The organism is Nitratireductor sp. PBL-C9 (assembly GCF_050877045.1).
Classification (GTDB): Bacteria; Pseudomonadota; Alphaproteobacteria; order Rhizobiales; family Rhizobiaceae; genus Nitratireductor; species Nitratireductor aquimarinus.
Window position 1 is genome coordinate 1 of the sequence record NZ_JBPAXW010000004.1, and the last position, 230,686, is coordinate 230,686.

Sequence of the window (230,686 nt, forward strand, 5' to 3'; positions counted from 1 at the left end):
TCAGGACAGATGTCTTCAGGACCGAAAGACCGGTCGACGCGGTCGCCTTGAAGCTGGTGCTGTCGCCTGCGGTCCCGCCGGGCGGGCGCGACTGCTTCTCGACCGGGTTCCCCTTCGGGTCCTTCGCGCTCATCGACGCCAGATTGTCCACGCTGCCGCTGTCGATGTCCGCCTGCGTCACATCATAGTAACCGGTGATCGTCGTCGCATCGGTCACGCCAGGCGCAAGCGTGGCAATCGGACCACCCGTCAGCGTGGCCCGCGTGTCCGTCACCGTCACATTGGACAGCGTCACATTGCCCGTGTTCTTGATGCTGAACGCGTAGTTCAGGCGCTCGCCCGCATCCAGCAAACCGTCATTGTCCGTGTCGACATGCGTCACCGTCTTGATGAAGTCGCTCGAAGCCGTCTGCGCAATGTCCGTCCGCGTCGCCGTGCCCGCCGTCCCGCCGGTCGGATGCGACTGCGCCGTTACATCCGCATCGGCAGGATCCTTGCCCGTGGCGCTCGCCAGATTGTCCACGTGCCCCGCGTCGATATCCGCCTGCGACACCGTATAGGTCCCCGTCAGCGTCACCGCATTGGTGGGACCCGGTGCAAGGGTCGCAATCGGACTGCCCGTCACTGCCGCATGATTGTCGGTCAGCGCAACATCCGTCAGCGTCACATTGCCCGTGTTCTCCACCTTGAATGTGTAGCTGATCGTTCCATTGCTGTTCAGGACAGATGTCTTCAGGACCGATAAAGATGGCGCGGCGGGGAAACTCAGGGGAACGCTAGCGCTGTCATTGCCGGTGTTAAAATCGTTGTTCGTCGCATCGGCGTCTCCATCCGGCGCGGATCGCCCCAGAACAACGCTTACACTGTAATCGCCTGCCATCGCTGGCAGGTTGACAGCAACAGGGATAGCAAAGCTGACCGTCCCTCCCGCAACACCCGGCCCTGACGAGGCCGCAAGCGCCGTTGCATTAAGGCTGCAGGTAACCACCGCACCGCTTTCCGTACAACCCGCCGGCAATGTGCCACTGGTCGACCAACCAGCGGGGAGCGTGGCGACCAGCGTAAACCCGTCATCGCCATCGGTCGCACCAGGACCATGATTCGTGGCCGTCATGGTGAAATTCTGCGCAACGCCATAGCCTGTAAAGGAACTCGCCGGGGCGGTGCCGCTCACACCTATATCGGGCAGGCCATTGATCGTCAGTCCACAGGTTCCGTCCTGCTCATCGACAAGAGCAAATGCATTGCCCCCGGCGCATGACCCCGTTTCCACATAGGTGGTCGCATTTATTCCGGTCGGGCGCTGATTAACCAGCGCTCCGTAATTGCTCGCTGGCGTGACATAGAGCTCGTGCGCGCTCTGGAAGGCCATAGCGTCATTGTCGCCTGGCAGCGCATAGACATCGGCAGCGGCTCCATTCGGAAGCGCCGTGCCCCCCTGAGCCAGCGCCGTGTTCCAGCCGCTTCCGCCAATTGTCGTGTCCCATGCAAAATCGCTGAAGGCAATCGTGGCCGAAAGTCTGGCCTGGGCGAAATAGCCACAGTATGCGCGAATGCCGTCATACCCTGCGCCACCGCGCTGAGGCGCATAACCGGCAAACAGTCTGTCATCGCTGCCTAAGCAAAACCCGCCGCGACTGTAGTGAACCGCGTTGCCTTCAATCACGCCGGCATCAAGACGGGTGGAGTTGGACGCCGTATTGAAGTGAATCCATTGTCCGGCTTTCAGCTCCAGCTTGGTGCACAGGATTCCAACCTGGCTGGTCCAGGGTACAGAGGCGGTGGATCGATGCCGACCATAAAAGGCCCTGGCGATCATCCCGGCAGGACAGGTCTTAACTCGTATACTGCCCGGACGGGGATATGCATAGCCATTCACGGTGAAAAGCGGCTCCAGATTAATGGTTGTGCCGTCCGTCGTCACACGCGAGCAATAGAGATCCACTCTCACCGTCATGCCGTGGGTGCTGCTGGTGCCAGTAAAGTTATGATCTGTATGGCGCACTCCCCTCAAAAATGTTCCTGCAGGGCATTGCGTAATTGAGGTGTGGCCCTTGTTGGAGCCGATGAGCCCGCCGTAATAGGTGCCAGAAACCCCCAGACCCTCAACAGCCCGCGCGCGCTCGACGCCGCCCAGCAGGGCAATCATTGAAATCACGATACAAACCTGAGCCTGTCTGGAGAGGCCTGCTGCGAACCGCACGCAGAAAGCGAGTACAATGAGCCTCAAATGTCCGTGAACCAAGCGCCGTGCAGTCATGGCAATCGATCTTCGTTTTGAGTTTTCTGACAATGTACCTGCGCCAAAATGCGTTCTCCGACACGGAGAAGACCGCTTCAGCAACAGCCACGCCCAATGCGCAGAGACAGGAAACGACAGACCCGGGACCAGTACAGGATCATTCAGCAAGATCAGCGCCACCTGCAAACAGCGGACAGGCTTGAATGAACGGCCCCTTGTGCGGTCAGACCGAAGAGTTCCACGCATCCCGCCGCCTGTGGGCCGACGAGATGCGCGAAATCATACGAGGTGAAGCAAGGGCACCTGGGACTTACTTATAGAGCGTAAGATCGTTCACTGGCTCCACGGGCACATCGCCAACAGCGGTGTGAAGCTGGCTTTCGATCTCGAGGCGATAACGACGACCGACCTCACGCCATTCACGGGCAATGTGCTTGCGCATTGCCTTGCTACGCTTCAGCGCCAGCTTTTTCCCCTCACCCGCTTCCGTGTAAACCAGCCGCAGAATCGATGGCTCCTGCTCAAGCAGGTGCATCATCTGAGCAAGTCTGGTCTGCCATTCCGGGCGAAGTTCCGTGCTGTCTTCCTGGAAAGCGGCATCGCTCAGATCAAGACGCACAACCCTTCCGATGGAAGCGCCGAAGGTGAATTTCGACACCTTGCCGGCAGTCAGTCGGATCACACGCGGGTTTTCGGTAGTCAGGCGGTACCCTGAAGGCAACGAACGCGGGTCCAGTTTGAGGATATAGTTGGTTCCGATACGCTGGTCCGGGAGGTCAGCACAGGCAATGTGAAAGCGACCCTCCGCATCTGCCGTTACCAACAGTCCCTTGACCGAAGCGACCCGAACACCTGCAAGGCCGGTTTCACCATTGTCCTGATAACCATTGCGGTTCTTGTCGTCGAACACCTTGCCGATAATATCGCCGCAATCGAAGACCGCCTCGATAACCACCTCGACAACGGCAGTGGCCACACGCGAGATCGGATTACCCTCAAGGTCCTCAACCCAGGCCCGGTTCACATACTCGCCGGGCTTGGCAGCCGCAGTGACGGCCAGATCCAACGTGATTTCCACGGCCTCATCGCCTGTCAGAACGACATTCTCAAAGGTGAGTTTGCGACCTGCCACGACCGGGGCAATCCCGGTATCACCGAGCATCGCCGAACCTGGTACGAAGGTAAGCCCGGGAGGCGTCATGTCGATGACATTGACCGTACTCGAACCCGGCATGCCGAGCATCTTGACCCGGATCGTATAGGGCACCTTGCCGCCACGGCGAACCTCGCGCAGAGGAGACATCTTGCTTATCGCATACCCCGGCAGATCCACCGACGCTTCCGCTTCCGCTGCCACGGCCTTCTGGCCGCGCGGTCCCGTACCTGTGGCCGTCGCCGTGTTTTTCACCCCATCCTCAATCCCCTGAGCAGTATCGATATCAGCCTGGCTCAGAGTATAGGTGGCGGTGAAGGTTGCGCTGTCACCGGCTGCGATATCCGCACTTGATGGCGTAAAGGAAGACAGGCTTCCTGTGCCCCGGCGTCCATCGAAACGCGGCCCTGCATCAACCGGAACCACATCATCAACAGTGACATTTCCGTCATTCGTTACCGCAAAGGTGTAGAGAATCGTATCACCGGGTTCGGCAAAGCCGGTGCCGACGCCCTGGTATGCGCCGCTTTTCTCGAGGACCAGCGACACCTTTTGCGGCAGGGGCGTGGCGGTTGGATCGTCCGGCTCACCATCCCCTTCCTCTTCGACATTTTCGCCATCATGAGGATCGTCGGAGAGATCAGACACTTCTTCACCGTTTGGGGTCAGACCTTCTACCTCTGCAGTCGCCGTCTGCCCGCCAGCATCAATCTCGGCCGCCGTCAACGGATAGGACGCGGTGAACGTGGTTCCATCTTCGCTGCCCGGAGCAAGGCTTGCGAGCGTACCGCCCGCAACGGGAACCGTTGCCCTCACACCAATTCCAACATCCGCCGGATTGACATTGGGGTCCGGAACCACTTCCAGCGAAGGAATGGTGATGCTGTTGATCGTGACGTTACCGGTATTCTTCACCGTAAAGGCATAATGTACTGGCTCGCCCGAATCCGGGAAACCGCTACCGTCAGAATCGCTCCACTGGTCCACCAGGTGAACTTCGATGGACGGGTTCGGCTGGAACTCGATCGTCGTCGGGTCGCCCGCTTCTCCATCTGCAGAGCGGGATTCAGCTGAAACCGGCTCGCCCTGCGGGTCCACGCCGGTAGCGGTGGCAACATTTGCAAAAGACCCGGCATCGATATCGGCCTGTGTAATCGTATAGCTGCCTGTCGCACTCGTGTCGCTTTCCCCCGGAGCCAATGGTCCGGCAATCGGGCTTCCAGAGATTTCAGCCTTGTCGTCTTCGATTGCAATGTCTGTCAGGCTCACATTGCCAGTGTTCATGACCGTGAACGTGTAGCCGATTGTCTCATTGGCATCAGCAAAACCGTTGCCATTGGCATCGTTCAGCATCGCTTCCTTGACGACATCCATGGAGCCCTGCGCCACCACTGGCTGCGTGGTGTTGTCGCCGGGAATCCCGCCCGGCGGCCGCGAGGTACGCTTTACAGGAGCCCCGTTGGGGTCCGAAGCCGTGGCTTCAGCGACGTTGTCCACGCCACCGCTGTCGACATCCGCCTGGGTGACATCGTAGTAGCCCGTGATTGTCGTCGAATCCACGTCATCGGGGGCTAGAGAGGCGATGGGGCCACCAACGATCTGCGCCTTGCTATCGCTGACAGTGACGTTGGTGAGCGTCACATTGCCCGTGTTCTCCACCGTAAACGTGTATTCAAGCCGCTCACCCGCATCCACAGCGCCATTCCCATTGGCATCGACGTGAGACACCTCCTTGACGAAATCACTCTCCGGCGTCTGGAGCAGTTCCGTTTCAGTCGGTTCGCCAGCAACGCCTCCCGGTGCACTCGATTGAGCCGTGACATCATTTCCAGCCGGATCCTTACCGGTGGCTGACGCCAGGTTTGCGACAGAACCGGCATCAATATCGGCCTGTGTGATCTTATAGGTTCCGGTCACGCTTGTATCACTGTCGCCCGCCGCAAGCGGCCCTGCAATCGGGCTACCCACGAGATCCGCCCGGTCGTCTGAAACCACGATGTCTGTAAGCGTGAGATTGCCCGAATTGGTGACGGTGAACGTGTATTCGATCATCTCGCCGGCGTCGGGACGACCGTTAGCGATGGTATCGTTCAAAGTTGATGTCTTGATGATCTCGACTGCTGCGCTTCCCGGCAGGTCAATGGTCGTGGCGTCTCCCGGTTGACCGCCTGGAGGTGCCGATTCAGCACGGACCGGATCACCATCGGGGTCCTGAGCATTCACGGTGGCGTGGTTTTCCACCGAGCCAGAATCAATATCAGCACCGGTCAGGGTGTACTCGCCAATAATCGTTTCGCTGTCCGTCACGCCCGGCGGCAGCGTTGCAATCGAGCCACTTGTCACGATGCCCGGATCATCAACCGTCACGTTTGAAAGCGGCGCTGCGCCCGTATTGGTGACCGTGAAAGTGTAGATGATCTTCTCATCAACGTCCGGGACGCCGTTATTGTTGGTGTCCTGCAGCTCCGCTTCCTTGGTCAGGGACATGGACGCTTCCTGCGTCACATCCGTCGCCGTGTTGTCGGCAAGATTGTTGTCGACAACATCATCGGGAAGCACGAGCGAAACCGTGTTGCTGAGCTCGCCGGTAAAGTCGTCCGGAACCGACATGGTGATCGTGTAGGTGGCCGACGCGTTGGCAGGGAGGTTGAGATGTTCTGCATCAATGCCACCGGTCCCGCTGGCGTTCTCACATGTCGCGCCGCTCGCACCCGCGCATGTCCAGTTCGCGGTGGCAATGCCAGCCGGCAGCGGGTCCGAAACCTCGATGGCCTCTGCGCCGAAGGGGCCATTATTGGTGACCTGCATCGTATAGGTGACGTCCTGCCCGGGCGTATAGGCTTCCTGTCCGTCCGTTTTGGTGATCTGAATATCCGCCTCGAACTGAAGAGACGACGTCACACATTTCAGGCCATCATTGTTTCCCGAGCCGGGCGAGGATGAAATAAGGGTCGACTGGCCCGTCGTGGTATTGAATTTGTAGAAGCCGTTCCCGCCATTGTCGGAACCGTACACGGCATCCGGCGTTCCAAACATCGCACCAAACTGCGTTCCCGCGGCCAGGCCGGTATTGCCGACGCTTGTCACCGAGCCGGTCACCGGATCAATGGCGATTAGATCCGTAGCGCCCCCCTCCTTTGTGTAGAGGCGGCCACCGGACCATGCCAGGTCGAAAATGTTGATGGCACGGCTGAGTGTGATTGTTGTCGCCGAGACCGTCCCGACATCGATCTTGTAAAGGGTACTCGGCGCAGCGCTGCCGATCACATAATAGCTCCCGTCATCCGCGATCTCACCTGCATTGATGTTGGGGGCCGAAGGAATCCCGGCGATGGCGCCCAGATTTTGTGTCTGTCCATTCGAGCCAAGGCGCAGCAGATTGGGAGTCGGACCCGCCTGAATGGCATAGCCATAAAAGTCTGTGGGATGGAAACCTGCCGCGTTGTGCGCGAACGTCTCTCCGCCCTCATTGGTGAAGGTAAAGGGATTTGTGGTCATCCCCACCGAGAGCAGATCTGTCGGATTTCCCTGGGTCAGCCACAAACGTTCATCGCACGTGGAAAAATCAGGAACCTGCGCCCGACTATCATCCATGGACACCAGAACGGTTACCATGGCAGCAGCGAACAGACCAAGGCGCATGCGGCCTTTATGGGGTTTCGTTCGATTGAGATATTCTTCTATTTTCATAATAATCTCATTTGTGTCCAATGATGAAATTATTACTCTTCAATTAATATAAATGGGACTATAAATATTAATTGATACAATTCTCAAACATGAAGGAACGAAATACAACGATTAACCAGCGATGATTAGAGCCAAACGGCATTCCATACGGTCATCATCTCGTATCGCCGATCATTCTGGTCTCCACCTCGAGACGATAGCGACCACCGACCTTCTGCCACTCACCCGCAATGTGACGCCGTAATGCGCGCATGCGTCGCGCCGCCAGCCGTCCTCCCGCATTGCTGCTCTGGTACACAAGACGAAGAACGGAAGGCTCCGCATCCAGCAGAGTGACGAGCTGCTTGATCTGCCCCTGCCATGCGTCCTGCAACTCAACGCCATCCGGCGCGAAAGCAGCGTCAGACACATCCAGCCGCACCACCCGTCCGATGGTCGTGCCAAACAGAATGTTTGTCACCTTACCGGCGGTCAGCCGGACAACACGCGGGTTCTCCGTGGTCACCCGATAACCTGACGGCAGAGAACGCTGGTCGAGCTTCATGATGTAATTCGTACCGATCCGCTGATCCGGGAGATCGGCACAGGCCACATGGAATTTGCCCTTCGGTCCGGCCGTGACCAGCAATCCCTTTGCCGTGGCCACCCGCGCACCCGCAATGCCCTCTTCACCGGCATCCGGATAGCCGTTGCGATTGCGGTCATTGAAAACGAGACCGGTGATATCGCTACAGTCGAACACCGGCTCAACGATCACTTCCACAGTCGCGGTGGCAACTCCCGTCAAAGCCTCTCCGGAAGGATCCTCCACCCAGGCCTGATTGACATACTCACCCGGCTTCACACTCGCCGTCGCCAGCAGGGACAGGTCGATGAGAAGTGGCTCGTCCGGCTGGAGCTCGACATTTTCAAAGATGAGCCTGCGCCCCTCCAGTCTCGGCGCCAAACGTCCATAGGACACGGACGCGCTGCCGGTCTGGTAGGTGAAGCCCTGCGGGAGAAGGTCAATGACGTTCACCTCCACCGCCGTCTTGAGCGCGTAAGCCGCGACCCGCAACTGATAGGGCACACGGTCGCCGCGCCTCACCTGCGAAAGCGGGGTGCTCTTGCCAATAAAAACACCGGGCATGGGCACGCTGGCCTCGGCCTCCGGCGACACCACATTGCGCCCATGCGGCGTCGCGCCCTGCGCAACTGCGGTATTCACCGCGCCAGCCTCATGAGACCGGGCATTGCGGATGTCCGTCGCAGTCAGGACATAGTCGGCAGTGAACCTCGCCTTGTCACCCGGCGCCAGCGTCGCACTGGCCGGCGCAAAGGCCGAAAGACTGCCGCTTGCAGGCGCGCCGCCAAAGAGCGGGCCGGGATCTGACGGCGCAACATTGTCAACCGTGACATTGCCGTCATTCTCCACCTCGAATTCATAGTGGATCGTTTCGCCGGGATGCGCCTGCACCCCGCCAGCGCCACGATATTCACCCGTCTTCGTCAGAGCGAGAGACGCCAGTTGCGGCAGCGGCAACTCATGCTGAGAACTTGCGGAAACCTCTTCGCCGGACGGATCCGAACCGGTTACCGTCGCAGCAGCGTTCAGCAATCCCTGATCGATGTCATCCTGCGTCAACCTGTAGCTTGCGGTAAACGCATCCGTGTTTGTCCCGCCCGGCAAAAACCCGTCCAGCGGCCCGCCGCTGACCGGAACCTGCACCTCCCGGCCGTCAGGCAGGGTAAGCGTCACAGACGGGATGGACACACCGGAAAGGGTCGTGTTCCCCGCATTCGTTACGGCCAGTTCGTATTGCACAATCTCACCGGCATCCGGATAACCGTTTTCATCCCCGTCAACGAGCGTTCCCGTCAAGACGAGTTCCACGGCCGGCTTGTGCTCAATCACCAGGACGGTATCGCCAGCCCCCTCATCCGTCTCCGACACAACCTCCAGAGCAGTTCCATCCGGCGCCTTCGCATGCAGCGTGGCAGTGTTCCGCACCTCCCCCGCATCGACATCCGCCTGCGTGATTTCGTAGTCGGCGCTGAATGTCGTTTCATCCGCATCGCCAACGTTCAGGCTGCTCAACGGGCCGCCGGCGACCTCAACCTTCTCGTCCTCCACCCTGAGATCACTCAATGTCACATTGCCGATATTCTCAACCTTGAAGCGGTACTCGACATGATCCTCGGCATCGACGCGGCCATTGCCATTGCTGTCGACATGCACCGCCCGCTTGATCAGTCGCGCCTTGGGAGCCGCAGTCAGCGGAACCTCGAGACTGCTGGAACCGGTCACCTGCTGGCTCGATGGATCAAGCGCCGCGACCTGCGCTTCATTCAACACCTTGCCCTTGTCCAGATCGGCCTGCTTCACAAGATAGGCAGCGGTGAATGTGCCTTCATCAACGTCGCCCGGCGCAAGGGTCGCAAGCGGTTCGCCGCTCACCTGCGCAGTCGGATCGGTCACACGGACATTGCTGAGCGTCACATTGCCGGTATTTTCCACGCTGAACTTGTAAATCAGCGCATCGTCAACATCGGTGACCCCGTTCTCGTTGCGGTCTTCCGTGCGGACGAGCGTCTTGGTCAGTTTGATCGACGCGGACTGCGCAATCTCGACCGTCGCGCTGGCCTCACTCGTTACGGTCTCCTCCTGTCCAACCGGCACGGTCGCGGTGGCCTTGTTGTCGACCCTGCCTTTGTCGATGTCAGCCTGCGTCAGCCTGTAGAGCGCACTCACCGTCGAATCACTGTTGCCCGGCGTCAGATCCGGAACCGTCGTCGCGGAGAGCGACAGAGCGGGGTCGGTAATCTTGACGGCCGCGAGCGTCACATTGCCGGTGTTCGTGACCTTGAACGCAAATTTGATGTGATCGTCAGGATCTGCGACCCCGTTGCCGTTCGTGTCTTGATAAACGCCTGTCTTCTCAAGCTTCATGGCCGGCGCTGCCGTAATGCTGAAGGAGGCAGTGGAAAGAGCTTCCGCCTTTTTCCCGCTCGGCGACGTCCCTTCCACGGACGCCGTGTTCGAGTAGGCGCCGTTGTCGACATCCGCCTGCGTCAGAACATGATAGCCCGTGACCGCCGTATCGTTGCTCGCGCCCGGCGTGAGGTCTGGAACCGTCGTGCCCGACAAAACGGCGCCCGGATCACTTAATTTGATGCCCGAAAGAGACACATTGCCATTGTTCGTAACCTTGAAACGGTAGTTCAGACGGTCGCCAGGCTCCATCACGCCGATGGTTCCCTGATCCTGAAAAGTCACGGTTTTCTCGATCTTGATGGATGCCGCCTCGGGCAGGCTGACTGATGTCGAGCCGGTGTCATCCACATCACCGTCATCGGGCGCTTTCGCCTTCACGGTCGCCGTGTTGACCACCGAGCCACGGTCCAGATCGGCCTGGGTCAGATCATAATTCGCGGTCAGAGGCGTCGTGTTTGAATCCCCGGGCGCGAGCGTCCCTGACACGGCGAGACTGCCATTGATCAGGGGGTCCGACACGCTGATATCCTTCAGCGTTACCTCGCCCGTATTCTTCACAGCGAACGTGTATTCGATGCGATCCCCCAGATCAGCAACCTTGTTGTTGTTGGTGTCCACCCATTTACCGGTCTTATCCAGCGAAACAGCTTCTTTCGTGTCGATGGAAACCGTCACTTCAGATGTGTCGCTCGTCGCGTGACCGTGCGGATCCTTGGCGCTGGCCGTGGCCTTGTTCACGACCTCGCCCCTGTCCAGATCGGCCTGCGTCAAAGTATGAAAGGCCGAGAAAGTGGTGCTATCCTCATCCCCGACAATGAGTTGCGAAAGCGTGCCCCCGGAAACGCTGACAGAAGGGTCCGTGATGCTGATGTCGGAAAGCGTCAGGGAACCGGCATTCTTGACCTTGAAACTGTATTTGATCCGGTCGCCCACATCGGTTTTCTGGTTGCCGTTCGCATCGACATACACCCCCGCTTTTTCGAGCACGATCTTGCTCGTGCCTTCCTCATGGGTGGTGACCGACGCGCTGTCCGTCACGGGCGTGTCGTCCGGCGCCTTCGCGGTCACGGTCGCCGTGTTCTTCACATCGCCATTATCGATGTCGCTCTGCTTCAGATCGTAGCGCGCCGTGAATGTGGTGCTGTCCGATACGCGGGGGGCAAGCGTGGCGATCGGTCCGCCGGTGACACTCGACGCCTTGTTGTCGGTCAGGCTGATGTCTTTCAGTTCGACATCGCCGGAATTGGTAACGGTGAAGGAGTACTGGATATGGTCGCCGAGATCGACAACCGAATTGTTGTTGGCATCCACATGAACACCACGCTTCTCAAGCTTGATCGAATGCTTGCTGCCCAGCCCGGTCGTCAGCGAGGCGGTGTCGCTTATTGTCTTGCTGTCCGGATCCTTCGCCTCGACCTTCGCGGCGTTGATCACTTCGCCCTTGTTGATGTCCGCCTGCGTGAGATCATAGGCAAGAGAAAAGGTCGTCGTATCCTTGACACCGGGAGCCAGCGTCGCCAGAGGGCCGCCATTCACCGTGCCCAGCGGGTCCGTCACCTTCACATCGGTCAGGGTGACATTGCCGGTATTCTCCACCTCGAAGCTGTAGATGATGCGATCGCCGACATCGAGAAGCTGGTTCGCATTGGTGTCCTGATAGGCCCCTTTCTTGACCAGATCGATCGCGGACGTCCTCGGCAGATTTATGACCGTCGGGGCCTGATCGCCATCGGCCTTCGCCTGCGAGTAGATCGTGATTTCCTGACCGCCGGGCAATGTGCCCGCCCCAACGGCCTGGTTGCTGAGTTTGCCAACATTCACATCGGCCTGGGTGAGCCTGTAGGTAGCCTTGAAAGTCGCAGTCTCACCGGGCTGCAGGGACCCTTCCGGAGATGAACCGCTGTTGGAAACAAAGGTCGGCCCGGTGGTCAGCGACAGCGCGGTGCCGTCCGAACGCTCAAGGAAATCCTCCTTGATCCGGACATTGGTCATCGGATCAGCACCAGTGTTCTTGACGGAGAAGGAGAACGTTACATCTTTACCGGCCAAAGCTTGCCCCACCGACGCTGTCTTGATCACTTCGAGGGGATAGGCACCAATAGCAAAGTGGGCGACGCAGGACTCAGAGGAGGACGCACCGGTCTTCTTATAAGCGCTCACGGTCAGTCTTTGCTTTGTCGCAGTGGCCGTGAATTCGAGTACCGACTGGGTCCAGGTTGTCGATGGCATTGGAAATTTTTGCGGCGTCTTTTGGTCAATTCGCAAGCGCAGCCCCTCACATGCTTCGTTATGATTAACACGCTGCGCCCCCCGCATCAGCCCATAGAAGGGAATCTTGTAAGAACGCCCGACAACCAATCCTGTTATATTTGTATAAATAGCTTCCGCATGATCTGCTTTGGCCCACATTGTAGAAAATGTCTCATCGCCAGTCGGAAGCGCTGGAAGGGGGCCATCAATCCACCGATTCCCCCAGCCCCACTTTTCAAGGTTGGAACAGTCCGGTGACCCTGCCGCCTTAAACCAACCAGCCGGCGTGGTGTCCTCCCCAAAGACGCAGGGTGCCGTGGGCGGAATGTGCTGCGCATAGCCCGGCAAGGAAAATGAACTGCCCCCCGCCACAACGAGAAGGAAGAGCAACAGGAGAGACAGCCCTCCCTCACGACTGGCCAGCCGCAACGAAAACCGGCCTGCCACAGCAAGAGAAGCAGCAAACCTTTGCACATTCATCAGCAGCACGTTCATTGAGGTCACCTGGATTGGCGCAGCGTTCATGTACCCCTAAAAAGACCTGAAACTCGCGACTATCGAAACAAGGCCGAACACTGCGAAAGCGGGATTGAGAGTTAGTCCCGCGCACTCTAGTGAGGATCGCGCCGCGACATGAGTTGCCGTGCCGTATCTTTACGGTTTCAGCGCCGGCCGCACCGGCCCCACGCCACCGGCTTTCCGGCATCGGCAAAGCAACGGATCGCGGCTTACCGGCACCCCGCCAGCAAGACCGGCTTGACATTCCGCGCGTACCCTTTATGTGTCCGCCAGACTCTTTAAGCGCCTGGTGGAGAGATTCTGCTGATGCGCGACCAACAAACATCAGGAACGGACGACAGCTATGGCGAAGGCCACGACCATCAAGATCAAGCTCCAGTCGACGGCCGACACGGGCTTCTTCTACGTCACGAAGAAGAACAGCCGGACGATGACCGACAAGATGACCAAGCGGAAATACGACCCCATCGCGAAGAAGCATGTGGAGTTCAAGGAAACGAAGATCAAATAGATCCCGTTTTAGCCGTACAAAAACGCCGCCCCGAGCGGCGTTTTTTTATGCGCGCATGAAACGGCCTGACCGTCACGCTTCTATGCCTGGCGGAGCCCACGAACTTCTATGCGCGTTAAAGGAAATGGGGGTCGGTCGGCAAACTGGCAGCGGTACGAGGAGGCCACTAAAGACCAGCGCCGACCGACCGACCCCACGGACCCAGGAGATGCGGCGGACCTGAGCATCATGGGGTATTTGGGGCATGGCGCGTCAGAGCCATATCGGCCCGACCATGCAACTGCCCTTATCGGTCGAGAGATTTGCGCAGGGCAGTAAGAAAATCAACACTTACTTAACCATTGCCGCCAACTCCCTGACGTTAGGGTAAATATGGCGCGCGACCGGCTTTGCGTCAGCCCCCAATAGGGTGAGACCGTCATCACTCTTTCGTGCCTGACAGATGATCGGCCTACCACGCCCGAAACAAAGCCACCCACCCACAACCGAAAACGCCGCACATCCGGGAGGATATGCGGCGCTCTTGACGGCAGGAATGCCGTGCGACCGAAACCGCACGGCGAAGGGATGGCGACCTAGAATTTCGCAGTCGCTCCCAGAATGAAGGTCCGGCCCCTGCCCCTTTTTGAATTCATCGATTCCGGCCCGGACGCAGCCACCGCGTAGCTCTTGTCGAACAGATTTTCGACCGTGAAGAACACGTTGAAATCCTCGCGGATCTCATAGCTGCCATAGGCATCGTAGAGCGTGTAGGCCTCAAGGTCCTCCGGCTCCATCATGCCGTTTGCCTGCCGGCTTGGGCCGACATAACGCATCTGTGCGCCAAGATTCAGCCGCTGCTCGAGAAGACGCACGCCCACATCCACCGTGGCGTAGGTCTCGGGCAGGAAGCCGGCATCACCATTGCCCCAGCCCGTGCCGAAGCCGACCGGCTGATCGGTATCCGCATTGGTGTAGGACGCATTCACGTAGAAGGCTCCCGCATCATAGCTGCCCTGCACTTCCCAGCCGGACATGCGGGTGGTGCCGGGCGCATTCACCCATTTGGCGACCTGCCACGGAATTCCCGTCACATCCGCCAGATCGTTGACGATGTAGTTTTCGATGTCGTGACTGTAATAGCCGACCTTCAGGCGCAGGCGGTCGTCGGGCAGCAGGACACCATCCCTGTGCAGATTGACGCCCACATCCCAGCCTCTGCGAACCTCCGGCTCAAGCCCCAGATTGTTCGCATAGGCCGAGCCAATGCCGTCGCCAAACGGGATCATCGTCCACAGCATCTCCTGAACGGTGGGAGGGCGGGCGGTGTGCGCATAGGTGGCGTAAAGCTGCATCCAGTCGAGCGGATCGGCGGCAAGCGTCACCCTGGGCAGGAATTCACCGCCGGAGCGCGAGACCTTCCGGTTGCCGCAGTCCGGCCCGCCGGGCGGACAGTCACCCGTACCCGCACTGTATGCGGTCTGTTGCCCGGACATGTTCCAGTAATCGTAGCGCAGCCCGGCCGTCAGCGAGAAGATGCTCCAGTCCAGCGTGACATCGGAGAAGGCGCTCGCCTTCTGCATCCTGCCCGGCGGGTTCGCGCCACGGCGACGCAGCACCTCGAAATCCGTGGAACCGTAGGAAAGCCCGTAATACCAGGAAAGGTCCACGCCCTCGCCCACCACGAAGCGTGACGTGTTGGCGAGGCTCGCACCGAAGGAACGATCCCGGGATTCACGACCGCGATAGCCGCCGCCAAACTCGGAATCGTAGGTCATCTCCGTTTCGTTGTAGTAGACATTGGCCGCAAGATCGATCAGCGCCGACCCCGGATCATATGTGTAATCGAGCGTGTAGGTCTGGTTCTTCAGGGTTTGCTCGTAATTGCTGCTGGTGAAGCGGTTGTCATACCAGCGCCCGCCAAGCTTGAGCCGATGCTCGCCATTGGGTTCGAAATCGAGCTTGACCAGTCCACCCGCAGGCGCATTGGCAACCCTGTCGTAATCGGGAAACACCGCGCCATCCGCCGTTTCATAATCGTGAAAATCGGAATAGGCGAGCGCGCCGACAATGCTCACATCGCCAGTCTGACCGGGGAACATCTTGCCCCGCGCGCCGCCAGCGAGCAGACCTGACCAGCGATAACCATTGGTGCCGGCCTTGAAGCGGGTGAGCGCACCGATGTCAGCGCCCGGCTTCAGAACGTCATCCACCTCAAGCGTGCGGAAATTGGCAGCGCCGGCCAGCGTTCCCGCACCGGCCGCGCCCGAAACCGCGCCGCGCGCCACATCCACACCGGCCAGAAGCTCCGGATGTACGTAAAGCAGATTGCCGCCTGACGAACCATGCCCGCCCACATTCCGGAAGGTCTGCGGCACGCCGTCGATCATGGCATTGACGCGGCCATAGCCGGTCAGTCCGCGAATGTTGACCTCAATCGCCGGATTGGTGCTCGGCGAATAGGTAAAGGCGCCCGGAACTGAACGCACCGCCGTTCGCACATCGCCGCCGAAGCGCTCCTGCAGTGCCTGCTCATCAAGTGAGCCGACCGCCGCAGGCGTGGTGTAGACTGCTTCGCCCGAGGGCAGAAGCGTCTGGTCATCAACCACCACCAGCCGTTTCAGCCGATGGGTCCTGCCCTCACCCACGTCACCCGAAACGGCTTGCTCCACCTCTTCCTCTGCCGGTGATGCCTGCTCCTGGGCAAAGGCTGCATGCGCACATAAGAAAGAACAAGCGAAGACACTTCCCGCAAACAACCTGCGGGAATCATCGATGATCAAAGCCAACGAAACCTCCTGTCGGACTAAAGCAGAATTTCGGGCTGGCTGAACATTTGCTTGCTGGAATGTACTTTTGCTTAGCCTCGCGGCATCAGCACGTCAAACGGGCTCCCAAAACCACTGGGCAACGCCTTAGACCGCGGCAAACCGTTATCCGCCACGGAAAAAACATGATTACTATGGTCAAGTTTAAGGACGCGAGCGCGCAGACTGCGACAGTTTTACACAATAAATTTTATCAAAAGACCGCAGCACGCCACCTCACGCGGCGGGAGCCACCACGCAATTGCGCCCTGCATTCTTGGCATCATACAGGGCCAGGTCGACACGTTTGAGCAGAGTGGCCGGATCGTCATGCGCGCCGGCGGTGGCCACAACGCCCACACTGGTCGTCACCGCAATCGCATTCTTGCCACCATCGACCGTGAACGGGTCGCTGGCAATGGCGACACGAAGACGCTCGGCCACGGTCTCTGCAACATCGAGCGGGGTATCCGGCATCACCACCACGAATTCCTCACCGCCAAAACGGCAGATGAGATCAATGCCACGAATGTTCTGGCGAAGCCGGTCGGCGAATTCGCGCAGCACATCGTCGCCGCCCTGATGCCCCCAGCTGTCATTGATCGCCTTGAAGCAGTCGATATCGGCCATCATCACCGAGAGAGGCCGCCCGCGCGCGGCGGCACGGGCAAGAAGCCTCGGCAGATGCGTGTCCAGATAGCGTCGGTTGTGAAGCCCCGTCAGCGGGTCGGTTACGGCCATCTGGAAGCTCTCGCTCACGCTGGAGCGCAGACGGTCATTGTAGCGTTTGCGGCGCAGCTGCGTGCGCAGGCGCGCCATGAGTTCCTGTTGATCTACCGGGCGCACGATATAGTCGTTCACGCCGAGTTCGAGAGCCCGCGCGATCATCGCATCGTCGCCCTTGTCGGCCACCAGCATGACCGGCAGAAGCCGCGTGCGATCCAGCGCCCGTAATTGTGCGCACAGCCGCAGCGGATCGTAAGTCGTATAAGCAGATGTGACGAGAATGCACTCGTAGCTGCCATCGGCGGCGCGGAACAGGCCGGCCTGCGGGTCATCCTCGACATCAACCCTGTAGCCATCACGCAGCATGTTGGCGATGGTTGCAGAAGACTGCGCGTCTTCATCGATCAACAGAATGGAGGGCGCAGCACGACGCTCCTCTTCAATTCCATCGTCAAAACCGGCATTGCGCGCCGTCACGGTGCGCAGGCGCAATTCGTCCGTCAGCATTTTCAGCCGCACCAGACTTTTCACCCGCGTCACAAGCTGCAGATCATTGACCGGCTTCGAGAGAAAATCATCCGCACCGGCTTCAAGCCCCCTGATGCGATCCGCCGTCTCTTCAAGGGAGGTGACCATGATGACGGGAATGTGCTGCGTAGCCGGATCGGCCTTCAGCCGGCGGCACACCTCGAACCCATCGAGCTCCGGCATCATCACGTCCAAAAGCACGACATCCACCTTGCCGTCCGCGCAGATCTTCAGCGCCTCTGCGCCACTATGCGCGCAGACCACCTCGAAATACTCGGCCAGAAGCCGGCTTTCGAGCAGCTTCACATTGGAAGGGACATCATCGACGACAAGGATGCGCGCGGTCATGGTCGGCTCCTCAGATGAATACTGGAGAGGCCGGGTGCAGCATCAGGCGTCTCCGAGATAGGATTTGATCGTTTCGATGAAGCTCGGCACGGAGATCGGCTTGGAAATGTAAGCCTCGCATCCGCCCTGGCGGATCCGCTCCTCATCGCCCTTCATCGCAAAGGCGGTGACCGCGATGACCGGGATCGTGTGCAGATCATCATCCTGCTTGAGCCATTTGGTGACTTCCAGACCGGAAACCTCCGGCAGCTGGATGTCCATCAGGATGAGGTCGGGCCGATGCTCACGCGCAAGATCAAGCGCATGCAGCCCGTCGCGCGTACGCACTGTCTCATAACCGCTTGCCTCGATGAGATCGCGAAAGAGCTTCATGTTGAGCTCATTGTCTTCGACGATCATGACTTTCTTCGACATCAAACCCCGTCCCACTCAACTCCGCCGTAACAGCAGACCGCCGGTTGCCGACCGCGATGTGCGATACACCGAAATTTCAGACGCCACCCTTGCACGATTTGATTTATGAATCGGTAATGGGCGCCTGCGAATCGTAGTCTTCCAGCATAACGGCCCTGGTTTTGCGCGCAATTCACGTGTTGAAAATGCAGCAGCGGGCCAAACACCCTATATTGAGGATGAACCATGCAACGCGAGGAAGCCGAAACCATTGCCGTGTCCGCCCTGGCCTTCATTGCGGCAGACGGCGAACTTCTGCCGCGCTTCCTGTCGCTGACCGGCATCGAGGCCCACCAGATCCGCGCTGCCGCCGCCGAACCGGGTTTTCTGGCGGGTGTTCTGCAGTTCGTGCTGGCGCATGAGCCGACAGTGCTGCGCTTTTGCGAAGAAAGCGGCATCGCGCCCGAGCGGGTTGCGCGCGCGCCAGCCGCCCTGCCCCATGGCAACACATCTTACGACATTCAGCCCTGACACGATTTGGACGGCACAAACATGACGATCGATCCGGAAACCTCCCGGCAAATTGACGAATTATCGCTCGGCAGCGATCCCCTGCTGGTGCTCGATGTGGACGACGTGATCCTGGAATTCATCCGGCCGTTTCCGGAATATCTGCGCACGCGCGGCTTCGAGCTGAAGCTCGAAAGCTTTGGCCTCAACGGGAACGTCACCGACCTCGCCTCCGGAGACCGCGTGAGCAATGAAACCGTGGCGCAGCTCGTCGATGCGTTTTTCGAGGTCCAGCATGACTGGCAGGCGCTGGCCGAAGACGCCTCCGAAACCATTGCACGGCTTTCGAAAGCAAGCCAGGTGGTGCTCCTGACCGCCATGCCCCACCGCTACCGGCAGACGCGCCGCACCCTGCTCGACCAACTGGAAATGCACTATCCGCTGCTCACGACCGAGCGCGCCAAGGGCCCGGCAATCCAGCGCCTGCGCGGCGAGCATCAGCGTCCCGTCGCCTTCGTCGACGACATGTATTACAACCTCGTCTCGGTGCGCGACACGGTGGAGGACGCGCATCTCTTCCACCTGATGGCCGACAATTCCGTGCGCACGCTGATGCCGCCGATCCCCGAGGGCGTAACGGCTGTGGAACACTGGAAAGAGGCCGGCGAGAAAATCGCCCGCTCACTGCAGATCTAAAGCGATTCCAGCAAAAGTGGAAACCGATTTCCCGGCCAAAATTGCGCAAAATCAATGAGATAGCGCATTACCGGCGAACCTTTTCTCGTCAGCAACGCTCTGAACAGTCACACCGCACCTGCCGGGCCTGGCAAAGACAACGCCGCGCCCGGCCAGAACCACAGCGCATCCCGGCATCACACAGTCAAAGCGTAAACCGCATCAGCGGCCGCCCCGCCTTGCGCTCTGCGACCGTCTGGAACCCGGCCTTTTCAAAGACCCGCGTCGAGCCCACGAACAGGCCGATGGAACGCTTGTCGTTCGACCGGGTGATCGGACAGGCTTCCAGCAGGCGCGCGCCGTTTTGCCGGGCAAAATCGATCCCGCCGGCAACAAGCACGTGAGACAGGCCCTTTCGGCGCGCCGAGCTTCGCAGGAAGAAGCACGAGATCGCCCAGATATCCACCTCACGCTCCTCGCCCTCTCCCAGCGGCGCAGAGACACGCCCCTTGTTGTTCCATTCGGAAATGTCGGCGCGCGGCCCGATCTGCATCCAGCCATCCGCCTTTGCGCCATCCATGAGCAAGATCCCCGGAGGCGGGCCGGCTGCAATTCGCGCCTTGATGTGATCCCTGTTGCTCTCGCGGTCGTTTTGTCGCCGCACCGCCGGTGGCAAACGAAAATGCGTGCACCAGCAACCGTAACAGGCGCCCTGCCTGCCAAACAGATCCTCGAATGCCGGCCACAAATCCGGCGTCAGGGGCGCAATCCGATAGTCCACCCTGACCTGTTGCAACCCGGCTTCTGGCAACCCGCCTGCTCCAGACCGCAGCTTGTGCCATGGCGGTGTTTCAAGTAAGATGCATGTTCACTTTATGTTCACATGATCAATCATGCCTGTCAACGCCCTCACGCATGGCATTTGCCGCGATTGCCTGACCCCGGCGAACACCGCATCGCGGCGTTGCCGGTCATGCGGGAGCCCGCGCATGCTCGCCCATGCCGAGCTTGACCGCCTGTCTCTCGCCCATGTCGACTGCGATGCCTTCTACGCCTCGGTCGAGAAGCGGGACAATCCGGCCCTGCGCGACAGGCCGGTCATCATTGGTGGGGGCAAACGCGGTGTCGTCTCCACCGCCTGCTACATCGCCCGCATCCACGGCGTTCGCTCTGCCATGCCCATGTTCAAGGCGCTCGAAGCATGCCCCGAGGCCGTCGTGGTCAAGCCGGACATGGAGAAATATTCAAGGGTCGGCCGTCAGGTGCGCTCAATGATGGAGGCGCTCACCCCCATGGTCGAGCCGCTGTCCATCGACGAAGCCTTTCTCGATCTCGCCGGCACGGAGAAACTGCATGGTGCGCCCGCCGCCCTGGTGCTCGCCCGCTTCGCACGGCAGGTGGAAGAGGAAGTCGGCATCACCGTTTCGGTCGGCCTCTCCTACTGCAAATTCTTGGCCAAGGTGGCTTCAGACCTGGACAAGCCGCGCGGCTTTTCCGTGATCGGTCAGGAAGAGGCCGTCAGCTTTCTTCAGAGACAGCCCGTCACGCTCATCTGGGGCGTCGGCAAGGCCTTTGCCGCCACGCTCGGCAAGGATGGCATCCGCACCATCGGCCAGCTTCAGACCATGGAGCGCAACGAGCTGATGCGGCGTTACGGCACGATGGGCGACCGGCTCTATCACCTTTCGCGCGGCATGGACGAACGCGGCGTGAAACCGCGCAGTGAAGCAAAAAGCGTTTCGTCTGAAACCACGTTCAACACGGATCTGTCCCGGATGGAGGATCTGGTGCCGGTGCTGCGCGCGCTTTCCGAGCGGGTTTCCGCCCGGCTTAAGGAGGCCGACATTGCCGGTCGAACCGTCGTTCTGAAACTCAAGACCGCCGAGTTCCGGCTGCGCACACGCAACCGGCAGCTGGGAGACCCGACACGGCTCGCCGACCGCATCTTTCACACGGGGCTGGAACTCCTGAAACGGGAGGTGGATGGCACGCGCTTTCGCCTTCTGGGCATCGGTGTCAGCGACCTGACCGACGCCGGCAGGGCCGATCCGCAAGACCTTGTCGACGGGCTTTCCCACAAGCGCGCACTCGCCGAGGGCGCCATCGACAGCCTGCGCGAAAAATTCGGCAAACAGGCCGTCGAGACCGGCTATACGTTCGGGCGCTCCAAAGTCGCGCGCCCACAGCGTGACGGCGACGATTGAGCCAGCTGCTTGAGGCCTGCCCTACTGGCCGCGAAGTTCCTCAACACGCTGCCGAACCGCCTCACGCCGATCCTTCGTGCCGGGATGCGTGGAGAACCAGCCTGTCTCATCGGAACCGCCAGCGTCCTCAACCACACGGTCCAGAAGCCCCACAAAAGCCAACGGATCGCGGCCCGCCTTCGCCATCAGCCCGACACTGTAGAGGTCGGCATGGGTCTCGAACTCACGCGAATAGACAAGGGTCTGCAGAGCGCTTGCCTGCACGATCACATCATCGACCAGCTGGCTCGCATCACCACCGATCAGCCCCACCATGAAACCAATGCCCAGAACGCGATAGATCTGCTGCAGCGAGTGCCGCTCGCGCACATGGCCGATCTCATGGGCGATAACGCCGGCAATCTCGTCGTCAGACCGGGCAAGCCCGACCAGTTCGTCCGTAACAATGATGGTGCCGCCCGGCAGCGCCAGCGCATTCGCGCCTATCATGCCGCCCTGCCGGAGTTCCAATCTGAGCGCGGGTCCATCATCGCCTGCGATCTGCGCCAGTTCACCGAACATGTCGTGCAGCGCCTTCTGGCGCTCTTCGGCAAGTTCCGTGGGGGAGAACACGGTGCGATCCACCGTCTCAAGCGTTCCCCGGTCCATCGCGACGATGATGGGCTGCGGCGTCACCAACGCCGCACCCGACGCCAGAAGCGGGACACCAAACCGGTAGACGACGAAGATCAGCCCCATCGTCACCACGGCGGCCGCCGCCACGAAGCCCGGATGCCCCTCAAGGCGCATCAGCCGGGCGAAGAAGCTGCCACCCGTCTTCAGGAAGCCGTCCACATCGGCGCCAAGCGGGGCTTCGAAAACACCGCCATCGGCAAAGGTGATCTTGCGCGGAACGGCGGCAACCGGGTCGGAGACGGACACGATTACCGGCTCCAGCGCCTCCGTTTCGTCGGCAAGACGCAGCACCAGCCGTTCCGGAACGCCGGAAAGGCTGGCCGCCACGACACGCGAGGAACCGGGTGGGAAATAACGTCCCTCAATCATGGCCTATCCCTGTTTCGACGCAATCGACCATGCAGGTCTGGAGAATGGCGCAAGCCCTCAAAGTCCGAAATCGATGCCTTCGATATCGAAGAACTCGGCCGCGCCGACATTGCCCTCCGGTGCGGCTTCATCGACGAAATCGTCAAGCGGGCCGACCGCAAACACACCAGTGCTGACCACCAGATAGCGCCAGCTGCGCACTGCGGCCCACGGCCGCAAGAGGCCAAGCGTCAAAATGGTGGCGAACAGGTTTGAGACCAGAATCCAGACATAACGAAGCCGCCCCACGCGGGAGTTGAAGCGGTGCCGGCCATCAAGCACGGTGTGATTGTAGGCGATGTTGCGCACACCGGCCTCATAGAAGAGATAGGCAAGCGCCAGCGCAATATAGGCACCTATGGAAGCGCCAGTCAGGATGCCAGCCATCGATCCATAATTGAAGACATCGAATAGCTCATCCGGACCAAACTGAAGCCCGCCTCCCGCCGAAACCAGTCCGGCCCCGATCAGAAAGCCCCCTCCGACGAAAACCACTAGGACAAGCCCTATGAAAATAACCGTCACGCCCAGATTTGCGTAAAGCGCTGTGAGCGGCGCCTGGGTCTCAAAGCGGGTTGACCCATAGCCCAGATGGCGGCCGAGATAGTTGCGCGCCAATTTCGAAGCCACCGGAGCAAGAAGCCCTGCGGATACAAGGGCGACCACCGGCATGATCACGAAGGCGAAAAACGCGCCCCAATAGGTCCCGCGGAAATTCAGCCGCACATTGCGATAGCTGGTCATCCGTGCGTTGAACGCCATCGACTTGTTCAGAAGCCACGGAAAGGCAATCAGATAAGGGATGATGAGCAACCCGAAGAATGGCGAAACACTGATCAGCACATTGTAGGCAAGCAGAAAGGCCACCACGATGATGCGCCCGATCAGGATCCTGGTGGGCCGCGCGTGGTATTCGAAATTGTGCCCGTCGAGCCAGCTGTTTCCATAAAAGTAGCGCAACCGGCGCACCTTCGCCCAGGCAGTGTAGATGCCGAGCGTGATGATCGACAGGAACAGATTGACAATCCAGATGCCGAAATACTCAGAAGCGCGCCCGGTGAAGGAAAACGGCAGATGTACAGGCGTTTGGCGGCTTTCCGCCGCCGTCTCAACGTAATTCATGAAAAACAGGCCCCAAAACTAAAAAATAATGAAAAATCCCTGATCGCGGAAATTTGCAAAAACGACCAGAAGTTGCTGCGCTCACCTTGTGGCGCAACGCCTAAACAAGTTCAACCTCTACAACGCCCGGCACGGCCCGCATGGCGGCCGCAACCTGCGGTGAGATCCGGTAGCGGTTGGGTAACCCGACCTCGATCTCGCCCTGCCCGCCTTCCTTGATGACGACGAGGCTCACCTGCGCATCACCGCGCTGGGTGAGCTGCGAGGAGATGGCCGCCAGCGGCTTGGGGTCGCGCAGATAGATGCGCAGCGCCTTCTGCATCCGGCAGGCTTCTTCCTCGAGCGACTGCACGCCCTGAATGCGCAGATTGACGCCTTCGGGCCGGTTTTCAGCCCCCACCATGATGACCACGGAGGAACCCGCTTCCAGAAGATCGCGATATTGCGCGAGCGCCTCGGAAAACAGGACGGCCTCATACTGTCCGGTGGCGTCGGACAACTGGATGATGCCCATCTTGTTGCCGGTGCGCGTGCGCCGCTCCTGCTTGGAGGTGACGGTGCCGGCAAGCCGCCCGGCGGTCGCCCCGCGCTTCACTGCAGCCTGGAATGTGCCCCAGTTCTGCACGCGCATCTTTTCCAGGATCTCGGCATACTCATCCAGCGGATGCGCCGAGAGATAGCAGCCGACCACCTGGAACTCGCGGTGCAGCTTGTCGGCGGCGGACCATGGCTCGACCACCGGCAGATGGAGCTTCTGCGGCTCGCCGCCGCCCGACATGCCGAAAATGTCGCCCTGCCCCATGGCCGCGTCTTCGGCCGCGCGTGCCGCCATGCCCATAAGCCGGTCGATGCCGCCGAACAGGGCCGCGCGGTCGAGACCGAAACAGTCGAATGCGCCGGCCTGAATCAGGCTTTCCAAAACCCGTTTGCCGACGATCTTGGGATCGATGCGGGCGCAGAAATCCTCAAGGCTCTCAAACTGCTTCTCGTTGCGCTTCTCGACGATGTGCTCCACCGCCGCGTCGCCCACGCCCTTGATGGCGGCGAGAGAGTAGAAAATCTTGTTCTCACCCACTTCGAACGGACGATGCGAGGTCAGAACCGATGGCGACACGACTTCAATGTCGAGCCGCATGGCGTCGCGGCGGAAGTCGTTCAGCTTGTCGGAGTTGGCCATGTCGTAGGTCATCGACGCGGCGAGGAACTCGACCGGGTAATGCGCCTTCAGATAGGCCGTCTGATAGGAGACGATGGCGTAGGCAGCGGCGTGCGACTTGTTGAAGCCGTAGTCGGCGAACTTGGCGAGCAGGTCAAAGATGAAGTTTGCCTGCTGCTTGGAAACGCCGCGCTCGGTCGCGCCATCCACGAAGATGCCGCGCTGCTTCTCCATCTCCGCGCGGATCTTCTTACCCATGGCGCGGCGCAGAAGGTCAGCCTGACCGAGCGTGTAGCCGGCCAGCTCCTGCGCGATCTGCATCACCTGCTCCTGGTAAACGATAACGCCCTGCGTCTCCTTCACCAGATGGTCGATCTTGGGGTGGATCGAGGCGATTTCCTCGTCACCATGCTTGCGCGCATTGTAGGTGGGGATGTTCTCCATCGGACCGGGACGATAGAGCGCGACCAGCGCGATAATGTCCTCGATGCGGTCGGGCTTCATGCCGATCAGCGCCTTGCGCATGCCGGCCGATTCCACCTGGAACACGCCGACCGTCTCGCCGCGCGAGAGCATCGCGTAGGTTTCCGGATCGTCGAGCGGGATATGCGCCAGATCGATCTCGATGCCCCGGCGGCGGATGAGCTTCACCGCCGTTTCCAGAACGGTCAGCGTCTTCAGGCCGAGAAAGTCGAACTTCACCAGCCCCGCCTGCTCGACCCATTTCATGTTGAACTGGGTGACCGGCATGTCGGAGCGCGGGTCTCGATACATCGGCACCAGCTCGGAGAGCGGCCGGTCGCCGATCACGATGCCGGCGGCGTGCGTCGAGGCGTGGCGGTAGAGACCTTCTAGCTTCTGGGCATAATCGAGAAGCGTGCCGACAATCGGCTCCTTCTCCACTTCTTCGGCGAAGCGCGGCTCATCCTCGATGGCCTTGGGCAGCGGCGTGGGATTGGCCGGGTTCGAAGGCACCATCTTGCAGAGCCGGTCGACCTGGCCATAGGGCATCTGCAGCACGCGCCCCACATCGCGCAGAACGGCGCGGGCCTGCAGCGTACCGAAGGTGATGATCTGACCCACCTGATCGCGGCCATATTTGCGCTGCACGTAGCGGATCACCTCTTCGCGGCGATCCTGACAGAAGTCGATATCAAAGTCAGGCATCGACACGCGGTCGGGGTTCAGGAAGCGCTCGAACAGAAGCGAGAAGCGCAGCGGGTCCACATCGGTAATGGTGAGCGCGTAGGCGACGAGCGAGCCAGCACCCGAACCACGCCCCGGTCCCACAGGGATATCCTGAGCCTTCGCCCATTTGATGAAGTCCGAAACGATCAGGAAGTAGCCCGGGAACTTCATCCGCTCGATAATGCCGAGCTCATAATCGAGGCGCTCGGCATATTGCTCGCGCGTATAGCCTTCGGCCAGACCCTGTGAATTGAGGCGGTGGTCGAGACCTTCGCGGGCCTGACGCCGCAATTCGTCAGCCTCGGCCTGAAGCGCCGCCTCGGCGTCGGCCGCATCCGCGCCCGTAAAGCGCGGCAGGATCGGCGGATGCGTCTGCGTGAAATAGGAACAGCGCCGGGCGATCTCGATCGTGTTGTCGATGGCCTCGGGCAGATCGGAAAAGAGCCGCGCCATCTCGGCCTGGCTCTTGAGATAATTGTCCGGCGTGAGCTGGCGGCGGTCGTCCATGGCGATCACCGCGCCCTCGGCGATGGCGATCAGCGCGTCATGGGCCTCGTAATCCTCACGGGCGGGAAAAAACGCCTCATTGGTCGCAACCAGCGGCAGTTCGAGCTTGTAGGCGAGATCGACGGTTGCCGCCTCGACAACCCGGTCGTACCCCTCAAAACGCTCCAGTTCCACATAGAGCCGGTTGCCAAAGCATTCCTTCAGGAAAAGCAACCGCTCCTCGGCAACCTCGGGCCGGTCGGCCTTCAATGCGGCGCCGATCGGCCCGCGCGGACCGCCGCTCAGGCAGATGATGCCGTCGGCCAGCTCGGTCAGCCATTCCGTGGTGATATGGGTCGCCTCGCCCGGCTCATTGTCGAGATAGGCGCGGCTGACGAGCCGTACCAGATTGGCGTAACCTGCCTCGGTCGAAGCGATCAGAACCAGCGGTTCATACTGCGCGCCCCCACCCTTGCGGCCATTGCCGCGGCGGCTTTCCGCCAGCGCGTCCTCAAACGCGCAGTCAAGCTGGCAGCCGACGATGGGTTGCAGCCCCTCCTTGGAGGCTTTCTGGGAAAACTCCAGCGCGCCGAACAGATTGTTGGTGTCGGTGATGGCGATGGCCGGCGCTTCATCCTTCAGCGCATGGCCAATGACCTTTCCAAGAGGCAGCGCGCCTTCCAGCAGCGAATAGGGCGAATGCACCCGCAGGTGAATGAAGGGCCGTTCGGGCCGGTTTCTTTCACGCTCCGCCGCTGCGAAAATCGGATCGCGCAAACGCCTGTCGCTCGCCATGAATTGCTGCCAACTGCTTCTTGAAGACTCAAAGCTCATTGTCCCGCATCGGGCACCGGGGGTAAAGGCCCGTCACCCGGCAGCACACGGCTTTCTGAACGCGTCAGACCGTCTCTGCAGCCAGAACCCGGTCGATTTCGACGGCCAGCTCTGCCGGCTCTTCCACGATACCGACCGCGCCCGCTTCCGCCAGCTCGGCCCGGTCGCCAAATCCCCAGAGAACGCCAATGGCCGGCACGCCATTCGCCTTGCCGCCGGCAACATCGTGAAGCCGGTCGCCGATCATCACCGTGTTTTCGGGCTCGATCCCTTCACTGGCGATGATGTGCCGGATCAGGTCCGCCTTGTTGGCATTGGTCCCATCGGGGGCAGAGCCGTGCACTGCATCGAAGAAGCGCGCGAGATCGAAATGCGCAATGATATCCTTGCTGTAGGCTTCCATCTTCGAGGTCGCCACGGAGAGGAAATGCCCTGCATCGACACAATGGGAAAGCGTCTCCCTGATGCCGGGAATGAGCTCATTCTCGAACTTTCCGACGTCCTGATAACGTTCGCGATAGTGCCCGACGGCCTCCCAGATGCGCCCTTCGTCGCTGGTTTCCAGAAACGTGGCGAAGGTGACCTGCAGGGGTGGCCCGATATGGGAGCGAATGGTGGCGTCATCCGGGGCCGTGCGCCCCATCTTCTCCATTGCATGGCGGATGCAGCTGGAAATGCCGACAAACGGGTTCGTCAGCGTGCCGTCGAGATCGAACAGCACCGCTGCCCGCTTTTCCATCTGCGCCATTTTTGGAAAGCTCCTATTCGAATTCCATGATGACCGCATCCACGGCGAGGCTGTCACCGGGCGCGGCATTGATCTTTGCCACCATCCCGTCACGCTCGGCGCGCAGGACATTCTCCATCTTCATCGCCTCGACAACGGCGAGTATTTCGCCCGCCTTGACCTCCTGCCCGGTGGCGACCGCGATGGACACGACCAGACCCGGCATCGGGCAAAGCAGCATTTTCGACGTATCGGGCGCTTCACGCACGGGCATCAGGCGGTCAAGCTCGGCAATGCGTGGCAGCATCACGCGCGCATTCGCAGCCACACCCTGCCAGGCGACCTGAACGCCGTTGAGGATCGGACGCACCTGAACGGCGACAGTGCGGCCATTGACATCGCCTTCCCAGACCGGCTCCCCCGGACGCCAGGAAGAGCGCACGGTCACCGGATCGGCATCGCCAATGCGAATGTCCATTTCCAGCGGGATCGAGATCATGCCTTCGACAAGGCTGACGGACAGATAATCGTCATCGAGCCGCACCACCCAGTCGCGCTTCAGTTCGCCCGAATGCGGTGCAAGACGGCCGGTCAGCCGGTCGAGACGATCACGCCGCAGAAGCTCCACGGCCAGCGCCACCGCAGCAAGCACCGTGCGCTCGCCCGCCATGGGCGATGGCGGCGCAAACCCGTCAGGAAACTCCTCCGCGATGAAGCCGGTTGACAGACGCCCTTCGCGCCAGCGCGGATGGCTCATCAGAGCTGCGAGGAATGGAATGTTGTGCTCGATTCCGTCGATCACGAAACGGTCCAGCGCCTCGCTCATCGCGTTGATCGCATCAAGTCGCTCGGGCGCCCAGGTACAGAGCTTGGCGATCATCGGGTCGTAGAACATCGAGATTTCCGACCCTTCCGTCACGCCCGTATCGTTGCGCAGGACGGCATCGCCCAAACGCCCCTCCTGCGGCGGACGGTAACGGGTGAGCCTGCCGATGGACGGCAGAAAGTTACGCACCGGATCTTCGGCATAGATACGGCTTTCAATGGCCCAGCCATTGAGCTTCACATCGGCCTGACCGAAGGACAGCGCCTCGCCTGCCGCCACCCGCAGCATCTGCTCCACCAGGTCGATGCCGGTGACAAGCTCGGTCACCGGATGCTCCACCTGAAGGCGCGTGTTCATCTCCAGAAAATAGAAATTCCGGTTCTTGTCGACGATGAACTCGACCGTGCCGGCGCTTTGATAATCAACGGCTTTTGCGAGCGCCACAGACTGTGCGCCCATGGCCGCGCGCGTCTCGGCATCCAGAAAGGGCGACGGAGCCTCCTCCACCACCTTCTGATTGCGGCGCTGGATGGAGCACTCGCGCTCGCCCAGATGCAGGCACGCGCCATGCGCGTCCGCCAGCACCTGTATCTCGATATGGCGCGGCTCCTCGATGAATTTCTCGATGAAGATGCGATCATCGCCGAAAGAGGACGCAGCTTCCGATTTCGAGCGCTCGAACCCTTCGCGCGCCTCGTCATCGTTCCAGGCAATCCGCATGCCCTTGCCGCCGCCGCCCGCCGACGCCTTGATCATCACCGGGTAACCGATTTCACCCGCGATGCGCACCGCATGTTCGGCATCATCGATCAGTCCCATGAAACCGGGAACGGTCGAGACTCCGGCCTCGGCGGCAATCTTCTTGGAGGTGATCTTGTCGCCCATGGCCTTGATGGCCTTCGGCTTGGGGCCGATGAAAACGATGCCCTCGGCTTCCAGTCGCTCGCAGAACCCTGCATTCTCGGAAAGGAAGCCATAGCCCGGATGCACGGCCTCTGCGCCGGTCTCCTTGCAGGCGGCGATGATCCTGTCTGCGACCAGATAGCTCTGACTGGCGGCGGGCGGTCCGATGTGAACGGCCTCGTCGGCCATGTCCACATGCACCGCGTCGGCATCGGCGTCGGAATAGACCGCAACGGTGGCGATGCCCATCCTCCTCGCTGTCTTCATGACCCGGCAGGCGATTTCACCGCGATTGGCGACGAGGATCTTCTTGAACATGAACGGTGTTTCCCCCCAACGAGCGACGTCGTTTCTGTTTTATGGCTTTGCTTGCCCCCGCTCAAGCGTTTCACACAATTGTCGCATGAGAAGCGGGTTTGTCAGATTGCGTCATCCTATGGCCGGAACGGGCTTGCGGGACATAACAATTCCTGAAACTTTCGGCTTAGATTCCGGACTTGCAGGAGAATTGTCCATGAAAACCCGCGCCGCTGTTGCCGTTCAGGCAGGAAAACCACTTGAAATCATGGAGGTAGACCTCGATGGCCCGCGCGAAGGCGAAGTGCTGATCGAGGTGAAAGCGACCGGCATCTGCCATACGGATGAGTTCACCCTCTCCGGCGCAGATCCGGAAGGCATCTTCCCGGCGATTCTCGGCCATGAAGGCGCTGGCGTCGTCGTTGATGTCGGTCCCGGCGTGACGAGCCTCAAGAAGGGCGATCACGTGATCCCGCTCTACACGCCCGAGTGCCGTGCGTGCCCGTCCTGCCTGTCGCAGAAAACCAATCTGTGCACCGCCATCCGCTCCACCCAGGGCCAGGGCCTGATGCCGGACGGCACGAGCCGTTTCTCCCTCAACGGCGAGAAGCTGCATCACTATATGGGCTGCTCGACCTTCTCGAACTTCACCGTTCTGCCCGAAATCGCGGTCGCCAAGGTCAACCCCGACGCGCCCTTCGACAAGATCTGCTACATCGGCTGCGGCGTGACCACGGGCGTCGGCGCGGTCATCAACACCGCCAAGGTCGAGATCGGCTCGACGGCCATCGTGTTCGGCCTCGGCGGCATCGGCCTCAACGTGATCCAGGGCCTCCGGCTTGCCGGCGCCGACATGATCATCGGCGTGGACCTGAACAACGACAAGAAGGAATGGGGCGAGAAATTCGGCATGACGCATTTCGTCAATCCGAAGGAAGCCGGCGAAGACCTCGTCCCCTATCTCGTCAACATGACCAAGCGCGGCGCAGACCAGATCGGCGGCGCGGACTACACGTTCGACTGCACGGGCAATGTCCATGTGATGCGTCAGGCGCTGGAAAGCGCGCATCGCGGCTGGGGCGAGTCCATCATCATCGGCGTGGCCGGTGCGGGTCAGGAAATCTCCACCCGTCCCTTCCAGCTGGTCACCGGACGCACCTGGAAAGGCACCGCCTTTGGCGGCGCACGCGGCCGCACGGATGTGCCCAAGATCGTCGACTGGTACATGGAGGGCAAGATCGACATCGACCCGATGATCACGCACACCCTGTCGCTGGACGAGATCAACAAGGGCTTCGACCTCATGCATGCGGGCGAATCCATCCGCTCCGTGGTGGTCTACTGAGGCCATCACCTTGTCGACCATCTATGTGGATGCAGACGCCTGTCCGGTGAAACCGGAAGCAGCCCGTGTCGCCGAGCGGCACGGGCTTGTCATCGTCTATGTCTCCAATGGCGGGCTGCGCCCCTCACGCGATCCCATGGTGCGGCATGTGGTGGTGCCCGGCACCGCCGACGCCGCCGATGACTGGATCGTGGAGAATGCCGTGGCCGGAGACATCGCCATCACGGCGGACGTGCCGCTGGCCGCGCGCCTGGTGGAGATGGACGTGCATGTGCTCGGCCCCACCGGCCGCCCGTTCACGCCCGAAACCATCGGCATGGCGGTCGCCATGCGCAACCTCAAACAGGATCTGCGCGAATCCGGTGAGATCAAGGGATACAATCCCGGTTTCACCGCACGCGACCGCTCCGACTTCCTGCAGGCGCTCGACCGCACCGTGCGCCGCGCTTTGAAAGAAAACAGGGACTGACCTCATGAAGACCGTCTCCACCGCACGCTCCCATGGCGGCGTCCAGGGCGTTTACAGCCACACCTCGAAAACCTGCCAGTGCGACATGACTTTCGCTGTGTTCGTGCCGCCGCAGGCAGCTGATGGCCCCTGCCCGGTCCTGTGGTATCTGTCAGGCCTCACCTGCACGCACGCCAATGTCATGGACAAGGGCGAATACCGCCGCATGGCCGCTGAACTCGGCATGATCGTGGTCTGCCCGGACACGAGCCCGCGCGGCGACGACGTGCCGGACGAGGCGGACAACTGGCAGTTCGGCAAGGGCGCAGGCTTCTATGTGGACGCCACGCAGGAACCCTTCGCCAAGAACTACCGCATGTATTCCTACATCACAGAGGAACTGCCGGCGCTGATCGCCGAAAAATTTCCGGCGGACATGGATCGCCAGGGCATTTTCGGACACTCCATGGGTGGCCACGGGGCGCTGACCATCGCGCTTAAAAACCCCGACCGCTTCAAAAGCTGCTCCGCCTTCGCCCCCATCGTCGAACCCTCGACTGCGGGCTGGTCGAAACCGGCGCTGGAGAAATTTCTGGGAGCGGACGAAGCCACGTGGCGCGGAAACGACGCCTGCGCGCTGGTAGCCGACGGCGCTCGCTTTCCCGAATTCCTGATCGATCAGGGCGCGGCTGACGGCTTCCTGGACGAGGGCCTCAGGCCATGGCTGTTCGAAGCGGCCTGCAAAAAGGCGGGCATTCCGCTCACGCTCAACATGCGTGAGGGCTATGACCACTCCTACTTCTTCATCTCGACCTTCATGGACGACCATCTTGCCTGGCACGCAAAGCGCCTCGCAGCCGGCTGACCTGAATCAACACATGAAGCCGATGAATCATCTCATCATGTTCTTCGACTAACATTCTGCCGGCAAACGGCTTTTCACCTCCACGACGATTGACGCGCCGGCGCAAACTTGTGCCGGCGCGTCGCATCCGGCATGCTTTCGGGAGCAAACCCGCCCTAAAATGCGGGATCATTGAGCTCAGAATGCCACCCAATGATGATCGAAAACGGAGGTGCTGCCCGGTGCAGGACACAGCACATATTTATTCAGACACACCCGACCGCGACACGATGGGCGGCCGCCTCTCCCGGGCGCGCGACGCCGTCGGCCTCTCGGTTGCCGAACTCGCCCGTCGCCTCGGCGTGAAGGCAGCCACGATACAGGCCTGGGAAAGCGACCGCTCGCAGCCGCGCGCAAACCGGCTGGCCATGCTCGCCGGCGTTCTCAATGTCAGCCTCTCCTGGCTGCTGCACGGCGTGGGCGTTTCGCCAGCCGACGAAAGCCGCTCGGAACTGGTCAACGCCGTCGCAGCCAACCTGAAGCGCATCCGCAGGCTCCAGGAAGAAACCAACCGCATTGTCGCGCAGATCGAAACCGACCTTGCGCGCGCTGAAGGCGCTGGCTGACGCGCGGATTTCTTCTGATGCGACATTGTGCACAGAAAGCGTGATGCCACGACCACGACCGGCGTTATGACAGGTGACAAACACAACGGCGTGCGCTAGTTTCCAGCCGTCGAGGGCAGCAGCCCTGCCTGTTTGCGGGAGAGAGCCAAACCGGGGAAAACCGGGGCGGACGCCGAAGGGGAAATCGCCCGAAATCTCTCAGGCAAAAGAACCGTAGACAGGTCAAGACACTCTGGAAAGTCGGGGAGCGATCCCCGCGCCGAAGGTGTAAGCGTGGTCGACAGAGTTCCGGCTGCGCGAGTCTCTCAGGCTTCCGACAGAGGGGCACGAACATGTCGCTTCCCGCGGCATGCGTGCGATTCTGGAGGAATGATGAGCAACACCGAATCCCTGAAACATCTGCCGCTGGAAGCGCTGCATGAAGATGCCGGCGCACGTTTTGGCGCATTCGCCGGCTGGCGCATGCCCCTGACCTATCCCGCCGGCGTGATGAAAGAACACATCCACACGCGCGAAAGCGCCGGACTGTTCGACATCTCTCACATGCAGCTCTTCGAGGTTGAAGGCGCAGACGCAGCAGCCTTCCTGTCGCGCGCCTGCCCGCTCGATGCGACGGCGCTCAGGGAAGGCCAGTCGAAATACACCGTCCTTCTCAACGAGAATGCCGGCATCATCGACGACCTGATCGTCACCCGGCTCGGCGAAAACCGCTACATGATCGTGGCGAATGCCGGCAATGCCGCGAAGGATGAAGTGCATCTCCGCGCCATCGCCGCAGATTTCGACATCTCCTTCACCGCGCTCGAGCGCGTCCTCCTCGCCCTTCAGGGCCCCGACGCAGAAGCCATCCTGATCGCCGCCGGCCTCGACCTCAGCGATCTCGTCTTCATGACCGGCACGGAGCCGCATGAGGGCTGGTTCGCCACCCGTTCGGGCTACACCGGCGAAGACGGTTTCGAGGTGGCGCTGCCGGTCGATCAGGCGGAGCGCTTTGCCCGCAAACTGCTCGACGACGAGCGCGTCCAGTGGGTTGGCCTTGCCGCCCGCGACAGCCTCAGACTCGAAGCCGGGCTCTGCCTGCATGGTCAGGATCTCGACGAGACGACCGATCCGGCCAATGCCGCCATCCTTTGGGCCGTGCCGAAGGCGCTGCGCTCCGAAGGCCGGTTCATCGGCGCCGAGGCCCTGCAGAAGATCATTGCCGATGGCGCGAAGGAAAAGCGCGTCGGCCTGAAGCCGGAAGGCCGCCAGCCGGTGCGCGCCGGCGCACCGCTCATCAACGAAGCCGGCGAAAAGGTCGGCCGCGTCACATCGGGCGGTTTTGGCCCCTCCGCCGGTCATCCGGTGGCGATGGGCTATGTCGCCAAGGCGCTTTCCGAACCCGGCACCCGTCTTTTCACCGAAGTGCGCGGCAACCGCATCGCACTTGATGTCCATACCCTGCCCTTCACGCCGCAGCGCTACAAAAAAGGATAACAGCCAGATGAGCCAGACCTATTTCACCGAAGACCACGAGTGGATCAAAGTCGAGAACGGCGTCGCAACCGTCGGCATCACCGATCACGCTCAGGAACAGCTCGGCGATCTGGTGTTCGTGGAACTGCCCGAAACCGGCGCAACGCTCTCCAAGGGCGACACCGCCGTCGTGGTTGAATCCGTGAAGGCCGCTTCCGATGTGTACGCGCCTGCCGATGGCGAGATCTCCGAGGTCAACGAAGCGCTTGCAAGCGACCCGGCCCTCGTGAACTCCGCCCCCACCGGCGATGGCTGGCTGTGGAAGATGAAGCTCTCCGATGAAAGCCAGCTCGAAGGCCTGATGGACGAAGCCGCCTACAAGGCGTCGATTGCCTGAGGAAACACCATGTCCGCCAACACACTCCCTTTCGCCGCCCGCCATATCGGCCCGCGCGGTGAAGAAACCAAGGCCATGCTGGCCACGCTCGGCGTTCCGTCGCTCGAGACGCTGATCACGCAGGCCGTGCCGAATTCGATCCGCCTCGACCGTCCGCTCGACCTGCCGCCGGCAGCCAGCGAGACCGAGGCGCTCGAAGAGCTCGGCGCAGCCATGCGCCAGAACAAGGTGCTCAAGAGCTTCATCGGCGCCGGCTATCACGGCGTGAAGGTTCCGCCGGTCATCCAGCGCAACCTGTTTGAAAACCCTGCCTGGTACACGGCCTACACGCCCTACCAGTCGGAAATCAGCCAGGGCCGCCTTGAGCTTCTGTTCCACTTCCAGACGCTGGTGACGGAACTGACCGGCCTGCCGGTCGCCTCCGCCTCGCTGCTGGACGAAGGTTCGGCCGTGGCCGAAGCCGTGGGCATTGCCTGGCGTCATCATCGCTCCAAGCGCAGCAAGCTGGCGATTGCCGGCGAACTGCACCCGCAGACCCGCGACGTGGTGGTCACCCGCGCGGAGCCGCTGGGCATCGAGGTCGATGGCGACACGATCGACGACAACACCTTCGCCCTCATCGTTCCGTGGACCGACACCTATGGCGTTCATGGTGACCACGGCGCGCTGATCGCCGAGGCAAAGGACAAGGGCGCCATCGTCATCATGGTGGCCGACCCGCTCGGCCTGCTGTTGAGCGAAACGCCGGCAGCACTGGGCGCAGAAATCGCCGTTGGCTCGATGCAGCGTTATGGCGTTCCGATGGGCTTTGGCGGTCCGCACGCGGCCTATTGCGCCGTATCGGACAAGCTGACGCGCCTCATGCCCGGCCGCCTCGTCGGCCAGTCGGTCGATGCGCATGGCCGTCCGGGCTACCGTCTGGCGCTGCAGACCCGCGAGCAGCACATCCGCCGCGACAAGGCGACCTCCAACATCTGCACCGCGCAGGCACTGCTTGCCAACATGGCCGCAGCCTTTGCCATCTGGCATGGCCCGGAAGGGCTCGCTGCAATTGCCGAGCAGGTGCATGAGCGCGCAGCCCGCTTCCATGCGGGCCTCAAGGCTGCCGGCCTTTCGCTTGCAGGCGATGTCATCTTCGACACGGTCACCGTCACCGTTCCCGGCAAGGCGCAGGAGATCGCGGCCGGAGCCGAGGCCGAGGGCCGCCTTGTGCGCGTTCTCGACGCGGACCGCGTCAGCGTCGCCTTTGACGAGACGACGACCGAAGACGATCTGGCCGCACTGGCAGCCCTGTTCGGCGCCACCGTGCCGGAAAGCGCACCGCGCCTTGCCCCGGCCGCAGCGCGCGGCGAAGGCTTCCTCACGCAGCCGGATTTCCACTCTCACCGCTCGGAAACGGAAATGATGCGCTTCCTGCGCAGGCTCGCCGACAAGGATCTTGCGCTCGACCGCGCCATGATCCCGCTTGGCTCCTGCACCATGAAGCTCAACGCTGCTGCCGAGATGATGCCCGTGAGCTGGCCGGAAGTGGGTGGCCTTCACCCCTTCGCTCCGCCGGAACACACGTTGGGTTATCGTCGCATGATCGACGATCTGGACCGCTGGCTCTCGGAAATCACCGGCTTCGACGCAGTTTCGCTGCAGCCCAATGCCGGTAGCCAGGGCGAATATGCCGGTCTCCTGGCCATCCGCCGCTATCACGCCGAGCGCGGCGAAGGTGACCGCGATATCTGCCTCATCCCCTCCTCCGCCCATGGCACCAACCCGGCGTCCGCCTCCATGGCCGGCATGCGGGTGGTGGTCGTGCGCTGCACGGAAGATGGCAATATCGATCAGGACGACCTGAAGGCGAAGGCGGAAGAGCACGCCGACAAGCTGGCGGCGCTGATGCTGACCTACCCGTCGACCCACGGCGTGTTCGAGGAAGGCGTGCGCGACATGTGCGCGGTGATCCACGAACACGGCGGCCAGGTCTATTTCGACGGCGCCAATCTCAACGCCATGGTCGGGCTTGCCCGTCCGGGCGATCTGGGAGCGGATGTCTGCCACCTGAACCTGCACAAGACCTTCTGCATTCCCCATGGCGGCGGCGGACCGGGCGTTGGCCCGATCGGCGTCAAGGCGCATCTGAAGCCGTTCGTGCCGGGGCATGTGGCGCTCGGCAGCAGCCATGCGGTGGCCGCAGCCCCCTATGGCAGCGCGTCGATCCTGCCGATCACATGGATGTATATCCGCATGATGGGCGGCGACGGCCTCAAGCGGGCGACGGAAATGGCAATCCTCAACGCCAATTACATCGCCCACAGCCTGAAGGAGCACTACCCGGTGCTCTACAAAGGCCGCAACGACCGTGTCGCGCATGAGTGCATTCTCGACACGCGGGTGTTCAAGGATCGCGCCGGCATCACCGTCGACGACATCGCCAAGCGGCTCATCGACTATGGCTTCCACGCCCCGACCATGAGCTTCCCCGTTGCGGGCACGCTGATGGTGGAGCCGACGGAGTCGGAGCCGAAGAGCGAAGTCGACCGCTTCTGCCAGGCGATGATCTCCATCGCCGAAGAAGCTGCGCGGGTGGAAAAGGGCGAATGGCCGAAGGATGACAATCCGCTCGCCAACGCGCCGCACACCGCGATGGAGCTGATGGGTGACGACTGGACGCATCCCTATAGCCGCAGCGAAGCCGCCTTCCCCGAAGGTTCGCTCGAGGCAGCGTCCAAATACTGGCCGCCCGTCTCGCGCGTCGACAATGTCGGCGGCGACCGCAATCTGGTCTGCGCCTGCCCGCCCATCGAAGCGCTGGCAAGCTGACCACGATGAAACGGATCATCTCCCCAAGCTGGGGAGATGATCGCCTCAATTGCCGCGCACCTCTTGGCGCGCGCCCCCGCTTTCTGGTAAAGCGTCGTCCACACACTCCGAACGGAACCGGAACAGGCTTCGCTTTGCCTTGCAAACCATGGCAAACTGCGGGCTGATTCGCGGACAGGAAACAACACGCTTCATGGACGACAACAACGACCTCTTCGCCGGAATGCCTGCCGCCGGGACGCCTGCCAATGTGGAACGTGCGAAAACGCCCGAGCCGGCAGCGCCTCAGCGCAAGCCCGCTGCGCGTCCCGCGCCATCTGCATCGCCCGCCCCGTCGGGCGACGGCTACAGTGCGGCCGACATTGAGGTTCTGGAAGGTCTGGAGCCCGTTCGTCGCCGTCCCGGCATGTATATTGGCGGCACCGACGACAAGGCGCTGCACCACCTGTTCGCCGAAGTCATCGACAACTCCATGGATGAGGCGGTGGCCGGCCACGCCACCTTCATCGAAGTGGAACTCGACGAGGAAGGCTATCTCTCCGTCACCGATAACGGTCGCGGCATTCCGGTCGATCCGCACCCCAAGTTCAAGGACAAGTCGGCGCTCGAAGTCATCATGACGACGCTGCATGCCGGCGGTAAGTTCGATTCCAAGGTCTACGAGACCTCCGGCGGCCTGCACGGCGTTGGCGTGTCCGTGGTCAACGCCCTGTCCGAACTCCTTCAGGTGGAGGTTGCCCGCAATCGCCAGCTCTTCCGCCAGACTTTTTCACGCGGCCTGCCGCAGGGCGGACTGGAGAAGCTCGGCGACGTGCACAACCGGCGCGGCACCAAGGTGCGCTTCAAGCCGGACGAAGAAATCTTTGGCAAGGGCGCGAAGTTCGAGCCCGCGCGGCTCTACAAGATGGCCCGCTCCAAGGCCTATCTGTTCGGCGGCGTGGAAATCCGCTGGATTTGCGCCCCTTCCCTGATCGGCGAGAAGGACGAGACGCCCGAAAAGGCGACCTTCCACTTCCCCGGCGGTCTCAAGGACTATCTGGCCGCTTCGCTCGACGGGCAGTTCCAGGTCACCAAGGAGATTTTCTCCGGCCGCAGCGAAAAGACCACCGGTCATGGCGCCGTGGAATGGGCGATCACCTGGTATGGCGGCGACGCCATGCTCAACTCCTATTGTAACACCGTGCCGACGCCCGAGGGCGGAACCCACGAAAGCGGTTTCCGCAACGCGCTCCTGCGTGGCCTGCGCGGCTATGCGGAGCTGACCGGCAACAAGCGCGCTTCCATCATCACCTCCGAAGACGTGATGATCTCGGCCGCCGGCATGCTTTCCGTGTTCGTGCGCGAACCGGAGTTCGTTGGCCAGACCAAGGACAAGCTGGCGACGGCTGCCGCCACCCGCATTGTCGAAAACGCGATCCGCGATCCGTTCGACCACTGGCTTGCAGAAAACCCGCAGGAAGCCTCCAAACTGCTTGAATGGGTTGTGGCGCGCGCCGATGAGCGCCTTCGCCGCCGTCAGGAGCGCGAGGTCAGCCGCAAGAGCGCCGTGCGCAAGCTGCGCCTGCCCGGAAAGCTCGCCGACTGCACCATGGGCGCGGCAGCGGGTGCTGAAATTTTCATCGTCGAGGGCGACTCGGCTGGCGGCTCCGCCAAGCAGGCGCGCAACCGCGCCAGTCAGGCCGTTCTGCCGCTGCGCGGCAAGATCCTCAACGTCGCCAGCGCCGGCTCCAACAAGCTCGCCGCCAACCAGCAGATTTCCGACATCACACAGGCGCTCGGCTGCGGCACGCGCTCGAAATACCGTGAAGACGATCTGCGTTACGACCGCGTCATCATCATGACGGATGCCGACGTCGACGGCGCGCACATTGCCTCGCTGCTCATCACCTTCTTCTATCAGGAGATGCCGCAGCTCATCGAGAATGGCCATCTCTACATGGCTGTTCCCCCGCTCTACCGCCTCAGCCAGGGCGGCAAGACCATGTATGCGCGCGACGACGCCCACAAGGACGAGCTTCTGGAAACGGAGTTCACGGGGCGCGGCAAGATCGATATCGGCCGCTTCAAGGGTCTGGGCGAGATGATGGCGAGCCAGCTCAAGGAAACGACCATGGACCCGGCCAAGCGCACGCTGCTGCGCGTCACCGTGCTCGACGGTCAGGAAGCCACCAAGGGCGCCATCGACAGCCTGATGGGAACCAAGCCCGAAGCGCGCTTCCGCTTCATTCAGGACAATGCCGAGTTCGCTGAAGAACTGGATATCTGACGCGCAAAGCCGGCATTGATGCCGGCGACGCGGACGCCCTTCTGTCAGGCGGCGGCGATCGCCTGCGCCTGAAGGCGTGCGTTCTCACGCAGGGCATCGAGATGGATTGAGCGCAGCAGGCCAGCGAGCTCGGCAGATTCCGCTGCCGGACCGGACTGGCCGGGCGTCGCGCCAATGCTCTCCATCATCAGCCAGGAAACCTCCTGCGCACCGGCCACCCGCCGCCCCTGCGCCACGTCACGCCAGACCGACAGCGCGCGGATCAGGGGGCGGTGAAACGGCTTTGCAAGCCCCGCCTTCTGCAAAAGCGCCGATACGGCCAGATCGCGTCCGTTCACGAGCAGGCCGCGAATGCGCGTGTGCGACTGCCCGGTGAGCGCCATCATCACATGGCCGAAGAAATCGATCTTGCCATGCGCCACCATGCGCACGATGAAACCTGCCGTCAGATCACCACGCATGCGCAGATGCTCCACCAGCGCTTCGTGCTCATCCGGGTCAATCGTCTCGATCAGCGTGAGCGAGGCGCGCACGCATGCATCACGCGTCAGCTTCTCGGCCCGCGCCGCACCCACCAGCGCCTTAACCAGCGGCGCTTCGCGCAGGGCTTCGCCAAGCTGCACGAGAAGCGTGTGCCGGCAATCGGAAGGAAGACGCTGATCGGCCGCCAGCGCCACGCGCATGCGCGGCTCATGGCCATGACGCTCAATCATGCGGCGAAAGCTCACTGCGGCGATCTCCGCGCTCGGATTGTCGACCATCGCCAGACAGGATTCGAGCGATCCCACCTCTGCAATGGCGGCCGAAACCCCCATGGCAAGCTGCGGACGCTCTGCAACAAGCCGCTGCGTCCCTTCGCGGCCGTCGCCCACGCGGTCGATAAGGTCGGAATCGGAAAGCATCGGCGAGCGCGCCAGGATCGGCGCAGCAACGTCCGGCTGGTCGGCGGCAAGAGCGGCGATCACCTGCATGGGCGCATGCCGGCTCATCGAGAGCGCTTCGGCCAGTGCGGCGCGCACCTTGGATGAGGGATCGTCGAGCAGCGCCGTCAGCGCGGCCTCGGCCGCGTAGCGGTCCTCAAACGGCAGTTCCCGGTCGAGATAGGCTCTGGCGAGAGCTGTGGCAGCCCCTGCTCTGTCAACCACTCTGGCAGTCTCCATCCATTTAAGAAAATGCTGAACCACTTGCACTGAAGTCACGCTCCCGCCCTGTCTGGAATGACCCTAGCGCGAATTCGTATAGGAAACGTTTACCATAAGTGCCCGCTTGCGAGGGGCCGGCAGCCCGCCTATCAAGAAAGGGAGGATGCATTGGTCAAACGGGATGCGGAGGACACGATGGCCGGTCTTTACCTAGAGGAATTCCAGCCGGGACAGGTGTTCCAGCACACGCTGCGCAAGAGCGTCACCGAAAGCGACAACATGCTGTTTTCGACCATGACGCTGAACCCGCAGCCGCTCCACATCGATTTCGCCTTTGCCGAGAAGACCGAATGGGGCAAGCCGCTCGTCAACTCGCTCTTCACGCTGGGGCTGATGATCGGCATCTCCGTTCACGATACGACGCTTGGCACGACTGTCGCCAATCTGGGCATGACGGAGACGGGCTTCCCTCACCCGGTCTTCCACGGCGACACGATCCGGGTTGAAACAGAAGTCAAATCGGTGCGCGAATCCAAATCCAAGCCTGACCGCGGCATCGTCGAATTCGAGCACCGCGCCTACAATCAGGATGACCGGCTGGTGGCGCGCTGCCTGCGTCAGGCCATGATCCTCAAGAAGATAGACGCCTGATCATGCGTTCGCTTCTATTCGTGCCCGGGGATTCCGAGCGCAAGCTTGAAAAGGCGCTTGGTTCCGCAAGCGATGTGCTGATCATCGATCTGGAAGATTCGGTCAGCCCCGACCGCAAGGCCGAAGGCCGGCGCATCACCACCGCTTTCCTGGAGGACGCGCGCGGCCGTACGGGCGCGCAGCTCTATGTACGGGTCAACGATCTGTCGAGCGGCCTGACGGAAGACGACCTCGCCGGCGTCATGCAGGCGGGGCCCGATGGCGTGATGCTGCCCAAGGCCGAGGGCGGCGCAGATGTGGCGCGCCTTGCCGCCGCATTGCGCGTGCACGAAGCAGAAAACGGCATTGAAGACGGAAGCACACGCATCCTGCCGATCATCACGGAAACGGCGCTGGGCGTCCTCAACGCCGCCAGCTACCGGGATTCGAGCGACCGGTTGGCCGGGCTGACCTGGGGCGCGGAAGACCTGTCGGCCCATATCGGCGCGCTCGCCGCGCGCCATGAAGACGGAAGCTATACGCCGCTCTTTCAGCTCGCCCGCAGCATGACGCTGCTGGCGGCTGCGGCGGCAGGCGTTCCGGCCATCGACACGGTATTCCCGAACTTTTCGGATACAGAGGCTTTTGCAAGGGATTGCCAATTGGCGGCGCGCGATGGCTTCGTCGCCAAGATGGCCATCCACCCGGCGCAGGTCGCACCGATCAACGCCACCTTCACCCCCTCCGCCAAGGAGGTGGAGAAGGCCCGCGCCGTGGTGGAGGCCTTCTCTGCCGCCGGAAACGCCGGCGTGGTCAATATTGGCGGGCGGATGTATGACCGCCCGCACCTGGCGCTTGCCGAACGCGTGCTTGCACGCGCAGCCGACGCGTCGTCAGACTAGAGTGGGGAGAAGCATCGGATTAACCCGAAAACCGGGCTACTCCGACTGCCCTGGCGCGTCAGTCACCCTTCCACTGGGGGCGCGTCATCTGGAACACCTCGGTCACAGCCGAATAGTCACGATATCCAAGACGGGCGAGATTGCCGGCAGCAACGGCATCGAACATGCCGTCCTTCAAAACGGCATCGCTGATGTGAACGCCGACCACCTCACCGGTGACAACGATGACGCCGGCCCACGCGCCATCGAGGCCGAGCGGACGACGCACTTCGGTCACCTTGCATTCAAGCGCGGCGTGGCATTCGGCCACGCGCGGCGGCGCAACCAGCGTCGATGGGGCTTCCGTAAGTCCGGCAAAGGCAAACTCGCTGACACCGCGCGGCGCATCGACCGAGCTTGCATTCAGCTGCTCGGCCAGATCATGGCTTGCAAGATTGACGACGAACTCGCCGGTTTCTTCCGCATGGGTGGCGCTGTCCTTCGCCCCTTCCGAAGAGAAAAACACCAGATGCGGATTGGACGAGATCGCATTGAAGAAGGAGTAAGGCGCAAGGTTTGCCGTTCCGTCCTTCGACAGGGTCGAAATCCAGCCGATCGGACGCGGCGAGACGATCGCCTTGAACGGATCATGCGGCAGGCCATGCCCCTTGGAGGGTTCGAAAAACATCATGCTTCCCACGGGCCGGAGTAATCGGAAACAATGGCGTCCAGCGCAGGGCGCGGCCGCTCGACCAGTTCCACATCATAGGAACCGATATGCACGAAGCCGACCACGCGCTCCTGCGGCGCCAGCCCCAGAATGCGGCGACCTTCCGCATCGTCGGAATACCAGTTGGTGATGAGATTGGTGCCATAGCCGAGCGCATTGGCTGCAATCATAAGGTTCATGGCTGCCATGCCGCCAGACAGGAACATCTCCCATTCGGGAATGGTCGGGCTTTCCTTGGGCACGCAAACCACACCGATCACCAGCGGCGCGCGGGAAAAGCGGTTGCGCTCCTGCTCCAGACGCGTTTCCGGCAGCTCGCCCTCACGCTCGACCGCGCGTTTGGCCAGTGCCTCGCCAATCTCGGTGCGCGCATCGCCACGATAGAGAATAAAGCGCCAGGGTGTCAGTCGCCCGTGATCGGGCACGCGCGAGGCTGCGGTCAGGATGGTCTCGATTTCCTTGTCGGAAGGAGCTGGTTCCGCGAGGTCTTTCACCGGCGTGGAGCGGCGCGCGAGCATGAAATCAAGCACGGATGGATGCACTGTCTGTCTCCTGTGGGATCTGCATTGCCTGAAACAGGTTGTCTGGCTGGCAAAAGCTGGCTTTTCGCTGGAACCAGATCGCATAATCGCCTTGAAATTGCCACCGCCTTGGGCTTCATGTCAGCTATGCGCGGTTCACTTAAAACGACTCTGTCTCTTCTCGCCCTGTGCACGCTGTCCTTTCAGGCGTCGAACGTCATGGCGCAGGAGGATGCGGCGAAAGCCGTCGACGGCCTGCGCCTGCCCGGCCTCAACAATTATGCCCCCGCCTCCGTGGATGATGCGCTCGCCATTGCCGACACCGGCGAGGTCACGCTGGTCGCGCATCTGAACGAAGGCGGCGACGAAATCCCGAACGGTCTCGTCTGGCGTATTTTCGGCACGCAGCCCGGCCCCGATGACAAACTGCCGCTCGTCGCAACCGCGCGCGGCGGCAACAGCGTCTTCGAACTCGCCCCAGGCAGCTATCTCGTCCATGCCGCCTATGGACGCGCAGGCGTGACAAAGCGCATCACGGTCAGCCGCGAGCCCATGCGCGAAGACCTGTTCCTCGATGCCGGCGGTCTCAAGCTCAACGCGATCCTGCCCGGCGGCGTGCGCATTCCGCAGAACCAGCTGCGCTTTGCCATCTATGAGGCGACGGAAGACAATATCGGCGACGGCGCGCTGATCCTGCCCAAGGTCGAGCCCGGCAGCATCGTCCGGCTCAATTCCGGCACCTATCACGTGGTCTCCAATTACGGAGACATCAACGCAGCGATCCGCTCCGACATCCGCGTGGAAGCCGGCAAGCTGACGGAAGCGACGGTGGAGCACCGCGCCGCCGACCTTACCATGAAGCTTGTGCGCGAACGCGGCGGCGAAGCCATTGCCGATACCGCCTGGTCGGTTCTGACCGACACGGGCGAAATCGTCTACGAAACGGTCAGCGCCTACGCCTCCATGGTTCTTGCCGAAGGCAATTACACGATTGTCGCCAAGAACCGCGACCGCATCTACCAGCGCGACTTTTCGGTCGTGCCCGGCCGCAATCAGGATGTGGAACTGCTGCCAACCGATCTGCTCGACACGCGCAATCAGTTTCCCGACTGAAAACCGGAACACATCGCAGAAATGAAAAAGCCCCGCTGCATCCAGCGGGGCTTTTTCATTTTGAGCGCCTTACAGCTCTAGGCCTTTGCAGCCTTGCGCTTCAGGTCCGGCGGCGTTGCCTCTTCGACCAGCATGGCGGTCACATCGGCCAGCGACATGGACGCCTGATCGCGGCTTCCCAGCCGGCGAATGTTCACCGTGCCTTCTTCCGCTTCGCGCTTGCCGCAGACGAGGATCACCGGAACCTTGGCCAGCGAGTGCTCGCGGACCTTGTAGTTGATCTTCTCGTTGCGCAGATCCACCTCGGCCAGAAGTCCGGCCTCCTTCAGCGTCTCCGTCACTTTCAGCGCATATTCGTCGGCATCGGACGTGATCGTCGCCACCACCACCTGCACCGGTGCGAACCAGAGCGGGAAGTGACCGGCAAAGTTCTCGATCAGAATGCCGAGGAAACGCTCCATCGAGCCGCAGATCGCCCGGTGCACCATGACCGGCTGCTTCTTCTCCGAATCCTGATCGATGTAGAACGCACCGAAACGCTCCGGCAGGTTGAAGTCGATCTGCGTCGTGCCGCACTGCCATTCGCGGCCGATGGCGTCCTTCAGAACATAGTCGAACTTCGGCCCGTAGAACGCGCCATCGCCCGGATTGATCGCCGTCTTGATGCGGCTGTCCGAGGCGGCGATCTTTTCGAGAACGCCCGTCATGATCTCCTCGGCGTGATCCCACAGCGCATCCGATCCGACGCGCTTTTCAGGCCGCGTGGAGAAGAAGACCGTGATCTCCTTGAAGCCGAAATCGGCATAGGTGGAGAGGATCAGGTCGTTGATCTTCAGGCATTCAGCCGCAAGCTGGTCTTCCGTGCAGAAGATGTGCGCGTCGTCCTGCGTGAAGCCGCGCACACGCATCAGGCCGTGCAGCGCGCCCGAAGGCTCGTAGCGATGCACATTGCCGAACTCGGCCATCCGGATCGGCAGGTCGCGGTAGGACTTCAGGCCATGCTTGAAGATCTGCACGTGACCGGGACAGTTCATCGGCTTCAGTGCGAAGGTGCGGGTGTCTTCCGCCTCGTCGTCCGCGCACTCGACCTTGAACATGTTCTCCTTGTACCAACCCCAGTGACCGGAGGTCTCCCACAGGCTCTTGTCGAGCACCTGCGGAGCGTTGACCTCATCATAGCCATCGGTTGCGAGCCTGCGACGCATGTAGCTCACAAGGTTCTGGAACATGCGCCAGCCCTTGGAGTGCCAGAACACGACGCCCGGGCCTTCTTCCTGGAAATGGAACAGGTCCATCTCGCGGCCAAGGCGACGGTGGTCGCGCTTCTCGGCCTCTTCCAGCATGTGGAGATACTGGTCGAGCTCTTCCTGCGTGTGCCAGGCCGTGCCGTAGATGCGGGTCAGCATCGGATTGTTGGAATCGCCGCGCCAATAGGCGCCGGCCACCTTCATCAGCTTGAAAGCCTTGCCGATCTGACCGGTGGAAGCCATGTGCGGTCCACGGCAGAGGTCGAACCAGTCGCCCTGCGCGTAGATCTTGACGTCCTGATCCTCGGGGATCGCGTCGATCAGCTCGACCTTGTAGCTCTCGCCCTTTTCGGCGAACACTTCCTTGGCCTTGTCGCGCGACCAGACTTCCCTGGTGAAAGGCTTGTTGCGCGCAATGATCTCCGCCATCTTCTTCTCGATGACCGGCAGGTCTTCGGGCGTGAAGGGCTCATTGCGGGCGAAGTCGTAATAGAAGCCGTTCTCGATCACCGGACCGATGGTGACCTGGGTGCCGGGCCACAGTTCCTGCACGGCTTCGGCAAGCACATGCGCGGCATCGTGACGGATCAGTTCCAGCGCGCGCGGGTCGTCACGGGTGACGATCTCGATATCGCCGGACGTGCCCACAGGCTCGGAAAGGTCACGCACCGTGCCATCGAGCGCATAGGCGACGGACTTCTTGGCGAGCGACTTGGAGATGCCGGCTGCAATGTCAGCGCCGGTCGTCGCCGCGTCATAATCGCGAACGGAGCCATCGGGAAATTTCAGGGAAACGGCCTCGGCCATAGGTCTTCTCCTTATCCAGTCCCGCCAACGAGCGCGGGTGGTTTGGGCATTTTGGGTTTGCGGGCCCGAAATAAGCATTTCGCCAGCGAAGGTAAAGGGCAAACCGGCGGCAGTAGTGTCGCGGCTATTTCAGCCAGTAGTCTTCCGCCCCTATTGGCATGGCGCCAAGCACCCGCCGCAGCCGCTCCTCGCCAACCTCCGCACGCAGGACAGCGGCGACATCTCCAATGGCGGTTTCAGGCGCAGTGTTGTGCGGTTCCCGCACGGCCTTCATCTCCCGGTGCAGCGTTTCACGATCGGGAAACGGAGTGACTTCTGCCTCAACATCCCAGCCTTCAATGAAGATCACCCGCAGGAGCGGTGGCAGGACTTCCGCAAAGGCCAGCGCGTCCTTCACCGGCACGTGGCTGCGAAACACGTGCAGCACGGCGCGCGTCATCGCATAGCTCTGATTATGCGAACCGCGCATGGACTGCTTTTTCACCGCATCGAGAAAACGTCGGAAATCGCGGCTGGCGTAAAGATAGTCCATCGGCACCGTCATGAATGCTCGCCTTTCTGCCGCGCCACCCGCCAGAAGCGCCACGGCGTCCACCATTTCAGGTCTTGTTCCAGCACATCGGGCACCGGGTCGATCCCATGCGTGCCGCCCGGCCCGCACCGCACCACGCGGAAAAGTCCCATCCAGCCGCCCGACCACAGCCCATGCCGGGCAATCGCCTCATAGGTGTATTCCGAGCAGGTTGGGAAATGCCGGCAGGAATTGCCGATGAAGCCCGACAGGGTGAGCTGGTAGAGCCGCACGAAAGCCGTTCCGAACAGGCGACCGGGCGTCTTCGGCCAGGGCCCCTGCCAGTTGCGGCTGCGAATGGGCTGGGCCATCGTCAGGCGGCAGCGCCAGCGCGCGCCTTTTCGATCTGGTCGATGGCATCCACCACCGCATCGAAGGTGAGAAGCGTGGAAGCATGGCGCGCCTTGTAGCCGCGCACCGGCTCCAGATATTTCAGATCCTCGAAGCGGCCGGCCGGCGGCGGGCCTTCTTCCTTGAGCATGGCGTACATCGCGTCGCGCACATGGCGCAGCTCATCAGCCTTCGCCCCCACCACATGGGCAGCCATGATCGAGGACGATGCCTGACCGAGCGCACAGGCCTTCACCTCATGTGCAAAGTCTGTGACCGTGTCGCCTTCCATCTTGAGATCGACAATGACGGTGGAGCCGCAAAGCTTTGAATGCGCCTTTGCCGTGGCATCGGGACTGTCCAGCCGTCCAACACGCTGAATATTGCCGGCAAAGCCAAGAATTTTTGCGTTATAGACATCGTCCAGCATGGTTTTCCCGCTCTGCCGCAGCCGAAACAAATCAAAGTCGTTTCGGCATCTTTCCTTCTGCTTCAAGGCACTTATATAATGATCGCTATGGGCCCGCGACAAGGCATGATGCCGCTGCGGGTTCCAGTTTCGCGCACGCCACTGTCGGGCCGGGCTGAGAATTTTTCTCCAATACCCGCTGGATAAGGCCGTGAACCGTTCAACTCGTTCCTGCTGAGACAGGAACTACGGGAGACGCCTTCTATGGACGCCATTATCAAGAACTTTCCGCCTCATGCCGATAAGGGTGAAGCCACTGCGGAGAAGAATTCCTATATGGACAAAGCAGTTACTGATCGCCCCTCTCAGGAAGAGGTCGAAAACGCCGTTCGCACGCTGCTGCGCTGGACAGGCGACGACATCAACCGTGAGGGCCTGATCGAGACGCCCAAGCGCGTCGCGAAGGCATATCGCGAAATGTTCTCCGGCTACGACCAGTGTCCCGCCGAAGAACTCGGCCGGACCTTCGAGGAGGTGCAGGGCTATAACGACATGGTCCTCATCAAGGACATCTCGTTCCATTCCCATTGCGAACACCACATGGTGCCGATCATCGGCAAGGCGCATGTCGCCTATCTGCCGGACGGCAAGGTGGTCGGATTATCCAAGATCGCCCGCGTGGTCGACATCTTCGCCCGCCGCCTGCAGACGCAGGAGGCCATGACGGCGCAGATCGCCCATGTGATTCAGGACGTCCTGAAGCCGCGCGGCGTTGCCGTTCTCGTGGAAGCCGAGCACATGTGCATGGCCATGCGCGGCATCCGCAAACAGGGTTCGGTCACGCTGACGACGACCTTCACCGGCGCCTATCGCGAAGACCTTCAGGAACAGGCGCGCTTCATGACCATGCTGCGCGACAAACACGGCTGATGACCACACTCACGTTTCCCCCTGCCCCATCCGACAAGGCCGCGCTCGAAGAGGGCGCGGCTTTTTCTCCGCGCTTCGATGCCAATGGCCTCATCACGGCCGTGGTGACGGACGCCGACACCAATGCACTTCTGATGGTGGCGCACATGAACGCCACGTCTCTCGCCATGACGCTTGAAACCGGCATCGCCCACTACTGGTCGCGCTCGCGCGGCAAATTGTGGAAGAAGGGCGAGACCTCCGGCAATGTCCAGCACATCGTCTCCATCGCCACCGACTGCGATCAGGATGCGGTGCATCTGAGCGTACGCGTCGCCGGCGATGGCGCAACCTGCCACACCGGTCGCCGCACCTGCTTCTACCGCAATGTGAGCATTCGCGACGGCAAACCGGTTCTGGTCGACCTCGGCATGAAGCCTTTGGACGACAAAGACGGACATGCCTGACCGAAAGTCGGTCTCGATTTCTTGAACGCCCGAAGCGTAGACTTTCTCCTCGGGAGCGCCCATCTACTGGGAAGGGGTAGTAGCCGCGTTCCTCGGTGAGGCAGCGTTGAACCATTCGGTTCGCCACAGCGACGCATATTCACCAATTCGATACAGTCCTCGGGCATGATGCTTCCGGGGACGAGGAGATGAACATGCTCGATTGGGCATCTCTACGCAGGAAACAGGAAAACCGGGAAATCGACGTGATTTCGCCGGAACCGCCCCCGCTTGATCCAGCGCCCGCGCCTGAAAAAGGCGGCATTGCCCTGGCTCTTGGCGGCGGCGCGGCCCGTGGCTGGGCGCATATCGGCGTCCTCCGCGCCCTCGATGAAGCCCAGATCCCCGTCGGCATGATTGCCGGAACCTCCATCGGTGCACTGGTCGGCGGCTGCTATCTGGCTGGCAAGCTCGATGAGCTGGAAGAATTCGCACGGTCCCTCACCAAACGCCGCATCTTCGGCCTGCTCGACATCAATTTTGGCGGCAGCGGCCTGTTCGGCGGCATGAAACTAACGGCCCGCATGCAGGAGCACCTTCAGGACGTCACCTTCGATGACCTCGCCAAACCCTTCGTCTGTGTCGCGGCGGAAATCCGCACCGGTCATGAAATCTGGCTGTCGAAAGGATCGCTGATCACCGCCATGCGCGCGTCCTATGCGCTGCCCGGCGTTTTCGAACCCGTCACCTGCAATGGCCGCGTTCTGGTGGACGGCGCGCTGGTCAATCCGGTTCCCGTTTCCGCCTGCCGCGCCTATGAGCAGCCTCTGGTCATGGCGGTGAACCTGCATTACGACCTGTTTGGCCGCGCCGCCGTCATCAAGCATTCCGCCGACATGCCGCAGGAAAGCGAGGAAGGCGAGACTGCGTCTCTGGTGGTCGACAAGGGGCCGCAGCAGCGCGATCAGCGCCTTGGCATCACCGGCGTCATGGTCGAGGCGTTCAACATCATTCAGGATCGCATTTCACGGGCGCGCATGGCCGGCGACCCGCCCGACCTGTCGCTTCAGCCCAAGCTCGGCCATATCGGCCTGACGGAATTTCACCGCGCTGACGAGGCGATCACCATCGGTTACGAAACCACGCAGGCCCGGCTTACCGAACTCGAACGCCTGCTCACGGTCCTTGGATAGGCGCAGCCCTCAGGCGCTGGCCGCATCCTGCAGCCGCAACTGGATACGCTTGTTTCCATTCCAGTGATTGGCCGCCAGCGTGCCCGCCACGTGAATGGTCGCACCGCGATTGCCAAACAGGAAATTGCCGAGATCCGTTTCCGCCGCACGGAAAGCAATCGCCTCCATGCGCGCGCCGGTCTGTGAGCGCAGTTCGGCGCGGATATGGCCATTGCCCACCACACGCGCATCCGCCAGACGGTGGCGCGGCAGCGCCAGAACCGGCGTCGAATGCCCGGACCCGAAAGGCCCGGCCGTCTCCAGTGCATCGAGCAGCGCAAGGTTCGCGCCATCGGCAGAAAGCGCTGCATCGATCTTGAGGCTCTCAGCGTCGCGCAGCCGCTTTACTGCACTCGCCGCCCGCTCCTCGAAGAAGGCGCGCAGCGGCCCAAGCTTCTCGCGCTCAACCGTAATGCCGGCAGCCATCGCATGCCCGCCGCCCTTGACCAGAATGCCCTCGGCCACCGCCTCGCGCACGATCTTGCCGAGATCGAAACCGGGAATGGAGCGGCCGGAGCCGGTGCCCTTGCCATTCGGACCGAAGGCGATGGCGAAGGTCGGTCGCCTTGCGTGATCCTTGAGACGGGAGGCGAGCAGCCCGACAATGCCCGGGTGCCAGCGGTCGCTTGCCGTTACCAGAACCGCAGGCCCCTCGCCCGAAATCAGTTCTGCATCGGCCTCCGCCTTCGCCTCGGCCAGCATCACCGTTTCCATTTCCTGCCGCTCGGTGTTCAACCGGTCGAGCGTCTCGGCGATCTTGGCAGCCTCGGCCGGATCGTCGCTGGCGAGCAGATTGCTGCCCAGCGCCGCATTGCCGATGCGCCCGCCCGCATTGATGCGCGGGCCGATCATGAAGCCCAGATGGTAGGGGTTGAGCGGTTCGCCGATGCGCGACACCCGCGCCAGCGCAGCCAGTCCCGGCGTGTTCATCTGGCGCGCGGCCACAAGCCCTTTCACCACGAAAGCACGGTTGACGCCAACGAGCGGCACCACGTCGCAGACCGTGCCCAGCGCCACCAGATCAAGAAGGCCGAGCAGGTTCGGCGGCGGCTTGGAGACACCGCCCTGACGCAGATGCTTCGCGGTCTGGACAAGCGCCAGAAACACGACGCCCGCAGCGCACAGGAACCCCTGGCCGGAAAGATCGTCCTCGCGATTGGGGTTCACCACCGCAACCGCATCCGGCAGATCGCCGCCCACCTGGTGGTGATCGAGCACGACCACATCCGCGCCCGCCTCGTTGGCGGCGGCGATGGCGGCGGCGCTGTTGACGCCGCAATCGACGGTAACGATGAGGCTCGCACGCCCCGCAAGGTCGCGCATCGCGTCGGGATTGGGGCCGTAGCCCTCGAAAATGCGGTCGGGAATATAGATCTCGGCATCGATGCCGTAATGCCCGAAAAAGCGCTTCATCATGGCCGAGGAAACAGCGCCATCGACGTCGTAATCGCCGAAGATCGCCACCTTTTCGCCGCGCCGCACCGCATGGGCGAGCCGCTCGGCAGCCTTGTCCATGTCGGTCAGCGTTGCCGGATCTGGCAAGAGATCGCGAATGGTGGGATCGAGGAAGCGCTCTGCATCATCGATATCCACCCCGCGACCGGCCAGAACCCGCGCCACGATTTCGGGAATGCCATGGGTCTGCGCCATGGCCAGCGCAGCGTTCTCGCCGCGCAGGTCAAGCCGATGCTCCCACGCAAGACCGCGTGCGGAGTGCCGGACATCGAGGAAATACCGTTTTTCGCCAGTCATTACCGCCTACGTTTCACAGCGGCCGAACAAAGGCAAGCGGGCCGTAACCCGCCTGGATATTTGTGCGTCCTCTCGGACGCACAAAGGACGATCTAAACCTATTGATCAAGCGTCGGAGCGCCCAGAAAGCCGCCCCTCCACTTTTCGGTCCGATGCATTAGATCGCCGTGCGTCCATCAGGACGCACAAAGGACGATCTAAATCATTGATGGAGCATCGGAATGACCCGAAAACCGGATCCCACTTTTCGGTCCGATGCTCTAAAACTTGTCCAGATCCTGGTGGCGGGCGATGATCTCGCGCACCGTCTGCGAAGAAGAGCGCATGACGATGGTGTGGGTGGAGATCTGGTCACGGCCGAACTTCACGCCTGAAAGCAGGTTGCCGTCCGTCACGCCGGTCGCAGCGAACAGAACGTCGCCCTTGGCCATCTCGTCCATGCGGTAGACCTTGGCGGGATCGGAAATTCCCATCTTGGCCGCGCGCGCCACCTTTTCCTCGGTGTTGAGCTGCAGACGTCCCTGCATCTGGCCGCCAATGCAGCGCAGGGCGGCAGCCGCCAGAACGCCTTCCGGCGCGCCACCGATGCCCAGATAGATGTCGATGCCGGTTTCGTCCGGGTCGGTCGTGTGGATCACGCCGGCCACGTCGCCATCGCCGATCAGGCGAATTGCAGCGCCGGTGCCGCGCACTTCCTCGATCAGGCGCGCATGGCGCGGACGATCGAGAATGCAGGCCGTGATCTCATTGACCGGAACGCCCTTGGCCTTGGCCAGCGCTTCGATGTTCTCCACGGCCGGCGCATCGAGATCGACAACGCCCTCGGGATAGCCCGGGCCGACGGCAATCTTTTCCATGTAGACGTCGGGCGCATAAAGCAGGCTGCCGCGCTCTGCGATGGCGATCACCGCCAGCGAGTTCGGCAGGTTCTTGGCGCAGATCGTGGTGCCTTCCAGCGGGTCGAGCGCGATGTCGACTTCCGGGCCTTCGCCCACGCCCACTTCCTCACCGATGTAAAGCATCGGCGCTTCGTCGCGTTCGCCTTCGCCGATCACCACCGTGCCCTGAATGGGCAGGCGGTTGAGTTCGGAGCGCATCGCGTCGACGGCCACCTGATCGGCGGCCTTCTCGTCACCACGTCCGCGCAGCCGCGCTGCAGCCACAGCCGCGCGCTCCGTCACACGAACGAGTTCCAGCGTGAGAATGCGGTCGAGACCCGCCTGCGAGGCTTTCAACATTGACTCAAATCCTGATGTTCTTCCGCTCCCCATGAGCGGGCCGGCTTCTTGTGACAAAGACGGCGCGGGACGGCAAGTCCCTCACCGCCCCGTCAAAAACATGAATCGATTGAATAAATGTGACAGACGCTAAACCTGCGTCAGGCTGCCCGCTCGATGCGGATAACCTGGGGCTTGTCGACCATGTGACCGTCCGCAATCACACCATCCACCGCCTTGCGCACGGCTTCCTCGGTGGTCTCATGGGTCACGAGAATCACGTTCTTCTGATCCTCCGGCAGACCGCCATCGGCGTGCTGAACGATGGATTCCAGCGAAATCTCGTTATCGGCCATACGCTTGGCAATGGCTGCGAACACGCCGGCGCGGTCATGCACGGTCATGCGGATGAAGTAGCCGCCCTCATGCGCACGCATGCGCGCACGCTGGTAAGGCTTCAGCTTCGCGGCCGGACGCCCGAAGACCGGGCCATGCTGGAAGCCGGGCCGGCTCTTGGCGATATCCGCCATGTCGCCGATCACGGCAGAGGCCGTCGCATTGCCGCCGGCGCCGGGGCCGGAGAGCAGGAGCTCGCCCAGAACATCGGTCTCGATTGCCACGGCGTTGGTCACGCCGTGCACCTGAGCGATCACGGACTGCGTGGGAACCATGGTCGGGTGCACGCGCTGCTCGATGCCGCTGTCGGTGCGCTGCGCGACGCCCAGAAGCTTGATGCGGTAGCCGAGTTCGCTGGCGGCGCGAATATCGGCCTGGCTGATGTTGGAAATGCCTTCCATGTAGATGTCGTCAGCCGAGATCTGGCAGCCAAAGGCAAGGCTCGTGAGGATCGAGAGCTTGTGCGCCGTGTCGTGTCCCTCGATATCGAAGGTCGGATCGGCTTCGGCATAACCAAGACGCTGAGCCTCTGCGAGGCAGTCCTCAAAGGAAAGCCCCTCTTCTTCCATCCGCGTCAGAATGTAGTTGGCCGTACCATTCATGATGCCGAACACGCGGCTCACATCATTACCGGCCAGCGCTTCGCGCATGGTCTTGATGACCGGAATGCCGCCAGCGACCGCCGCCTCATAGTTGAGGAGAACGCCCTTTTCCTCAGCAATCGTCGCCAGCGCCACGCCATGTTTGGACAGAAGCGCCTTGTTGGCGGTCACCACGTGATGACCAGCCTCAAGCGCTGCCTTCACCGCGTCATAGGCAGGGCCGCTATCGCCGCCGATCAGTTCGACGAACACGTCGATATCAGACGAACGGGCGAGCTCCACCGGATCATCGAACCACTTTGCATTGCCGAGATCGACGCCACGGTCACGGGTTCGGTCGCGCGCCGAGACAGCCGTGAGCGTCATCATGCGTCCGCATTGCCTGGTCAGTTCCGCTTCCTTCTCCGTCATGCAGCGCACGACAGAAGCTCCTACGGTTCCCAAACCCGCAATTCCAATACGCAACGCTTCGGACATGATGCGGCGTGCTCCTTCTTGAACAGTCTGTAAGTGGGACTCAGCGACGGGCGCCGAGCGGGATGACGTTGTCGGTGTTTTCGGGCGCCGTTGCAAGGAAGCGCTTGATGCTGCGCGCCGCCTGGCGAATCCGGTGCTCGTTCTCCACCAGTGCAATGCGCACATGCTGATCGCCAAACTCGCCGAAACCGATGCCCGGCGCGACCGCCACCTCCGCCTTCTCGACCAGCAGCTTGGAAAACTCAAGCGAGCCAAGCGCGCGATAGGCTTCGGGGATCGGCACCCAGGCAAACATGGTGGCCGGCGGAGGCGGAACCTCCCAGCCTGCGCGACCAAAAGACTCGACGAGCACATCGCGGCGGCGGTGATAGACCTCGCGCACCTCTTCGATCTCGGAGCCATCGGAATTGAGCGCGGCGGCAGCAGCCACCTGGATCGGCGTGAACGCGCCATAGTCCAGATAGGACTTCACCCGCGAGAGCGCTGCGATCAGACGCTCATTGCCGACCGCAAACCCCATGCGCCAGCCGGGCATGGAGAAGGTCTTCGACATGGAGGTGAACTCCACCGTCACATCCATTGCGCCCGGAACCTCCAGAACGGAGGGCGGCGGGTTGCCGTCGAAATAGATTTCCGAATAGGCGAGATCCGACAAAATGATGAGGTCATTCTTGCGGGCGAACGCAACGACGTCCCTGTAGAAATCGAGCGACGCCATACAGGCCGTCGGATTTGACGGATAGTTGAGGATCAGCGCCAGCGGCTTTGGCGTCGAATAGCGCACCGCGCGTTCAAGCGCGGGAATGAAATTCTCATCCGGCTCGGCGGGAATGGCGCGCACGACGCCGCCCGACATGATGAAGCCGAATGTATGGATCGGATAGGTCGGGTTCGGGCAAAGAACCACATCGCCCGGCGCGGTGATCGCCTGGGCCATGTTGGCAAAACCTTCCTTCGAGCCAAGCGTCGCGACAATCTGGGTCTCGGGATCAAGCTTCACACCAAAGCGGCGCTCATAATAAGCCGCCTGCGCACGGCGCAATCCCGGAATGCCCCGCGAAGAAGAATAGCGATGCGTGCGCGGATCGCGCACCACGTCGCACAGCTTGTCGACAATGGCCTGCGGCGTCGGCAGGTCGGGATTGCCCATTCCGAGATCGATGATGTCCGCGCCGCGCGCTCGCGCGCTGGCTTTCAGGCGGTTTACCTGTTCGAAAACATAAGGCGGAAGCCGGCGGATCTTATGGAATTCTTCCATCATCGTACCTCAAAACGGGATGCGCGATGCCGCGCCCGGTCCTCATATACCCAATCCCGTCAACGGTCGAGAGCAGGAACCCCGTCCCTACTCGGTCTTTTCGATTTCCTGAAGCTGCCGCTCGGCATGGGTTTTCGCCAGATTGCGCAGACGGCGCGCCTCGGCATCCGCATTATTTGCCGGCGCACTGTTCTCCAGCCTTTGCCGCGTCGCTGTCAGGTCGCGCATCAGCGCATCCTTTTCCGAAGGCGCGATGGGCGCGGTCGCCGAGGCCGGCGGCACATTCAGGTCAGGATACGCGCCGGTCACATTTGCACCCGGTGTGGGCGCACCCGGTGTCGGCTTCTGCGACGGCGTTGCCGCCGTGCGCGGGGCGGGTTGTGGAGCCACGGGCGGCGTGCGGAGGGCGGCGGCGGGCGCTGCATCCTCCAGGCTTGCGCTCATGCACCCCCCCAGAATCGGCGGCAACGCAACCACCGGAGCGAGAAGCGCGACTGCGCGAAAAAAACCGCCGTGAGATTTGATTTTCATATTCTCTTCCGATTCAAGCCACTACCATGCATGATGGCAGAGGGGGAGCCTCCCGTCAGATTATGTTAACACCGCGCCCGTTGAAAGGCGCGTTTAGGTTGTAGGCGCAGAACATGGCTCATGAAAAGCAGACCAATGGCGCAGAAAACCAAGCAGACAGCACGGTAGAGCAGTATTTCGCAAAAGATCCGCAGCGTTTTGCGCAGAATCTGGCGCAGGCGCTCGAAGAGCTCGGCAAGGCGGCCGCCTCCTGGAGGCAGGCCCGCGAAAGTGGCGAATCGACCGACATTTCCGCAGCGCCCCTCGCCGACATGGTCAAAACGTTCTCCCGCGTCAGTGAATACTGGCTGAGCGATCCGGCGCGCGCACTGGAGGCGCAGACGCGGCTCTTTGGCGAGTTCATGGGCATCTGGGCGAATGCGATCCGCCGCATGAGCGAAGACAACATCGCCGACTATGCGCCGGCATCCGACAGGGACAAGCGGTTTCAGGACCCCGAATGGGGCCGCAACGCCTTTTTCAGCTTCCTGAAACAGGCCTATCTGGTTACCGCGCGCTGGGCGGCCGACCTGGTTGATGGAGCCGACAATCTGGATGAGGCGACGCGCCACAAGGCCCGCTTCTATGTCGAGCAGATGAGCCAGGCCCTCTCGCCGTCGAACTTCCTGCTCACCAATCCCGAGCTTTACCGTGAAACCATGGCGAGCGACGGCGAAAATCTCGTGCGCGGCATGCGCATGCTCGCCGAGGACATCGCCGCTGGCAAGGGCGACCTGAAACTGCGCCAGTCCGACGCCTCCAAGTTCAAGGTGGGCGAGAACATCGCCACCACGCCGGGCAAGGTCATCGCCCGCAACCGGCTTGTGGAAGTGCTGCAATACGAGCCGACCACCAAGAAAGCTTTCAAGCGGCCCTTGCTCATCGTGCCGCCATGGATCAACAAGTTCTACATTCTCGACCTCAACCCCAAGCGCTCCTTCATCCGCTGGGCGGTGGAACAGGGCCACACGGTGTTTGTCATCTCGTGGATCAACCCGGATGAGCGCCACGCCTGTCTGGACTGGGGTGATTACATTGATGAGGGCATTCGCTTCGCGCTCGACACGATCGAACAGGCGACGGGCGAGAAGCAGGTCAACGCAATGGGCTATTGCGTGGGCGGCACGCTGCTTGCCGCAGGCCTCGCGCTGATGGCGGCAGAGGGTGAGCAACGCATCGCGTCTGCAACCTTCCTCACAACGCAGGTGGACTTCACCTTTGCCGGCGATCTCAAGGTCTTTGTCGATGAAGAGCAGATAAAGGCGCTGGACGCGGCAATGCGTGAACGCGGTTTTCTGGACGCCACACGCATGGCCACCGCCTTCAACATGCTGCGCGCGGGCGACCTGATCTGGCCCTATGTGGTCAACAACTACCTGCGCGGTCAGGCGCCCCTGCCCTTTGACCTTCTCTACTGGAACTCCGATTCCACCCGGCTCGCAGCGGCGAACCACTCCTATTACCTGCGCAACTGCTATCTGGAGAACAATCTCTCGCAGGGTCGCGCGGTGCTGCGCGGCAGGACGCTGCATCTGGAAGATGTCGACATACCGATCTTCAACCTCGCCACCCGCGAGGATCACATCGCGCCTGCGAAATCCGTCTTTTTGGGAAGCCGTTTCTTCGGTGGACCGGTGGAGTTCGTGCTCGCGGGGTCCGGCCACATCGCCGGCGTGATCAACCCGCCCGAGATGAAGAAATACCAGTTCTGGAGCGGACCGAAGCCTGAAGGCGAACTGGACGACTGGATGGCGCAGGCGAAGGAGAACGCGGGCTCCTGGTGGCCCAGATGGCACGAATGGATCACCGGCCTCGACAAGGAAGAGGTAAAGGCGCGCAAACCCGCAAAAGGCAAGAAAGCTCTGGCCGACGCACCCGGAGATTATGTTCGCACCCGCGCCTGATCACGCCCTTGGATAAGGACCAAAACCTTGATCACGCGTTGTAACCGAACGAAAGAAGCTTTTACGCACTGAGCCGGGTCTCTGGCCTATGCTTAAAAGCTAACATGTTGTTGCCTTAATTGTTTTCTAACGCCTATGATAGTTATCCACATGGGGACCAAGATTCGTTAGCAGACAAACGGTGGCTGCATGCCCGTAACCGGGCATGGGTTGTTTGGTTCGTGAATTCATATGAGGGGGCAGACTTCTGTTGCTGGGGGACGAGAGCGGAAAGCGCTGTATGAAGTTGATGAGTAGCGGGCGTGCGAGCCTTGCCAGCGTTCTTTGCGCTCTTTTTCTTGCTTCATGCTCCACCACATCAGATCCGGTAACGCAGTTCGGCCTGACACCGACCGATTTGCAGGCGAGCGCCGGCGAAGACGGGTTTGAGGCCAGCGACAGCGACCTTATTGCCGCAGCACCCGGCGAAGAGAATGCCGCTGAAGGCAGCAGTGTTCCACTCCCGGCAGCGCGCCCCGGCTCCCAAACGGCGGCCACCCCGGCCCCGGAACCCCAGACACAGACCGCTCAGACGAATGAGCAGCCCCCGGCCGGCGAGACAGCGCCGGTAGAGACCGCAGCGCAACAGGCTGTCGAAACCACGACGCAGACAGCCGCCGCAGAGGTTCCCCAGCCTGCAGCCCGCCCGGCGGAAACAGAAACCGCGGAGGCAGAAGCCGTCGCAGCAGCCGAGGCGGAAGCATCCGCCAAGAAACAGACTTTCCTTGCCGCCTTCTTCTCGGCTCGCGAGCCGAAGGCCGCCCAGGCCGCGGAAAGAGCGGCCCGCCCGCTCATCGACCCGAAGAAGACGCAAAAGAAGGCCGAAGAGAAACCCAAAGTGGTTCTCGCCGCCACCTCCGAGAGCCGGCCCGTAACGGCATCCCTCGGCACCGGCGCGGCCCTTCCCGGCGTGCGCCAGGGTGACAGCCTGTTCGAATTCTCGAGCAAGTCCGGCGCGGACGATGATGCCGACGCCGACATTTACGAAGAAGAGCCTGCCTATCAGGTCGCCTCTGCGGCCGGCATGGCGCGCCTTGCGCCCAATGGCCTCCTCAAGCAGCGCGAAAGCGTCGACACTGCCTGCCTGAAGCCAGCGCTCGTTGGCATGCTCAAGGCCATTGAGCGCCACTACGGCAAACGAATCGTCGTTACCTCCGGCTATCGCAGCCCCAACTACAACCGTCGCGTCCGTGGCGCCCGCAAGTCGCTGCACATGTATTGCGCGGCAGCCGACATCCAGATTTCGGGCGTCAGCAAATGGGAGCTGGCCAAGTTCGTTCGCTCCATGCCGGGCCGTGGTGGTGTAGGCACCTATTGCCACACGAAATCCGTGCATGTGGACGTCGGTCCGGAGCGCGATTGGAACTGGCGCTGCCGCCGCAGAAAATAATTTTGAAAAAAATGCATGTTCCATCAATTGATGGGTTGCCCCATGCAGCGAAGCTTACTATAAGCCGTCTCGTTCTCGAGCGCGCCCATCGTCTAGCGGTCTAGGACGCCGCCCTTTCACGGCGGAAACACGGGTTCGAGTCCCGTTGGGCGTGCCAGTTTCTTTCCCGAAATTGCACATAGTAAAACGTCAGCCGAATGCTTCGGTTTGACCCGCTCTCGCAGTCCGCGTACTTGTCGGATGCAGATGTCTTCGACACATGGCCAGTCGCCTACCGTCGAGACCTTGGGAGAAAGGCGGGGAGAATGCAGGGCGTACTGACCGCCATTTCGAATACGCTCGGCTTTGCAGCCTCGCATGCGCGATTCTTTCTGATAGCCGGGCTTGTGGCGGGAATCGCTTCTCCGGCAGCAGCACACGCCGCAAAGCCATGGATTGCGGAAATGATCGCCGGCCTGCTCTTTCTTGCAGCGCTGCGCGTCGGCCCCAGAGCCCTCATCGGCGCATTGAGCGACCTGAGGCAGTCACTGGTCGCCACGCTCGCCTTTCAGCTGGCGCTTCCCCTCGCTTTCGCCCTCTTCTTCCTCGCCATCGGCTGGACCGGCGTTCTGCCCACCGCTCTGGTGCTCATGGCCGCAGCCGCGCCCGTTTCCGGCAGCCCACATCTGGCGATCATGACGGGAAACGATCCTGCACCGGTCATGCGGGTCATGACGCTCGGCACCGCGCTCCTGCCACTCACCGTTCTGCCCGTATTCTGGCTCACGCCCGCGCTGGGGAGCGCTGACGTGATTCTGGCGGCCGCAGGCCGTCTGCTGGCCGTTATCGCGCTGGCGGTCTCTGCTGCCTTCCTGCTGCGCCGATTCGCGTTACGCAGTCCCGGCCCCGCCGCCATACGCTCGATCGACGGTCTTTCCGCGATTCTCATGGGTGTGGTCGTTGTGGGGCTCATGTCCGCCGTTGGCGAAACCCTGCTGGTCGACCCCGCCCTCGTGGGTCTCAACCTCGCCATTGCCTTCGCAGCGAACTTTCTTCTGCAGCTTGCCGTGACCACACTTCTGGAACGCTCCGGCTCCAAAGCCATTGCAGCGCCTCTGGGCATTGCCGCCGGCAACCGCAATATCGGCCTCTTCCTCACTGCGCTTCCTGCGAGCGTCACCGATTCACTTCTGCTCTTTATCGGCTGCTATCAGATCCCCATGTATCTGACGCCGCTCGTGCTCGGCCGTTATTACCGTAAGCGCGCAGCGATAAGTGCCCACGGCCAGCCGTCCACCTGAATCAGCGCTTGCAGAAGCCCACGCAACCCGCTGAAAAGACTCTCCCTTCGGAAAGGCCCAAATGCAGTTTCCAGAGCCCCTGATCGAAGCCCGGCTGATCCGCCGCTACAAGCGCTTCCTGGCCGATGTCATCCTGCAGGATGGAACGCAGACAACGGTTTCGGTGCCCAACACCGGCTCCATGCTGGGCCTGACCGCTGAAGGGTCACGCGTCTTTCTCTCCCACTCCGACGATCCCAAGCGCAAATACGCCCATCGCCTGGAGATCGTGGAGGCGGACGACACGCTGGTCGGAATCAACACCGGCCTGCCCAACAGGCTCGCCGAAGAAGCAATCCGCGCCGGCCTCGTTTCCGATCTTGCCGCCTACCCCGTCCTGAAGCGCGAGCAACGCTACGGAGAGCGCTCGCGCATCGACATGCTTCTGGAGGCCGCAGACCGCGCCTGCGCCTATGTGGAGGTCAAGAACGTCCACTTCATGCGCGAGCCGGGGCTGGCCGAGTTCCCCGACACGGTCACGGAGCGCGGCGCGCGGCACCTGCATGAGCTCATCGGCATGCGCGCCGCCGGCCACCGCGCAATCATGATCTATCTGGTGCAGCGCGGCGACTGCGACCGCTTCCGCCTCTGTGGCGATCTGGACCCCGCCTATGCTGCGGCTTTTGCGCAGGCCAGCGCCGCCGGGGTTGAAGCTTACGCCATCAAATGCCAAATCACCCCTGAAGCCATCCGCCCGGATCGTCTGATAGACATCGTGCGATAAAAGCCGCAAAATCCGGCACAACGATTATTGAACAAAGCGCAAGCGAACCAAAGCCCCATGGTCACCTATCTCGAAGCAGACTCCGCCCCCATGCGTAATACCGGCCAGATCCGCCTTTACGGCGAAGAGGGCTTTGAAGGCATGCGCAAGGCGTGCAACCTCACGGCGCGCTGCCTTGATGAGCTGGCAGACCGCGTCGCGCCGGGCGTGACGACCAACGAGATCGACCGTTTCGTCTTCGAGTTCGGCATGGACCATGGCGCCATTCCCGCGACGCTCAACTATCGCGGCTACACAAAGTCCACCTGCACCTCGATCAACCATGTGGTCTGCCACGGCATTCCAGACAACAAGCCGCTGCGCGAAGGCGACATCGTGAACATCGACGTCACCTACATTCTCGACGGCTGGCACGGCGATTCGAGCCGCATGTATCCGGTGGGCACGATCAAGCGCGCGGCCGAACGGCTTCTCGAAGTCACGCATGAATGCCTCATGCGCGGCATCGCCGCCGTAAAGCCGGGTGCACGCACCGGCGCAATCGGCGCCGCCATCCAGTCCTATGCGGAAGGCGAGCGCTGCTCTGTGGTGCGCGATTTCTGCGGCCATGGCCTCGGACAGCTGTTCCACGACGCGCCGAACATTCTGCACTATGGCACTCCGAGCGAAGGCGTCGAGATGCGGCCTGGCATGATCTTCACCATTGAGCCGATGATCAATCTTGGCCGTCCGCATGTGAAGGTGCTCTCGGATGGCTGGACGGCCGTGACGCGCGACCGCTCGCTTTCGGCTCAGTATGAGCACTCAATCGGCGTCACCGAAACCGGTTGTGAAATCTTCACCCTTTCGCCTGCAGGGCTCGACCGCCCCGGCCTCTCCGCCTAAACTGCTCTACCGGTGCGTGCAGTCCGTTGCGGACTCACGCCTGTTTGAGCGGTGCAAGGGGGGAGGCACTTATGGGCAGGCAGGACGAGCACACATTCTTTGCTGAAGGGCCAGTCGGACCGACCACGAAGATAGAACGCGCAAAGCCAGCGCGAAAACCGCACTATCACGGCCATCGAGACAGGTTACGGCAGCGCTTCGCCGACAATGGAAGCGAAGCGCTTCTGGATTACGAGCTTCTCGAACTCTTCCTCTTCCGCTCCATTCCCCGCGCAGACACCAAGGGGCCGGCAAAGGCCCTTCTGGAGCGCTTCGGTTCACTCCCCGAAGTGCTCGGCGCGCCAGAGCGCCTTCTGCAGGAAGTGGAAGGCATTGGCGAGGCTGCCGCACGCGATCTCAAGATTGCCGCCACCCTCGCCCGACGCATGCTGAAAGCCGAACTGCGCGGCCGCCACCTGCTGACCTCCTGGTCACAGGTCATCGACTATTGCATGGCCTCCATGGCGCACGAGCAGATAGAACAGTTTCGCGTCCTGTTCCTCGACAAGAAGAATCAGCTCATTGCCGACGAAGTGCAGCAGACCGGCACGGTCGACCACACACCGGTCTATCCGCGCGAACTCGTTCGGCGCGCGCTGGAACTGTCGGCGAGCGCCGTGGTGCTGGTGCACAACCACCCTTCGGGCGACCCGACGCCGTCACGCGCCGATATCGAGATGACCAAAACCATCGTGCAAACCGCGACGCCGCTCGGCATCGCCGTGCATGATCACATCATCATCGGCAAGAACGGCCATGTGAGCTTCAAGGGGCTACAGCTCTTCTAGAGCGCCGTGCATTCAGATGCACAAAGGACGCTCTAACCTATTGAAACTGCGCATCGTGCTTTCCGAAAATCGATTCCGATTTTCGGGCCGATGCTCTAGCCTGCGCCCACCATCCCGCGCGAAACGGGAAGCCCCGCCAGACAGCAATGGCAGGGCAGCGCTGCTACGCGGCCGATTTACCAACAAGGCATGCAGAAATGCATCGCACCCATGCTAAAAAGCATAACTCATTGATATTTTTGGAATTTTGACTCTGGTCAAATTCCACCTCGAACCTCCGGGCTACGACTTTCGTAGCAATGCCTGCCTGCAGATTCGCGGGCTAGCCAAACTCATTGGAGGTCACATGGATCTTGCAAGACGGATGTTCATGGGGCAGCTCGCGCGGCTTGCCGCGGGCGCCAGCCTCGTGCCACTGGCCACGGTGGCGGAAGCCGCCATCAACGACCAGCCGCCGCGTCGCGGCGGTGATCCCACAAAGCGCTACGCCATGCTGATCGACCTGCGCCGCTGCATCGGTTGCCAGGCCTGCACGGTTTCGTGCCATCTGGAAAACGATGCGCCGCTGGGCAAGTTCCGCACCATCGTGTCGCAATATGAGGTCGACGATCCTGAGACGGGCGACATGTCGACCTTCTTCCTGCCACGGCTGTGCAATCACTGCGACAACCCGCCCTGCGTGCCGGTCTGCCCGGTGCAGGCCACCTATCAGCAGGAAGACGGCATCGTCGTCGTCGATGCGGAACGCTGCGTCGGCTGCGCCTATTGCGTACAGGCCTGCCCCTATGATGCGCGCTTCATCAACGACAAGACGCAGACCGCCGACAAGTGCACATTCTGCACCCACCGGCTGGAAGCCGGTCTTCTGCCGGCCTGTGTTGAAAGCTGCGTCGGCGGCGCGCGCATCATCGGCGATCTGAACGATCCCGAAAGCACCATTGCCCGCATGATCGCCGAGCACCGGGACGAATTGCAGGTTCTGCAGCCCGAAAAGGGAACGCTGCCGCACGTCTTCTATCTCGGCATGGATGAACGCTTCGTCGACCGCCCCGAGGCCTTCGCCTCGATCTGGGAAATCCGTGGCACGGACAATGAGGAGTTGCACTATGAATTCAGCGGTCATTGAGATCCTCGCGCCACGCTACCAGATCGCCTGGTACCCATGGGCCGTGCAGTACTTTTTCATGATTGCGCTGGCCTATGCCTCGCTCTGGCTGGCCCTGCCGGGTCTTCTCGGCGCACGCCGCTGGAAGGCGACGGCGCGCTATGCGCTCCTTGGCGCGATGACAACCGCCATCGTTGCCCCCATCGCGCTTCTGGCCGATCTGCATCAGCCGCTGCGGTTCTGGCATTTTTATGCCTACTTCACACCGTGGTCGTGGATGTCCATCGGCAGCCTCATGCTGCCGCCCTTCGTCTTCGCGATCATAGCGCTCGCCTGGCTTGTCTGGCGCGAGCCCATGCTGGCCTGGCGCACGCGTGACGACATGACCGGCCTCATCGCCCGCATCGCCACGCTTGGCGGCTGGCAGACCCCGCGCTTCGCAGTCGTTGCACTTGCGCTGTTCGCTGCCGTGATGTCGTTCGCCATTGCCATCTACACCGGCAGCGAAGTGGCCATCCTCAAAGGTCGTCCGCTGTGGAACACGCAATGGCTCCTGCCCTTCTTCGCAGCCACGGGCTTCATCGGCGCTGCCGGTCTGGTGCTCGTGCTCAACCGCTTCACCGGCACGCGCGACGCCGACACCGACCGCAACATGCTGATGGTGGTTGTCGCCGCCGCGGTGGTGACGGCGCTTGTGGCCCTTGCCTGGGCGCTTGAGGGAATCTTCGTGGAAGACAGCTCCGTCGCAGCCGCCATCCAGTCGGTGCGCCACAGCGCCGAATGGCGATCCACGGCCATCTGGAGCCTCTCCATCGGCGCATCCATGACGCTTGTCAGCTTCCTGCTCGTGTGGCGCAACGGCGCGCGCATCTGGGGCTGGATCATCGGGCTGGTGGCGCTGCATCTCGCCTGGATGGCCCGCTGGAACGTGCTGATGGACGTGCAGACGGTGCAGAAGCAGACCGCCGGCTATCTCGAATATGTGGTTGGCTGGGGGTCCAGCGGCTGGCTCGGCGTGATCGGAACCTTCGGGCTCTGGATCGCCCTCCTGCTCGTCATCGACATGTTCGTACCGTGGAAACAGGCGCTCGACGGCCCCGCCGATGCGCCCGCAGAAAAGACCGACATCTCCGCCAAGGGAGTTCCCAGCCATGGATAAGAACCGCCGCAACCTGCTCAAGGGTGGCGTTGCCGCCGCCGGCGCAGCCACTTTCGTCGCCGGCTATTCCGAGCCGCTGACCCGCATGGCCAAGGGCCTGACCGGCAGCTCGGGCGAAAAGCCCCGCCACCCCGTCTACGGCAATGCGCTCGATCCCGAATACAGGGTCGATCTCGAAACCGGCGCGATGGAGCTCAATCCCGACCAGCGCGTCGCCTTCACCGTCTGCTATGGCTGCACCACCAAATGCGGCGTGCGGGTGCGCATCGACAACAACACCGAAGAGGTGCTGCGCTCGATCGGCAACCCGTTCAACCCGCTGTCCTCGGAGGTGCACACCGACGAGACCATGCCGGTCAAGGATGCGCTCCTGCGCACCACCGCCTATGCCGATCAGGGCTGGGCCAACCGCTCCACCACCTGCGCGCGCGGCAATGCCATGATCGCGCAGATGACCAGCCCGCAGCGCGTCACCGCGTGCCTGAAGCGCACGGGAAAACGCGGCGAAGGCAAGTGGGAGACGATCAGCTTCGAGCAGCTCATCGAGGAAATCGTCGAGGGCGGCGATCTGTTCGGCGAAGGCCAGGTGGACGGACTTGCCGCGATCAACGACTATGAGACGCCGCTCGACCCGGAAAACCCCGAATACGGCCCCATGACCAACCAGCTTCTGGTCATGGAAGCCACCGATTATGGACGTTCGGCCCTTCTGCGCCGTTTCTCCGACAAGGCGTTCGGCACCCGCAATTATGGCCATCACGGCTCCTATTGCGGCCTCGCCTTCCGCATGGGCGCGGGCGCGATGATGAACGATCTCGCCAAGAACGCCCATGTAAAGCCCGACTATGAAAAGGCCACGTTCGGCCTGTTCGTCGGCACCGCGCCATCACAGGCCGGCAACCCGTTCAAGCGGCAGGGACGGCTTCTGTCCAAGGCGCGTGTCGACGGTTCGCTCGAATACATGGTCGTGGATCCGGCGCTGAACGCCTCGGTCGCGCGCGCCGCCGGCAAACGCGCCAACTGGGTGCCGGTCAAGCCGGGCACCGATGCCGCGCTCGGCATGGCGCTCATCAAGCTCCTGTTCGACAATGAAGGCTATGCGGCCGACTATCTGGCGATCCCCAACCCGGATGCCGCCAGAGCCGCCGGCGAGCCTTCCAACAGCAATGCGACGCATCTGGTTATCATCGACGAGAACCATCCGCGCGCCGGCGCTTTCCTGCGCGAGTCCGATCTCGGCCTCAAGGAAGCCGGTAGCGAGGACGATGCGCCCATGGTCGTGGATGCCAATGGCCAGATCGTGCCGGCCAACGCCGTCGATCAGGCAGCGCTCTTTGCCGCTGAAACCGTCACGCTGGCGGATGGCAACACCATTGAGGTGCGCACCGGCCTGCGTCTGCTTCGTGACGAGGCGGAAGCGCACACGCTGGACGAAATGTCGGAGACCTGCGGCATCCCCGTCGCGCGCATGCAGGAGATGGCCGACAAGCTGGCCGAGCATGGCCGCACCGCCGTGGTCGACTGCCATGGCGGCATGATGTCGGGTGCCGGTTTCTATGCAGCCTTCTCGCTGCAATTGCTCAACGTGCTTCTCGGCAACATCAACCACACCGGCGGCAACGCCCATGGCGGCGGCAATTTCAACGGCACTGCCGGAGGCCCCCGCTACGACCTCGCGGGCTTCCAAGGCGCGCGCAAGCCAAAGGGCGTGTTCCTGTCGCGCTCGCGCTTCCCCTATGAGAAGACGAGCGAGTTCAAGCGTCTCAAGGCCGAGGGCAAGAACCCCTACCCGGCCCGTGCGCCCTGGCGTCGGCTGGCGCCGCCGGTCCTGACCGACCACATCACCGCTGCCGTGGAAGGATATCCCTACCCGATCAAGGCGATGATCGGCGTCATGTGCAATCCGATGTACGGCCAGGCCGGCCTCAGGGCCGTGCTGCGCGACAAGCTTGCCGATCCCAAAGTGCTGCCGCTCTATGTGGCCGTGGATGGTTTCATCAACGAGACCAACACCTACGCCGACTACATCGTGCCGGATTCGGTCATGTATGAAGTCTGGGGCTTCACGGGCGCTTGGTCGGGCAACTTGACCAAGATGACCACGGCCTGCTGGCCCATCGTCGAGCCACGTCAGGCGAAGACGCAGGACGGCGAGCCCGTGAGCATGGACAGTTTCTTCATCGCACTGTCCAAGCGTCTCGGCCTCAAGGGCTTTGGCGATGCAGCCATCACCGACGCCAATGGCGGCAAGCATCCGCTCAACCGGGCGGAAGACTTCTACCTGCGTGCGGCGGCCAACATCGCCTTCACCGGCGAGACGCTTCCCGACGCCAGCGAAGAAGACATCCGCTTCTCGGGCCTGGAACGCCTTCTGCCGGCCATCGAGGCCACCCTGCCGGCAGAAGAGCGCGGCCCCGTGGCGCATCTTTATTCGCGTGGCGGCCGGTTCCAGACTTTCGCCGACGCGCGCAAGGGGGATACGCTCGGCAATCTGTGGAAGCGCCAGCTCTGCGTCTGGAACGAGGATGTGGGCACCTGCGTCGACAGCATGACCGGCAAGCGCCTGTTCGGCACTGCAAAGCTGCAGCCGCCGGTCATGGCCGATGGTTCACCCATGCGCGATCACTTCACCGAGGAGGAATGGCCGATGCTCGCCTTCTCCTACAAGTCGAACGTGATGAACAGCTATGCCATCGGGCTTGAGCGGCTGCGCATGATCAAGCCCTACAACCCCATGCTCGTCAACAGCGAGGATGCGGCGGCGCTCGGCGTCGCCCATGGTGACGAGATCGTGGTGGAAAGCCCCGGTGGCGCCATTCGCGGACTGGCGATCGTCACCAATGGCGTGATGCCCGGCACGATCGGTATCGAGCACAGTTTCGGCCATACGGAGCTGGGCGCGCGCGATCATGTGATCGACGACAGGACCATGGCCGGCAATCCGTGGATTGCGGCCGGCGTCAACATCAACGATCTGGGCTTTGCCGACCCGACACGGCAGACGCTGGGCACCTGGCTGGAGCCCGTGTCAGGCGCATCCGTGCGTCAGGGCCTGCCGATCCGGGTCCGCGCTGCCTGATCAAAGCCCAACGACGGTCTCAAGCCCTCGCGCCATGCGCGGGGGCTTTGTCTTGAAAACGCGGCATGCGCCCTGATTTGAGCGATGGAAGCAGTCGCGACCGGCGACGGGGCGGCTCTGCCGGTTCAGCCGTCATGCAAAGTCGAGACGCATCAGCACTTCGTCAACAAATGCCCCCTCAACGCAGAGCGCCTTCCGATCAACCGCCCATTCCCTGAAACCTGCGCGCTGATACAGCCTTTTTGCCGCTTCGTTTGAAGCGGTCACGGAAAGCAGGACTGACTGGCAATCAACCATGGCTTCGTTGATGGCTGCCTGCAGCAGGTTTTTCGCCAGACCGGTGCCGCGAGCAGAAGGAGCCACATACATCCCCCAGATGCCGGCCCTGTGTCTGATCTTGGCCGCCTTTTCCCTGCGGAGACCGATGATCCCCTGCAAGGCTCCAGCAGCGTCAAATCCACCCAAAACGACATTCTCCGCCAAACGTGCGGCTGCCCGTTCCAGCGGCTGGGCAAGCTCATCATCAAACGAAGCGCCGAACGCCTCGGGATGCATCTTTAGCCCCTCGAGCCTCAGTTCTCTGAACGCGCGCGCGTCTTCGGCTCCAAGCCGTCTGATATTCATCTGCATGGCCTTCTCACAAGCACGAGCCTCCGCTCCCCTCTCACAGGGAGAAAATTCGCCTCAACATGCCGCAAGCGACGTCTCACCGCGAAAGCTCCGCAGCCGCCAGTGCGGCAATTTTAAGATCCACTTCCGCCAATGGGTTCTCATCCTCGAGAAACCACGCCGCCGACAAGCCGGTCCATGCGAGAATCCACTGAAGCAGGGTGCGGCGCTCCACCTTCGCCGCCTCGGAAACGACCGCCAGGCGTCGCTGAAAGCAGCCGGGCTGCGTTGCGACCGGTCGGCTGGAATCGCTCAAATCGGGGTTGGTGAAAATGTTCGCAAAGTCGAAGCCGCGATCACCCGTCAGGCCATGCGGATCGATGGCCAGCCAGCCCCGCTTGCCGAAATCAAGCACATTGCCGTGGTGCAAGTCGCCGTGAAGGACGACCTGCTCTTTTGGCTCGGCAAGAAGCTTTTGCGCTGTCTCAAGCGAGTGAATCAGGATACCGCCATGCCTGGCCGCCGCCGGTTCGAGGCACCGGAACCAGCGCTTTAAAGGGACGAGTTCAGGCATGGGGCCGGGTCTGCTGCGATGCAGGCGGTTGGCGGTGGCGCAGAGAATACGGCAGGCCTCATCATCATCGTTGCCACGCGCCATGTCCGCCAGAGAGCGAGCGCCGGTGGCGCGCTCAAGAAGCAGAGCGCCTTCAGTGCACGCCAGAACCTCTGCCGCCCCGTCCCCGCTCCACCATGTCATAAGGCTCGCCCCGCGCTTCTGATCCGTGCTGGAGAACAGTTTGAGCATTGCCGGCTCGTCCCCTCGAAGCACCGGCAGAAGGTTCGCTGCCGGGGTAACGATCGGCTCACCATCAATGGCGAGCTTCCAAAGGCGCAGATACGGCTCGAACATCACAGTCTCCCCGGGCTCGTGCGAATACCGCAAGTGTCATATTCGGAAATCAGACAGGTTCCTCGCATGCCCGTTTAAGAGCGGCAATGCCCGCGCCGTCGCTCCAGCCCACCAGCCAGACAGCGCATAAAGAAAAAGGCCGCCCCAAAGGACGGCCTTTCTCGAACTTTCAAAAAGGAGAGGCTTATTCGCCCTCTTCCTTCTTCTTGGCAGCAGCCTTCTTCGGAGCGGCTTTCTTCTTCGGAGCAGCCTTCTCCTTCTTCGCCGGCTTCGCCTCGGTCTCGTCCTCGTCGTCAGCCATCAGCTCGTCGCGGGAGACCTTCTCGTCGGTGACCGCGATTTCAGCGAGCAGATGGTCGATGACCTTCTCCTCGAAGAGCGGCGCACGGATGTTGGCCATGGCCTGCGGGTTCTGACGATAGAACTCGTAGATTTCCTGCTGCTGGTGCGGCGGGTAGCGGCGGATCGATTCGATGAGCGCGCGCTGCATCTCTTCGTCGCCAACCTTGACCTCTGCCTTCTCACCGATCTCGGAGAGAACCAGGCCCAGACGTACGCGGCGCTCAGCAAGACGCTGATACTCTTCGCGAGCCTCTTCCTCGGTCGTCTCTTCGTCTTCGAAGGAGCGGCCGGCAGCCTCGAGATCGCGGGTCACCTGGTTCCAGATGTTCTCGAACTCGGCTTCCACGAGCTTGGACGGCGCTTCGAACTTGTAAGCCTCATCCAGCGCGTCGAGGATCTGACGCTTCGCCTTCTGGCGGGTCACCTGGCCGAACTGGTTCTCGAGCTGGCCACGAACGATCTCGCGCAGCTTGTCAGCCGATTCAAGGCCGAGCTGCTGTGCGGTCTCGTCGTTGATCTCCATCTCGTTGGGCTTGGAGACTTCTTTGACCTTGATGTCGAACTCGGCTTCCTTGCCGGCGAGATGCGCTGCCGCATACTCTTCCGGGAACGTGACCTTGATCGTGCTCTCGTCGCCGGCCTTCAGGCCCACGAGCTGCTCTTCGAAACCGGCGATGAACTGGTTCATGCCGATCACGACCTCGGAATCCTCGGCAGCGCCGCCATCAAAGGCTTCGCCGTCGATCTTGCCGAGATAGTCGATCTTGACCTTGTCGCCGTCAGCCGCCTTGCCCTTCTTCACCTCGTAGGTGCGGGCGGAGTCGGCAACGCGCTTGACCTGCTCTTCGACTTCCTCATCCGTCACGTCATAGACCTGACGCGTGATCTTGATGTCGGAGAAATCCTTCAGCTCGATCGGCGGAATGACTTCATAGGACATGGAGAATTCGAAGTCGGCATCGCCGGAGAGAACCTTGTCGGCTTCCTTCTCGTCCTCGGTCATCGAGATTTCCGGCTGAATGGCCGGCTTCTCACCGCGCTCGGTCAGGATGCTCTGCGTGCCTGCGAGGATCTCGTTCACGACTTCAGCCATGAAAGACTTGCCGTAGACGCGGCGCAGGTGCTGCGCGGGCACTTTACCGGGGCGGAAACCCTTGAGGTTCACCTTGTCCTTTGCGTCGTTGAGACGCTCAGCGAGGCGCGCCTCCATGTCCTTGGCAGGAACAACGACCTTAAGTTCGCGCTTGAGCCCTGAATTGAGAGTTTCGGTTACCTGCATCCATCATACCTTTGTATTCGCTTTTGCCGCCGCGTTCACGGCGCCCACCGCTCTTCCTGTCGGGGATACTTACCGGGAATGGCCCTTCTGGTGCGGGTGGAGGGACTTGAACCCCCACGGCTTGCGCCACAGGAACCTAAATCCTGCGTGTCTACCAATTCCACCACACCCGCTTCGAAAGACCCAAGGAACGCCTTAAGCTTCCGAAAGCGCGGGTTCTATATCACCTGCACCTAGTCTATCAAAGCAAAATTGGCAAGATTCAGGGCTTTTTTGATCGCTTCGGCCCCCTTGCGCATACCGGCTGCATCCCCCGCTCCCACCGTGCTTTTTATAAACCGATTAGAACCGCGCCAAACCCGAGCCATGCAGCAGCCGCAAAAAGGCCATGTTGCATTGCACAAATCGCATTGCTGTCATGCAACATTGTCACTTCAAAGCCGGGCGGCTTGGGACTATCTCCTGCTCACAAGACGAACACAGAATATTCGAACGAAGCGAGCAGCAAGATGAACATCATTCGCAACTACCGCAACTGGCGCCGTTACCGTCAGACCGTCAACGAGCTGAGCCGCCTGTCCAACCGTGAACTGAACGATCTGGGCATCTCCCGCGGCGACATCCCGTTCGTTGCACGCAAGTCTGTCTAAGGACAGCAGCTAATTCAGTTTCGCCAGGATTACCTCCTCCCAATCCTGACGGATATGACCGACAAACTCCTCCTCCCAATTGTCGGTCACCCAAAACAACCCCTGCCGAACCTCCTCCCTCGGCAGGGGTTGTAAAAAGGGCGGTAAGCCTCGTAAGAGCCCGCCAGACAGAGTTTTAGAGATTCCTTCGGAGTTATCCTCCTCCCAACTTCGAAGGAAACGACCGGCATCTCCTCCTCCCAATTGCCGGTCACCCTATAATGACACCCGCCGAACCTCCTCCCTCGGCGGGTGTTGTTTCCGGGCAGAGGCCTTCCTATATGGGCGCTGTCAGGATTTGAGTTTCATAGATTTCGTCCGGGTTACCTCCTCCCAACCCTGACGAATAGACCGGCAACCTCCTCCTCCCAAAATTGCCGGTCACCCTATAACGACACCCGCCGAACCTCCTCCCTCGGCGGGTGTTGTTTCCGGGCAGAAGCCTTCCTATATGGGCGCTGTCAGGATTTGAGTTTCATAGATTTCGTCCGGGTTACCTCCTCCCAACCCTGACGAATAGACCGGCAACCTCCTCCTCCCAAAATTGCCGGTCACCCTATAACGACACCCGCCGAACCTCCTCCCTCGGCGGGTGTCGTTTTTTTTATCCTCTCCGCTTCCATGCACGCGCGCCGGATGCGCTAGCGCTCGCCGCGCACGCCGCGCTTCTTCCACTCAGAAAGCTGCATGATGTCCGGCGCACCGCCGGCCGGTTCGTACCAGCTGTCGATAGCCCAGTCCCGGCCATCCTTCGCGCGCACCACGGCAGTGGCGTGCGGGTAGCGGATGTCGATGAAGAAGCCGCGTGCAGCGTTCCTGCGCACGGTGTGATGATGCAGCAGCCCGTGGCGCTGCAGATAGGTCAGGAGCGTCCGCGTGTTGCGCGACTCGTCGATGCAGTCCATCTGGCCATAGACCCGCGCGCCGCCCGGTCCGGACTTCGCGCCATCGCGCACGCCCATGGTCTGTGTCGCCAGCGTCTCGAAATAGCGGACCGCCTTGCTGATGGCCGCCCGTTCGGCGCTTGCGGAAGACCTGCCGCCCGCCATGATTGCGGCCAGCCGCTGCTTCGCAGCCGCCCCCAGGTTCATGCTCTTCTTGTAGACACAGCCATAGCCGCTGCACAGATAGATGCGCTCCGCATTCGCCGCCGCCGGCCCGGTCACACATGCCAGACACAGCGCCGCTGCAAACAGCCCCGCCCGTGATGCTCCAAATTCCATTCGCACAGTATAAAACGCCCCTGTTGATTGCGAAACCGGATGGCAGAGCCGCCTCTATAATTGGTTAGCGCCACACGCCATCCACCGTTGCATTCCATGGTCCGGCGGCTTATCTCCTCCCCCATGAAACCGATACACATCATTGGCGGCGGTCTCGCCGGTTCCGAAGCTGCCTGGCAGGCGGCACAAGCGGGTGTTCCCGTCATTCTCCACGAGATGCGGCCGGTGCGCGGCACCGATGCGCACAAGACCGACGGGCTTGCCGAGCTGGTCTGCTCGAACTCGTTCCGCTCCGACGATGCGGAAACGAATGCGGTCGGCCTGCTGCATGCGGAAATGCGGCTCGCAGACTCCCTCATCATGCGCTGCGGCGACGCCAACCAGGTGCCCGCCGGCGGCGCGCTGGCCGTGGACCGCGACGGATTTTCCGAAGCCGTCACCGCAGAGCTTGAGGCGCATCCGCTCATCACCATCGAGCGCGAGGAAGTCACCGGCCTGCCGCCGGAAGAGTGGGATCAGGCAATCATCTCCACCGGCCCGCTGACCGCGCCCTCGCTGGCGGAAGCCATTTCGGAGGCCACGGGCGCGCAGTCGCTCGCCTTCTTCGACGCGATCGCCCCAATTGTCCACTTCGATTCCATCGATCTAGGCACCGCATGGTTCCAGTCGCGTTACGACAAGGTCGGCCCCGGCGGCACCGGCAAGGACTACATCAACTGCCCCATGGACAAGGAGCAGTATGAAGCCTTCATCCAGGCACTGCTCGACGGCGGCAAGACCGAGTTCAAGGAATGGGAAGGCACGCCCTATTTCGATGGCTGTTTGCCCATCGAGGTGATGGCGGAACGCGGACCGGAGACGCTGCGCCACGGACCGATGAAGCCGATGGGCCTCACCAATGCACACAATCCCGACGTAAAGGCCTATGCGGTGGTGCAGTTGCGCCAGGACAACGCGCTTGGCACGCTCTACAACATGGTCGGCTTCCAGACGAAGCTGAAATATGCCGAGCAGACACGCATCTTCCGCATGATCCCCGGTCTGGAAAATGCGGAATTCGCACGGCTCGGCGGCCTGCACCGCAACACCTATCTGAATTCGCCTGCGCTTCTGGACGGCAAGCTTCAGCTGAAAAGCCGGCCCGGCCTGCGCTTTGCCGGTCAGATCACCGGCTGCGAGGGCTATGTGGAAAGTGCGGCCATGGGCCTGATCGCCGGTCGCTTTGCCGCATCCGAGCGTCTGGGTCAGCCGATCTCCACGCCACCCGGAACCACGGCCTTCGGCGCGCTGCTCAACCACATCACCGGCGGGCATCTCATCTCCGACGATGAGCCGGGCAAACGCTCCTTCCAGCCAATGAACGTCAATTTCGGCCTGTTCCCGCCCGTCGAGGTACCGAAGCCCGAAGGCAAGCGCCTCCGCGGCAAGGAGAAGACCGTCGCCAAGAAGAAGGCGATGACGGCGCGCGCGCTGGTCGACTTCAAGGAATGGCTCGCTGCCCAGCCGGCAAGCCAGGCCGCCGAATAGGCAGGTTCTCGAAAGAGAGACCACAAAGAGAAAGGGGAAGCCGCAATGCCGGCTTCCCCTTTTTTATTCAGACCTGGCTGCGCCCTACTTCCAGTCTTCAAGCCTTAGAAGCAGCGTCCCGGTCATGTTGCGCAACTCCAGCTCCGGCTCAAACGTGGCGTGGAGATGAGATGGCACGATGAGGATCTTTCGCCCCTCAGCCTCCAGAGAGAACATCACCGTCTGCCCATCCTGTGAGGCGAGAGAAGCGATGCGTTTTTCCTCCACGGGGAACAGCCCTTCAACCCCGTTCGCGGTTTTCACCGAAACCGCATTCTGCTTCAGCAGAAGCGCGATCTTTCCGCCATCCGGCAGAACGATATCGAAAGTACCCGGCTCCCCGTCCAGGAAGATCGCATTCTGGACAACGACATCGAACCCATCCGACTTGAATGCAACGATCAACGGATTGCTGTAGAAAACCCCGTTTCGATCCACATGGACGGGATTGTCGGGATCGAGCCCCCAGGCGATGGCCACTTCGCGATATGCATTGCCGTCCGGGCTCAGCGCAAAACCTTCAGGCTCCACAGCGCCAACGGCGTCCTCTCCGTTGAGATAACGCAGCACCGAAAGCGCCTCGGATTTCGCTGCCACGCTGAGCGGCGTATCGTTGACGAGTTCCAGAAACCTCGCCGTCTGCGACCGCACCGACCAGTCGAGCGCACCCTGCGGCCCGAAACTGCCCAAAAGCAGCGCCAGAACCGGAATGCCGGCGATGAGGCGGATATCGCCCCGCAGACGCGGCAGCGCCTGCATCCCGACGAGCGCGAGCGTCACCAGACCGAACAGGCCGAGGAAATAGCGCTGCGGCGTCCAGCCGAACGCCCCCACCCGCAGAGCGAGCGCGTAGAACAGAAGCCCCAGCGGCGCCAGAAGGAACAGCGGCCAGAAACGCACGAAGAAGCGCGTCGGCGCACGGGCGGTGTCCAGAAACGGCTTTGTCAGAAGAAGAACGGCGACAATGCACACGCCATATGTGAGCACCAGCCAGCCGATCTGGCCCTGCGGAACCTCTCCGGTAATCGCGATCTTGGCCGCATAGAGGTGCAGAATGAGCGCATAGATGATGAGCATGGGCACGGCGGCGAAATCACCCAGCGCGCGCATGCCGCTCTGCATCAGCGCATGCTCATGGCCGCCCGGCTCTTCATCGAAGGTGCGCGGCGTCTGCCCGAGCCCGAAGAGCGGTGCGACGAACAGGCCGATCGAGGCCCAGATATGCTCATAGAGATCATTCGGAACATCGATCCCGAAGAGATGGGTCAGACTTGCCAGAATGGCCGAAATCCCGCCGCCGAACAGCGCAAACGCCAACAGGCCGAGCCCCACGGCAAATACCAGCCGCGCCGTGAACATCCAGAACGCATCGCCCGTCCCCCGCCATGCGAAAGGCGCAATGGGCGCAAGCGCCATCAGGGAGAGCACAAACGCCCATTCCACCGTGCGCTCGGTGATGTCCGGCCACATGACGGCAAAGGCGGCAACACCGGCGAGCACCGGCAATGCCACGCTGATCAACGCTGAAAGTTGCCGGGCCTGCGCAAACAGGGTTGCGGCAAAAGAGGCTATCACGGCGGCGATCAGCGCAAAGAGGAGGTCATCCTTGTTGGCCGCACCAAGAAGGGCGGCGGGCACAAGATCGATATCCGCAACAAGCGCGTTGGCGTAGGTGGCGGTCAAAAAGAGAAAAAACACGGTGACGGGAAACCGCGCCACGGCATCGCCCATGGCGACAAGCGCCTCAAGCGCTGATGCGAGCCACCCCGTGGCCGCATGATTTCTGTTCAGATTTTCAGCCACAAACCTTCCCCCGATCAATGAGCCGATAGTCAGAGACCATGCGGACGCGGCGTAAATTGGACAACGGCATCGTCAATCGCCGTGTGCCCCTTCGGGCGCACCAGGGACAATCCGGATTGTAAATGAAGCGCCGGAACAACCGAAAAACGGATCGCGCTTTGAGGTCCAGGTCCTGGGGTTATCCCCATCCCTTCGTGGCGCGCCGGAACATCAGCCAGTGCCGTCGCCATTGCGGCAGCGTCACGATGTCGTCGAGTGCCGCAGCCCCGCTGGCCTCAAGACGCTTGAGATAGGCCTGTGAAAGCCCCGCAGGCAGGAATGCCGGGCGCAGAGAAGCCGGCAGCGCCTTCGCGCCTGCCTCGAATGCCGCCGCATGATGTTTGCCAAGGGCGACCATGGCCGCCACGGCGCGCGCCGCACCGTCACGGTCCTCGCCGCTCAAAAGGTTTTCGCGTGTGGTGCCGGCGGCCCGTAACAGATCGCCCGGAATGTAGCACTGCCCGCGCCGGCGATGGATCGGCAGCATGCGCAGAAGCCCGGCAATAGCCTGCGCACAGCCCGCATGGCCTGCCAGTTCCGAGGCGCGCATGGCGGCTGGCGTGTCGAGCACCAGTCCGGCAAGCTGGATCAGAGCCGAAGCGGTCTCGCCGCAATAGCCTTCCAGGTCGTTGCGGCTTGGCATCGGGTCGTCATAGAGATCGAAGATGCGCGCTTCGAGAAGGTCGAGCAGTGGCTGCACGGGAAGCCCATGCGTGCGGATTGCCTCCAGAAGAGCCACCGCGAGCGGCGAACCGTCCGCACTCTCCGGCGCAGCCTCCGCCGTCAGAACATCCCGCCAGAACTGCAGCCGCACCTCGCCGGGAAGCGGCTCGCTCACCCGGTCGCGAATGCCCGCCACTTCCACATTGAAAGCATAAAGCGCAAACAGCGCCGGGCGCTTTTCCTCGGGTGCGTACAGCACGGAGAGATAGCGGTCGGGATCGGCGTCGCGCACCACCGACATGACAAAAGGCTGCGTTTCGGCCATCTCAGTCGACAGCGATCAGCGCTGCTGCAACCGTGCGGTCTTCCGCAAGCAGCACATTGTAGGTGCGTACCGCGGCGCCCGTCGCCATGGGCTCGACCGCCACGCCGGCCGCCCGGAAGCGCTTGCGCAGCTCTGCCGGCACAGGGATCAGCGTTTTTCCGGTGCCAAGAAGGAGAATGTCGAAGTCGGCGGCTTCGTCGAACAGCCTGGTGAAGTCGCCCTCGCCCAGCCCTTCGAAAGCCGCCACGTCCCACCCGTGAATGCCCGAAGGCATGCACAGGATGGAACCGCGATGCGACATGTCGGCAAAGCGAAAACCGCCATTGCCGTAAGCGTCGATGGGAGCGCGGCCCGGGAAATGGGCCGCGCGTATTTCAATGCCGCCCGCCATCACTTGGCCGGCATCTGTCCGGTCGTGTCCGAACCGGTCGCATCATCGTCCTTCTGCTCTGCGCCCAGCGCCCCGGTGGAGCGCATGCGGAACAGGATCAGCAGCGGACCGGCGATGAAGATCGACGAGTAGGTGCCGATCACCACACCGAAGATCATCGCGGCCGTGAAGGAACGGATCACCTCGCCACCGAAGACGAACAGTGCACCGAGCGCCAGAAGCGTCGTCACCGAGGTCATGATGGTGCGCGACAGCGTCTGGTTCATCGACAGGTTCAGAAGCTCCGGAAGCGGCATCTTCTTGAACCGTCGCAGGTTCTCGCGCACGCGGTCATAGACCACGACCGTATCGTTCAATGAGTAACCCACGATTGTCAGGATCGCCGCGATACTCGTCAGATTGAACTCGATGCCGGTTATCACGAAGAAGCCGACGGTCATGATCACATCGTGCAGTGTGGCAAGAATTGCACCCACGGCAAACTGCCACTCGAAGCGCAGCCAGATGTAAATCAGGATCGCCAGGAGCGAGACCAGAACCGCAATCGTGCCGGCACGCGCAAGCTCACCGGAGACGGTCGGCCCCACCACTTCGACGCGGCGGAACTCATAGGCGTCCTCAAGCTCGCCCCGCACCTTGGCGATGACGGTCTGTTCGGCATTCTCGCCGCCGTCCTGCGCCTGAACGCGGATCAGCACCTCACGCGGATCGCCGAACTCCTGCACCTGAACGTCGCCCAGATTGAGTTCCGACAGACGCGCGCGGATATCGCCGATGTCAGCCGGTCCTTCGCGGGACTGCACCTCGATGGAGGAGCCGCCCTTGAAGTCGATGCCGTAGTTCATGTTGACGGTCATGAACAGCGCCACAGCCGCGATGGAAGCCAGAGCCGAAAGCGTGAAGGTCACGCGGCGCAGCTTCATGAAGCCGATCTTCGTGTTGTCAGGCACGAAACGCAGCGGCGTGCGCGGCAGCTCACGGGGACGCCGGCGGCGCACCCATTCGGCGACGATCCAGCGCGTCAGCGAATAGGCGGTGAAGACCGTCGTCGCGATACCGATGGCAAGCGTGACGGCAAAGCCGCGGATCGGACCCGAACCCAGATAGAACAGGATCACGGCGGCGATCAGCGTCGTCACATTGGCGTCGACGATGGTTGCCAGCGCCTTGGAGAAACCCGTGTCGACCGCCTGAATGAGCGAACGCCCGCCGGCCCTCTCCTCGCGAATGCGCTCGAAGATGAGCACGCTGGAGTCCACCGCCATGCCGATGGTCAGCACGATACCGGCAATGCCCGGCAGCGTCAGCGTTGCACCGAGCGCCGAGAGGATCGCGATGATCATCGTCACATTGGCGGCAAGCGCAATCACGGCGAACACGCCGAGAAGCCCGTAAGCGGCAATCATGAACACAACGACAAGCGCCGCGCCGATCAACGAGGCGATCTTGCCGGCGTCAATGGAGTCCTGACCAAGGCCCGGTCCGACCGTGCGCTCTTCAATGATCGTCAGCGTCGCCGGCAGAGCGCCCGCGCGCAGAAGAACGGCAAGATCATTGGCCGACTGGACGTTGAAATTGCCCGAAATCTGGCCGGTGCCGCCGAGGATGGGCTCGCGGATCTGCGGAGCCGAAATCACCTGGTCGTCGAGAATGATGGCGAACAGGCGACCGACATTCTCCTGCGTCGCCTGACCGAAGCGCGTCGCGCCCTTCGTGTCGAAGCGGAAGCTCACCACCGGTTCGTTGGTGCGCTGGTCGAAGGTCGCCTGCGCATCCACGAGGTTCTCACCCGAAACGATGACGCGGTCTTCGATCAGGTAGGGAACGGGCGGATCGTCCACCGAGTATTTGATGGTCGTGCCGATGGGCGGGCGGCTGTTGATGGCCTCCTGCACGGGCACCGACTGGTCGACCATCTGGAAGCTCAGCTTGGCGGTCTGGCCAAGAATGTCTTTCAGGCGCTGCGGGTCCTGAAGGCCCGGCACCTGAACGAGAATGCGGTCTTCGCCCTGCCGCTGGATCACCGGCTCGGTGGTGCCGAGCTCGTTGACGCGGCGGGAGACCACTTCAATGGACTGCGAAAGCGCGGAGGACACACGGTAGTTGATACCGTCTTCCGTCAGCGTGAAGCGCAGAAGGCCCGGCTCCGGTTCGGTGAGCGCAAGCTCGGTCACCGTGCCGCCACTGAACAGGCCGGAATTCACCGGCTGTGTCAGCTCGCGCAGAGCCTCCTTGGCTTCGGGTATCTGAGCGGCGTCGCGAATGCGCACCTGCACGCTCTGGCCCGAACCGGTGAGGCCGGTATAGCCGATCCGCTTGTCACGCAGCGTACGGCGGATGTCGTCGCGCGTCGTAACGATGCGCTCCTCGATCAGCTCCTTCTTCTCGATCTGGAGAAGAATGTGCGAACCGCCCTGAAGGTCGAGGCCCAGCGTCATTGGCCGCGAAGGCGCCCAGCTCGGCATGGAGGACAAATAGGATGCCGGAATGATGTTCGGCGCCGCGTAGGCGACGCCAAGCGCCACGGCCAGCCAGATAAGTATCGTTTGCCAGCGCGAGAAGTGTAGCATGGGGCCTCGTCTGTTCAGGTTGGGAGGGCCGTTTTTGCCGGCCCTTCCCGGCAATCACGTCATATTGCGGTTATTTCTTGGCGGGCTGCTTGTTGTCTGCAACCGGCTCACCCTTCACGCGAACCTCTGCGAGCATGGAGCGCACGGCCGTAACCTTGTTGCCGCCGCCCAGGTCGATTTCGAGCTCGCTGTCATTGATGACCTTGCTCACCTTGCCGACCAGGCCGCCGCCCGTCACCACCGTGTCGCCACGACGAACAGCCGACAGCATCTCGGCGCGCTTCTTCATCTGCTGGCGCTGCGGACGGATGATGAGGAAATACATGATCACGAAGATCAGAACGAAGGGCAGAATGCTGACAAAGATGTCGGGCGCTCCGCCTGCGCCAGCCTGTGCGTATGCCGGGGTGATGAACATCGAAAACTCCTGATATCTGCCGGACGTCCGGCTGGTCATAAATGTGGCCGGAATATAGACTTTCACCCCTTCATTGCAACTGTTGGCGCAGTGTGCACAGGCCCGCAAGGCCGCTTATGCGCAGACATCTGACGCTGCGTCCGGCAATACACTCCCCCGCGCCGCCTCCCGCACTTGCAAATCCCGCCCCCTTATGGAAGAACCGTACCGTACGGTACGCAACCCGTCTGCGCATGAGCTTTGCGAGGAAATCATGTCCGAAAACACCATCGAAGCGCTGTCCGAGAAACTCGACCGGCTGATCGATACGATCGCCCGCCTCACCCCGCAGCAGCCCGAGCCGCCGCGCTTCGAGGAAGCCGACTGTTTTGTCTGGAATGCGGAGCGCCGGACGCTGGATCCCGTCGAAAAGGTCAATCGCGTGGAGCTTTCGCTGATTCGCGGCGTCGACCGCGTGCGCGATATCCTGGCCGACAACACCGAGCGCTTTGCCCGCGACCTTCCCGCCAACAACGTGCTTCTGTGGGGCGCGCGCGGCATGGGCAAGTCGTCGCTGGTGAAAGCCGTCCATGCCGAGATCAACCGCGCCGCCCCTGCCGGCCAGCCACCGCTGAAGCTGGTGGAGATCCATCGCGAGGACATCGAGACCCTGCCGCAGCTCATGGCTTTCCTGAAAGCCGCGCCGTTCCGCTTCATCCTTTTCTGCGACGATCTGTCCTTCGACCAGAATGACGCCTCCTACAAATCGCTCAAGGCAGCATTGGAAGGCGGCGTTGAAGGCAGGCCCGCCAATGTCATCCTCTACGCCACCTCCAACCGGCGGCACCTCTTGCCGCGCGACATGATCGAGAATGAGCGCTCGACGGCCATCAACCCGTCGGAAGCCGTCGAAGAAAAGGTTTCCCTGTCAGACCGTTTCGGCCTCTGGCTCGGCTTCCACAAATGCTCGCAGGACGAATATCTGGCGATGATCGACGGCTATGTCGCCCATTACGGCCTCGAGATCGATCCGGAGCGCCTGCGCGCCGAAGCACTCGAATGGGCCACCACGCGCGGCAGCCGTTCGGGCCGCGTCGCCTGGCAGTTCATTCAGGATCTCGCCGGCCGCCTCGGCAAGCGTCTCGACGCCTAAGGCGTCCCCCCCCCCCGACCCAACGCTTCGCCTCAATAAAAAACCCGCCCTTTCGGGCGGGTCAAAGAGGCAGCCTGACCGGAGGTCTGGCAGGCCGCAGCTTTTTTCTCGTTATTCAGGGAACGTCTATTCCAGATAACCCGTCGGATTGACCGGCGTGGCGTCCTTGCGCACTTCGAAGTGCAGTTTCGGACGCTCGGCGCTGCCGCTCATGCCCGACAGGGCGATTTCCTGACCGCGCCGCACCTTCTCGCCACGCTTCACCCGAAGCGCGCTGGCATGGCCGTAAACCGTCACCATGCCGTTGTCATGGCGCACCAGAACCGTGTTGCCGAATTCCTTCAGCCCGTCGCCGGCATAGATCACGACGCCGTTTTCGGCTGCCTTGACCGGCGTGCCTGCCGGAACGGCAATGTCGATGCCGTCATTGCGCACGGAACCCGAGGTGCTGCCGAAGTCCGAGATGATTCGACCACGCGCGGGCCAGCGCAGCTTGCCGATGCCGGTCGAGTCCGGCGCAACTTCATTGCTCTGCTTCGCCACGGCGGCAACCTGTGTCTGAGCCTGCGTCGAGGTTTTCACCACCGGTGCAGGATCGCGCGTCGTGGCGCTGGTCGTCGTGCGGTCAACCGTCTTCGGAGCCGCTGCAACCTGCGTCGGCTGGCTCACATTGCCGGACGGGATGGTCAGAATCTGACCGACCTTCAGATAACCATCGGCAAGACCATTGGCCGCCTTGATGTTCGCGACGCTCGCACCCGTCTTGCGGGCAATGCCGTAAAGCGTGTCGCCCGAAACCACGGTGTAGGAACCGGCAGAAGCCGTCTTGGCCTGCACCGGCGCCGTCTGGCTGTTCGTATTGGCGTTGCTCGCGGCATTGTTCGTTTCAGAACCCTGCGGGCGCGGCTTGGGTCGCGGCGTCTCGCGCAGAACCGCAAGGCGCTCCTGCGGCTCTCTCTGAGGCGTCGGCTCATTGGGAACAGGCTGCGGCGCAGCGGCCTGACGCTGCGTGGCCGCACCATTGTCAGATGCGGCAGCCGGTGCATTGCCCGAATAGGCATAGCTCGGGATCATCAGCGTCTGTCCCGTGCGCAGCTGCGATGCGCTGGAAAGATTGTTTGCGCCGAGAATGGCGGCAACCGGCACACCGAACCGGCGCGACAGGTTGAACACCGTCTCGCCTTCGCGCACCGTGATCGTCTGGCCGCCGCCCTGCCCGGTCTGCGCAGGCTGGCGCGTCACCGATCCGGTCGACGTGCGGTCAAGCTGCGGCTGCGCCGGCACGGGCGCTGCGGCAACGCGTGCCGGCTGCGGCTGCGACGGCGCGGGAAGCGCCTGGCGCTGTACGTTGGAAGCGGTCTGATTGGTCAGGTCCACCGGCCGGGTCGCTGCGCGAACCGGTGTGTTGGTCGGCGCGGGCAGAGGCTGGCTGACGGCACCGCCCACGAGACCGTTCGGCCGCGGGCTGGAGCCCTGACGGCTGATCGAACCCGTGTAGGTGGTGTCAACACCGCCGACATCGCCCGGATAGGGCTGGCTGGCAGGGGCCATGGCCACCGCCCGGTTGGTCGACCGTGCATCTGCAAAATCGCTGGACTTGAAGCGGGACACATCGGAACTGCATCCTGCCGCAACGCCGCCCATCAAAATGACAGCGGCTCCGCGCAACATAGCGCGATCGAAACTCCGTGTAATGCAACGCATGTGACTACCCGCGTACCCAATACCTGAACACGGGCAATTAAATCGCGTTAATGTTACTCAGCGGTTAAGCTGCGGGGAGATTTTGAGATGAACGCCCCTTGCCGGGGGCGTCAGATGGCCTCGGCAGCGCTTTTGAAAAGAGGCTGTAACCGCACGTTTTCAAGGTCTGTGCGCTCGAAACGACTGCCAACCTTGGCCAGTTTCGTCATCATCTGCACATCGTCGCCCGGTCCGATTGGCGCGACCATAATGCCGCCGGTGGCAAGCTGGTCGACGAAACGGCGCGGCAATTCATCGAAAGCGGCCCACACGATGATTCGGTCGAACGGCCCGTCGGAGGGTGCGCCTTCGCAACCGTCTGCATGCCGGGCCGACACATTGGTGAGGCCCAGATTCTCCCAGCGCAATTGTGCTTCCACACCAAGCGTCTTGTAACGGTCGAGCGTGAGGACCCGGCCCGCCAGCCTCGCGATCACCGCAGCGGTGAAGCCCGACCCCGTGCCGATCTCCAGCACGCGGTGCCCGGAAGAGAGTTCCAGCGCATCGATGGCCCTTGCCTGCAGGTCGCAGCCTTCTATGGCCTCGCCACAGGCAATCGGCACCATGCGCTGCGACCACGCCGCCGCATACCATTCCGATGGAAGAAAGCCCGCGCGCGGCGTCGCCTCCATGGCGGCAAAGAGCTCCTTGCCGCCAATTCCGCGTGCGCGCATGCGCAGCATGAACGCGGCAAAGCTCTCGCGCTCCTGCCCCGCTTCGTTCATGCCAGAGCCTTGGAAAGCTGGTCACGCACTTCATGCGCCGTCAGGTCGAGATGCAGCGGCGTCACCGAAACATAGCCGTCACGGATCGCCGCCTGATCGCTGCCCTGGCGAATATCGGCCTGCTGACGGCCGAAGCGCAGCCAGTAATAGGGATAGTTGCGCCCGTCGCGGCGCTCTTCCACGTTCAGCCCGTGCACCATCTTGCCCTGTGCGGTCACCAGAGTGCCCTTGGCGTCTTCCGGCGCACAATTGGGGAAGTTGATGTTGATCAGAACGCCTTCGGGCATGGGCCGGTCGATCAGCTTCTTCAGAAGCGGCGGCGCAAGCGCCTCGGCGGTGCCGAAGGGAATGTAGCGGCTTTCGTCGGTGAAGTCGTAGGCCTGGCTCAGCGCAAAGGACGGAATGCCCAGAAGCGTCCCTTCCATCGCACCGGCCACGGTTCCCGAATAGGTCACGTCATCGGCAATGTTGGTGCCGTTGTTAACGCCGGACAGGATCAGGTCCGGCGGCGTGTCCATCACATGCCGCACGCCCATGATAACGCAATCGGTGGGCGTGCCGCGTAAGGCAAAATGCCTGTCATCGATCTTGCGCATCCTGAGCGGCTCCGACAATGACAGCGAATGGGCAAAGCCCGACTGGTCGGTTTCGGGCGCCACAACCCAGACATCATCGCTCAAAGTGCGGGCGATACGCTCCAGCGTCGCCAGTCCTTCTGCGTGAATGCCATCGTCATTGGTCAACAGAATGCGCAAAGTCTCAATCCTTCGATGCTTCGATTTTCTCCAGGCCGCCCATATAGGGTTTGAGGGCTGACGGTATCGTGACACTGCCGTCCTCATTCTGGTAATTTTCCAGAACCGCGATCAGCGCACGGCCAACAGCCGTTCCCGAACCGTTGAGCGTGTGCACGAAGCGGGTCTGCTTCTCGCCGGCCGCACGGTAGCGCGCATTCATGCGACGCCCCTGGAAATCGCCACAGACCGAGCAGGACGAGATTTCACGATAGGCGTTCTGCCCCGGCAGCCAGACTTCCAGATCGTAGGTCTTGCGTGCACCGAAGCCCATATCGCCCGTGCACAGAACCATGGTCCGGTAAGGCAGGTCGAGCTTCTTCAGCACGGTCTCGGCACAGGCCGTCATGCGCTCATGCTCGTCAATCGATGTTTCGGCATCGGTGATCGAGACCAGCTCGACCTTGTAGAACTGGTGCTGGCGCAGCATGCCGCGCGTGTCGCGTCCCGCAGAACCCGCTTCCGAACGGAAGCACGGCGTCAGCGCGGTAAAGCGCAGCGGCAGCTTGTCGCCTTCCAGAATTTCCTCGCGCACGAGATTGGTGAGCGAGACCTCAGCCGTCGGGATCAGCCAGTGATCGTCACCGGCGCGGAACAGGTCCTCGGTGAACTTCGGCAACTGCCCGGTGCCAAACATCGCATCGTCTCGCACCAGAAGCGGCGGCTGCACTTCCGTGTAGCCATGCTCCTGCGTGTGCAGGTCGAGCATGAACTGGCCAAGCGCGCGCTCAAGGCGGGCAAGCTGGCCGGATAGCACCGTGAAGCGCGAGCCCGAAAGCTTTGCCGCGCGCTCGAAATCCATCAGGCCGAGCGCCTCGCCGATCTCGAAATGCTCTTTCGACCAGCTGGCGTGCTTCGGCTCGCCATGCCTGCGCACTTCGACATTGTCGTTTTCGTCCGCGCCAACCGGCACGTCTTCGAGCGGGATGTTGGGAACACGCGCCAGCGCATCGTTGAGCGCGGCGTCGTGGCGGCGCTCTTCAGCCTCGCCATCCTGAACGAAACTCTTCAGCTCAGACACTTCGGCCTTCAGCTTCTCGGCGAGGTCCTTGTCGCCGGATGCCATGGCCTTGCCGATTTCCTTGGAGGCGGCATTGCGGCGCTCCTGCGCCTCCTGAAGCTTCGTCAGGTGCTGGCGGCGCGCTTCGTCAAGCGCCAGGAGCTTCCCACTTTCAGGGTCCGCGCCGCGCTTTTTGAGCGCTTCGTCCAGCGCCTGCGGGTTCTCGCGAATCCATTTGATGTCGAGCATGTCTGATTTCCAATCGCGGAGAGATTGCAGTGAACCGCCCCGGGACAGACAGGAAATGACCTGCTGATCTAGGCGGTCGGCTGGTCCGTCTCGCCGGTGTCGTCCTGCGCGTTCGCTTCCTTCTCGCGCTGGCGCTCGACCATGCGGGCGGCCCAGATGGCAATTTCGTAGAGAAGGATGGTCGGAAGCGCAAGGCCGATCTGGCTCACCGGATCCGGCGGCGTGAGGATCGCCGCAGCCACGAAAGCCGCCACGATGGCGTATTTGCGCTTGTCGGCAAGCCCGGTCGAGGTCAGAAGGCCCACCCGCGCCATGAGCGTCGTCACGACCGGAAGCTGGAACACGAGGCCGAAGGACAGGATCAGCGTCATGATCAGGCCGAGATACTCCGAAACCTTGGGCAGCAGAGAGATCTGCACCGTGTTGTCAGGCCCCACCTGCTGCATGGACAGGAAGAACCACATCACCATCGGCGTGAAGAAAAAATAGACGAGTGCAGCGCCGATCAGGAACAGGATCGGCGAGGCAATCAGGAACGGAATGAACGCGCGGCGCTCGTTGCGGTAAAGCCCCGGCGCGACAAACTTGTAGATCTGCATGGCGATCACCGGGAAGGCGATCACCAGGCCGCCAAACATGGCCAGCTTGATCTGGGTAAAGAAGAATTCCTGCGGCGCGGTGTAGATCAAGTCCACCTTGTCCGCGTCGAGACCGGCCCACAGGGTCGCCCACTGGAACGGAATCACCAGCAGGTTGAAGATCTGCTTGGCGAAGAAGAAGCAGACCAGAAAGGCCACGAAGAACCCTCCGATCGCCCAGATGAGCCGCGAACGCAGCTCGATCAGGTGATCCATCAGCGGGGCGGAAGACTGATCGATGTCGTCGTCTCGTTCGGCGTTCACGACATTAGGCTCCGCTGGTCTTCTTGGTGGCCGGACGCTTCGCCGCGCCAGCCGCAGTGGTCTTGCTGGCGGCCTTCGGCTTGGCTGCCGCTCTCGGCTTTGCAGCCGCCTTCGTCGACGCCGCCTTTGTTGAAGTAGCCTTCGGCGACGTCTTGGCAGACGTGGACTTCGCCGGAGCCTTGGCGGCTCCAGCCTTCCCCTCGCCCGGCATGCGGGTTGCCCCGGCCTTGGCCGGTTCCGCCGCATGCGTCTCGGTCGAGGCCGGAGGCCCTGACTTTGCCGCCTGCGGCTTCATGGCCTCATCCAGCCCGGAACGAATATCACGTCCCACCTGCTCCAGAGGGTTCAGGTGCTTCTTGATCTCGTTGCGCGGATCGAGCTTGCGCGCGTCGTCCACGATAGACTTCACGTCATCAAGCTCGGCTTCCTGCAGCGCTTCATCGAACTGCTTGCGGAAATCGCCAGCCATGCTGCGCAATTTGGACGTCGTGCGCCCGAATGAGCGCAGCATACGCGGCAAGTCCTTCGGCCCGACCACGACGATCAGGACGATGGCGATCACCATGATTTCGGGCCAGCCAAGATCAAACATAAGTCACCGGAAAGAGGGGCAGGAAGTTTATCCGCAGCGCATCAGCGCCGAATCAGCCGGACTTCTTCTTGTTCGGCTTGCTTGCGTCCTTCACCGGCTCGTCAGCCTGATGCTCGACCGTCTTGGTCGTGTCCTCGTCATCGTCGGACATGCCCTTCTTGAAGCTTTTGATGCCCTTGGCCATGTCACCCATCAGCTCGGGGATCTTGCCGCGACCAAAGAGGAGCAGCACCACGACGAGCACGATGAGCCAGTGCCAGATTGAAAAGGAACCCATGATCAGTCTCTTTCACCAATTGCCATTGATTTGATTTATGCGCTTTCGCCCGATTGTTCAAACGATTGTCTCGCAAACACAAGCACATCGCTCGGGACGACATTCAGCCATATATCGCGCACGCCCGGCTCCAGATGTCCACAGCGCACACGCGCCCGGACATGATGATCCGCGCCGGGAATGGCGAGTTCGAGAAATTCCACCACCCCGAGGAACCGGCGCGAGATGATGCGGGCAGGAACGGCCCCGCCCTTCTGGTCCACCTGGAAGCCGGAAAGGCGCACCGCGACCGTTGCCGCAGCCCCCTCTTCCAGCCCATCGGCGGGAAAACGTCCAAGCGGCGTTTCCACCGCGCCTGCATAAACCCGCCCCTCGAATTCGTTGATCTCGGAGAAGAAACCCGCAACGAAAAGATCGGCAGGACGGTGATAGAGTTCTTCGGCGGTGCCCACCTGCACCAGCCCGCCATCCTTGAGCAGGGCTATCCGGTCGCCCATGCGCATGGCCTCCTCGGCGTCATGCGTCACCACAACCGCCGTGGCGCGGCTCTGGCGCAGGATCGCAAGCGTTTCGGCGCGCACATTGTCCTTCAGGCGCGAATCGAGCCCGGAAAACGGCTCGTCCATCAGGAGAACCGCCGGACGCGGCGCAAGCGCGCGCGCCAGCGCAACACGCTGCTGCTCACCGCCCGACAGGACATGTGGATAGGCGTCGGCATAGCCGTCGAGCCCGACACGCTCCAGCGCGTTCATCGCCTCCTGCCGCGCCTCGCCGCCCGACAGGGCTGTCAGGCCAAAGCGCACATTGTCGAGAATCGTCAGATGCGGGAACAGCGCGAAATCCTGGAACACCAGGCCGATGGAGCGTTTCTCCGGCGGCAGGAAGACATCCGGCCCCGCAATCTCCCGCTCATTGAGGAACACCTGCCCGGCGCGCTGCGCCTCGATGCCGGCGGCAATGCGCAGAAGCGTCGTCTTGCCGGAGCCGGAAGGCCCAAGAAGGCACAGCACCTCGCCCGGCTCGGCCGAAAGCGAAACATCGCGCAGCGTCTGCCCGCCCGAAGCGTAGGAATGGCTGATGTTCTTGAAGGAGAGACGCGCCGCAAAGCTGACGCCGGCTGTCCTGCGCGCCGAACTTTGCTTCTTACTGTCCATGCACCGGTATCCCTGGATGGATCGCAGGCGGCCCCTGTCCCGCGGACCTTCCGTCAATCATCCTCTGCGAGCGGTGTCAACAGACCGAGCTCTTCCAGATCGATATCCGTCAACGGATCTTCATCTTCTGTGAGTTCATCGGGATCTGTCATGGGCTGGGGAACGGCAAAATTGGCCGGCATGCGGGCAGAAAGCAGCCCCGCGCCCTTCAACTCTTCGATCCCCGGCAGATCACGCAGTTCCGCCAGACCGAAATGGTCGAGAAATTCCGTGCTGGTTCCGTAGGTTACGGGCCGTCCGGGCGTGCGGCGGCGACCGCGCATCTTCACCCAGCCCGTCTCCAGCAGAATGTCGAGCGTGCCCTTGGAGGTCTCGACACCACGGATTTCTTCGATCTCCGCCCGCGTCACCGGCTGGTGGTAGGCGATGACCGCGAGCATCTCGAGCGCGGCGCGCGACAATTTGCGCTGCTGGACCGCATTGCGGCTCATCAGGAAGGAAAGATCGCTCGCCGTGCGAAACACCCAGCAATCTTCCACGCGAACCAGATTGATGCCGCGCTTTTCATAGTCGCTGCGCAGTGCTTCCAGCGCCTCGGCAACATCCGTACCCTGTGGAAGCCGCTCGACCAGCGCCCGCTCGGGCACCGGTTCGGCGCTGGCAAAGATGATCGCTTCGACCATGCGCTTGGCTTCCACCAGATGCGGCGAAACAGACTTGCTCTCTTCCCTTTCCTCATCGCCGTCATTGGCGACAAACGGAACCACATTGCTGTTTTCAGTCATCATAGCCCTCGAACAGGCTGGCGGGAGCCTTCTTGCCCGTGCGCATATAGATGGGCGCAAAAGCCTCCTGCTGCCGGATTTCCAGTGCGCCTTCGCGCACCAGCTCCAGCGAAGCGGCAAACGAACTGGCCGTCGCGGTCGCCCGCTCCTCGGCATTGGTCATGTAACGGATCAGAAAATGATCGAGCGCCGTCCAGTCGCCAAAATCGCCGATCATCCGCACCAGAATGTCGCGCGCCTGCTTCAGGGACCAGACGCCGCGCTTGGCGATCCGCACATTGGTCACCGCGCGCCGCTGGCGCTGCGCAGCATAGGCCGTCAGAAGATCATAGAGCGAAGCGGAGAAAGCGCTCTGCTTCTGCACGATCACCGGCTCGGGCATGCCGCGCGCAAACACATCCCGGCCAAGCCGGTTGCGGTTCACGAGCCGCGCTGCCGCATCACGCATCGCCTCAAGCCGTTTCAGGCGAAACTGCAGAAGGGCCGCCATCTCCTCACCCGTCGGTTCTTCGTCCTCGGGCTTCTTGGGGATCAGCAGGCGCGATTTCAGATAGGCAAGCCAGGCCGCCATCACCAGATAGTCGGCGGCCAGCTCCAGGCGCATCTTGCGCACCTGTTCGATGAAGGCGATGTACTGCTCGGCGAGCGCCAGAACGGAAATGCGCGCCAGATCCACCTTCTGTGTACGCGCCAGATGCAGCAACAGATCGAGCGGGCCTTCAAAGCCCGCCACATCGACCGTCAGCGCAGGCTCCGACACCCCGTGATCATCGGGTTTGTCGTCCCACAGCTTCTCCATGGGAGCCGGTTTGACGGCTGTCTTTTCAGCACTCTGCGCCAAGCGTTGTGGTTCCTATCATCAGGCGACCGCCGCGAAGCATTGCTCGAATTCCGCCCGCGCGGCCAATTCTTCAGTGTCGTCACCCGGTGTCAGGTACGCCATGGCGCGGTTCGCACGCTCCAGGCTCTTGCCCGACAATTCCGGCGCTTTTTCGGCGACGGCCTTCATTTCCGGCATGATGCCGTGACAGTGAAGGACGAGATCACAGCCTGCCGCAAGGATTGCTTCCGCACGATCCGAGAAATCCCCAGAAAGTGCGTGCATCGAGACGTCATCGCTCATCAAAAGCCCGTCAAAGCCGATTTCGCCGCGAATGATCTCCTGCACCACCTTCTCGGAAGTGGTCGCCGGACGCTCCGCATCGATGGCGTGGAAAACGATATGCGCGGTCATGGCCATGGGCAGATCGGCAAGCGCCTTGAACGGCACGAAATCATGCGCGCGCAGCTCGTCCAGCGAGGCCGTCACCTCCGGCAGCGCCTTGTGGCTGTCGCAGAACGCGCGCCCGTGACCGGGCACATGCTTCATCACCGGCAGCACGCCACCGGCCATCAGGCCGTCACTGGCCGCGCGTCCGAGCGCAATCACGGCCTCTGGATCATGCGCATAGGCGCGGTCGCCGATCACGTCATGCGCGCCGGCGATCGGCACATCGAGAACCGGCAGACAGTCAGCGGTAATGCCGTAGCGCTTAAGGTCCATCGCGTGCAGACGCGACATCAGCCAGGCAGCGCGCACGCCGGCCTCGGGATCCTTGTCGTAAATCCTGCCAAGCTCCGAAGCCGTCGGATAATTGGCGGCCATGGGCGGTCGCAGCCGCTGCACCCTTCCGCCTTCCTGATCGATGAAAACCGGCGCATCCGGCCGCCCGACGCTGTCGCGCATGGAGGCGACAAGGTCACTCAGCTGCCCGGCCTCCGCGATATTGCGCGCGAAGAGGATGAACCCCCAGGGACGCTCGTTTCGATAGAAGGCGATTTCGTCCGCCGTCAGCTTGGTCCCGGTCGCGCCGAGGATCATGGATTTTGATTCGCTCATGCTCACAGGATAGCCGGGCGCACGAATCTGGAAAAGAAAACAAAAAACCGCCGCGCAATGGCGGCGGTTTTGACTGGAGTGTCTGCGAAACCTACTTCGAGACGAAGCAGCTTCCGCCAGCCGATTTCAGCTGCGAGCAGAGACGGATTGCATCGTCCTTCGAAGAAGAAGGAATGCGCACACGATAGTAAGTGCCCTTCCCTGCGATCTCCGCCTTGACGATGTTCACGCCCTTGCCGGTCAGCAGGTTCCCGTAGCGCTGCGCCATGTCCTGATAGGATTTTTGCGCCGCTTCCACGGTCGGCTGCGAAGAAATCTGCACCGACCAGCCATCCGTACCGGTGGTTACCGGTGCGGGAGCCGGAGCCTGTGCGACAGGCTGCGTCGGCTGGCTCGGGGCTGCGGCCACCTGCGAAGACTGCTGCTGTGCAGCTGGCTGCTGCGGCGCCGCCGGCGCTGCAGGCCGCGATGTCGGCACCGGCGCCTGCACATTCGGGGCGGCGGCCGTTTCGCCGGCACCCGTCTGGGCTGTGCCGGAAACAGGCGCATTCTCACCGGCTGCCGCCAGCCTTGCGTCAGGCGCAACCTCTTGTGCATTGCCGGTCGCAGCAGGCGCGCCCGCCGTTTCCGTCGCCGTCTGCACCGGAGCTTCCGGCTCGCGCGGAACAATCGTTCCGTCGGGACGAACCACCATGGTGCGCACGCGGCGCGGGGTCATTGCCGTCACCGGCTCACTGGTCGGCGCTGCGGTGTCACCTGCATTCGGATCAAGACGTTCTTCCGACTTCGGTGCGGCAAGCGGAACCTCGACGGGCTCCTCTGCCGTGGACACCAGGCGCTCCTGCGCGGGATCGCTGTCCGTCTCACCACCGGTCACACGCTGATAGACCTGATTGTCCTGATTGGGGACCTGCTGGCCGCCCGGGTTTTCAGGCTTCACCTTGACCGGGTCATTGTCCGCGCGAACCACCGCCGGGGCCGTGTTGTCATCGCCGCCACCGGATCCCAGTGCGAAGAAGGCAATCGCGCCAACCACGGCGACACCACCAACCGCAGCCGCGATCAGCGTGTTGCGACGGCTCTTGAGCGGGTTGGAGCGCGAGGCCGCAGCCGCAGCAGCTGCCGCTGCGGGCGCTGCCGCCTGTTCTGCCGGCGTAAATTCGTCGACGGGCTCGTCCCAGGGCGTCATGGCCGGGGCAAATCCATCCGCAGCTTCCGCACGACCGGAAACCGCCGCACCGGCATCCCTGCCCGCAGCGAAATCATCGTCGAACTCGCCGGTTTCGGCAAAGCTGTCGGCAAAGGCCGTCTCGAAGTCGAAATCGTCCTGCGGACGCCGCGGCTCATCGCCCTCAAGGGCAGCTGCGGCATAGGCGTCTCTGGGAATGGACGATGCCGGCGTTTCCTCGGCCGCGCTTCTGGTCTCTGCACGCTCGGGCAGGCTCTCGCTATCGCCGAAAGCACGCGCCAGCGCCAGTTCCAGATCATCCGCCTCGGCTGCCGGCGCATGCTCCGGCTCGCTCACGAATTCCGGGATGTGGGCGGAATCGGTAACGGGAACGCGCTCATTGCCGGGAACATCGACCGTATCGATGAACGGCGTGCTGGCTTCGCTGCCGCCACCATAGCTCACATTCGGCTGCGGCTCTTCAGGCTGCTGCCAGAACGGAATGGACGATGCCGGTGTGGTCTCGGTTGCCTCGGGCGCGACTGGCTCATGCGTCTCGACAGACTGGAGGGCCTCGGGCGCTCCAAAATCAAGATCACCCCAGTCGAAGCTCGTTTCGGGGGTCGGTTCTCTCTGCGGCTCCATGACGGGTTCCGCCACCTCCTCTTCCGCAAGAGCCCCCGCAGCCAGTTGCTGTTCGAGACTGGCCGCAAAATCATGGTCATCGCCGGCCATGTCTGCATCGACAGTACCAGACTTTTCAGCCCCCTGCGCAACGGAATTTGCGAAGGCCTGAGGCGAAAGATAGGGATCCGCACCGCCCGAAACCCGAACGGCGTCGGCAAGAGCCGCCGAAATGTCGGTGGCTGGCGGCACGTCGATTTCGGAGAATGTCGATGGAACATCCCCGGCAACGGCATCCGCCGTATCCGTGTCCTCAGAAGGCATGCTTGCCCAGGCGTCGGGCTCCGGGAACATGTCCTCGTCCTCAACGCCCGCTCCAGTGGGAGTGGCGGAAGACGTGATGTCGGTCTCGACCGTCTGCTCTGGCTGCACGTTCATGGGTTGCGTGACCATGGGCTGGGAGTGCATGGACTGTGTGTGCAGGGGCTGTGCGTGCACGTAACGCGTATCGGCCGCGTCTGATTCGACCGGCTGAGCGGATACGTCGCTCACCTGCCAGTTGTCGGCTGCAAGCGAAGCTTCAAGGTCATTGTCGAGCTGTGCAAAATCGCTCTCATCGAACGTTACGACCGGCTCCTCGGCTGGCTCCGGCGCGCTTTCCTCGATGGGCTGCTGCTCTTCCGCAGCGAAGGACGCAAACTCACGGGCGCTCGCATCAATGTCGAACTCGGAAAAATGCTGTTCGATATCGTGCGGGTCAAAAGCCGGAGGCGCTTCATGGCCCTGACGGGCCTCGGGAGCCTCGGGCGCTGCAAACGCATCGTGCTGCGAAACCTGCCCCGGCTCCTGAGCAGCGGCCACCGGCTCGCGCTCCATGGAAGGTTCAAACGACGGTTCAGGCTCTGCCATGGATGCGGCCGGGGAAGCGGAAACGTCTGCCGACACGGCTTCCTCCACGGGCTCGAGGCGCATTTCGCTCTCAAAGCTCGCCGCAAAGGTCTCGTCGAGTTCATTTGCCATGTCGGAGGCAAGATCCACTTCGGGCTCCTGCTCCATCGCTCCGGGCTCTTCAGCCGCTGGCGGCGCTTCGAAGCGCCAGTCCTGCGTCTGCATTTCCGGACGGCTGAGGTCTTCGGCCGGTTCTTCGCGAACCTCGTCGGAAAACTCCGCCAGGTCGCCCAGCAGCTCGTTCTCAAGCTCGAGGGCGAGATCATCGCCCTCCTGCCCTGCTGCATTGCCAGAATCCTCGGCGCGCCGTGGATCATGCCCCATAATGCGGGTCAGTTCCGCAAACGGGTCATCATCAGCAAAAACGGCGCTATCCGCACGTTGGTTCGGGCTATGATCTGCCATACCTTTTTCCGCACTCACACTCGGTAGACGCCCGCGACGTCATACAATTGTCGGGTACCAGCGCAATGTGGGCAAAAGGTGACAGACGATCGCACCCCTTTCGGGATGAGATTAGCGCATCTCTGAAGGCGCCTCGGCCCCGATCAACGCAAGTCCGGATGTGAGTACATCACGAACTGCCTGCACCAGACCCAGTCTGGCGTAGGTCAATTCTGGATCGTTAACCTTAACAAAACGTAAGTCGTCTGTCTCGCTGCCGCGATTCCACTGAGCGTGGAAGAGGCTCGCCAGGTCGTAGAGGTAGAATGCCAGCCTGTGCGGCTCCATCGCCTGGGCTGCACTTTCGACCAGACGCGGGTACTCGGCGAGCTTGCGTACAAGCGCCATTTCGCCCTCGTCGGAAAGCTTCGAAAGCTGCGCCTTCATCTCCTCGCGACCGAATTCCGCAATGCCCAGCTGCTCGCTCGCCTGGCGGAAAGCCGAGTGGCTGCGCGCAGATGCATACTGCACGTAAAAGACCGGATTGTCCTTGGACTGCTCGGTCACCTTCTGGAAGTCGAAGTCGAGCGGCGCATCGTTCTTGCGATAGAGCATCATGAAACGGATCGGATCACGCCCGACCTCGTCCACCGCCTCGCGCAGGGTCACGAACTCGCCTGCCCGCTTGGACATGCGCACCGGCTCGCCGCCACGGAACAGCTTCACGAGCTGGCAAAGCAGCACCGTCAGCTCCACCTTGTCTTCGGCCAGCGCCCGCGCCACGGCCTGAAGCCGCTTCACATAACCGCTGTGATCAGCGCCCAGCACATAGATCATATGCTCGAAGCCACGATCCAACTTGTCCTTCATATAGGCCACGTCGGCGGCAAAATAGGTGAAGCTGCCATCCGACTTCATCAACGGACGGTCGATGTCATCGCCCACTTCGGTGGAGCGGAACAGGGTCTGCTCGCGGTCTTCCCAGTCTTCCGGCTTCTGCCCCTTCGGCGGCGGCAGCTTGCCCTTGTAGACATGGCCCTTCATGGTCAGATCGTTGATCGCGGAACGGATCGCCCCGCCATTGCCCTCATGCAGCGAACGTTCGGAGAAGAACACGTCGTGGCGGATGTTCAGCGCGGCGAGATCGTCGCGGATCATCTGCATCATGCTCTCGACCGTCCTGTCCTTGACGATCGCCATCGCGTCTGCGGACGGCATTTCCAGAAGCCGGGTGCCATATTCGTCCGCCAGCGCCTTGCCGACCGGCTTCAGGTAATCGCCCGGATAGAGACCTGCGGGGATTTCGCCGATGTTCTCGCCAAGGGCCTCGCGGTAGCGCACCATGACCGACTGGCCGAGCACGTCGATCTGCACGCCCGCATCGTTGATGTAGTACTCGCGCACCACGTCATAACCGGCGAAATCGAGCAGATTGGCCAGCGCATCGCCAACCACCGCGCCGCGGCAATGGCCCACATGCATCGGGCCGGTCGGGTTGGCCGACACATATTCCACGTTCACCTTCTCGCCCCTGCCGAGCTGCGAACGGCCATAATTCGTGCCCAGGTCGAGCATTTCGCCAAGCCGCGCCTGCCAGAAGCTGTCGCTCAGCTTCAGGTTCACGAAGCCGGGACCGGCCACGGAGGCAACCGCCACATCCGGATCGGCCTCGAACGCCTTGGCGATCTTCTCGCCCAGCGCGCGCGGATTGTCGCCAACGGCCTTCGCCAGCACCATGGCTGCATTGGTCGCCACATCGCCATGGCTGGCGTCTCGCGGCGGCTCCACGGCGACGCGCGAAAGGTCAAGCGGCTCACCGTTGCTGGCCTGCAGGCCAAGGGCTTCAATGGTCTTTGCGACCCGATCCGAAAAATCGGCGAAAATGTTCATGGACGATGTCCTGAAAAAGGTTCGGTTGAAAGGTACCGTCCGCCCGGTGGCGGAATTGCGGTTGGCACTAGCTCAATTCAGGAGTCTGGTCAAACAGACGTCGATGTTCCTTCACCGCGTAGGTGTCGGTCATGCCGGCCAGAAAATCGGCCACATGCCGCGCCTTTTCAGCGTCTTGTGCCACATCCAGCCCCTCGCGCCAGCCCTCAGGCATTTGGCGTGGATTGTCGAAATAGGCGTCGAACAGGTCCTTCACGATGCGGTCGGCATTGGCCCGCACCGCCACAACCGTCTCATGCCGGTAGAGATTGGCGTAAAGGAAGCGCTTCAGCTCCTTTTCATCCGCCGCCATGCCGTCGGAGAAGGCCACAATCGTCTGTCCCGCATCGTGCACATCGTCCGCATTCGCGGGCTTCAGTTCTTCCAGACGCTGCCTTGACGCCACGATCACATCCTCGACCATCACCGTGATCTGCCGGCGCATCAGCTCATGCCCGCGCCGCACCGGATCGAGATCGGGATAGCGTTCCTCAACCGCGCTCAGAATTCTTCCCGGCAGGCCAACGCCCGCCATCATGTCGAGCGTGAGCAGGCCCGAGCGCAGACCGTCATCGATGTCATGGGCGTTATAGGCAATGTCGTCGGCAATGGCCGCGCACTGGGCCTCGATGCCCGCATAGCGCGCCAGCTCCAGATCGTGCCGCGCCACATAATCCAGAATGGGCTGCGGCACCGGCCCCTCGAGCCCCCTGCCCTGTGCATCCATCAGCGGGCCATTGTGCTTCACCAGCCCTTCCAGCGTTTCCCAGGAAAGGTTCAACCCGTCGAACTCGGCATAGCGGTTCTCAAGTTCCGTCACGATCCGCAGCGACTGTGCGTTGTGATCAAACCCGCCCCAGCGCGCCATGCATTCGTCGAGCGCATCTTCGCCCGTATGGCCGAATGGCGTGTGGCCGAAATCGTGAACCAGCGCGATGGCTTCCGCCAGATCCTCGTCACAGCACAGCGCCCGCGCCAGAGCACGGGCGATCTGCGCCACCTCGATGGAATGGGTCAGCCGCGTGCGGTAATGGTCGCCCTCATGGGCGATGAAAACCTGCGTCTTGTGCTTCAGGCGGCGAAAAGCGGTCGAATGGATGATCCTGTCGCGGTCGCGCTGAAAAGGCGTTCGTGTCGGGCTTTCCGGTTCTGGAAAAAGCCGCCCCCGCGAGGCCGCCGGGTCCGTGGCGTAAACCGCCCTTGGCCGATACCCGAAGCCGATGTCCCGCAAACCCTGTTCACTGTGCATGATCCGCCACACCGTTGGGGCAGACCGTTTCAGGCCTGCCGCTGTTGCTGTTTCAACCCCAACTGCACCACTCGGACAAACCCGACTGCGTTGCTCAGGTTGACTTGCCGCCTGCGGCTTCATACCTATTCCATGAACACGAACGCAAGGTGACCGTCAGGACAACCACCATGGGCATGGACGCGGGAACGGAAATGAAGAGCGTTGAACTGACCGAGGCTGCGGCCCGGCGCATTACCAGCATCCTCAAGGACGAGCCGGGCAAGATCGCCCTGCGCGTGTCCGTCGAGGGCGGCGGCTGCTCCGGTTTCTCCTATGCATTCGACCTGGTCGGTGAGCGCAATGAGGACGACCACGCCATCGAGCGGGACGGAGCCACCGTCCTGATCGACGATCTCTCGCTGGTCTATATGGGCGGCTCGGTGATCGATTTTGTCGACGACCTGATCGGCCAGTCCTTCCAGATCAGAAACCCGAACGCCGTCGCCTCCTGCGGCTGCGGAACCAGTTTCTCCATCTGATCCAAAAATCCCTTTCAGAAAAAAGCGTCGCGCCCCCTGTGCGGCGCTTTTTTTTCGTGCGCATTTTCCGGCGCATTCTTTCCGTGGGCGCTCTGTCACAGCCAGAACCCGATTGACGCAGCGGCTGAACCCGCTACAAGGGCGGCCGCCTCAATGAGGCATTTTTATTCAACTATATATTTGTTTTAAAAGGTTATTTCATGAACAGACGAGATATGGCGGGGCTTCTCGTGCTCCCCGCATTGCTGGCGTCAATGCACACGCCCGCCCGCGCCGACGATCAGGCTCCGAAGGCTGATTATCAGCGGGTCCAGCCGCTCCTCGACACGAAGAGCACCATCCTTGATCAGAAGCTCATCTACCCGAATGGCGAGGCCGAGCTGAAAGCGGTCGTGGTCACGCTGATGCCGGGCGAGGAAACCGGGCGTCACATGCACACGGTTCCCCTGTTCGGTCACATTCTGGAAGGTGAACTCGCCATTCAGTACGAAGGCGAGGAAGAGAAGACCTTCAAGGCCGGCGACAGCTTCATCGAAGCGCTCAACACCTGGCACAATGGCCGCGTGGTGGGCGACAAGCCGGCCCGCATTCTCGCCGTCTTCATCGGCAACGCAGAAACGCCGCCCGTCATCCGCCCCTGACAGCGCGCGGCCCCGACCATTTTGCGTCTTCGGGAGCAAGCCCCCGAAGACGCGTGCGGCTTACGCTTCGTTCTCGCCCCCGACCTCTTCAGGCAGGATCAGGTTAAGGACGATGGCCAGGAATGCCGCCGGCAACAGGCCGGAGGTCAGCAGGATCTGCGCCGTCTTCGGCAGGTGCTGGAGTGCTGCCGGCTCCATCTGAAGCCCGAGCCCGACCGAAAGCGACACGGCGAAGATCACCATGTTGCGGCGGTTCCAGTTCACTTCCGAAAGCATGTTGATGCCCGCTGCCGCAACCATGCCGAACATCACGATCACGCCGCCACCCAGCACCGTGATCGGCACGGTCGAGATGATTGCGCCCACCTTGGGGATCAGACCGCAGACAATCAGGAAGACCGCGCCGCAGGTCACCACATGCCGGCTCATCACGCCCGTCATCGAGATCAGGCCGACATTCTGGCTGAACGAGGTGTTCGGCAGACCGCCGAAAATGCCGCCAATGGCCGTTCCAAGACCATCCGCATAGGTCGCACCGGAGATTTCCTTCTCCGTCGCCTCACGGCCCGCACCCCCCTTGGTGATGCCCGACACGTCCCCCACGGTCTCGATGGCCGAGATGACCGCCATGAAGCACATGCCGATGATTGCGGGCGCAGCCAGTTCAAAGCCCCATTTGAAGGGAACGGGAACGGCCATCCAGGATGCATTGCCAACATTGGAGAAGCTCACCATCCCCATGGCGAGCGCGACCACATAGCCGGCGATGAGGCCCAGAAGCACGGCTGCAATCGACCACATGCCGCGCGCGAAGAATTTTAGCAGAAGCGTCACGACAACCACGACCAGCGCCACGCTCCAGTTCTGAAGGCTGCCATATTCCGGCTTGCCGATCAGCGGCACACCGCCTGCCGAATACTGGATGCCCACCTGAATGAGCGACAGGCCGATCATGAGAACGATCAGACCGGTCACCAGCGGCGGCAGCGCAAAGCGCAGGCGTCCGACAAAGCTGCCCAGGAAGAAGTGGAAAATGCCACCGATCACGACACCGCCCATCAGTGCGCCCATGGCGGCCACGCCCTGCCCGGCCACGACCGGGATCATCACCGGCAGAAAGGCGAAGCTCGTGCCCTGCACGATCGGCAGCCTTGCGCCCACCGGGCCCATGCCAATTGTCTGAAACAGCGTCGCGATGCCCGCAAACAGCATCGCCATCTGGATCATGTAGATCAAATTCGGAAAATCGGGCGAGTTGGAGCCAAAACCGAAACCGGCCGCTCCCGCCACGATAATGGCCGGCGTGACGTTCGAAACGAACATCGCCAGCACATGCTGAATGCCCAGCGGCACCGCCTGCATCAGCGGTGGCGTATAATCTGGATTGCTCAAATCGGCCCGCGATAAAGCATCGCCGGCGCGCTCCATTGTCTGTGTCATTTCGTTCCCCGGTTGTGTTTCAGATTTTCTGAAATCTTTTCTTGAAATCATCGGGCACAATGGGGCGCGCAACTATCTATAATTTTTTGAAAGACAGACACGGATTCAAACAGTAAGCGTCCGCAGCATTGAAGCTTTTCGCGAAGGAAATTCTTCAGCTTTTTCTGTTTGGATCGCCTTGTTCCCAGCCCTGACCGGACCGGGCTCACATGAGCCCGGTCCCACCGTTCAAAATCAATGCCAGCCCGCGGAAAGACGCCGAACGCCTGATGCTGCCACTCCAAGCCCTCAAGAGATCCGCTCGCTACGCGTTGATCCGGGCTGGCCTGGAAGGTTCAGCCATTGCCCTCAGGACAGGCCTGCCATCGAAAACGCCGGCACGCGGCGTCATCTTCGCCCTGCATCACGTGGATCCGCAGACGCCGCCAGGCTGGACGCCCAATGCGTGGCTCAGCATCACGCCCGCTTTTCTTGAAGAAGCGATCAACGCCGCGCGCGCACAGGGGCTCACCCCCATCGCGCTCGAAGACCTGCCCGAACGCCTGGCCGACGAGAGCGACACACGCCGCTATGTTTCTTTCACGCTCGATGACGGTTATCGCGACAATGCCCGCTTTGCCGCGCCCGTGTTCCAGCGTCACGGCATTCCCTACACGATCTTCATCACCTCGGGCTTCATCGAGCGCAGCCGCTCGATCTGGTGGAAGACGGCGCAGGAAATCACCATGTGCTGCGAAACGGTCGACCTCGCACGCATCGGCGTCGATGGGCGCGTGAGCGCCGGCACCCGCATGGCCAAGATCGCCCTGTTTGACCGGCTGTCGGATCTCGTGACGGATGCGCAGGACGAAGACGCGGCAATCGCGCTGCTGGACGATCTTGCGCTGGCCCATGGCGTCAATCCGCTGGAGATCACCGAACGCCTCACCATGAGCGCGGAAGAGCTTGCCGATCTTGCAGGCGATCCACTTGCCCGTTTCGGCGCGCACACGCTGACCCACGCCAATTTGCGCAAGGTCAACGACGCCCGCCTCCATCAAGAGCTTTCCGCCTCCGCCTCGAAGCTTCGCGGCTATGTGGGCGTTTCTCCCACGACCTTCGCCTATCCCTATGGCTATCCGTCCGCCGTGGGTGCACGCGAAATCGCCGCCGTGGAACAGGCGGGCTTTGCCGCTGCGGTCACCACGCAGCCCGGCCTGCTCTTGCCCGGCGCACGCGACGCGCTCGCAGCCCTGCCCCGCGTCTCGCTCAACGGGTTCTATCAGCGCCGCCGCTATGTCGAGGCGCTTCTCTCCGGTCTGCCCTTCCGCCTGCGAGGCAGCCCGGCCGCGCAATAGGGCGCGCAAGGCATGGGCTGTCAGTATCCTGCACAAGGCGGTTGCGGCCCCTTCCCGTCCAACCTAAGAAGAGGTTGAGCTGTGGAAGGGCCCCCATGAAGATCGCTACCTGGAACATCAACGGCGTCAAGGCGCGCATCGACAATCTGCTGCACTGGCTCAGCGAGTCCAGCCCGGACATCGCCTGCCTGCAGGAGATCAAATCCGTCGACGAACTGTTCCCGCGCGAGGCCATCGAGGCGCTCGGCTACAATGTCGAGACCCATGGCCAGAAGGGCTTTAACGGCGTCGCCATTCTTTCCAAACTGCCTTTCGACGAGGTCAACCGCCGCCTGCCCGGCGATGACAGCGACGAACAGGCCCGCTTCATCGAAGGTGTCTTCTCCACCGACAAGGGCGTTCTCAGGGTCGTGTCGCTCTACCTGCCAAACGGCAACCCCGTCGACACCGAGAAATTCCCTTACAAACTTGGCTGGATGGAGCGGCTCGAGCGCTGGAGCGCAGAGCGCCTGAAACTCGAAGAGCCGCTCGTTCTTGCCGGCGACTACAACGTCATTCCCGAGCCCGAAGATGCGAAAAACCCGGACGCCTGGGTGGGTGACGCCCTGTTCAGGCCCGAAAGCCGCCAGGCCTTCCGTCGTCTCGGCGCACTCGGCTTCACAGACGCACTGCGCGCCGTCAATGATCAAACCGGCGTCTACACATTCTGGGATTATCAGGGTGGCTCCTGGCAGAAGAACAACGGCATCCGCATCGATCACCTGATGCTGTCGCCAGAGGCCGCAGACCATCTGGGGACCGTCACGGTGGAAAAGCACACGCGCGGCTGGGAGAAGCCCTCCGATCACGTGCCGGTCGTTGTCGATCTGAAGCTCAACCCCGCCTGAGGCAAACGCCCCGTATCCTGCCCCTTGGGGTGCTGCCCCTCAAAGCCGCTTGATGGCCCGCGCCGCGCTTGCGTGCTATCATTTGCGGGTTATGGGCATGTTCTGGTCCTTCCCGGTCGTCGCACTGGCGACAACACTCTGCCTGCCGGTCGCAGCATCTGCTGCGCCCGAATGTGCGTGCCGCGCCAATGGCAAGACCTTCGCGCAGGGCGAAACGGCCTGTCTGGCAATGCCGGACGGCCCGCGCCTCGCGCGCTGCGAGATGGTGCTCAACAATTCTTCATGGAAGGTTCTGGATCGCCCCTGCGTTGAGACGGCAAGGCTTCCAGAGAAACTGTCTTATCCGACAGCCACGCGGCTCAGCGCCGCAACCAGCGGGAAATAGCCCCGCCGGGTTTCATGCTTCAGTCGAAGCCGTTTTCGCGCAGATCATGCGCCAGTGCGATTGCCGTGCGGCGATCCGATTCGCCGGCCAGCGCAAAGGCCTGCTCCTGCATACCGCGGATCCAGCCCACATCGTTTGGTGCGGCATGGTCGAGCGCAGCGGTCATCATCGCCAGCCCCTTCACCACGCGCCCGCTCTCGAACAGGATGTGTCCGAGCATCGCCTGCGCGCCGGAATGGCCCTTTTCAGCAGCCAGCTGGAACCAGCGGGCGGCCTGCTGCACGCTCTGTGCAACGCCCTCGCCGTTCAGGAACATTCTGCCGACCTGATACTGCGCCTCGGAATTGCGATAGGTCGCAGCCGCACGCATGAAATGTTCCTGCGCGGCCAGCGGATTGGCGCGGATCGGGCTGTCGGGAATACCAGCCTTGAGATATTTGCCAAGCGCCACAAGCGCATCGGAAATGTAGGTCTCGTCGGGGCTGCCCGGACGCACTTCCTGCTGCGCAACCGCAGAGAAGAACTTGAAGGCTTCGTAGTCGTTGCGCGCAACGCCATCGCCTTCGGCATACATGCGCGCCAGTTTCCAGCGCGCGCCGACCTGACCGTTTTCAGCGGCGTAGCGGTAGGCCTCGACGGCTTCCTGCTTTTCGCCGCGCTTGTAGGCAGAGAAGCCGAAGCGGAACACGGCCCACGGGCTGCGCTTCTCCGGCTCCTGGATCACGGCGTTCTCGTCGAGCGCGTAAGCGGCTCCCGGTAGCGCCACGAAGGACGCTACCAGGCCGGCAAGAACAGCTGTTTTCCCTGCTTCAAATATCCGCATAACAGTGCGTTTCTTTCTTAGCCCCGGGATGGGTCACCGCGCCATCGCGAGCCGGACCAACCGTCTGGGCATACTTCCAGATCGCGCCCGACTGATAGTCTGTCTCACGCGGTTTCCAATCCTTGGCGCGCTCTGCGAGTTCTTCATCGCTGAGCGCCACGTCGATCGTGCCGTCAACGGCATTGATCGTGATCATGTCGCCATCCTTCAGCAGACCGATCGGTCCACCGACCGCAGCCTCAGGCCCGACATGGCCGATGCAGAAGCCGCGCGTTGCGCCGGAGAAACGGCCATCGGTGATGAGCGCAACCTTGTCGCCCATGCCCTGACCGTAAAGTGCGGCCGTGGTGGCAAGCATCTCGCGCATGCCGGGTCCGCCCTTCGGGCCTTCATAACGGATGACGAGCACTTCGCCTTCCTTGTAGTTCCGGTTCTGAACGGCTGCGAAGCATTCCTCTTCGGAATCGAAGCAGCGCGCCGGGCCCGTGAACTCCAGATTCTTCATGCCGGCGACCTTCACGATTGCACCTTCCGGAGCCAGATTGCCCCTGAGGCCAACCACACCGCCGGTCTTCGTGATGGGGTTATCCGCCGAACGAACGACGTCCTGTTCTTCATTCCACGGAACATGCTCCATGTTTTCGGCAATTGTGCGGCCAGTCACCGTCATGCAATCACCGTGTAAGAAGCCATGCTCCAGAAGCGTCTTCATGAGGAGCGGAATACCGCCGGCCTCGAACATGTCCTTGGCCACGTATTTGCCGCCCGGCTTCAGGTCGGCAATGTACGGGGTCTTCTTGAAGATCTCGGCAACGTCAAACAGCGTGAAGTCGATGCCGACCTCGTTGGCAATCGCCGGCAGGTGCAGCGCGGCGTTGGTCGAACCGCCCGAAGCGGCAACCACGGCAGCGGCGTTCTCCAGCGCCTTGCGGGTAACGATGTCGCGCGGGCGGATCTGCTTGGCGATGAGTTCCATCACCTTTTCGCCTGCCGCGTAGTTGAACCGGTCACGCATCTCGTAGGGAGCCGGCGCACCGCAGGAATAAGGCAGCGCCAGGCCGATGGCCTCGGCAACCGTCGCCATGGTGTTGGCGGTGAACTGCGCGCCACAGGAACCGGCCGACGGGCAGGCCGCCTGCTCGATTTCGGTCAGGTCGGCGTCGGAGATCGAGCCGACGGAGTGCTGGCCCACGGCCTCGAACACGTCCTGAACGGTGATCTGGCGACCACGGTAATTGCCGGGAAGGATCGAACCGCCATAGATGAAGACGGACGGCACGTTGAGGCGCACCATCGCCATCATCATGCCCGGCAGCGACTTGTCGCAGCCGGCGAGGCCCACGATCGCGTCATAGCAATGGCCGCGCATGGTCAGCTCGACCGAGTCCGCGATGACCTCACGCGACACCAGCGACGACTTCATGCCCTGGTGGCCCATGGCGATGCCGTCGGTCACGGTGATGGTGGTGAATTCGCGCGGCGTGCCATGGGCGGCTGCAACGCCCTTCTTGACCACCTGCGCCTGGCGCATAAGCGAAATGTTGCACGGCGCTGCCTCGTTCCAGCAGGTGGCAACACCCACGAGCGGCTGCGCGATCTCGTCCTCCGAAAGCCCCATGGCGTAAAGATAGGAGCGATGCGGCGCCTTTGCCGGGCCCACCGTCACGTATCGGCTTGGAAGTTTGTCTTTCGAAATTGCTTTAGCGTCCATAACTACCCCATCCGCAGCGCGCGGCATTCTCCTGAACATTCGGTTGTATCCCGAGCGCCATCGAGCATTTTCGATGCGCCGGGTTTATGGCGGGAAATTGACGTTCCGTCCCACGCTAGTCTTAGCCGAATGCTTATTGAGAAACTGTTGCCAAATGGGCACAGAAGTCTGTGCGTAGACTTCGGGGTGTCGGACAGGGCGAAAACACGCCCTGCCCCGGAGCATCAAATCAGGACTGAGCCCGTTGTTCTTCGCGCTTGCGCGCAAGGATGGAGATCACGACCGACCCGCCGATCAGGAGCGCCGTGACAGAGAGTGCCACCGGCGACGGGATCTTGATCCAGTGCGCGATCAGCATCTTGAAGCCGATGAACATCAACACGAGCGACAGGCCCGTCTGAAGGTATTTGAAATTGCGCATCATGCCCGAAAGCACGAAGAACATGGCGCGCAGCCCCATCACCGCAAAGACGTTGGACGAGAAAACGATGAAGGGATCGTTCGAGATCGCCAGCACCGCAGGGATCGAATCCACCGCGAAGATGAGATCGGTGAACTCCACCGTGACCAGAACCACGAAAAGCGGGGTCATGTAGAGAAGGCCGTTGCGCCGCGTCAGGAAGCGCGAGCCTTCATACTCTTCCGTCACGCGTCCGGTGCGCATCAACAGCTTCACGATCCGGCTTTCGCCGGGGTCCACCATTTCGTCGTCGGACGTCATCATCTTGAAGCCGGAGAAAACCAGCAGCGCGCCAAGCGCCATGCCGATCACCATGAACTGATCAACGAGCTTCACGCCCGGCACGATCAGCGAGAGACGCATCACGATCGCGCCAAGAATGCCGTAGAAGAGAACCCGGTACTGGGCCTCCGACGGCACTTTGAAATAGGTGAAGATGAGCGCGATGACGAAAATGTTGTCGAGGGAAAGCGCCTGCTCGACCAGATAACCGGTCAGAAATTCGGCGCCGCGGTCCTTGCCGCCGAAGTAGAACACGCCTGCTGCAAAGACCATGGCGAGCGCCACATAGCCGGCAACGGTTTTCATCGCCTCACGCGTGGTGATCACGTGATCGCGGCGATGCAGGACAAAAAGGTCGAAAAAGAGAATAACGGCCACAAAAGCTAGAAAGCCGGGCCAGAGCCAATCATGGGTTGTCATTGGAAGGATACGAGGTTTGCGCCGCGTTTGCGCGTTGTCGTTCGATCCGACATCACAGGCAACGCCTTGCCTGCCAGAGGGGCCCGGACCGGGTGACTGCCTCTTATGTGCTGCAAAATCCGGCGCAGTACAAGCCTTCGGATCCGCCGAACTGCCCAAGCCATGCAAAAATGCATGGCATTTTCACCCCTTCCCCAAACAAAAAGACCCGGCCGAAGCCGGGTCTCGAAAAACAGTCTGCGCGACGCGTTACCAGCGCACCTTCATGGAGGCGGAGAGCGCGCCAACCAGATCATTGCCGAAGGTGTAGGAGACGTCGTTGCCGTAGACCCGACCGTCATCGCCCACGATGGCGCCGGATTCGCCAGAGGTCAGAATGCCGAGCGCTCCACTCAGGCGCATCTCCACATTCTCGTTGGGCGTATAGGCAACACCGCCGCCAAGCGTCCAGGAATCGGCCTGATGACCAAAGCCCTTCGAGGTGCCGCGATCCCAGGTCAAGCTCGCCGCAGCGCTCCACTGCTCATTGAACTTGTGGCCAAGACCACCGGAAACCGTCCAGCCGTCCCGGTACAGAAGATCAAGCGACGTCGCCCTGTTGCTTGTGGTGGTGCAAGGCGAGCCGCGTGTGGATTCCGGGCAAAACGGGATGGACTGAAGAATGCTCCAGTTCACCCATTTGACAGAGCCGAAGGCCAGCCAGTTGGGCGCGATACCGGATTGAAGCTTGAGTTCCACGACCTCTGGCATTTCAGCCGAGCCATATACCGGGGTCACCTGACCGAGAAGCGGCCCAATGGGGGGATTCCGGGAGAGATCCAGCGTACCGGTCACGTCGTCCAGCTTGACCCGAGAGTTATAAACCAGGCTCGCGCGGAAGGCGATTTCCGGAATTTCGTAGGCCGCACCGACGCGCCAGCCCACGCCGCTCCCCTCAAGATTAAGACGCCCAACACCGTTTCCGAACGGAGTCGCGGGCGTAACAAGACGTTCCTTGAAACCCTTGAGCTGCTGGTAGAACACACCGCCGAGTACGCGGAATTCGCCCTTCCCTGCCTGCATCTTGTAGGAGCAGGTTCCGCCAAAGCTGTGGCTGTTGACCTTGGTCTCAATGTTGTGATTTGCACCTGCCCAGTTCGCGCCAGGATTGGTGTGCACGCCCCATGGCTCCGAATAGTCGACCAGACAGTCTACCTGCTCGCCAATGCCGACCTTGAGGCCAAGACGCGGGGAGAAATAACTCTCCGTATCCTTCACCCCCTGCGACGGCCCTGCCGGCGTGCCATCCAGCGGATTCGTATCGACAACATTGTCGAGCTTACGCTGAGGCATCACATAGGTGCCGGTCGCCTCCGCAGCGAACGGTGCCGAATTGAACAGTAGATCAACATTGTAACCACCGCGCTCCAGCCCGCCGGCCTGAGCGGCGCCCACCGCTGCCGAAGACAACAACGCTGCCGAAACAAAGCGAACAAAACCCATGAGAACCCTCTCCTCCAATTGTCCGATGGGAGGATAGCAGCGCCATGCCCCACCACAATTGGCCTTTGTACAGTTTGTCGCACCTCACGCTTACGTCAACGTAATACGCCTATTGAATAGGCAGGCGACAGCGGTTGCGGTTAGCCTGAGTCTTGCCGCCCATGCCTTAAAAAACCCCTGAATCTGACACATTCTGACATGGTGAGCATCACAAATGACGCCAGTGTTGCACAGGCGCAACACAACCTTGAGTTCTTCACGAAACTGTCACGATCCGCTTGTTGAAAGCGTCGCGCTTCTCCTTGTGGACTTCCCATTCAGGCGAATCGCAAGCGGACATACAAAAGCCGCGCCCACCTTTCGGCGGACGCGGCCCTGATTGTCTTCACGCTGACGCCAGCCCTTTAGAGAGACTGGCGCAGTTTCGTCACCCGGCTTCCTTCACGCGGGCGAGCGCCACTTCCAGCCTGCCCTTCGCATCGGCGAACTCGGTGAGCTTTTCGCGCTCGGCGGCAACGATCTCCTGCGGCGCATTGGCCACGAACTTCTCATTGCCCAGCTTCTTTTCAAGCCGCTGCATCTCGGAGGACGTCTTGGCGATCTCCTTCTCAAGCCGCGCGGCTTCCGCCGACAGGTCGATCAGATCGCCCAGTGGCAGGCAGAAAGTGGTATCGCCAAGCACGATCTGCGCCGAGCCCTTCGGCGCTTCACCGGCAAAGCCAAGCTCGCCGACGCGCGCCAGACGGCGAATGGCCGGATCATGGCGGGCGATGCGCGCACGCATGGCCTCATCCGCACCGACCGCAACGAGCGGAGCCGTCGCAGACGGCGGCACGTTCATCTCTGCGCGCACCGAACGGATGCCCGAAACGAGGTCGACAAGCCAGTTAATGTCGGCTGCCGCATCCTCATCCGTGAAATCGGGAGCCGGCCAGCGGGTCAGCGCCAGAACGGCGTCGCGCCCGGCGTCACCGCCGGTATGCGCCCACAGCTCTTCCGTCATGTAGGGCATCATCGGATGCAGAAGCTTGTAGGTCTCGTCGAGCACATAGGCCGCACAGGCGCGGGCCTCGGCCTTGGCCTCCTCGTCCTCACCGGCAAACACCGGCTTCAGAAGCTCCAGATACCAGTCGCAGAACAGGCTCCACACGAAACGATAGGCCGTGCCTGCCGCCTCATTGAAGCGGTAGGCCTCAATGCCTTCCGTGATGCCCTTTGCCGCCCGCGTCAGCTCCGTCAGGATCCAGCGGTTGATGGCAAGCTTCGCGTTTTCGGGACGGAAGTTCTCGTCCCGCTTGACGCCGTTCATCTCGGCAAAACGCGTCGCGTTCCAGAGCTTGGTGCCGAAATTGCGGTAGCCCGCCACGCGCGCCGGGTCGAGCTTCACGTCACGGCCCTGTGCGGCCATGATGGTCAGCGTGAAGCGCAGCGCGTCCGCACCATATTCGTCGATCAGCTCGAGCGGGTCGATGACGTTGCCTTTCGACTTCGACATCTTCGCGCCCGACTTGTCGCGCACCAGCGCATGGACATAGACCGTGTGGAACGGCTCTTCTTCCATGAAGTGCATGCCCATCATCATCATCCGGGCGACCCAGAAGAAAATGATGTCGAAACCGGTCACCAGAACCGAAGTCGGATAGTAGCGTGCGAGCTCCGGCGTCTTGTCCGGCCAGCCGAGCGTCGAGAACGGCCACAGCGCCGAAGAGAACCACGTGTCGAGCACGTCCTCGTCGCGGGTCAGGATCTCGCCCGGCTTGAAGTTCTCCAGCTTGTCCTCAACCCAGGCCTTCCAGGGGCCTTCATGCGAGATGTAGTGCTGGATCGCGGCCTCGAGCGCCGTCTCCTCGTCCTTCTCGACGAAGACCTGCCCGTCCGGGCCGTACCAGGCCGGGATCTGATGGCCCCACCAGAGCTGACGGGAAACACACCAGGGCTGGATGTTCTCCATCCACTCAAAATAGGTCTTTTCCCAGTTCTTCGGCACGAACTTCGTGCGGCCCTCGCGCACCGATGCAATCGCCGGCTTCGCCAGCGTTTTCGCGTCGACATACCACTGGTCGGTCAGGAACGGCTCGATCGGCACGCCGCCACGGTCGCCATGGGGCACCATGTGCTTGTGCGGCTCGATCTTCTCAAGAAGCCCGGCCTCTTCCATCATCGCGACAATCATCTTGCGCGCGTCGAAGCGGTCGACGCCGTCAAGCTCCGCGATCGTGCGGGCGAGCGGCGCATCAGCGCCTTCCAGCCCCTCGAGAAACGCCTCATTGCCTTTCAGCGTGATCGTTGCGTCCGTCGCCATCACGTTGATCTGCGCCAGATCATGCCGCTTGCCGACCTCGAAATCGTTGAAGTCGTGCGCAGGCGTCATCTTCACCGCGCCGGTGCCCGCTTCCGGGTCCGGATATTCGTCGCCAACAATCGGAATGCGGCGGCCGACCAGCGGCAGGAGAACGTTCTTGCCGATCAGATCCCTGTAGCGCGGATCGTCGGGGTGAACCGCAACACCGGAATCGCCCAGCATCGTTTCCGGACGCGTCGTGGCGACCACCACATAGTCGCGCGTCTCATAGCCATCCGGCTGCCCATCCGAAGGCCGCCAGATGACGCGGTTGCCCTCGTCGTCCAGCCTGTAGGGATGCTCATAGGTCAGCCCGTCGGCGAGCGGATAACGGAAATGCCAGAGATTGCCGTTGGTCTCGATCTGCTCGACTTCAAGGTCCGAAATCGCCGTCAGAAGCTTCGGATCCCAGTTGACGAGGCGCTTGTCCTTGTAGATCAGCTCCTGCTTGTAGAGCGAGACGAACACCTCGACCACGGCCTTCGACAGGCCCTCATCCATGGTGAAACGCTCACGTGACCAGTCGCAGGACGCGCCCAGCCGCTTGAGCTGGTTCATGATCGCCCCGCCGGACTCCGCCTTCCATTCCCAGATCTTGTCGACGAACTTCTCGCGGCCCATGTCGCGGCGGTGCTGCTGCTTTTCCATGAGCTGGCGCTCGACCACCATCTGCGTGGCGATGCCCGCATGGTCCATGCCCGGCTGCCAGAGCACGTCCTTGCCGCGCATGCGCTCGAAGCGCACCATGATGTCCTGCAGCGTGTTGTTGAGCGCGTGGCCCATGTGCAGCGAGCCGGTCACGTTCGGCGGCGGAATGACGATGGTGAAGGGATCCGCGCCAGGTTCTGCACCGGCGCCGGCCTTGAAGGCCTCGGCCTCTTCCCAGCGTGCGGCGATTTTGGGCTCGACGCTTGCTGCGTCGTAAGTCTTTTCAAGCATGAGGGTTTCCGCGCTAGAGCAATTCCGGAAAAATTGGAAACCGGATTTTCGCCCGGAATTGCATGGAGTCAAATGGTCAGCCCGCCCCGCCGCTTCATGAAACGGAGAAACGCACTGTCGAGACAGTAAACCAGAAATCTGGTCCGTTCACAGCAGGGTGTAAAGCCGAAGGGTCAGATCAAGTCAACCGGCAGTCGGCGCGGCTTATCCGCCGCGCGCGATCCGTTCGATCTCTTCGCGCACCAGGCGCTCGACAATCGTGGGCAGATTGTTGTCGAGCCAGTCCTGCAGCATGGGCCGCAGCATTTCCTCGGCCATCTGGTCAAGCTGACGACGACGGCTGGCCTCGAAGGCCTCGTTCAGTTCGCCAAAGGCCGCCGCAACCTTGCGTCCGGTGTACTCGGAGAGGATGCCCTGTTTCGCGCCCTCGCCCTCATCTGCAGAGGCCTTCACCTGAGGAAGTTCCTCCGTACGAACATCTTCATGAGATGCCGCTTCGGGCTCCTGCTCCTCAACGCTGCGGTAGGAATAGACATCCGACGCATCATCGACGTCAGCCACATCCTCAACGACAGGAGCAGCAGCGGGCCGCGCCTCGGCAAGGCGCTGCATGAGACCGTGATCCACGGCCGGCTCAGGCTCGACAGGCTTGGAGTCAAAACCGTTTGCAGCCCGCCCCTCGTCGCGCTTTTCGCTCACGGATGGCCGGAAAGGCTCCTCGCGCAATCCTGCACGAAAACTCTCGACGTCAGGCGCAGGCTGAAATGGCGCAGCGCGCTCTTCAACGGCTGCGGCCGGCGCGGCGTCAGGCTGCTGCGCCTCCACGGGCTGCGCAGCGCGCTCCTGCGAGCGCTCATCCGCAGAAGCACCATTGGTCACGGCGCCAACCGCATCTGCCGCGCGCGCCACAGGCGCATCATTGTCTTCAATGATCCGTCGGATCGAAGCGAGAATCTCTTCCATGGAAGGCTCGCGCTGGCTTCCATTCGAAGTCAGCGCTTCTACCGCTGCTTCCATTTTGTGCGCACCGAAACCCTGTGACATAGTCAAATTAGCCGCCTCTAGCCTGTGTCCGTTTCACCGACTTTGTCCGGAGCGACATTCCCATTCCAAGTCCGGGCGCCAGTGCAGACGGTCGAATCACTAAAAAAGGGTAACGCAGCGTCTGCGGTATGAGAATCCCCGCGCAGCACCTGTTTCAGGTTGCACACAAGAATGCCGGGCGCAAAAGCAAACCCGGCACACGAGACTTTATGAAAAATGCGTTAAACACGCCGCCCTGCGGGACCGGCGCTGGATACGCTTGCGGTTTCAGCGACCGTCCGGCGTGCGCAGTCCGTACCACTTGTCCTTGACGGCCTCGTAGTGTTCCTGCGGCCGGTATTCGGCAACCTGCAGACCGAGACGGTTCGCAGACAGATTGCCCGTGGCAGAAAGAATGGCGTAGCTGGCGACCACGATGTCGCGCTCGGCGCTGACACGGTCCACCTTCGCGGCAATCACGTCGGCCTGTGCGTTGAGCACGTCCAGCGTGGTGCGCTGTCCAACATTGCGCTCTTCGATCACGCCGTTCAGCGCCAGCTGTGCAGCCCGCACCAGTTCATGGTTGGCGGAAAGAACGCCCTGCGCGGCCTGATACTGGCTCCATGCGGAAACCACGGCAGCGCGAACCTGGTCACGCGCCACATCGAGATTGATGCGCGCCTGGCCGAGCGATTCCTTGTTCTTGCGCACCTGCGCAGAAGCCTGACCGCCCTGGTAGATCGGCACGGTCAGATTGATGCCGACACGCGCGCTGTCGCGCGAACCGTCGCTGGGAATGCCAGGCGACGTGTCCTGATAGCTGTGCGAGAGCCCGACCGAGCCATTCACCTGCGGCAGGAAAGTGCCTTCGGCAGACTTCACACGGAACGAAGCCGCATCGATCTGATGCTGACGGCCCTTGATGGCCGGGTGGGCTGCAAGCCCGGTTGCCAGTGCGCTGTCGAGGTTCTTCGGCAGAAGCTTGACCAGCGGGTTGGCGGTTTTCAGATTGTCCGGCGCATCGCCGATGAGCTGACGATAGACGGCAGAGCTCGACGTCACCGAAGCGCGCGCGGCGCTTAGCTGCGCCAGAGCCGCCTGACGGCGCGCTTCCGCCTGTGCCACGTCGGTGCGCGTGCCCTCGCCCACATCGAAGCGCGAACGTGCGGAGCGCACCTGCTCTTCAAGGAATTCGAGGTTTTGCGCGCGCAGCGCCGCGATCTGACGATCACGAATCACGTCCATATAGGCGCTGGCAGCGTTAAACAGCGTGTTGAGCTCCTGGTTGCGCAGCCCTTCATTCGCGGCGCGCACGCCAGCCTCGGCCGCACGCACATTGTTGCGCGTCTGGAAACCGTCGAAGATCGGCTGCGTCAGCGAAACGCCAAACTCACCGGTCCTGATATCCGTGCCGTCATTGTGGGTAAGCGCGAAGGACGCCGTGCCCTGAATGCGCGGGCGCATGCCGGACTTGGCAATCGCAACGTCTTCATCCGTCACCCGTACGCCGGCGCGTTCCGAGTTCAGGGTGGAGTTGTTCTGATAGGCTTTCGCCAGAGCGCCGAGAATGGTTTCGGCGGAAGCAATGGCCGGCGCGGCAATGAGCGCGGACGATGCCACCAGAGGGATCAGGAAACGACGGTAAAAGGACACGATCTGCCAACCTCGGACTGTTTTCGGCAGCCGCGCCGAATCGACACCACCACCTCTAATATCAATTCCGGCCTTTCGACCGGCGTCCACGCCCGGGAGACCAAACGGTTAGCCTGTCCCCCACCCCCAAATCCAGGCGCTCTTTATATAGACATTACATCAAACTCTTGATCAATTCCGTTGCAGGAAAGCAACAAGTCACTGATCAAAAGACAAATTCCGGTGCATTCTGGAAGCCGGGAAGCGGCTTCACGGCCAGATTGAATGCAACGCGGCTCGAAACAATGCCGTCATCCTTAACATAAAGCAGCGCCTGCGCAGCGTTGCCTTCACCGATCACGGCGACGAGTCGCCCGCCGTCGCGCAGTTGATCGATCAGCGTCTGCGGCACAGAATCCACCGCGCCGCCGATGAAGATCACGTCATAAGGCGCATCGTCGGCATAGCCGCCCTGCAGAGGTCCGCTGACCACGGCAACATTCACGCAACCGAGTTCGCTGAGCGCATCCGTTGCCTTGGCGGCCAGATCCTCATCGCTCTCCAGCGCAACCACAAAGCTTGCAAGACGCGACAGAACCGCAGCCGAATAGCCCGAGCCCGCGCCCACATTGAGCACCACGTCGCTGGAGCGCACGTCGGCGAGCTGCACCAGCTTGCCAAACGCTGCCGGTTCCATGAGATAGCGCGCCGCGCTCTCATCCGTTGCCGGCGCGATCTCAAGATCCTCGTCAAGATAGGCGAGAGCCTGCTTGCGGCCGGGCACGAACGCCTCGCGCGGAATGTCACCCATGGCGTCCAGAAGAGCGCTCGCCGTCACGTCCGACGTGCGCAACTGTCCCTCAACCATATTGGCGCGCTGCTGGGAAAAATCGATTGTCATGCGTCTGGTTCCCGATGCCTGTTTTCGCGCCGCCCTCGGGACTGTGTTCCCAACGCGGCGAAAACAACGATTTCACGGGTTTGCTAGCGGCTGCCGCCGCCCCTGTCAATTACTCCGCCCCGCTGCGGCATATTGGCGGTTGATAGCGCCCCGGCGCCCCCGAATTCCCGGCGCCAATTGTGTCAAAGGCCGGATACCCCTTCACCCGGGCAGCGGAATGAACTCCTGATCGTCTCCCGTGGGCAGATCGAACAGTCCCGCACCCCAGCGCGCGCGCTTCCAGTCTTCTTTCGCCGCTTCGATCCTGTCTTTCGAAGAGGCGACGAAGTTCCACCAGATATAGCGCGGGCCGTTCATCGTTGCACCGCCGAGAAGCATCATCCGTGCCCCTTCGCTTCCCGCCGCCACGGTGATCGAATCGCCCGGACGAAACACCATCATCCGCCCGGCCCCGAAAACCTGGCCCGCAACGGAGATCGCCCCGTCCGTCACATAGATACCCCTGTCCTCATGATCGTCCGGCAACGGGAAACGCGCACCCGGCTCCAGCATCACATCCGCATAGAACATGTCGGAATACACCGTCGCCAGCGCAGTCTCGCCATAAGCCCGTCCCAGAATCAGACGCAGCGCGATGCCGTCATCGACGATCTCCGGCAGCGTCTCCTTCTCATGATGCTCGAATGCCGGAGCCGCGTCTTCCATCGCTTCGGGCAGCGCCACCCAGGTCTGGATGCCAAACAGGCTGTGCGGCCCCTTGCGGGCTGCCTCGCTGGTGCGCTCCGAATGCGAGACGCCACGCCCGGCAACCATCCAGTTGAGCGCGCCCGGATGAATGACCTGGTCCGAGCCGATGCTGTCCCGGTGATGAAAATCGCCGCGGAAGAGATAAGTGACCGTCCCCAGGCCGATATGTGGATGCGGCCTGACATCAATCCCCTGCCCGGTCAGAAACTCGGCCGGCCCCGCCTGATCGAAGAAGATGAACGGACCAACCATCTGGCGGCGTGGCGCCGGCAGCGCGCGGCGCACCTCGAACCCGCCAATGTCACGGGCGCGCGGAATGATCAGCGTCTCGATGGATTCGGCTTCAATGTCATCCGGACAGCCGGGTTCGAGTGCGGGGTTCCAGCTCATCGACGCCTCCATACACGGGACAGCTCATCCCCAAACAGTACCATCCGCATGGTCGGCACAAAAGAAAAACGACCGCCGAAGCGTGCTCCGGCGGTCGATCTTGAACGGGTTCGTCCGTTACTTCTTGCTCATGCCGTCATACATGGCGTGCAGCAGATGATGCGATGCCTCGCCATCCGGGCCGACCGGCCAGTTCAGGAACTCGGTCTTCTGCATGCTTCCGTCCGCCTCATAGACCACCCTGTCATTCTTGATCGTCGCCTGGACGGTCAGGCTGGACAGGGTTTCCGGGTCGATTGCGGTCGGATCGTCGGAGAGAATCACGAAATCGGCCAGCTTGCCGGTTTCGATCGAACCCTTGTCGTCCTCCTCGAAATGCTGCCAGGCCGGCCAGATCGTCATGGCCTTCAGCGCCGTCGGCACGTCCACCCGCTGGCTCGGCCCCAGAATGTCGCCCGAGCGCGTGCGGCGGGTCACCGTCGCAGAGAGAATGCGCATGCTGTCTGGCAGAGCCACCGGCGCATCGTGATGCGAACCGAACATCATGTCCCGCTGACGCACCCAGCCGGTCGGCGAGATATTGTCTGCCGCCACCGGTCCGACCGTGTGATCGCGGTGCCAGTCGCCCCAATAGAAAGTGTGCATCGGGAACAGCGACGGGAAGACGTCAAGCCGCTTGATCGTGTCGACCTGATCCTCGCGCAGGAACTGGCCGTGCACCAGAACCGGGCGATTGTTCGCGTCGCTGTATTCCTTCTGCGCCACCTCGATGGCAGTCAGAAGCATGTCCGAGGCCGCTTCGCCATTGGAGTGCGTGATGATCTGCAGACCGTTCTTGTAGCAATGGTTGACGGCGTTTTGCACGACATCCATCCCGATCACCGCATAACCCGAATATCCGGGCGGATAATCGCCAACCGGGTTGTAATAGGGGCGGTCACGCAGCGCCGTAAAACCCTGCGGGGAACCGTCAATGGTCAGCTTGCAGCCGCCCACGCGGACACCGTTCGTATAGTCCTGCGAGAAATTCTCAACGATGTAATCCGGCGCTTCCAGAACGTCGGGAAACGCCACGACATCGATCGGCAGATCCCCTTCGGCGCCAAGCTTCTTCAGAACCTCCACGATCGATGGCGCAGAACGCCCGTCCTGCGCGGTCGTGTAGCCGAAGCGCGCCCAGAGTTCGGCGCCCGCACGCGCAAATGCGTGCATGCCCTCCTCACCGAGGTCACCCAGCATCTTACCAAGAGCGGTAAAGAACGCATACTCTTCCAGCACGCCGTTCGGCTCACCGTTCTCGTCGCGCCGGATCACGCCACCTGACGGGTCCTTGGTATCGGCCGTAACGCCCGCCAGTTCCAGCGCCTTGGAGTTCACGACGCCCAGATGCCCGGACTGATGGACGATCAGGATCGGCAGCTCCGTCGAAACGGCATCCAGTTCTTCACGCGTCGGATGGCGCAGTTCAGCCAGCTGCGCATTGTCATAGCCGAAGCCGATGACCATCTGGACCTTGTCGACGGTCTCGGCGTTGTCTTCGATCCACTTTCGAAGCGACTCCTGCAGGCTGGCGATGTCAGCAACGCCGCCATCCGGCGGCGGCAGAAGGTTTGCCGAGAGCGCCTGAAGGCCGCCAAACACCACATGACCGTGACTGTCGACGAAGCCCGGCACCATGGCGCGGCCGTCCAATTCGAAAACGGTCGTCTCATCGCCCTTGTGGGCCTCAATGTCGGCCAGCGCGCCAACGGCGAGAATACGTCCGTCCTTCACCGCAACCGCTTCAGCGGTCGGCTGCGCATCATTGATCGTCAGGATCGGGCCACCACTGTAGATCGTGTCGGCAATTTCCTGCGCGCAAGCCGCTCCACCGGCAAACACGGTGCCCGCCAAAAGCAATGCACGTAGTGCGTGAAAATTCATCATAAGATCGCCCCTGTGTACTTCCATACAAATACCGTCCCCGCCCGCTTTTCCTTTCACGAATCAAAGAAGAGCGGAACGCGAAGCAGTCTCGCCCCTTCTAAGGGCGAGCGCCAGTTTCAGCTTACGTTAGGGCAGGAATATGGTTATCAGTCGACTAACGGCTTCCCCCTCCCCCCTTGCCAGCGGGCGGAGCACTCCAAGAGGTGAAGAAGGACGGGGCTGGATCGAGAGACAATCTGCTCTCACAAGCCCCAAACAGCTGGCTTACGCCAGCCGGTGCGCCCACGGCAGCCAGCACCAAAACGATCTATATTCATGAAGAAAGAGAATTTGGAGGCCTCGCCCGGAATCGAACCGGGGTGCAAGGATTTGCAGTCCTCTGCGTAACCACTCCGCCACGAGGCCATGCTGGCAAGCAGCATCGAGCAGTTCAATAGGTTGCGACTATTTCCCCGTCAAGCGGACAATGTCATTGATCCGCAATTTATCGTCATAGCCCCTTATAAGAGCCCTTTCTCACCGCCTGTTCGTCCTGTCGCCGCCCCGGCGGCTCCACCAGACGGTCATCTTGCGCCGTTTCCGTCGCACCACGGCGATGTCATAGGACAGAATCAAAAGACCAAGCGGAATCATCCAGAAGCCCAGCACGGGCAAAAAGCCGAATATGCCCAGCACCACGAGGCCCGACCCGCCCGTGATTCGTGCCAGACGCGACTGGGGAATCGGGATTCGTTTCCCCATCAGCGAAACCGAAGGCTTCGCGCGCTTGTCGTCGTCCTGCCTGTCTTCCTGTTGTTCCATCGCCCGTTCCGTCGCCCGTTCCGCACATTTCAGCGGTTTTGCTGCACAAACGCAGATGCTTCATATGCGTTGCAAATTGGATCCAAGGAATGGCGCTTGTGAAAAAAAAGACAAAAAACACATTTGCCTCTTTGCAAAGCTGAATTCGGTTTGCTATAGGCACGCTCACTCGACAGAGCACAGGCGTTCCCCGGTAGCTCAGTGGTAGAGCAACCGGCTGTTAACCGGTTGGTCGCTGGTTCGAATCCGGCCCGGGGAGCCACTTCTTTTCCAAACACTATACGCCGCCCACCCCTTCAGCACCTCCGCTGGAGCAGCACCAGTGTGCCCGACATCCATCCGGCGCGACACTCCGTCATCACCCCTCCCCGCTTAAGTGCTTCCTCCTTCAACACCTTGACGCTAGGGTGACGCTTGACGTTCCTGAAGGAGTTGCGCCTGTGTCCGAAGTCGAGTTGAAACTCCTGCTGGACAGACAACAGGTCCCCGCTGTCCTCGCCCGCATTGACGAGCTGCCTTCGCAGGCCTGCACGAAGCATGCCTCCCGCCTCCTGCGCAGCATCTATTTCGACACGGCAGCGCGCGATCTGCGCAAGAACGGTATTTCCCTGCGCCTCAGGCGCGATGGAAAGCGCTGGCTTCAGACGGTCAAGCTCAACGGCACGATTGCAGGCGGGCTGTCGAAGGTCAGCGAGTTCGAGCGCCCCGTGCCGAGCGGTCAGGTCTCCATCGACGCCATCGAAGATGCAGACGTGCGCGAACGACTCAGGAAGCTCATAAGCGACAGGCCGCTCAAGACCATCGCCGAGACCCACATCAACCGCACCCAGATCGACCTTAGCCTGGATGACGGTGCAAAGGCGGAGCTCGCCGTGGACAGCGGCGCCATCAAGGCGGCCGGACGCAGCGAAAACCTGCACGAACTCGAAATCGAGCTGGTCGAAGGCGCTCCCGCCGACCTCTACCGAACCGCCCGGATGGTTCTCCCCAAAGGCAGCCTGCGGTTTTCGCGCTTCTCAAAGGCGGCGCGCAGCGTTCTTCTCGCCGAACAGGGGCATATAGAGCCGCCGGCGACGCCACGCAGAGCCGAGACGGTTCCCCTCAAACCCGGATACGCGACCGGTGAAGCGGCCCGCGCCATGCTGCACGAGTGCCTCAGCCAGATCGCGGCCAACATTGAGGCGGTGCAGCAATGCGACGATCCGGAAGGCCCGCATCAGTTACGCATCGGGCTCCGGCGACTGCGCAGCGCGCTTGCCCTCCTTGCGCACGAAATTGCCTCGCCGGAAGAAGCAGCCCCCGGCCTCAGCGAGGAAGCCCGCTGGCTTGGCCGCGAGGTCGGACGCCTGCGCGATCTGGACGTCGTCCTCAACGACATCGCACGCCCCTATTTCGCGCTCGATGGCCATGCCCATGGCGCTGCCCCCGTGCTTGGCACACTGGAGCGCCACGCCAAAGAAATACGCAACGATCTGCGCCAGATACTCTGCGGCGAGCGCGTCGGCGACTTCCTTCTGTCCCTCTCCGAGTTCATCGAAACCGCCAGATGGAAGGATGACCATCGCAAGAAGCGAGAGCACCGCAGGCTGACGGACTTTGCCGGCAAGATACTCGACAGGCGATGGGCCCACGTCCTGACCAAAGCAAAAGGGATCGAGCGCTTCGATCAGGAGCAGAAGCATGCGCTGCGCAAGGAGCTGAAAAAGCTCCGCTACACGATAGAGTTTCTTGGCCCGCTCTTCCCCAAACGCGATGTGAAGCGCGTGACCGAAAGGCTGAAGACGCTTCAAACCGTGTTCGGAAGCCTGAACGACGCCACGGTCGTCGAAGCCGTTCTCAGCAAACCGCCGCTTTCCTCGATCAACGACCTCGCGGCCCAGCGCGCCATCGGCCGGCTGCTCGGCGCATGCGAGACACGGGTGACCTATGACTGGACAACGGCGCAGGCCCACTGGAAGGCGCTGAAGACCTGTCACCTGTTCTGGAAGCGAAAACACAAATAGGCCACAGAGCGCATCCCTCCACCCCACCACCAGCCCACGCCGCGAACACAGTTCCGTGACCATGTTTCCGGCGCGGAACCAAACCGGCTTTTGCAGGTTGTGCTACGACAATCCCCAAGGGGCCAGAACGGGCGGGCACAATGAAACGGGAAAACGAAAAACAGGAAACCTTATCGGTCACGCTGCCGGCAAACATCATCGCCGCGCTGGACCGCTACGTCTCCACGCAGGATCAGGGCATCACGCGCGAGGACGCGCTGATTTCGGCCCTGCGCGACTGGGCCATGCAAAATGGCCTCCTGCAAAGCGGCATGAATGGCGATGAAGGCTTGCGACCGGACCAGCTCAACGCCACAAACGACGACTGAACCAAAGCCGCACGGATAATCACATGCCCAATGAGAATGACCGGAACACGGTTCTGGTGCTGTTCCGGCACGATCTGCGCCTTTCCGACAATTTGGCGCTGTGCGCCGCCGCCAATGCCGGCAGGCCGGTCGCCGCCGCCTTCATTCTGGACGAGGAGAGCGAAGGCGCGCGCCCGCTCGGTGGCGCGCGGCGCTGGTGGCTGCATCACAGCCTCACGGCCCTCAGCAAGGATCTCAAGACGCTTGGCGTAAAACTCATCCTGCGCCGCGGCCCGATGGCGAAGACCGTGTCCGCCCTTGCAGAGGGAACCGGAGCCGCCACGGTCTACTGGAACCGCCGCTACGACCCGCCCGGCATCGCCGCCGACACACAGATGAAGTCCGCCCTGCAGGAGGCCGGCATCGAGGCGGAGAGTTTTGCCGGCCACCTTCTGCACGAGCCCTGGCGCATCAAGACCGGCTCCGGCGGTCCCTACCGGGTGTTCACCCCCTTCTGGCGCGCGCTGGTCGAGCATGTGCATCCGCGCGCACCCGCCGACCGCCCCGGATCGCTAAAACCGTTCGAAGGCGACGTTACGGGCGATGCGCTCGAAGACTGGCAGCTTCTGCCCACCACCCCGGACTGGGCGGGCGGCCTGCGGGAAACCTGGACACCCGGCGAAGCTGGCGCCAGAGACCGCCTCATCGCGTTCCTCGATGGCGGCGGTGATGGCTACAAGACGCGCCGCGACCGGATGGGAGACGATGGCACCTCCGGCCTCTCCGCCCATCTCGCCCATGGCGAGATCACGCCCTTCCAGATCTGGCAGGCGCTTGACGGCACGGACGAGCTTGCCGGCGAAGACATGCTCACCTTCCGCAAGGAGGTCGGCTGGCGTGAATTCTGCTGGCATCTCCTGTTCCACAACCCGGATCTTGCGACGAAGAACTTCAACAGCGATTTCGACGCCTTCCCCTGGCACAGGGACGACCGCGCGCTTGCAGACTGGCAGCGCGGGCAAACCGGCTATCCGGTGGTCGACGCGGCCATGCGGCAGCTCTGGCAGACCGGCTGGATGCACAACCGCGCGCGCATGATCGTCGCCTCCTTCCTCGTGAAGCATCTGGGGCTCCACTGGCGCACCGGCGAGGAGTGGTTCTGGGATACGCTGGTGGACGCGGACCCCGCCTCCAACCCGGCCAACTGGCAATGGGTGGCGGGCTCGGGCGCGGACGCCGCCCCCTTCTTCCGCATCTTCAACCCCGTGCTTCAGGGCGAGAAGTTCGACCCGCAGGGGCGCTATGTGCGCGCCTTCGTGCCGGAGATCGAAAACCTCTCCGACAAGCACCTGCACCAGCCCTGGAAAGCGCCGGTCGAAGCACTCAGAAAGGCGGGCGTCAGCCTCGGCGAGACCTATCCCCGCCCCATGGTCGACCACAAGGCCGCACGGGAGAATGCGCTCTCCGCCTACAAGTCGATCAGAAATGCAGACTGACGGGGCGCCCGTCAGTCCTTCTTTTTGGAAACGAAATCCGCCGCCATGCGAATCTCGCGCATGGGCCGCACCTTCGCCGTGCAGGCGTCGTAGACCGGATGGGCCTTGTAGGCCGCCAGCGCCGCCTCGTCGCGGAACTCGCCATAGACGATCACATCCACCTCGGTGCCGATCTGGTCGACCTTGCGGTTGATGCCGATCTCGAAGAAATCCGAATGCGGAATCTCGGCAAGCATGCCGAGACCCTCGGCAATCCGCTCCACATCAGCCTCATCCTTTGCGCTGAAAAAAACGATGTGTCGAATCACGGGCATGTCTCCTGGAAATTGCGCCCGCAAATCGCGCCGACCGCCCGAAAAAGTCAATGCGCCCCAGCGTCACGCAAAGCGCGAACCGCCTGAATCACTTTATCCGCCGAAGCCGGCAAACACTTGCTTCAAAAGAAGAAAGGCCGGGCAAAGCGCCCGACCTCTCATCACCGATCATTATATTTAACCGACTACCGTTCAGAGCGTTATGCGGTAGAGCGCGAAACCTTCCTTGCCCTCGCCCGCCGGCTCGATGGAAACGCCCTCGACGCTCGAAGCGAACACCGCGCCCTTCGGCCCGGTCTCGAACAGCACCGAGGTGTTTTCCAGCGGCTTGAAGTTCCAGTTGGCGTCGGCGGACGGGTTGATCGTGCCCTGTTCCACGATATAGCGCACAATCACGTCGCGGTTCGTGTCGGGCGCTTCGAAGATCACCTTGTCCGGGCCGATGCCGGGGAAATTGCCCCCGCCCCCGCCACGGTAATTGTTGGTCGCGACGACGAACTTCTGCGCCGGATCGATGGCCGCGCCCTTGAACTGCAGATCGACGATGCGGTTCGAATCCGCGTTCAGAAGCTCGCCCTTGGGCGAATATTTTGCAGGCTGCGAAAGATCGATCCGGTAGGTCACCCCGTCGATCACATCGAAATTGTAGGACGGGAAGGTCGGATCGAGCAGTGGCTGGTCGGCCTTGCCCGGCTCCACCTGATTGAAGATGCCGGCCGACATTTCCAGCCATTCCTTCACATCCGCCCCGGTCACCAGAACCGCCTGCACCGTGTTGGGGTAGAGATAGAGGTCGGCGACATTCTTGATCGCCACATCGCCTGCCGGCACGTCCGTATAATAGTCGGGTCCGCCGCGTCCGCCGGCCTTGAAGGGGGCTGCCGCCGAAAGCACCGGCACATCCCTGTGCGCGCCATCCTTCAGCATGTCGGTGATGTACCAGGTTTGCGCCTGGCTCACGACCTGTACGGACGGATCGTCCGCCACCAGCGCGAAATAGGAGTGCAGCGGCGCGGAGGTCTTGCCCACGGCGGTGCGCACATATTTCAGCGTCGCCTCGTGGTCCTCGCGCACCGCGTCTTCCACCTTGGCCACGCTTTCCACCAGCGGTTCGGCCTTGCGCTCCACGCGCTTGAAGATCGGCCGTGCCTCCGAGGTGGAGTTCACCACCATCCAGCGATTGCCGTCGCGTTCAAGCATCAGGTCGATCAGCCCCAGATGCGAGCCCCAGAAGCCGCCCATCACCGCCGGCTTTCCGGCAATCGTGCCCTTCGCATTGTCGACGCCTTCCAGCCCCTCGAATTTCGGGCCGGGGAAATCCAGATGGCTGTGCCCCGTCACGATGGCGTCAACGCCGTCAACACCGGCCAGAAGCAGCGAGGCGTTTTCGAGGTTCTCCTCATACTTCGCCGGGCCGATGCCGGAATGCGACAGCGCCACCACGATGTCGGCGCCCTCTTCGCGCATCTGCGGCACCCAGGCCTCTGCGGCCTTCACGATGTCGCGCGTCATGGCCTTGCCGGCCAGATGCTTCGAATCCCAGTTCATGATCTGCGGCGGCACGAACCCGATCAGGCCCACCCGGATCGGATGCTCTTCGCCATTGCCGTCCTTCACCTTGCGATCAAGGATCACATAAGGTTTCAGGAAAAGCGCGTCATCGCGCGCGTTGGCAGCGAGCTCGCCCTTGGTCACATTGGCGCAGACGAAGGGGAAGTTCGCGCCATCGAGCACCTTGAACATGAAGTCGAGCCCGTAATTGAACTCGTGATTGCCGAGCGTCGAGCAATCATAGCCCAGCGTGTTCATGCCCTTGATCACCGGATGAACATCACCCTCGCGCATGCCGCGCTCATAGGCGATGTAGTCGCCCATCGGGTTGCCCTGCAGGAAGTCGCCATTGTCCACCAGGATCGAATTCGTCGCCTCCGCGCGAATGCCATCGATAATCGCGGCCGTGCGCGCCAGACCCATCGTGTCGTTGGGCTTGTCGGCATAATAGTCATAGGGAAAGACATGCACATGGAGATCGGTCGTTTCCATGATGCGCAGATGCGCCTGATTGCCGGAAGCGCGTGCGGAAAACGGATGCATGAGAACCAGCGAACCGGCAGCAGCCGATCCGGCGAGGAAGGAGCGACGGGAAAGCAGGGCGTGCGGTCGGGTCATGGTCATCTCTCTTTCAATCTTTGAAACGGAAACAGCGATCAGTCATGATTGCGCTCTCGTGGCGAGACTTCCAGCAAAAACTCGTGACGCCCGGATGACAGGGCCATGGCACAAACGGCGCTTCACATGTCGCAGCGAGAAAAGCGCCTCAGCCGCCCGCCCCGCAGTCTTGATAAGCGCTGCACGAACAAAGCAGAGGGAGAGAAAAGAGATGAACACTTCTTCCGGCGACCGGGATTACGCGTCACCGCCCTGCTTCATGCATGAGCTGGCAAGCGGCGCACAGGCGGCCGATGCAGACCACTGGCCGGATGTCCGGCGCTGGCGCAAGGCGGCCCGCGAGCGCCTCATCGCCGAGCGGCTTGCCGTGCCGGCGAAAACCCGAAGCGAACTTGCAGAAGACATTGCCAATCAGCTCGACCGTCTCATCGGCGATCCCACCGGCCGAGTGATCGGCCTCTACTGGCCGTTCCGGGGGGAGCCGGATCTACGCCCGTGGCTTGCCCGATGCGCAGCGCGGGGAGCAGAGACCGCGCTCCCCGTCGTCATCGAAAAGGGCGCACCGCTCGTCTTCCGGCCCTACCGGCCCGGCGACACACTTGAACGCGGCGTGTGGAACATTCCCGTTCCCGCAACGCAGGCGGAAATCGCGCCTAATATCGTGGTTTCACCGCTGGTCGGCTTCGACGCCGCGCGCTACCGACTGGGCTATGGCGGCGGTTTCTACGACCGCACCCTCGCCGCACTGGCGAAGAAACCGCTGGTCGTGGGCATCGGCTATGCCTTCTCGCAATTGCCGACCATCTACCCGCAGCCCCATGACATTGCGATGGATCACATAGTGACTGCCGGCTGACTGCGGGCGAGAAGATTTTGCCGTCAGGCGTCCCCGCCTGCCCCCGGATCAGGACATTTCAGGCTTCAGCCCCAGCGCGGTGCGGTCCACCACTTCGCGAAGCGCAAAGGCCGAGTTGATCTTGATGACATGCGGCATGCCCGTCAGCCATTCCTTGTGAACGCGCTCATAATCCTGCAGATCCCGCGCAGCGACCCGCAGAATGTAGTCATATTCGCCCGCCATCAGATGGCATGAAACCACATTCGGGCAGCGCTGCACCGCCGCCTCAAACTCGCTCAACGTGCGTTCGAACTGGCCCGACAAGGAGATATGGACTATCACCGTTACACCATGTCCAAGGGCTGCATTCGAAAGCCGGGCATGGTATCCCTTGACCACGCCGCTCTTCTCCAGATTGTCGAGACGGCGCGAGCAGGCCGATTGCGACAGTCCGACCTTCTCGGCAAGCGCGGAATTGGAGATCCGCCCGTCCTGCTGCAACGCATCCAGAATGGCGATATCAATCCTATCCAGGGCCATTTTTCGAATTTCCTTCTGCGAACGCGATATTTCGCGCAAGGAATAGCGAAAATCGCCAGATACTGCAAACGAGTTCGCAAAGACGTTCGGTCTTTTTTGTGGTCTCATCGATTGAGCCAGAAGATTCGCACACATGTTGGAGGAGACAAGGATGCGTGTCGGCTGTCCGAAAGAAATAAAGAATCACGAATATCGCGTCGGCCTTACGCCGGGGTCCGTACGCGAATATGTGGCGCATGGGCACGATGTGCTCGTGGAAACCGGCGCAGGCGCAGGCATCGGCGCCGATGACAACGCCTACCGCGCCGCTGGCGCAACCATCGCCAAAACCGCTGAAGACGTCTTCGCCAAATCCGACATGATCGTGAAGGTCAAGGAACCGCAGCCCTCGGAATGGGTCCAGCTGCGCGAAGACCAGATCCTCTACACCTATCTCCACCTTGCGCCCGATCCGGAGCAGACACGCGGCCTGATCGCATCCGGCGTCACCGCCATCGCCTATGAAACCGTGACCGACGCGCGCGGCGGCCTGCCCCTGCTCGCCCCCATGTCCGAGGTTGCCGGGCGTCTCGCCATTCAGGCCGGCGCAACCGCGCTTCAGAAGGCCAATGGCGGCTGCGGCGTGCTGCTTGGCGGCGTGCCCGGCGTGCTGCCCGGAAAGGTCGCCATCATCGGCGGCGGCGTGGTCGGCCTCAACGCCGCCAAGATGGCCGTCGGCCTCGGCGCGGATGTCACCATCATCGACCGCTCGCTCCCGCGTCTGCGCGAGCTGGACGACATCTTCAATGGCCGCGTCCATACGCGCTACTCCACCGTCGAGGCGCTCGAGGAAGAATGCTTCTCATCCGACGTTGTGGTCGGCGCAGTGCTCATCCCCGGCGCAGCCGCGCCCAAGCTCGTCAGCCGTGAAATGTTGTCGGGCATGAAACAGGGCGCCGTGCTTGTCGATGTTGCCATCGATCAGGGCGGCTGTTTCGAGACCTCGCACGCCACCACCCATTCCGACCCCACCTATGAGGTGGACGGCATCATTCATTACTGCGTTGCGAACATGCCGGGCGCGGTTCCCGTCACCTCCGCCCATGCACTGAACAATGCCACGCTGCATTACGGGCTCCAGCTCGCCGACAAGGGCCTCAAGGCGCTCGTCGACGATCAGAACCTGCGCAACGGTCTCAACGTCCACAAGGGGCGGATCACCAATCAGGCTGTCGCCGACGCACTGGGCTACGAGATGGCCGAAGCCCGCTCCGTGCTCGCGGCCTGAGCCCGGCAAGACTTTCCTCCTAAACTTGCCCGCCGGAAACGGCGGGCTTTTTTTCGTCTGATCCCCAGAACCACACTTCAGGCGCGTTCAATGCGCGCCTGATAACAATTGTACTTTGCCGAGCGCACATGCAGATAAGCGATGTCATCGCGCTGCAAAAGTTCATGCGCCCGGGTGCAGATATGCTGCTGCGGAACAACGTCACCCGTCCCGTAGACGATGCGGTCATCATCTCCGTAGCCGCGCAGAAGCCATTGCGTTCCAGCCCGCAGAAGGTCGGGCATCACATCGCTCTCCTGCGCCCGCTCACAGTCCTCCGCACACAGAAAGACCGGCCCCGTTTCAGCGTAAGGCTGCAGATCGGGAAACGGCCTGTAGGCCAGAATGAGATAGGGTTTTCCTTCGGGAACGGTGCGCAGGCAATGGCGGCAGGGAACCCCGCTGCCCGTGGAAATCCGCCGTTCCGGCCTCCGCCCATAGGCATCGGGCACACCATTGCGATACGCCCGCGCAACATCGCTGTCCATGGCGACAAATCTGATCAAGCCCATCATTGCTCTCCTTCAAAGGTGTTGGAGAGCAATGTGCCGGGCGAGACCGGGGCTTCCCACCCGATTCCCGCCCAATGCGCCTGTCAGCGCAGGAAATCGTCGATGCGCCGCAGGGTCACACGCCGGTTGCGCCAGTTCTCCTGGCGTGTCGGCACCAGCAGGAACTCCTCGCCATAGCCCACCGTTTCCAGCATGCGCGAGGGCACGCGGAACTCACGCACCAGAACCCGCCTCAGCGAATTGGCCCGGCGCTCCGAAAGCTGCTGATTGTAGGCGAACGACCCGACCGCATCCGTGTGGCCTTCAAGCAGCACAACCGTTCCCGGCCTGCGACGACGCAGGCGATGCAGGGCGTCTGCAATCTCTTCCACCTTGCGGAACTGCGAATAGGGTATCTCGGCTGAATCGAAGCCGAAATTGATGGCCTGAATGTCGATGGATGGCGCGCGCCGGCGCAGCTCCGGTCGCCGCTTCAGCTCCCGCACCGTCACACGGTCCTGCGGGCGCACGCGCTGCGCGGGCGCGGCTTCGAGACTGCGCTGGATGCGAGAGGCCGAAGGCATCTGGGATTGCGCCATGGCAGCGCCCGGCATCAATGCGGCGGCAATGGCCGCTCCCAGCATCTGGCGACGGTTCAGCATGGAAAATTCCTTTCAAAGACATGCGTCATCATTGCGCACATCTTCATCGAACCCCGCTGAATTTGCGATGAACGCCCCGTTGCGAAACGTTCAGCCGCTTCACATCCCGGATCGTCAGGCCTCTCCGGTCTCCACCGGCGTGTCTGCGCGTCCGCCCCACTCGCTCCACGAACCATCATAGAGCCGGTGGTCGGAATGGCCGACCGTTTCGAGCGCCAGCGAGATAACAGCCGCCGTCACACCCGATCCGCAGGAAGTCACCACGGGCCGCGAAAGATCGACGCCCGCCCCTTCGAAAAGTGCGCGCAGCTCGTCCGGCGGCAACAGGCGTCCATCCCGCGAAAGTGCGGAGGCGGGCACATTGCGCGCGCCGGGCATGTGGCCCGAACGCATGCCTGCACGCGGTTCCGGCTCTGCACCGGTAAAGCGGCCTGCCGGACGCGCATCGGCGATCTGCGCCGTCGCATCCTCCACCAGTTGAAGCATCGCCTCAAGGCTCGCCACCCGCTCTTCGTCCAGCTTGGCGTTGAACACCGCCGGAGCCGTCTGGACCGGCTTGTCCGTCAGGGGCCGTCCCTCGGCGCGCCAGCCATCGAGCCCGCCATCCAGCAAAAGCACATTCTTTGCGCCCATCACGCGGAACATCCACCAGACGCGCGGCGCGGAGAAAAGACCCGGCCCGTCATACACGACGATGGTGTCGTCTTCGGAAATCCCCATGGCGCTCACATGGCGCTGGAAGGTCGCGGCATCCGGCAGCGCATGCGGCAGGTCCGTTTCGGGATGCACCACAGCGTCCTGATCGAAGAACACAGCGCCGGGAATGCGCCCCGCCTCATGCTCGGCGCGCCCATCCCTGCCATGCGCCGGCAAATACCAGGACGCATCGACGATGGAGAGGCCCGGCGTCTCCAGTCGTTCTTCCAGCCATGACGGCGATACCGTGAAGCGGCTTTTCTCGCTCATTTTCTTCTCTCAGTCTCAGTTTGCTGGAATTGGTCCGAAGCGCAGGCGGAAACGACGGTTTTCGCGCCCTTTCTTCTCGATCTTGCCGATATGGATTTCGCCCACTTCCGACGTGCGGGCCACATGCGTGCCGCCACAGGGCTGGCTGTCGACCGACGCCTCGTCGCCAATGCACACGAGCCGGATGCGCCCTGCCCCCTGCGGCGGACGCACATTCTTCGACTTCACCAGATCCGGATTGGCTGCAAGCTCCTCCTCGCTGATCCAGCGGGTGAAAACCGGATGATCTCCGTTCACCAGCTCCATCAGGCGGGCGGTCACGTCTTCCTTGGTGACGCTCGCATCGGGTAAATCGAAATCGACGCGCGAATCCGTTTCGCTCACCGATGCTCCGGTGATCGGGAAAGGGCAGACCACGCTCAGAAGATGACAGGCCGTGTGCATGCGCATCAGCCGGAACCGCCGGTCCCAGTCAATGGCCAGCTGCAGCGTCTCGCCTACTTCCGGCAGGGCCTGTTCGGCGGCCGGCACGTGAATGATCTCGTCCTTGGTCTCGCCCGTCACCGTCGCCGCCACATGAATCAGCGATCCATCCTCGCGCGTGAACCTGCCGGTGTCGCCCGGCTGCCCGCCGGACGTGGCGTAAAACATCGTCCGGTCGAGCAGAATGCCCCCACGGTCATTGATGCCCACCACCCGCGCTGCGCCATCGCGCAGATAGGCGTCTTCGCGGAAAAGCGTCTCGGTCGGCGCCATCACGCGACCTCCTCGAAAGGAATGTCGATTTCCGGCGCTCCTTCCATCCAGCCCGGCGCCGGCAGTCCCTTTTCACGCAGGAACGCGGGATTAAAGAGCTTCGACTGGTAGCGCGTGCCATGGTCGCAGAGCACCGTCACGATGCGGTGTCCCGGCCCCAGTTCGCGCGCCAGACGCATTGCGCCCGCAATGTTGATGCCGGTCGAGCCGCCAAGGCAAAGCCCCTCCTCCTGCACCAGATCGAAGACGATGGGCAGCGCCTCTTCATCGGGAACCTGGAACGAGAAATCGGGCGTGAACCCTTCAAGATTGGCGGTGATGCGTCCCTGCCCGATGCCCTCCGTGATGGAGGTGCCTTCGGACTTCAGCTCGCCCTGCGTGTAATAGCTGTAGAGCGCGGCCCCCATCGGGTCGGCAAGCGCCACTTTCACGTCCCGGTTCCGGCCGCGCAGGCCATCGGCCACGCCGGCCAGCGTCCCACCGGTTCCAACGGCAGAGACAAAGCCATCCACCTTGCCGCCGGTCTGCTCCCAGATCTCGGCAGCCGTCGTGTGAATATGGCCATCGCGGTTCGCCACATTGTCGAACTGGTTCGCCCAGATCGCGCCGTTCGGCTCGGTCCTGGCAAGCTGCGCTGCAAGCCGGCCCGAAACCTTCACATAGTTGTTCGGGTTCTTATAGGGCACCGCCGGAACCTCGATCAGTTCCGCGCCAAGCACCCGCAGCGCATCCTTCTTTTCCTGGCTCTGCGTGTCGGGGATAACGATCACGGTGCGATAGCCAAGCGCCTTGGCAACCAGCGTCAGCCCGATGCCGGTGTTGCCGGCCGTACCCTCCACGATCACGCCGCCCGGCTTCAGAAGCCCGCGCTTTTCCGCGTCGCGAATGATGAACAGTCCGGCCCGGTCCTTCACCGACTGGCCCGGGTTCATGAACTCGGCCTTGCCGTAAATCTCGCAGCCCGTCTCCTCCGAGGCCCGCTTAAGGCGGATCAGCGGCGTGTTTCCGATGGCGTCCACAACCGAGTGCTTCATGTCGTCCTCTTTGAATTTTTGCGGAGGTTAAGAAGCCCGTTCCTGCCTTGCAAGGAGGGATTTTTTACAAGACGCCGAAAGCACGCAAAGCTATCGCGTTTGGTAATTGCTTCACGAACGAACAAATTCCGACAATAAGTTGAGGTTTTTCAGCGATTTCTAGCCCTGATACGCTTTTCAATCCATCACCCGCCCGTTAAGTCTTGCCTGCGAGAAAGAGGGGATGGGATGGCGCTTTATCGGGCCAGTCCAAATGATGGCATTGCGTGGGTCACCGGTGCGAGCACCGGGATCGGCCGTGCGCTTGCGATTCATCTTGCCCGCAATGGCTACACGGTCGCCGCCACGGCGCGCGCCGAAGACGGCCTCGCTTCCATCACCGACGAGGTGGAAAACCTGAAAGGCCGCATCTTCGTCTTTCCGTGCGATGTGATGGACGAAGCCGGCATGGAGCGGACCGTCGCCAATATCGAGAAGTCTCTCGGCCCCATCGTGCTCGCCGTCTTCAACGCCGGCACCTATCTGCCGGTTCGCGGCGACCGGCTGGAGACGACCAATTTCGTCCGCAGCTACCAGATCAATGTTTTTGGCACGCTGAACGGGCTCGTTCCCCTGTCGGACCGCATGCGCGACCGTGGTTTCGGGCAGATCGTGGTGATGGGATCGGTCACCTCCTTCTTCGGCATGCCCTCTGCCTCGGCCTATGGCTCCACCAAGGCCGCCCTTAACAATCTCATTGAGGGGCTGCGCTTCGATTTCGAGAAGCTGAACATCCGCACGCAGATCATCAATCCGGGCTTTGTCGCCACGCCGCTGACAGACAAGACCAGCTTTTCGATGCCCGCGCTTCTCACCGCGCCGGATGCCGCGCGCCGCATCGCCAATGGCATCAGCCGGGGCGGCTACGAGATCACCTTCCCCAAGCGCCTTGTCTGGCCGCTGAAATTTCTGCGCATGTTCCCCAAGCCCGTGGTCTTCTTCGTCATGTACCGCCTGACAGGCTGGAACAAGCGCCCGCTCGGCCCCCGCAAAAAGCGCAGCAGGGCCGCCGGCTGATCCGGGTCAGGCCCGCACCCGCTCCACTTCCGGCGGCGCATCCCTGCATGCCAGATAGATCGCCAGAGAAAGCGCAATCAGCACCGCATAGAAGATGAACAGCGTCTGGTAGGCCGCCACCGGGTCACCCGGCACGACCGATGCCGCCACAACGCCACCGGTCAAAAACTGCATTACGCCCGCGCCGCCGACGGAGAAGAAGTTGAGCAGCGTCACGCCGCGCCCCGTCAGATGGGCCGGCACAAAGGCCCGCCCATGCGCCATCAAGAGGCCATAGCTCGCACCACACACGCCGATCACCACGAACACGACCGTCGTGATGAAGATCGTCGAGACCGGCATGAAGGCAAGCAGCACGATTGCCATGAGCCCGATCAGATTGCCCCCGACCGCAACCCATTTCCGGGTTTTGAAGAACACATCCAGCGGCCCGTAGACGAAACTGCCCGCCGACATGGCAAGCGCCATGAACAGCGTCACCTGACCGATCAAGAGCGCATCGGCGTTGTAGACATCGGCCAGATACGGCCCGGCCCAGAGCCCGCGTATGCCGGCCGCCGGCGCATAATTGAGCGCGGTCAGCGGCAGGATCGGCCACAGGACGCGCAGCTTCAAGAGTTCCGCATAACCACGAAAGCCAAAGCCCGCTTCTCGCGCAGCCTGTGTGTCGGTCTCCGGATCGCGCACCAGAAACTGAATGGCGATGCCGGTCAGAATGGTGAAGCCCCCCAGCCCCGCCATCACACCGCGCCAACCAAAGGCTTCAGCGGCAGCGGCCATCGGCGCAGACCCCACCACATTGCCCATCGTGCCGAAAGCGATCAGCCAGGAGATCAGAATGGTCAGGCGCGCCGGCGAGAAGGTTTTTGCGAAAATGAAAACGGAGGCCATCAGCACGGCGGAGCAGCCAGCGCCGTTGAGCACCATGGCGAAAATGATTGCCCACGGCCCCGGCGCCATTGCGAACAGCAGCGCGCCACCGCCGCCGCAAACCGCCAGCAAAAACGCCGCCGTGCGGCGCGGGCCGTAACGGTCGAGCGAAACGCCGACCACGAACTGCATGAGCGCGAAAGACACAAACCATGCGCCCGACGCCATGGAAAGCTGGGCTTTGGTGGCGCCCAGCTCGCTGGTCAGTGCAGGTGTGAGAACGGCCAGAAACGACCGGTAGAATTGCGACAGGACGTATCCTATCGCCAATGCCGCAAGACCGGCCATGCTTTCGCTGCTCCCTCCTCCGTCTGGCTAAACCGCCAGATGTTTCTGGCCTAGCCGAACGATGCCGGAGGGACAATTGGGCCAGACCGGCCTATCGGCCGATCAGCCCTTTTGAAGAAGCCCGAATGCCGGGCTTATGCCGCGTGCGCGCCGGGGCGTTTGCCGCGGGTGCGGCGACGGCGACGGACCGGCTTGTCGCCTTCGGACTGACGCTGCTCGCCCTGCTGCGCCTGCGGCTTCGCACCGTGACGCGGCTTTGGCTTACGGTTGTCGCCGGCCTTGGCAGGCTTCTGCGCATTGCGGCGCTCACCGCCATTGTTGGCAGGCGCGGGGCGCGGTGCCGGGTCAGGCTCCGACGTGTGGTCCGCCACCAGCGGAAGGCGCATGCGGATGATCTTCTCCACGGCCTTCAGCTTGTCAGCCTCGGCCGGATCACACAGCGTAACCGCCTCGCCGGACGCGCCGTTGCGGCCGGTGCGGCCAATGCGGTGCACATAGCTTTCCGGCTGGTCGGGAAGGTCGAAATTCACCACATGGCTGATGCCCGGAACGTCGATGCCGCGCGCGGCAATGTCGGTCGCCACGAGAATGCGCACCGATCCGTCACGGAAACCGTTCAGCGCACGCTGGCGCGCATTCTGCGACTTGTTGCCGTGGATCACCGCCGCCTCGAAGCCGTCACGGCCGAGATCGCGGGTCACGCGGTCCGCGCCATGCTTGGTACGGGCGAAGATGATAACCGAGCGCATGGCTTCGTCGGCCAGCATGTCGGAGAGGATTTTGCGCTTCTGCTTGGTGCGCGCCATCACCAGCCGCTGGGTGATCTCGCCTGCCGTGGTGGATTCCTTGGCAATCTCCACCCGCAGCGGATTGTTGAGCAGGCTTTCGGAGAGCTTTTCCACTTCCTTGGGCATGGTGGCGGAGAAAAGCGCCGTCTGCCGTTCGGAATGCGTGGCGCGCGCAATGCGGCGCACATCGTTGATGAAGCCCATATCCAGCATGCGGTCGGCTTCGTCCAGAACCAGCCAGCGCGTTTCCGACAGCGAAAGCTCGCCCGAACGCACGATGTCGGTCAGACGGCCCGGCGTCGCCACCAGAACGTCGACACCCTGTGCGAGACGACGAACCTGGCTGTTGCGCGAAACACCGCCCAGCACCAGCGCCGTGGAGAGATGGGCGTGGCGGGAGAGTTCACGCACCACATCATCGATCTGAACGGCCAGTTCGCGCGTCGGGCACAGGATCAGCGCCCGCGCCGTCTTCGGCTTGCGCTTGGTGCCAAGCGCGATGATCTGCGAGAGGATCGGCAGCGAAAAGGCTGCCGTCTTGCCCGAGCCCGTCTGGGCAATGCCCAGAACGTCGCGTTTCTCGAGCATGGCCGGAATGGCCTTTTCCTGAATTGGCTTGGGCGTTACGAACCCCACCCCTTCGGCCGCCTTCAACAGGTTGCCGGAAATTCCAAGATCAGCGAAACCGATCTGTTTCGCATTGTTGTCATTGGTCACTATGCAATCTTTCCTATGCCGGCGTCCGATGACGCCGCAATGATACGTGGCAGGGCGCAACCTGCCGAATAAATGTTTGAATGAACGACGTGACGAGGGGTGTCTCACCCACACGGCTGCGCTGTCGCGCCGGCTTTGCCGGCTTGAGCCTCACCCTTGGGTAAAGGCTTCAGACGCAACCAGTCTTTGAAGAAAGCCGGCATAACCAGCCCATGCGTCTGCGCGTCATATGGGGCATTGGCGGCAAAAGTGCAAACGCTATTTTGTGCACCGCAGTATCTCACTCGTCTCTGGCAAGTTTCGCCAGCGCCAGCATACTCCGCCAGTTGCGCCCCGTCATCGACAGTTTCAGCGTCGGCTCCATTTTCGGCACGAAGCGCGACTGCCCCATGCCGTCGGGCGTGTGGAGATAGAGCGTGCGCCCGCTGACGCGAACCTCTTCCGTGCCGGTGATCTTCGCCTGAAGCGCTGCCACATCCGCTGCCGCCGGCTCCCGCTCCAATGCATAGACATGCACCCTGGTCGGCTCGTCAGCAGCCTGCGGAAACGGATTTGCGGCAATCATCGCATCCCAGTCGTTTAGACTGCGCACCATGATCGCCTTGTCGAATCCCATCTTCGCACGCACCAGATCGGCCACCTGCGCCCGCACCGCCTCTTCCCCGGACGGGGCGGTCAAAACCGCATTGCCGCTGTTGATGTAGGTCGCCACATCCTGAAAGCCGCCCTCGCCCAGCACCGCGCGCAGCTCCTTCACGGGAAGCTGCGTCGCGCCGCCAACGCCGCGAAAGAGAACGATGTATCGGGTCGCGGCCATGTTGCGTCCTCAGATGATCAGCCCGGCAATCGTGTCATTGTTGGTGATGTCCTGATAGGCCCAGCCTGCCGCGTCGAAACGTTCGGTCAGAACATCGAAATTATCCCGGTTCTTGGTCTCGATCCCGATCAGGACGGAGCCGAAATTGCGCGCCGACTTCTTCAGATACTCAAAGCGCGTGATGTCATCCTCCGGCCCCAGAAGGTCGAGGAAGTCACGCAGCGCGCCCGGCCGCTGCGGAAAGCGGAAGATGAAATACTTCTTCAGTTCCTCGTAACGCAGCGCCCGCTCCTTCACATCCGGCAGGCGCTCGAAATCAAAATTTCCGCCCGACACGACGGCGATCACCGTGCGCCCTTTGAGAACCTCCGGCGAGAAGTCCTTCAGCGTGTCAATCGCCAGCGCGCCCGCCGGCTCCAGCACCACACCCTCGATGTTCAGCATCTCGATCATGGTCGCGCAGAGCCGGTTCTCCGGCACCAGATGCACGGCCTCCGCATCGAATGTCTTCAGATGCGAGAACGGGGTTGCGCCGATCTCGGCCACCGCCGCGCCATCGACGAAATTGTCTACCCGGTCGAGCCGCACCGGCCGGTCCTGAACCAGCGCCTGCTGCAGGCTGGCCGCCCCTTCGGGCTCCGCAAAGGCGAAAGCGCCCGCCTGTCCCGCAGTCCTCAGATAACGCGTCACACCGGAGGCAAGTCCGCCACCGCCCACGGGCAGAATGACGAGGCTGTCATCCATCCGCACGCCGTCAAACGCCTTGATCTGCTCGGCGATCTCGCGGCCAACCGTCGCCTGCCCCTCGATGATGTCGGGATGATCGAAAGGCGGCACCATCGCGCCGCCGCTCTCCTCGGCAAAATCCAGCGCCGCGCGAAGGCAGTCGTCAAAGAAATCGCCGATCAGGCGGATTTCCACGAACTCGCCGCCGAAGATGCGGGTCTTGTCGATCTTCTGCTGCGGCGTCGTCACCGGCATGAAGACCACGCCCTTGCAGCCAAAATGCCGGCAGACATAGGCAAAGCCCTGCGCGTGATTGCCTGCCGATGCGCAAACGAAGGTGCGCTCCGGCCCGCCCTCGGCCATCGCCTTGCGGAAGAAGTTGAAAGCACCGCGGATTTTGTAGGAACGGACCGGCGTCAGATCCTCGCGCTTCAAGAAAACCCGCGCCCCGGTCTTCTTCGACAGATAGTCGTTCTCCTGAAGCGGCGTTGCAGCAAACAGTGACCGCAGGGCCTCTTCAGCCTCCGCGACAGCCTCAACGAAGTCGGTCTCGTTCGTTCCTGCACTCATGCGTCTCTTGCCTATCCAGTCCGTGTGTCCTACGGGCTATTGCATATCAGGGCGCGTGACGCCACTCTCGCGCCAGGGAGGGGACCGTTTCCCGGATACAGACGCTTATACCGAGCAGCCTGAGGTTCACCACTTGCAGTATCTCGCCGTCCGCGCCGCGCTCCACATTGCGGCGGTTTTTGCCATCTATCTCGCGGCTGCCATGCTCATACCGGCGGCGGTCGATCTTTATTACGGCAATGACGACTGGCGTGTCTTCGCCTTCTCCGCGCTGTTCACCGGCGGGCTCGCCATCGGCGTTTCGCTCGCCACCCAGGGCCGCCCGCCCGTCATTTCCTCCCGTTTCGGCTTTCTGGTCGTCAACCTTCTGTGGATGACCGCCTGCATCGTGGGCGCCGTGCCCCTGCTCGCCTCCTCGGTGGAATTCAGCGTTACCGACGCCTTCTTCGAATCCGTCTCGGGCGTCACCGCAACCGGCGCAACCGTCATTGTCGGCCTGGATGGCATGCCGCCGGGCCTTCTCCTGTGGCGCTCTATCCTGCAGTGGATCGGCGGCCTCGGCGTGATCGCGCTCGGCCTGTTCGTCCTGCCGTTCCTGAATGTCGGTGGCGTTTCCTATTTCCGCATCGAATCCTCGGACATCGCAGACCGCCCCTTCGACCGGTTCTCCACTTTCGGGCTCGGCCTTGTCAGCATCTATGCGCTTTTGACGCTCGCCTGCACCATCGCCTATGCGGCAGCCGGCATGCGCGCCTTCGACGCCGTCAATCACGCGCTCACCACCATCGCCACTGCCGGCTTCTCCACCCATGACTCCTCCATGGGCTTCTATGCCGACAACCCAGCCATCCTGTGGATCAGCACGTTCTTCATGTTCGTGGCGGCGCTGCCCTTCTCCATCCTCATTCTGTTTGCCCTGCGCGGCAGGCTCGATGCACTTCGTGATCCGCAGATCCGTGTCTTTGCCGGATATGTGGTCGTGTTCGTGCTGGCGGTGGCCATCTATCTGCGCATCGTCCACGACCACACTTTCTTCGCCGCACTCACCCATTCGGCGTTCAACTTCGTGTCGATCATCACGACCACCGGCTATGCCAGCTCGGATTATTCACAGTGGGGCGCGTTCGCAGTCGCGGCCGCCTTCGTCGCCATGTTTCTCGGCGGCTGTTCCGGCTCCACGACAGGCGGCATCAAGGCCTATCGCTTCCTGATCCTGTTCAAGCTGATGGCCAATGGTCTGCGCCGCTTCGTCTATCCAAACACCGTCGTCACCGTGCGCTATGGCGACCGCACAGTGGATGATGACCTGCAGCGCGCGGTTGTTCTCTATATTTCGGCCTTCTTCGTCATCTGGGCCGTCATCATTCTCATTCTCGCGGCCACCGGGCTCGATTTCGTCACCGCCATCTCCGCCGCCCTCACCGGCCTCACCAATGTCGGCCCCGGTCTCGGCCAGGTGGTCGGGCCCGCCGGAAGCTTTGCGCCCCTGCCGGATCTGGCCAAATGGGTCGTCGCTTTCGCAATGCTCATGGGACGGCTCGAAATTCTCGCCGTGCTGGTCATTTTCGCACCGGTTTTCTGGGAGAAGTGACCTCCACAAGACGTCGCTTTCCCGCTAAGGATAGCGACGTCGAACTTTCCGATCCTCAGGGCAAGCAAAGACCGTATCCAATGCCGTTTCGCAAGCTTCAGCGCCCGTTCGCGTTTTTGTTCATCCTGATGGTGGTCATGGGCTGCGCCAACCAGAAGCCCTCCCGACTGATCGCGCAGACCATGGCGCCAGCGCGCACCGATCAGATCGAAGCCACGCACGAGATTTTCATCGCCACCAACCGCGCTGCCGCCGAGGAACCGGGTGAACTCTTCTCCGGTCGCCGCCTTGCGCACCAGGGCGCGCCAAAAGCAGCCTTCGCCCATGTCGACGTGTCCATCCCCAAGGTGCACGAAACCGGCAAGCTGGAGCTTTCGCCCAATCCCGATGTGGCCGATCCGGCGCGTTATTTCACGGCGCAAAAGGCGGTCCTCTATCCGGATGCCAGCGATTTCGAGGCGGCCCTGAAGAAAAGCATCGCCACCCATGACGGTCGCGCGCTCGTCTTCATCCACGGCTACAACACCGGCTTCGACGACGCGGTCTATCGCGCAGCCCAGATCTTCAACGATGCCGATTACAGCGGCACGCCGATCATGTTTTCCTGGCCATCCGCAGGCCGCATGCTCGATTATGTCTACGATCAGAACAGCGCCACCACCGCCCGCGATGCGCTGGAAGAAACGCTCCGCCTGGTGGTTCGCGCCGGCGCAAAACGCATCGATATCGTTGCCCATTCCATGGGTAGCTGGGTCACGATGGAAGCCCTGCGCCAGCTCGCCATTTCCGGTGACCGGGATCTGGGCGGACGTCTCGCCGACGTGGTTCTCGCCTCTCCCGATCTCGACATCGATGTCTTCAAGTCTCAGATGCGTCGCTATGGCGTGCCGAAAAAGACCTTCCTCATCCTGACATCGCAGAACGACCGCGCTCTTACACTGTCCGGTTTCATCGCCGGCAATCAGCCCCGGCTAGGCGACTACAGCGACGCCAAGGAGCTGACCAATCTCGGCGTGGTCGTGGTCGATGTGACCAAAGTGTCTTCAGGCGACTGGCTCAACCACACCAAATTTGCCGAAAACCCGATCCTTGTCCGCCTTCTGGGCGAACGCCTTTCCAGCGAAGGCAATCTGAACGCCAGAGATCACGACGCCGTTGCCGGCAAACTGGAAACGCTGGTGCGCGGTCTCGGCCAGACGGTCGGCACTGCCGCCGATATCGTCATCACTACACCGCTCACGGTCATCGATCTGGCCACAAGTCCGGTCCGGCGATAAGACAAAATGAGAAGCGCGTAAAATCAAGAGATTAGACGCGCTTCCAGACTCAAGACGAGAAGCATTTGAAGGGCATTCATCGCGAAATGACGCGCCCTTTCAAAGGAACAGATCGACCTTCTGGAAGCTCGTCACGTCGATGATGCCGGTATCGGAGATCCTGAGTTCCGGGATCACCACCAGCGCCAGAAGCGAGTGCTGCATATAGGCGTTGTTCAACGTGCAGCCCATGTCGCGCATGGCGTCGGTCAGCTTCGCCGCCTTCTGCGCCACCACTTCCGCCCGCTCATCCGACATCAGCCCGGCAATCGGCATCTCCACCAGCGCCAGCTCGCGCCCCTTCGAGAACAGCACGACGCCGCCGCCCACTTCGCCAAGACGGTTGGCCGCTTTGGCCATGTCATCCTTGTTGGTGCCGACCACGATCATGTGGTGTGAATCATGCGCCACCGTCGAGGCCATGGCGCAGTCCTGCATGTAGCCGAAGCCCGAAACGAAACCGTTCGTCACATTGCCCGTGCCGCGATGCCGCTCCACCAGCGCGATCTGACAGACATCATTGCGCCGGTCCATGGCGACGATGCCATCCTCGACGCCAAGCTCTGCCTCCAGCGCCCGCGTCGGCGCCTGGTTCTCGATCACGCCGATCACCCGCGCCCGCACATGGTTTGCGCCCTCGGGCGCAGCAATGTCGAAATCCTGCGCCGCAAGGCTTTTGCCAAGCCGCACCGTGTTCTTGGCCTTTGCCGGATAATCATAGGCCGGAATGTCCGCTTCCAGCCGCCCTCCCCGCGCCAGCCTCACGCCCCGCGCGAAGACGTCATCGATCACGAGTTCCGCCAGATCCGAAACGATCAGGAAATCCGCCCGCCGTCCGGGCGCGATGGAACCCAGCTCCCGCTCCAGCCGGAAATGCTCTGCCGTGTTGATCGTCGCCATCTGGATCGCCGTCACCGGCTTCAGACCCTGCGCGATGGCGTGGCGCACCACGCGGTCCATATGGCCGTCATTCACCAGCGTTCCCGAATGGCTGTCATCGGTGCACAGAATGAAATTGCGCGGATCGAGCCCCTGCTCCGTCACCGCCTTGATCTGGCTTGCCACGTCATACCAGGCAGAGCCCAGCCGCAGCATGGCCTTCATGCCCTGACGCACCCGCGCAATCGCGTCCTCGGCGCGCGTGCCCTCATGGTCGTCTTCCGGCCCGCCGGCCACATAGCCATGGAACGGCAGTCCCAGATCGGGCGAGGCATAATGCCCGCCCACGGTCTTGCCCGCCGCCACGGTGGCCGCAATTGCGCCCGTCATGGTGGCGTCATTGGCCGCAACGCCCGGAAAATTCATCACCTCGCCGAGCCCGATAATGTTCGGCCAGCCCATCGCCTCGGCCACGTCCTCGGCGGTGAGTTCGGCCCCGGCATTCTCCAGACCCGGCGCGGAAGGCACGCAGGACGGCATCTGCACGAACACGTTGATCGCCTGCGCCATCGCCTCGTCATGCATCAGCCGCACGCCATCAAGACCCAGCACATTGGCGATCTCATGGGGATCGATGAACATGGAGGTGGTGCCATGCGGGATCACGGCGCGGCAGAATTCCGTCACCGTCACCATGCCGCTTTCCACATGCATGTGCGCGTCGCACAGGCCCGGCACCAGATAGCGCCCCATTGCGTCGACCACCTTGGTCTTCTCGCCGATGGCGTGGCTCGCGTCCGGCCCGCAATAGGCAAAGCGGCCTGCAACAATGGCAATGTCGGTCGCGGGGATCACCTCGCCCGAATGCACATTCACCCAGCGGCCATTGCGCACCACAAGATCCGCGTTCTGGCGCCCCATGGCCACATCCACAAGCTGCGGCGCGACCGCCTGCCAGGGTTTGAGATCGGTGGAAGGCACGGGCTTGGTGTCGGGCATGGATATCCTCCTGATGGAGAGCGCACTTTCGCAAACCCGCGCCGCGCGCGCCAGCCCTCACGTCAAACAGTCAGCGGAAAGAATGGGAATTGCGTCACCGGGACCGTCATATGCCCATGGGGACGGTCTCGCACTCGCCGAGCCCCTAACGCGCAATGGCGTCCCAGGCGGCAATGGCGCTGTCCACCACCCGCTCCAGCGCCGCGCATGAGGCCCCGTCGCGCGCCTGGATCGAAAGCCCGTGCAGGACCGTCACATAGAAAGCCGCAACCCGCGCCGGGTCAGCGCTCTCGGGCACGTCGCCATCGCTGATCCCGCGTTCCACACGGCGGCGAAAACAGGCCTCGTTTTCACGGCGGTTTTCGGTCAGAAAGCGGCACACGGGGCTGTTTTCCGGTGCGCCGGCCAGCGCCGCCGTCACCACCATGCAGCCGCGGGGATTGTCAGGGGCGGTGTAGCAGCGGGCATTCACACGCAGCGCCCGTTCGATCGATCCGCGCGCCGTATCGCCTTTCTCCAGCGCCTCGCTCACCGGTGCGCTCTGTTCGCGCCCATACAGCTCGATCGCTTCGCGAAACAGCGTCTCCTTGCAACCGAACGCCGCATAAAGGCTGGGCTTGTTGATGCCCATGGCCTGCGACAGCTCGTTCATCGAAGCGCCCTCATAGCCGCACGACCAGAACACCCGCATCGCCTGATGCAGTGCTTCGTTCCTGTCAAATGCTCTGGGCCTGCCGCGTCCCGCCATCTCGAATACCTTTTGTACCAAGCCGTAAATAATTACGTCCGCTCGATATCTCAAGGCATGAGTCTGTTTCGACAGCCCGCGCCTTGCATCTCGCCGGCGCACGGGGCCGGATCATGACGCAGAAAACAGGCGCATTGCATGCAATCGCAGCGCTGCAGCGCATGCCGTCATCTGCGCTTTCGAACAAGGCTCACAATTGCCTTTGCCAGCAGCATTGAAGAGAAAAACAGCACGAGCTGAGACGCGTTCATCCCGAGGACGTAATCATTTCCCGTAATCGTTGCTACAACTGAGATTACCATAATAAGCGCAACCAAAATGATGTCGTGCACAGATCGGACTCCGGTTTTTCATGAAGCGCACATGCCCCGACCGAAGCCTTTCCATCTACGTCCACGAATGCGATTTCAAATAATTATTCAAATAAAAACAACACCATAAATGGATTTTGACCTCTGCTCCGCCGGATTGTCAATGATCCATCCGGGTTCCATCCGGTCCCCGCGCATTTCGCGTTGATGGCAAGGCGAGACCACCGCACGCCATCACCCCGCCTGCCCGGCGGCGACTCGCCCCGCAGCGCCGGCGCCCCGCCGCAACAGGATCACAATGGCGGCAATCACCATCACGCTGCCCGGCAGCCAGTGCCAGCCGATCAGGCCGGGTCGGGTCACGAACAGAACCAGCATGGAAACGAATGGCACCAGATAGCTGTAGGCGGTCACCGCGCCCGGCGTCAGAACACCCGTGCCACGCTGCATGAGCCAGAAGGTCACGCCGCTCGAAAACACGCCCAGATAGGCAACCAGCAGGAAATCGCCGATCTGCATCCGCGTAAGCCCGTCAATCGGCTCCAGAACGAGCCCCGCCGCCGCAATCAGAACGCCGCCGCCGGCAAGGCTCCAGAAGGTGCGCGCCGCAGCATCGCTCGACAGCATGTTGCGCGCCATCCCCCATTTGGAAAGCACGGGATAAAGCGCAGATGCGATGCAGCCGACGAAGAACAGCGCCTCGTTCCAGCCGAACTGCAACTGCGCGAGATCGCCACCCGTCTGCGCCATGGCAAGCGCCAGCGCCCCGAACGCGCCAAGTGCGAGAATGGCCAGAAGCCCGCCTGCCCTCGGCTCCACGCCAAGCACGCGCCCCAGCCCGTAGGCGATGAGCGGCATGGTCACGAACAGCGCCGACATGGAAAGCGCCGTCACCCGGTGCGCAGCCCAGAACATGATGCCGAAGAACCCCGCCAGACAAAGCCCCATCACCGCATAGAGCAGAAGGGCTGAAAGTTCCGGCCGCCAGTCCTCGCGCGCCCGCACCATCGGGGCCATGGCCAGCGCCGCAATGGCAAAGCGCAGCGCCGTCAGAAGCAGCGGCGGCAGACCATCGGACAAAAGCCCCACCGCCGGAAAGGAAGCCCCCACGATCAGCGCCCATAAAAGCATGCCCAGATGGGCCTGCACCGCGCTCTTTTCCCTGTCAGCCCTGTCAGCCCTGTCAGCCATCGGTGATCCGCCTTCCACATTTCCTGCAAGCCCTGAACATGAAACCAAAGCTAGTTCATTGCGGATCGATTGATAATGTGCGACTTCGCTCAATAACCATTCACTCAGAGTGTTGAATAATGGACCGTTTCACCGCCCTGAACGTGTTCCGCACGGTCGTAGAGCTGGGCAGTTTCGCCGGGGCAGCCCGGCGGCTTCGGCTTTCGCCCGCCGCCGTCAGCAAGAACATCCGCGAGCTCGAAGCGCATCTCGCCGTCCGTCTCATCAACCGCACCACGCGCCGCATGAGCCTGACAGAAGCGGGCGCGCTCTACCACAGGCGCATCGCCGGCATTCTCGATGATCTGGAAGACGCCGACGCCACGCTCGGGCCGCTTCAGCAGGAGCCGCGCGGCCTGTTGCGCGTCAGCGCTCCCATGGCCACCAGCCTCATCGCCCTTTCCCCGGCAATCCCGCAGTTTCTGGAACGCTACCCGGAAATCACGCTCGACCTCAGGCTGGATGACCGCCGCGTCAACATCGTCGAAGACGGGTTCGACCTCGCCATTCGCGGCAGCGACCGGCTGGAAAACTCCAGCCTGATTGCCAGAAAGCTGCTGGTTCTCGATCACGTCCTGTGCTGCGCGCCGGCCTATCTCGAGCGTGCCGGGCCGCTTGAAACGCCCGAAGACCTGCGCCGCCACGAATGCGTGCAGTTCAGCCTGTCCGGCCATGCCGACGAATGGACCTTTCACAGGGCGGGCCGCAGTGTCACCGTGCCGGTCAACGGGCGCTACAAGGTCACGTCCAGCCTCGCCGTACGCGACGCGCTGCTTGCAGGCTTTGGCGTCAGCATGACCCCGCGTCTCTATGTACGCGAGCATCTTGCCGCCGGCGCGCTTGTCCCCCTCATCCCGGACTGGACGCCCATGGACACCACGCTTTACGCGATCTACCCCTCCGCCCGCCATGTGCAGGCCAAGGTGCGCGCCTTTCTCGATTTCCTCGTCGAAACGCTCAGTCCACAGGCGCATTGACGCGCACCGGGCCACAAGCCCGCCATCCTCTGCACCCGGCCCGCAAACCTGTTAAGAGGAAACAACCTTCCGATTCCCCTGACAGGCCTGCCGTGACCGCCGATCCCACGCATATCCTCAAGACCGTCTATGGATACGAGGCCTTTCGCGGCCGCCAGGCCGAGATCGTCGAACACGTCATTGCCGGCAACAATGCTTTCGTGCTCATGCCCACCGGCGGTGGCAAGTCGCTGTGCTACCAGATCCCCGCGCTCTGCCGGCCAGGCCTCGGCCTCATCATTTCGCCGCTCATCGCCCTCATGGCCGATCAGGTGGCGGCGCTGAAACAGGCTGGTGTCCGCGCAGCCGCGCTCAACTCCAACCTGCCGCTCGAAGCCCGTCAGGCCATCTGGCGCGCCATGGGCGACGGCTCGCTCGACATGCTCTATGTGTCGCCGGAAACCCTGCTGCGCCCCGCCGTCCTCGACCGGCTGAAGCAGGTAAACCTCTCGCTCATCGCCATTGACGAGGCACACTGTCTCTCGCAGTGGGGCCATGATTTCCGCCCCCATTACCGCCAGCTCGACGCGCTGGTCGAAGAGTTTCCCAACACGCCGCGCATGGCGCTGACCGCCACCGCCGACGCCCCCACCCGCGCCGAGATCATCGCGCATCTGGGCATTGATGAGCGCGACAGCTTCGTTGCCGGCTTCGACCGCCCGAACATCCGCTACGCCATCGAAGAAAAGGACAGCCCGCGCCGCCAGCTCGCGCGCTTTCTGGAAAAGCACAAGGATGAGAGCGGCATCGTCTATTGCCTCTCCAAGCGCAAGACCGACGAGACCGCCGAATGGCTCCGGTCGGAAGGCTACAACGCGCTTGCCTATCATGCCGGCATGGACCGCGAGGCGCGCGAGGCAAACCAGACCCGCTTCCAGCGCGAGGAAGCGGTGGTCATGGTCGCCACCATCGCCTTCGGCATGGGCATCGACAAGCCGGATGTGCGCTTTGTCGCGCATCTGGATCTGCCCGGCAGCATCGAGGCCTATTATCAAGAGACCGGCCGCGCCGGCCGCGACGGCCTGCCGTCGGAAGCCATGATGCTCTACGGCTTCGATGACATTGCGCTGCGCCGCCGTTTCATCGAGGAATCGGACGCATCCGACCAGCGCAAACGCATGGAGATGCAGAAGCTCGACGCGCTTCTCGGCCTTGCCGAAACCGCCCAGTGCCGCCGTCAGGTTCTGCTCAACTATTTCGGCGACCATTGCGAGCCCTGCGGCAATTGCGACACCTGCGCCAATCCGCCCGAACGTTTCGATGGCTCCATCGCGGTGCAGAAGGCGCTTTCCTGCATCTACCGCACGGGCGAGCGTTTTGGTCAGGCCTACATCGTCTCCGTGCTTCTGGGGGCCGAAGACGAGCGCATCGCCCGCTTTGGCCACGACCAGATTTCCACCTATGGCATCGGCAAGGAATACGATCAGCGCGTCTGGCGCTCGGTCCTGCGCCAGATGGTGGCGCACGGCCTCGTGGATGTGGATTTCAGCGGCCATGGCGGCCTGTCCATCTCCGAGCGCGGCGCGCAGTTCCTGCGTGAAAAGCCCACGCTCATGCTGCGCGTTCCGCGTCCGGCGGCAAAGGGCAAGAGCCGGCGCTCTTCCGGCAGCGAGGCCGCCAGTGCGCTTGATCCCGAAGCCGCAGCCCTGTTCAAGGCGCTGCGCGAAAAACGCATCGAGATCGCCCGCGAGCAGAACGTGCCGCCCTATGTCATCTTCCACGACCGCACGCTGATCGAGATGGCCTCCGCCCGCCCCGGCTCACGTCAGGCCATGGCCGGCATTTCCGGCATCGGCGAAGCCAAGCTCGACCGCTACGGCGAAGCCTTCCTGGATGTCATCGCAAATCACGACTGAAGGCGTGGGATAATCCGGGACGAAACCGTTGCGGGAAACAGGCCCGCTCAGTCCAGTTCCTGAACGCCGCCACCGGAAACGGTCAAAATCTGCCCGCTGACCCAGCTTGCCGCGGGCGAGCTCAAAAACAGCGCGGCATTCGCCATGTCGGCCGGCTCGCCCAGTCGGTTGATCGGCGTATGCGCCAGCATCTTCTTTTCGATCTCGTCGTTCAGGACAGACTCCAGCGCTTCCGTGCGGGTTGCGCCGGGCGCGATGCCATTCACGCGAATGCCCCTTGGCCCGAGGTCGAAGGCGATGTTCCGGATCAGGTGGTTGGTGGCCGCCTTGGACGCACCATAGGACGCCATGCGCCTGTTCTTGTTCTCGCCGGCCATGGAGGTGATGGCGAGAATGGAACCACCGCCGGCCTTCTCCATTTCAGGCGCGGCAAGCTGCGCCAGTCGAAACAGCGAGAAAACGTTGAGATCGAAGGCCCGGCGGAAATCCGACATGGGCATGTCGAACGGCTTGGGTCCGCCACCGCCGGCGTTCGAAACCAGAAGCGTCAGCTTTCCAAGCTGGCTCACCGTCTCGCGCACCGCGCGGGCAAGATCATCTTCGCTGGTCACGTCACAGGCGACACTCGCCGCCCTTGCGCCCGTCTTTCCGATGTCATCCGCAACCTGCCCGGCGCGCTCCGCATCGAGATCGGTCACCATCACCGAAGCGCCGGCGCCGGCAAAGGCCTCGGCAATTGCCCGCCCGATCCCCGCGCCAGCCCCCGTTATCAGCGCGACCTGACCATCCAGCCTGAAATTCTGCGGATCATACATTCAAAGCCCTCCTTTTGAACAAGCCACGCCAGAGAACCTGGCCTTAAGCGTGGCATTGCCCAGTACAATCTCATCACGGAGTCTGTCGGATCGGAGTTTCCATCGCCCCCGGCTCGTCAAAGCTCTTTCGTCAAAAGCACCCAGTTCTGAATTTCGGTCTGCCAGCCATCGCTGACACAGCGCCGCCGCGCCTTTTCGGCGTATCCCACGCGCTCATAGAGCCTCCGGGCTCCGTGATTGTCATCGGAGACGATCACGCTCATGCGGGAGATGCCGCGATCCGCCGCAATCTTCTCTGCAAGGGTGAGCAAATGGGTTCCAATTCCCCGCCCCTGCGTTTCGGGAAAGCAGGCCAGCACATTGACGTACCAGCTGTTCAGGGCGAGGTTTTCGAGTTCCTGAAGCGGGTGAAAGAGCGCCGGCAATTCCGCGCCGATTGGCTCGGGCGTCGGACCAATCGCATATCCCGTCAGGCTTGCGACCGCGCCCTCTCCAAAATCCACGACATAAATCTGGCCATCTCGCGCCTTTTCGGCCTGCCGCTCGCGCCCCACCTCCCAGGGATCCTGATCCGGCGCTGCCATCGTTGACCAGATGTGAAGCGGAAGCCCCTCGCCTGCAAGGTTTACCAGCCGAGCGAGCGGCAGGGCATCTCCCGCCTCGGCAATACGGGTAAAACGCTCAAGCTCCATGAAACGCCTCCCCCTCAAAAACCACGCACAAGGGTTGAGAGCCAATATAGCACTGCCTTGGAAACCTGTCTGTAAGGGCGCTCACGGGCATACAGATGGCGGTGTACCCTCTCGCGCCAGAAACCGATGTGGCAATCCTTCTTGGCCATGACAGGCATCGGGCGCGAATGCATCCCCGCCAGTGAAGACGGCAACCGCATTCTCGTCGGTAGAGAATCGCAAAGCTTCCCAAACGGAAAAGCTGCTGCTTGGTGTTGTTCAGAAACTCTGGTGCGGACGGCGCGCTGCCCTGCCCCGCGAGCGCCCTGCCATGCCGATACCTGAAATACGTGAAAGTCACTCATTTTGTATCTCAGTTTGTATCTCTAAAACCGCAAACACAGCAATGGCAAAAAATCACCGCCAAAAATACCCCCTAAAAATCAAATAGTTAAATTAAATCTTGGGAGGAAATTATGGTGCGGACGGCGGGAATCGAACCCGCAAGCCCCAGGGGCGGCAAATTTTAAGTCTGCTGCGTCTACCAGTTTCGCCACGTCCGCATCGCAACAACGACTAGCGGTAGAAATCCCGGCAATCAAGCAGGATACGCATGTTCTTCAGAAAATACGCATGTTCAACGCCTGCGAAACAGGCCACCGCCCCGCTCCATCCGCCGCCAACCCGCCGCCCGCCACGTTCAACCATTGCCCTCCCAGGGGCGCGGGTCTATCTCTCCCCACATCAACAGGGATCACACTGAGATGAGCGAACTCGTAACGGCCGCAATGGTTGTCATCGGCGACGAAATTCTTTCCGGCCGCACCAAGGACAGGAATATCGGCCATCTGGCCGACATGCTCACGGCCGTGGGCATCGATCTGAAGGAAGTGCGCATCGTCTCCGACGACGAGGCGGCAATCGTCGAGGCGGTGAATGCGCTGCGCGCGCGCAACACCTATGTGTTCACCACTGGCGGCATCGGCCCCACGCATGACGACATCACCGCCGATTCCATCGCCCGCGCCTTCGCTCGCCCCTGCAACTATGACGACAGGGCCTATTCCCTGCTCGAAAAGCACTATGCCAGCCGCGACATCGAATTCTCGGACGCCCGCAAGCGCATGGCCCGCATGCCCGAGGGAGCCGAGCATATCGACAACCCCATTTCCATCGCCCCCGGCTTCCGCGTCGAAAACGTCTATGTGATGGCCGGCGTGCCGGCGATTTTCCAGGCGATGCTCGACAATGTGATCCCCACGCTCAAAACCGGCGCGAAACTCATCTCCGAAACCATCCCCTCCAGCCTTCCCGAAGGCGCAATCGGCGGCCCGCTCGGCGAAATTCAGGCAGCCCATCCCGAAACCATCATCGGCTCCTATCCAAAGTATCAGGATGGTTCCTTCTGGACCGAAATTGTGGTTCGATCCCGTTCGAAAGCGGCGCTTGAGGAGGCGGTTGTGGCCATCCGGTCCATGCTCGAAGATATCCCGCCCAGGCAGGTCGCAAAGGGTTGATCTGGCGCAAAACGGTTTGGCCGCAGATGCGCTAGAAAAGAAAAAGCGCACTGCATCGCAGCTCAAGGAGGCTGACATGAGCTACAAGACCATTCTCGCAATTCTGCAAAGCGAGGCTGACGCCCCGCGTGTCCTCGATCTGGCGCTGCCGCTTGCAGCCCGCCACGACAGTCATGTGATCGGCCTGCACGCCGAAGCGCTTCCCATGGTCATGGCCTCGCCCATGGGCGGCCCCGTGGTCGATCTCAGCATCGACATGCAGGAAGAGACGACCCGCCGTCACAAGGTCATCCGCCACCTGTTCGACGAACGCGCCCGCGTTGAGGGCGTCGCCAGTGAGTGGCGCGGCTTCGACAGCGTGTCGGGCGATTCGGCCGTCTCCGGCATCGAAAGCGCGCGCAGTGCAGATCTGGTGATCGCCCAGCAGACAGACCCGGACGCAACCGCCAGCATGGATGCCAATATCGAGGCCCTGCTTTTCGAGACCGGACGCCCCGTCCTCCTCGTTCCCTATATCCGCAAGGCCCGAGAGGCCGAGTTCAAGAAGATCCTGCTCGCCTGGAACGGCAGCCGGCAGGCAGCGCGTGCAGCCTTCGACGCCCTGCCCTTCATGAAGGAAGCCGACAGCGTGGAAGTGTTCTGTATCGACCCGCAGGATACGCCCCGCCGTGACGCATCCATGGCCGGCACGGCCATCGCCGCAGCCCTTGCCCGCCACGGCATCGACGTCACGGTCAAGGTGGAGCAGTCGGGCGGCGTCTCCCATGGCGAGGTGCTCGACAATCGCATTTCCGACACCGGCGCGGATCTTCTCGTCATGGGCGCATTCGGGCGCTCGCGCCTGCGTGAATTCGTGTTCGGCGGAGCCACGCGCACCATCCTGCAAAGCATGACGGTGCCCACCTTCCTCGCCCACTGAGGCGGGCCACGCCCACAGCCCGCATCCAAACTGTTGGGAAAATGCGGGATGAACCGGATGCCGGGCTTGCGCTCGGCATCCCTTTCCGGCTAATTCACCGCGCATTCCAATCAGCAGCCGCGATGCGCCCATGGAGTGCGAAGCCGATGTCTCTTCCTGAAAAAGCCTTTCCCGTTTCCTGGGATCAGTTCCACCGTGACGCGCGCGCGCTCGCCTGGCGTTTGTCCGGCGTCAACGGCGAATGGAAAGCCATCGTCTGCATCACGCGCGGCGGCCTCGTGCCCGCAGCCGTCATTTCGCGCGAACTCGGCATCCGCCTCATCGAAACCGTGTGCGTCGCCTCCTATCACGACTACACGTCGCAGGGCGAACTGCGGGTGCTCAAGGAAATCAATCCCGAGCTCCTCAAGGATGAAGGCGAGAACGTCCTCATCGTCGACGACCTCACCGACACCGGCAAGACGGCAGCCATCGTGCGCGCCATGATGCCCAAGGCGCATTTCGCCACCGTCTATGCAAAGCCCAAGGGCCGTCCGCTTGTCGATACCTTCGTCACCGAAGTCTCGCAGGACACCTGGATCTACTTCCCCTGGGACATGGGCTTCTCCTACCAGAAACCCATCGCCGAAGGTCAGCCCGACTGATCGCAACGCGCAGCGCTGCCCTTCCCGGCCGCAGCACGCCCAGGAGCAACTTCATGTCGCGCAGCGACGACAGGCCCGAACCGACGGACGGTCTCACGTCCGGCGCGCCCTTTGACGTTGCCGGGCGTGACGCCGTCTATCGGGCCATCGCCACCCGCCGCGACGTGCGCGGCGAGTTTCTGCCCGATCCGATCGACGAGGCCGCGCTCGCCCGCATTCTGGACGCCGCCCATCGCGCACCCTCGGTCGGCCTGTCGCAGCCCTGGGACTTCATTCTCATCCGCAGGCCGGAGACCCGCCAGCGGATCGCCGACATCTTTGCCGATGCCAACGCGCAGGCCGCAGAGCGCTTTCCTGCCGGGAAGCGGGATCAGTACCGCGCCCTGAAACTCGCCGGCATCACCTCGGCTCCCCTCAACATCTGCATCACCAGCGACCGCGAGCGTGGCGGGCCGGTCATTCTGGGCGCAACCCACATGGCCGACACCGACCTGTTCAGCACGGTCTGCGCCATTCAGAACCTGTGGCTTGCCGCCCGCGCAGAAGGCATTGGCGTCGGCTGGGTCAGCATCCTGCATGAAGACCGCGTCAAGGCGGTGCTCGGCATCCCCGAGCGCCTGCGCCTCGTCGGCTATCTGTGTGTCGGCCACGTCAAGGGCTTCTTCGACAGTCCCGAGCTTGAAAAGCGGGGCTGGAAGCGCCGTTCGCCACTCGCCTCCCATATCCATGAAGAAGGCTGGCGCGAAGAAGACTGAAGCGTGCAACGCTCGCCTTCATATCCGACAAGCGACGCATGATCATTGCGCCAACCTCTTGATTCTCTGCGTAAATTGATTATGTCTGCGATCAGGCTTTCCGCGCGCCCTGATTCGAGTCCGAAAGCTTGAGTGGCAATTGTTCCGCCACCCGGCGCGCAAATAAGCGTAGAAACAGTAACTTACAGGAAAAACATGAATCTGGGCGCGATGTGCCCGGTTGAGGAGAAGTACGATTTTCACGCACGGCACACGTTTGCGGCTGACCGAAACGGTTCGGCGTCTGTTCGGTGGCAATCCCCGCCGCGTTCAGGCAGCAGCGCTGCCGTGGCGCAACGCGGCGAACGGCAGCGGCATCGAGATCATGCTCGTGACCAGCCGGGGAACCGGTCGCTGGGTGCTGCCCAAGGGCTGGCCCGAAGGGCTCGAAACCCTCGCCATGGCCGCACAGCGCGAAGCGCGTGAAGAGGCCGGCGTGCGCGGCAGGCCCGCAGCCGGCGAAATCGGCCGTTTCTACTACCACAAGGAAGACGGCACCGGGGTCGAGTGGCCCTGCGAGGTTGCGGTCGTCCCGCTGGAAGTGACCGAGGAGCGCGCCAAGTGGCCGGAGCGCAAGCAGCGCACCCGCCAGTGGTTCTCGCCCCAGGAGGCGGCAGCCGCCGTGAAGGAGCGCGATCTCGGTGAGCTTCTGATCGCATTCAGCCACAATCCACGAGAAATCGCCGCCTGATCGGTCTTTTTTGCCGTCGGCGCTTGCCGCGCGCGGGTTTGTTTCCTAACCCGGTGCGGAGTTTTTTCCGCACACTTTCACCATCGTGAAGCCAGGGCACGAGATGGATATCGCATGAGCGAAAGCAGCAATCCACGCAAACAGACGCTCGACAAGGATCTAGACAAGCTCGTCTATGTCGAGGAAGCCACCACCACCGTGGCGCGCGGCCTGGTTGCCCCCGGTCTTGCCCTGTTGTTCCTCGCGCTCACCGCCATCTTCGCCGCCACCTACACGTTCGGCGAGCCGCGCGCGGTGATCATCGTCGCTGCCGCCGCCATCGGCGCCTATATGGCGCTCAACATCGGCGCGAATGACGTGGCCAACAATGTCGGCCCGGCTGTCGGCGCAAAGGCCATGACGCTCGGCGGCGCGCTCCTGATCGCAGCCGTCTTTGAAAGCGCCGGCGCGCTGATCGCCGGTGGCGATGTGGTTTCCACCATTTCCAAGGGCATCATCGATCCCGCCGCCGTGGGAACGCCCGAGGCCTTCGTGCGCGCCATGATGGCCGCGCTCATCTCCTCCGCCCTCTGGATCAACCTGGCGACCTGGATCGGCGCCCCCGTCTCCACCACCCACTCGGTCGTCGGTGGCGTCATGGGTGCGGGCATCGCGGCTGCCGGCTTCTCCTCCGTGGACTGGGCCACCATGTCGCAGATCGCGGCAAGCTGGGTCATTTCGCCGGTTGTCGGCGGTGTCATCGCCGCCCTCTTCCTGGCCTTCATCAAGACCGCCATCATCTATCAGGATGACAAGATCGCCGCCGCGCGCCGCTGGCTGCCGCTGCTGATCGCCATCATGGCCGGCACATTCTCCGCCTATCTCACCCTCAAGGGGCTGAAAAAGGTTTTCCCGGTCACCGGCGGGGGCGCAGCCATCATCGGTCTCGCCTTCTTCGCAGTCACCTGGTTCCTCGCCCATCTCTTCGTGCATGCGCAGTCGGAAGGGCTCGAAAACCGCAATCAGTCGCTGCGCAGCCTGTTCAAGGTGCCGCTGGTCATTTCGGCCGCCCTCCTCTCTTTTGCCCATGGTGCAAATGACGTGGCGAACGCCGTCGGCCCGCTGGCCGCCATCGTCTTCACCGTGCATGAGAGCACCGTCAACACGACCGTCGCCATCCCGCTCTGGGTCATGGTCATCGGCGCGGCCGGCATTTCCATCGGCCTCGTCCTATTCGGCCCCAAGCTCATCCGCATGGTCGGCGAGCAGATCACCAAGCTCAACCCGATGCGCGCCTTCTGCGTTGCGCTTTCGGCAGCCATCACCGTCATCATCGCCTCCGGTTTCGGCCTTCCCATCAGCTCGACCCACACCGCCGTCGGCGCCATTTTCGGCGTCGGCTTCTTCCGCGAGTGGTACACCGCCCATTCCAAGCGCCGCCGCGCCTATCTGGAGCGCAAGGGCGTGCGCCTCAAGGCAGACAATGGCATCCAGTCGAGCGACGATGACGATCTCGAAGTCGAACAGCAAAAGACCTCGCGCGAGGAAGTCGCCCGTCGCAAACTGGTGCGCCGCGCCCATGTGCGCACCATCGTTGCCGCATGGGTCACCACGGTTCCCGCCGCCGCCATCCTTTCAGCCGTCATCTTTCTGGTGCTCGACCTGATCGCCTGACCCGGAAACTGCACAGGCCCTCATCGATCAAAGCGCACAGCCCCTCCGGCCTGTGCGCTTTTTTCTGCACACCCCTCCTCCCGAGACGCCGGGAAAGATGGGTTTTTCAAACCGCAACAGCTGGCGTGCGACTTCCCCATAATTCACACACCTCACACACTACATGTAGTGATTGCCTGTCATAATCCGCCGACTTCTTGACGCCACGGTACGAGTCGCATTTTATGGTCCGGCACTCGCGTTCGTACGGTGCGGTTGGTCGGCGCAAAGCCGGTCGATTTTCCAATTCGTTTGAGTTTCCAGCATCTGCCCGGACATCTGTTTCGGGCGGAACGGCATCGTTTGCGCCGTGGAAAAAGCAGGCGGGGGCGTCGGCTGCCGTGAGGCATCAAGAATCTGTTAACACTATATTTAGTGATTTCGGAAATCCTACGCACCATATAATGTATCAGTTCTGTGACATTGACGTCGCAGTCGCATCAGGTTGGGGGCGGTTTCGCACCTGCGAAACAAGACCTAGCGGTTTCCGGATTCCGGGCCGCATAAAGGAACCAACCTTCGGTATCTAGGCGTCGCGCGCTTCAAGCGCCCGGCATGGCGGACACGGTGTCCGCGCAGTGAAGATGTGATGAGCCATTCGCTGCGCAAGACGCTATATATGGATTAGGGGCAAAGAGGACAAAATGCGCATCGAACGCCGGTTCACAAAGCAAGGCCAAAGCCCATATGCGGAAATCGCGTTCCGCAAGGCCACGAGCGAAATCAAGAACCCGGACGGCTCCATCGTCTTCCGGCTGGAGAACATCGACGTTCCGGCGCAGTTCTCCCAGGTCGCCAGCGACATTCTCGCGCAGAAATATTTCCGCAAGGCCGGCGTGCCCGCGCACCTGAAGAAGGTCGAGGAGAATGATGTCCCCTCCTTCCTGTGGCGTTCGGTTGCCGATGAAGAAGCGCTGAAGGATCTGCCCGAAGACGAGCGCTATGGCTCCGAGACCAGCGCCGCGCAGGTCTTCAACCGTCTCGCCGGCACCTGGACCTACTGGGGCTGGAAGGGCGGCTATTTCGATGGCGAGGAAGACGCCCGGACCTTCATGGACGAGCTGTGCTACATGCTCGCCACCCAGCGCGTTGCCCCCAATTCGCCGCAGTGGTTCAACACCGGCCTGCACTGGGCCTATGGCATCGATGGCCCCGGCCAGGGCCACTATTACGTCGACCCGTTCACCGGCAAGCTGACCAAGTCCAAATCGTCCTATGAGCACCCGCAGCCCCATGCGTGCTTCATCCAGTCGGTCGGCGACGATCTGGTCAATGAAGGCGGCATCATGGACCTGTGGGTCCGCGAGGCGCGCCTGTTCAAATACGGTTCCGGCACCGGCTCCAACTTCTCTCATCTGCGCGGCGAAGGCGAAAAGCTCTCCGGCGGCGGCAAGTCTTCGGGCCTCATGTCCTTCCTGAAGATCGGCGACCGCGCTGCCGGCGCCATCAAGTCGGGCGGCACCACCCGCCGCGCGGCCAAGATGGTCGTTGTCGATGCGGACCATCCCGATATCGAGGCTTACATCGACTGGAAGGTGAAGGAGGAGCAGAAAGTCGCCGCCCTCGTCACCGGTTCCAAGATCGCCAAGAAGCACCTCGAAGCCATCATGAAGGCCTGCATCAACTGCGAGGCCGACAATGATGAATGCTTCGACCCGTCCCAGAACCCGGCGCTCAAGCGCGAGATCCGTGCTGCAAAGCGCAATGCCGTGCCTGAGAACTACATCAAGCGCGTCATCCAGTTCGCCCGCCAGGGCTACACCGACATCCAGTTCAAGACCTACGACACGGACTGGGATTCGGAAGCCTATCTCACCGTTTCGGGCCAGAACTCGAACAACTCCGTTTCGCTCAAGGACGACTTCCTGCGCGCCGTGGAGACCGACGGCAACTGGGATCTGATCAACCGCATTGACGGCAAGGTCGCAAAGACCCTCAAGGCGCGCGACCTGTGGGACAAGATCGGTTACGCCGCATGGGCGTCCGCCGATCCGGGCCTGCACTACAACACCACCATGAACGACTGGCACACCTCGCCGGCAGCGGGCCCGATCCGCGCCTCGAACCCGTGCTCGGAATACATGTTCCTGGACGACACGGCCTGTAACCTCGCCTCGATGAACCTCCTGCAGTACCGCAATCAGGACGGCACCATCGACATTGCGGCCTACGAGCACACGGTGCGCCTGTGGACCATGGTGCTGGAAATCTCCGTGATGATGGCCCAGTTCCCGTCCAAGGAGATCGCAAAGCTCTCTTACGAGTACCGCACGCTGGGTCTCGGCTACGCCAATATTGGCGGTCTGCTGATGACCTCCGGCATCCCCTATGATTCAGCGGAAGGCCGCGCTATTGGCGGCGCGCTGACGGCGATCATGACCGGTGTCGCTTACGCAACCTCGGCAGAGATGGCCGGCGAGCTCGGCGCGTTCCCCGATTATGAGCGCAATGCCGAGAACATGCTGCGCGTCATCCGCAACCACCGCCGCGCCGCCCATGGCCAGAGCGACGGTTATGAGGGCCTGTCGGTCAATCCGGTGCCGCTCAAGGCGGACGAGTGCCCGCATGCCGATCTGATCGAGCATGCCCGCGCCGCCTGGGACCGCGCGCTTGAGCTGGGCGAAAAGCACGGCTACCGCAATGCGCAGGCCACCGTCATCGCGCCCACCGGCACGATCGGCCTCGTCATGGACTGCGACACGACCGGCATCGAGCCCGACTTCGCACTGGTGAAGTTCAAGAAGCTGGCCGGCGGCGGCTACTTCAAGATCATCAACCGCGCCGTGCCGGAAGCCCTGCGCACGCTCGGCTATTCCGAAGCCCAGATCGCCGAGATCGAGGCCTATGCGGTCGGTCATGGCAATTTCGATCAGGCTCCGGCCATCAACCCGACCAGCCTCAGGGGCAAGGGTTTCGACGACGAGAAGATCGCCGCCGTCAACGGTGCGCTCAAATCGGCCTTCGACATCAAGTTCGCCTTCAACAAGTGGACGCTCGGCGAGGATTTCTGCAAGGAAACGCTGGGCCTCACCGACGAGCAGCTCGACGATTTCTCCTTCGACATGCTGGCCGCACTCGGCTTCACCAAGAAGGAAATCGAGGCCGCCAACATCCACATTTGCGGTGCCATGACGCTTGAAGGCGCACCGCATCTGAAGGAAGAGCACCTGCCCGTCTTCGATTGCGCCAATCCGTGCGGCAAGGTCGGCAAGCGCTACCTTTCGGTCGAAAGCCACATCCGCATGATGGCTGCCGCGCAGCCCTTCATCTCGGGCGCCATCTCCAAGACCATCAACATGCCCAACGAGGCGACGGTCGAGGACTGCAAGGCGGCCTACCTCCTCTCCTGGAAGCTGGCGCTCAAGGCCAACGCGCTCTACCGCGATGGTTCCAAGCTCTCGCAGCCGCTGAACTCCGCGCTCCTGTCCGACGATGAGGACGATGCCGACGATCTGGCCGAAGAGCTGGTCGCCGCACCGGCTGCCGCGCAGGCCGCCGTCGTCTCCGAGAAGATCGTCGAACGCATCGTGGAAAAGGTTGTCCGCGACGAACGCGAGAAGCTCCCCAACCGCCGCAAGGGCTACACCCAGAAAGCGGTGATCGGTGGCCACAAGGTCTATCTGCGCACCGGCGAGTTCGACGATGGCCGCCTCGGCGAGATCTTCATCGACATGCACAAGGAAGGTGCTGCCTTCCGTGCGATGATGAACAACTTCGCCATCGCCATCTCGCTTGGCCTGCAATACGGCGTGCCGCTCGAGGAATATGTGGAGGCCTTCACCTTCACCAAATTCGAGCCGGCCGGCATGGTCATCGGCAATGATGCGATCAAGAACGCCACGTCGATCCTCGACTATGTGTTCCGCGAGCTGGCCGTGTCCTATCTCGGTCGTTCGGATCTCGCCCATGTGGACACGTCCGACTTCACCAACACCGCGCTCGGCCGCGGCATCAATGAAGGCAAGGCGATCCCCTTCTCCAAGGGCCTGACCCGCGGCGCGACCCCGTTCAAGCTGGTTTCCGGCAAAAGCGGTGAGCCCAAGGGCGAAGCCGGCGGCCCGTCCGTCCGCGCCATCGCCTCGGGTGCAACCGTCCACGCGCTGAAGCCTGCCGTTTCGGAACTGCAGGAAGAAGCCACCGCCTTCCGCCGCGACTATGAGGAGCGTGCGAAGGAGCTGGCAGAGGAAGCCGCGCAGGAAGGCGAAACCGACGCCCTCTTCACCGAGGCAGCCGCTCAGGAAGCCGCCGAAGCAAAGAAGGTCGAGAGCCACCGCCGCCAGCAGGCGATCATGCAGGGCTATACGGGCAATATGTGCTCGGAGTGCCAGAACTTCACCATGGTGCGCAACGGCACCTGCGAGAAGTGCGACACCTGCGGCGCAACGAGCGGCTGTAGCTGAAGCAAGGGTCACATTGAGGAGGGCAACATGGTTTGTCCTCCTGCACCCTGAAATGTCCGCAATGGCAGTTTGGTAATTTGCCGGCGCCATGCGACGACAGAACCAGAGAAAATCCGGGTCCATCGGCCCGGATTTTTTCGTTTCAGGCGTTATCGGAAGCCTTCATTCGACCGGACCCGCAGAGAACTCAGCGAGCGCCGATTGAAGGTGCTCCAGGAACGCCTTCACCCTGACCTGCGGATATTTTCTGCCTGAGTAAAACCCATAAAGCACCAGATCCTCTGGCGCGGGCTCGAGATCAATTTTGATGAGGGAGCCGGCATCGATGTCTGACTGACAGGCATGAAGGGGCAAAACGGCAAACCCCAGCCCTTTCAGCGCCGCCGCCCGCGCCATCTGACCGCTGTTCACCCTGTAGCTGGATTGCACCTGAACGGTCTGCTCCTGTTTGAAACGCCAGGGCATTCCCTGAAGCACCGACATGCTCGTAATACACGGGGCCCTGCTCAACGCCTCCAGCGATTGCGGCGCCGGGTATCGCTCCAGAAGCTCTGGCGCAGCCACCACACAGCTCGGCCAGCGCAGGATTTCCCTTGCAACCCAGCCGGAATTCTCCAGCGGTCCGCGTCCAAAGCGCAACACCAGATCGAACCCTTCCAGCAATCCGTCCGTCGGGTCCAGCCGGGTGTCGCAGCTAAGCTGTATCTGCGGATGCCGAACGCAGAAATCCGCGAGGATTTCGGCCATGAACGGGAGGTCCGGCGTGATGATCCGCAGGTGACCGGACAGGGAATCCCCGAACAGGGACACCTCTTCCAGCGCATCATCCATCGCTTGCGTGAGCGGTGTCATGGACCGGTAAAGCTGCTTGCCTGCCGCCGTCGGGATCATCTTCCGCGTCGTGCGTTCCAGCAAACGAACATTGAGCTGCCGCTCCAGCAAGGCGACATGCCGGCTGACATTGGATGTCGGCAACTGAAGCTGCTCCGCCGCCAGCTTGAAGCTCAGCTTGTCATAGACCGCCTGGAAGCAGAGCAACCACTGAAGTTCGATTTTTTCCAGCATCCATTCGCCCAAATAACGGGATTAACAAAGCAACAAAGCCAGATTTATCGCCAATCAGGAGCTCGATACAAGCTGCATCAGATTTCTTGATCAGGAGAGAGCGGATGACCAGTGCAAAGCGAATTGCCATCGTGGGCGCCGGTGTCGCCAGTATGGCGCTCGCCATTTTCGCCACCAGACAAGGCCATCAGGTAAGCCTGTTTGAGCGTGGCAGTGCGGTTTCCTCAATGGGAGCCGGGGTCACCCTGTGGCCGAATGCCGTCTTCGTTATGGAGCAGATGGAGCTGGCAGACGCCATCAAACGCAAGGGCGGCGCGCCCCGCTTCATGCGCCAGTTCGATCAGCACGGCATCCAGAAGGCCGAATTTGATATCCTGGAAGTGAACAGGCTGTGCGGCTTCCCGAGCGTGACCATATTGCGTCGCGATCTCATGCGCATTCTGGCCGGGGCGTTGCATGCACTGGGCGTCGACATCAAGTTCAATCGCTCAATTGCCGCGCAGGATATCGAGGGGCTCAGGACGCAGTATGATCTCGTCGTCGGTGCAGATGGCCGCATGAACTCGGCGGTGCGTCAGGCGATCCATGCAGAAGACGTGCTTCCCCGCTATCAGGGTTTCATCAACATTATCGGCATCAGCCAGCCGGAGCGTGGCGTCATCGATGCCGCCATTCACGATTTCTGCGGGGCGGGAGAACGTTTCGGCATCGTCCCTGTTGGTGATGGTCTGTGTTTCTGGGCAGCCGCGTGGCGCACCCCGATCGACAGGACGCGGCCGTTGCCCGCCTGGTACGATGAGATGGACCAGCGTTTTCGGGACTGGCCCGGCCCGGTCCAGAATGTGCTGCAATCGCGCAACGAAATATCGCTCAATCGCATTTTCGTCCATGACCTCGATCCCCTGCCCCATTGGCATCGGGACAATGTCCTGATCATCGGGGATGCAGCCCACGCTCCCCTGCCCACCTCCGGCCAGGGCGCCTGTCAGGCGCTGGAAGACGCGTGGCATCTTTCCAGAATGCTGGAGGAACATGATCGTCTGGAGACCGCGCTTTCGCGTTTTTATGAGACGCGCATCGTGAAGACGTCTGCGGCGCAGTCTGCAGGGCGACAGGTCGCACAGCGAATTTTTGGAGACCAGTCGAAGTCCAGTCCCCCTGCCCCCGGGTTCTCCGCCGGGCAGTTGAGCCGTCTCTGGATGCAGGGTCTCGAAAAGGGATCAGGGTAATCGCAAATGGGCAATCAGCCTCATCGCCCTGATCGTAATTCCGGGGCTTCTGCTCGATTGCATACTCGCAGGCTACCCAAAGCCCGGCCATGTGTCGGCTTATCTTCTGGGCGCGGCTTTGGCATGGCGTTTGCAGTCCATGGGCACAGGGCACAGAGCGCCGCGCCCGCGCCCCAGAGAAAACAGGCGGGAAACCCCGCCTCTTTCAGCCTAAAGCAGCCCCTGCCCGCCCTCACCGCCCCGCCGAAACCAGCAGCATCATCGGCCGCTCCAGCTCCTCGGCCAGATCCGGCATTTCCGCGATCTGCGCCCTGGTCGGGGCGAATTCCCTGATCTCACGCAGCGCAAACCCTGCGCCGACAAGCGTGTTCAGCGTCGTCGCCATGGTGCGGTGATATTTGAGCACGCCGCTTGCGAACCAGTCCGTTCGCCGCTCCCCCTCCAGCGCGTAGCAATTGACCGGCCAGGTCTTGTGCCCGTCCTCTTCCGGCAGCCAGCGCGGCTGTGTGGCGGCCATGAAGATCGGATGCTCGATGGTGAACACGAAGTGCGCACCCGGCGTCAGCGCCGCATGGATCATCCGCACCAGCCGGTCGAAATCCTGAATATAGTGGAAGGTCAGCGCGCTGAAGGCGAAATCGAACGCGCCCTGCGGCAGTTCCAGCGTTTCCAGATCGGCAATGCGGTATTCGATGGCCGCATCATTCGTGTCGGCGCGCGCGCGCTCGATCATGTTCTGCGAGACATCGAGGCCAAGAACGCTCCGCGCCCCGGCCTCGCGCAGATAGCGGGACGCCCAGCCAAACCCGCATCCCAGTTCAACCACCCGCCGATCCGTCATATCCGGCAGCATGGCCTTGATGGCCGGCCATTCCGGCGCGCCCGCCAGACCATGCACCTGCCTGGGCAGCTGGCTGTAGCCTTCGAAGAACTCCGGGTTGTCGTAGATGTTCTGTGCCATTGAAAGTCTCCATTCCTTGAAAAAGAACGGGGCGCAGCTTCACGCACAAAACCCCGTCCGCACTGCGGCGAGGTTGCAGGATCATGGACCGCGTCTGGTTGTCAGCGTGTCTTAAACCCCGGCATCTCGCCTGAAGAGATGCCGGCCATCCGGGAAACGATGTGGGTGTCCTGTCCGATCATGACGCCATATTCTCCGCCATGGCGGATCTGTCAAGCTGCGGCCTCAGCGCCCGGAGCGCGCCAGCGCCACCGCTTCCACGATCTCGTCCGCGCTCATCGGCCGGCGATAGAGCCGGTTACCGATCAGGAAACTCGGCGTTCCGGCAAGCTTGAGCGCCTTTGCATGGGCCTCGTTTCGGCCAATCAGCGCATCGATTGCCTTCAGATGCACATCCAGCATGTCACGCACCGCGCCGGCGTCCGCCCCCACGCTGCGCAGCGCATCGTCCACCTTGCCATGCGTCAACCCGCCCTCAATGGCGATCACTTCATTATGCGCCGCCTCATAGACGCCCAGCGCCGCCGATGCATGCACCATGCGCGAGGCATACCACGCCACATCGCCATTGATCGGCCAGTCCTTCATCACCAGCCGCAGATTGCCGTCAGAGCGCACGATCTCCTTCAGCGCCGGGTGGATCGCCTTGCAGGAGGGGCAGAGATAATCGAAGAACTCCGCAATGGTCACATCGCCCGCCGGATTGCCCAGCGCCTGAAGCGCCGGGTCGCGCACCATGTCATTCAGGCTGGGCGCGGCGCGTGCCGCCAGCGGCGCAACCGCCAGCGCGCCGGAGGCTCCAGCCAGAAAGAAACGTCGGGAAATCATGCAGCCGCCTCCGCCTTTCGCACGGTCAGAATGGCGCGCAGACCACCACCGTCGCGGTTTTCGAGCGCCAGCGTTCCGCCCATGCGCGCCATCGCCGCCTGTGCAATGGCAAGCCCCAGCCCGCTACCGGTTGCCGAGCGGTTTCGCCCGCGCACGAATTTCTCCACCACCTGCGAAAGCTCTGCCTCGGGAATGCCCGGACCGCGATCTTCCACCACAAGGCGTACGCCATCATTCGCCTCGTCCACCCGGCACACCACGCCCGTGGTCTCCGGCGCATGGTTCAGCGCGTTCTCGATCAGGTTGCGCAGCGCCAGCGAGAGGAAATGCGGCTCGACAAGAACCCTGTCCGCGCCTTCGCCATCCGCCTCCACGCTCAGCCGCGCCGCGCCCTGCGGCAGCGGCAGCTCCGCCGCCACACTGCGCATCAGCGCCCGCGCGCTCACGGGTTGCAGGGTCGGCTCACTGTCATTCGCCTCAAGCGCGGTCAGGTCGAGAAGCTGCTTCACAAGCCGGCTCGTTCGATCCACGCCCATGGTGATCTGCCGCAACGCATTGGCGTGCACGGTCGGGTCATCGCTCGCCAGCGCAATCTGCGCCTGCGTTTTCACGCCGGCCAGCGGCGTTTTCAGTTCATGAGCGGCAAAAGCCGTAAAGCTGCGTTCGCGGTCGCGCGCATCTTCCACCCGCTTGAAAAGCCCGTTCAGCGCGTTCACCGCCGGCGCAATCTCCTTCGGCAGACTGGCCGCCTCCAGCGGGCGCAGATCATTGGCCGCGCGCGTCGAAAGCGTTTCGGCCATGTCGCTCAGGGGCGAAAGGCCGCGGCGCACCGAAACGAGAATGACCCCGGCCAGAAACGGCAGGATCAGAAGCGCCGGCACCACCAGCCCCTTGATCACATCGCTCACCAGGCTGTCGCGGATCTGGAGGCTGTCGCCCACCATCACCCGCACGCCCAGAACCTCGTTTTCCACGGTGAACACGCGCCAGCGCTCGCCACCCACTTCGGTCTCTGAAAACCCGTCCTGAATTTCCGTCAGCTGGGCTTCCGGCGCATTTTCCGAGCGCCCCACAAGGCTGCCTTCCAGCGTCCAGATCTGGCAGGAGAGCTGGCGTTCATAGGGGCGATTGCTGAGTTCGAACTCCCCCATCGCCTTGCGGGCGGCATTTTCCTCCAGCCCCACCTCGATACGGTGGTCGGAAAGGAGCGAATTGACCATCCGCGCCGCTTCCATCAGCCGCGCATCCAGCACCCGCTCCACCTCGGCCTGCGTGCTGAGATAGATCCAGCCGACCGCGAGCAGCCACACGAGCCCGGTCGAGCCCATGAGGATCAGGATCAGCCGTGCGCGGATGGATCTCATGCGCCCGCCTCCCGGAGCCGATAGCCAACCCCGCGCACGGTTTTGATGAAATCGGAGCCAAGCTTGGAGCGCAGCTTGTGGATGTGCACCTCCACGGCGTTGCTCTCCACCTCTTCCTGCCAGCCATAGATCGTTTCTTCGAGCGCCGGTTTGGAAAGGATGCTTTCCGGCCGCTCCATCAGCGCCGCCAGAAGCGCGAATTCGCGCCGCGTCAGGATCACCGGATCACCGTCGCGGCTCACCGACTGGTTTGCCGGATCGAGCGTCACCCCGCCCCATGCAAGCGTTGCGCTGGAGCGCCCCTTGCCCCGGCGCACCGCCGCGCGCACACGCGCCGACAATTCGTCGAGATCAAAGGGCTTTCCCACATAGTCGTCTGCGCCGGCGTCCAGCCCGGCGATCCGGTCGGGAACCTGATCGCGCGCCGTCAGAAGAACCACCGGCGTGGCGTCACCCCGCCGGCGCAGATCCGAAAGCACGTCGAGGCCAGAGCCATCCGGCAGCATCAGATCGAGCACGACCCCTTCATAGGCCTGTGCGCTGAGCGCGGCGAAAGCGTCCTCGCAGGTGGCCACGGCATCGACCGCAAAGCCGGCAAGCCCCAGCCCCACGGTCAGCCCGTCCAGAAGCAGCGGATCGTCTTCAACCACCAAAAGTCGCATCGCACGCGTCTCATTCGATCAAGCATTCAGACCCGAAGGCCCGCATCAGGTCACCAGAAGATGTTCCATCTTCGGATCGGGAATGACAACAATCGGGCTGCCGTCCCTTACATTATCGTGCAGGTGAATCACATCCTGGTTGATCAGGCGGATACAGCCGGACGACACCGCCTTGCCGATGCTCCACGGCTCCGGCGTGCCATGAATGCGGTAAAGCGTGTCCTTGCCGTTCAGATGGATATAGTGCGAGCGTGCGCCAAGAGGATTGCGCAGGCCCGGCGGCATGCCGCCATTGGCGATGCTGTAGGGCTCCAGTTCCGGCCGCCGCGCCACCATCTCGTTCGGCGGCGTCCAGCGCGGCCATTCACGGCGATAGGCCATGATCGCACGCCCCGCCCAGGAGAAGCCGTCGCGTCCGACGCCAATGCCATAGCGCGTCGCGCGGTTCGGTCCCGTCACGTGGTAAAGATACCTGTTCGGCGTATCCACGATCAGCGTGCCCTTGCGCTCGCTGGTGGGATAATCCACATCCTTGCGCCACCAGCGCTCTTCCAGATGGCTGACATCCACTTCGGGAATGGGAAAACGCTCATTCGGCATGGCGTAATACATCGGTGGAACGACGCGCCTGGGCTTGGGCGGCTCAACCACTTTGGGAGCCTCGGGCCTTGGCGTCGCAACGCAGCCCGAAACCGCCAGCGCGCTTAACCCGGCCAGAAAGCCACGCCGCCCCAACCGTCCTGAACCGACAGAATGTCCATCGTCGATATGTTCCTCGTCCGGTCGGTCGGACGCCCGCATCCGGGCGCTCATGCCCGTGCGAAAATGCGCCATGCTGAAAACTCCTTGCTGCATTGAGCTGTTTGCCGTCTGCCCAAACAACACCCACCTTAAGGCTGCCTTAAGTTGAGGCGTTCAATTCGCTCTCCAGCATCCCGCCATGAGGGTACGAACCCGGCGGTCCACACAATTTGAAGTGACAGAATGAAGACGATCCTGATCGCGCTTATGGCTTTCCTGTCCGTCAGCCTTGCGCCCGCCCCCGCCTCGGCCCAGACCGCAAAACCGCTGCCGGTCGAAGACGCCTTCACCCTTGAGGTCACCCGCACCCAGGACGGCACGCTTGCCCTCAACTGGCAGATCGCCGAAGGCTATTATCTTTATCGCGATCACATCGGCGCTTCGCAAAACGGCGCGGAACTGCCACTGGAAACCAGCCCCGGCATCCGCAAGGACGATCCCACATTCGGCCTCTCCGAAGTCTATTACGATGCGGCGAGCGCACACTTAGCCGAACAGGTCTTCGGCACATTCGACGTCACGTTTCAGGGCTGTCAGGATGGCGGCATCTGCTATGCGCCGGAAAACCGGCAGGTAAACGCCCTGTCGCTTGCCGTCACCACGCCGGCGGCCCCGCAGGCCGCAGCGCCCGTGGAATGGGTCACGGAAGAAGCGCCGACCGCCGCATCACCCGCCGCCCCCGCAACCAGTGAAGACACCGGCTTCGCGCTTGCCGAAGATGACGGGCTCATCCAGTCGCTGCTCGGTCGCGGCGGCGTTCTGCTCGTTCTGGTCAGCTTCCCGCTCTTTGGCCTGCTTCTCGCCTTCACCCCTTGCGTCTTCCCCATGTATCCCATCATGGCCGGTGCACTGGCGCGCGAGGGCGACCGGCTCACCGCCTGGCGCGGCTTCGAGCTTTCCTCGATCTATGTGATCGCGCTCGCCTCGGCCTTCGCGTTGCTGGGCGCTGCCGCCGGCTGGTCCGGGCAGAACCTGCAGCTCGTTCTGCAGTCGCCTGTCACGATCGGCATTCTGTCAGCGCTCTTCGCGGTTCTGGCGCTTTCCATGTTCGGCCTGTTCGAGCTGCAATTGCCCACTGCATGGACAAGCTGGGTGGCAAACCGCACGGGCGGCGTCGGCGGCTCACGCCGCTCGGCGGCCATTCTCGGCTTCTCGTCAGCCCTCATCGTCGGCCCCTGCGTCACCGTTCCGCTCGCCGGCGCACTCCTCTACATCGCCCAGACCGCCGATGTGGCGCTGGGGGCGGCAGCCCTTTTCGGCCTTGGCATCGGCAAGGGCATCCCGCTCATCATCATGGGCACGCTTGGCGGCAAGGCCCTGCCGCGCGCCGGCGCATGGATGGAAAGCGTCAAGCGCGTGTTCGGCTTCGGCTTCCTGGCCACCGCCATCTGGACGGCGACACCCCTCCTGCCCGCCGGCCTTGATCTCGCGCTCTGGTCAGCCCTTCTCATCGCCATCGCAAGCTTCGCCTTCAGCGCAAAGATCGCAGAAACGACGCCGCTCGCCGCCGTCCGCTCGGTTGGCGCGCTGTCGCTCATCTACGGCATCATCCTGATGCTGGGCGCGGCGTCCGGCGGCACCGATCCGCTCAAGCCGCTGGCCCAGATCGCCCAGCGCAGCGAGGCATCCGCCCCCGCCCGCGAACTCACCTTTGGACAAACCGGCTCGATCCCCGAGCTCAAAGCGCAGCTCGCCAGCGCCGGCGATGCGCCCACCCTCGTCTATTTCACCGCCGACTGGTGCGTCACCTGCCGCGTCATCGAGCGCTCGGTCCTGCCGGATGCCGGCGTGATCGACGGTCTTGGCGGTTTCCAGCTCATCAAGGCCGACCTGTCTGACTTCAACGACGAGAACGCAGCTCTCATGAAAGCCCTTGAAGTGGCAGGCCCGCCCACCATGCTCTTCTTCGATCCCGCAGGCCGCGAGGTCGCCGGCACCCGCCTCGTCGGCTCCGTCACGGTGGAAAACCTGACCGGCTCGGCCAAAACCGCAGAGGCGCTCTGATCATGAATGCCGTATCTCTCGGGCCGCTCGTGCTTGCGGCAGACCGCTTCGCGGTTGTACTCGCCATCTTCGTCTTCCTCATCGTCACCGGCATCATGGCCCGCAAGGTGGACGAACGCTTCAACGCCTGGTCCTGGTGGGCGTTTCTCGGCGGCATCATCGGCGCGCGCCTCGGCCATGTGCTCATCAACATGGAAAGTTTTGTGGCCGACCCGCTGCGCATTTTCGCGGTGTGGCAGGGCGGCTTCTACTGGCCAACCGGTGCAGCCGCCGTCATCGTCAGCCTGCTCGTCATGCTGCCCACAGGCCGCCAGCGCCTCTGGGCGGTCCTGCCGCTCGCCCTCTCCCTCATCGTCTGGAACACGACATGGCAGCTCACCGGCGGCACCGACCCGCTCGCCGTCCCGGATCAGGCCTTTGAAACGCTGGAGGGCAATGGCTACCGCCTCGAAGAGCACAAGGGCACGCCGCAGGTGGTCAATCTGTGGGCGACGTGGTGCCCGCCCTGCCGGCGTGAAATGCCCATGATGGCCGACATCGCCGCCTCCACGGACGACGTCACCTTCGTCTTCGCCAATCAGGGCGAAGGCCGCACCGCCATCCAGCGCTATCTCGCCGCCTCCGGCCTCTCGCTCGACACGATACTTGTCGACCAGTTCAGCGATCTGTCGCGCTTCTACAGCGCCCCCGGACTGCCCGCCACGCTGTTCATCGACGCCGACGGCGTCCTGCAACACGCACATCTGGGCGAAATCTCACGCGAGGTGCTCGTCGAAAAGATCGAGAACCTCAAAACCAGCATCAGCCCATCAGGAGACACAAGGCCATGATGAACCGCCGTACCCTGCTCGTCGCCGGCGCAGCGACGCTCGTCACCGCCGCCGGTCCGGCCCGCGCCCAGCTTTACCCGACCGTCGAAGAGGTTCTGTTCGACCCCGAAATCCCGGTCATCGGCAATCCGGATGGCGACGTAACCATCGCCGAGTTCTTCGATTACCAGTGCCCCTATTGCAAACGCGGCCACCCCGACCTGCTCGACGTGGTGCGTGAAGACGGCAATGTCCGGCTGGTGATGAAGGACTGGCCCATTTTCGGCGGCCCGTCCGTCCATGCGGCAAGCCTCGTCCTCGCCGCCGGCCCCGATTATGAAGCCGTCCACAACGCGCTGATGGCCACGCCCGGACGACTGACGCAGGACGAGGTCGACGAGACGCTTGCCGCCGCCGGCCATGACCCGGAAAAACTCCTGTCGAACTTCAAGAAGGACCGCCAACGCATTGAAGGGATTCTCTCCCGCAACATGGAGCAGGCCAATGCGTTCGGCTTCAACGGAACGCCGGCATTCCTCTTCAACACCAAGATCCAGTATGGCGCGATGCGCCGCAACGACATTGTTGCCGCCATTGCCGAGGCCCGTGGCTAAAGCAATTCCGCCAAAAACGGGAACCGGTTTTGCGTCCAAAATTGCGCAAAACAAAAACACCGCAAAAGAAAGGGGGGCGTAAAGCCCCCCGAACAAGCGGTCATTTCCGTACAGGCGGTCAGCCCGCCACCTTCCCGACCCAGCGCCACCAGGCGCTTTCATTGCCGTGGAAGACGTTCAGGTCGATCTTGCCGTCAACGCCCTGGCTCAGGCCCGATCCCGAATACTGCCAGAACACCCAGTCACGGCCCGGATAGACCTTCGAGGGATGTTCGGCCACGGCGCGCAGCCAGAACGGATGGTTCGGGAACGCGCCCTTCAGATTGTCCTCATAGAAATCCGGAGCGGTGTAGATGACAGGCCGCTGGCCGTAATGGCGCTCCAGCCGGTCGAGGAAGACCTTCATCTTCTCCAGAACTTCGGCACGCGAAGGCTTCCATTTGCAGCTCGACTGGTGGTTCCACTCCACATCCAGAACCGGCGGCAGCGCGCCCTTCACCTTGGGCACATTGCGAATGAACCACTCGGCCTGGTCAGACGCCTTCCGGCACCAGAAGAAGAAGTGATAGGCGCCCCGGCGAATGCCCGCCTTCGCGGCCCCGTTCCAGTTCGTCTTGAACATCGGGTCGATATGATCGATGCCGTCGGTCGCCTTGATGTAAGCGAAATTCGCGCCACGCGAGCGCAGCTTCACCCAGTCAATGTCGCCCTGCCAGCGCGAAACATCGACGCCATGCACCGCATGATGCTTGGGCGTCACCTTGCCGAAATTGATCGGATGCGCATCCCCGAACCGGCTGCGATACACCTTGCCGGAAGAAGAGCTTTTGGGCCGCACGGAGGGCGCCGGCATCGGCGTGATCATCGCCACCTGCTGCAGTGCAGGCGCGGAAACCCGGTCCGGCTCGGCAATCGCCATCATGCCCGCTTCGCTCGCAGGCTCGGCCATCACATCGGCGCTCCCCGCCCCGGGGACACCGACGCCGGGCCGCACAATGGAGCTCGTCACCTCGTTCGAGGGCGGGTCAATCTTGAGCGCTGTATCGATACTGGGGCCACCGGTGCAACCGGCAAGGCCAAGGGTCAGAACGACAGGTCGAAGGAACGCGGGAAGACGCATATACGATCTGCATGGGTTCGAGGGATCTGGGTCCCCGGCAGCTTTCGCCGGGCGAATAGCCAGTAATAGCCTCAACTTACCAATAAAGTTTGAATCAAGCCGTTAACCACGCCGCAAGGATGTCGGCCCACCTCCGTCCCCATGCGCCGCCCCCAATGCGCCGCCCCCAATGCGCCGCCCTATCCACAAGCTGGCAAATAAAAACCGCGGATTGAAACCTGCCGTTAGGCTGCGAGACGTTACACCGCCCGCTGCACAGGAAAACGGGCGCGCGGTTTTGAACAATTTCACGCTATTTGCGGCAAACGCGATTGTCGTTCTGGTCATGGCTTCGGTGTTCTTCATCGCCGGTCGGGCGCGGCGCGAGCCCTATTGGGACACCTGGGGCGTCGCCAATCTCGTGATCTGTCTCGCGCTTCTTTGCTATATGGCCGGCGCCCATCTGCCCGACGCGCTGCGCGGCGCACTGCCCAACGGGCTTCTCGTGCTGGGCATCAGCCTGCGCTGGCGCGCCGCGCGCCAGTTTGAAAACAGGCACGCCCCGCTGGCGCTCTTCTTCCTGCCGCTTGCGCTCTTCCTTGTCTTGAGCGCGGCACCGCTTGCCGCAGGCTCCTACCCAGCCTTCCATCTGGTCACGAACGTCATTCAGACAGCCATCGCACTGGCTTGCGCCTATGAGTTCTGGCGCGACAACGATGACAAAAGCCTGTCGCGCAAGGGGCTGATCCTCGCCTACGGCATTCTCGCAGCCACATTCATCATCCGCTTCGCACAGGCGTTGCTCGTCGGCGATGGGTTCGTGCGCCAGATGTCCCTCGACACGATCCTGACCATCCAGCTTTACGTCGCCCTCTTCCACTTTCTGGCTTCAAGCGCCTTTGCGCTTACCCTTGCCTATGAACGCGATGCGCAGAAGCTGCATCACCTCGCTTCGCATGACGGCCTGACCGGCCTCCTGAACCGCCGCGCCTTTGAAGCCGAGGCCCGCAGCTTTCTGGAGCGCAATCCCGAGCAGCCCTTCGCGCTTGCGATCTTCGACCTCGACCATTTCAAGCAGATCAACGACCAGCACGGCCATGCCACGGGTGACCGAACTCTTGAGGCCTGCGCAGAGGCGTTTCGTGAAACCTTCGAGCAGTCTGCGATCATCGCGCGCTGGGGTGGCGAGGAGTTTGTCGCCCTCCTGCCCGACCTCTCACCCGTGGAGGCCGCACTCGCCGTCGACAGGCTCCGCGCCAACGTGGCAGCCATAGCGGTGCCCACCCAAAACGGCGTCATGCACCCATCCCTGAGCGCCGGTCTTTGCTACAGCAACGCGAAGCGCACGCGCGATCTGGAAACGCTTCTCTCCGTCGCCGACAGCGGCCTTTACGCCGCCAAGAAGCGTGGCCGCAACCGGGTCGAACAGGTGGCCGTCACGGCCGCCTGACCCGCTGAACGGGGATAGATCCCGCGCATCATCCCCGCACATCCCATAAAGACCGGTCATCGCTTCCCGTTTCGGGGCGCGATTTCTCCCCTCCCGTTCAAACAGGCTTATCCTTCTCCCTGCCCATCTCGTGGGAAAGCAGGTCGCGACGGTGATCTCGCGGAGATGGGACGGTGCCCGGGCCGGTCGCATAACGTGTGTGGTCGCTGCTAGCGGGCGGCTGGTCCGGCGAAGGACCGCATTCAGACGCGGTCTGGTGCGATGGCCCGCCCCAGGGCGAAGCCTGAGCACCCGGTTCCAGGGCGATCCCTGTCGGAAGTTGTCAAGAGCCGGGCGGGTGGCTGAAGGGTCGCACGTTTTACAATAAAGATGAGCGTCGCTTCAGCCGCCCGTCTTCCCATACTCCAGCAAGAACCCGGCGCAGGCGCGGGAGCGTTTCCGCACGCCTGCACTCCACCTGGAAACTGGCAACCGGCAAAGGTTCTAGCTGCTGATATGCGCCCTTGGCATTCCATACATCAACTGCTCGAACCCCTGCCGCGTCACATGCACCAGCGTGCGATGATCGCCGCCCTCGAAATAGACGTCGTCATCGGCATCGAGCGCTTCATCAATCATGCATGCGATGCGGTATGGCGCACCAAACACGGGAACCGCACCCTCATCGCAATCGGGAAACAGCGCCGCCGTTTCCTCCTCGCTTGCGAGCACGACCTTCTCACCCAGAATGTCGGCCACCTTGCCGAGATCGACCTGCCTGGAGGCCGGCACCACGGCCAGCAGATAGCTGTCATCCCATTTGAGCACCACGCCCTTGGCCATTTCGCGACCCGGAATGTGGCTCACCCGCGCCGTCATGGCAGAGCTTGCCGTGCGGTTGTGTCTGGCCACGTCATAGGGCACGTGGCTGTCTTCCAGAAATTCATGCATCGTCATGGCGATACCCATGGTCCCGTTCCTTTCCTGCCTTCGGGCCGGCAGCGGATGCAGACATGGATTGCGCATCGGCCCTGCCCGGTTTCTGACCCATCGGTCAGCCGGCGCGTCGGGCGCGGTTCTGGATATGCGGACAAGGGCGGCGTCATACCGCCGCTTGCGAAAGCCAGCGCCGCGCCAAACCGTCGTCCGGTCGCCTGCTGGTCTCTCATGCTTCAAGAATACACCCGTCATGCCCGTTGGAAAAGCGCCATGGCCCGGCACACCGCTTTTCGGGCGCGCGCAACCTTACGCTGCGTCACTGTGGGAAAAATGCCTCACCCCGCAATCAGAATGGCCAGTCCCATTACGATTCACGCGACATTCGGGCACGATCGCCGGGATTTGCCACAATTTATCAAGAACCGGGTGGCAAGTGCCCCGCAACGCCTCCGCGCAGCCGCGCCTTCGGGGCGAAAGACATCAAAAACCGACCGGTATTTTACACTTAAGGAGAGTTTCCTTGTTCCACACCACTGTTGCACGCGCAGCCAATCGCGGCGCGCGGGTGTTCCTGCTGTTGCTTCTGCCCGCCTTCGCGGCGGCATGCACCACCACCGGCAGCGGGCCCGGCACCTCTGCAAACGCCCCATGGCCAATGCTCTCCTATTATCAGGACATGTATGGCGAGATCGAAGACAACGGCATCGTCATCCCTGCGGTGGACGTGACCAAGATCGACCGCCAGTATCTGCGCCAGATGGTCGACTACCCGACCAGCGAGCCCGTGGGCACGATTGTCATCGATCCCGGCAACCGCTTCCTCTACCTGGTCATGGAAAACGGCAAGGCCATGCGCTACGGCATCGGCGTTGCCAAGGCCGGCCTCGAATACGAAGGCGATGGCGTGATCGGCCGCAAGGCCGAATGGCCGAACTGGGCCCCCACCCTCGCCATGATCGAGCGCGAGCCGGAGCGCTATCGTCCGCTGGCAGCCGGCATGCTGGGCGGCCTCACCAACCCGCTCGGTTCGCGTGCGCTCTACCTCTACAAGGATGGCAAGGACACGCTCTACCGCATCCACGGCACCACCGAGCCGTGGTCCATCGGCAAGTCGGTTTCCTCGGGCTGTATCCGCCTGCTGAACCACGACATCATGGATCTCTACAAGCGCGTTCCACGCGGCGCCCGCATGGTTGTGCTGGGCGCAGGCCAGCCGCAGCCCGGCACGGTCTGAACCTTACGGCGCGACAGATAGACAAAAACCCCTGCCATGTTGCCACACGGCAGGGGTTTTTCGTTGTTTCACATCAACTGCGGCAACACCGCAACCGACATTATCTAAAGCAATTCCAGGAAAAGTGGAAACCGGTTTTCCGTCCGGAATTGTGCAAAATCAGTACATTAGAGCGTTTTCGCGATTCAACGAAAAGCGGAAACGCTCTAGGGGCTGGGATTGCCGATTTTCTGATGCAGATCATCAACGGCAGTCTGCATTTCCTCGGTCCAGCGCACATCGAGCGCATCAAGCGCCTCTTCGAGCTGCTCCATCTTGGTCGCGCCGATGATGTTCGACGTCATGAAGGGGCGCGAATTGACGAAGGCATGCGCAAAAGCGGCCGGCGTCAATCCGAAGGCGCGCGCCATGGTGTTGTAAGCCTTGACCGCATCCTGTGCGCCAAGCTTCTCATAGCGTTTGAGACGGTCAAACAGCGCTTTGCGCGACCCTTCCGGCAGCGCGCCATCGTCGTATTTCCCGGTCAGATAGCCCTGCGCCAGCGGCGAATAGGCAAGCAGGCCCACTTCTTCGCGCTGGCAGGTTTCGGCAAGGTTCACCTCATAGGTGCGGTTGACCAGGCTGTAGGCGTTCTGGAGCGAAACCACACGCGGACCAACGCCCTTGTCGGCTTCGGCGACGTAGCGCATCACGCCCCAGGAGCTTTCGTTCGACAGACCGAAATGGCGGATTTTGCCAGCCTTCACCAGATCGTCGAACACGGCCAGCGTCTCTGCAATCGGCGTCTCGTCGGCCAACGGCTCGTTCAACGCGGTCACCCGTGTGGGGTTGGAACCGAAAGGGTTTTCCCGGTCCGGCCAGTGGATCTGATAGAGGTCGATATAGTCCGTCTGAAGCCGCGCAAGCGACTTGTCGATGGCGTCCATGATATCGGCGCGAACGAGCTTCGACGGACGGTCGCCGCGAAACCATTCATTGTCGGTGCGGCCGATCACCTTGGAGGCGATGATGAGCTGATCGCGGTTGCCGCGCTCTTTCATCCATGTGCCCACATAGCGCTCGGTGCGCCCCTGCGTCTCGGCTTTGGGCGGGATGGGATAGAGTTCCGCCATGTCGAGGAAATTCACACCACGCTCGACGGCGCGGTCCATCTGTTCGTGGCCTTCTGCCTCGGTGTTCTGTTCGCCAAAGGTCATCGTGCCCAGGCAAATCTGCGAAACAAGGAGGTCGCTGCGTCCAAGACGGCGCTTTTCCATCAAAAGTCTCCGGATGCTGAAATCTGGCGCGAACGCGCCAATGCCGGCATCATAAGGCCGTTCAGTGGGCGCGCAAGCATCCGCGCGCAAAGCAGGACGCATTCGCGCCGCTATCAACGCAATCACGTCACAATACAGTGCAAAACAATTGCTCATCCGGAATGTCGGCTAGAGTATAGAGTCGACAACACGTTCAAATTCGAGGTTTCCATGTCCTTTCAACGCCGTTCGGTTCTTCTTGGCCTTGCTCTTCTGTCCACCACGATCTGGAGCGCACCGTCCTTCGCACAGGAGGAGAGCATGCTGAAAATCACCGGTGAGCTGACCTATTTCGCGCGGATCGCGCTGCCGGAAGACGCCCTCGCCATCGTCGAGCTGCGCGAGGCTGACGCAGACGCTTCGCAGTCGGTCGCAGCGGAGACGCGCATTGCAACGGAAGGTCGGCAGGTGCCGATCCCCTTCGCGCTTTCGGTCGACCGGGAAACGCTCGACAAGGACGGAACCTATCAGCTGCGCGGCGGCATTCTTGATGGCCTCCAGCCCGGCTGGATCTCCGAGCCCGTCACCATCGACATTGCCCAGACCGAGATCGATCTGGGCACGCTGATCATGAAGCCCTACGAGGCCCCGGCCCCGTTCGGCGTTGTCGGCATGGACAAGATCACGGGCACCGAATGGGTGGTCGAAGACATTGATGGCGGCGGCATCATCGACAGTTCAAATGTCACGGTGACCTTCGGCGAAGATGGCCGGGTCGCCGGCAACGCCTCGTGCAATCGCTACACGGCCGGATGGGAAGAAGACAATGGCAGGCTGACCATCAGCCAGGCCGCGTCGACCCGCATGGCCTGCGCGGAAGCGCTGATGAATCAGGAACAGAAATTCCTGGAGATTCTCGCAGACGTCACCTTCTTCACCATGACGCCTGAGGGCGCACTCGTCCTCCAGACTGTCGACGGGCGCACGCTCAAGGCCTTCCCGGCCGGCTGATTTCCGATGCCCAGTGCGCTCAGGTGAAGGCGTCGGGCATCGATTCCTTGCGCCGGGCGATGAAGTCCAGAAGCCCCTCCTCGATGCCCGCATCGAGCGGGGGCGCTTCATAGGCTTCCAGCCAGCTGCGGGCGAGCTGGTTCGCCCGCTGATGCGCCGCCCTCTCGCCTTCCGCCGCCCACTGTTCATAGGAATTGTTGTCGGCGATGGAAGAGCGGTAGAAAGCGGTCTGGAAATTGGCCTGGGTATGGGCGCATCCAAGATAATGGCTGCCCGGCCCCACTTCGCGAATGGCGTCCATGGCCTGCCCGTTTTCAGAAACATCCAGCGGTTCGCAAAAGCGCTGCTGCATGCCCAGCTGGTCGATGTCCATCATGAATTTCTCATAGGACGACACCAGCCCGCCCTCCAGCCAGCCAGCAGCGTGGAGCACGAAATTGGTGCCCGACATAACGGTCGAGTTCAGCGTGTTCGCGCTCTCATAGGCGGCCTGCGCGTCGGGGATCTTGGATCCCGTCAGCGAACCGCCGGTGCGGAACGGCAATCCCAGCCGGCGGGCGAGCTGTGCTGCGCCGTAGGAGACCAGCGAGGGCTCCGGCGTGCCAAAGGTCGGCGCGCCCGACTGCATGGAAATGGACGAGGCGAAGGTGCCGAACAGAACCGGTGCGCCGGGGCGCACCAGCTGCGTGAAGGCTGCGCCGGCCATGACCTCGGCCAGAACCTGCGTCAGCGTGCCGATCACGGTTACCGGGCTCATGGCGCCGGCCAGAATGAAGGGCGTGACGATGCAGGCCTGATTGGCCCGCGCATAAACCTTGGCCGCGCCCAGCATGGTCTCGTCAAACACCATGGGCGAATTGGCGTTGATCAGGTTGATCACCACCGCATTCTCATCGACGAACTTCTCGCCGAACAGGATGCGGGCCATCGACACCGTGTCCTCGGCGCGATCCGGCGCTGTTACCGAGCCCATAAAGGGCTTGTCGGAGTAGCGCATATGCGCAAACACCATGTCGAGATGCCGCTTGTTGACCGGCACATCGACCGGCTCGCAGACAGTGCCGCCCGAATGGTGAATGGACGGCGCCATATAGGCGAGCTTCACGAAATTGCGGAAATCCTCGATCGTCGCATAACGGCGCGCGCCATCGAGATCGCGCACGAAGGGCGGGCCATAGACCGGCGCGAATACGGTGGTGTTGCCGCCAATCTCGACCGAGCGCTCGGGATTGCGTGCATGCTGGGTGAAGGTGGAAGGCGCGGTTTTCAGGAGCGCGCGGCAGAGCCCTTTTGGGAAATGCACCCGGTCGCCCTGCACATCCGCACCTGCCTCCTTCCACATGGAGAGCGCCTCGGGATCGTCGCGAAACTCGATGCCAATCTCTTCGAGAACCGTATCGGCATTGGCCTCGATCAAGGCCAGCGCTTCTTCGTCCAGAACCTCGAAGGGCCTGAGCGTGCGGCGAATATAGGTCAGCTGCGGCCCGGGCCCTGCACCGGCTCTCGCCGCCCTGCGGGCCGCCGCACCACCGCGCTCGCCACGCCCTGCCCGTCCACGACGTGGCCGATCCTGTGCTTCGTCGTCTCCAGCCATCACCGTCATCCCACAAGCTCCCTGTCAGGGGTCCTCAAGCAATCGTGCTAATACAAGCCTAGCGTTTGCAGCATGGACTTCCATTCCGCAAGCGGCACGCGGTGTCGCAACTGGTCTGCCGGTCGCAGGGCATGGCTTGTGGAAGTCAGGGCGCATCATCTTTGCCCGGCATCGGTCCAGCCCCCGCTTTCCGACCAGTCTGCCCGGTCTGCGGGCTGGTGACCGATCATCCGCGGATCAAGCCCCTGTTCCAGAAGCTTGACCTCAAGCTGCAACCGCCGCAGTTCGAGTTGATAGAGCCGGTCGCAATTGAGTCGCTTCGGCCGTTCGCCCAGGGGAATGACCAACCGGCCATAAGCCGACAGCGATTTGTCGGGCGAGTTCAGGGAATCGCTGATGACGCCCGTATCGAAATAGCTTCCGCCACTGGATATCGATGAGTGACACGTCGTGCCGTCGGCCGCGCGAACTTCGTCATATCCATTGGGTGAGACGACCCCCGGCAGGGCGAAACCACTGTGGTTCTGCCTGACGGCATAGACCTGATCGCCCGCTCTGGCCCCACCCGCAAGAGAGACCATGCAGACGGCCAAACCGATCACAGCCGGTGTGCAATGAACTTTCCGCATATCTGTGCCTTCATACCAAGATGAGCTTCGGGAAACGGGATGCTTTCCGTGCATATCCGCACGCGACGTTCGCGCTCGCCTTCGAAATTGACCACAACAACAACCGGACGCGACTGTTTTGCTCCGAGCGTAAAAGTCTGAGGCGTCACGCGTGCTTTCACGGGCCGGAATTCGGCATCGTAAACGCGCACGGCGACGTCGATCCGGTGGCTGTAAGGGTTTTGCGGATAAACGCGGACGGCAAAGCTGTCCGTATAGCTACGGACCACACCGCGCATGGGAGACATGGACTGCGAAAACGCAGGTGGCGTCGATGCGGCGAGAGCGGCACCGAACATCATGACAAACCGGAGCATGGCCGTGCCTACTCGCAAACGACCGTGACAAAGGTTTCGTATTTTCCCTTGTGAAAGATCGACTTCTGAGAGACGGCGCGCAGGTTTACAACGACATTTGTCACGCCCATTTCCAGCGGGGTCTTCGTCGCCCCTGAAACACTGGAAGTCGTTGTTCCACCGCTGGTTTTGTAGCTGGAAGTGAATGTCGCAGACGCATCACCAGCGGGCGCGGTGGTGAAGTTCTTCGGGTTGCGCAGATTGACCTTGAAACCAGACGAGGTGGTGTAAATGGCGGCAACACCGGCGCGACCGCCAGACGCTGCAGAATCGAGCGCATAGAAGCCATCGCGCGCCAGTTTGCCTGGGGTCTGAAACTCCACGCTGCATGTATCATCGATCACTGCATTGAACGGAATGTTGGCCTCCAATGCAGAGGCAGAAGTTGAATAGGATAATAATAATAAAGAAAATAAATATTTCACTTTAAACCCCATTTGAAAAATAAATATAAAATTCCTCAAACCATAGGGATCGTCAAATGAAATAAAGGAACATTGCATATCTGCTTTAAAGTAGGCAGGCGCTTTTCAGCGCCTGCCCTTGTTGGTCCAGGAGGCGTCGCTCGCCCAACTGCCCGATGAACGGGAACTCATGCGCGGGTCCAGTCCCTGCCGCATGAGCTGAACCTCAAGCTCCAGCCGCTCGATCTCCAGCTGATAAAGCCGGTCGCAGTTAAGGCGCGTTGGTCGTTCTCCCAAGGGCACAACGAGACGGCCATAGGCCGACACGTTGTCGTTGGCCCCGCCAATGACGCCGGAGTCGAGATACGCGCCGGAACCGGACATGGAAGCGCGACAGGTGGTGCCGTCTGCGGCACGCACTTCGTCAAACCCGTTCGGCATTGTGACACCCGGCAGGGTCACGCCTGTCTGGTTCTGATTGATGATGTACTGATCCTCTGCATGGCTGGCGGCCGCACCAGCCAGCAGGAAACACAGGGCCACGCTCAATTGGCGCGGTAAGCGATGAAGCGTCCACATATCTGGGCTCTAATCCTCGTTTTCTGATCGGGAAAGGGAATGCTCTCCGTGCAAATCCGCACGCGTCTGGTTCTGCTCTCGCCGAAATCGACGGAGACCAGAACAGGACGCGACACATCGCTCCCCAGCATCATTTTCGAGGGTACGACCTTCGCCGCAATCGGTCGGAAATCCTCGTCATAGACCCGCACCGCCACCTCAATGCGATGGCGGTACGGATTGTGCGGGCGAACCCGCACGGCGAAGCTGTCGGAGAAGCTTCTGATCTCCCCGCGCATCGGTGTCATGGATTGTGCTGCGGCAGGCGTGACCGTCGCCAGAACGACGATCGCCGCGACAAACTTCGCCATCATGGCTGCCTCCTACTCGCAGGTGATCGTGACGTCGGCGATGTAGGTGCCGACGGCAAAGATCCCCGTGGACTTCGTCGCCGTGAGGTCGACGCTAGCCATCGTGAGGCCCGTTGAAAGTGGGGTCAAAGTTGGACCAGGAATATCCGTCACGCTGGTCGCGCCCGTCGTCGTATACTTGGATGCAAAAGTTACATGAGCATTGCCGGTCGGCGGCGCCGAGGAAAATGCGGTCGGCGCCGTGGTCGACAAGGAGTATCCCGCGCCCGTCGCCAGAACGGATGCGCGACCGGCTATGCCGCCGCTCAAATCGGAACTCAAGACGGTAAAATCACCGCTGATACCCAGGGTTCCCGGAGAATCCACCGTAATGACACAGGTGGAATTGACCTCTCCACGGAACGGGATAACGCCACTGGCGGCAAAGGCGATGGATGGTGAAGCAAGCACCGTGAGAACGGCACCCGCCACAAGGGACATACGCATATGCGACTCCTACTTGATACGCGTGGGCCGCCCCTTGAAGAAACACTACCATGGGAAGCATTTTAGAGAAGAAGAATGTAATCTAAAGTTGCATTTATTCCTGATCATGGTTAACAGTTTTATCGCTTTCCGAACCCGCGAACGCGCGCCATCCGAAGCGGGGGAAAGATACCAGCCGCCCCTCCCCCGTCGCTTTCCCTGCGCTGCAGGTCGCAAATCAGCCATGGGAACCGGCAGATCGCGCCCTATTCTCCTTTGAGACGCATGTTTGCGAGCAATCCGGAGCGCGGAACGGGAAGCCCTGCCCGCGCAATGTGAGCAGCGGGAGCCAGAGAATGTCCGACGACGAGATCATCCTGTCCGAGCTTGCGGACGACGAACTCGTGCAGCAGATGCATGACGACCTCTATGACGGGCTCAGGGAGGAGATCGAGGAAGGCACGCGCATTCTTCTGGACCGGGGCTGGAAGCCCTATGAGGTTCTGACCGAGGCGCTGGTCGAAGGCATGCGGATCGTCGGCGAGGATTTCCGCGACGGCATTCTGTTCGTTCCCGAAGTGCTTTTGTCAGCCAACGCCATGAAAGCTGGCATGGCGATCCTGAGGCCCCTTCTGGCCGAAACCGGCGCACCCAAACAGGGCAAGATGGTGATCGGCACCGTGAAGGGCGACATTCACGACATCGGCAAGAACCTCGTCAGCATGATGATGGAGGGCGCGGGCTTCGACGTGATCGACATCGGCATCAACAACCCGGTCGAGAACTATCTGGCGGCAATCGAAGAGCACCAGCCCGACATTGTCGGCATGTCGGCGCTGCTGACGACGACCATGCCCTATATGAAGGTCGTGATCGACACGATGAAGGAAAAGGGCATCCGCGACAATTACATCGTTCTGGTGGGCGGAGCGCCGCTCAACGAGGAATTTGGCCAGGCCGTGGGCGCGGACGCCTATTGCCGCGATGCGGCGGTGACGGTGGAAACCGCCAAGGAACTGATCAGGCGCAAGCACAATCTGACGGCCGGCGCCTGACCTTCTTCAAGGCCGGGCGGTGCCCGAAATGTCAGTTGGCGGCGCGCACGACATTGCGACCGGCATTCTGGGTCGCATCGACCGCATTCGCCGTATCCTGACCGACGCCGCGGATCGTGTTGGCGCAGCCGGCTGCAGAGCCTGCGACCAGAACGAGGATCGCCAGACGGGAAAGAGTGGAAAGTTTCATGGTTTATCTCCCTCACGGATAGACCGCCCGAACAGACTGGGCCGCCACGATGAATGAACGCGCAAAACCGGAAAAAGTTCTCAGCCCCGCGAAAGTTCCCGTCCCGGAGCGCGTCCTCGTCATCGCTTGCGGGATGATTGCGCGCGAAATCCTTGCGGTGCGCGACCGCTACGGCTTCGACCATCTGGAACTCACCTGCCTGCCGGCGGAATTTCACTACCGCCCCGAGCGCATCGCGCCTGCCATGGACAAAGCCATCCGGGAGGCGCGTGCGCAGGGCTATCGCCACATTTTCGCGGGCTATGCCGATTGCGGCACGGGCGGCGGGCTCGACCGGGTTTGCGAAAAGCATGGGGTGGAGCGCATAGAAGGCCCGCACTGCTTCGCCTTCTACCAGGGGCTTTCCCGCTTCGAAGCCGTTGCCGAGGCGGACATGCTCTCCTTCTACATGACGGATTTTCTCTGCCGCCAGTTCGACGCGTTTTTCATGAAGCCGATGGGGCTCGACCGGCACCCGGAGCTCATTCAGGACTTTTTCGGCAATTATCAAAAGCTTGTCTATCTGGCGCAAACGGAAGATCCTGCGCTTGAGGCCGTGGCGCAGAAGGCGGCGCTCCTGCTTGGCCTCGCCTATGAAAAGCGGCAAACCGGGTATGGCGACCTGCCGGCAGCCCTTGCGGGGGCGCTGCAAAAGCACTGACGCTTCGGAAACCGCCATGAAATGGTTACATTGGCGGTGCTTTGCTGACCTGCGTTCCGGAGAAACTCATGCACCGTCTCATCACCATTTCACTGGCGCTCGGCCTCATGGCCGGCGCGGCCAATGCCCAGTCGCTGGTTCAGGAAAAACTCGACATGGAGCGGGCCGGTTTTGAGAAAGACACGGTCGTACAGAAGATCACCTATCGCGATGCGGCGCGGCTTGATGCCTATGAGCGGATGCGCGGCGAGGCTTTCAAACAGGCCAGAGCCGGCGGCGCGGCAGAAGACATCGCGCTACTCGACGAGATAGACGGGCGGCAGAAGCGCTCCTTTCAGGGGCTCGACCTCTCCGGCGCGTGGCAATGCCGCACCATCAAGACCGGGGGGCTTGCGCCACTCATCGTCTATGGCTGGTTCGGGTGCGAGGTCAGCGATGACGGATCGGGCTGGTTCTTTGAAAAGCTGACCGGATCGCAGCTGACAGACGGCCATTTTTTCGACGATGGCGATTCGCGCATGATCTATCTCGGCGTCTTTTCGGTGAGCGGCGACCAACCGCCCGCCTATGGCGCAGGGCGCGACACCGATCAGGTGGGCTATGTTTTCCGCGACGGCGAAGCGCAATGGCGCATTGAATTTCCAGCGCCGGAGCGAGAATCCATCCTCGACATCATGGAAATTCGACGGGCGCAATAACATATCGGATGGGGGCGGAAGCTTGCAGCCATTGTCATGAAGGCTTAACGGCATTCGAACAAGACTGTTTGACGTCCCCTTTGGGATTCGCAGGGCGGGCAAGACGAGTACGATGAAAGCTGAGGGAACGGACTTGGACACGGTGTTGGGCGCACCGCCCGCTGAGCTGCCGCCGCGCCGGCTGTCGCGCATTTTCCGCGACCTGGCAAAACGTGCAGAAGACAAGGTTTCCATCGGCGAAATCCGCCAGGCGCTCGGCGATCGCAGCTTTGCGACGCTTTTCGTGTTCTTCGCCTGCCTCAATCTCCTGCCCTTCCCGCCCGGCAGCACGGTGATCCTGGGACCGCCGCTGGTGCTGATTGCGATCCAGATGGTGATGGGCAACCGTACCGTCTGGCTGCCCAACTTCCTGCTCAACAAATCCATCGGGGCCGACAAGTTTCGCCATATGAGCGAGCGCTTCATTCCCCGGCTGATCCTCGTCGAACGGCTGATCAAGCCGCGTTACTGGCCGTTTGCGCGGGACCATGCAGACCGGGTCATCGGCCTCATTGCGCTGGTTCTCTCGATTGCGGTGACGCTGCCGATCCCGCTCGGCAACTGGTTCCCGGCCTTTTCCTGCGTACTGGTGGGCCTCGCGCTTTCGGAGCGTGACGGCATCCTTCTCAGCATCGCCATCACATGCGGCGTGCTTTCGCTTCTGGTGATTGCCGGCGTCGTGGTCGGCGCCAGCATGATGGCCGGCGCCGTGATGCACTAGATCGCCCTGCGTCCCACAGGACGCACAAGGGACGATCCGGACTATTGCCGTTCCACCTTCTTCCACGTCGCATTTGAATGCGCGCGCGTCGCCCGCCAGCAAGCGGGCGCGCAATGCATTCGGCAATGCTGAAAACGGAGGAAGGAACAAGCGCTTATGGCCAATCTGATCGTGGTATACTGGCGTGATATCCCCGCGCAGGTGATCGTCCGGAAAGGACGGCAGAACGCCAGGCGCGAACTGCCGATGCGTTTTACCGAGGCGATAGACATGTGCGCCATGCGGGTGGGCGCGCGCGACAGCGACGCCTATCTGGCCGAGTGGCGGCGCGGCGATCCGGTTTCCGTCAGCGACGATCTGGAGGCGGAAGCCGACAGAGCACTCGAAACCATTGAGCGTGATTATGACAGGGCGCGCCTCGTGGCGCTCGTCAAGGCAGGCGGTCATGACGGGAAATGACAGCACAAAAACGACCACGGTAACCCAGGCGACGCTGGTGAAGAAAACCCGCGAGCGGCTTGCCTACCGGCCGGCTGACGTGTCGCCGCTGCGGCGTGTGCAACGACGCTACACGATGCGGCGCTGGTCGGTTCGGCATGCGCGGTTTCTCGAATGGGTCTATGCGCGCTTCTCCAGCCTGTTTCTGGCGCTGCATCCGTTCTGGAACGCCGTCGGCTATGCACGGGCTGAAAAGCCGGTGAAATTTGTTGAACGGCAGGTGAAGGGCCTGATGTTCGACTGCCGCATGTGCGGCCAGTGCATCCTCTCCTCCACCGGCATGTCGTGCCCGATGAACTGCCCGAAACAGTTGCGCAACGGCCCCTGCGGGGGCGTGCGGGCCAATGGGCACTGCGAGGTGGAGCCGGACATGCCCTGCGTGTGGGTGAAGGCGTGGGAAGGCGCACAGGCAATGCGGGGCGGCGATGCGATCCTCGACGTGCAGAAGCCTGTGGATCAGTCACTGCGGGAAAGCTCGGCCTGGCTGCGGGTGACGGCGCGGGCCGCACAGGAACGCGAAAATGCAGCCGGGAGCAGTGCCGCATGAGCCCGCGCCCGCCGCAGATCGATGAGAACCCCGAAGGCGTCGACCTGCCGCTGGAGCCCCTGCCCGGCCACGCCTCGCGTGGGCGGCTGGAACGCGTTCTGCGGCGCGGCGAGTTTGCAGTGACAGCGGAGCTGAACCCGCCCGACAGCGCCAATGCGCAGGATGTCTACGAGCGGGCGGCGATCTTCGACGGCTGGGTGGACGGCATCAACGCGGTGGATGCTTCGGGCGCGAACTGCCACATGTCGTCCATGGGCATCTGCGCGCTGCTGACGCGCATGGGCTACGCCACCATCATGCAGATCGCCTGCCGCGACCGGAACCGCATCGCCATTCAAGGCGATGTGCTGGGGGCCGCCGCCATGGGCGTGAGCAACATCATGTGCCTGACGGGCGATGGCGTGCAGGCGGGCGATCAGCCGGGCGCAAAACCCGTGTTCGACCTCGACTGCATGTCGCTTCTGGAAACCGTTCGGACCATGCGCGACGAGGAGAAATTCCTGTCGGGCCGCAGGCTCACCACGCCGCCGGCGGTGTTTCTCGGCGCGGCGATCAATCCGTTCGCCCCGCCCTGTGACTTTCGCCCGCAGCGGCTCGCCAAGAAGATCGCCGCCGGCGCACAGTTTGTGCAGAGCCAGTATTGCTACGATGTGCCGATGCTGAGGGAATACATGAAGCGCGTGCGCGACATGGGGCTTGATGAAAAATGCTTCATCCTTGTGGGTGTCGGCCCGCTCGCATCGGCAAAGACGGCGCGCTGGATCCGCACCAATGTGCCGGGCGTGCACATTCCCGACGCCGTGATCGCACGGCTTGAAGGGGCCGAAAACCAGAAAGAGGAAGGCAAGCGCCTGTGCATCGACATCATCAATGAGGTGAAGGAGATCGAAGGCGTTTCCGGCGTTCATGTCATGGCCTACCGGCAGGAGGAGTTCGTGGCCGAGATCGTGCACGATTCAGGCGTTCTGAAGGGCCGCAGGCCATGGAAGCGCGAGCCCGGTCTGGACGATGCGCTGGTCGCCGAAAGGCTCGACCATATTCTGCATGACAACCCGAGCGAACGGCCCGTGGAGATGGTGAAAGACGCCAGCGAAACGAGTGTCGATACGAATTGAGATCATCGATCAGCGACATGAAGCGCGTTTCATGTCTCCCAGGAGGACAGTGAATGACCCGAACCATCGTCGCCTCTGCCACAAAGGAAGTCGTGATCGGCTTCGACCAGCCCTTTTGCGTGATCGGCGAGCGCATCAACCCGACCGGGCGCAAGAAGCTCGCCGCAGAGATGGTCGCAGGCAATTTCGGGACGGTGAAGAATGATGCGCTGGCGCAAGTTGCGGCCGGTGCAACCATGCTGGACGTGAATGCCGGTGTGACGGCGGTCGATCCCAACGCCACCGAACCCGGCCTTCTGGTGCAGACGCTGGAGATCGTGCAGGAGCTGGTGGACGTGCCGCTCTCCATCGACTCTTCCGTTTCCGCCGCCATCGAGGCCGGGCTCAAGGCTGCCAGGGGGCGTCCGCTGGTGAATTCGGTGACGGGCGAAGAAGAGAAGCTGGAAGCCATCCTGCCGCTGATCAAGAAATACGATGTGCCGGTGGTCGCCATTTCCAATGACGAAACCGGCATTTCGGAAGATCCCGATGTGCGCTTCGAAGTGGCGAAGAAGATCGTCCAGCGCGCCGCCGATTTCGGCATTCCCGCGCATGACATCGTTGTCGATCCGCTGGTGATGCCGATCGGCGCCATGGGCACGGCCGGCCAGCAGGTGTTCCGGCTGCTCAGGCGGCTGCGCGAGGAATTGAAGGTGAACACCACCTGCGGGCTTTCCAACATCTCGTTCGGACTGCCGCACAGGCACGGCATCAATGCCGGTTTCATTCCGATGGTGATCGGGGCCGGCATGACGAGCGCCATCATGAACCCTTGCCGCCCGCAGGAAATGGAGATGGTGCGCGCGGCCAATGTGCTGAACGGCACGGACCCCAACTGCTCCCGCTGGATCATGACCTATCGCGACCATCAGCCAGCTGCGGCTGGAGCAGCGGCCCCCGCTGCAGCACCTGCCTCCGGCAGCGGGCGGCGGCGCGGCGGACGCGATGCGCGCCGCGCGCGGGAGTAAGATAACCTTGGACATACCGACATGCATAAGGGCATCGGACATGACACAGGCTCCCGGCATGCGGGGATGGCCATGAGCGACGACCCGCTCGTGCTCTTCATGCCGTCGGGCAAGCGCGGGCGCTTTCCCAAAGGCACGACAATTCTGGACGCGGCGCGACAGCTTGGCGTCTATGTGGAGAGCGTATGCGGTGGCCGCGCCACATGCGGGCGATGCCAGATCGAGGTTCAGGAAGGCCAATTCGCAAAGCACAGGATCACCTCCTCCGAGGAGCACATCTCGAAGGTTGGCCCGCGCGAGGCGCGCTATGCGGAGAAACGCGCCATGCTGGCGGGACGCCGCCTCTCCTGTTCGGCAACAGTCGAAGGCGATCTCGTCATCGACGTGCCGCAGGATGCCGTCATCAACGCGCAGGTGGTGCGCAAGGACGCCGACACCCGCGTCATCGAGCGCCGCCCGGCAATGCACCTTTGCTATGTCGAGGTGGAAGAACCCGACATGCACAGGCCCCTCGGCGATCTCGACCGGCTGAAGGCGGCGCTCCAGAAGGACTGGGGCTTTGGGCGCATGGAAGTGGATGCACACCTGCTGGCGCAGGTTCAGGGCATACTGCGCGCCGGCCAGTGGGCGGTCACCGCAGCCGTGCATCAGGATACCGAAGACGACATTGCAAGGCTGGTGGCGCTGTGGCCGGGACTGAAGAACGAAGCCTATGGGCTTGCCTGCGACATCGGCTCCACGACCATCGCCATGCATCTCGTCTCGCTTCTTTCGGGCCGCGTGGTGGCGTCTGCCGGCGCGTCAAACCCGCAGATCCGGTTTGGCGAAGACCTGATGAGCCGGGTTTCCTATGTGATGATGAACCCGGACGGGCGCGAGGCCATGACGCGCGCCGTGCGGCAGGAAATCTCGAAACTGGTGCAGAAAGTGGCGGACGATGGCGGCATCGAACGGCATGACATTCTCGATGCGGTGTTCGTCGCCAACCCCATTATGCACCACCTGTTTCTGGGGATCGACCCGACGGAGCTGGGCGGCGCGCCCTTCGCGCTGGCCGTGTCGGGCGCGGTGAAGCTCAAGGCCGACGATCTCAGGCTGAAGCTCAACCCCGGTGCGCGAACCTATCTCCTGCCCTGCATCGCCGGCCATGTGGGCGCGGACGCTTCTGCCGTGACGCTGGCAGAAGGTCCGCACCGGCAGGACGAGATGATGCTGATTGTCGATGTGGGCACCAATGCGGAGATCGTGCTTGGCAACCGGGCGCGCGTGGTGGCTGCCTCCTCGCCGACAGGCCCTGCCTTCGAGGGCGCCGAGATTTCCGCCGGCCAGCGCGCCGCCCCCGGCGCCATCGAGCGGGTGCGCATCGACCGCGAAACACTCGCTCCGCGCTATCGCGTGATCGGCTGCGATCTCTGGTCGGACGAGCCCGGCTTTGCCGAAGCGCTGGGCGAAACCGGCGTAACCGGCATTTGCGGCTCGGGCATCATCGAGGTGATCGCGGAGATGTATCTGAGCGGCATCATCTCGGAGGATGGCGTAGTGAACGGCGCACTGGCAGAGACGAACCCGCGCATCGTTGCCGAAGGGCGCACCTTCTCCTACGTCCTGAAGGAGAGCGGCCCGCGCCTGACCGTGACCCAGAACGATGTGCGGGCGATCCAGCTCGCCAAGGCCGCACTCTATGCAGGCATCAGGCTTTTGATGGAAAAGCAGGCAGTGGCGACGGTGGACACGATCCGTTTCGCCGGCGCATTCGGCTCCTTCATCGATCCGCTTTACGCCATGGTGCTAGGGCTCATTCCCGATTGCGATCCCGACCGGGTTTCGGCGGTGGGCAATGCTGCGGGCACCGGCGCGCGCATGGCGCTTTTGAACCGCGACCACCGGCGCGAAATCGAGGAGACGGTGAAGCGCATCGAAAAGATCGAGACGGCGCTGGAGCCGAAATTCCAGGAGCATTTCGTGCACGCCATGGCGCTGCCCAACAAGATCGACGCCTTTCCCAGGCTGGCCGAACGGGTTTCCCTGCCGCCACGACAGCTGGCGGATGCGCAAAACGGCGATGGCGAAGCGCGCCCGCGCAGACGCTCACGCGAAGAACGCGCGGCGCGGCGGCGGCGCGACTGAGTATCAGCCGGCGTCAACCGCGCTGAGCATGTCCGCAGTGATGGACTGACGCCAGCGGGCGCTTTCAGCCCAGGGATCCGGCCCGGAGAGGCGTTCTGCCATGTCGGCAAGCGTAAAGGCGTTTGCGGCTTCGATGCTTTTCAGTTCCGCCCATGAAACGGGCGTCGCCACCGGCGCGCCGGGTCTGGCCCTTGTCGAATAGGGTGCGATGGCGGTTGCGGCGCGCTCATTGCGCAGCCAGTCGACAAAGACCCGCCCTGTCCGTTTCTCTTTGGAGGCTTCCGCCAGAAAGCGATCCGGCTCGTCCTTTGACAGTTTGCGCGCGACGCCACGTGCAAAGGCCTTCACATCGGGCCATTCGCGCCGGCGCTCCAGCGGCGCGACCACGTGAATGCCCTTGCCGCCGGTCAGGAGTGGCTGACTTTCAAGGCCGAGATCGGAAAGCCGCGTGCGCACGGCGAAGGCGGCGCTGCGAACGGCAGCGAAATCCAGTTCCTCATCCGGGTCGAGATCGAAAACCAGCCGGTCCGGCGCGTCGAGACGGTCGATGCGCGATCCCCAGATATGGAACTCCAGCGTGCTCATCTGCACGGCGGCGATGATTCCGGCGAGATCGTCAATATGGAGATAGTCGTCGCGCTCGCCGCTCTTTTCGGTGATCTCCATGCGCCCGACCGCTTCGGGAAAGCCCTTGCCGCCATGGCGCTGGAAGAAGCAGGGACTGCCCTGCCCGTCCGGGCAGCGCACGAGGCTGACGAGGCGCTTTTCAACATGCGGGAGCATGCGTCCTGCGACACGCTCATAATGGCGCGCCAGATCCAGCTTGCTGATGCCGGCCTCGCCAAACAGCGCCTTGTCGGGGCTGGAGAGCGCAATGCCGGCAAGCTGCGGCCGATCATCCGAACGCATCGTATATGGCCTCCCCGTGATCAGGCCCGATTGTCCTCCACGAAGGCATCGAAGGTGGAGCGGATGTGGTCGGCTGCGGCCTTTACCGGCGCGGAAGCGTCGGGCGCGACGACCATGCCGATGTGATAGTTGCCAAGTTTCGGCAGCCCGTCCTTGACGCCGAGCTCCACCAGATCTCCGTGCAGGAAGGATTTGGGAAGCGGCGCGATGGCGAGATCGGAAAGGATGGCGGCGCGCTGGCCTGCCGTATGGGCGCTCATATAGGCGATGCGATAATCGCGGCCGTCTTTTTCCATGGCCTTCAGCGCGCCGGCGCGCCAGGCGCAGCCCTCTTCCCAGATGGAGAGCGGCAAGGGTTCGCGCAGATGGGCGCTTCCGCCCTTTGCGCCGGCCCAGACGATGGGCTCGGTGTAGACGATCTGCACGCCGTTTTCAGCGGAGTCGTCCGTGCATGTGAGAAGGGTGAGATCAAGTTGCCGGTTGGCCATGCGCTTGCGCAGATTGAAGCTCTGGTCGATGACCACGTCAACGGCAATGGCAGGATGGGTTTCTGCAAAACGTTTCAGAACGTTTGGCAGGATGCGTTCGCCGTAATCGTCCGGCGATCCTAATCGTACGATGCCGCTGATGTCGGGCATGACGAATTTCGAGACGGCTTCACGGTTTAACGCCAGGAGCCTTCTGGCGTAGCTTAATAATAACTCGCCGTCGGAGGTGAGCGATACCGAACGCGCGTCACGCACGAAGACCGAGCGCCCGAGCATTTCCTCAAGCTTCTTGATCTGCATCGAAACCGCCGATGGCGTGCGGAAGACGGCGTTGGACGCCGCAGTGAAACTGCCCGTTTCCGCAATCGCGACGAAGGTTCGCAGAACGTCCAGCTCCAATAAGGGAACGGGATGATTGACGGGAGCGTTCATGGTGTTCTCCATTCAATAACTTTGAACGAAAGCATCATTCGATTGTGTTTGATTGAACATCAACCTTGCGGCATAGTCAACAGCGTCAGGCAACGACGAGAGGCGAAAGCCAACCAAAGGAGAAGACGATGTCTGTTTTCACACGCGTCAATCATTTTGTCCGTCACTACCGCACAGCCCTCAACCGCCGCCGCACCGAGCGTCTGATCGGCACATTGCCGGCAGAGATCCGCAAGGATATCGGCTGGCCCAGCCAGTATACGGGCCTTCAATCGGATGGTCAGGACAACCGCGGCATCTCGCGGCTCTGAACAACGGGGCATCAAACAGGAGTGCGTTCAATGATATCGCTGGGAAAAGCCCTTAAAGCGGTGCGTGATTTCGCGATTGAATTCGACGCAATGACGCATCATGCAAAATACGGCCTCCGTCCAACGGAGAAGAAGAACGCGTCGTCGACCAGACACGCGGACTGAGATGGCCAAATCCGCCACGCGCTTAGTTGCACCCGCAGCCAGACCATCCCTGCATTGAAAGACCCCGGCCAAACCACCGGGGTCTTTTTTGTCTCCGGTGGCGCTGAAAACACCACGATTTCGCCGGAAATGTCGTTTTCCCGGCGGAGCGCTTCGCATTTCCCATGCAACAGCGCCCGCGCAGCGGTTAGTTTTCCGCCATCGAACGAGCGACCCCATTCCATCACGCATGGAAGGCGCCCGGTGAGAGCCGACTGTCTTTCGATATTGCTGTTTCCATGGAGCGCAGGATGAAGCTTTTCGCACGCATTTTCCGCCGCAGGCGGGTTTCCAATCCGAACACGGTTTTCGCACGCCAGCGGCTTGGCAGGACCATGCCCGGCGAAACCGGCGCGCTGGCCGGCGCGCGTTTCGGATTTCTGGTGAACTGAGTTCCCCGACCCAGTTACACCATCCGTTTCAGAGCCACCGTCCGACACGCGGAACGGTGGCTTTTTCGTTCTACCGTTTAAGAATTCGACACGAAACAGTTGGGTTGGGCGTACATAAAGCTGGGACTGCCCGCGCCTGCCGCATTGACAGAAAACCCTTTTCCTGATGACGCTTTGACGACAGCAGCATGATGAGGAGAGAGCATCATGCGCGATCGGGAGGCAATATGGCGGAAGAGCATAGCTGCAAGCGGTCCATCGTTTTCTTTCTGATCCCCGACTTCACCATGATGGCGTTTGCCGCGGCGCTTGAGCCGTTGCGCGCCGCCAACCGCATGGCCGGCTACGCGGCCTATCAATGGCGGCTGGCGAGTGCCGATGGCCTGCCGGTGCGCGCATCGAACGGTGTTGAAGTGGCCGTCAGCTCGTCATTGGCCGATGAACGGCGGATGATGACCGGCCATGAACGCCCCTCGATGGTGATCGTGTGCAGCGGCCTCAATGTCGAGGATTACAGCGACAAGACCGTGTTTGCCTGGCTGCGCGAGGAATACAATCGCGGTGTGACCCTGGGCGGGCTTTGCACGGCCGCCCATGTGCTCGCCAGCGCCGGCCTTCTGACCGACAGGCGCTGCGCAATCCATTGGGAAAACCTGCCGGGCTTTGCAGAAAAGTTCCCGCGCGCCAATGTCTATGCGGATCTGTTCGAGACCGAAGCGAACATCTACACCTGCGCCGGCGGCACCGCCGCCATGGACATGATGCTCAAGCTGATCGGCGAGGATTTTGACGAGAACCTGATCAACCGCGTCTGCGAGCAGTTACTTACCGACCGGGTGCGCAGCCCCTCCGACCGCCAGCGCCTGCCGCTGAGAGCCCGGCTCGGCGTTCAGAACTCGAAGGTTCTGACCATTATCGAACTGATGGAGGCCAATCTCTCAGAGCCGCTTTCGCTGGTGCAGGTGGCGGAGACTGTCGGGCTTTCCCGCCGCCAGATCGAGCGGCTTTTCCGGCAGGAGATGGGGCGTTCTCCGGCGCGCTATTATCTCGAAATCCGGCTCGACCGCGCGCGGCATCTCCTCATCCAGTCTTCCCTGCCGGTGGTGGAGGTGGCGGTCGCCTGCGGCTTCGTCTCGGCATCGCATTTCTCCAAATGCTACCGCGAACTCTACGCGCGCTCGCCGCAGCAGGAGCGCGCCGACCGAAAGCAGCTTCTGGTCGCCTGAGCGAAAAAATCCGCCGGGCGTGTCGGATCGGGCCGCTCTCATTCGTTTCTCGAATATCAGAAGCAGGAGACACAGCGATGACCGAGACAATCGACGTAAAGCCCGAAACCGAACATGAACTGGTGCTGGCGCGCATCATCGCAGCGCCGCGCGAAAAGATCTTCCGCGCCTGGACCGATCCGGAAATCCTGAAACAATGGTTCGTGCCGAAACCATGGACCATTGCCAGGGCCGAGCTTGATGTGCGTCCGGGTGGCAAATCGCTGATCGTGATGCGCGATCCGGAGGGAAACGAATATCCCAATCCCGGCGTCTTTCTTGAAGTGGTGGAGAACGAGAAGATCGTGACCACCGACGCCTACACCGATGCGTGGACGCCGGCGGCCAAACCCTTCATGACCATGATCCTGACGCTTGAAGATGCGGGCGAAGGAAAGACCCGCTACATTGCCCGCGCCCTCCACTGGTCCGACGAAGACGTCGCAGCCCATGAGAAGATGGGGTTTCACGAAGGCTGGGGCCAATGTGCAGAACAGCTGGAAGAGGTCGCCGCAAGACTCTGAATCGACTCACGGATCGGTCCACATCCAGGAGCGGTCCTGCCACATCTTTTCGCCGATCAGGCAATCATAGATGTCGTGATAGCGGGCGCGGATCACCGGTGGGCGCTCGCCGGGCGCACCGGCCAGCTCCAGAACCAGCTTTCGCCGGATCGCCTCTGGAAACTGCGCCCATTCATTGACCGGCACCACAAAAGCACCCGGCCCGCCAATCACGCATTCGCGGTAATAGGCGTCCAGATCCTCGACATCGAAACGGGTGGTGAGCCCGCCATTGGTCATGAGCGGCAGGCCATTGATGGTTATGCCGAGCGCCACCAGCCGGTCGCGGGCCGGAACGACCGGGCCGCCCTGATTGTTGGGGCCGTCGCCGGAAATGTCGACCACGCGCCGCAGGCTGCGAAAACCGCTTTCGGCCAGAAGATCACCGGCGAAATCGAGCGCACCTGAAATCGAGGTGCGCCGCGCACTGCCGGGCGGATTGGACGAGAGACGGGCAGCGAAGCCGGCCGCGTCCTCGACGGAAGCGATGCGGGTCCAGGGCACGACAACCCGCTGCGAGTAGTTGCCCGCCCATTCGAAATAGGTGACCGCGATCTTGCCGTGCAGGCCGCTTAAAATGGCCTTGATGACGTCTTCATGCGTCATGGCCTCGGCATAGCCGCGCCGCTGGATCTCCAGCTCGCCCGCCGACATGGAAAGGGAGACATCCACGGCGAGGACGAGCTGGACATCGACGGCCTCCTGCGCATCTGCGGGCCGGTTGCCCGCAAGAAGAGCACAAGAGAGCGCCAGGAGAGCGGCCAGAAAACCGCCATTCGTGAAGCGCCGGGGCTTTGACGAAATGGACATGCCCCAGTTTAAACCATGCACAGGGCATCAAAAATCAGGCAATTGGGCGTAGTCGCCTAACAACTCGGCTGGATCGCCGTGCGTCCATTTGGACGCACAAGGAATGATCTACATCATTGAAGGAGCATCCGTGTAACCGAAAACCGGATTCCACTTTTCCATCCAATGCTCCGGATCGCTGGATAAAAAAAGCGCGCTCAAGGCGCGCTTTCTTCCGACTTTATTCAACCATCGGTTCGCAAGGCTGCATTCTCCGGGTCGAACGGACTTTCGCTGATCACCCGGGCGGGATGCAGATCACCGAGGATTTTGATCTCCAGTTCCGTGCCCTCGGCCGCATGCTCAGGGCGCACCATGGCGAGCGCCAGGCTTTTTCCCACACGCCAGCCATAGCCGCCATGGGTGGCGCGGCCCACCAGTTCACCGGCCCTGTAGATCGCCTCATTGCCGCGCGCATCGGCATCGCGCACGCCGCCGATTTCCAGCGTGACATAGTTCCAGCCAAGCCCCGCATCGCGCTGCTTGAGCAGAGCCTCACGGCCAATGAATTCGCCCTTGTCCGGATGGACGAAACGGTCGAGCCCGCTTTCCCACGCCGTGTATTCGATGGAGAGTTCGCGCGGGATCAGCCGGTAGCTCTTCTCGATGGCCATGGAGGTCATGGCGCGGATGCCAAAGGGGCGAATGCCGAGCTCCGCACCGGCCTCCATGATGAGATCGAAGATAAGGTTCTGCTGCTCGATGGGATGGTGCAGCTCCCAGCCCAGCTCGCCGACGAAGTTCACGCGCAGCGCATGGGCGCTCGCCCGGCCAATGGAGACCGGCTTTCCCGAAAGCCACGGGAAGTCCGCATTGGAAAGCCCGGTGCGGGTGAGCTTTGCCAGAACATCACGGCTTTTCGGACCGGCAAGAACGAAGACGCCATATTGCTGCGTGATGGGTTGCAGGACGACCGAGCCATCGTCAGGCAGAAGCTTGAACAGCACGTCGTGGTCATGCGCCTCGTAAGCACCGGCGGAGACCAGATAGAAACGGCCGGGCTTCCACTCATAAACGGTGAACTCGGACCGCACGCCGCCATTCTTCGTCAAGAGATGGCAGAGCGCCACACGGCCACGCTTCTTTGGAATACGGTTGGCAAAAATACTGTCGAGCCAGGCCCTTGCGCCCGATCCCGAAACCTCGATCTTGGCGAAGGCCGACATATCGAGCAGGCCGACATTCTCGTGAACATTTTTCACTTCACTGCCGACATGCTCGAAATAGTTGGAGCGGCGGAAGGACCATTTCTCCACCACGCGGCCATCTTCAAGCGCCGGCGCATGATTGTGTTTGAGAAGCACATCCGCACCGACGCCAAGGTCGTTTTCGGGCACTTCATAGCCCTCGGGCGCAAACCAGTTGGGCCGCTCCCAGCCATAGACGGAACCGAACACGGCCCCCAGCGCCTTCATCCGGTCATAGCTTGGCGTGGTCTTGAGCGGACGCGCCGCCGAACGCTCCTCGTCGGGATAGTGAACGGTGAAGACATTGGCATAGGCCTCCTCGTTTTTCTCGCGCAGATAGCCCTCGGTGGCGTAGGGGCCGAAACGGCGCGGGTCGACGCCCATCATGTCGATGGAGGGTTCGCCCTCGACGATCCATTCGGCAAGCTGCCAGCCTGCACCGCCAGCCGCCGTGACGCCGAAGGAATGGCCCTCATTCAGCCAGAAATTCTTGAGCCCCGGCGCGGGGCCGATGATGGGGGAGCCGTCGGGCGTATAGGCGATGGCGCCATTGTAGATCTTCTTGATGCCCACCTCGCCGAAGGCCGGAACACGCTCGATCGCCGTTTCCACATAGGGCATGAGGCGTTCGAGATCTTCCTGAAACAGCTCGTATTCGCTGTCGTCGGTCGGGCCGTCCACATAGCAGCAGGGCGCGCCGACCTCGTAAGGCCCAAGCAGGAGGCCGCCATTCTCCTCGCGCATGTACCAGGAGGAATCGCTCTCGCGCAGGACGCCCATTTCCGGCAGGCCTTCCTTCTTGCGCGCGACAATGGCCGGATGCGGCTCGGTGACGATGTATTGGTGCTCGACCGGGATCACCGGCACGTCGAGCCCGACCATGGCCCCGGTCCTGCGGGCAAAATTGCCGGTGCAGGAGATAACGTGTTCGCAGGCAATCTCGCCCTTGTCGGTGGTCACGGTCCAGGTCCCGTCATCGCCCTGCGCAATCGCCGTGACGGCGGTGTTGCGATAGATGGTTGCTCCGAGATCCCGCGCGCCCTTGGCGAGCGCCTGCGTCAGATCGGCAGGCTGGATATAGCCATCGTCGGGATGCTGGATCGCGCCAAGGAGCCCGTCGGTCTCGCAAAGCGGCCAGATCTCCTTCACCTGTTCCGGCGTCAGGATGTTGACCGGAATGCCGATGGTTTCGGCAATGCCGGCATAGTACATGTACTCGTCCCAGCGATCCTTCGTGCGCGCCAGACGAATGTTGGAGCATTGCGTGAAACCGACATTCATGCCGGTTTCCTCCTGAAGCTCCTGATAGAATTTCACCGAGTATTTGTGGATCTGGCCGACCGAATAGCTCATGTTGAACAGCGGCAGCAGGCCGGCGGCATGCCAGGTGGAACCGGAAGTGAGCTCCTTGCGCTCGACCAGAACGACATCCGACCAGCCCTTTTTGGCAAGATGATAGAGCGTGGACACGCCCACCACGCCACCGCCGATGACAACCGCCCGCGCCTTCGTCTTCATGGTCTCTCACTCCCTCGATCGCACTCCGGCCAACCGCGCAGGCAGGCTGGATGACACCCATGATCCGAAACGATCCTAGTCCGCCAAAGTCTTTGCCTCTTTGCCTGAATGCGACATTGCCGAAACGGCGCGCGCCATTAAGCAAAAGCGCCAATCAGACTGCCTGATTAACTTCTTCTGATCGCCTCTTCTGTAGAAACGACGCGACGACAGGCAGAAGGCACCCCGGGGGCACGACATGGCAACGGCAGTAGAACACGGCACGGCGGCAGGACGGCGCATGCGCCTGACAAGTCCGATCGCCATCCTCGGCATGACGGCCATCGCCATGGCAGTCGTTTTGATGCTGCCGCTCAACGTGCCCATCGGGCCGATGTACTGGGATCTCTTCATCTATTTCGATGCGGCCAACCGGATCTTTTCCGGGCAGGTTCCGGCAACCGATTTCTTCGCGCCCGTGGGACCGCTTGGCTATTATCTGTTCGCCGGCGGCGTGAAACTCTTCTCGAACGCCCAGCCGCTGCTTCTGGTGCACTGGTCGCTCTTCGTTGTGACCGCACCGCTGATGGCGCTGGCGCTGTGGCAGGTCGACAGGACGTCACGCGGTGTTTCTCTGGCGCTGCTCCTGCCCTTCCTCGCCTTTGCCGTTCTGCCCTTCAACACACGCGAGTTCTATCCGTTTCCGGGTTCGGACGGGTTCGCTGTCTACAACCGGCAGATCTGTCAGCTTCTCTATGTGCTGACGGTGGCGCTGGTTTATCTGCGCGACCAGCGCCTGCTGCTCATCTCCATCGTGGCAGGCATGACGGCGCTGTTCCTGACCAAGATCACCGGCTTTGCCTCAGGCGGCATTCTGTGCGCCTTCGCCTTTGCGGCAGGGCGCGTGCAGCTGCGCACGGCCATCGCCTCGGCGCTGATCTTCTTCGCCATTCTGGGCGTACTGCAACTGTGGAACGGCATCACCCTCGCCTATATCAACGATATTCTGGCGCTCGTGGTGATGAACGAGGGCAGCCTCCTGCCCCGCTTCCTGCAGGCGGCATCGCACACATTCGGCATCGTGGTGCCGGCGGGGCTTCTGGCGCTGTTCATGCTCTACCGGGACCGCGCGACACTCACAGAAACCCTGCGCAGCAAGCCACGTCTTCGGGCCATCGCGCGCTTCCTTGATCATGACGCTTTCTGGATCATGGTGGTGCTTTTTGCAGGCATCTTCTTCGAGACGCAGAACACCGGCAGCCAGGCGCTGATCTTTATCTGGCCGGTGCTTCTGCCGGTCCTGATGCGGCTCTGGCAGAGCGATGCACCGCGCAGCGCCTTCATCGCCGCCGGCCTGCTTGCTGCCGCTGCAGCACTTCCGCCGCTGGTGAACACCGCCGAGCGGGCCGCACGCACCTATGTCGGCGCGATCAAGAACGTGACGATGCCAAGCGAAAACCTGAAGACGCTTGGCCGCCTCAACATGCGTCCGGAAATCCTCGCACGGGCGGAGAAGATGATGGGCTTTTACGCGAAGCATCGCGAGACCTATGCGGACTTCATCCGCATTCAGGAACTGCCCTCCTATGTGTTCTACTCGGAATTCGATTTCCAGATCGCGCATCTGATGGCCATCGACGAGGCCATCACCGCGATCCGCGAACTGGAGGCGGAACAGGGCGTCACCTTCGACACGGTCATGAACCTCAATTTCGTGAACCCCTTCCCCTGGCTGATGGACAGGGAAGCGCCACGGCACGTCTCCATCGGCGCGGACCCGACCCGCACCGTGCCGCCGCCGGACGCCGAGGCGCTGGAGGCGGTGCGTGAGGCCGATCTCATTCTGCACCCCACCTGCCCGCTGACGACCGCGAATGCAGACCTTCTGGCGCTCTACGCGCCCGCCATCGAGGACCATGAGCAGATCACGCTCAATGAGTGTTTCGACGCCTATCTGAACCCGCTTATGGCGGACCGGATCGAATAGGCTCGGCAGTTTTCTTCGAGGCTGGGTGCACGCCCCTCATCTGCCTGCCGGCACCTTCTCCCCGCTCGCGGGAGAAGGAAGCGTTGCTGTTGTTCAGTGCCAAGCGCCCCCGTCCTTCGACAAGCTCAGGATGAGGGCTGTTGAGTTGATGACGCCCGTAAATACAACGGTTCGGAATGAACCACACCGCAAGCCCGGTAGTCCTCATCCTGAGCTTGTCGAAGGGCGGGGACGCTTGGCTCAACCCTCCCAACCGCCGCACTTCTGCAACGTCTCACTGCCGGGTTTGAGCGCCGGTGCACGCCCCTCATCCGCCTGCCGGCACCTTCTCCCCGTGCACGGGGAGAAGGAAGCGTTGCTGTTGTTCAGTGCCAAGCGCCCCCGTCCTTCGACAAGCTCAGGATGAGGGCTGTTGAGTTGATGACGCCCGTAAATAAAACGGTTCGGAATGAACCACACCGCAAGCCCGGTAGTCCTCATCCTGAGCCTGTCGAAGGACGGGGCGCTTGGCGCTGCCTCGCAACCGCCGCGCTTATGCAACGTCTCACTGCCGGGTTTGAGCCCGGCGCACACCCCTCATCCGCCTGCCGGCACCTTCTCCCCGCACGCGGGGAGAAGGAAGCGTTGCTGTTGTTCGGTGCCAAGCGCCCCCGTCCTTCGACAAGCTCAGGATGAGGGCTGTTGAGTTGATGACGCCCGTAAATAACTGTTCGGAATGAACCACACCGCAAGCCCGGTAGTCCTCATCCTGAGCTTGTCGAAGGACGGGTGCGCCTGGCGCTGCCCTCCCAACCGCCGCGCTTCTGCAACGTCTCACTGCCGGGTCTGAGCGCCGGCGCACGCCCCTCATCCGCCTGCCGGCACCTTCTCCCCGTGCACGGGGAGAAGGAGGCTTTCATCAGCGTTGCGGCCATCGTCCTTCTCCCCGCAGGCGGGGAGAAGGTGCCGGCAGGCGGATGAGGGGCCAGCGGCATTGCAAACAAAAAGAAGGCCGGGACAAGCCCGGCCAGTTGTCGCGCGAGAGGCGCTTTTTCCTAAATCTTTCAGAGCCTTGAGAGGCAGCCCTGAATCATCCTGTCAGAAGCCGGACCTTACTTCACCTGGCTTTTGACGAAATCCTTCACGATGGAAACGACACCGCGCCCGAGCAGCGCGTCGAGCGAATCCACCAGCTTGTCCACGTGCTCCTTCTGCATGATGAGCGGCGGCAGGAGACGGATGACATTGCGGTTGTATTCGGTGAAGGCGACCAGAACATCGTAATCGCGCAGGAGGAGCGCGCCCACAAAGCCCGACAGCGAACCCTTGAGCTTCTCGTCCAAAACGCCGACCACCGGGCGCAGAACCGCCGGCAGGGTCTGCGAGAAATCGTGGAACTCGAGCCCGACCATGCAGCCACGGCCGCGAATGTCCTTGATGATGCGCGGATATTTGTCCTTCAGCGCGTTGAGACGCTCGACCAGATAGGCGCCGGTGCTTTCGGCGTTCTCCATCAGCGCTTCGTCATAAAGCACATTGGTGCCCTCGATGGCCGTGGCGCAGGCCTCGCCGATGCCGCCAAAGGTGGCCATGGCGTGGATCATCGCGTTTTTCGGAGAGCCATAGGCCTTCATGTAGATGTCGCGCTTGGCGATCATCGCGGCCATGGCGGCCTTGCCCGCACCCAGCGACTTGGCGAGCGCGGTGATGTCCGGCACCACGTCGTAATGCTCGAAGGCATAGAAACGGCCGGTGCGCCCGTAGCCGCACTGAACCTCGTCCGCCACCCAGATGACGCCGTACTGATCGCAGAGCTGGCGCAGCTTCTGCCAGAATTCGCGCGGGGCCTCGTTGATGCCACCGCCGCCCTGAACGGTTTCAAGCACGATTGCGCCGATCTCGGGATCGGTGCGGAAGGCGTGTTCGATGGCGTCGATATCGCCAAAGGGCACCCGCACCGTGTTGTCCGTCAGGCGGAACTCTGCTCGGTAGAGATTGCCATCGGTGATGGTGAGAACGCCCTTGGTCTTGCCGTGGAAGGAGTTCTCCGCATAGACGACCTTCGGACGCTTGGGACCGGCGGCGCGCTCGGCAAGCTTCACGGCCGATTCCATGGCCTCGGAACCCGAGGAGCCGAGGAACACCATGTCGAGGTCGCCCGGCGAACAGGCTGCGAGATTGGCAGCCAGCGCCGTCGAATACTGCGACATGAAGGCGATGGCGATCTCGTGGCGCTTCTCGTCCTGGAACTTTTTGCGGGCTTCGAGAATGCGCGGATGGTTGTGGCCGAAGGCCAGCGAGCCGAAGCCGCCGAAGAAATCGAGGATTTTTCGACCGTTCTGGTCGATGTAATACATCCCCTCCGCACTCTCGATCTTGATCTTGTGGAAGCCCAGAAGCTTCATGAAGTGAAGCTGGCCAGGGTTCAGATGCGCCTTGAACAGATCGGTCATCCGCTCGACGCTCAGAGCCTTGGCGTCTTCCACGGTGAGAAGATCGGGCTTCACGATTGCCCTGGGTGCAAGGTCAGGTGCGTCCATCACGGGCCTCGCCCCTTTCGTATCGGTCTTTGTCACGACGGTCATGGCGACCTCCCCTATTCGGCCGGAACCTGGCTGGCGCCAACGGCCTGGCCAGATTTCTTGGCGCGATATTCGTCATAGGCGGCGATCAGCATGTCGCCGTCATTGTATTGCGGCACCCAGTTCAGGTCGCGCTCGCCCTTGGAGACGTCGAGCACGCACATCTCGTCGGCGATCAGATACTGCTCCGGGTCCATGAGCGGCATGTTCATCCAGTCGAGCATGTCGAGCGTGCGCTTCACGGCCCAGCCCGGCGTGGGCAGAAGCAGGGATTTCGAGCCCGCATGCTTCACCAGATCGCCGAGCAGCTTGCGCACCGGCGGCGGGTTGATCGAGCCGAGATTGTAGGCCTCGTTCGGCACGCCGGCCTTCCACGCAAGACGCGCGGCTTCCGCGCAGTCGAACACGGAGATGAACTGATAGGGGTTCTTGCCTGCGCCAATCATCGGCACCGGCAGGTTCATGTCGATCAGCTTGAACAGCTTTTCGAGAATGCCCAGACGTCCCGGCCCGATGATGAGACGCGGGCGGAACAGCGAAATGTTCATGCCGCGCTTGCGCCATTCGGCTGCCAGCACTTCCGTGTCGAGCTTGGACTGGCCGTATTCGCCAAGCGGCGAAACGGGATGATCTTCCGTCATCGGATAGGTGACGGTGTGGCCGTAGATCATGTCGGTGGTGAAGTGGACGAGGTTTTTTGCCCCCGCCTTGTCCATCGCCTCGATGATGTTGACCGTGCCGTGATAGTTCACCGGGTAGAAGAAGTCGTGCCGCTTGGCGCGCACCTGGATCGGCGACAGCATCTTGGCCGACAGGTTGTAGACCATGTCGTCGGCCTTCATGCCCAGCGCCTCCACGGCGGCCGGATCGGTCACGTCGCAATGGACGAACTCCACCTGGCGGTAGTGCGACAGGTCGCTCTTCACGATGTCGGCAACGATGACCTCTTCGCCATCGGCCACGAGCTTGGGGGCCAGGTGCCGGCCGACGAAGCCGTCACCGCCAAAAATGATATGTCTCATTGGATCATCGACCTTTCGGACTGAAGTTTGTCTTTTGCGAGCGCCGCCTGTTCTTCAGGCATTTCGCGGCCGCTCTGCGCGATCAGCACGGTGCCGACGCAGATCAGCGCGATGCCGGCGATGCGGTAGGCGTTCAGGTCTTCCTTGAAGAGGAAGTAGGCAAACACCGCCACCGCCACATAGGCAAGGCTCAGAAACGGATAGGCGAAGGACAGCTCGACCTTGGAAAGCACGTAGAGATGCGACGCCATGGAGATGACGAAGACGCACAGGCCGGCAAAAATCCACGGGCTGAAGACGATCTGAAGAATCTTCAGGATCGGGTTCGCACCCGCAAAGCTCAGATCGCCCAGCGTCATCATGCCGTGTTTCAGCATGAGCTGCGCAGCCGCGTTGGTCATCACCGTGAAGAGTATGAAGGGTATGTATTTCATCTTGTCCCGCCCGTCCCTGTCATAGCGCCTTCTTGCAAACAAAGCGTGAAGCGCTGGATATAAATTGCATCTTTTGCGTGAGTTTCCGGTGTCTGGCCGGGTTGAAAGAAATCATTCGGCGGCATGCCGGCCTCCCGCCTCGCTGGCCGGCAGCTTCTGCGCCGTGCGCCGCCAGAAATCGGAAAGGAAGGCCGGGTCGCGCAGCGCCTCCAGATCGCGCCAGTGCGGGAACGAGGCTTCGAAAAGAGCAGGCCCCATGCGCGCATCCTTGTAGGGATTGACCGCGCCACCGGCCTCGACCGTCATCCGGTCAAGCCGCTCGAAAAGCGCATCCGTGGCAGCGCCCGCATTGGAGAAATCGAGCGTCAGCGTGTAGCCCGGCCGCGGAAAGGAAAGCATGCCCGGCGAGGCGACATCGCCAAACCGCTTCAAAACGGTGAGGAACGACGCCTGACCGGCCTCGCGCGCAGCCGCCAGCATTGCCGGGATGGTTTCGCGTGCGGCCTCGAACGGCACCACGCTTTGATGTTGCAGGAGACCGCGCGGGCCATAGAGCCGGTTCCAGTGGCGCACGGCGTCGAGAGGAAAGAAGTAGCTTTCGTAAGAGGAGCGCCGAACGCCTTCGGCGCGCGCCTTGCTCCAGGCAAAGGCCCGGTTGAACAGGGTCAGCGACCAGCGGTTCAAAAGATTGAGCGGCGGCCGGAAGGGAACGGTGAGACGGCGCGGGGACGCGGCGCGAAACACCGCGCCATCTTCGGCGTGATTGGCCGTGAGCAAAAAGCCCCTGCCCGCCTTTGCACCCGACGCAAGCTGGTCGAGCCAGGCAACGGCATATTCGTTCCGGGCGTCGGCGTCTTCGGCCAGATCGAAATATTCATCCAGACCGGAGAAGCCGCGCACGCATTCGTTCACATCGACGGAGGCGACCTTCATCAGGCGAATGGTGGCGTCCAGGATCAGGCCCGTCAGCCCCATGCCGCCGATGGTGGCGCGGAAAAGCTCTTCATTCTCATCGGCGCTGCAACGGCGGACCTCTCCATCGGACCGCAGAAGCGTGAAGGACACCACGTGGCAGCCAAACGTGCCGCGCCGGTGGTGGTTCTTGCCGTGCACGTCATTGGCGATTGCCCCGCCCAGCGTGACAAACCGGGTGCCCGGAACGACTGCCGGAAACCAGCCCTTCGGCCCCACATGGGCGATGACATCCGAAAGCATGAGACCGGCCTGCGCCGTCAAAAGCCCGCTCTGTTCATCGAAAGCGACGATGCGGTTCATGGGGCGCATGTCGATCAGCGCGCCGGCATCGTTCAGACAGGTATCGCCATAGGAACGGCCATTGCCATAGGGCAGGACGGAGGACGGAAGCCCCCTGCCCGCGCGCAGGCGCTCAATGGCGTCTTCAGCGCCAATCGCCACAGGCGCTCGACGGCGCACCAGCCCAAAAGCAGAGTAATCGGCCATGCCTCAGAGCCCCGCCGAGAAGAGAAGGACAGCGCCGAGCAGACCGAAAAGCTGGCTGCGCCAGTCGCCAATGATGAAGACGATGGGATCGTCATGCATCTCGTCGCGCCGCGCCAGGATCCACATGCGAATGGTGATGTAGAGCACGATCGGGCAAAGCGGCCAGATCAGCCAGGGCATCTCGTAGAGCTCACGTACGGCGCTGCTCTCGATGTAGAGCGCCAGAACCATGGCGGAGGAGAAGGCCGAGGCCATGCCTGCCTGGGCGATCACTTCCTGATCCTCGGTGCGATAGCCGCGTCCGGCAATCCGCTCGCCTGCGGGCAGAACGGTTGAGCGCAGCTCCACATAGCGCTTCACCAGCGCCAGCGAGAGGAAGAAGAAGACCGAGAACGCCAGAAGCCAGAAGGAAACGCCGATGGTCGTGGCCGCGCTGCCGGCAAGAATGCGCATCGTATAGAGACCGGCAAGGGTCAGCACATCGATCAGAAGCATTCGCTTGAGCGACAGGGAATAAGCGGTGGTGGCGATCAGATAGCCGACAAGCACAATGCCGAAGAGCGGCGGCAGGAACAGCGCCGTGAAACCGCTGATCGCCAGAAGGCCGATCATCGCCGCAAACCCGAACGGAATCGAGAGCATGCCGCTCGCAAAAGGCCTGTTGCGCTTGGTGGGATGACGCCTGTCCAGACCGAGGTCGAAGAAGTCGTTCAGGATGTAGATGGCCGATGCGGCGGTGCTGAACGAGATGAAGGCCAGAACGCACAGCGTCAGCAGGGGCATGTTCAGATATTCATGGCTCAGGATGAGCGGCACGAAAATCAGGCTGTTCTTCAGCCATTGGTGCACCCTGAGCATCTTCACATAGGTCTTGATGGTCGGCCTGGGCGCTTCCAGAAGCTCGGCGTCATTTGCCGCCTGCCAGCGCGCTGCGGCGCGATCCGGCGCAACGACGATGCCATTGCGCGCGGCATCAAAAACAGCGACATCGGCGCGGCTGTTGCCGGCATAATCGAAACCGCCATCGCCAAATGCCGCAACCAGCGCATCGCGCTTCATTCCCGAGGCCATGTTGCGTCCGGGTTCGGTGGAGATCACCTCATCGAAAACGCCCAGATGCTCGGCAATCGCATCGGCGAACTTCTTGGGCGAAGCCGTGGCAAGAACGATGTGGCGGCCAGCGGCCCTGTCTTCGCGAAGCCGGGCGAGAAGATCCTGCCGATACGGAAGACCGCCTGCATCGAGTTCGACGCGCGAGGCGATTTCGCATTTCAGCCGCGCCTTCCCTCCCAGAAGCCAGAACGGCAGAAGAAAGACGCACAGGGGCTTGCGACGCAGGAGAAGAAAAAGACTCTCCCATAAAAGATCGGTCGCAATCAGTGTGCCGTCGAGATCGACGGCCAGCGGCACCGCATTGCGTTCAGATCGCGCGTCCATAAAAGCCCCCAGACAAAACCCGTACTGGAGACGGCCTTACGTGAAAGGAACTTCTGAATTCTGAACTTGCTAACGCAGGGGCAAGTCAAGCGATGGAAAATGCCGTTCAGGCTTAACAGGCTCATAACAAAACAAACAAAAGGCCGCGCAATGGCGCAGCCTTTCTTTGCTTTCCCGTGAAATGGGGAACAGATTTCGAGATCTATTCTTGGGTCCTGGCCCTAGCGCACGCGGCCCTTGCCGCCGGAAATCTCGATGGTTTCCGAGCCGCTCAGAACCTCGCGGTCGCCATTCGGCATGGTCACGAAGCACCCGGCAGCGCAAAACTCGATGGTTTCGCCCGCGCCGACAACCAGCTCCGTCTGGGAGCCGCCTTCGGTCACGACAAGCGTGTGGGCCTCACTGTCGAGATTGACGGCGCTCGCCGCGAAAGCCGCGCCACCGGTGACGAGCAGCGCTGCGGCTGCATAAACGAATTTCTTCATTGTCTTCATCAGTGTGTCTCTGCCCCTTGAATGTCAGAGCCTTCCAGCTGCGTTCTTGTGTTCGGTTATATAGCTTCCAACGTGAACGGCAACTGAACGCCACATTCATGCCGCACATTACTCCGGATCAGTTTTGCGGCGTCGACGGCGACGCACCACCTTCTCCGCGCCGGGCTCTGCAGGCGTTTCCTCTTCAAGATCGTCCGTTTCCCCGTCTTCAGGCAGCTCCGGCTCTTCCGGTTTCAGAAAACCGGAGCGCACATGAATGTCGCGCTGCGGGAACGGAATCTCGATGCCCTCGGCCTCGAACGCATCGACGATGGCGAAGCGGATGCCGTTCTGCACTTCGAGCTGCGTCAGGATGTCGGAGAGATAGACCCGGATTTCGAAATCGAGCGACGAGTCACCGAACCCGGCGAAGAGCACGAAAGGTTCCGGGTTTTTCAGAACCATCGGATGCGATTTGGCGATTTCCAGAAGGATCTCGTGCACACGCCGCACATCCGATCCATAGGCCACGCCCACGGCGATTTCCATCCGGCCCAGCTTGTTGCGATGCGTCCAGTTGCCGACCGCCGCGTTGATCAGCTCGGAGTTCGGCAGGATCACAGACTGACGCTGGAACGTCTCGATCTCGGTGGCGCGCACTGAAATCTTCTTCACCGTGCCGGACACTGCGCCAGCCACGATCCAGTCGCCGGCCTTGAAGGGCCGCTCGGCCAGAAGGATCAGGCCCGAAACGAAGTTCGACACGATGTTCTGCAGGCCAAAACCAATGCCCAGGGAAAGCGCACCGGCAACGAGCGCCAGATTGGAAAGATTGATGCCCGCTGCCGAAACGCCGATCAGGCCGGCGATCACGAGGCCCACATAGCCAACACCGGTGCGAATGGAGTTGCGCACGCCTGAATCCATGCGGCTGCGCGCCATCACCTTGCCGTCGAGCCAGCCCTGGAACCAGCGGGTGACAAAGTAGCCGACAACGAAAACGACAATGCCCGTCACAATGCCCATGATGGAGAAGGAGAGCGAGCCGATCTGAATGTTGCCGGCAATCCGGTAGCTCCAGGCCGTTAGGTCGGCCCAGCGGAAGCCCCATTGCAGAAGAATGAGCGGCACACCGATCAGAACGACGATGACATTGATGATCATGCCCGAGATCAGGCCGAGCTGATCGAGCGCGGTTTCGTCAAAGGCCGTGTGACGCTCCAGACGCCGGGCGAACCACGAATGCGCGAACGCGCCTTCCGAAGTGATCGCACCGGCCGTCAGGAAACCGATATACATGGTCGCAATGATCGCGCCGGTCACGACCACCTGTTGCGACAGGAAGCGGGCGAAACCGATATAGCCAAGCAGTGCGGCGATGATGATCGCAGCGCCGATGAAGAACAGAAGGTAGCGGAATTTGAGCGGCCACTGCCGGGGCTTGCCCTCTTCGTCTTCAAGCGGCCGGACTGCGCCAATGGCCATGATGAGAAGCCCGACGACAACCGTGGCAACCAGACTTGTGGCGACGGTCAGCGAAAGCTGCGAGCTGAGCACCGAATAGACCTGGTCCATGAAATGGTCGAAGCCGGTCGCAACCGCCGTGACAACCGCAAGAACAAGAAGCCACTGCGCCGCCTGGGACCGCACCGGCAAAAGCCGCCAGTTGGGACGCCGTGGCGCAAGGATTGCGCGCGCCAGCCGGTAGACAAAATAGACCAGTATGATGACCGAGAAGAGCGACCAGAGAAGCGGCGCAATGTCACTGCGCAGCAGGTTGAAATAATCCAGAAAGAGATAGCTGAGCACGAGGAACGTGCCATAGGAAACCGACGGGATCAGCGTCGAGAAGAGCGCTGTCGCCAGACGGCTGAGATAGGTGGGGTTCTGCTCACTGCGGTCCGGCTCGACAAAGTCATCAAAGAGGCGGCGTCCACCGAACAAGAGGGCAAGTGCTGCAATGGAGGCAAGCGCCGTCGCCAGAAGCAGCGGCTTCAGGCGGTATTTGACCGTGAAGCTGAGCCAGGCGGACACGCGCGTGTAGACACGGCCCAGTTCCTGCGTAAATTCACCCAGGACATCGGTGCTGACCGCCGCCGAAATGTCGTAGCGGCGCGACAGGGTGCGGGTGAACAGATCGCGGCGCAGTTCCGCGATCTCTTCGATCACCGTCTTGATGCGCACCGAAAGGCGCTCCGCATCGCCGATCAGGACGTTGAAGCTCGCCTTCTCATCAAGAAGGCGGGTGCGCTCGCGCGTTACCTCTTCCGGTTCGGGCGGCTCGCCTTCCTTCCGCGGCTCGCCCAATTGCTCAAGGCGCGTGTTGATTTCCGAAAGCCGGGGGCGGAACGCCAGGCTGGCGTCGAACACCTCACGCCCCAGCCTCTCCAGTTCGACGCGAATGTCGACGAGCTCGGCATCGTCGGTCGACTGGTGGCCGATCTCCGTCTCCAGCCCAGCGACGCTGTTTTCGATGCCCGAAAGCATCTCGCGCTGGCCTTCCAGAAAGCTTTCCGTGTCCTGCGCTGCGGCGAGCGAACCGAAAGCGAGCAGGAAAACAAGGCACAGGAAAGCTGGCAGGGTGCGGAGCTTCAACAACATTTCTGTCAGTCTTCTCAAAGAATCAGGATCGTTCAGGGGGCGATTTTGGTGCGCCGACATTGCCCGAGGCATGCGTCAGCAGCAAGCATTGCCGGCGTCTGCGTGGCAATGAAAGGCAAGCCTGTGAAAAGACATACGCCTTATTTGCCACCATCGGCCGGGGTGTCCTATAGGTTTAGCCCTGAACCTAGACTTCGTTCTGGCAAAAGAATGGCGGCGCATGGCGGAATATTCAGCACTTTCGCTTCTGAAGAATGCCCTTTCAGGCAATCGTGACTGGAAACCGGCCTGGCGCAAGCCCGATCCCAAACCGAATTATGATGTCATCATCATCGGTGGTGGCGGGCACGGTCTGGCGACGGCCTATTATCTCGCCGCCATGCATGGCATCACGAATGTGGCCGTTCTGGAGAAGGGCTGGCTCGGATCGGGCAATATCGGCCGCAACACGACCATCGTGCGCTCCAACTATCTGCTGCCCGAATCCATTCGCTTCTACGAACATTCGATGAAGCTCTGGGAGAACCTCTCCCACGAACTCAACTACAATGTGATGTTCTCGCAGCGCGGCGTCTTGAACCTTGCCCACAGCCCGGGCCAGGCGGATGATTACATCCGCCGGGGCAACGCCATGCGCCATGACGGCGTGGACGCCGAATGGCTGACGCCGCAGGAGATTTCGCGCAGGGTGCCAGGGCTCGACGTTTCCGGTTCGGCGCGCTTTCCCATCGCCGGTGGCCTGTTGCAGCCGCGCGCCGGCACCGCGCGTCATGATGCGGTCGCCTGGGGGTATGCGCGCGCCGCCGACCGGCGCGGCGTCGACATGATCGAGAATTGCGAAGTGACGGGTTTCCTGCGCGATGGCGACCGGATCATCGGCGTCACCACCACACGCGGCGACATCCGCGCGAAAAAGGTGGCGATGGCGGTGGCCGGCAGCACGGGCCAGGTGCTGAAGCGCGCCGGCGTCGACACGTTTCCCATCGAAAGCCATGTTCTGCAGGCTTTCGTGTCCGAAGCCATAAAGCCGTTCGTGAACTGCGTCGTGACCTTCGGGGCCGGCCATCTCTATGTCTCGCAATCGGACAAGGGCGGCCTGGTGTTCGGCGGCAGTCTGGATTTCTACAATTCCTATGCCCAGCGCGGAAACCTGCCCGTTGCGGAAGACGTGATGAGCGAGATCTGCGCCATGTTCCCATCGGTCGCACGGCTTCGCCTCCTGCGCTCCTGGGGCGGCATCATGGACATGTCGATGGACGGTTCTCCGATCATCACGAAAGGGCCCCTGCCCGGTCTCTACCTGAATTGCGGCTGGTGCTATGGCGGCTTCAAGGCGACGCCGGCTTCGGGCTATTCCTTTGCCTGGACCATCGCCAAGGACGAGCCTCACGCCATCAACGCGCCGTTCACGCTGAGCCGCTTCGAGCGCGGCGCGGTGATCAACGAAGCGGGCCAGGGCCCGACCCCGAAACTGCATTGAGGGAACCGCCATGCTGATCGACTGCCCGCATTGCGGCCCCCGCGACCTTGCCGAATTCTCCTATCAGGGCGACGCGACGCGCACCCGGCCCGATCCCGCCTCGACCGACACGCAGGCGTGGCTCGACTATGTCTATAACCGGCCCAATCCGGCGGGGCGCCACCGGGAATACTGGCAGCATACCGGAGGGTGCCGCGCGCATCTGGTGGTGGAGCGGAACACGCTGACCCATGAAATCCACGCGGTCGCTCCCGTTCGCGGCAACGCCAAAAGCGGAGACGCCGCATGAGCCCGCGCCGTACATCCGCCGGCGGATCAATCGACCGCACCCGCACCATCCGCTTCACCTTCGATGGCGAGGCCCATACCGGCCATGCCGGCGACACGCTGGCCTCCGCGCTTCTCGCCAACGGCGTTTCACTGGTGGGCCGCTCGTTCAAATATCACCGTCCGCGCGGCGTCTTCAGCGCCGGGGTGGACGAGCCGAACGCACTCGTGACCATTCTGCGCGAAGGCGTGCGCGAGCCGAACATTCCCGCCACGCAGATCGAACTGCATGACGGGCTCAGGGCGGAAAGCCAGAACCGCTTCCCTTCACTCGCCTGGGATTTCGGGGCGCTGAACCAGCTCGGCGGCCGGCTTTTGGGCGCTGGCTTCTACTACAAGACCTTCATGGGGCCGGTGGCCGGACCACTGAAGGGCACGCGCTTCTGGATGATGTGCGAGCATGTCATTCGCCGGGCCGCCGGCCTCGGCCGCGCCGATTACGAAGCTGATCCCTCGCGCTATGAGCACAAGAACGCCTTTTGCGACGTGCTCGTGGTGGGCGGCGGCATTGCGGGCCTGATGGCGGCGGAGGCAGCCGCAAAGGCCGGCAAGCGCGTGATCCTCGCCGAACAGGAGAAGCAGACCGGCGGCTTTGCACGCTGGTCGGGCGAAACCATCGACGCAAAACCGGCCGATGCATGGGCGGCGGAAATCACCGCGCTGCTCTCCGGGCTCGACAATGTGCGCCTTCTCACCCGCACGGCGGTCTGGGGCTATTATGACGGCAACACGCTGGCAGCGCTCGAGCGCGTCAACGATCATGTGGCCCGCACACCGAAGGGGCATCCCCGCCAGCGCCACTGGACGATCCGCGCCGGCACGGTCGTGCTTGCGACGGGTGCGCTTGAGCGCCCCATCGTCTTTCCCGGAAATGACTGTCCCGGCGTGATGCTGGCGGGCGCGGTGCGCCGCTATGCGGGCGAGTTCGGCGTTTTGCCGGGCGAAAAGACGGTTCTTTTCACCAATAATGACAGCGCCTATCAGGCAGCCGCCGCCATCAGACGCGCCGGCGGGCATGTGGCGGCCATCGTGGATGTGCGCAAGCAGATCGGCGATGAAGCGACAGCGCTTGCAACCGAGGCCGGCGTGGTGCCGCTGACCGGTCACGCCATTGTCGGAACCAAGGGTGGCAAGGCGCTTTCAGGCGCTGTGGTGCAGGCATTCGACGCCGATACGGGCAGGCTCTCCGGCGAGGCAAGGCCGATAGACTGCGACAGTCTCGCGGTTTCCGGCGGCTGGCAGCCGGTCATCCATCTGGCGAGCCAGGCTGGCGGGAAGCCTGTCTGGGATGCCGAAAAACAGGCGTTTCTGCCGCCTGAACCGACGCAGCGCTGGATTGGCGCGGGCGCGTTTCTCGGCAAAACGGGGTCGGCGGAAGCTCTGGCGAGTGGCCGCAATGCGGGGTTAAAAAGCGCCGACAAGCGCCCTTCGCGGGCCAAACTGCCGGAAACGGCTCCGTCAGCACTTGATCTCACCCCCGCCCCGGTTCTGGAAATCCGGGGCAAGGGCAAGGCGTTCGTCGACTTCCAGCACGATGTGACCGCCGACGATGTGCGGCTTGCGCACCGTGAGGGCTTCGTCAGCGTCGAGCACCTGAAGCGCTATACGACGCTCGGCATGGCGACCGATCAGGGCAAGACCTCGAATGTGCCGGGGCTGGCCATCATGGCCGCCGCGCGCGGCATCGAGATCCCGCAGGCCGGCACAACGCGGTTCCGCCCGCCCTTTTCGCCTGTCGCCATCGGCGCGCTGGCGGCAGAGCGTTATGGCGATCTGAAACCGGAGCGGCTGACGCCCCTGCACGACTGGCATGAAGAGCATGGCGCAGAGATGACGCCGGCGGGCCTGTGGCATCGCCCCCTCGCCTATGCCGGTGCGGGCGAGACGGTGGAGCAGGCCTACATCCGCGAGGCGTCGGCGGTGCGCCGTTCGGTGGGTCTTGTCGATGTGTCGACGCTCGGCAAGATTGCCGTGAAGGGACCGGATGCCGCCACATTCCTCGACCGGGTCTACACCAACACCTTCTCCACGCTGAAAGTTGGCAAAGCGCGCTATGGGCTGATGCTGCGCGAAGACGGGCTGGTCTTCGATGACGGCACCACCTGGCGGCTTGGCGAAACCGATTTCCTGATGACCACCACCACCGCCAATGCAGGCCCGGTGATGCAGCATCTGGAATATTGCCTCGACATTCTGTGGCCGGACCTGAAGGTGCATCTCACCTCCGTCACCGACCAGTGGGCGGGGGCTGCGATTGCCGGTCCGAAGGCCCGCGCGGTTCTCGAACGCTGCGTGACCGGAACCGGTGTCGACAATGACGCGCTCCCCTTCATGGGCATCGTGCATGGCGAAATCGATGGCGCGCCCGCCATGATCTGCCGCCTCTCCTTTTCCGGCGAGCTTGCCTATGAGGTCTATTGCGGGGCCGGCCATGGCGTTCATGTCTGGGAAGCGCTGCTGGAAGCCGGCGACCCCTTCGGCATCACGCCCTATGGCATGGAAGCGCTCGGCGCGCTGCGCATCGAGAAGGGCCATGTGACGGGCGCGGAGATAGACGGCCGCACCACGGCGCGCGATCTCTATCTCGACGGGATGCTGTCCAAGAAGAAGCCCTTCATCGGTTCGGGCCTGATGGACCGCCCTGCCCTGATCGACAGGAACAGGCTGCGGCTCGTGGGAGTCGTCTCGCTTGACGGTCAGCCGCTTGGCGGCGGCGCGCATCTGGTGGAAAGCGGGAACCGCGACGAACCGGGCGAAAGCATCGGCCATGTGACCGGATACTGCTATTCGCCGGCGCTCGAAAAATACATCGGCCTGGCGCTGGTCAAGGGCGGCAAGACACGACACGGCACACGGGCCTTCCTGTCCGATCCGCTGCGCAAGCGCTTCGGACAGGTGGAAATCGTCAGCCACCATTTCTTCGATCCGGATGGGGAGCGCATGCATGGTTGAGCGCGCATCACCGCTGGGCAGCGATTTTCGCCCCGGCTCCTATGGTGATTTCGCCAATGGGGCGGAAGTCACGATCCTTGAAATCGACAGGGCGGGCATTGTCGAGGCGACAGCCTGGCCGGGCCAGGAGAAGGCGCTTTGCGAAGCGCTGGCGGGTGCCTGCAATCTCAGACTCTCGGCAGGTTCGGGCAATGGTGCGGCCAATCGCGAAGGCGTGTGCGCCTTCAATATCGGCCCCGGCCGGTTTCTGGTGAGCGGCCCGCGCGAGACGCTTGCGGGCCAGCTGGAAAGCGCGGTGCCGGACACGATCGGCACGGTGACCGACCTTTCGCATGGGAGAACGGTGCTTGGCATTGAAGGGCCGAAAGCGGAATGGGTTCTGGCCAAGCTGTTCGCGCTCGATTTCGCAAGTGCGGCCTTCCCCGTCCATTCGGGATGCGCGACGGCGCATCATGAGATCGCCGTTCAGATCCAGCGCCGGGGCGAAAAACGCTTCGAACTCTACGTCTTGCGCTCTTTTGCACGATCCTTCGCAAACACGCTGCGCCGGGCCGCAGAAGATGTGGGTTACACAATCAAATAGGTCCGGCGCGGCGACACCGGACCTATTCACCGGTTCGCAGAAACGCGAAGCGAACCGGCCCCACCGCCGGGGAAGTGATCCAGCACTTCCCCACCGATGCCTTTGTAGCAACCTACGTATTGTCAGCCATTGTCAGAGGGAGCTGCGCCGCGGCGCATTTCGCCCTTGCCGCCGCCCTTGTGCTCACCACCCTTGTGGTCGTGCCTGCGCTCCATCTTGCCGCGACCTTCGCCGCGTTCACCACCACCGCGCTTGCCATGCTCCGCCGCCATCTGGCGACCGCCACGGCGCATCTCGCGCTGGTCGAGCTGACCGTCATTGTTGGCGTCCATCAGCGTAAAACGCTTGGCGTGCTGGCTTTCGATCTCGGCGATGGTCACCTTGCCGTCGCCATCCGCATCGAGATGCTGTGCGGCGCGCTTGGCGCGGCGTTCTGCCATGCGCTGGGTTGCGAGATCCTGCAGTTCGGCATCGGAGAGCGTGCCGTCGCCATCGGCATCGGCTGCCTTGAGGCGATCAAGCTGAATGCTGGTGAACTCTTCAGCGGTGATGACACCATCGCCATCGGCATCAAAGCGGGCGAAACCGCGCATCTGCTTGCCGCCCTTCATCTGCTGCCCGGCAGCCTGGGGGTTGCCCTGACCATTCTGCGCAGCTTCCTGGGCGATGGCGGCGGAACCGGCAACCAGGCTGAGAGCCAGAGCCGACAACAGGATCTTGTTTTTCATGTCTTCATCCTCGTAAAGGGGCGCCGCTTGGGAGGCGCGGCAGGGAACGAGGTGAAATTGACCGATCCCACATTACGGCAACCTTGCCGGGGAATTACAAATTCGTAAGCAAGGGCCGTAGGTGGAAAAACATGATCTAGAGTCAGGCCCCTAGCGCACGAAGGAAACGAATTCCTCAAGCGGCTCGCGCTCGCTGCGCAGGCCGTTTTCCGGTGCAGAAGCGTCTTCATAGCCAAGCGCCATGCCGCAGACCACGATTTCCTCATCCGGAATGTCGAGGATCGGGCGGATCTGCTTGTGATAGGGCGCGAAAGCCGCCTGCGGGCAGGTGTGCAGGTCACGACCGCGCGCGGCGATCATCACCGACTGCACGAACATACCAAGATCGATCCACGAGCCCTTGTTGAGGCGGCGGTCGATGGTGAAGATCAGCCCGACCGGCGCGTCAAAAAAGGTAAAGTTGCGGTCATGCTGGGCGCGCATACGGTCCACTTCGCGCCGCCCGATGCCCAGAAGGCTGTAGAGCGCAAAGCCAACGGCGCGGCGGCGGGTCAGATAGGGCTCGAAGAATTTGTCGGGGTAGTATTTGTACTCGTCCCACTCGATCTTCTCGGGGCGGACGCCCGAAGAGAGGATCGCATCCGACAGTTCCTGCTTGCGCTCGCCAGAAACGACATAGACCTTCCAGGGCTGCATGTTCGTGCCCGAAGGCGCGCGTGCGGCAACGCGCAGAATATCCCGGATCGTGTCGTCATCGACCGGCTGGGGTAAAAACGCGCGCACGGAGCGGCGCGACAGCATCGCCTCGTCGACGATTTCCGAAACAGACAGTTCGTTCTTCTTTTCAGGGGCCAACATGCCGCCATCCTTCTGCAAAAATGCGGTGCGAACCGACGGATGCCCCTCACATCCATACCGCAACCCGTTCAGGATCGGATCGCCGAGCGTCCATCAGGACGTACAAAAACCGATCCAGACCATTGATGGAGCGCCGCGATAAACGGAAAACCGGTTTCCACTTTTCGATCCGGTGCTCTGGGAACACATGCCCCCGGGTGCGCTATTTGGTTGCGCTGTTCTCATGACTGCCACTCTGTTAAAAGAGCGGCCAGTGCGCGGTCCTCGTAGTCGAAGGGCCTTCCTTTTTCAAGTCGAATGCCAAGAGCCTCACCCATGCCAAAGCCTTCATCACGCATTTCCGGCATCGTTCCTTCCGGCAAAAACGGTTGGGAAATCCATTTCGCAGCCATGGCCCGCAAACAGGCCGGCGACAAGGTCATCATGCTCTCGGTCGGAGACCATGATTTCGACACGCCGTCCGAAACGGTCGAGGCCTGCGTCGAAGCCGTGCGCGGTGGCCATCACCATTATACGCAACTTCCGGGCCAGCCCCGACTGCGCGCCGCACTCGCCAAGCTCTCTGAAGAATGCACCGGTATCGAGACCAGCGCCGACGAGATCATGGTCACCATTGGTGGTCAGGGTGCGCTTTACGCAGCGTTTCAGGCAGTGCTCGATCCGGGCGCGCATGCGGTGATCGTGTCGCCCTATTACGCGACCTATCCCGGCACGGTGCGGGCCGCAGGCGGCCGTTTCACCGAGATCGAGACGCATGCGGAAAACAATTTCGAGCCGAGCCTTGAGGAGATCGAGGCCGCGCTTGAGGCCGACACGCGCGCCATTCTCATCAACTCGCCGAACAATCCGACGGGCGCGGTCTATTCGCGCGCCACGATTGAGCGCATTGCCGAAATCTGCCGCGAGCGTGATATCTGGCTTCTGTCCGACGAGGTCTACTGGACCATCCGGTCCGACAAGGAGCATGTCTCGCCGCGCGCCCTGCCCGGCATGAAGGAGCGCACGCTGGTCATCAATTCGCTGTCGAAGAGCCACGGCATGACCGGCTGGCGCGTCGGCTGGCTGACCGGCCCCGCCGACATGATTGCGGTGATGACCAATCTCAACCTCGTCGCCACTTATGGCCTGCCCGACTTCACCTCGCATGCGGCCACCGCCGCCGCCGAGAACGGTTTCGGTGTGGTTGAGATCGCCGAACTCTACACGAAACGGCGCGAGGCGTTTCTCGATGCCGTGCGCGGCATGAATGGTGTCGTCGTTCGCGGTTCGGAAGGCGGCATGTATGTCATGCTCGACATTCGGGCCATCGAGCAGGATTGCGAAAAGTTCGCCTGGGACTTCCTGAACGCGGAAGATGTGGCGGTTCTGCCGGGCGCCAGCTTCGGCGACGCCGCAAAAGGCCATATCCGCATTTCCATGTGTCAGGATGAGGAAACGCTGCGGGAGGCTGCAAAGCGGCTGGAGCGTTTCATTTCCGGCCGTCTCGATGCGGGCAAGTCAGCCACAGCCGCAGGCTGACCCTGAGGCCATGAGGCGCGCGCTGGCGCGCCTCAGTCCTTCTTCTCGGGCAAATCGTCGTGGCTGGTTTCCGCCAGTTCTTCGAGTTCCGCCTCGCTCATCGTCTCGAACATGTCCAGCGAAGCGCCCTTCAGATCCGATTTCGGCGTGTCACCACGCCTCGCAGACAAGGCAGCCCCGGCGGCTTTTTGCTGAGCCTTTGACTTTGCTGGCATCGGCATATCCTTTCGTCTTGCATCCGAAAGGGAAATTCCGCGAATGCGCTCAGGGTTCCCACAATCACACGATTTGCGGCTCTCACGACATGGCGCGGGGTGACGCTGCAATTTTCAGCCAGTAAGGATCGGGGGTGAAACGCTCACCATATTTTTCCTGCAGGCGTTCGAGTGTCGAGACGATCTCTGCACACCCCCGCCGGCGGGCATAGGTCAGCGGGCCGCCCCGGAACGGAGCGAAGCCCGCCGCGAACACCATCGCGGCTTCAAGCGTTTCCTCATCGGCCACGACACCTTCGCGCAGACAGGCCGCACAGCTGTTGAGCATTGGCAGGATCAGCCGGTCCGTAATCATCGGATGTGGCGTGAGACGATTGCTCTTCTTCTTCGGGCGACCCGACTTGTCATATTCGTAGAGGCCGCTTCCCGTTTTTATGCCGGTACGCCCTTCGGCAACCAGGGTTTCCAGCCATTTTGGGCCTGTCTGCTGCGCTTTGCCGCGCTTGGGATTGAGCGCCCGCGCAACCTCAAGACAGATGTCCAGCCCTATCCGGTCAGCAAGTTCTGCGGGACCGACGGCCATGCCGAAATCCTCTGCCGCCTCGTCGAGGCTCTCCTTGCGAACCCCTTCCTCCAGCATCACAAAGGCTTCACCAAGATAGGCGGAAAGTGCCCGGTTGACGAGAAAGCCCGGCGAACTGCGGACGGGCGCCGGCAGACGATCGATTGAGCCGCAGAAGGCCATGAGCCGTTCCTTCACCGTGCGTGACACCCGGCTGTGCGAGACAACCTCCACCAGTTCCACTTGAGATACCGGATTGAAGAAATGCAGCCCGGCGACACGCTCGGGAGAGGACACGACGCCAAGCAGTGTATCGAGCGAGAGGCTCGTCGTGCTGGAAACCAGAACCGCGTCTTTCTTCATGCCGGAAGAGACCGCTTTGAGAAGCTTGCGTTTGACGTCCAGTTTCTCTGCGGCCGCCTCGATGACCAGATCCGCGTGACGCAGGCCGTCGTCAGCGAAATCCGGGATCAGACGGTCGAATGCCGCACGCTGCTCCGTGCCTGAGTGGAGCCATTCCCCAAACTGTCTGGCCGCGCGTTCAATGGCCGCTGTCAGCGCCTTCTCGTCAGTGTCCGACAGCGTGACGCGCAGCCCCCGCGATGCGCACCACGCGGCAATGTTTGCCCCCATCGCTCCCGCGCCGATGACGTGAACATGCGCGATACCGCTTTCTCCCCCGCCACTCGCCTTCAAATGCTCGCGCAAAAAGAACACATGGATCAGATTTTGCGCCGTGGCTCCGGAAAGAAGCCTGGCGAAAGACCGTATCTCGCCAGCTTGCATGGCTGATTTGCGACCGCCATTTCGCAGCCATAGATCGATCAGGCGATAGGGCGCCGGATAGTCCTTCTCCCGCACCTGCCGCGCCACAGAAGACCGCATCTTGCGGACCGCCAGATGCCGGAAGGGCGAAACGGCGCTGAGGCGCGAGAGGCCGGACCCCGGCCTGGCCGGCTTCAGCCTGCGCGAGACAAGCGCCTCTATGGAACTGGCCACGTGGCGCTCTTCAACCACGGTATCGACAAGACCCAGTTCACGGGCCTTCCCTGCATCGACCGGCTTGCCATCCAGCATCATCTTCATGGCTTCGCCCGGCGCAATCAGCGCGGGAAGACGGAAGCTGCCGCCGAGCCCCGGATGAAGCCCCAGAGATATTTCGGGAAAGCCGAACGTCGCTCCCTCAATGGCGATGCGGTGTTTGCAGGCAAGCGCGAGCTCCAGCCCGCCGCCAAGACAGTGGCCATGAACCACGGCGATGGTCGGGATCCGCAAAGCGGCCAGACGGTCGATGATCGCATGCGCACGCTTCATGCGCGCTTCCGCTTCAACCGCCTCCGTTATCCCCTGCAACTCGCGGATGTCGGTCCCGGCAATGAACCCACCGGTCTTCGCTGACCGGATGACAAGCGCAGCGAGCGCAGTGGCTTCGATCTTCTCCAGAAGCGCGTCGAGCTCCACCAGCACATCTTCGCAGAGCGTGTTGGTGTTTTCGTCCTCCCGATCAAGGACCAGCCACGCGATGTCGCCGGCATCCTTCGACAAGGACCAGTGTTTCTTCTTCTGGATTTTCTTCAGACCATGTCCGAGCGTCAACTGACGACGGATCATGTTTTCGCTCGCGGGCATGTTCTTTTCAGCCATTATCCGACCTCCACAAGCATGGCCCCGGAAAGTCCGCCGCCGATGCACTCTGTCGCGATGCCCCGCTTCTGCCCCTTCTTCCGCATGGCGTTGACAAGATGGAGAACGATCCGGTTGCCGCTGGCGCCGACGGGGTGACCGAGGCTGATGGCCCCGCCATCCACATTCAGCCGGTTGCGGTCGATGCGTCCGAATGCCCGTTCAAGCCCCAGAACGTTGCGGCAGTAGTCCACATCCTCCCAGGCGGCCTGGCAGGCAAGCACCTGCGCGGCAAAGGCCTCGTTCAACTCCCACAAATGGATATCGCTGCGCGTCAGCTTCTGACGCTGCAGGAGTGCGGTTGTGCTCAGCGTCGGCCCAAGCCCCATGATGGAGGGATCGAGCCCCGACCATTCGCTGTCGACGATGCGCGCGAGCGGCGTCAGACCGTGCTTTTTGACGGCGGCCTCCGATGCGAGGATCAGCCAGGATGCGCCATCGGTAATCTGGGATGCGTTGCCGGCTGTGACCCGCCCATGGGGCTTTTCAAACGCCGGACCAAGCCGGGCCAGATCCTCGACGGAGGTTTCGGGCCGGACACCATCATCCGCGATAAACATCTCGCCATCGCCGGTAACCAGCGGCACGATCTCACGCGCCAGCGCCCCGCCTGTCTGCGCCTTGGCCAGCCGCTGATGGCTTTCAGCCGCATAGGCATCCGCTGCCTCTCGGGAAATGTTGAACAAATGTCCGACCTTCTCGGCTGTCTGCCCCATGGTGAGCAGAGTGACGGGATCTGTCAGCCCACGCTCCAGCCCGACAACCGGCTTCAGCAGGCGCATTTCGAAAGCCTTCAGAGCCCTTAGCTTCCCCAGGAAAGAGGTCGCGCGGGAGTATCGGCTGAACCACGCAGCCCCTTCCCGTGACCAGACCAGAGGCGCGTGCGACATTGCTTCCGCCCCGCCAGCCAGAACAAGGTTCGCGCTGCCGGACTGTATCGTGCGGAAAGCGGTGTCGATGGACTGCATGCCCGCCCCGCAATTGACCTGCACGGTAAAGGCGGGCATGGCGTCGCCCATGCCAAGCCGCAGCGCTGCGACACGCGCAGGATTCATTTCGTCGACCGGCACGTTGACACAACCCAGGATCACCCGTTCGAGACTGTCCGCAGCAAAGGGCTGGCGCGCAAGAAGCGCCCGTCCGCACTGAACCGCCAGGTCCACGGGGGAGAAGGGGCCGGGCTTGCCGCGCGCCTTCAAAAAAGGCGTGCGCGCGCCATCCACAATGTAGACCGCCTCCCTCGAAGCCGAACTGCTTCGCGAAGCCGAGCCTTTGCGTGATGCCGTCACCTTTTTGCGGGAACCCGAGCGTGATGCTGCAGCGGATTTCACGGGCCGGGCTCTCCTTGAAGCGGGCTCTGCGGAAGCAGAGGTCTCGGAAGCACTGTGAAAGGGGGCGGCTTTCGGCGGGGAGGATTTGGCGGGAATGGCGCGCCGGGGCTTTCTGTTTCGGGGGATGGCTCGCGTCAGATCAGGCTCGCTGATGTCTGGCTCCATCAGCGCAGCAGGGCTTCCGAGCGCTTCTGCTTCTTCCGGCGACAACGATTCGCCCTGGGTATTCCGGGGTTCCGGCCTGCGTGGTTTTTGTGCCATTCGACACGTGCCTCTCCTTGAAAACAAACGTATTGCGATTGCCTGAACCGCCCCCGGCAACCCTGAATTGGCCACGGACAGACAACCACCTTCTCATTTCGTAGGTCTCAATTCGGCTTCACTTCAAATAACGCCGGCTTTAAGCCACATTTTCTCGAGACAGCCGACTAGCTGCATTGGCCGTGATCGTTGTTTGTGATTTAACCTCGATATTCTGCACAGTGAGAGCGTGAGACGTTAACGTCACGGCAAGACCGATGGCCGACACTCGGCTCGAGAATGGGAGACGGGTTTGAGTAGGATCGACGTCAAGTCGTCGATGGGTCGGCGTTTGCAGGGGCCTCTTGCGCTCTCGCTCATGCTCGCCTTCACGACCGCTCCCGCCGACGCTTTCGAGCTGTTCGGCATCAAGCTCTTTGGCAAGGACAAGGTCGCCGAGGAAAGCGAGACCATTGGCGAACCGTGGAATTACACGGTCGACTTCGTCGTTCCCTATGGTTTCGAGGATGTCGAAAAGTCGCTCAAGGGTTCTTCAACTCTATGGACCGACCGCGAAAGACCGGCCTCCGGCGCTGCCGGTCTCATTGTCAGGGCGCGCGGCGATTACCGCCGCATCCTGAACACGCTCTATGGATCAGCGCTCTATGGCGGTTCGATCACGATCACGATCGACGGCAGGGAAGTCTCCGAACTCCCCATCGACGCAAACATTGCCAATCCGGCCAATGTGCGGGTCGAGGTGGACCCCGGCCCTGTCTTCCGCTTCGGACAGGCACAGATCATCAATCAGGCCCCGCCTGCCAAAAGGCGCAGGGACCGCGTCGAAGACCCGGCCAGGGAAGGCTTCCTCACCGGCGAAATTGCCCGTTCGGGAACGATCCTCCAAGCCGGACGCCTGGCGGTCGAAGCCTGGCGCTATCAGGGGCACCCAAAGGCGAAAATCGGCAACCAGCAGGTGACGGCAGAGCACAGGACCAGCACGGTGGATGCGGTTCTGACCATGGAGCCCGGCCGCAGCGCCGTCTATGGAGAGGTATCGGTCAGCGGGACCGAGCGCATGGACCCGGAGTTCGTGGCGCGCCAGACAGGCATCGTTCCCGGCCGCGAGTACAATCCAAACGATCTGGAACGCGCCAAAAAGCGCCTTGCAAGGCTTGATGTGTTCCGTTCCGCCCGCATCGAGGAAGCAGAAGAGATCAAGCAGGATGGTTCCCTGCCTCTTTCGGTCAGCGTTCAGGAACGTCTGCCGCGCCGCTTTGGCGTGGGCGGCACCTATTCCACGCTCGACGGTCTCGGCGTGGAAGCCTACTGGATGCACCGCAATCTGTTCGGCCGTGCCGAGCGCCTGCGCTTCGAAGGCAAGGTGCTGGGCATCGGCAACACGTTCAAGCCGGAAGACCTGACCTATCGGGTTGGCGCATCGTTCACCAAACCCGGCGTCTACACGCCCGACACGGACTTTCAGGCGTCCGTCTTCGGCGACCGCGAGGTTCTGGAGCGCTACACCCGCACCAGCGTGACCGCGCAGGCCGGTTTCCACCATGAATTCAACGAAGAGCTTTCGGGCAGCCTCTTTGCGAATGTAGACCGGGCGCGCTTCGACGACGATTTCGGCACACGCGATTTCCTGACGGTGGGGCTTTCGGGCACGGTCACCTATGACAGCCGCGACAATCCTGCCGACGCGACGGAAGGCTTCTTCGCTGAAGCCTCGCTCGACCCGTTCTACGAGATGGAATACGGCAATCTGGCGGCACGCATGATGCTGGAAGGCCGGGCCTATTACGATTTCGGCAGCGACGGGCGCTTTGTGGCGGCCGGCCGCGCCAAGCTCGGTTCACTCGTGGGCGCCCCCATCTCCGAAACCCCGCCCGACAAGCTGTTCTTCGCAGGCGGCGGCGGTTCGGTGCGCGGCTATGCCTATCGCAATATCGGTGTCGACACGCCCAATGGCGTGGCTGGCGGACGCTCTCTGATGGAGGCATCGGCCGAACTGCGCGCCCGCGTGACCGACAGTATCGGCCTTGTCGGCTTTGTCGATGCCGGTCTGGTCGGCGCTGAATCGTTCCCGGACTTCAATCAGGATGTCAGGATCGGCGTCGGCGCCGGCCTGCGTTACCTCACACCTCTTGGCCCCGTGCGCCTGGATGTCGCCGTGCCGCTTGACCGGCGCAACGACGATCCGAGCGTCGCCTTCTATGTCGGGATAGGACAAGCATTTTGATCCGCCTCCTCGCCGCCCTCAGCCTCCTTCTCCTCCTGCTGCCGGCCATGGCGCAGGACACGCCGAGCGAAAGCACGCCCGAAGAGGAGCGCTCTTTCCTGACGCGGCTGCTTGAAAACCAGCTCTCCACCCCGAACCGGCAGATCCGCATCTCGGGCATTCGCGGGGCGCTCTCCTCGCAGGCAACCATTGGCGAGATCACCATCGCCGACCGCGAAGGCGTCTGGCTTCGCCTTCAGAATGCATCGATCAACTGGAGCCGCTCGACCCTGATTCTGCGGCAGCGCCTTGAGGTGCAGAGGCTCGCCGCAGAGAGCATCGAGGTGACGCGCCGGCCACTGCCGGATGAAACGGCCCTGCCTTCCCCTGAATCGCGCTCGTTCCAGGTTCCCGAACTGCCGCTGGCGATCAATCTGGAACAGCTGGAAATCCCGAAGGCAACCTTCGGCCACGATGTGTTCGGCCTCGCCGCCGAACTGTCGCTCACCGGTGCGCTCAGAATTGCCAGTGGAACGCTGGACACGAATTTCGACGTCAAGCGCCTCGATGGCCCCGGCGGGCAGTTCGCCCTGAAGGCGGCTTTCTCCAACGAAACGGAAGTTCTCGACCTCGACCTCGTGCTCGACGAGCCCGCAGACGGCGTTGTCGCCAACCTGCTTAACGTGCAGGGACGCCCGCCGCTGAAACTGACCATTGCCGGCAACGGCCCGCTTAGCGATCTGGACATCAAGCTGGCGCTGGAAGCCGATGGCGTGCCCGCCTTTGGCGGCACGGCGCGTCTCCGCGAGCGTGACGAGGGCCTTGGCTTCTCGGCAAGGCTCGCCGGCGCCATCGGCCGGCTGGTTCCGGCCCAGTTCCGCGACTTCTTCGGCGCAGGCACACATATCAATGTGAGCGGCGTGTCCAAGACGGGCGGCGGCGTTCTGCTTGAGAACCTTCAGATCTCCAGCGCCTCCATGCGCATCGAGGCAGCAGCCGAAACCGGCAGCGACCACTTCCTGACCGCTCTTTCGCTGAGCGCCAGCGTGGCCGACCCCAATGGCAAGCGCGTCCTCCTGCCCGTTTCGGGCGGCGAAACCTCGTTGCAGACGGCAAACCTCAATGTGACCTTTGGCGAAGCCGGCTCCGAGCGCTGGCGCGGCAATCTGGCGATTGACGGTCTCCAGACCTCGGAATTCGCTGCCGGCCGCACGGAGCTCGTCATGGGCGGGCTTGCCCAGAACCTGAACAATGCAGAAAACCGCCGCATCAGCTTTGACGTCGATGGCGGCCTTTCCGGCATCACCGCAAAGCAGGCCAAGATCGCCAAAGCGCTGGGTGATGCGCTGGATATCGCGGTCAAGGGGGACTGGCGGGCCGGCAATCCGGTCATGCTGGAGAATGCCAGCATTTCGGGCAACGGGCTGGAAACCGCCCTGCGCGGACAGATCGATGAGTTCGCCTTTACCGGCGACATCCTCCTCAGTGCCGAGGACATCGCGCCCTTCTCCGGCCTTGCCGATCAGGAACTTGCAGGCGCGGTCGACCTCAAGGCAAGCGGCACGGTGCGCCCGATCAGCGGCGCATTCGATCTCGACCTTGATGGCACGGCGACCGATCTGCGCATCGAAAACGAGATGGCGGGCAATCTTCTGGCCGGCACGACCCGCATCGATGGCGGCGTGGCGCGCGGCGCCGACGGGCTGACGGCGCGCAAGCTGCGCCTGGCCAATGACCAGCTGACGCTGAACGCCGACGGCAATTTCGCCACCGGCAAGGCCAATTTCACCTTCGACGCCGCTCTGGAAGACATGGCGCTCCTCTCGAAGGAGGCGTCGGGACGCCTGACGGCCACCGGCCGCGCCCAGGGCGCGGAAGGACGCATCAACCTGACCTTCAAGGCCGACGCCCCGAGCGGCAGCCTCGCGGGCCGCGCACTGACCGAAGCCGCGCTTGGCTTCACCGGGCAGCTGGAGAAGCAGGTGCTCACCGGTCAGGTGGACGGCACGGCCTTCCTCGCCGGCGAACGCGTTGAACTGGCGAGCCACATCGTCCTTGACGACACGCAGCGCCAGCTGACGGAACTGAGCTTCCGCGCCGGCGGCGCAAGCGCAACGGGCAATGTCATTCAGGATGTTCAGAAGAACCTGATCGACGGCCGGCTGAACATTGACGCCGCTGACATCTCCACCGCCGCAGCACTGCTGCTGCGCGAGGCGAGCGGCAGCGTGAACGCCGAAATTTCGCTGTCACCGGTGAATGACAGCCAGACGGCCGACATCAATGCGACGGTCCGCAATCTGGAGATCGATCAGACGCGCGTCTCGAACGCGGAGATCGCCGCCACGATCGAAGATCTGTTCGGCGTGCCCGCAGCGGTGGGCGAGATCTCTGCCGACGACATCACCGCCGGTGGCATCGGCATCACGCGGCTGGACGCCAGTGCACGGCAGGAAGGCGACGCCACCCAGTTTGAAGGCTCCGCCCTTCTCGATCAGGGCACGAAGCTCGCCACAAAGGGAGCGCTCGCGCCCGAGGGCGAAGGTTTTCGGGTGAGCCTCGACCGTCTCACACTCAATCAGGGAGCTATTAGCGCGCGTCTCGTCAACGCCACCTCCCTGCTGGTTCAGGGCTCAAGCTACACGCTCGACCCGCTGGAAATAGACGTTGCGGGCGGTCGCATCAGGGCCAGCGGCAAGGTTGCCGATAGCCTCGACCTGGCCGTCGATCTCGCCAATGTGCCGCTCTCCATCGCGAACACGATCCAGCCGGATCTCGGTCTCGGCGGTACGCTGAACGGCAAAGCCGACATCAAGGGCACACGCGCGAAGCCGATGGTCACATTCGATGTTGCTGGCCGCAGCATCACCTCCTCCATGCTTCAGCAGGCCGGCCTGAGCATGCTGACCGTGGACGCCTCCGGCACGACGGACGGCAACCGCCTCAATGTGAACACCAGTATCACCAGTCCCGAAGGTCTCAACGCTTCCGCCAGGGGCGTCGTGCCCTTCGATAACAGCCAGCTTGCCATGGATGTGGCCTTGAACGCCTTCCCGCTGGCCGCGCTCAACCGCGTGGTGAAGGGACAGAAGCTGGCCGGCCAGGTGACGGGCAATGCCCGCGTGACCGGCAGGCTCAATGCGCCTGAAGCGCGCTTCGATGTCCGCG

Annotated in this window: 189 protein-coding genes, 5 tRNA genes and 1 riboswitch (1 of these 195 cut by a window edge); of the genes, 82 read left to right on the forward strand and 112 right to left on the reverse strand. The window is 62.1% G+C overall.

Features of this window, described 5'->3' with window-relative positions; all coding sequences use genetic code 11:
- The 3 genes from ACRTG1_RS10030 to ACRTG1_RS10040 form a co-directional block, all read right to left on the reverse strand.
- A partial coding sequence (locus tag ACRTG1_RS10030; protein ID WP_432516213.1) for a DUF7507 domain-containing protein occupies window positions 1-1,957 on the reverse strand: 1,957 nt, incomplete at its 3' end.
- Window positions 1,958-2,552: 595 nt separating this feature from the next.
- Window positions 2,553-7,085, reverse strand: coding sequence for a DUF7507 domain-containing protein (locus ACRTG1_RS10035; protein ID WP_432516214.1), 4,533 nt, complete (start codon window positions 7,083-7,085; stop codon window positions 2,553-2,555).
- 154 nt (window positions 7,086-7,239) lie between these two features.
- A complete protein-coding gene (locus tag ACRTG1_RS10040) occupies window positions 7,240-12,834 on the reverse strand; it encodes a DUF7507 domain-containing protein (protein ID WP_432516215.1) in 5,595 nt (1,864 codons plus the stop codon).
- A gap of 337 nt (window positions 12,835-13,171) precedes the next feature.
- Here ACRTG1_RS10040 and rpmG point away from each other — a divergent pair, with 337 nt between their 5' ends.
- Window positions 13,172-13,339: a 50S ribosomal protein L33 gene (gene rpmG, locus ACRTG1_RS10045; protein WP_007008183.1), complete on the forward strand. Its 168-nt coding sequence runs from the start codon at window positions 13,172-13,174 to the stop codon at window positions 13,337-13,339.
- 575 nt (window positions 13,340-13,914) lie between these two features.
- Here rpmG and ACRTG1_RS10050 read toward each other — a convergent pair.
- The 3 genes from ACRTG1_RS10050 to ACRTG1_RS10060 all read right to left on the reverse strand — a co-directional run bounded on the left by ACRTG1_RS10050 (window position 13,915) and on the right by ACRTG1_RS10060 (window position 18,141).
- The gene (locus ACRTG1_RS10050) at window positions 13,915-15,990 is read right to left on the reverse strand and encodes a TonB-dependent receptor domain-containing protein (protein WP_432516216.1); all 2,076 of its coding nucleotides are present in this window, start codon (window positions 15,988-15,990) and stop codon (window positions 13,915-13,917) included.
- A gap of 372 nt (window positions 15,991-16,362) precedes the next feature.
- Window positions 16,363-17,727 carry a PleD family two-component system response regulator gene (locus ACRTG1_RS10055; RefSeq protein ID WP_297559912.1) on the reverse strand — a complete coding sequence of 455 codons (1,365 nt, stop codon included), beginning with the start codon at window positions 17,725-17,727 and terminating at the stop codon, window positions 16,363-16,365.
- Between the two features lie 42 nt (window positions 17,728-17,769).
- Window positions 17,770-18,141 (reverse strand): response regulator, encoded by a 372-nt coding sequence (locus tag ACRTG1_RS10060; protein ID WP_113155424.1) that lies wholly within the window; start codon window positions 18,139-18,141, stop codon window positions 17,770-17,772.
- A gap of 225 nt (window positions 18,142-18,366) precedes the next feature.
- Here ACRTG1_RS10060 and ACRTG1_RS10065 point away from each other — a divergent pair, with 225 nt between their 5' ends.
- Window positions 18,367-18,651: a DUF3572 domain-containing protein gene (locus tag ACRTG1_RS10065; RefSeq protein WP_113155425.1), complete on the forward strand. Its 285-nt coding sequence runs from the start codon at window positions 18,367-18,369 to the stop codon at window positions 18,649-18,651.
- A 21-nt stretch (window positions 18,652-18,672) separates the two neighbouring features.
- On the forward strand, window positions 18,673-19,326 hold the full coding sequence (locus ACRTG1_RS10070) for a hypothetical protein (RefSeq protein WP_206546332.1): 654 nt from the start codon (window positions 18,673-18,675) through the stop codon (window positions 19,324-19,326).
- A gap of 184 nt (window positions 19,327-19,510) precedes the next feature.
- On the opposite strand, the gene ACRTG1_RS10075 is transcribed toward ACRTG1_RS10070, so the two are convergent.
- Window positions 19,511-20,086 carry a GNAT family N-acetyltransferase gene (locus ACRTG1_RS10075; RefSeq protein WP_432516332.1) on the reverse strand — a complete coding sequence of 192 codons (576 nt, stop codon included), beginning with the start codon at window positions 20,084-20,086 and terminating at the stop codon, window positions 19,511-19,513.
- A gap of 112 nt (window positions 20,087-20,198) precedes the next feature.
- Here ACRTG1_RS10075 and ACRTG1_RS10080 point away from each other — a divergent pair, with 112 nt between their 5' ends.
- Window positions 20,199-21,509, forward strand: a complete 1,311-nt coding sequence (locus tag ACRTG1_RS10080) for a DNA polymerase IV (RefSeq protein ID WP_206546334.1) — start codon at window positions 20,199-20,201, stop codon at window positions 21,507-21,509.
- Window positions 21,510-21,530: 21 nt separating this feature from the next.
- On the opposite strand, the gene ACRTG1_RS10085 is transcribed toward ACRTG1_RS10080, so the two are convergent.
- The 5 genes from ACRTG1_RS10085 to ACRTG1_RS10105 all read right to left on the reverse strand — a co-directional run bounded on the left by ACRTG1_RS10085 (window position 21,531) and on the right by ACRTG1_RS10105 (window position 30,152).
- On the reverse strand, window positions 21,531-22,553 hold the full coding sequence (locus tag ACRTG1_RS10085) for a M48 family metallopeptidase (RefSeq protein ID WP_432516217.1): 1,023 nt from the start codon (window positions 22,551-22,553) through the stop codon (window positions 21,531-21,533).
- Between the two features lie 57 nt (window positions 22,554-22,610).
- Window positions 22,611-23,714, reverse strand: coding sequence for a YjgN family protein (locus ACRTG1_RS10090; RefSeq protein WP_299935402.1), 1,104 nt, complete (start codon window positions 23,712-23,714; stop codon window positions 22,611-22,613).
- A 100-nt stretch (window positions 23,715-23,814) separates the two neighbouring features.
- Window positions 23,815-27,339 (reverse strand): DNA polymerase III subunit alpha, encoded by a 3,525-nt coding sequence (dnaE, locus tag ACRTG1_RS10095; protein ID WP_222474237.1) that lies wholly within the window; start codon window positions 27,337-27,339, stop codon window positions 23,815-23,817.
- Between the two features lie 103 nt (window positions 27,340-27,442).
- The gene (locus ACRTG1_RS10100) at window positions 27,443-28,126 is read right to left on the reverse strand and encodes an HAD hydrolase-like protein (protein WP_206546337.1); all 684 of its coding nucleotides are present in this window, start codon (window positions 28,124-28,126) and stop codon (window positions 27,443-27,445) included.
- A gap of 13 nt (window positions 28,127-28,139) precedes the next feature.
- Window positions 28,140-30,152 carry an acetyl-CoA carboxylase biotin carboxylase subunit gene (locus ACRTG1_RS10105; RefSeq protein ID WP_297560065.1) on the reverse strand — a complete coding sequence of 671 codons (2,013 nt, stop codon included), beginning with the start codon at window positions 30,150-30,152 and terminating at the stop codon, window positions 28,140-28,142.
- Window positions 30,153-30,348: 196 nt separating this feature from the next.
- Here ACRTG1_RS10105 and ACRTG1_RS10110 point away from each other — a divergent pair, with 196 nt between their 5' ends.
- From ACRTG1_RS10110 to parE, 8 genes are all read left to right on the forward strand, one after another.
- Window positions 30,349-31,476 carry an S-(hydroxymethyl)glutathione dehydrogenase/class III alcohol dehydrogenase gene (locus tag ACRTG1_RS10110; RefSeq protein WP_113155433.1) on the forward strand — a complete coding sequence of 376 codons (1,128 nt, stop codon included), beginning with the start codon at window positions 30,349-30,351 and terminating at the stop codon, window positions 31,474-31,476.
- 4 nt (window positions 31,477-31,480) lie between these two features.
- Window positions 31,481-31,945 (forward strand): YaiI/YqxD family protein, encoded by a 465-nt coding sequence (locus tag ACRTG1_RS10115; RefSeq protein ID WP_204360909.1) that lies wholly within the window; start codon window positions 31,481-31,483, stop codon window positions 31,943-31,945.
- Window positions 31,946-31,949: 4 nt separating this feature from the next.
- On the forward strand, window positions 31,950-32,789 hold the full coding sequence (gene fghA, locus ACRTG1_RS10120; protein ID WP_432516218.1) for an S-formylglutathione hydrolase: 840 nt from the start codon (window positions 31,950-31,952) through the stop codon (window positions 32,787-32,789).
- Between the two features lie 221 nt (window positions 32,790-33,010).
- Window positions 33,011-33,394, forward strand: a complete 384-nt coding sequence (locus ACRTG1_RS10125) for a helix-turn-helix domain-containing protein (RefSeq protein WP_113155436.1) — start codon at window positions 33,011-33,013, stop codon at window positions 33,392-33,394.
- Between the two features lie 125 nt (window positions 33,395-33,519).
- Window positions 33,520-33,618, forward strand: a riboswitch (glycine riboswitch).
- 148 nt (window positions 33,619-33,766) lie between these two features.
- The gene (gcvT, locus tag ACRTG1_RS10130) at window positions 33,767-34,870 is read left to right on the forward strand and encodes a glycine cleavage system aminomethyltransferase GcvT (RefSeq protein WP_206548895.1); all 1,104 of its coding nucleotides are present in this window, start codon (window positions 33,767-33,769) and stop codon (window positions 34,868-34,870) included.
- Window positions 34,871-34,877: 7 nt separating this feature from the next.
- Window positions 34,878-35,246 carry a glycine cleavage system protein GcvH gene (gene gcvH, locus ACRTG1_RS10135; RefSeq protein ID WP_113155437.1) on the forward strand — a complete coding sequence of 123 codons (369 nt, stop codon included), beginning with the start codon at window positions 34,878-34,880 and terminating at the stop codon, window positions 35,244-35,246.
- 9 nt (window positions 35,247-35,255) lie between these two features.
- Window positions 35,256-38,057, forward strand: a complete 2,802-nt coding sequence (gene gcvP, locus ACRTG1_RS10140) for an aminomethyl-transferring glycine dehydrogenase (RefSeq protein WP_432516219.1) — start codon at window positions 35,256-35,258, stop codon at window positions 38,055-38,057.
- Window positions 38,058-38,250: 193 nt separating this feature from the next.
- Window positions 38,251-40,323, forward strand: a complete 2,073-nt coding sequence (gene parE / locus ACRTG1_RS10145) for a DNA topoisomerase IV subunit B (protein ID WP_206546342.1) — start codon at window positions 38,251-38,253, stop codon at window positions 40,321-40,323.
- 44 nt (window positions 40,324-40,367) lie between these two features.
- Here the strand turns inward: parE and ACRTG1_RS10150 are convergent, their stop codons facing one another.
- A complete protein-coding gene (locus ACRTG1_RS10150; protein WP_432516220.1) occupies window positions 40,368-41,483 on the reverse strand; it encodes a DUF2336 domain-containing protein in 1,116 nt (371 codons plus the stop codon).
- Between the two features lie 177 nt (window positions 41,484-41,660).
- Between ACRTG1_RS10150 and ACRTG1_RS10155 the strand changes: the two genes are divergently transcribed.
- Window positions 41,661-42,116, forward strand: coding sequence for a MaoC family dehydratase (locus ACRTG1_RS10155; protein WP_432516333.1), 456 nt, complete (start codon window positions 41,661-41,663; stop codon window positions 42,114-42,116).
- 2 nt (window positions 42,117-42,118) lie between these two features.
- Window positions 42,119-42,997, forward strand: a complete 879-nt coding sequence (locus tag ACRTG1_RS10160) for an HpcH/HpaI aldolase/citrate lyase family protein (RefSeq protein ID WP_317087890.1) — start codon at window positions 42,119-42,121, stop codon at window positions 42,995-42,997.
- Window positions 42,998-43,055: 58 nt separating this feature from the next.
- On the opposite strand, the gene ACRTG1_RS10165 is transcribed toward ACRTG1_RS10160, so the two are convergent.
- Together ACRTG1_RS10165 and ACRTG1_RS10170 are read right to left on the reverse strand one after the other, a co-directional pair.
- Complete coding sequence (locus ACRTG1_RS10165; protein ID WP_206548891.1) at window positions 43,056-43,664, reverse strand: flavin reductase family protein; 609 nt, start codon at window positions 43,662-43,664, stop codon at window positions 43,056-43,058.
- Window positions 43,664-44,224 (reverse strand): nitroreductase family protein, encoded by a 561-nt coding sequence (locus tag ACRTG1_RS10170; protein WP_210343945.1) that lies wholly within the window; start codon window positions 44,222-44,224, stop codon window positions 43,664-43,666. Before ACRTG1_RS10170 ends, ACRTG1_RS10165 begins: the two co-directional genes overlap by 1 nt.
- A gap of 222 nt (window positions 44,225-44,446) precedes the next feature.
- On the opposite strand from ACRTG1_RS10170, the gene ACRTG1_RS10175 reads away from it, so the two are divergent.
- On the forward strand, window positions 44,447-45,340 hold the full coding sequence (locus ACRTG1_RS10175) for a hypothetical protein (protein WP_113155444.1): 894 nt from the start codon (window positions 44,447-44,449) through the stop codon (window positions 45,338-45,340).
- A 77-nt stretch (window positions 45,341-45,417) separates the two neighbouring features.
- Here ACRTG1_RS10175 and thrS read toward each other — a convergent pair whose 3' ends face one another.
- The 4 genes from thrS to ACRTG1_RS10195 form a co-directional block, all read right to left on the reverse strand.
- The gene (gene thrS / locus ACRTG1_RS10180; protein ID WP_432516221.1) at window positions 45,418-47,394 is read right to left on the reverse strand and encodes a threonine--tRNA ligase; all 1,977 of its coding nucleotides are present in this window, start codon (window positions 47,392-47,394) and stop codon (window positions 45,418-45,420) included.
- A gap of 124 nt (window positions 47,395-47,518) precedes the next feature.
- The gene (locus ACRTG1_RS10185; RefSeq protein ID WP_113155446.1) at window positions 47,519-47,938 is read right to left on the reverse strand and encodes a DUF2267 domain-containing protein; all 420 of its coding nucleotides are present in this window, start codon (window positions 47,936-47,938) and stop codon (window positions 47,519-47,521) included.
- On the reverse strand, window positions 47,935-48,276 hold the full coding sequence (yidD, locus tag ACRTG1_RS10190; RefSeq protein ID WP_113155447.1) for a membrane protein insertion efficiency factor YidD: 342 nt from the start codon (window positions 48,274-48,276) through the stop codon (window positions 47,935-47,937). The genes ACRTG1_RS10185 and yidD overlap by 4 nt, the downstream gene beginning before the upstream one ends.
- 2 nt (window positions 48,277-48,278) lie before the next feature.
- Window positions 48,279-48,725 (reverse strand): iron-sulfur cluster assembly scaffold protein, encoded by a 447-nt coding sequence (locus tag ACRTG1_RS10195; protein ID WP_432516222.1) that lies wholly within the window; start codon window positions 48,723-48,725, stop codon window positions 48,279-48,281.
- 243 nt (window positions 48,726-48,968) lie between these two features.
- On the opposite strand from ACRTG1_RS10195, the gene folE reads away from it, so the two are divergent.
- From folE to ACRTG1_RS10210, 3 genes are all read left to right on the forward strand, one after another.
- The gene (folE, locus tag ACRTG1_RS10200; protein ID WP_113155449.1) at window positions 48,969-49,634 is read left to right on the forward strand and encodes a GTP cyclohydrolase I FolE; all 666 of its coding nucleotides are present in this window, start codon (window positions 48,969-48,971) and stop codon (window positions 49,632-49,634) included.
- Entirely contained in the window at window positions 49,634-50,080 is a 447-nt protein-coding gene (hisI, locus tag ACRTG1_RS10205; RefSeq protein ID WP_113155450.1) for a phosphoribosyl-AMP cyclohydrolase, read from the forward strand. The genes folE and hisI overlap by 1 nt, the downstream gene beginning before the upstream one ends.
- Window positions 50,081-50,268: 188 nt before the next feature.
- Window positions 50,269-51,252, forward strand: a complete 984-nt coding sequence (locus ACRTG1_RS10210) for a patatin-like phospholipase family protein (RefSeq protein ID WP_371685904.1) — start codon at window positions 50,269-50,271, stop codon at window positions 51,250-51,252.
- Window positions 51,253-51,261: 9 nt separating this feature from the next.
- Here the strand turns inward: ACRTG1_RS10210 and recJ are convergent, their stop codons facing one another.
- The 5 genes from recJ to ACRTG1_RS10235 form a co-directional block, all read right to left on the reverse strand.
- The gene (recJ, locus tag ACRTG1_RS10215) at window positions 51,262-53,043 is read right to left on the reverse strand and encodes a single-stranded-DNA-specific exonuclease RecJ (RefSeq protein ID WP_432516223.1); all 1,782 of its coding nucleotides are present in this window, start codon (window positions 53,041-53,043) and stop codon (window positions 51,262-51,264) included.
- Between the two features lie 260 nt (window positions 53,044-53,303).
- Window positions 53,304-54,281, reverse strand: coding sequence for a class II fructose-bisphosphatase (glpX, locus tag ACRTG1_RS10220; RefSeq protein ID WP_113155452.1), 978 nt, complete (start codon window positions 54,279-54,281; stop codon window positions 53,304-53,306).
- A gap of 140 nt (window positions 54,282-54,421) precedes the next feature.
- Complete coding sequence (locus ACRTG1_RS10225) at window positions 54,422-55,735, reverse strand: homoserine dehydrogenase (RefSeq protein ID WP_113155453.1); 1,314 nt, start codon at window positions 55,733-55,735, stop codon at window positions 54,422-54,424.
- A gap of 40 nt (window positions 55,736-55,775) precedes the next feature.
- The gene (locus ACRTG1_RS10230; protein WP_206546348.1) at window positions 55,776-56,996 is read right to left on the reverse strand and encodes an LL-diaminopimelate aminotransferase; all 1,221 of its coding nucleotides are present in this window, start codon (window positions 56,994-56,996) and stop codon (window positions 55,776-55,778) included.
- A gap of 84 nt (window positions 56,997-57,080) precedes the next feature.
- Window positions 57,081-57,437 (reverse strand): hypothetical protein, encoded by a 357-nt coding sequence (locus ACRTG1_RS10235; RefSeq protein ID WP_432516224.1) that lies wholly within the window; start codon window positions 57,435-57,437, stop codon window positions 57,081-57,083.
- A 200-nt stretch (window positions 57,438-57,637) separates the two neighbouring features.
- Here ACRTG1_RS10235 and ACRTG1_RS10240 point away from each other — a divergent pair, with 200 nt between their 5' ends.
- The 10 genes from ACRTG1_RS10240 (at window position 57,638) to ACRTG1_RS10285 (ending at window position 69,994) form a co-directional block, all read left to right on the forward strand.
- Window positions 57,638-59,467, forward strand: coding sequence for a PHA/PHB synthase family protein (locus ACRTG1_RS10240; protein WP_113155455.1), 1,830 nt, complete (start codon window positions 57,638-57,640; stop codon window positions 59,465-59,467).
- Between the two features lie 280 nt (window positions 59,468-59,747).
- Window positions 59,748-60,896, forward strand: coding sequence for a D-Ala-D-Ala carboxypeptidase family metallohydrolase (locus tag ACRTG1_RS10245; RefSeq protein WP_432516225.1), 1,149 nt, complete (start codon window positions 59,748-59,750; stop codon window positions 60,894-60,896).
- A gap of 81 nt (window positions 60,897-60,977) precedes the next feature.
- A tRNA-Glu gene (locus ACRTG1_RS10250) sits at window positions 60,978-61,053 on the forward strand.
- Between the two features lie 148 nt (window positions 61,054-61,201).
- Window positions 61,202-62,176: a hypothetical protein gene (locus ACRTG1_RS10255; protein WP_210344230.1), complete on the forward strand. Its 975-nt coding sequence runs from the start codon at window positions 61,202-61,204 to the stop codon at window positions 62,174-62,176.
- Between the two features lie 61 nt (window positions 62,177-62,237).
- Window positions 62,238-62,939 (forward strand): DNA/RNA nuclease SfsA, encoded by a 702-nt coding sequence (gene sfsA / locus ACRTG1_RS10260; RefSeq protein ID WP_113155457.1) that lies wholly within the window; start codon window positions 62,238-62,240, stop codon window positions 62,937-62,939.
- A 57-nt stretch (window positions 62,940-62,996) separates the two neighbouring features.
- A complete protein-coding gene (map, locus tag ACRTG1_RS10265) occupies window positions 62,997-63,824 on the forward strand; it encodes a type I methionyl aminopeptidase (protein ID WP_113155458.1) in 828 nt (275 codons plus the stop codon).
- Window positions 63,825-63,895: 71 nt separating this feature from the next.
- Window positions 63,896-64,651 carry a RadC family protein gene (radC, locus tag ACRTG1_RS10270; protein WP_206546353.1) on the forward strand — a complete coding sequence of 252 codons (756 nt, stop codon included), beginning with the start codon at window positions 63,896-63,898 and terminating at the stop codon, window positions 64,649-64,651.
- A 346-nt stretch (window positions 64,652-64,997) separates the two neighbouring features.
- Window positions 64,998-65,777 (forward strand): sulfate reduction electron transfer complex DsrMKJOP subunit DsrO, encoded by a 780-nt coding sequence (dsrO, locus tag ACRTG1_RS10275; protein ID WP_113155460.1) that lies wholly within the window; start codon window positions 64,998-65,000, stop codon window positions 65,775-65,777.
- Window positions 65,758-66,915, forward strand: coding sequence for an NrfD/PsrC family molybdoenzyme membrane anchor subunit (gene nrfD / locus ACRTG1_RS10280; protein ID WP_317087882.1), 1,158 nt, complete (start codon window positions 65,758-65,760; stop codon window positions 66,913-66,915). The genes dsrO and nrfD overlap by 20 nt, the downstream gene beginning before the upstream one ends.
- Entirely contained in the window at window positions 66,908-69,994 is a 3,087-nt protein-coding gene (locus ACRTG1_RS10285) for a molybdopterin dinucleotide binding domain-containing protein (RefSeq protein WP_432516226.1), read from the forward strand. The genes nrfD and ACRTG1_RS10285 overlap by 8 nt, the downstream gene beginning before the upstream one ends.
- A 132-nt stretch (window positions 69,995-70,126) precedes the next feature.
- On the opposite strand, the gene ACRTG1_RS10290 is transcribed toward ACRTG1_RS10285, so the two are convergent.
- From ACRTG1_RS10290 to ACRTG1_RS10305, 4 genes are all read right to left on the reverse strand, one after another.
- On the reverse strand, window positions 70,127-70,624 hold the full coding sequence (locus ACRTG1_RS10290; protein ID WP_299935307.1) for a GNAT family N-acetyltransferase: 498 nt from the start codon (window positions 70,622-70,624) through the stop codon (window positions 70,127-70,129).
- 76 nt (window positions 70,625-70,700) lie between these two features.
- The gene (locus ACRTG1_RS10295; RefSeq protein ID WP_432516227.1) at window positions 70,701-71,513 is read right to left on the reverse strand and encodes an aminoglycoside phosphotransferase family protein; all 813 of its coding nucleotides are present in this window, start codon (window positions 71,511-71,513) and stop codon (window positions 70,701-70,703) included.
- Window positions 71,514-71,697: 184 nt separating this feature from the next.
- Complete coding sequence (gene tig / locus ACRTG1_RS10300) at window positions 71,698-73,134, reverse strand: trigger factor (RefSeq protein ID WP_206548883.1); 1,437 nt, start codon at window positions 73,132-73,134, stop codon at window positions 71,698-71,700.
- Window positions 73,135-73,222: 88 nt separating this feature from the next.
- Window positions 73,223-73,307: transfer RNA gene (locus tag ACRTG1_RS10305), tRNA-Leu, on the reverse strand.
- Window positions 73,308-73,643: 336 nt separating this feature from the next.
- Here ACRTG1_RS10305 and ACRTG1_RS10310 point away from each other — a divergent pair.
- The gene (locus tag ACRTG1_RS10310) at window positions 73,644-73,784 is read left to right on the forward strand and encodes a DUF1127 domain-containing protein (RefSeq protein ID WP_008599151.1); all 141 of its coding nucleotides are present in this window, start codon (window positions 73,644-73,646) and stop codon (window positions 73,782-73,784) included.
- A 680-nt stretch (window positions 73,785-74,464) separates the two neighbouring features.
- Here ACRTG1_RS10310 and ACRTG1_RS10315 read toward each other — a convergent pair.
- Complete coding sequence (locus ACRTG1_RS10315) at window positions 74,465-75,046, reverse strand: hypothetical protein (RefSeq protein ID WP_432516228.1); 582 nt, start codon at window positions 75,044-75,046, stop codon at window positions 74,465-74,467.
- A 123-nt stretch (window positions 75,047-75,169) separates the two neighbouring features.
- Between ACRTG1_RS10315 and trmFO the strand changes: the two genes are divergently transcribed.
- Window positions 75,170-76,573, forward strand: a complete 1,404-nt coding sequence (gene trmFO, locus ACRTG1_RS10320) for a methylenetetrahydrofolate--tRNA-(uracil(54)-C(5))-methyltransferase (FADH(2)-oxidizing) TrmFO (RefSeq protein ID WP_206552324.1) — start codon at window positions 75,170-75,172, stop codon at window positions 76,571-76,573.
- A gap of 84 nt (window positions 76,574-76,657) precedes the next feature.
- Here trmFO and ACRTG1_RS10325 read toward each other — a convergent pair whose 3' ends face one another.
- The 5 genes from ACRTG1_RS10325 to yajC form a co-directional block, all read right to left on the reverse strand.
- Window positions 76,658-78,415, reverse strand: a complete 1,758-nt coding sequence (locus ACRTG1_RS10325) for a DUF4153 domain-containing protein (RefSeq protein ID WP_432516229.1) — start codon at window positions 78,413-78,415, stop codon at window positions 76,658-76,660.
- A 178-nt stretch (window positions 78,416-78,593) separates the two neighbouring features.
- A complete protein-coding gene (locus tag ACRTG1_RS10330) occupies window positions 78,594-79,442 on the reverse strand; it encodes a phytoene/squalene synthase family protein (RefSeq protein WP_432516230.1) in 849 nt (282 codons plus the stop codon).
- Window position 79,443: 1 nt separating this feature from the next.
- Window positions 79,444-79,833 carry an Mth938-like domain-containing protein gene (locus ACRTG1_RS10335; RefSeq protein WP_113155468.1) on the reverse strand — a complete coding sequence of 130 codons (390 nt, stop codon included), beginning with the start codon at window positions 79,831-79,833 and terminating at the stop codon, window positions 79,444-79,446.
- A complete protein-coding gene (gene secDF, locus ACRTG1_RS10340) occupies window positions 79,833-82,403 on the reverse strand; it encodes a protein translocase subunit SecDF (protein WP_206546361.1) in 2,571 nt (856 codons plus the stop codon). The genes ACRTG1_RS10335 and secDF overlap by 1 nt, the downstream gene beginning before the upstream one ends.
- Window positions 82,404-82,473: 70 nt before the next feature.
- Window positions 82,474-82,821 carry a preprotein translocase subunit YajC gene (gene yajC, locus ACRTG1_RS10345; protein WP_113156340.1) on the reverse strand — a complete coding sequence of 116 codons (348 nt, stop codon included), beginning with the start codon at window positions 82,819-82,821 and terminating at the stop codon, window positions 82,474-82,476.
- Between the two features lie 253 nt (window positions 82,822-83,074).
- On the opposite strand from yajC, the gene ACRTG1_RS10350 reads away from it, so the two are divergent.
- Entirely contained in the window at window positions 83,075-83,953 is an 879-nt protein-coding gene (locus tag ACRTG1_RS10350) for an ATP-binding protein (protein WP_297559965.1), read from the forward strand.
- 126 nt (window positions 83,954-84,079) lie between these two features.
- Here the strand turns inward: ACRTG1_RS10350 and ACRTG1_RS10355 are convergent, their stop codons facing one another.
- The 14 genes from ACRTG1_RS10355 to ACRTG1_RS10420 form a co-directional block, all read right to left on the reverse strand.
- On the reverse strand, window positions 84,080-85,564 hold the full coding sequence (locus ACRTG1_RS10355) for a peptidoglycan DD-metalloendopeptidase family protein (protein ID WP_432516231.1): 1,485 nt from the start codon (window positions 85,562-85,564) through the stop codon (window positions 84,080-84,082).
- Between the two features lie 203 nt (window positions 85,565-85,767).
- Complete coding sequence (locus ACRTG1_RS10360; RefSeq protein WP_283800867.1) at window positions 85,768-86,421, reverse strand: protein-L-isoaspartate(D-aspartate) O-methyltransferase; 654 nt, start codon at window positions 86,419-86,421, stop codon at window positions 85,768-85,770.
- On the reverse strand, window positions 86,418-87,176 hold the full coding sequence (surE, locus tag ACRTG1_RS10365) for a 5'/3'-nucleotidase SurE (protein ID WP_113155472.1): 759 nt from the start codon (window positions 87,174-87,176) through the stop codon (window positions 86,418-86,420). The genes ACRTG1_RS10360 and surE overlap by 4 nt, the downstream gene beginning before the upstream one ends.
- A gap of 4 nt (window positions 87,177-87,180) precedes the next feature.
- Complete coding sequence (gene serS / locus ACRTG1_RS10370) at window positions 87,181-88,464, reverse strand: serine--tRNA ligase (protein WP_432516232.1); 1,284 nt, start codon at window positions 88,462-88,464, stop codon at window positions 87,181-87,183.
- Window positions 88,465-88,532: 68 nt separating this feature from the next.
- The gene (gene tatC / locus ACRTG1_RS10375; protein ID WP_113156342.1) at window positions 88,533-89,318 is read right to left on the reverse strand and encodes a twin-arginine translocase subunit TatC; all 786 of its coding nucleotides are present in this window, start codon (window positions 89,316-89,318) and stop codon (window positions 88,533-88,535) included.
- 52 nt (window positions 89,319-89,370) lie between these two features.
- A complete protein-coding gene (tatB, locus tag ACRTG1_RS10380) occupies window positions 89,371-89,958 on the reverse strand; it encodes a Sec-independent protein translocase protein TatB (protein ID WP_432516233.1) in 588 nt (195 codons plus the stop codon).
- A 52-nt stretch (window positions 89,959-90,010) separates the two neighbouring features.
- On the reverse strand, window positions 90,011-90,235 hold the full coding sequence (locus ACRTG1_RS10385) for a twin-arginine translocase TatA/TatE family subunit (RefSeq protein WP_113155475.1): 225 nt from the start codon (window positions 90,233-90,235) through the stop codon (window positions 90,011-90,013).
- A 35-nt stretch (window positions 90,236-90,270) separates the two neighbouring features.
- A complete protein-coding gene (locus ACRTG1_RS10390) occupies window positions 90,271-91,389 on the reverse strand; it encodes an ABC transporter ATP-binding protein (RefSeq protein ID WP_432516234.1) in 1,119 nt (372 codons plus the stop codon).
- 53 nt (window positions 91,390-91,442) lie between these two features.
- Window positions 91,443-92,174, reverse strand: coding sequence for an SMC-Scp complex subunit ScpB (gene scpB / locus ACRTG1_RS10395; protein WP_113156343.1), 732 nt, complete (start codon window positions 92,172-92,174; stop codon window positions 91,443-91,445).
- Window positions 92,167-92,973, reverse strand: a complete 807-nt coding sequence (locus tag ACRTG1_RS10400; protein ID WP_204360910.1) for a segregation and condensation protein A — start codon at window positions 92,971-92,973, stop codon at window positions 92,167-92,169. The genes scpB and ACRTG1_RS10400 overlap by 8 nt, the downstream gene beginning before the upstream one ends.
- A 60-nt stretch (window positions 92,974-93,033) precedes the next feature.
- Entirely contained in the window at window positions 93,034-94,053 is a 1,020-nt protein-coding gene (gene nagZ / locus ACRTG1_RS10405; protein WP_206548875.1) for a beta-N-acetylhexosaminidase, read from the reverse strand.
- Between the two features lie 91 nt (window positions 94,054-94,144).
- A complete protein-coding gene (locus ACRTG1_RS10410; RefSeq protein WP_432516235.1) occupies window positions 94,145-97,198 on the reverse strand; it encodes an SPOR domain-containing protein in 3,054 nt (1,017 codons plus the stop codon).
- A gap of 111 nt (window positions 97,199-97,309) precedes the next feature.
- Window positions 97,310-99,067 carry an arginine--tRNA ligase gene (argS, locus tag ACRTG1_RS10415; RefSeq protein WP_299935267.1) on the reverse strand — a complete coding sequence of 586 codons (1,758 nt, stop codon included), beginning with the start codon at window positions 99,065-99,067 and terminating at the stop codon, window positions 97,310-97,312.
- Window positions 99,068-99,134: 67 nt separating this feature from the next.
- Window positions 99,135-100,355: a deoxyguanosinetriphosphate triphosphohydrolase gene (locus tag ACRTG1_RS10420; RefSeq protein WP_206552316.1), complete on the reverse strand. Its 1,221-nt coding sequence runs from the start codon at window positions 100,353-100,355 to the stop codon at window positions 99,135-99,137.
- A gap of 170 nt (window positions 100,356-100,525) precedes the next feature.
- Between ACRTG1_RS10420 and erpA the strand changes: the two genes are divergently transcribed.
- Window positions 100,526-100,876, forward strand: a complete 351-nt coding sequence (erpA, locus tag ACRTG1_RS10425; protein ID WP_206546368.1) for an iron-sulfur cluster insertion protein ErpA — start codon at window positions 100,526-100,528, stop codon at window positions 100,874-100,876.
- A 200-nt stretch (window positions 100,877-101,076) separates the two neighbouring features.
- A complete protein-coding gene (locus ACRTG1_RS10430; RefSeq protein ID WP_224873587.1) occupies window positions 101,077-101,517 on the forward strand; it encodes a cupin domain-containing protein in 441 nt (146 codons plus the stop codon).
- Window positions 101,518-101,577: 60 nt separating this feature from the next.
- On the opposite strand, the gene ACRTG1_RS10435 is transcribed toward ACRTG1_RS10430, so the two are convergent.
- A complete protein-coding gene (locus ACRTG1_RS10435; protein WP_420506326.1) occupies window positions 101,578-102,957 on the reverse strand; it encodes a uracil-xanthine permease family protein in 1,380 nt (459 codons plus the stop codon).
- Window positions 102,958-103,226: 269 nt separating this feature from the next.
- Here ACRTG1_RS10435 and ACRTG1_RS10440 point away from each other — a divergent pair, with 269 nt between their 5' ends.
- From ACRTG1_RS10440 to ACRTG1_RS10450, 3 genes are all read left to right on the forward strand, one after another.
- Window positions 103,227-104,294: a polysaccharide deacetylase family protein gene (locus tag ACRTG1_RS10440; protein WP_432516236.1), complete on the forward strand. Its 1,068-nt coding sequence runs from the start codon at window positions 103,227-103,229 to the stop codon at window positions 104,292-104,294.
- Window positions 104,295-104,389: 95 nt separating this feature from the next.
- Window positions 104,390-105,181, forward strand: a complete 792-nt coding sequence (gene xth, locus ACRTG1_RS10445; RefSeq protein WP_432516237.1) for an exodeoxyribonuclease III — start codon at window positions 104,390-104,392, stop codon at window positions 105,179-105,181.
- A gap of 97 nt (window positions 105,182-105,278) precedes the next feature.
- Entirely contained in the window at window positions 105,279-105,566 is a 288-nt protein-coding gene (locus ACRTG1_RS10450; RefSeq protein ID WP_432516238.1) for a hypothetical protein, read from the forward strand.
- 19 nt (window positions 105,567-105,585) lie between these two features.
- Here ACRTG1_RS10450 and ACRTG1_RS10455 read toward each other — a convergent pair whose 3' ends face one another.
- The 12 genes from ACRTG1_RS10455 to ACRTG1_RS10510 all read right to left on the reverse strand — a co-directional run bounded on the left by ACRTG1_RS10455 (window position 105,586) and on the right by ACRTG1_RS10510 (window position 121,444).
- Entirely contained in the window at window positions 105,586-106,389 is an 804-nt protein-coding gene (locus ACRTG1_RS10455; RefSeq protein WP_113155487.1) for a tetratricopeptide repeat protein, read from the reverse strand.
- The gene (gene ilvD / locus ACRTG1_RS10460) at window positions 106,376-108,100 is read right to left on the reverse strand and encodes a dihydroxy-acid dehydratase (RefSeq protein ID WP_206546373.1); all 1,725 of its coding nucleotides are present in this window, start codon (window positions 108,098-108,100) and stop codon (window positions 106,376-106,378) included. Before ilvD ends, ACRTG1_RS10455 begins: the two co-directional genes overlap by 14 nt.
- Window positions 108,101-108,329: 229 nt before the next feature.
- Window positions 108,330-109,262, reverse strand: a complete 933-nt coding sequence (locus ACRTG1_RS10465; RefSeq protein WP_299935241.1) for a TerC family protein — start codon at window positions 109,260-109,262, stop codon at window positions 108,330-108,332.
- Window positions 109,263-109,511: 249 nt separating this feature from the next.
- On the reverse strand, window positions 109,512-110,744 hold the full coding sequence (locus ACRTG1_RS10470; protein ID WP_297559927.1) for an OmpP1/FadL family transporter: 1,233 nt from the start codon (window positions 110,742-110,744) through the stop codon (window positions 109,512-109,514).
- Window positions 110,745-111,171: 427 nt separating this feature from the next.
- Window positions 111,172-114,024, reverse strand: coding sequence for a valine--tRNA ligase (locus tag ACRTG1_RS10475; RefSeq protein WP_432516239.1), 2,853 nt, complete (start codon window positions 114,022-114,024; stop codon window positions 111,172-111,174).
- 204 nt (window positions 114,025-114,228) lie between these two features.
- On the reverse strand, window positions 114,229-115,041 hold the full coding sequence (locus tag ACRTG1_RS10480) for a PopZ family protein (RefSeq protein ID WP_206995012.1): 813 nt from the start codon (window positions 115,039-115,041) through the stop codon (window positions 114,229-114,231).
- Window positions 115,042-115,335: 294 nt separating this feature from the next.
- Window positions 115,336-116,700 (reverse strand): TolC family outer membrane protein, encoded by a 1,365-nt coding sequence (locus tag ACRTG1_RS10485; RefSeq protein WP_206546378.1) that lies wholly within the window; start codon window positions 116,698-116,700, stop codon window positions 115,336-115,338.
- 205 nt (window positions 116,701-116,905) lie between these two features.
- On the reverse strand, window positions 116,906-117,580 hold the full coding sequence (locus tag ACRTG1_RS10490) for a protein-L-isoaspartate O-methyltransferase family protein (protein WP_206546379.1): 675 nt from the start codon (window positions 117,578-117,580) through the stop codon (window positions 116,906-116,908).
- A gap of 201 nt (window positions 117,581-117,781) precedes the next feature.
- Window positions 117,782-118,717, reverse strand: coding sequence for a pirin family protein (locus ACRTG1_RS10495; protein WP_432516240.1), 936 nt, complete (start codon window positions 118,715-118,717; stop codon window positions 117,782-117,784).
- A 117-nt stretch (window positions 118,718-118,834) separates the two neighbouring features.
- Complete coding sequence (locus tag ACRTG1_RS10500; RefSeq protein WP_204360824.1) at window positions 118,835-120,643, reverse strand: amidohydrolase; 1,809 nt, start codon at window positions 120,641-120,643, stop codon at window positions 118,835-118,837.
- Between the two features lie 331 nt (window positions 120,644-120,974).
- Window positions 120,975-121,048 (reverse strand) — tRNA-Cys (locus ACRTG1_RS10505).
- A 111-nt stretch (window positions 121,049-121,159) separates the two neighbouring features.
- Window positions 121,160-121,444 carry a hypothetical protein gene (locus ACRTG1_RS10510; protein ID WP_222474230.1) on the reverse strand — a complete coding sequence of 95 codons (285 nt, stop codon included), beginning with the start codon at window positions 121,442-121,444 and terminating at the stop codon, window positions 121,160-121,162.
- 187 nt (window positions 121,445-121,631) lie between these two features.
- Here ACRTG1_RS10510 and ACRTG1_RS10515 point away from each other — a divergent pair.
- The 4 genes from ACRTG1_RS10515 (at window position 121,632) to ACRTG1_RS10530 (ending at window position 125,290) form a co-directional block, all read left to right on the forward strand.
- Window positions 121,632-121,706: transfer RNA gene (locus ACRTG1_RS10515), tRNA-Asn, on the forward strand.
- Window positions 121,707-121,884: 178 nt separating this feature from the next.
- Window positions 121,885-123,447 (forward strand): CHAD domain-containing protein, encoded by a 1,563-nt coding sequence (locus ACRTG1_RS10520; protein ID WP_432516241.1) that lies wholly within the window; start codon window positions 121,885-121,887, stop codon window positions 123,445-123,447.
- Between the two features lie 140 nt (window positions 123,448-123,587).
- A complete protein-coding gene (locus ACRTG1_RS10525; protein WP_206994267.1) occupies window positions 123,588-123,815 on the forward strand; it encodes a hypothetical protein in 228 nt (75 codons plus the stop codon).
- Between the two features lie 23 nt (window positions 123,816-123,838).
- On the forward strand, window positions 123,839-125,290 hold the full coding sequence (locus tag ACRTG1_RS10530; RefSeq protein WP_432516242.1) for a cryptochrome/photolyase family protein: 1,452 nt from the start codon (window positions 123,839-123,841) through the stop codon (window positions 125,288-125,290).
- 11 nt (window positions 125,291-125,301) lie between these two features.
- Here ACRTG1_RS10530 and ACRTG1_RS10535 read toward each other — a convergent pair whose 3' ends face one another.
- Together ACRTG1_RS10535 and ACRTG1_RS10540 are read right to left on the reverse strand one after the other, a co-directional pair.
- Window positions 125,302-125,598, reverse strand: coding sequence for a Dabb family protein (locus ACRTG1_RS10535; protein ID WP_113156349.1), 297 nt, complete (start codon window positions 125,596-125,598; stop codon window positions 125,302-125,304).
- 198 nt (window positions 125,599-125,796) lie between these two features.
- Window positions 125,797-127,773, reverse strand: coding sequence for a bifunctional 2',3'-cyclic-nucleotide 2'-phosphodiesterase/3'-nucleotidase (locus tag ACRTG1_RS10540; protein ID WP_432516243.1), 1,977 nt, complete (start codon window positions 127,771-127,773; stop codon window positions 125,797-125,799).
- Between the two features lie 211 nt (window positions 127,774-127,984).
- Between ACRTG1_RS10540 and ACRTG1_RS10545 the strand changes: the two genes are divergently transcribed.
- Window positions 127,985-128,629 (forward strand): 5-formyltetrahydrofolate cyclo-ligase, encoded by a 645-nt coding sequence (locus ACRTG1_RS10545; RefSeq protein ID WP_432516244.1) that lies wholly within the window; start codon window positions 127,985-127,987, stop codon window positions 128,627-128,629.
- Window positions 128,630-128,677: 48 nt separating this feature from the next.
- Here the strand turns inward: ACRTG1_RS10545 and ACRTG1_RS10550 are convergent, their stop codons facing one another.
- A complete protein-coding gene (locus ACRTG1_RS10550) occupies window positions 128,678-129,151 on the reverse strand; it encodes an Lrp/AsnC family transcriptional regulator (protein ID WP_113155499.1) in 474 nt (157 codons plus the stop codon).
- A 151-nt stretch (window positions 129,152-129,302) separates the two neighbouring features.
- Between ACRTG1_RS10550 and ald the strand changes: the two genes are divergently transcribed.
- The gene (gene ald, locus ACRTG1_RS10555; RefSeq protein WP_432516245.1) at window positions 129,303-130,418 is read left to right on the forward strand and encodes an alanine dehydrogenase; all 1,116 of its coding nucleotides are present in this window, start codon (window positions 129,303-129,305) and stop codon (window positions 130,416-130,418) included.
- Between the two features lie 77 nt (window positions 130,419-130,495).
- On the opposite strand, the gene ACRTG1_RS10560 is transcribed toward ald, so the two are convergent.
- From ACRTG1_RS10560 to ACRTG1_RS10580, 5 genes are all read right to left on the reverse strand, one after another.
- A complete protein-coding gene (locus ACRTG1_RS10560) occupies window positions 130,496-130,969 on the reverse strand; it encodes a DUF1203 domain-containing protein (RefSeq protein ID WP_206543787.1) in 474 nt (157 codons plus the stop codon).
- A gap of 83 nt (window positions 130,970-131,052) precedes the next feature.
- A complete protein-coding gene (locus tag ACRTG1_RS10565) occupies window positions 131,053-131,610 on the reverse strand; it encodes an OmpA family protein (RefSeq protein WP_206543788.1) in 558 nt (185 codons plus the stop codon).
- Between the two features lie 114 nt (window positions 131,611-131,724).
- Window positions 131,725-132,576 (reverse strand): 3-mercaptopyruvate sulfurtransferase, encoded by an 852-nt coding sequence (gene sseA / locus ACRTG1_RS10570; protein ID WP_113155502.1) that lies wholly within the window; start codon window positions 132,574-132,576, stop codon window positions 131,725-131,727.
- A gap of 15 nt (window positions 132,577-132,591) precedes the next feature.
- A complete protein-coding gene (locus ACRTG1_RS10575) occupies window positions 132,592-133,332 on the reverse strand; it encodes an alanyl-tRNA editing protein (RefSeq protein WP_210347693.1) in 741 nt (246 codons plus the stop codon).
- Window positions 133,332-134,366 carry a cysteine synthase A gene (locus ACRTG1_RS10580; RefSeq protein WP_206543790.1) on the reverse strand — a complete coding sequence of 345 codons (1,035 nt, stop codon included), beginning with the start codon at window positions 134,364-134,366 and terminating at the stop codon, window positions 133,332-133,334. Before ACRTG1_RS10580 ends, ACRTG1_RS10575 begins: the two co-directional genes overlap by 1 nt.
- 228 nt (window positions 134,367-134,594) lie before the next feature.
- Between ACRTG1_RS10580 and ACRTG1_RS10585 the strand changes: the two genes are divergently transcribed.
- Complete coding sequence (locus tag ACRTG1_RS10585; protein ID WP_206548857.1) at window positions 134,595-135,422, forward strand: SDR family NAD(P)-dependent oxidoreductase; 828 nt, start codon at window positions 134,595-134,597, stop codon at window positions 135,420-135,422.
- Between the two features lie 6 nt (window positions 135,423-135,428).
- On the opposite strand, the gene ACRTG1_RS10590 is transcribed toward ACRTG1_RS10585, so the two are convergent.
- From ACRTG1_RS10590 to ilvA, 4 genes are all read right to left on the reverse strand, one after another.
- Window positions 135,429-136,640, reverse strand: coding sequence for an MFS transporter (locus tag ACRTG1_RS10590; protein ID WP_432516246.1), 1,212 nt, complete (start codon window positions 136,638-136,640; stop codon window positions 135,429-135,431).
- A gap of 134 nt (window positions 136,641-136,774) precedes the next feature.
- The gene (locus tag ACRTG1_RS10595) at window positions 136,775-138,145 is read right to left on the reverse strand and encodes a DEAD/DEAH box helicase (protein WP_206543793.1); all 1,371 of its coding nucleotides are present in this window, start codon (window positions 138,143-138,145) and stop codon (window positions 136,775-136,777) included.
- Window positions 138,146-138,425: 280 nt separating this feature from the next.
- Window positions 138,426-138,962, reverse strand: coding sequence for a DUF1697 domain-containing protein (locus tag ACRTG1_RS10600; RefSeq protein ID WP_432516247.1), 537 nt, complete (start codon window positions 138,960-138,962; stop codon window positions 138,426-138,428).
- A 9-nt stretch (window positions 138,963-138,971) separates the two neighbouring features.
- Complete coding sequence (ilvA, locus tag ACRTG1_RS10605) at window positions 138,972-140,258, reverse strand: threonine ammonia-lyase IlvA (protein WP_113155509.1); 1,287 nt, start codon at window positions 140,256-140,258, stop codon at window positions 138,972-138,974.
- A 133-nt stretch (window positions 140,259-140,391) separates the two neighbouring features.
- On the opposite strand from ilvA, the gene ACRTG1_RS10610 reads away from it, so the two are divergent.
- Both ACRTG1_RS10610 and ACRTG1_RS10615 read left to right on the forward strand, forming a co-directional pair.
- Complete coding sequence (locus ACRTG1_RS10610; protein ID WP_206543796.1) at window positions 140,392-141,849, forward strand: TrkH family potassium uptake protein; 1,458 nt, start codon at window positions 140,392-140,394, stop codon at window positions 141,847-141,849.
- Window positions 141,850-141,929: 80 nt separating this feature from the next.
- On the forward strand, window positions 141,930-143,126 hold the full coding sequence (locus ACRTG1_RS10615; RefSeq protein ID WP_206543797.1) for an alpha/beta hydrolase: 1,197 nt from the start codon (window positions 141,930-141,932) through the stop codon (window positions 143,124-143,126).
- Window positions 143,127-143,225: 99 nt separating this feature from the next.
- Here the strand turns inward: ACRTG1_RS10615 and ade are convergent, their stop codons facing one another.
- The 3 genes from ade to ACRTG1_RS10630 all read right to left on the reverse strand — a co-directional run bounded on the left by ade (window position 143,226) and on the right by ACRTG1_RS10630 (window position 147,293).
- The gene (ade, locus tag ACRTG1_RS10620) at window positions 143,226-145,043 is read right to left on the reverse strand and encodes an adenine deaminase (RefSeq protein WP_432516248.1); all 1,818 of its coding nucleotides are present in this window, start codon (window positions 145,041-145,043) and stop codon (window positions 143,226-143,228) included.
- 145 nt (window positions 145,044-145,188) lie between these two features.
- A complete protein-coding gene (locus ACRTG1_RS10625; protein WP_315900324.1) occupies window positions 145,189-145,812 on the reverse strand; it encodes a TetR/AcrR family transcriptional regulator in 624 nt (207 codons plus the stop codon).
- Between the two features lie 524 nt (window positions 145,813-146,336).
- Window positions 146,337-147,293: a DMT family transporter gene (locus ACRTG1_RS10630; protein WP_432516249.1), complete on the reverse strand. Its 957-nt coding sequence runs from the start codon at window positions 147,291-147,293 to the stop codon at window positions 146,337-146,339.
- A 119-nt stretch (window positions 147,294-147,412) separates the two neighbouring features.
- On the opposite strand from ACRTG1_RS10630, the gene ACRTG1_RS10635 reads away from it, so the two are divergent.
- Window positions 147,413-148,309: a LysR family transcriptional regulator gene (locus tag ACRTG1_RS10635; RefSeq protein ID WP_299935185.1), complete on the forward strand. Its 897-nt coding sequence runs from the start codon at window positions 147,413-147,415 to the stop codon at window positions 148,307-148,309.
- Between the two features lie 92 nt (window positions 148,310-148,401).
- Entirely contained in the window at window positions 148,402-150,204 is a 1,803-nt protein-coding gene (gene recQ / locus ACRTG1_RS10640; RefSeq protein WP_206543800.1) for a DNA helicase RecQ, read from the forward strand.
- 47 nt (window positions 150,205-150,251) lie between these two features.
- On the opposite strand, the gene hdhA is transcribed toward recQ, so the two are convergent.
- The 3 genes from hdhA to ACRTG1_RS10655 all read right to left on the reverse strand — a co-directional run bounded on the left by hdhA (window position 150,252) and on the right by ACRTG1_RS10655 (window position 152,253).
- A complete protein-coding gene (gene hdhA, locus ACRTG1_RS10645; protein WP_432516250.1) occupies window positions 150,252-151,019 on the reverse strand; it encodes a 7-alpha-hydroxysteroid dehydrogenase in 768 nt (255 codons plus the stop codon).
- A gap of 116 nt (window positions 151,020-151,135) precedes the next feature.
- Window positions 151,136-151,711, reverse strand: coding sequence for a GNAT family N-acetyltransferase (locus ACRTG1_RS10650; protein ID WP_432516251.1), 576 nt, complete (start codon window positions 151,709-151,711; stop codon window positions 151,136-151,138).
- 456 nt (window positions 151,712-152,167) lie between these two features.
- Window positions 152,168-152,253: transfer RNA gene (locus ACRTG1_RS10655), tRNA-Leu, on the reverse strand.
- 201 nt (window positions 152,254-152,454) lie between these two features.
- Between ACRTG1_RS10655 and ACRTG1_RS10660 the strand changes: the two genes are divergently transcribed.
- The 7 genes from ACRTG1_RS10660 to ACRTG1_RS10690 all read left to right on the forward strand — a co-directional run bounded on the left by ACRTG1_RS10660 (window position 152,455) and on the right by ACRTG1_RS10690 (window position 162,347).
- Complete coding sequence (locus ACRTG1_RS10660; RefSeq protein WP_206554578.1) at window positions 152,455-153,207, forward strand: competence/damage-inducible protein A; 753 nt, start codon at window positions 152,455-152,457, stop codon at window positions 153,205-153,207.
- A 76-nt stretch (window positions 153,208-153,283) separates the two neighbouring features.
- Window positions 153,284-154,126, forward strand: a complete 843-nt coding sequence (locus ACRTG1_RS10665) for a universal stress protein (RefSeq protein WP_113156351.1) — start codon at window positions 153,284-153,286, stop codon at window positions 154,124-154,126.
- Between the two features lie 146 nt (window positions 154,127-154,272).
- Window positions 154,273-154,770 (forward strand): xanthine phosphoribosyltransferase, encoded by a 498-nt coding sequence (gpt, locus tag ACRTG1_RS10670; RefSeq protein WP_113155520.1) that lies wholly within the window; start codon window positions 154,273-154,275, stop codon window positions 154,768-154,770.
- 53 nt (window positions 154,771-154,823) lie between these two features.
- Window positions 154,824-155,525 carry a 5,6-dimethylbenzimidazole synthase gene (gene bluB / locus ACRTG1_RS10675; protein WP_206548847.1) on the forward strand — a complete coding sequence of 234 codons (702 nt, stop codon included), beginning with the start codon at window positions 154,824-154,826 and terminating at the stop codon, window positions 155,523-155,525.
- A 262-nt stretch (window positions 155,526-155,787) separates the two neighbouring features.
- Complete coding sequence (locus ACRTG1_RS10680; RefSeq protein WP_113156352.1) at window positions 155,788-156,255, forward strand: NUDIX hydrolase; 468 nt, start codon at window positions 155,788-155,790, stop codon at window positions 156,253-156,255.
- Between the two features lie 114 nt (window positions 156,256-156,369).
- Window positions 156,370-157,908 (forward strand): inorganic phosphate transporter, encoded by a 1,539-nt coding sequence (locus ACRTG1_RS10685; RefSeq protein WP_206543805.1) that lies wholly within the window; start codon window positions 156,370-156,372, stop codon window positions 157,906-157,908.
- A 683-nt stretch (window positions 157,909-158,591) separates the two neighbouring features.
- Complete coding sequence (locus ACRTG1_RS10690) at window positions 158,592-162,347, forward strand: vitamin B12-dependent ribonucleotide reductase (RefSeq protein ID WP_432516252.1); 3,756 nt, start codon at window positions 158,592-158,594, stop codon at window positions 162,345-162,347.
- A 162-nt stretch (window positions 162,348-162,509) separates the two neighbouring features.
- Here ACRTG1_RS10690 and ACRTG1_RS10695 read toward each other — a convergent pair whose 3' ends face one another.
- A complete protein-coding gene (locus ACRTG1_RS10695; RefSeq protein WP_432516253.1) occupies window positions 162,510-163,412 on the reverse strand; it encodes a LysR family transcriptional regulator in 903 nt (300 codons plus the stop codon).
- A 104-nt stretch (window positions 163,413-163,516) separates the two neighbouring features.
- Here ACRTG1_RS10695 and ACRTG1_RS10700 point away from each other — a divergent pair, with 104 nt between their 5' ends.
- The gene (locus ACRTG1_RS10700; RefSeq protein ID WP_432516254.1) at window positions 163,517-164,641 is read left to right on the forward strand and encodes an FAD-dependent monooxygenase; all 1,125 of its coding nucleotides are present in this window, start codon (window positions 163,517-163,519) and stop codon (window positions 164,639-164,641) included.
- 232 nt (window positions 164,642-164,873) lie between these two features.
- Here the strand turns inward: ACRTG1_RS10700 and ACRTG1_RS10705 are convergent, their stop codons facing one another.
- From ACRTG1_RS10705 to ACRTG1_RS10725, 5 genes are all read right to left on the reverse strand, one after another.
- Window positions 164,874-165,602 (reverse strand): class I SAM-dependent methyltransferase, encoded by a 729-nt coding sequence (locus tag ACRTG1_RS10705; RefSeq protein WP_432516255.1) that lies wholly within the window; start codon window positions 165,600-165,602, stop codon window positions 164,874-164,876.
- Window positions 165,603-165,827: 225 nt separating this feature from the next.
- Complete coding sequence (locus tag ACRTG1_RS10710) at window positions 165,828-166,430, reverse strand: thioredoxin domain-containing protein (protein WP_206543810.1); 603 nt, start codon at window positions 166,428-166,430, stop codon at window positions 165,828-165,830.
- Window positions 166,427-167,794, reverse strand: a complete 1,368-nt coding sequence (locus ACRTG1_RS10715) for an ATP-binding protein (protein WP_206543811.1) — start codon at window positions 167,792-167,794, stop codon at window positions 166,427-166,429. Before ACRTG1_RS10715 ends, ACRTG1_RS10710 begins: the two co-directional genes overlap by 4 nt.
- Window positions 167,791-168,456: a response regulator gene (locus ACRTG1_RS10720; RefSeq protein WP_432516256.1), complete on the reverse strand. Its 666-nt coding sequence runs from the start codon at window positions 168,454-168,456 to the stop codon at window positions 167,791-167,793. Before ACRTG1_RS10720 ends, ACRTG1_RS10715 begins: the two co-directional genes overlap by 4 nt.
- Window positions 168,457-168,501: 45 nt before the next feature.
- Window positions 168,502-169,290: a L,D-transpeptidase gene (locus ACRTG1_RS10725; protein WP_224873519.1), complete on the reverse strand. Its 789-nt coding sequence runs from the start codon at window positions 169,288-169,290 to the stop codon at window positions 168,502-168,504.
- Window positions 169,291-169,440: 150 nt separating this feature from the next.
- Here ACRTG1_RS10725 and dsbD point away from each other — a divergent pair, with 150 nt between their 5' ends.
- Genes dsbD through ACRTG1_RS10740 form a run of 3 tightly spaced genes read left to right on the forward strand, consistent with a single transcriptional unit; the run spans window position 169,441 to window position 172,684 of the window.
- Window positions 169,441-171,261, forward strand: a complete 1,821-nt coding sequence (gene dsbD / locus ACRTG1_RS10730; RefSeq protein WP_432516257.1) for a protein-disulfide reductase DsbD — start codon at window positions 169,441-169,443, stop codon at window positions 171,259-171,261.
- 2 nt (window positions 171,262-171,263) lie between these two features.
- Entirely contained in the window at window positions 171,264-172,091 is an 828-nt protein-coding gene (locus ACRTG1_RS10735; RefSeq protein WP_206994242.1) for a TlpA disulfide reductase family protein, read from the forward strand.
- On the forward strand, window positions 172,088-172,684 hold the full coding sequence (locus ACRTG1_RS10740) for a DsbA family protein (RefSeq protein WP_113155542.1): 597 nt from the start codon (window positions 172,088-172,090) through the stop codon (window positions 172,682-172,684). Before ACRTG1_RS10735 ends, ACRTG1_RS10740 begins: the two co-directional genes overlap by 4 nt.
- A 118-nt stretch (window positions 172,685-172,802) precedes the next feature.
- Here ACRTG1_RS10740 and ACRTG1_RS10745 read toward each other — a convergent pair whose 3' ends face one another.
- Window positions 172,803-173,804 (reverse strand): glycoside hydrolase family 25 protein, encoded by a 1,002-nt coding sequence (locus ACRTG1_RS10745; protein WP_113155543.1) that lies wholly within the window; start codon window positions 173,802-173,804, stop codon window positions 172,803-172,805.
- Window positions 173,805-174,081: 277 nt separating this feature from the next.
- Here ACRTG1_RS10745 and ACRTG1_RS10750 point away from each other — a divergent pair, with 277 nt between their 5' ends.
- Complete coding sequence (locus ACRTG1_RS10750) at window positions 174,082-175,233, forward strand: GGDEF domain-containing protein (protein WP_432516258.1); 1,152 nt, start codon at window positions 174,082-174,084, stop codon at window positions 175,231-175,233.
- 483 nt (window positions 175,234-175,716) lie between these two features.
- On the opposite strand, the gene ACRTG1_RS10755 is transcribed toward ACRTG1_RS10750, so the two are convergent.
- Window positions 175,717-176,181 (reverse strand): aminoacyl-tRNA deacylase, encoded by a 465-nt coding sequence (locus tag ACRTG1_RS10755; protein WP_113155545.1) that lies wholly within the window; start codon window positions 176,179-176,181, stop codon window positions 175,717-175,719.
- Between the two features lie 490 nt (window positions 176,182-176,671).
- On the opposite strand from ACRTG1_RS10755, the gene ACRTG1_RS10760 reads away from it, so the two are divergent.
- Window positions 176,672-177,385 carry a L,D-transpeptidase gene (locus ACRTG1_RS10760; protein WP_236042258.1) on the forward strand — a complete coding sequence of 238 codons (714 nt, stop codon included), beginning with the start codon at window positions 176,672-176,674 and terminating at the stop codon, window positions 177,383-177,385.
- A gap of 206 nt (window positions 177,386-177,591) precedes the next feature.
- Here ACRTG1_RS10760 and ACRTG1_RS10765 read toward each other — a convergent pair whose 3' ends face one another.
- The gene (locus ACRTG1_RS10765; RefSeq protein ID WP_113155546.1) at window positions 177,592-178,641 is read right to left on the reverse strand and encodes an aldo/keto reductase; all 1,050 of its coding nucleotides are present in this window, start codon (window positions 178,639-178,641) and stop codon (window positions 177,592-177,594) included.
- Between the two features lie 210 nt (window positions 178,642-178,851).
- Between ACRTG1_RS10765 and ACRTG1_RS10770 the strand changes: the two genes are divergently transcribed.
- A complete protein-coding gene (locus tag ACRTG1_RS10770) occupies window positions 178,852-179,631 on the forward strand; it encodes an META domain-containing protein (RefSeq protein WP_297559825.1) in 780 nt (259 codons plus the stop codon).
- 19 nt (window positions 179,632-179,650) lie between these two features.
- Here the strand turns inward: ACRTG1_RS10770 and ACRTG1_RS10775 are convergent, their stop codons facing one another.
- The 7 genes from ACRTG1_RS10775 to ACRTG1_RS10805 all read right to left on the reverse strand — a co-directional run bounded on the left by ACRTG1_RS10775 (window position 179,651) and on the right by ACRTG1_RS10805 (window position 184,068).
- A complete protein-coding gene (locus ACRTG1_RS10775; RefSeq protein WP_299935130.1) occupies window positions 179,651-181,225 on the reverse strand; it encodes a trimethylamine methyltransferase family protein in 1,575 nt (524 codons plus the stop codon).
- A gap of 155 nt (window positions 181,226-181,380) precedes the next feature.
- On the reverse strand, window positions 181,381-181,806 hold the full coding sequence (locus ACRTG1_RS10780) for a hypothetical protein (protein ID WP_432516259.1): 426 nt from the start codon (window positions 181,804-181,806) through the stop codon (window positions 181,381-181,383).
- A gap of 17 nt (window positions 181,807-181,823) precedes the next feature.
- Window positions 181,824-182,210 carry a hypothetical protein gene (locus tag ACRTG1_RS10785; protein WP_206543820.1) on the reverse strand — a complete coding sequence of 129 codons (387 nt, stop codon included), beginning with the start codon at window positions 182,208-182,210 and terminating at the stop codon, window positions 181,824-181,826.
- An 8-nt stretch (window positions 182,211-182,218) separates the two neighbouring features.
- Window positions 182,219-182,674, reverse strand: coding sequence for a hypothetical protein (locus ACRTG1_RS10790; protein ID WP_297560081.1), 456 nt, complete (start codon window positions 182,672-182,674; stop codon window positions 182,219-182,221).
- A gap of 105 nt (window positions 182,675-182,779) precedes the next feature.
- Window positions 182,780-183,232, reverse strand: coding sequence for a hypothetical protein (locus tag ACRTG1_RS10795; RefSeq protein WP_222474228.1), 453 nt, complete (start codon window positions 183,230-183,232; stop codon window positions 182,780-182,782).
- Window positions 183,199-183,585, reverse strand: coding sequence for a hypothetical protein (locus ACRTG1_RS10800; protein WP_206543821.1), 387 nt, complete (start codon window positions 183,583-183,585; stop codon window positions 183,199-183,201). The genes ACRTG1_RS10795 and ACRTG1_RS10800 overlap by 34 nt, the downstream gene beginning before the upstream one ends.
- 9 nt (window positions 183,586-183,594) lie before the next feature.
- Window positions 183,595-184,068, reverse strand: a complete 474-nt coding sequence (locus tag ACRTG1_RS10805) for a hypothetical protein (RefSeq protein WP_224873591.1) — start codon at window positions 184,066-184,068, stop codon at window positions 183,595-183,597.
- A gap of 335 nt (window positions 184,069-184,403) precedes the next feature.
- On the opposite strand from ACRTG1_RS10805, the gene ACRTG1_RS10810 reads away from it, so the two are divergent.
- Window positions 184,404-185,102, forward strand: coding sequence for a corrinoid protein (locus tag ACRTG1_RS10810; protein WP_113155551.1), 699 nt, complete (start codon window positions 184,404-184,406; stop codon window positions 185,100-185,102).
- Window positions 185,103-185,133: 31 nt separating this feature from the next.
- Here the strand turns inward: ACRTG1_RS10810 and ACRTG1_RS10815 are convergent, their stop codons facing one another.
- Window positions 185,134-185,292 carry an entericidin A/B family lipoprotein gene (locus ACRTG1_RS10815; protein WP_113155552.1) on the reverse strand — a complete coding sequence of 53 codons (159 nt, stop codon included), beginning with the start codon at window positions 185,290-185,292 and terminating at the stop codon, window positions 185,134-185,136.
- Window positions 185,293-185,341: 49 nt separating this feature from the next.
- Between ACRTG1_RS10815 and ACRTG1_RS10820 the strand changes: the two genes are divergently transcribed.
- The 8 genes from ACRTG1_RS10820 (at window position 185,342) to ACRTG1_RS10855 (ending at window position 192,744) form a co-directional block, all read left to right on the forward strand.
- On the forward strand, window positions 185,342-185,992 hold the full coding sequence (locus ACRTG1_RS10820; RefSeq protein ID WP_317087838.1) for a DUF1638 domain-containing protein: 651 nt from the start codon (window positions 185,342-185,344) through the stop codon (window positions 185,990-185,992).
- A gap of 68 nt (window positions 185,993-186,060) precedes the next feature.
- Window positions 186,061-186,690, forward strand: a complete 630-nt coding sequence (locus tag ACRTG1_RS10825) for a DUF4893 domain-containing protein (protein ID WP_206994234.1) — start codon at window positions 186,061-186,063, stop codon at window positions 186,688-186,690.
- A 142-nt stretch (window positions 186,691-186,832) separates the two neighbouring features.
- Window positions 186,833-187,450, forward strand: coding sequence for an exopolysaccharide biosynthesis protein (locus ACRTG1_RS10830; RefSeq protein ID WP_224873593.1), 618 nt, complete (start codon window positions 186,833-186,835; stop codon window positions 187,448-187,450).
- 156 nt (window positions 187,451-187,606) lie between these two features.
- On the forward strand, window positions 187,607-187,909 hold the full coding sequence (locus ACRTG1_RS10835; RefSeq protein WP_432516260.1) for a virulence factor: 303 nt from the start codon (window positions 187,607-187,609) through the stop codon (window positions 187,907-187,909).
- A complete protein-coding gene (locus ACRTG1_RS10840; protein ID WP_206543825.1) occupies window positions 187,896-188,495 on the forward strand; it encodes a methylenetetrahydrofolate reductase C-terminal domain-containing protein in 600 nt (199 codons plus the stop codon). Before ACRTG1_RS10835 ends, ACRTG1_RS10840 begins: the two co-directional genes overlap by 14 nt.
- Window positions 188,492-189,610, forward strand: coding sequence for a methylenetetrahydrofolate reductase (locus ACRTG1_RS10845; protein ID WP_206548833.1), 1,119 nt, complete (start codon window positions 188,492-188,494; stop codon window positions 189,608-189,610). The genes ACRTG1_RS10840 and ACRTG1_RS10845 overlap by 4 nt, the downstream gene beginning before the upstream one ends.
- 53 nt (window positions 189,611-189,663) lie before the next feature.
- Window positions 189,664-190,617 carry a methyltetrahydrofolate cobalamin methyltransferase gene (locus ACRTG1_RS10850; RefSeq protein ID WP_432516261.1) on the forward strand — a complete coding sequence of 318 codons (954 nt, stop codon included), beginning with the start codon at window positions 189,664-189,666 and terminating at the stop codon, window positions 190,615-190,617.
- Between the two features lie 72 nt (window positions 190,618-190,689).
- Entirely contained in the window at window positions 190,690-192,744 is a 2,055-nt protein-coding gene (locus ACRTG1_RS10855; protein WP_432516262.1) for an ASKHA domain-containing protein, read from the forward strand.
- Between the two features lie 3 nt (window positions 192,745-192,747).
- Here the strand turns inward: ACRTG1_RS10855 and ligD are convergent, their stop codons facing one another.
- Window positions 192,748-193,653: a non-homologous end-joining DNA ligase gene (ligD, locus tag ACRTG1_RS10860; protein ID WP_432516263.1), complete on the reverse strand. Its 906-nt coding sequence runs from the start codon at window positions 193,651-193,653 to the stop codon at window positions 192,748-192,750.
- A 20-nt stretch (window positions 193,654-193,673) separates the two neighbouring features.
- Window positions 193,674-194,573 (reverse strand): LysR substrate-binding domain-containing protein, encoded by a 900-nt coding sequence (locus ACRTG1_RS10865; RefSeq protein ID WP_206543830.1) that lies wholly within the window; start codon window positions 194,571-194,573, stop codon window positions 193,674-193,676.
- Between the two features lie 128 nt (window positions 194,574-194,701).
- On the opposite strand from ACRTG1_RS10865, the gene ACRTG1_RS10870 reads away from it, so the two are divergent.
- The 4 genes from ACRTG1_RS10870 to ACRTG1_RS10885 all read left to right on the forward strand — a co-directional run bounded on the left by ACRTG1_RS10870 (window position 194,702) and on the right by ACRTG1_RS10885 (window position 197,269).
- Window positions 194,702-194,884, forward strand: a complete 183-nt coding sequence (locus ACRTG1_RS10870; protein WP_206543831.1) for a hypothetical protein — start codon at window positions 194,702-194,704, stop codon at window positions 194,882-194,884.
- Between the two features lie 455 nt (window positions 194,885-195,339).
- Window positions 195,340-195,480, forward strand: a complete 141-nt coding sequence (locus ACRTG1_RS10875) for a hypothetical protein (protein ID WP_206543832.1) — start codon at window positions 195,340-195,342, stop codon at window positions 195,478-195,480.
- Between the two features lie 227 nt (window positions 195,481-195,707).
- Window positions 195,708-196,706 (forward strand): GlxA family transcriptional regulator, encoded by a 999-nt coding sequence (locus ACRTG1_RS10880; protein ID WP_113155563.1) that lies wholly within the window; start codon window positions 195,708-195,710, stop codon window positions 196,704-196,706.
- A gap of 77 nt (window positions 196,707-196,783) precedes the next feature.
- Window positions 196,784-197,269 carry an SRPBCC family protein gene (locus ACRTG1_RS10885; protein ID WP_432516264.1) on the forward strand — a complete coding sequence of 162 codons (486 nt, stop codon included), beginning with the start codon at window positions 196,784-196,786 and terminating at the stop codon, window positions 197,267-197,269.
- Between the two features lie 6 nt (window positions 197,270-197,275).
- Here the strand turns inward: ACRTG1_RS10885 and ACRTG1_RS10890 are convergent, their stop codons facing one another.
- Together ACRTG1_RS10890 and ACRTG1_RS10895 are read right to left on the reverse strand one after the other, a co-directional pair.
- Window positions 197,276-198,118, reverse strand: coding sequence for a DUF1194 domain-containing protein (locus tag ACRTG1_RS10890; RefSeq protein ID WP_206554560.1), 843 nt, complete (start codon window positions 198,116-198,118; stop codon window positions 197,276-197,278).
- A 224-nt stretch (window positions 198,119-198,342) separates the two neighbouring features.
- A complete protein-coding gene (locus ACRTG1_RS10895) occupies window positions 198,343-200,862 on the reverse strand; it encodes a GcvT family protein (protein ID WP_432516265.1) in 2,520 nt (839 codons plus the stop codon).
- A gap of 238 nt (window positions 200,863-201,100) precedes the next feature.
- On the opposite strand from ACRTG1_RS10895, the gene ACRTG1_RS10900 reads away from it, so the two are divergent.
- On the forward strand, window positions 201,101-202,828 hold the full coding sequence (locus tag ACRTG1_RS10900) for a hypothetical protein (RefSeq protein WP_432516266.1): 1,728 nt from the start codon (window positions 201,101-201,103) through the stop codon (window positions 202,826-202,828).
- A 1,091-nt stretch (window positions 202,829-203,919) separates the two neighbouring features.
- Here ACRTG1_RS10900 and ACRTG1_RS10905 read toward each other — a convergent pair.
- The 7 genes from ACRTG1_RS10905 to ACRTG1_RS10935 all read right to left on the reverse strand — a co-directional run bounded on the left by ACRTG1_RS10905 (window position 203,920) and on the right by ACRTG1_RS10935 (window position 212,817).
- Complete coding sequence (locus tag ACRTG1_RS10905; protein WP_224873469.1) at window positions 203,920-205,347, reverse strand: aspartate aminotransferase family protein; 1,428 nt, start codon at window positions 205,345-205,347, stop codon at window positions 203,920-203,922.
- Between the two features lie 56 nt (window positions 205,348-205,403).
- A complete protein-coding gene (locus tag ACRTG1_RS10910) occupies window positions 205,404-206,411 on the reverse strand; it encodes an NAD-dependent epimerase/dehydratase family protein (protein WP_432516267.1) in 1,008 nt (335 codons plus the stop codon).
- Window positions 206,408-206,845 (reverse strand): EamA family transporter, encoded by a 438-nt coding sequence (locus ACRTG1_RS10915; RefSeq protein ID WP_090326855.1) that lies wholly within the window; start codon window positions 206,843-206,845, stop codon window positions 206,408-206,410. Before ACRTG1_RS10915 ends, ACRTG1_RS10910 begins: the two co-directional genes overlap by 4 nt.
- Before the next feature lie 111 nt (window positions 206,846-206,956).
- The gene (locus tag ACRTG1_RS10920; protein ID WP_317087830.1) at window positions 206,957-208,306 is read right to left on the reverse strand and encodes an FAD-binding oxidoreductase; all 1,350 of its coding nucleotides are present in this window, start codon (window positions 208,304-208,306) and stop codon (window positions 206,957-206,959) included.
- A gap of 3 nt (window positions 208,307-208,309) precedes the next feature.
- On the reverse strand, window positions 208,310-209,743 hold the full coding sequence (locus ACRTG1_RS10925; protein ID WP_317087829.1) for a UbiA family prenyltransferase: 1,434 nt from the start codon (window positions 209,741-209,743) through the stop codon (window positions 208,310-208,312).
- A gap of 221 nt (window positions 209,744-209,964) precedes the next feature.
- Window positions 209,965-210,228, reverse strand: coding sequence for a hypothetical protein (locus tag ACRTG1_RS10930; protein ID WP_162742385.1), 264 nt, complete (start codon window positions 210,226-210,228; stop codon window positions 209,965-209,967).
- A 117-nt stretch (window positions 210,229-210,345) separates the two neighbouring features.
- Window positions 210,346-212,817: a mechanosensitive ion channel domain-containing protein gene (locus ACRTG1_RS10935; RefSeq protein WP_206548821.1), complete on the reverse strand. Its 2,472-nt coding sequence runs from the start codon at window positions 212,815-212,817 to the stop codon at window positions 210,346-210,348.
- Window positions 212,818-213,037: 220 nt separating this feature from the next.
- Here ACRTG1_RS10935 and ACRTG1_RS10940 point away from each other — a divergent pair, with 220 nt between their 5' ends.
- The 4 genes from ACRTG1_RS10940 to ACRTG1_RS10955 are packed head-to-tail and all read left to right on the forward strand — an operon-like array spanning window position 213,038 to window position 218,159.
- A complete protein-coding gene (locus ACRTG1_RS10940; protein WP_206543839.1) occupies window positions 213,038-214,297 on the forward strand; it encodes a sarcosine oxidase subunit beta family protein in 1,260 nt (419 codons plus the stop codon).
- A gap of 10 nt (window positions 214,298-214,307) precedes the next feature.
- Complete coding sequence (locus ACRTG1_RS10945) at window positions 214,308-214,586, forward strand: sarcosine oxidase subunit delta (RefSeq protein WP_432516268.1); 279 nt, start codon at window positions 214,308-214,310, stop codon at window positions 214,584-214,586.
- Window positions 214,583-217,576, forward strand: coding sequence for a sarcosine oxidase subunit alpha family protein (locus ACRTG1_RS10950; RefSeq protein ID WP_432516269.1), 2,994 nt, complete (start codon window positions 214,583-214,585; stop codon window positions 217,574-217,576). Before ACRTG1_RS10945 ends, ACRTG1_RS10950 begins: the two co-directional genes overlap by 4 nt.
- A complete protein-coding gene (locus tag ACRTG1_RS10955; RefSeq protein WP_206994220.1) occupies window positions 217,569-218,159 on the forward strand; it encodes a sarcosine oxidase subunit gamma in 591 nt (196 codons plus the stop codon). The genes ACRTG1_RS10950 and ACRTG1_RS10955 overlap by 8 nt, the downstream gene beginning before the upstream one ends.
- 122 nt (window positions 218,160-218,281) lie before the next feature.
- Here the strand turns inward: ACRTG1_RS10955 and ACRTG1_RS10960 are convergent, their stop codons facing one another.
- Window positions 218,282-218,887, reverse strand: coding sequence for an EF-hand domain-containing protein (locus tag ACRTG1_RS10960; RefSeq protein WP_206543843.1), 606 nt, complete (start codon window positions 218,885-218,887; stop codon window positions 218,282-218,284).
- A 150-nt stretch (window positions 218,888-219,037) separates the two neighbouring features.
- Complete coding sequence (locus ACRTG1_RS10965; protein WP_206543844.1) at window positions 219,038-219,745, reverse strand: nitroreductase; 708 nt, start codon at window positions 219,743-219,745, stop codon at window positions 219,038-219,040.
- 315 nt (window positions 219,746-220,060) lie between these two features.
- On the opposite strand from ACRTG1_RS10965, the gene ACRTG1_RS10970 reads away from it, so the two are divergent.
- Window positions 220,061-221,263 (forward strand): pyridoxal phosphate-dependent aminotransferase, encoded by a 1,203-nt coding sequence (locus ACRTG1_RS10970; RefSeq protein WP_297560119.1) that lies wholly within the window; start codon window positions 220,061-220,063, stop codon window positions 221,261-221,263.
- Window positions 221,264-221,295: 32 nt separating this feature from the next.
- On the opposite strand, the gene ACRTG1_RS10975 is transcribed toward ACRTG1_RS10970, so the two are convergent.
- From ACRTG1_RS10975 to ACRTG1_RS10985, 3 genes are all read right to left on the reverse strand, one after another.
- Window positions 221,296-221,478, reverse strand: coding sequence for a DUF3008 family protein (locus ACRTG1_RS10975; RefSeq protein ID WP_206543846.1), 183 nt, complete (start codon window positions 221,476-221,478; stop codon window positions 221,296-221,298).
- Window positions 221,479-221,560: 82 nt separating this feature from the next.
- Window positions 221,561-223,684 (reverse strand): 3-hydroxyacyl-CoA dehydrogenase NAD-binding domain-containing protein, encoded by a 2,124-nt coding sequence (locus ACRTG1_RS10980; protein WP_432516270.1) that lies wholly within the window; start codon window positions 223,682-223,684, stop codon window positions 221,561-221,563.
- A complete protein-coding gene (locus ACRTG1_RS10985) occupies window positions 223,684-224,946 on the reverse strand; it encodes an acetyl-CoA C-acetyltransferase (RefSeq protein ID WP_432516271.1) in 1,263 nt (420 codons plus the stop codon). The genes ACRTG1_RS10980 and ACRTG1_RS10985 overlap by 1 nt, the downstream gene beginning before the upstream one ends.
- Window positions 224,947-225,634: 688 nt before the next feature.
- Between ACRTG1_RS10985 and ACRTG1_RS10990 the strand changes: the two genes are divergently transcribed.
- Both ACRTG1_RS10990 and ACRTG1_RS10995 read left to right on the forward strand, forming a co-directional pair.
- Entirely contained in the window at window positions 225,635-227,539 is a 1,905-nt protein-coding gene (locus ACRTG1_RS10990; RefSeq protein ID WP_206544306.1) for an autotransporter assembly complex protein TamA, read from the forward strand.
- Window positions 227,536-230,686 carry the 5' portion of a translocation/assembly module TamB domain-containing protein gene (locus ACRTG1_RS10995; protein WP_432516272.1) on the forward strand. 1,472 nt of this gene lie beyond the right edge of the window, so the window shows 3,151 of its 4,623 coding nt (coding positions 1-3,151); the start codon lies at window positions 227,536-227,538; the stop codon falls past the right edge of the window. The genes ACRTG1_RS10990 and ACRTG1_RS10995 overlap by 4 nt, the downstream gene beginning before the upstream one ends.

What these genes read in the sequence shown, in the direction of transcription:
- ACRTG1_RS10035 (WP_432516214.1), bottom strand. Translation starts at nt 7,085, where the DNA reads ATGAAAATAGAAGAATATCTCAATCGAACGAAACCCCATAAAGGCCGC.
- ACRTG1_RS10040 (WP_432516215.1), bottom strand. Translation starts at nt 12,834, where the DNA reads ATGAACGCTGCGCCAATCCAGGTGACCTCAATGAACGTGCTGCTGATG.
- rpmG (WP_007008183.1), top strand. Translation starts at nt 13,172, where the DNA reads ATGGCGAAGGCCACGACCATCAAGATCAAGCTCCAGTCGACGGCCGAC.
- ACRTG1_RS10055 (WP_297559912.1), bottom strand. Translation starts at nt 17,727, where the DNA reads ATGACCGCGCGCATCCTTGTCGTCGATGATGTCCCTTCCAATGTGAAG.
- ACRTG1_RS10060 (WP_113155424.1), bottom strand. Translation starts at nt 18,141, where the DNA reads ATGTCGAAGAAAGTCATGATCGTCGAAGACAATGAGCTCAACATGAAG.
- ACRTG1_RS10065 (WP_113155425.1), top strand. Translation starts at nt 18,367, where the DNA reads ATGCAACGCGAGGAAGCCGAAACCATTGCCGTGTCCGCCCTGGCCTTC.
- ACRTG1_RS10070 (WP_206546332.1), top strand. Translation starts at nt 18,673, where the DNA reads ATGACGATCGATCCGGAAACCTCCCGGCAAATTGACGAATTATCGCTC.
- ACRTG1_RS10080 (WP_206546334.1), top strand. Translation starts at nt 20,199, where the DNA reads ATGCCTGTCAACGCCCTCACGCATGGCATTTGCCGCGATTGCCTGACC.
- ACRTG1_RS10085 (WP_432516217.1), bottom strand. Translation starts at nt 22,553, where the DNA reads ATGATTGAGGGACGTTATTTCCCACCCGGTTCCTCGCGTGTCGTGGCG.
- ACRTG1_RS10090 (WP_299935402.1), bottom strand. Translation starts at nt 23,714, where the DNA reads ATGAATTACGTTGAGACGGCGGCGGAAAGCCGCCAAACGCCTGTACAT.
- dnaE (WP_222474237.1), bottom strand. Translation starts at nt 27,339, where the DNA reads ATGGCGAGCGACAGGCGTTTGCGCGATCCGATTTTCGCAGCGGCGGAG.
- ACRTG1_RS10100 (WP_206546337.1), bottom strand. Translation starts at nt 28,126, where the DNA reads ATGGCGCAGATGGAAAAGCGGGCAGCGGTGCTGTTCGATCTCGACGGC.
- ACRTG1_RS10105 (WP_297560065.1), bottom strand. Translation starts at nt 30,152, where the DNA reads ATGTTCAAGAAGATCCTCGTCGCCAATCGCGGTGAAATCGCCTGCCGG.
- ACRTG1_RS10110 (WP_113155433.1), top strand. Translation starts at nt 30,349, where the DNA reads ATGAAAACCCGCGCCGCTGTTGCCGTTCAGGCAGGAAAACCACTTGAA.
- fghA (WP_432516218.1), top strand. Translation starts at nt 31,950, where the DNA reads ATGAAGACCGTCTCCACCGCACGCTCCCATGGCGGCGTCCAGGGCGTT.
- gcvT (WP_206548895.1), top strand. Translation starts at nt 33,767, where the DNA reads ATGAGCAACACCGAATCCCTGAAACATCTGCCGCTGGAAGCGCTGCAT.
- gcvH (WP_113155437.1), top strand. Translation starts at nt 34,878, where the DNA reads ATGAGCCAGACCTATTTCACCGAAGACCACGAGTGGATCAAAGTCGAG.
- gcvP (WP_432516219.1), top strand. Translation starts at nt 35,256, where the DNA reads ATGTCCGCCAACACACTCCCTTTCGCCGCCCGCCATATCGGCCCGCGC.
- parE (WP_206546342.1), top strand. Translation starts at nt 38,251, where the DNA reads ATGGACGACAACAACGACCTCTTCGCCGGAATGCCTGCCGCCGGGACG.
- ACRTG1_RS10150 (WP_432516220.1), bottom strand. Translation starts at nt 41,483, where the DNA reads ATGGAGACTGCCAGAGTGGTTGACAGAGCAGGGGCTGCCACAGCTCTC.
- ACRTG1_RS10155 (WP_432516333.1), top strand. Translation starts at nt 41,661, where the DNA reads ATGGCCGGTCTTTACCTAGAGGAATTCCAGCCGGGACAGGTGTTCCAG.
- ACRTG1_RS10160 (WP_317087890.1), top strand. Translation starts at nt 42,119, where the DNA reads ATGCGTTCGCTTCTATTCGTGCCCGGGGATTCCGAGCGCAAGCTTGAA.
- ACRTG1_RS10165 (WP_206548891.1), bottom strand. Translation starts at nt 43,664, where the DNA reads ATGTTTTTCGAACCCTCCAAGGGGCATGGCCTGCCGCATGATCCGTTC.
- ACRTG1_RS10170 (WP_210343945.1), bottom strand. Translation starts at nt 44,224, where the DNA reads ATGCTCGCGCGCCGCTCCACGCCGGTGAAAGACCTCGCGGAACCAGCT.
- ACRTG1_RS10175 (WP_113155444.1), top strand. Translation starts at nt 44,447, where the DNA reads ATGGCGCAGGAGGATGCGGCGAAAGCCGTCGACGGCCTGCGCCTGCCC.
- thrS (WP_432516221.1), bottom strand. Translation starts at nt 47,394, where the DNA reads ATGGCCGAGGCCGTTTCCCTGAAATTTCCCGATGGCTCCGTTCGCGAT.
- ACRTG1_RS10185 (WP_113155446.1), bottom strand. Translation starts at nt 47,938, where the DNA reads ATGACGGTGCCGATGGACTATCTTTACGCCAGCCGCGATTTCCGACGT.
- yidD (WP_113155447.1), bottom strand. Translation starts at nt 48,276, where the DNA reads ATGGCCCAGCCCATTCGCAGCCGCAACTGGCAGGGGCCCTGGCCGAAG.
- ACRTG1_RS10195 (WP_432516222.1), bottom strand. Translation starts at nt 48,725, where the DNA reads ATGCTGGACGATGTCTATAACGCAAAAATTCTTGGCTTTGCCGGCAAT.
- folE (WP_113155449.1), top strand. Translation starts at nt 48,969, where the DNA reads ATGGACGCCATTATCAAGAACTTTCCGCCTCATGCCGATAAGGGTGAA.
- hisI (WP_113155450.1), top strand. Translation starts at nt 49,634, where the DNA reads ATGACCACACTCACGTTTCCCCCTGCCCCATCCGACAAGGCCGCGCTC.
- ACRTG1_RS10210 (WP_371685904.1), top strand. Translation starts at nt 50,269, where the DNA reads ATGAACATGCTCGATTGGGCATCTCTACGCAGGAAACAGGAAAACCGG.
- recJ (WP_432516223.1), bottom strand. Translation starts at nt 53,043, where the DNA reads ATGACTGGCGAAAAACGGTATTTCCTCGATGTCCGGCACTCCGCACGC.
- glpX (WP_113155452.1), bottom strand. Translation starts at nt 54,281, where the DNA reads ATGTTGAAAGCCTCGCAGGCGGGTCTCGACCGCATTCTCACGCTGGAA.
- ACRTG1_RS10225 (WP_113155453.1), bottom strand. Translation starts at nt 55,735, where the DNA reads ATGTCCGAAGCGTTGCGTATTGGAATTGCGGGTTTGGGAACCGTAGGA.
- ACRTG1_RS10230 (WP_206546348.1), bottom strand. Translation starts at nt 56,996, where the DNA reads ATGATGGAAGAATTCCATAAGATCCGCCGGCTTCCGCCTTATGTTTTC.
- ACRTG1_RS10235 (WP_432516224.1), bottom strand. Translation starts at nt 57,437, where the DNA reads ATGAGCGCAAGCCTGGAGGATGCAGCGCCCGCCGCCGCCCTCCGCACG.
- ACRTG1_RS10240 (WP_113155455.1), top strand. Translation starts at nt 57,638, where the DNA reads ATGGCTCATGAAAAGCAGACCAATGGCGCAGAAAACCAAGCAGACAGC.
- ACRTG1_RS10245 (WP_432516225.1), top strand. Translation starts at nt 59,748, where the DNA reads ATGAAGTTGATGAGTAGCGGGCGTGCGAGCCTTGCCAGCGTTCTTTGC.
- ACRTG1_RS10255 (WP_210344230.1), top strand. Translation starts at nt 61,202, where the DNA reads ATGCAGGGCGTACTGACCGCCATTTCGAATACGCTCGGCTTTGCAGCC.
- sfsA (WP_113155457.1), top strand. Translation starts at nt 62,238, where the DNA reads ATGCAGTTTCCAGAGCCCCTGATCGAAGCCCGGCTGATCCGCCGCTAC.
- map (WP_113155458.1), top strand. Translation starts at nt 62,997, where the DNA reads ATGGTCACCTATCTCGAAGCAGACTCCGCCCCCATGCGTAATACCGGC.
- radC (WP_206546353.1), top strand. Translation starts at nt 63,896, where the DNA reads ATGGGCAGGCAGGACGAGCACACATTCTTTGCTGAAGGGCCAGTCGGA.
- dsrO (WP_113155460.1), top strand. Translation starts at nt 64,998, where the DNA reads ATGGATCTTGCAAGACGGATGTTCATGGGGCAGCTCGCGCGGCTTGCC.
- nrfD (WP_317087882.1), top strand. Translation starts at nt 65,758, where the DNA reads ATGAATTCAGCGGTCATTGAGATCCTCGCGCCACGCTACCAGATCGCC.
- ACRTG1_RS10285 (WP_432516226.1), top strand. Translation starts at nt 66,908, where the DNA reads ATGGATAAGAACCGCCGCAACCTGCTCAAGGGTGGCGTTGCCGCCGCC.
- ACRTG1_RS10290 (WP_299935307.1), bottom strand. Translation starts at nt 70,624, where the DNA reads ATGCAGATGAATATCAGACGGCTTGGAGCCGAAGACGCGCGCGCGTTC.
- ACRTG1_RS10295 (WP_432516227.1), bottom strand. Translation starts at nt 71,513, where the DNA reads ATGTTCGAGCCGTATCTGCGCCTTTGGAAGCTCGCCATTGATGGTGAG.
- tig (WP_206548883.1), bottom strand. Translation starts at nt 73,134, where the DNA reads ATGCAGGTAACCGAAACTCTCAATTCAGGGCTCAAGCGCGAACTTAAG.
- ACRTG1_RS10310 (WP_008599151.1), top strand. Translation starts at nt 73,644, where the DNA reads ATGAACATCATTCGCAACTACCGCAACTGGCGCCGTTACCGTCAGACC.
- ACRTG1_RS10315 (WP_432516228.1), bottom strand. Translation starts at nt 75,046, where the DNA reads ATGGAATTTGGAGCATCACGGGCGGGGCTGTTTGCAGCGGCGCTGTGT.
- trmFO (WP_206552324.1), top strand. Translation starts at nt 75,170, where the DNA reads ATGAAACCGATACACATCATTGGCGGCGGTCTCGCCGGTTCCGAAGCT.
- ACRTG1_RS10330 (WP_432516230.1), bottom strand. Translation starts at nt 79,442, where the DNA reads ATGGCCGAAACGCAGCCTTTTGTCATGTCGGTGGTGCGCGACGCCGAT.
- ACRTG1_RS10335 (WP_113155468.1), bottom strand. Translation starts at nt 79,833, where the DNA reads ATGGCGGGCGGCATTGAAATACGCGCGGCCCATTTCCCGGGCCGCGCT.
- secDF (WP_206546361.1), bottom strand. Translation starts at nt 82,403, where the DNA reads ATGCTACACTTCTCGCGCTGGCAAACGATACTTATCTGGCTGGCCGTG.
- yajC (WP_113156340.1), bottom strand. Translation starts at nt 82,821, where the DNA reads ATGTTCATCACCCCGGCATACGCACAGGCTGGCGCAGGCGGAGCGCCC.
- ACRTG1_RS10350 (WP_297559965.1), top strand. Translation starts at nt 83,075, where the DNA reads ATGTCCGAAAACACCATCGAAGCGCTGTCCGAGAAACTCGACCGGCTG.
- ACRTG1_RS10360 (WP_283800867.1), bottom strand. Translation starts at nt 86,421, where the DNA reads ATGAACGAAGCGGGGCAGGAGCGCGAGAGCTTTGCCGCGTTCATGCTG.
- serS (WP_432516232.1), bottom strand. Translation starts at nt 88,464, where the DNA reads ATGCTCGACATCAAATGGATTCGCGAGAACCCGCAGGCGCTGGACGAA.
- tatC (WP_113156342.1), bottom strand. Translation starts at nt 89,318, where the DNA reads ATGGATCACCTGATCGAGCTGCGTTCGCGGCTCATCTGGGCGATCGGA.
- tatB (WP_432516233.1), bottom strand. Translation starts at nt 89,958, where the DNA reads ATGTTTGATCTTGGCTGGCCCGAAATCATGGTGATCGCCATCGTCCTG.
- ACRTG1_RS10385 (WP_113155475.1), bottom strand. Translation starts at nt 90,235, where the DNA reads ATGGGTTCCTTTTCAATCTGGCACTGGCTCATCGTGCTCGTCGTGGTG.
- ACRTG1_RS10390 (WP_432516234.1), bottom strand. Translation starts at nt 91,389, where the DNA reads ATGGACAGTAAGAAGCAAAGTTCGGCGCGCAGGACAGCCGGCGTCAGC.
- scpB (WP_113156343.1), bottom strand. Translation starts at nt 92,174, where the DNA reads ATGACTGAAAACAGCAATGTGGTTCCGTTTGTCGCCAATGACGGCGAT.
- ACRTG1_RS10400 (WP_204360910.1), bottom strand. Translation starts at nt 92,973, where the DNA reads ATGGAGAAGCTGTGGGACGACAAACCCGATGATCACGGGGTGTCGGAG.
- nagZ (WP_206548875.1), bottom strand. Translation starts at nt 94,053, where the DNA reads ATGAGCGAATCAAAATCCATGATCCTCGGCGCGACCGGGACCAAGCTG.
- ACRTG1_RS10410 (WP_432516235.1), bottom strand. Translation starts at nt 97,198, where the DNA reads ATGGCAGATCATAGCCCGAACCAACGTGCGGATAGCGCCGTTTTTGCT.
- argS (WP_299935267.1), bottom strand. Translation starts at nt 99,067, where the DNA reads ATGAACATTTTCGCCGATTTTTCGGATCGGGTCGCAAAGACCATTGAA.
- ACRTG1_RS10420 (WP_206552316.1), bottom strand. Translation starts at nt 100,355, where the DNA reads ATGCACAGTGAACAGGGTTTGCGGGACATCGGCTTCGGGTATCGGCCA.
- erpA (WP_206546368.1), top strand. Translation starts at nt 100,526, where the DNA reads ATGGGCATGGACGCGGGAACGGAAATGAAGAGCGTTGAACTGACCGAG.
- ACRTG1_RS10430 (WP_224873587.1), top strand. Translation starts at nt 101,077, where the DNA reads ATGAACAGACGAGATATGGCGGGGCTTCTCGTGCTCCCCGCATTGCTG.
- ACRTG1_RS10435 (WP_420506326.1), bottom strand. Translation starts at nt 102,957, where the DNA reads ATGACACAGACAATGGAGCGCGCCGGCGATGCTTTATCGCGGGCCGAT.
- ACRTG1_RS10440 (WP_432516236.1), top strand. Translation starts at nt 103,227, where the DNA reads ATGCTGCCACTCCAAGCCCTCAAGAGATCCGCTCGCTACGCGTTGATC.
- xth (WP_432516237.1), top strand. Translation starts at nt 104,390, where the DNA reads ATGAAGATCGCTACCTGGAACATCAACGGCGTCAAGGCGCGCATCGAC.
- ACRTG1_RS10450 (WP_432516238.1), top strand. Translation starts at nt 105,279, where the DNA reads ATGTTCTGGTCCTTCCCGGTCGTCGCACTGGCGACAACACTCTGCCTG.
- ACRTG1_RS10455 (WP_113155487.1), bottom strand. Translation starts at nt 106,389, where the DNA reads ATGCGGATATTTGAAGCAGGGAAAACAGCTGTTCTTGCCGGCCTGGTA.
- ilvD (WP_206546373.1), bottom strand. Translation starts at nt 108,100, where the DNA reads ATGGACGCTAAAGCAATTTCGAAAGACAAACTTCCAAGCCGATACGTG.
- ACRTG1_RS10465 (WP_299935241.1), bottom strand. Translation starts at nt 109,262, where the DNA reads ATGACAACCCATGATTGGCTCTGGCCCGGCTTTCTAGCTTTTGTGGCC.
- ACRTG1_RS10470 (WP_297559927.1), bottom strand. Translation starts at nt 110,744, where the DNA reads ATGGGTTTTGTTCGCTTTGTTTCGGCAGCGTTGTTGTCTTCGGCAGCG.
- ACRTG1_RS10475 (WP_432516239.1), bottom strand. Translation starts at nt 114,024, where the DNA reads ATGCTTGAAAAGACTTACGACGCAGCAAGCGTCGAGCCCAAAATCGCC.
- ACRTG1_RS10480 (WP_206995012.1), bottom strand. Translation starts at nt 115,041, where the DNA reads ATGGAAGCAGCGGTAGAAGCGCTGACTTCGAATGGAAGCCAGCGCGAG.
- ACRTG1_RS10490 (WP_206546379.1), bottom strand. Translation starts at nt 117,580, where the DNA reads ATGACAATCGATTTTTCCCAGCAGCGCGCCAATATGGTTGAGGGACAG.
- ACRTG1_RS10495 (WP_432516240.1), bottom strand. Translation starts at nt 118,717, where the DNA reads ATGAGCTGGAACCCCGCACTCGAACCCGGCTGTCCGGATGACATTGAA.
- ACRTG1_RS10500 (WP_204360824.1), bottom strand. Translation starts at nt 120,643, where the DNA reads ATGATGAATTTTCACGCACTACGTGCATTGCTTTTGGCGGGCACCGTG.
- ACRTG1_RS10510 (WP_222474230.1), bottom strand. Translation starts at nt 121,444, where the DNA reads ATGGAACAACAGGAAGACAGGCAGGACGACGACAAGCGCGCGAAGCCT.
- ACRTG1_RS10525 (WP_206994267.1), top strand. Translation starts at nt 123,588, where the DNA reads ATGAAACGGGAAAACGAAAAACAGGAAACCTTATCGGTCACGCTGCCG.
- ACRTG1_RS10530 (WP_432516242.1), top strand. Translation starts at nt 123,839, where the DNA reads ATGCCCAATGAGAATGACCGGAACACGGTTCTGGTGCTGTTCCGGCAC.
- ACRTG1_RS10540 (WP_432516243.1), bottom strand. Translation starts at nt 127,773, where the DNA reads ATGACCCGACCGCACGCCCTGCTTTCCCGTCGCTCCTTCCTCGCCGGA.
- ACRTG1_RS10545 (WP_432516244.1), top strand. Translation starts at nt 127,985, where the DNA reads ATGAACACTTCTTCCGGCGACCGGGATTACGCGTCACCGCCCTGCTTC.
- ACRTG1_RS10550 (WP_113155499.1), bottom strand. Translation starts at nt 129,151, where the DNA reads ATGGCCCTGGATAGGATTGATATCGCCATTCTGGATGCGTTGCAGCAG.
- ald (WP_432516245.1), top strand. Translation starts at nt 129,303, where the DNA reads ATGCGTGTCGGCTGTCCGAAAGAAATAAAGAATCACGAATATCGCGTC.
- ACRTG1_RS10560 (WP_206543787.1), bottom strand. Translation starts at nt 130,969, where the DNA reads ATGGGCTTGATCAGATTTGTCGCCATGGACAGCGATGTTGCGCGGGCG.
- ACRTG1_RS10565 (WP_206543788.1), bottom strand. Translation starts at nt 131,610, where the DNA reads ATGCTGAACCGTCGCCAGATGCTGGGAGCGGCCATTGCCGCCGCATTG.
- sseA (WP_113155502.1), bottom strand. Translation starts at nt 132,576, where the DNA reads ATGAGCGAGAAAAGCCGCTTCACGGTATCGCCGTCATGGCTGGAAGAA.
- ACRTG1_RS10575 (WP_210347693.1), bottom strand. Translation starts at nt 133,332, where the DNA reads ATGGCGCCGACCGAGACGCTTTTCCGCGAAGACGCCTATCTGCGCGAT.
- ACRTG1_RS10580 (WP_206543790.1), bottom strand. Translation starts at nt 134,366, where the DNA reads ATGAAGCACTCGGTTGTGGACGCCATCGGAAACACGCCGCTGATCCGC.
- ACRTG1_RS10585 (WP_206548857.1), top strand. Translation starts at nt 134,595, where the DNA reads ATGGCGCTTTATCGGGCCAGTCCAAATGATGGCATTGCGTGGGTCACC.
- ACRTG1_RS10590 (WP_432516246.1), bottom strand. Translation starts at nt 136,640, where the DNA reads ATGGCCGGTCTTGCGGCATTGGCGATAGGATACGTCCTGTCGCAATTC.
- ACRTG1_RS10600 (WP_432516247.1), bottom strand. Translation starts at nt 138,962, where the DNA reads ATGGCCGCGACCCGATACATCGTTCTCTTTCGCGGCGTTGGCGGCGCG.
- ilvA (WP_113155509.1), bottom strand. Translation starts at nt 140,258, where the DNA reads ATGAGTGCAGGAACGAACGAGACCGACTTCGTTGAGGCTGTCGCGGAG.
- ACRTG1_RS10615 (WP_206543797.1), top strand. Translation starts at nt 141,930, where the DNA reads ATGCCGTTTCGCAAGCTTCAGCGCCCGTTCGCGTTTTTGTTCATCCTG.
- ade (WP_432516248.1), bottom strand. Translation starts at nt 145,043, where the DNA reads ATGCCCGACACCAAGCCCGTGCCTTCCACCGATCTCAAACCCTGGCAG.
- ACRTG1_RS10630 (WP_432516249.1), bottom strand. Translation starts at nt 147,293, where the DNA reads ATGGCTGACAGGGCTGACAGGGCTGACAGGGAAAAGAGCGCGGTGCAG.
- ACRTG1_RS10635 (WP_299935185.1), top strand. Translation starts at nt 147,413, where the DNA reads ATGGACCGTTTCACCGCCCTGAACGTGTTCCGCACGGTCGTAGAGCTG.
- hdhA (WP_432516250.1), bottom strand. Translation starts at nt 151,019, where the DNA reads ATGTATGATCCGCAGAATTTCAGGCTGGATGGTCAGGTCGCGCTGATA.
- ACRTG1_RS10650 (WP_432516251.1), bottom strand. Translation starts at nt 151,711, where the DNA reads ATGGAGCTTGAGCGTTTTACCCGTATTGCCGAGGCGGGAGATGCCCTG.
- ACRTG1_RS10660 (WP_206554578.1), top strand. Translation starts at nt 152,455, where the DNA reads ATGAGCGAACTCGTAACGGCCGCAATGGTTGTCATCGGCGACGAAATT.
- ACRTG1_RS10665 (WP_113156351.1), top strand. Translation starts at nt 153,284, where the DNA reads ATGAGCTACAAGACCATTCTCGCAATTCTGCAAAGCGAGGCTGACGCC.
- gpt (WP_113155520.1), top strand. Translation starts at nt 154,273, where the DNA reads ATGTCTCTTCCTGAAAAAGCCTTTCCCGTTTCCTGGGATCAGTTCCAC.
- bluB (WP_206548847.1), top strand. Translation starts at nt 154,824, where the DNA reads ATGTCGCGCAGCGACGACAGGCCCGAACCGACGGACGGTCTCACGTCC.
- ACRTG1_RS10685 (WP_206543805.1), top strand. Translation starts at nt 156,370, where the DNA reads ATGAGCGAAAGCAGCAATCCACGCAAACAGACGCTCGACAAGGATCTA.
- ACRTG1_RS10690 (WP_432516252.1), top strand. Translation starts at nt 158,592, where the DNA reads ATGCGCATCGAACGCCGGTTCACAAAGCAAGGCCAAAGCCCATATGCG.
- ACRTG1_RS10695 (WP_432516253.1), bottom strand. Translation starts at nt 163,412, where the DNA reads ATGCTGGAAAAAATCGAACTTCAGTGGTTGCTCTGCTTCCAGGCGGTC.
- ACRTG1_RS10700 (WP_432516254.1), top strand. Translation starts at nt 163,517, where the DNA reads ATGACCAGTGCAAAGCGAATTGCCATCGTGGGCGCCGGTGTCGCCAGT.
- ACRTG1_RS10705 (WP_432516255.1), bottom strand. Translation starts at nt 165,602, where the DNA reads ATGGCACAGAACATCTACGACAACCCGGAGTTCTTCGAAGGCTACAGC.
- ACRTG1_RS10710 (WP_206543810.1), bottom strand. Translation starts at nt 166,430, where the DNA reads ATGATTTCCCGACGTTTCTTTCTGGCTGGAGCCTCCGGCGCGCTGGCG.
- ACRTG1_RS10715 (WP_206543811.1), bottom strand. Translation starts at nt 167,794, where the DNA reads ATGAGATCCATCCGCGCACGGCTGATCCTGATCCTCATGGGCTCGACC.
- ACRTG1_RS10720 (WP_432516256.1), bottom strand. Translation starts at nt 168,456, where the DNA reads ATGCGACTTTTGGTGGTTGAAGACGATCCGCTGCTTCTGGACGGGCTG.
- ACRTG1_RS10725 (WP_224873519.1), bottom strand. Translation starts at nt 169,290, where the DNA reads ATGGCGCATTTTCGCACGGGCATGAGCGCCCGGATGCGGGCGTCCGAC.
- dsbD (WP_432516257.1), top strand. Translation starts at nt 169,441, where the DNA reads ATGAAGACGATCCTGATCGCGCTTATGGCTTTCCTGTCCGTCAGCCTT.
- ACRTG1_RS10735 (WP_206994242.1), top strand. Translation starts at nt 171,264, where the DNA reads ATGAATGCCGTATCTCTCGGGCCGCTCGTGCTTGCGGCAGACCGCTTC.
- ACRTG1_RS10740 (WP_113155542.1), top strand. Translation starts at nt 172,088, where the DNA reads ATGATGAACCGCCGTACCCTGCTCGTCGCCGGCGCAGCGACGCTCGTC.
- ACRTG1_RS10745 (WP_113155543.1), bottom strand. Translation starts at nt 173,804, where the DNA reads ATGCGTCTTCCCGCGTTCCTTCGACCTGTCGTTCTGACCCTTGGCCTT.
- ACRTG1_RS10755 (WP_113155545.1), bottom strand. Translation starts at nt 176,181, where the DNA reads ATGGGTATCGCCATGACGATGCATGAATTTCTGGAAGACAGCCACGTG.
- ACRTG1_RS10765 (WP_113155546.1), bottom strand. Translation starts at nt 178,641, where the DNA reads ATGGAAAAGCGCCGTCTTGGACGCAGCGACCTCCTTGTTTCGCAGATT.
- ACRTG1_RS10770 (WP_297559825.1), top strand. Translation starts at nt 178,852, where the DNA reads ATGTCCTTTCAACGCCGTTCGGTTCTTCTTGGCCTTGCTCTTCTGTCC.
- ACRTG1_RS10775 (WP_299935130.1), bottom strand. Translation starts at nt 181,225, where the DNA reads ATGGCTGGAGACGACGAAGCACAGGATCGGCCACGTCGTGGACGGGCA.
- ACRTG1_RS10780 (WP_432516259.1), bottom strand. Translation starts at nt 181,806, where the DNA reads ATGGTCTCTCTTGCGGGTGGGGCCAGAGCGGGCGATCAGGTCTATGCC.
- ACRTG1_RS10785 (WP_206543820.1), bottom strand. Translation starts at nt 182,210, where the DNA reads ATGCTCCGGTTTGTCATGATGTTCGGTGCCGCTCTCGCCGCATCGACG.
- ACRTG1_RS10795 (WP_222474228.1), bottom strand. Translation starts at nt 183,232, where the DNA reads ATGTGGACGCTTCATCGCTTACCGCGCCAATTGAGCGTGGCCCTGTGT.
- ACRTG1_RS10800 (WP_206543821.1), bottom strand. Translation starts at nt 183,585, where the DNA reads ATGATGGCGAAGTTTGTCGCGGCGATCGTCGTTCTGGCGACGGTCACG.
- ACRTG1_RS10805 (WP_224873591.1), bottom strand. Translation starts at nt 184,068, where the DNA reads ATGCGTATGTCCCTTGTGGCGGGTGCCGTTCTCACGGTGCTTGCTTCA.
- ACRTG1_RS10810 (WP_113155551.1), top strand. Translation starts at nt 184,404, where the DNA reads ATGTCCGACGACGAGATCATCCTGTCCGAGCTTGCGGACGACGAACTC.
- ACRTG1_RS10815 (WP_113155552.1), bottom strand. Translation starts at nt 185,292, where the DNA reads ATGAAACTTTCCACTCTTTCCCGTCTGGCGATCCTCGTTCTGGTCGCA.
- ACRTG1_RS10820 (WP_317087838.1), top strand. Translation starts at nt 185,342, where the DNA reads ATGAATGAACGCGCAAAACCGGAAAAAGTTCTCAGCCCCGCGAAAGTT.
- ACRTG1_RS10825 (WP_206994234.1), top strand. Translation starts at nt 186,061, where the DNA reads ATGCACCGTCTCATCACCATTTCACTGGCGCTCGGCCTCATGGCCGGC.
- ACRTG1_RS10835 (WP_432516260.1), top strand. Translation starts at nt 187,607, where the DNA reads ATGGCCAATCTGATCGTGGTATACTGGCGTGATATCCCCGCGCAGGTG.
- ACRTG1_RS10840 (WP_206543825.1), top strand. Translation starts at nt 187,896, where the DNA reads ATGACGGGAAATGACAGCACAAAAACGACCACGGTAACCCAGGCGACG.
- ACRTG1_RS10845 (WP_206548833.1), top strand. Translation starts at nt 188,492, where the DNA reads ATGAGCCCGCGCCCGCCGCAGATCGATGAGAACCCCGAAGGCGTCGAC.
- ACRTG1_RS10850 (WP_432516261.1), top strand. Translation starts at nt 189,664, where the DNA reads ATGACCCGAACCATCGTCGCCTCTGCCACAAAGGAAGTCGTGATCGGC.
- ACRTG1_RS10855 (WP_432516262.1), top strand. Translation starts at nt 190,690, where the DNA reads ATGAGCGACGACCCGCTCGTGCTCTTCATGCCGTCGGGCAAGCGCGGG.
- ligD (WP_432516263.1), bottom strand. Translation starts at nt 193,653, where the DNA reads ATGCGTTCGGATGATCGGCCGCAGCTTGCCGGCATTGCGCTCTCCAGC.
- ACRTG1_RS10865 (WP_206543830.1), bottom strand. Translation starts at nt 194,573, where the DNA reads ATGAACGCTCCCGTCAATCATCCCGTTCCCTTATTGGAGCTGGACGTT.
- ACRTG1_RS10870 (WP_206543831.1), top strand. Translation starts at nt 194,702, where the DNA reads ATGTCTGTTTTCACACGCGTCAATCATTTTGTCCGTCACTACCGCACA.
- ACRTG1_RS10875 (WP_206543832.1), top strand. Translation starts at nt 195,340, where the DNA reads ATGAAGCTTTTCGCACGCATTTTCCGCCGCAGGCGGGTTTCCAATCCG.
- ACRTG1_RS10880 (WP_113155563.1), top strand. Translation starts at nt 195,708, where the DNA reads ATGGCGGAAGAGCATAGCTGCAAGCGGTCCATCGTTTTCTTTCTGATC.
- ACRTG1_RS10885 (WP_432516264.1), top strand. Translation starts at nt 196,784, where the DNA reads ATGACCGAGACAATCGACGTAAAGCCCGAAACCGAACATGAACTGGTG.
- ACRTG1_RS10890 (WP_206554560.1), bottom strand. Translation starts at nt 198,118, where the DNA reads ATGTCCATTTCGTCAAAGCCCCGGCGCTTCACGAATGGCGGTTTTCTG.
- ACRTG1_RS10895 (WP_432516265.1), bottom strand. Translation starts at nt 200,862, where the DNA reads ATGAAGACGAAGGCGCGGGCGGTTGTCATCGGCGGTGGCGTGGTGGGC.
- ACRTG1_RS10900 (WP_432516266.1), top strand. Translation starts at nt 201,101, where the DNA reads ATGGCAACGGCAGTAGAACACGGCACGGCGGCAGGACGGCGCATGCGC.
- ACRTG1_RS10905 (WP_224873469.1), bottom strand. Translation starts at nt 205,347, where the DNA reads ATGGACGCACCTGACCTTGCACCCAGGGCAATCGTGAAGCCCGATCTT.
- ACRTG1_RS10910 (WP_432516267.1), bottom strand. Translation starts at nt 206,411, where the DNA reads ATGAGACATATCATTTTTGGCGGTGACGGCTTCGTCGGCCGGCACCTG.
- ACRTG1_RS10915 (WP_090326855.1), bottom strand. Translation starts at nt 206,845, where the DNA reads ATGAAATACATACCCTTCATACTCTTCACGGTGATGACCAACGCGGCT.
- ACRTG1_RS10920 (WP_317087830.1), bottom strand. Translation starts at nt 208,306, where the DNA reads ATGGCCGATTACTCTGCTTTTGGGCTGGTGCGCCGTCGAGCGCCTGTG.
- ACRTG1_RS10925 (WP_317087829.1), bottom strand. Translation starts at nt 209,743, where the DNA reads ATGGACGCGCGATCTGAACGCAATGCGGTGCCGCTGGCCGTCGATCTC.
- ACRTG1_RS10930 (WP_162742385.1), bottom strand. Translation starts at nt 210,228, where the DNA reads ATGAAGAAATTCGTTTATGCAGCCGCAGCGCTGCTCGTCACCGGTGGC.
- ACRTG1_RS10935 (WP_206548821.1), bottom strand. Translation starts at nt 212,817, where the DNA reads ATGTTGTTGAAGCTCCGCACCCTGCCAGCTTTCCTGTGCCTTGTTTTC.
- ACRTG1_RS10940 (WP_206543839.1), top strand. Translation starts at nt 213,038, where the DNA reads ATGGCGGAATATTCAGCACTTTCGCTTCTGAAGAATGCCCTTTCAGGC.
- ACRTG1_RS10945 (WP_432516268.1), top strand. Translation starts at nt 214,308, where the DNA reads ATGCTGATCGACTGCCCGCATTGCGGCCCCCGCGACCTTGCCGAATTC.
- ACRTG1_RS10950 (WP_432516269.1), top strand. Translation starts at nt 214,583, where the DNA reads ATGAGCCCGCGCCGTACATCCGCCGGCGGATCAATCGACCGCACCCGC.
- ACRTG1_RS10955 (WP_206994220.1), top strand. Translation starts at nt 217,569, where the DNA reads ATGGTTGAGCGCGCATCACCGCTGGGCAGCGATTTTCGCCCCGGCTCC.
- ACRTG1_RS10960 (WP_206543843.1), bottom strand. Translation starts at nt 218,887, where the DNA reads ATGAAAAACAAGATCCTGTTGTCGGCTCTGGCTCTCAGCCTGGTTGCC.
- ACRTG1_RS10965 (WP_206543844.1), bottom strand. Translation starts at nt 219,745, where the DNA reads ATGTTGGCCCCTGAAAAGAAGAACGAACTGTCTGTTTCGGAAATCGTC.
- ACRTG1_RS10970 (WP_297560119.1), top strand. Translation starts at nt 220,061, where the DNA reads ATGCCAAAGCCTTCATCACGCATTTCCGGCATCGTTCCTTCCGGCAAA.
- ACRTG1_RS10975 (WP_206543846.1), bottom strand. Translation starts at nt 221,478, where the DNA reads ATGCCAGCAAAGTCAAAGGCTCAGCAAAAAGCCGCCGGGGCTGCCTTG.
- ACRTG1_RS10980 (WP_432516270.1), bottom strand. Translation starts at nt 223,684, where the DNA reads ATGGCTGAAAAGAACATGCCCGCGAGCGAAAACATGATCCGTCGTCAG.
- ACRTG1_RS10990 (WP_206544306.1), top strand. Translation starts at nt 225,635, where the DNA reads ATGGGTCGGCGTTTGCAGGGGCCTCTTGCGCTCTCGCTCATGCTCGCC.